Here is a 226738-nt window from a genome sequence, read left to right as displayed (position 1 = left end):
CCCTGCGTGAAGACGGCGGCGACTTTGCGGATACGCTGTATCCGATGCTGAGCTACCTGACTTTCTGGATGTCGGCGGGCAAATGGGTGGTCGAGGGTATCGAAACCCGCGCTCAACTGCTGGATTCCGACGGCCTGCTGCGCAACTCCTCCGATCCTTATGTCATGGTGCGCGAAGCTTACTTCCAGCGCCACGACTTCATCGCCAACGGCGGTTCGCTCAAGCCGGAAGAGAACCCGAACGCCAAGGCGATTCAGGGCGATCTGGACGAGATCGACTCGCAGTAACCGCCGGCCTTATGCCCATGAAAACCCGCCGTCTGGCGGGTTTTTTTACGCCCGCGGCGAGCGACAGGCAAAGAAAAAGCGCCCCGCGGGGCGCTTTGGCATCCATCTCAAGCGAGATTAGAAGCGGTAGTTGAAGTTGGCGCCGTACAGCCAGGCCTTGCCTTCGGAGGTGAAGGTGTAAGGACCTTCATTGATGGTGACTTTCTGGCCGTGCATGTAGGACACGCCGACGTCAACCGAGGCGTCTTTGTTGAACGCATAGGTAGTACCGGCACTCAGCCAGAAACGGTCCTGATCGGGAATGGAGATCGAACGGTTTTGGGCAGGCACCGGGCTGTCATCGAAGGCGATACCGGTACGGAAGGTCCAGTTATCGTCGTAGAAGTAGGTGGTGCCGAGCGCGATGCGGTAAGCGTCTTTGAAGCCTTCATGCTTCTGGAACAGCGTCTGGCCGTTGTTGCCGGTGGCTTTCAGCTCCTGGAACTGGCTCCAGCTGGTGTAGGCCAGGCTGTAGTGAACGGCCCACTGCGGCGCCACTTTGTTGTAACCGGACAGCTCCCACATTTCAGGCAGGTGCAGGCTCAGAGAACCCGGGATGGTGGTGCCGTTGGTGCCCCATGGCAGGCCTTGAGAGGCCAGCAGCGGGTTGAAGGCTGAAGGCAGGCTGCTCTTGTAATCGCCGTCGAAGTCGATTTTGACTTCAGAGCGATAGGTGAAGCCGTAACGGTTGTTTTCATCCACTTCGTAGAGAATACCGGCGTTCCAGCCGAAGCCCCATTCGTCGCCTTTCAGGTGAGAAATTTGGGTATCTGCCGGGATCTGCGAAACCGGGCCGGCCAACTGTGGCGGCAATTTGCCTGAACCGGCGATCAATTTTGGCAGATCGCCGGCGTAACGCTCGAGTTTAGCCTTGGCGTAGACGGCGTCAAAACCCAGACCGAAGCTGAAGTTTTTGTTCAGGCGATAAGCGCCGCTCAGGTTCAGGTTCAGGGTTTCCAGATCGGTTTTGCCGCCCATGGAGCCCGCCGCATAACCGTTGTTGTATTCGGTCGCCAAACCGAAGTTGCTGGTGACCGAGCCGCCTACGGCGAATTGATCGTTAATCGGGTGAACATAATGCAGGTTCGGCACCCAGGCGGTCGGCGCGATGTTTTTCGCATCCAGACTGGCGCCGGAAGGGGATTGGCCACTGATATCGACGTCCGGATCGATGAAGACTGCGCCGAAAGAGAGTTCCGGGCGGGTATACATCATCAGCAACGCCGGGTTGCGGCTTGCGGAGGCCGCCGTATCCGCCATGGCGCCTTCGCCAGAATACGAACGTCCTAAACCAGCTGATGAGAACTCATTCAGCTGGAATCCTGCGGCAGACACGTTTGAAGAAATAATTGCCACTGCAGCTGCGAGAGCTGATTTAGTCAATAGGTTTTTCTGGCTCATGACCAAAACCTCATTATGTGTTTATTATTTAAACTATTGTTACACGAAGTAACAAGGAGCGCGGGATTGTAGGGTCCGTTATCGTTCAGACAAATCAGACCAGTGGCTGAAGTATAGGTCTGACCTGTGAAAATGTTGCAAGTTTGTTTTTGAAATATTTCCACTCTGATATCAAAAAAGAGATCTGCTTAACAAAAAGACAGTGGTAAATAACAAAATTCTTACCATTTCTTAGCAGGCGCTCATTTTTATTTGTGATTTCCATCACTTAAAACACCCAGTAAAAGTAAGTGCTAGTGATTGCCGGCTTGGGAGCGTAAAATACCCACAGAATTTTGTGGCTTTGCGCCGGTGAATAAAACGGCAATTTGGGCTGATAACAGAGGCCCTTGAGGAGAACCAACCATGTCAGATGCAATTAATAAATGCAGCGCCCAGGAAACCGCCGCGTGTTGCTGCGTGGATGTCGGCACCGTGATGGATAACACCGATTGCACCGCATCCTACAGCCAGGTGTTCAGCAATCAACAAGATGCGGAGGCGATGCTGGCGGCCCTGAGCGAAAAGGCGCGCGCGGTCGAATCCGATCCCTGTGACATCAGCAGTAGCATTAAACCGGTTGACGGCGGCGTACAATTGGAAGCCGATTTTACCTTCGCCTGCCAGGCGGAAACCCTGATCTTCCAGCTCGGCCTGCGTTAATCCCCGCTTTACCCCCGGCGCCGCCTGCTGCGCGCCGGGGATTTCCTTCCCCGTGCCGCCCCGATAGAAAGTGCGCCTGCTCGCAGTTTTGCTCTCTGCCGGTTTGCCAAATGTAACCGTTTGGTTAACAATGACCTCATCAGGTCAGACCTCTTTCTGCCCATTGCGCTGACGTTATTTTCTTCAGGAGCATTTATGAGTAAGGCACTGCCGTTGGTGACCCGTCATGGTGACCGCATTGCGATTGTGAATGGACTGCGTACCCCCTTTGCCAAACAGGCGACTGCCTATCACGGCATTCCGGCGGTGGATTTAGGGAAAACGGCGGTGAGCGAGCTGTTGGCGCGCAGCGGTATCGAGCCGCAGCTTATCGAACAGCTGGTGTTCGGCCAGGTGGTGCAAATGCCCGAGGCGCCGAACATCGCGCGTGAAATCGTGCTCGGCACCGGCATGAGCGTCCATACCGACGCCTACAGCGTGTCGCGCGCCTGCGCCACCAGCTTCCAGGCGATCGCTAACGTGGCGGAGAGCATCATGGCCGGCAGCATCAGCGTCGGCATCGCCGGCGGGGCGGATTCGTCTTCCGTCTTGCCGATCGGCGTCAGCAAGGCGCTGGCACGCACGCTGGTGGACGTCAACAAGGCGCGCACGCTGTCGCAGCGTCTCAAACTGTTCAGCCGGCTGAAATTCCGCGATCTGATGCCGGTGCCGCCGGCGGTGGCGGAGTATTCCACCGGCTTGCGCATGGGCGATACCGCCGAACAGATGGCGAAAAGCCACGGCATCACCCGTGAAGCGCAGGATGCGCTGGCGCACCGTTCGCATGAGCTGGCGGCCAGGGCCTGGCAGGAGGGGTGGCTGCGCGATGAGGTGATGACCGCCTACGTGCCGCCGTACCGCGCACAGCTTTCTGAAGACAACAACATCCGCAAAGACTCCAGCCTGGCTTCCTACGCCAAGCTGAAACCGGCGTTCGATCGCAAGCACGGCAGCGTCACTGCGGCCAACAGCACGCCGTTGACCGACGGTGCGGCGGCGGTACTGATGATGAGCGAATCGCGCGCCAAAGCGCTGGGGCTGCAGCCGCTCGGCTATCTGCGCAGTTTCGCCTTTGCCGCCATCGACGTGTGGGAAGACATGCTGCTGGGGCCCTCCTACGCCACGCCGCTGGCGCTGGATCGCGCCGGCATCGGCCTGGCCGATCTGACGCTCATCGACATGCATGAAGCCTTCGCCGCGCAAACGCTGGCCAACCTGAAGATGTTCGCCAGCGAAGCGTTCGCCCGCGAGAAGCTTGGCCGCAGCCAGGCAATCGGCGAAGTGGACATGGACAAATTCAACGTATTGGGCGGTTCTATCGCCTATGGTCACCCGTTCGCCGCCACCGGCGCGCGCATGATTACCCAGACGCTGCGTGAGCTGAAACGCCGCGGCGGCGGGCTGGGCCTGACCACCGCCTGCGCCGCCGGCGGGTTAGGGGCCGCGATGATCGTGGAGGTGGAATGATGAGCGTCGAAAACGCATTGCACGAGCAGCGCGCCAAACCGTCGGCCTTTCAACTGACGATCCGCCCCGACAACATCGGCGTGATCACCATCGACGTGCCGGGCGACAAGGTCAATACGCTCAAGGCCGAGTTCGTCGAACAGGTTAACGACGTGCTGATCCGCGCGCAGCAGCATACTGCGCTGGAAGGGCTGGTGATCGTTTCCGGCAAGCCGGACTCGTTTATCGCCGGCGCTGATATCACCATGATCGCCGCCTGCACCAGCGCCAAAGAGGCGGAAACGCTGGCCAAGAAAGGGCAGAGCACGCTGGCGCAGATCGCCGCCTTCCCGGTACCGGTGGTGGCGGCCATCCACGGCGCCTGCCTGGGCGGCGGGCTGGAATTAGCGCTGGCCTGCCACGGCCGCGTCTGTTCGCTGGATGACAAAACCGCGCTCGGTCTGCCGGAAGTGCAGCTGGGCCTGCTGCCGGGCTCCGGTGGCACTCAGCGCCTGCCGCGCCTGATAGGCGCCGCCAAGGCGCTGGACATGATCCTGACCGGCAAGCACATTCGCGCCCGCCAGGCGTTGCGCATGGGGCTGGTGGACGACGCCGTGCCGCAATCGATTTTGCTGCAGACCGCCATCGAGCGGGTGAAACAGGGCTGGAAGCATCAGCGCGAGCTGCCGTGGCAGGATCGTCTGCTCAACGGCCCGCTGGGCAGAAATCTGCTGTTCAGCATCGTGCGCAAGAAAACGTTGGCGAAAACGCACGGCAACTACCCGGCGGCGGAGCGCATCATTCAGGTGGTGCGCACCGGGCTGGATCACGGCAGCGCCAGCGGCTATGAAGCCGAAGCGCGCGCCTTTGGCGAACTGGCGATGACGCCGCAATCGGCGGCGTTGCGCAGCCTGTTCTTCGCTTCCACCGCGCTGAAAAAAGAGCGGGGCGGCGATGCTCAGCCGCGCGCCTTGCATCGCGTAGGCATTCTCGGCGGCGGCCTGATGGGTGGCGGCATCGCCTGCGTCACCGCCACGCGCGGCGGTTTGCCGGTTCGCATCAAAGACATCAATGAAACTGGCATCAATCATGCGCTGAAATACAGTTGGGACGTGCTCGGCAAGCGGGTGCGCAGCAAGCGCATGCGCCCGGCGGAACGGCAAAAACAGATGATGCTGATCTCCGGCTCTACCGATTACACCGGCTTCGAGCAGGTGGATATCGTGGTCGAGGCGGTGTTTGAGGATCTGGCGCTGAAGCAGAAGATGGTGGCCGAGGTCGAAGCGAACTGCGCGCCGCATACCGTGTTCGCCTCCAATACTTCCTCGCTGCCTATCGGTCAAATCGCCGAACAGGCCCAGCGGCCGCAGCAGGTGATCGGTCTGCACTACTTCAGCCCGGTGGACAAAATGCCGCTGGTGGAAGTGATCCCGCACGCCGGCACCAGCGAACAAACCATCGCCACCACCGTGGCGCTGGCGCACAAGCAGGGCAAGACCGCCATCGTGGTGGGCGACAGCGCCGGTTTTTATGTCAACCGCATCCTGGCACCGTACATCAACGAAGCGGCGCGCTGCCTGCTGGAAGGCGAGCCCATTGAATCGCTGGACAAAGCGCTGGTGGACTTCGGCTTCCCGGTCGGCCCCATCACCCTGTTGGACGAAGTGGGCATCGACGTCGGCACCAAGATCATTCCGGTGCTGGTCGAGGCGCTGGGGCCGCGCTTCGCCGCGCCTGCCGCGTTCGATGCGGTGCTGAAGGACGGGCGCAAAGGGCGCAAGAACGGCCGCGGCTTCTATCTTTACCCGAGCGAGGGGCAGCAGCGTCAGCGGCGTAAGCGCGCGGACACCTCATTGTATACGTTGCTCGGCGTCACGCCGAAGGCGCACATGCTGCCGGCGACCATTGCCCAGCGCTGCGTGATGATGATGCTGAACGAAGCGGCGCGCTGTCTGGATGAAGGCGTGATCCGCAGCGCGCGCGACGGCGACATCGGTGCGGTATTCGGCATCGGTTTCCCGCCGTTCCTTGGCGGCCCGTTCCGCTATATGGATGAACTCGGCGCCGAGAAAGTGGTGAAGACGCTGGACTACCTGCGTCAGCAGCACGGCGAGCACTTCGCGCCGTGCGAGCGCCTGCAGCGCATGGCGCAGCAGGGCGAGCGTTTCTACCCGCTGGGGAGTTGAACGCAGGGCGGCCCGATTTGCACTATAGTTGCAACAGGGCCGCGTTGTGATCGCCATCACTCCTTGCGACAGCGTCAGCCCGTGAGGCTGTACAGCAAGGCTGCGGCAGCGTTAAGTTAGCTTGAGCGCCATCAATAATTTTCATGGCGAAAAGGTTAAAATTTAACCCGTTGAATTGATTGTTCTATGAGCAATCGAGGTTTGCCCGGGGAGGATTGCTGTAAAAAACAGCATTTTCTTTACGCAAACTTTCAGGCAAAATGCCCGGCCGCCATAAAGAGACGGCGCGTTATCGTTTTAAAGCTTTGGCTTTGGGGTTGTAAAACTCGGCGGTACAGCACGCACGGCGTTTCTGTATAGCGTTACTTTGTCAACAACAGCGGTGCAATATGCAAGTTTTGATTATGCGTCACGGAGAGGCGGCGCTCGAGGCAGCCAGCGATGCGGTAAGGCCCCTTACCCTGTGCGGCCGCGACGAGTCCCGTCAGATGGCGGCCTGGTTGAACACCAAGTCTGTAGATATTGAACGCGTGCTGGTCAGCCCCTATCTGCGGGCCGAACAGACGCTGGCGACGGTGCGTGAAGCCTTGACGCTGCCGGAGGGCGAAGAAGTGCTGCCCGAACTGACGCCGGGCGGGAACGCCGAACAAGTCGGCAGCTATCTTCAGGCGCTGGCGATGCAAGGGGTGAGCTCGGTGCTGATCGTGTCGCACCTGCCGCTGGTGGGGTATCTGGTGGCGGAACTGTGTCCGGGCGAGTGCCCGCCGATGTTCGCGACCTCGGCGATCGCCAACGTCGATCTGCCGGCGGACGGCAGCTACGGCAAATTTGAATGGCAGGTCAGCCCGTCGCAGGTGATGGCCAAAGTGTGAGCCGCAGATGCGGTGCGGAATAAACTCAGGGCGATGTCTGACATCGCCCTGAGTCGTTTCTGCGAGAGGCTATTCTGCCAGCTCCACCAACAGCAGGACGGCGGCGTTGCCGCCCCATTCCTTCGGCGCCTGATGGAACGCCAGCACGTCGGGATGCTGCGCCAGCCACAGCGGCGTTTGCTGTTTGAGAATGTGTTTGCCGTGCCCGTGCATCACGCAGGCGCAGTGCACATGCTCGCGTTTGCAGGCGGCGATCAGCGCCCCCAATTCCTGCTTGGCCTGCAGCTGAGTCAGGCCGTGCAAATCAAGAAACAGCTCCGGCGAATAATCGCCGCGTCGCAGCTTCTTCAGCTCATACGGGCTGCTGCCGGGGCGCACGTAGCGAGTCGGGCCTTCCTCTTCCAGCTGCGGCTGATATTCATCTGAAAAATAATAGCTGGCATCGACCTGCTCCTGCAGCAGCCGCTGCGGCGCGACCTGTTTGACCTTGAGCTTCGGCGGGCGGTGGACGATGGTGTCCTGGCGCAGCTTTTTTGCGCCCGCCACCGACTCTCTGAAGAGCTGTTGTTCGTCTTTGCTCAGAGGGGGCTTGTTCTTCATGCTTCATTCACCGGAAATCGTTTATTTCGCTAGTTTACCTTGTGAATGAGCGCTGTCGACGCAAAACTCGGGCCAGAGTGAAAAGCGCGAGGGGCGCGCGTGATTTGTCGCGGGCTTCATGGCAAACTATGCGGCTAAATCATGAAACACAGCGCCTGCCGGAGGGCAAATTGGACAAAATTTTCGTCGACGAAGCAGTGAACGAACTGCACACCATTCAAGATATGCTGCGCTGGACGGTAAGCCGTTTCAACGCCGCCAATATCTATTATGGTCACGGAACCGACAATCCGTGGGACGAAGCGGTGCAATTGGTGCTGCCAAGCCTGTTTCTGCCGTTGGACATTCCGGAGGACATGCATACCGCTCGTCTGACTTCCAGCGAGCGCCATCGCATCGTTGAGCGCGTGATCCGCCGCGTCAACGAGCGTATCCCGGTCGCCTACCTGACCAACAAGGCCTGGTTCTGCGGCATGGAATTCTACGTCGACGAACGCGTGCTGGTGCCGCGCTCGCCGATCGGCGAGTTGATCAACGATCGTTTCAGCGCGCTGATCCCGCACCCGCCGCGCCATATTCTCGACATGTGCACCGGCAGCGGCTGCATCGCCATCGCCTGTGGCTACGCTTTCCCGGAAGCGGAAGTGGACGCGGTGGACATCTCCAGCGAAGTGCTGGCGGTGACCGAGCGCAATATTCAGGCGCACGGCGTCGAGCACCAGGTGATCCCGATCCGTTCCGATCTGTTCCGCGACGTTCCCGCGATCCAGTACGATCTGATCGTCACCAACCCGCCGTACGTCGATGCGGAAGACATGTCGGATCTGCCGCAGGAGTTCCGCTTTGAGCCGGAACTGGGGCTGGCGGCGGGCAGCGACGGCCTGAAGCTGGTGCGCCGCATCCTGGCCTGCGCGCCGGACTACCTGACCGACGACGGCGTGCTGATTTGTGAAGTGGGCAACAGCATGGTACATCTGATGGAACAATATCCGGACATCCCGTTCACCTGGCTGGAATTCGAAAACGGCGGCGACGGCGTGTTCATGCTGACCAAACAGCAGCTGGTGGATTGCAAGGATCACTTCAGCCTCTATCGCAGCTAAGCCGCATTTCCAAGGCCCGCATGGCGGGCCTCATAACGATAAAAGACTAACGGTAAGGAGCCGTGATGGCAGGAAACAGTATTGGGCAGATTTTCCGCGTCACCACCTTCGGTGAATCTCACGGGGTGGCGCTGGGTTGTATCGTCGACGGCGTGCCGCCCGGCATCCCGCTCACCGAAGCCGATTTGCAACACGATCTGGACCGCCGTCGTCCGGGCACCTCGCGTTACACCACCCAGCGTCGCGAACCGGATCAGGTGCGCATTCTCTCCGGCGTATTCGAAGGCGTGACCACCGGCACCAGCATCGGTCTGATCATTGAAAACACCGATCAGCGCTCGCAAGACTACAGCGCCATCAAAGACGTGTTCCGTCCCGGGCATGCCGACTACACCTACGAACAGAAATACGGTCTGCGCGACTATCGCGGCGGCGGCCGCTCTTCGGCGCGTGAAACCGCCATGCGCGTCGCGGCGGGCGCTATCGCCAAGAAATACCTGCAGCAGAAGTTCGGCGTGCAGGTGCGCGGCTATCTGGCGCAGATCGGCGACGTGACCTGCGAGCTGAAAGACTGGGATCAGGTCGAACAGAACCCGTTCTTCTGCCCGGATCCGGACAAGCTGGAAGCGCTGGACGAACTGATGCGCGCGCTGAAAAAAGAGGGTGACTCCATCGGCGCCAAGGTCAGCGTGATTGCGGAAAACGTGCCGGTTGGCCTGGGCGAGCCGGTGTTTGACCGCCTCGATGCCGATCTGGCGCACGCGCTGATGAGCATCAACGCGGTGAAAGGCGTGGAGATCGGCGACGGATTCGCCGTGGTGACCAAACGCGGCAGCGAAAACCGCGATGAAATCACCCCGGAAGGCTTCCAAAGCAACCATGCCGGCGGCATTCTCGGCGGCATCAGCAGCGGCCAACCGGTGATCGCGCATCTGGCGCTGAAGCCAACCTCCAGCATCATGGTGCCGGGCCGCACCATCAATCGCCACGGGGAAGCGGTGGAAATGGTGACCCGCGGTCGCCACGATCCGTGCGTGGGCATCCGCGCCGTACCGATCGCCGAAGCGATGATGGCGATCGTGTTGATGGATCACCTGCTGCGCCAGCGTGCGCAAAACGGTGATGTGGTTTCCGACGTGCCTCGCTGGTAATCGCCATGAAAAACTGGATGTTGGGCCTGGTGGCCCTGACGGCCTCCGCTTCCGCCATGGCGCTGACGCCGTGGCAGAAAATCGACCATCCGGTGGCCGGCGCGCCGCAGGCGGTGGGCGGTTTCGCCAACGGCTGCATCATCGGCGCGCAGCCGTTGCCGCTGAATTCACCGGACTATCAGGTGATGCGTACCGACCAGCGCCGCTATTTCGGCCATCCGGATCTGCTGGCGTTCATACAGCGTCTCAGCAGCAAAGCGAACCAGAAAGCGCTGGGCACGGTGCTGATCGGCGACATGGCGATGCCGGCCGGCGGGCGCTTCAGCAGCGGCCACGCCAGCCACCAGTCTGGGCTCGACGTCGACATCTGGCTGCAGCTGCCGCGCCAACGCTGGAGCGCGCAGCAATTGCTCAAGCCGCAGCCGATCGACCTGGTGTCGGGCGACGGCAAACAGGTGGTGGCGAGCCAATGGCAACCGCAGATTGAGTCGCTGATCAAACTGGCGGCGCAGGATGCGGACGTGACGCGCATCTTCGTCAACCCGGCGATCAAGCAGCGTCTGTGCCTGGACGCCGGCGCCGATCGCGCCTGGCTGCACAAGGTGCGGCCGTGGTTCGGCCACCGTGCGCACATGCACGTGCGTCTGCGTTGTCCGGCCGGCAGCCTGGAGTGCCAGGAGCAGGATACGCCGCCGCCGGGCGATGGCTGCGGCGCCGAACTGGCGAGCTGGTTCGTACCGCATCAGCCGAACGCGAAGCCGGGCAAACCCGTGCCGCCGCCGTTACCGCCTACCTGTCAGGCATTGCTGGATCACCATTTCTCAGCGGAATAACACATGGACTGGTTCGTCATTGGCCCCGAGATGCTCGGGGTGTTGTTTGCGGTAGCGCTGCTGGCGGGGTTTATCGACTCCATCGCCGGCGGCGGCGGATTACTGACGGTGCCGGCCTTGCTGGCAGTGGGGGTTCCTCCGGCGCAGGCGCTGGCGACCAATAAGCTGCAGTCGGTCGGCGGCTCTTTCTCCGCCAGTCTGTACTTCATTCGTCGGCGAGCGGTGAACCTCAACGACCAGAAGCTGACGATTTTTCTGACGCTGATCGGCTCGATCGCCGGTGCGATTCTGGTGCAGCACATGCGCGCCGATTTGCTGCGTCAGATGTTGCCGCTGCTGGTGATCGGCATTGGTCTCTATTTCTTGTTGATGCCGCGACTGGGTGAGGAAGATCGTCAACGCCGCCTCGGCGCCTTGCCGTTCGGGCTGGTAGCCGGCGGTTGCGTCGGGTTTTACGACGGTTTCTTCGGCCCCGGCGCCGGCTCATTCTACGCGTTGGCCTATGTGACGCTGTGCGGTTTTAACCTCGCCAAGTCCACGGCGCATGCCAAGGTGCTGAACTTCACCTCCAACGTCGGCGGGTTGGCGCTGTTCATCATCGGCGGCAAGGTGGTGTGGAGCATCGGTCTGGTGATGCTGGTGGGGCAGGTGCTGGGGGCGCGTCTGGGGGCGCACATGGTGCTGACCCGCGGGCAGAAGCTGATTCGGCCGATGATCGTGATCGTCTCGCTGGTGATGAGCCTCAAGCTGCTGTACGACAATCACGGCGCGGAAATTCAGCAGTGGTTGACCGCCTTGGTGCACGGTTAAAGATGAAGAGGGGGCGTTGCTTACGCGCCCTGTCTTATCGGGTATAATGGCCTCTTTATTTTTGTGGTTATAGAGTTTTTTATGTCAGACACGCAGACCCGCCATCATTATGAGCAGTTGATCGAGATCTTCAATCGCTGCTTCAGCGATGACTACAACACCCGCCTGGTGAAGGGAGACGACGAACCGATCTACCTGCCGGCCGACGACGAATTGCCGTATCACCGCATCGTGTTCGCCCACGGTTTCTACGCCAGCGGCCTGCACGAAATTTCGCACTGGTGCATCGCCGGTGAAGCGCGCCGTCAACTGGTGGACTTCGGCTATTGGTATTGCCCGGACGGGCGCGACGCGCAAACCCAGAGTGAATTCGAAGCGGTGGAGATCAAACCGCAGGCGCTGGAATGGATGTTCTGCGTGGCGGCCGGTTTCCCGTTCAACGTCAGCTGCGACAACCTGAACGGCGACTGCGAGCCGGATCGCATCGCCTTCCAACGCAAGGTGCGCGCCCGGGTATTGGCGCTGCTGGAGCAGGGAATACCCACAAGGCCTGCGCGCTTTATTCAGGCGTTGCAATCGTTCTACAATACGCCACCGTTGGCGGCCGAGCACTTTCCGTATCCGGAAGATCTCAACTGACGCCACAGCCCGTTATTTAATGAGGAAATTTGATGATCGCAGAATTTGAAGCGCGCATTTTGGCGCTGATTGATGACATGGTAGAGCACGCCAGCGATGATGAACTGTTTGCCGGTGGCTACCTGCGCGGTCATCTGACGCTGGCGGTGGCCGAGGCGGAAGAGCAGGGCGAACACACCGCCGAAGCGCTGAAAGCGCGGGTGGAGGAGAGCCTGCACAAAGCGATCGCCGCCGGGGAACTCTCGCCGCCGGATCAGATCCTGGTGCGCGGCATGTGGGAAAACCTCTATCAGGCTGCAACCCCTGCCGCCTGATCGTCATGCCGGGGCGCGTCGCCGCGCCCCTCAAGGTTGATTAAACCGCACGCCCTTTCAGCAATTTCCGCACCCACATCCGATTCGGATTCAACGCCGCCAGCAGGCGCGCATCGCCCGGCAACGGCTCGCCGAACAGCTGCGCCGCCAAAATTTCCGCCGCCAACGGCGCCGAACACAAGCCGCGCGAGCCTAACCCGCCGATAGCGAACAGACCGGGATAGAGCGGCGCATCGGCGACGGTTTCGCCGCGCTGGTTCTGCCGCTGCAAATCCTGATACTGCGCCAGCGTGGCCTGATAGTCCGGCAGCGCGCCGACCATCGGCAGATGATCGCGGGTGGCGCTGCGCACGCCGCAGCGCGCCTGATGAGCGCTGACGTCCACCTGCTGCGGCCAGGCCTGCTCCGGCAGACAGCGCAGCAGGCGCTCGCGGTTCTCCTGTTGCTCCTGCTCGCGGTAGTCGGTGGCGATGTCGCCGCGCTGGTAGCTGGCGCCAATGCAGTGGTGGCCGTTGTTGGCATTAACCGGCGTCAGGTAACCGTCGTAACACAATACCTGTTTCAATTGACCGAGGGCCGGCGAGCTTGGGATATGCGACACCTGCCCGCGTACCGAATACAGCGGCAGGGCTTCCGTCGGCGCCAGTTCGGCCAACCGATGGCCGTTGGCCAGGATCACCGTCGCATGGCATCGGCTGTCGCCGTTGGCGAAATCGATGCGCCAGCCGTTTTCTTCCTGCGTCAGCCTCTGTGCATCGTGCCGGTAGTGGCAGACCAAGCCCTGACGCTGCGCCAGCGCGATAGCGCCGCGCGTCAGCTCGGCCGGGCAGAGCCAGCCGCCTAGCGGGTAGGTGATGCCGCCAAAGCCGGTATCAACACCGCACCGTTCGCTGAGCGTCTCGCGGTCGGCCGCCATCGCCAAGGCCTGCGGCCAGTCGGCTTTCAGCATATTGGCGATCTTGGCGCCGCTCTTTTCGTCATAGGCCAACTGGCTGACGCCGCACCACTGGTGATCAAAGGCGACGCCTTGTTGCAACAGGGCATCGTACTGGCGGCGGGCGAAGGGAAACGCGGCGCTGAAAAAGCTCTCCAGCGCGTCGCCGCTGCCGTTCAGCAAAGGATAAATCGCGCCCTGGCGGTTGCCGGATGCGCCCTCGGCCGCCTGCTCATCGGCGCAGTACAGCGTGACGGTGGCGCCGCGGCGCAGCAAGGCCAGCGCGGTGAGCGCGCTGGCGACGCCGCCGCCGATCAGGGCGATGTCGGCGGTGTTGTCCGCCGCCGGGCGTCGATACCAGGGCGCCGGATGTGCGGCGGGCTGCGCATCGGCCGGGAGCTCGCCGGCGAGCATCTCACGCTTTTGGCCGAAGCCTTTGCAGCGGTTGACCTGAAAACCGGCCTGTTGCAAGCCGCGGCGCACGAAGCCGGCGGCGGTAAAGGTGGCGAAGCTGCCTCCCGGCCGGGCGAAGCGCGCCATGGCGACGAACAGTTGATCGGTCCACATGTCGGGGTTTTTTGCCGGCGCGAAACCGTCGAGGAACCAGGCATCCACCTGGTTATTCATGCTGGCGTCAAACTGCGGCAGCAGATCGTTGACGTCGCCGAACCACAGATCGAGCGTAATGCGGCCTTCGGCTAACAGCAGGCGATGGCAACCCGGCAACGGCAGCGGCCACTGGGCGCGCAGCTCGTCGGCATAAGGCGCCAACTCCGGCCAGCGTGCATGCGCCGCCGCCAGGTCAGCCTGCTGCAGGGGGAATTTTTCGAAGCTGATAAAGTGCAGGCGCTGCAGCGTCGCGTCCGGCTCGGCTTGACGGAAGCCGGCGAAGGCCTGCCACAGCGTGAGGAAATTGAGCCCGGTGCCGAACCCGGTTTCCGCCACGACAAACAGCGAACGCGGATGGGCGGCGAAACGTTGCGGCAGCCGATTGCCGTGCAGGAAGACGTAGCGGGTTTCTTCCAGCCCATCCTGATTGGAAAAATAGACGTCATCAAACTGTTTCGAAACAGGTGTACCCTGTTCGTTCCAGGTTAGCGTTGCGGTTTGGATGGGGGCGTGGTTCACGGTCAATGGCTCGAAATTCAAGGGATGCCGCGAATTCTAACGGCGCTGGCGCCCCGGCGCAAACTGGACAACAATAAAGCTGAAAAACGCTGATCGGACTTGTTCGGCTTACATCTGTACGCTAAAGTGCGATGCAAAATCCCGTAGGTAAATAGTGGAAGAGGTATTGAATGAAACGTGCAGTGATTACTGGCCTGGGAGTTGTCTCCAGCATTGGTAATAACCAGCAGGAGGTCCTGGCAAGCCTGCAGGAAGGACGTTCTGGGATCACTTTCTCCCAGGAGCTGAAAGATTCCGGCATGCGTAGTCACGTATGGGGGCAAGTTAAGCTCGACACTACCGGCCTGATCGACCGCAAGGCGGTGCGTTTCATGAGCGACGCTTCCATTTATGCCTTCCTGGCGATGCAAGAAGCGATCGCGTCTTCCGGCCTGAAGGAAGAAGAGTATCAAAACAACCCGCGCGTGGGCCTGATCGCCGGTTCCGGCGGCGGTTCTCCGCGCTTCCAGGTGTTCGGCGCCGATGCGATGCGCAGCCCGCGCGGCCTGAAAGCGGTTGGCCCGTACGTGGTGACCAAGGCCATGGCTTCCGGCGTTTCCGCCTGCCTGGCAACGCCGTTCAAAATCCACGGCGTGAACTACTCCATCAGCTCCGCTTGCGCCACCTCCGCGCACTGCATCGGCAACGCGGTTGAGCAAATCCAGCTGGGCAAACAGGACATCGTATTCGCCGGCGGCGGCGAAGAGCTGTGCTGGGAAATGGCCTGCGAGTTCGATGCGATGGGCGCGTTGTCCACCAAATACAACGACACGCCGGAAAAAGCGTCCCGCACCTATGACGCCGATCGTGACGGTTTCGTCATCGCCGGCGGCGGCGGCATGGTGGTGGTTGAAGAGCTGGAGCACGCGCTGGCGCGCGGCGCGCACATCTATGCGGAAATCGTCGGCTACGGCGCGACTTCCGACGGCGCCGACATGGTTGCCCCTTCGGGCGAAGGCGCAGTGCGCTGCATGAAGATGGCGATGCAGGATCTGGATGCGCCGATCGATTACATCAACGTGCACGGCACCTCTACGCCGGTAGGCGACGTGAAAGAGCTGGGCGCCATTCGTGAAGTGTTCGGCGACAATACCCCGGCTATCTCCTCCACCAAGGCAATGACCGGCCACTCACTGGGCGCCGCGGGCGTGCAGGAAGCGATCTACAGCCTGCTGATGCTGGAGCACGGCTTTATCGCACCGAGCATCAACATCGAAACCCTGGATGAACAGGCGGCCGGCATGAACATCGTGACTCAGCCGACCCAGCGCGAGCTGACCACCGTGATGTCCAACAGCTTCGGCTTCGGCGGTACCAACGCCACGCTGGTGATGCGCAAACTGGCGAAATAATCCCGCCGGCGCGTCATTCCGCCAAAAAGCCCGCGTTTTCGCGGGCTTTTTACTGCCCGAAGCCCACCGGCCGGGCGCTCGGAGTTTTCCCAAATCACATCCCCTGACACATCATTACCTCGCCATTACACGCGTTGGGCATACAATAGCCAGGTAGCGTGATTATCGCTCGGCGTAGCTTTCTAAAGTGATCGAACATTGAGGCAAGAAGTATGAAAAAGTTAATTGCGGTTGGGTTACTGTCGGCCGTGTTGGCCGGATGCGCCACCGATTCTCCCTGCGTGCCGGTCTACGATGACCAGGGGCGTCTGGTGCACACCAACACCTGTATGAAGGGCACCACTCAGGATAACTGGGAAACCGCGGGCGCGATCGCCGGCGGTGCGGCGGCGGTTGCCGGTCTGACCCTCGGTATCATCGCGCTGACCAAGTGATCGGCGCGGAACAGGAATAAGCCCGGCCATTGCGCGCCGGGCTTTTTTATCTCACTGCACTAAAAATGCTTTGAACTGCGGCGTCATCACGGCGCTGAAACCGTCGTCGGTTTTGCTGATCAGGTAGACCGCCAGCCCTTTCTCTTCTGCGAGCTGCAACGCTTTCTCCGGGCCCAGCACCATCAAGCCGGTATCCCAGCCGTCGGCCTCGAGTGCGGTCGGGGCGATCACCGTGGCGGAAACCAGTCGGTGGTTTATCGGCCTGCCGGTGGTCGGATCGATGACATGGGAGTAACGCTGGCCGTTTTGTTCGAAGTAGTTGCGGTAGCTGCCGGCGGTGCTGATGCCGTAACCGTGCAGATCCACCAGCGCCTGCACCGCATTTTCACGGTCGGTCGGCTTTTGGATCGCCACCCGCCAGGGTTTGCCCTGGCCGTTGACGCCGCGTGAAGAGACCGCGCCGCCTACCGACACCAGGTAGTTGGTAATGCCGTGACGGTTCATCAGGCGCACCAGCTCATCGGCACCATAGCCTTCGCCCAGCGTCGAGAGATCGACATACATGCCCGGCAGATCTTTTTGCAGCCACTCCCCGCGATTGTCGCTGATCAGCTTCAGGTGCTGCAGGCCGATGTTCTGCTTCGCCGCGTCGATCTGCGCCTGTTCCGGCACCTTGACCGGATGCTTGTCTGGGCCGAACCCCCACAGGTTCACCAGTGGGCCGACGGTGATGTCCATGGCGCCGCCGGTATCGCGGCCGATGCGTTGGGCCATCAATACGATGTCCGCCATGCCGCGCGGGATAGGCTGCGGCTCGAGGCTGGCGCTGCGGTTAAACCGCGACAGCACCGAATCGGCGCGGTAGGTAGAGATATCCTCGTTGGCCCGTTCGAGCACCGTGTCGATCTGCCGCTGCAGCTCTTGTTTGCCGATCGCGACGTCACCGCTGACCTTAACGCTGTAGAAGGTGCCCATGGTCTTGCCGTCGATATCGATTTGCGGGCGGGAGGAGGCATCGTCACAGGCGGCGAGCAGGGCGCATAAGGCGCTGAGCAACGCCCCTTTAGCGAGCAGGGAAGCCATAACATGTCCTTTGAAAACCGCTACAAATAAAGTAAAGCGCGGCAAATGAAAAGCGGATAAAGGTAAAATAGCATTTTGCTGGCGCTGAAGTCGCGTCTGAGCTAACGTCTGCCCATTCTTTTCGGTGAGGTTCACACTGCCGCTATGAGTTCAACCGCCATTTCTCGGCTTATCCACCCCTTTGTCAAAGATCGCTTCTTGCATACATTGCTGCTGGCCGGCGTGGTGATGTTCGCTTTTCATCCGCAACCGCTGTCGGCGCTGGGTGGTTTCATCGACGGCCGTACCCTCATCACCCTGTTGGGGCTGATGCTGCTGACCAAAGGGGTGGAGGTCAGCGGCTACTTCGATTTTGTCGGCCGCAAGATTATCAACCGCTTGCACAGCGAACGGCGGCTGGCGCTGTTCCTGGTGTTTTCCGCCGCGCTGCTGTCGTCGTTTCTGACCAACGATGTGGCGCTGTTTATCGTCATTCCGCTCACCATCACGCTAAAAAAGCTGTCGGCGCTGCCGGTTGGCCGCTTGATCATCTTCCAGGCGCTGGCGGTGAACGCCGGTTCGTTGCTGACGCCGATCGGCAACCCGCAAAATATCCTGCTGTGGAGCCGCTCCGGCCTCTCTTTCCTCGGTTTCATCGGCCAGATGGCGCCGTTTGGCGTCGCAATGATGTTGAGCCTGCTGGCGCTGACCTGGTTCAGCTTCCCGGCGCGCGACATCGTGAAAACGCCGAATACCGAGGGCTACCCCTATCAACGGCCGCTGTTGCTGAGCTGCGTGGGGCTGTATGCGATCTTCCTGCTGTGCCTGGATATCGGTCTGCCGCTGTATGGGCTGCTGGCGGTGTTCGCCGGCTTTTTGTTGCTGGCGCGCCGGGTGCTGTTGCAGATCGACTGGAGCCTGATTTTCGTGTTCGCCGCCATGTTTATCGATGTTGGCCTGTTTACCCGCCTGCCGCCGCTTCAGCCGGCGTTTGCTGCTATCGCCGGGCTGAGCGACGGCGGGGTGTATGCGCTGGGCGTCGGGCTGTCGCAGATCGTCAGCAACGTGCCGGCCACCATTTTGCTGCTCAACTATGTGCCCTCGAGCGCTCAGTTGGCCTATGCGGTCAACGCCGGCGGCTTCGGGTTGGCGATCGGATCGCTCGCCAACCTGATTGCGCTGCGCATGGCGGGGGAGCGCAAGATCTGGTTGCGCTTCCACTATTATTCGCTGCCGCTGTTGGTATGGGCCGCGTTGCTCGGCTGGGTGATGAGCTAAGCCGGTTGGCCGCTTTGTCGCGCGGCCAGCAGGCAAATGCTGCGGGTCACCTGATAGGATTTCACGAAGGCGCTGACGGGTAAAAATTCGAAGCGCGAGTGGAAGTTATGTGCGCCGGTGAAGTAATTGGGCGTCAGGATGCCGCGGCTCGAGAGCGCCGCGCCGTCGGTGCCGCCGCGCATCGGGATCACCTTCGGCGGGATGCCGTGGGCGGCGAGGGCGCCGAAGATCAGATCGATGGCGCGCCGGTCCTCGCCGATGGCGTTGCTGATGTTGCTGTAGATGTCGCTGACGCTGCAGCTGACGTTGGCCCGCGGATAGTTGGCCGCCACCTGGCGCACGGTCTCCTCAAGGCGGGCTTTGCGTGCCTCGAACGCCGCGCGATCGAAGTCGCGAATCGACACCTTCAGCGTCGCCTGATTGGCGTTGGCGGCCAGATCGGTGAACCAGAAATAGCCCTCGCGCCCTTCGGTGTGCTCCGGAGTATCCTGCACATCGAATCGGTTAATGATGTCGTTGGCGATGCGTATCGGGTTGATTAATACGTTTTTCGCCGACATCGGGTGGGCGGTCACCCCCTCGATGCGGATCTCCGCCGCCGCCGCGTTGAAATTCTCGTACACCACTTCACCCAGTTCGCAGCAGTCGATGGTGTAGGCGAAATCGACGGGGAAACGCTGCAGATCCAGCGCCTTGGCGCCGCGCAGGCCGATTTCTTCGTCCGGCACGAACGCCACCACGATATCGCCGTGGCGATCGGCCGCGGTCAGGTTGGCCAGCAGCGTCATCACCACGGTGACTGCCGCCTTATTGTCGGCGCCCAGCACGCTGGTGCCGTCGCTGAACAGGATCTCTTCGTTCCGGTAGGGCAGGATCTCCGGATGCTCGGCGGTACGCAGCCAGATGTCCTGCTCGGTGTTCAGGCATAAATCCTCGCCGGTGAAGCGCAGGCGCTGCGGGCGAATCTCGGGCGACAGGCCGACGTCCACGGTGTCGATATGCGTGATGAAGCCGATGCGCGGTGCGCCGGGTTGGGTGCCGGGCTTGCGGGCGGTCACGGTGGCGTGCTCGTCGATTTGAACGTCGGCCAGGCCGAGCCGGCGCAGCTCGTCCGCCAACAGTTGCGCCATCTCATGCTGTCCCGGCGTGCTGGGCAGGGCGGTTGCGGCGGCGTTGCTCTGGCTGGTGACGGCCAGGTAGCGGAAGAAACGTTCGGTAAGCTGTTCGGCAATCGGGCTGGTCATCGGAACTCCTCGCGGTTGGCAATCTACCGGTTTTAAAACGAAATCAGCCGATTGTCCAACGGCGCAATGCGTAAACCGCCAGAATGCGAAGCATCGCGCAGAAACGAAAAATAGCGGTGCAACTAGGAAATAGTCGCAGGTTTCTGCGGCAAAATCGGTGTTAGCTGTGGGCCGGGAAGCGCCCGCATAACACTTATCTGTCCCTCAAGGAGAATTCATGCACACCGGTCACGCTTTGCTCATCACCTTACTGTCCCTGGGCATCTCTCACAGCGCCTGGTCGTCCGCCGATACCGGGCACGCCAACAGCAACGCCAACAGCCGCGAGGTGGCCAGCGCGTTGGGCGGCCTGAAGAACAAAACCTACGAACTGGAACAGGCGCCGAAGATCCGCGTCGCCAGCTTCAATATCGCCGCCGGCAAGGTCAGCGACATGACCGCTATCGCCAAGGCGATTCGCGCGATGAACGTCGACGTGGTGGCGCTGCAGGAGGTGGATAAACTCACCGCCCGCAGCGGGCGGGTCGATCAGGCGGCGGAACTGGCGAAGCTGACCGGCATGCAGGCGGTGTTCGGCCGGGCGATCGATTTCGACGGCGGTGAATACGGACTGGCGTTTCTCTCGAAGTATCCGCTGCACGACGCCGTGATCTATCCGTTGCCGTCCGGCCAGCGCGAGCAGCGCATCGCCTTCAGCGCCAAGGTTGATGTGCCGGAGTTCCCGACGCCGATCACCCTGTTCAACACCCACCTCGATACCAAGGAAGATCCGACGATGCGTCTGGATCAGGTGCGGGAGCTGAACGATCGCACCATCGAAGTGCGCGGCATCAAACTGCTGTTCGGCGACATGAACGACGTGCCGGGCAGCGTCACCTGGCTGGAGCTGAGCCGCTATTGGAACGATATCATGCCCAATGGGCAAGATGGCCGCAGCTGGCCGGCGGAAAACGCCGAAATCAAGGTGGATTACATCTTTAGCGGCAATGCGCAGCGTTGGCATCTGGACAGCCTGACGGTGCCGAACGCCAGCGGCGATTGGAACGGCGTGCACTGGCCAGCGGTGAGCGATCACCTGCCGCTGGTGGCGGAGATGCGCCTGACCGAGCAATAAGCCGGCCGGCGTCTCTCCGGGGCAGGGCTAAGCCGCGGCGATCCGAGCCAGCCGCTCGACGGCGCTGCGGATCTCGCCCGGCGTCAGGGCCGAAAAACCCAGCAGCCAGCCGTCGCGCTGGGCCTGAACCGTTTGGTATTGCGCCGTTAACCCGGGCGTAAGGACGCCGAGCCGCCGCGCCTGTTGGCTGAGCGCCGCCTCCCGGCCGGGCGGCAGCCAAACGCTGAGCTGCAGGCCGCCGGCGGCGGGAGCGGCCGTGGCGAAGTGGCTCAGCTTTTCGCTCACTTCCGTCAGCAGCACATCGCGCCGGCTGTGGTAGAGCTGGCGCATGTAACGAATATGCGCGGCGAAGTGCCCCTGGCGAATGAACTCGGCGGTCACCGCCTGCATCAATTGCGCGCTGTGGCCGTCATAGACCGTGCGTGCGGTGACGAAGGGGGCGACCAGCGCGGGCGGCACGATCAGGTACGCCAGCCGCAGCGAAGGGAACAACGATTTGGAGAAGGTGCCGAGATAGAGCACCCGGCCATGGCGATCCAGGCCTTGCATCGCCGGAATCGGCAGCCCGTCGTAGTGAAACTCGCTGTCGTAATCGTCTTCAATGATCCAGGCCTGTTGCCGCTCCGCCTGCGCCAGCAACGCTAAGCGGCGTGCCAGGCTGAGCGCCGCGCCGGTCGGGTATTGGTGCGAGGGCGTCAGATAAATCAAACGCGGATCGGGCAAGGAAGGTTCTGCTCGCAGGCCATCGCCGTCTACCGCCACCGGCGTCAGCGCGGCGCCGGCGCTGATAAAGGCGTTTCTCGCCCCGGTGTAACCCGGCTCTTCCATCCAGACGCTGTCGCCGCTGTCCAACAGTAAGGTGGCGATCATTTGCAGCGCCTGCTGCGAACTGGTCAGCACGATAACCTGGCTCGCATCGCAGACTACGCCACGCGTTTGGTTGACGTGGGCGGCAATGGCTTCGCGCAGCGGCAGATAGCCTTGCGGATCGCCGTAGCGCAGCAGGCTTTCCCCCTGCAGGCGCAGGCGTTGAGCGGTCAACTGCTTCCACAGGGCCAGCGGAAACGCGCGCAGGTCCGGCGAGCCGGCTGCGAAGGCCTGAGGATGCTGCGGATCGCGGCAGCCGCCGGTGTGCACGATCTGTTGGCCGCGCAGCGAAAGGCGCGGCATGGCGGTGCGGGTCGCCGGCGGCGGCGATTTGGCGATGCGGATAGCCACAAATGTGCCCTGGCCGACGCGGCGCTGCAAATACCCCTCCGCCTCCAACTGGCCGTAGGCTGCTTCGACGGTCACCCTTGAGAGGTTCAGATCCCCAGCCAGCACTCGGCTGGAGGGCAGCCGTTGCCCAACGCTCAATGCGCCGTGGTGGATGGCCTGCCGCAATGCCGCACACAGACGATCGCGCAGCGTGCCGATGGCCTGGGGCGATTGCTGAAACAGCGTGATCAGCGTGTGCCGCATAATGGGTCTTATCATGAGTAAAAAATGGGTATCAATCATAAGACCAAAATCGGGCACTATTGTCATCTGTCTTGATCAACGGGAGTGAGTGATATGTCGAAAGAATCCTTGGTGCTGGCCTTTCCGCCGGCAGCGCCGGAAGAGAGCCTGGCCTATCTGGCGGCCAAGCTGAGCCGCTATGCGGATGCCTGGGACGTGGCGGAAGATTTGCGCAATGGCGTGGACGGGATGGTGGTGATCGACACCCGTGCGGAGGCGCTGTACGCCGCCGGGCATATCCCCGGCGCGCTCAGCTTGCCGCATCGCCTGATGGATGAAGCCGGCACGGCGCACCTGGATCGCCAAAAGGTGTATGTGACCTACTGCGACGGCATCGGCTGCAACGGCTCCACCAAAGGCGCCTACAAGCTGGCGAAGTTGGGGTTTAGGGTGAAGGAGTTGATTGGCGGGCTGGATTTCTGGCTGCGCGACGGCCATCCGTTGGCCATCGGCGAACTGCCGGGGTCACTGCGCTCCCGGGCGGCCGCAGCGGACTGCGGCTGCGCCTGAGGCGTTAAAACACCAGCGCCAGCACGACGGCCAACGCCAACAGCAGCAGGATCAGCGCCACGGCGGGCTTGCTCAGCGCTTTTTGCAGCGGCAGAGGCAGGGTGGCGATCAGCGGGTTGAGCAGCGGCTGCGGTTCGATAGAGGGGCTTGCGATCGGCTGCGCCTGGCCGGCTTTCTCCAGACGGCGGGCAAACAGCTGATGAATGGCGTCGCTCATTTGCGGATGCGTCAGCGGCGCGTTGGCGCCGCAGTTGAAGCGCGTCTGGCAATAGTCGTTCATCTGCTGCAGTTCTTGCTCATCCGCCGGCTGTTTGAGCGCCGCCAGCAGGTTGTTCAGCGTTGGCGCGTTCTGCGGGCTGAGCGCCACCTTCACCTGTAAAAACTGGTTCAGCAGCTGGAAGTGGCGCGCCGGCAGCGGATCGTTGGTTTTCACGCCCGCCAGATCGAACAGCGTTTGCCAAATTTTAGCCGGCGCTTCGCCGGTCGCGGCGCTGAGTTTGGTGACCTGCTGCTGCAGGCTTTGATGCTCTGCGGGCAGCAGCGGGCGATCGCTGGTGGCGGTTTGCTGCGGTTGGGGAATGGTCAGGCCGCCGGTCTGCAACAGATTCAGCACCTGCTGCAGCTGCGGCGGGCTTAGCTGGCTCAACACCGTATGGCCGAACCGTTGACGAATAAAGTCACTGACCGCCTGGCGATTATTGCCCTGCGGCAGCAACTCGGCCAGCTGTTGCAGCAGTTGGCGCCCGGCATGGTTTTGCTGCGCCTGCGTCAGGCGCGTTTGCAGCAGCTGTTCCGCCGGTTGAAAATGGCGCGCCAGCAGTTCGCCGCCTTTGTCGGCGCCGAGATCGTGACGCAGAGACGCCCAGATCTCCGCCGATTTTACTGAGCTGAGCGTCATGATTTTCACGATCAGTTTTTCCAGCGTTGTGCGCTGCGCCGGAGAGAGGGGTTGATCGTCAGTGGCCGCCGTTTTGCCCGGGGAAGGGGGGCGCTCGCCGGCGATTGGGGTGCCCGGCCCACTCAAAGGTTGCATATCACCAGTCCTTCGCTGTGTATCCCCGCAGTGTGCCTGGAGGAGAGAATCGTCATTGTACCCGGCGAAAAGCGCAGGCTTACCCTCTATGATACCTGTAATTCGCCGCCATCAATACCGCCGCTCAGACATTTCTTTACCGACAAAACGTTGCTAATCGCGTCTGCGCCGCTAAGATAACCCCAGATCTGAACATGAGGATGGCATGGTTAAACGGCAGCGGATTGCAAAATGGTTTTTATGCCTGGCTTGCCTGGTGGTGCTGACGTGCATGACCCAGCGCATGGCGGGCCTGCATGCGCTGCAGCAAACGCTGGGGATCCCGGCCGCTACCGCCGTTCAGTCCAGTGATGCCGCCGCCGAAGCGCAGCCGACGCCCTGTGAACTGAGCGCCAAATCATTGCTGGCCGCGCCGCCGGTAATGTTCGAAACCGTGCTGTTCGGGCTGGGTCTGCTGCTGGCGCTGTTGGCGCCGACCATTGCCGCGCGTCTGCGCATTCCTCCTCCTCGCGCCATTTCTCCGCCCACCCTCAGGGTGCACCTTCGATTATGCGTCTTCCGTGAATGAGTTAATCGCCCGTTTTTCGCGGTGAATTAATCATTTATGGAGAATTAACATGTTGAAAATTATCAGGCTGGCCTGCGCTTGCCTGTTTATGCTGTGGCTGCCCGCCTTGCAGGCGGCGGACAGCGGCTGGCTGCAAAATCCGGCCAACGATCATGCCAAGGTGCGGCTGCGCGCCGACACGTCACAGCCGGGAGAGACCCGTCTGCTGCTGTCGGTCGAGCTGCAAAAAGGCTGGAAAACCTACTGGCGTTCCCCGGGTGAAGGCGGCATCGCGCCGGCTATCGTCTGGCAAGGCCACCCACCGCCGGCGACCTGGCACTGGCCGACGCCGCAGCGTTTCGAGGTGGCCGGCATTTCCACCCAAGGCTATCACGATCGGGTCACGCTGCCGATCGTGATGCCAGGCCCGGTATCCGGCCCGCTGGCGGGCACCCTGACGTTGTCCACCTGCAGCAATGTCTGCATTCTGACCGACTACCCGTTCAGTCTGGATCTGACGACGCCGAACGATCCGCAGTTTAATCACGACTTCGCGCAGGCGATGGGGCAAGTGCCGATCGCCGCCGGGTTGACGGATAACGTCAAGGCCGGGTATCGCAGCGGCGAGCTGCAGATTGCCGCCGAACGCGCCGGCGGTTGGCAGCGGCCCGCGCTGTTCTTCGATACACTGGCGGATGCCGATCTCGGCAAGCCGCAGGTTGAAACCGACGGCGATCAGCTGCTGGCGCGAGTGCCGGTCAGTGATGGCTGGGGAGAGGCGGCGCCGGATCTGCGCGGCAAAACGCTGACGCTGGTGATCGACGACGGCGGCATGGCGCAGCAGATTACGCTGCCGATTGGCGATCCGCTGGCCGCGCCGGCCGGTGCGGCGTTCCCGTTATGGCAGGCGGTATTGATGGCGCTGGCGGGCGGGTTGATCCTCAATCTGATGCCGTGCGTCCTGCCGGTGTTGGGCATCAAGCTCGGTTCCATCCTGCAGGTGGAGCGGCGCGATCGGCGCAGCGTACGGCTGCAGTTCCTGGCGTCGTCGCTGGGTATTGTCGCCTCGTTTATGGCGTTGGCCCTGCTGATGACGCTGCTGCGGCTCGGCAACCACGCGCTCGGTTGGGGCATTCAGTTCCAGAATCCGTGGTTTATCGGCTTTATGGTGCTGGTGACGCTGCTGTTCAGCGCCAACCTGTTCGGCCTGTTCCATCTGCGCCTCTCATCCGATCTGAATACCTCGCTGGCCACCCATAACGGGCACGGTCTGAGCGGCCATTTCTGGCAGGGCGCGTTCGCCACGCTGCTGGCGACGCCGTGCTCGGCGCCGTTTCTCGGCACGGCGGTGGCCTTCGCGCTGGCGGCGTCGCTGCCGGTGCTGTGGGGCATGTTCATCGCGCTCGGCATCGGCATGAGTCTGCCGTGGTTGCTGATCGCCGCCTGGCCGTCGCTGGCGCTGCGGTTGCCGCGTCCCGGCCGCTGGATGAATACCGTCAAGCTGGCGATGGGGTTGTTGATGCTGGCGTCGTCGCTGTGGTTGCTGAGTCTGCTGAGCAATCATATCGGCGTGCAGGCTACGCTGTGGCTGGGGGGGTTGGCGCTGCTGGCACTGCTGCTGGCGGTGTGGCGCCGGCAGGGGGCACGGTTGGCGGCCAAGCTGGCGGCGGGCACGTTGGTGCTGGCGGGCGCCGTCTTGCTGGCCGGCTCGCTGACCGCCGGTCTGTGGCACCAGCCGTTGCAGGATCGGGTGCAGTGGCAACCGCTGAGCGAACAGGCGATCGCCGAGGCGCTGGCGCAACATAAACGGGTGTTCGTCGACGTCACCGCCGACTGGTGCGTGACCTGTAAAGCCAACAAATTCAATGTGCTGCTACGCGATGACGTACAGCGGGCGTTGAGCGCCGATGACGTGGTCGCGCTGCGCGGCGACTGGAGCCGCCCGTCGGCCGACATCAGCGCCTTCCTGCAAAAGCGCGGCAGCGTCGCCGTGCCTTTCAACCAAATCTATGGCCCCGGCAGCCCGGACGGCGAGGTGTTATCCCCGCTGTTGACCCGTGACGCCGTGCTGCAAACGCTTTCCCATGCCAAAGGAACCGAACAATGAAAAAGCTACTGATTTTACTGATGATCATCGCCGCCCCGGTGTGGGCCGCCGAGCCTTTCACCCCGGCGCAAGAGGCGCGTATCAAAGAGATGATCCGCGAAACGCTGGTGTCCAACCCGGACATTCTGGCGCAGGCGGTGGACGCCTGGCAGCAGCAAACCGCAGGCCAGCAAATCAGCCAGGCTATCAAGCAGAATGCTAAAACGCTGTATCAGGATCCGGCCAGCCCGCGCCTCGGCGCCGCCAACGCCAAGCTGACGCTGGTGACCTTTACCGACTATAACTGCCCGTACTGCAAGCGGTTTGATCCGATGCTGGAGAAAATCGTCAAGCAATACCCGGATGTGGCGCTGGTGGTGAAGCTGTTGCCGTTCAAGGGCGAAAGTTCGGTCAGTTCGGCGCGCGTGGCGCTCACCACCTGGCAGCAGCACCCGGAGCAATTCTGGGCCTTGCATCAGCGGCTGATGGCGAAAAAGGGCTTCCACGACAAGGCCAGCATCGCCGCCGCGCAGGAGAAAACCGGCGTCAAGACGGTGGCGCCGAGCGAACAGAGCATGACCACGCTGCGCACCAATATGGCGTTGGCGGAACAACTGGGCGTACAAGGGACGCCGGCGACGCTGATCGGCGATCGGATGCTGCCGGGGGCGGTGTCCTATGAAGAGCTGGAAACGATAGTGAAGCAGCAGCTGGCGAAGGCCAACCATGGTTAAGCTCAAGCGCTGGGGGCGCGAGTTGCTGCTGCTGGCGCTGATCGCACTGGCGGTGATCACGGTGATGGATTGGCTGAACGCGCCGCAGGCGCCGCCGGCCTTCGATGCCCAGACGCTGACCACGTTGGACGACGAGCGCGTGTCGTTGGCGCAGCTCAGTCATGAGCGGCCGCTGCTGGTTTACTTCTGGGCCAGCTGGTGCGGCGTTTGTCGTTTCACCACGCCGGACGTCGCCCGTTTGCAGGCGGCGGGCGGCAACGTGCTGACCGTCGCGCTGCGATCGGGCGACGATACCCAGGTGAAACAGTGGCTGGCGCGCAAACGGCTGGCGCTGCCGGTGGTCAACGATCCGGCCGGTACGCTGTCGGCGCAGTGGCAGATTGGCGTGACGCCGACCTTCGTGGTGGTCTCGCAGGGCAAGGTGGTGCAGAGCACCACCGGCTGGACCAGCTACTGGGGGATGAAGCTGCGGCTGTGGTGGGCCGCCGTCTAACCGGCGTTTTTCTCTGCTATCACTTCCTCAATCGCCCGGCTAAGCCGGGCGATACCTTCTTCAATCTGCGGCGGCGAGTTGGCGGCGAAGTTTAGCCGCAGACTGTGCGCGCCCAGCTGTTCCTGGGCATAAAAGCATTCGCCGCGCGCGAAAGTGACGCCGTGCCGCCAGGCCACCGGCATCAGCTCGGTGGTGGTCACCGTCGCGGGCAGCGTCAGCCAGATAAACAAGCCGCCTTGCGGCGTTTCGAAACGGCACCCCGGCGGCAACCGCCGTTGCAACGCGTCGATCATCACTTCGAGATGCAGGCGATAGACGCGCCCGGCGCGGCGCAGCTGCTTGTCGTAACGGCCGACGGTGACAAACGCGTCCAGCGCCCGCTGGATCAGGCTGGAACTGGTGAAGCTGTCAACGTGCTTGCGCCGCGCGAAGCGCTGATAGTGCTCGCTGTCCGCCACCAGATAGCCGATGCGCATGCTGGGCAGCAGCATCTTGGAGAAGGTGCTGACGTAGATCACCGCGCCCGGCTGCGCCAGCGCACGCAGCGACGGCAGCTGTTTGCCCTGGTAACGCAGATCGCCGACGAAATCGTCCTCCAGGATCACCACGCCGGCCCGTTGGGCGATCGCCAGCAGGCGCCGCCGGCGAGCTTCGCTCAGGCAACGGCCGGTCGGGTTGTGAAAGTTGGGGATGGTGTAGATCAATTTGGGGCGGTGGCGTTCCAGCAACTCGGGCAATCGTTCGACCAGCATGCCGTGGCGATCGCCCGGCACGGTGACGATATTGATGCGGTGCTGGCGCAGCAGGCCCAGCGCTTCGGCGTAGGTCGGTTCTTCGACGATCACCGTATCGCCCGGCGCCAGCAGGCTTTGCACCACCAGGCTGATGGCATGCTGCGAGCCGTTGGTGATCAGCACCTGTTCCGCCTGCGTGGGGATGCCCTGTGAGCTGAGGATGCGGCTCAGCGTATCGCGCAGCGGGTAGTAGCCGCAGTATTCGCCGTAGCTGAAGGCCTCTTCCGCGTGGCGGCTGAGCACCGACAGCAGCACTTTGCGAAATGCCTCCAGCGGAAACACCTTAGGGCTGCCGACGCCGGCGGCGAAGTTGATCAGCCCCTCCGGCAGCGGGGCGTCGGCGTAGCCGTCCAGCCGCGAGGTGAGGGTGGTGAAGCTCTCCAGCGGGAAGGGGGCATCGCTGGTCGGCCGGGCCGGGCGCGTTTGCGCCTGCGGGTGCGCAACATAGGCGCCGCTGCCGCGTCGCTGATGCAAAAAGCCCTTGGCCGCCAGTTCGGCATAGGCGTTATCCACCGTCAAACGGCTGACCGCCAATTCGGCCGCCAGCGTGCGCGTTGAGGGCAGCTTGTCGCCATCCACGAACACGCCGGTAAGGATGGCGCGCCGCAGCGCTTCTTCGATCTGTAAATAGAGCGGAACGTCCTGCTCGCGATCTAACGGAATGTGCATGCGAAATTGGCCCGGTTAGGGAGAGAGCTTTTTACTATACCCCATGTCAACAGGGCTTCAAGCGCAGAAAAGTGGCCTGCATGACAAGGCCGAAAAGTGGCTATAGTGGGAAAATATGGCCGCGTTACACTGTGCGCCTGAGCATTTATGTCGCCATTTTCCCGAGGATCTCATGTCATTACCGTCAGGCGTTTCCGCCCGGCCTTTGCTGCCCGGCGCGCGTCTCTTTCAGGGCAGCCGCCAGGGTTACGTCATCGCCATTATCAGCGCCATGCTGCTGGCCTTTACCGCCATCATCATCCGCGCGCTGACCGAATACTATCACCTGCCGACCTTCGTGCTGGCGTTCTGGCGCGCGGCGCTGGTGGCGCTGGTGCTGTTGCCGCTGCTGTTGGTGGTGAAACCGCAGTGGGCACGCCTGCGCCGTGAACAGGTCTTGTTCTACGCGCTTTACGGGCTGCTGCTGGCGTTGTTCAACAGCCTGTGGACGCTGTCGGTGGCGCTGAACGGCGCATCGGTGGCGACCATTCTGACCTACTGTTCGGTGGGCTTTACCGTGTTCCTCGGCTGGGTGATGTACAGCGAACGCCTGACGCTGCGCCAACTGCTGGTGATCGCCATCAGCCTGGGCGGTTGTTTCCTGGTCAGCAACGGCGACAGCATGGGCAACCAGCACTTCGACTTGTTGGGGCTGCTGGTGGGGATGCTGTCGGGCATCGGCTATACCCTGTATACCCTCGGCGGGCGGGTGGCCAGCGAACGGGGCTATCCGGTGTGGAACACCATTTTGTACGTGTTCGGTTTTTCGGCGCTCTATCAGCTGGTGTTCAACGCGGCGCTGACGGCGTTCCCGCTGACGGCGTTCCACGGCATGGCCGGCTCTCTGTGGTTCCTGTCGCATGGCGCGCAGGGCATTCAGTGGAGCGGCTGGCTGTTGCTGCTGGCGCTGGCCGCCGGGCCGACGCTGTTGGGCTTCGGGTTGTATAACATCAGCCTGAAAACGCTGCCGCTGGCCGTAGCCAACCTGATCCTGTCGTTGGAGCTGGTTTTCACCGCGGTGATCGCCTATTTCCTGCTGGGGGAAAACATGAATCAGCTGCAGCTGCTGGGCAGCGCGTTGGTCATGGGCGGGGTGCTGCTGTTGAAAAGCAAGACCGCCGAGGCGTGATCGGTTACCATTTCGCCTCGCAAGAGAGGCGGTAATCATGAATAACCCGAGATTGAAACGAGCGCTTATCGCTTGAATGGCCGTGTTGAGTGAACGACAACACGGCCACAGACATTCCGTTCCGTGGCTTTTATTCCCGTAACAAGAGAATACGCCATGTCCGAAAAACACTGGTCCAACACCGAACTGCTGCATCAGACGGTGACTAACCCGAATATTATCGTCAAAGGCACCCACAGCTACTACAGCGACTGCTGGGATAACGGTTTCGAACGCTCGGTGGTGCGCTATCTGCACGGCGACGCGGTCAGCCGGCAATGGCAGCCGCTGGGCGAAATAGATCGCCTGCTGATCGGCGATTACGTGTGCATCGCGGCCGAAGCGGTGATCCTGATGGGGGGCAATCACACCCATCGCATCGACTGGTTGAGCCTGTACCCGTTTATGGCAACCATCAAACAGGCGTACCGCCCCAAAGGCGATACCCGGCTGGGTGACGGTTGCTGGATTGGCATGCGGGCGATGTTGATGCCAGGGGTATCGATAGGCGAAGGGGCGATCGTCGCCGCCGGCAGCGTGGTGGCCGGCGACGTTGAACCTTATGCCATCGTCGGCGGCAATCCCGCGAGGTTTATCCGTTGGCGATTCGCGCCGGAAGTTATCGCGCGCTTGCTTGCGTTGCGCCTCTATGATTTGTCCGAGGCGGACTTTGCGCAGGTGCAGCCTTTGCTGGCCGATAATGATATTGCGGCCTTAGAGCGGGCGGTATGCAACATTGAGCGTTAGCTAATGAAACACGGGATAATAACGCTGCGCAAGCTCGATTAAGGCCCGAGATAATCGGGCCAAGTGTACCAGAAACACTGCGGCTGTTAATCCTCGTTCCACGACAGCCGTAGTGCCGCATTTATAGAAATGCAATGTATACAATAGCATTACCTGAGAAAGGCCCTGGGTCGACGGTATCATGGGCTGTCAGTTTTGCTTTTAGGCTGATATTTCTTTGTTGGCCGCCAACCAGATAATAATCCACGCCTGTCCATGCAGAGTTGCCATCTAAAAAAAGCGTTGAATAAAATTTCTTGTTGCTTCTTAAATAAATATTCCCCTCGCCCAATGTAGATTGAGAGTAAATTTTTATCGTGCCTGATTGAGTGCATCCGATTGTTCCATAAATCGTTCTCTCCATCCCGGAAATCTCGTCTTGTGAAAGCGTATCAAAATCTATCACTGTAGGAAGATTCACATCACAAGATTGGTTTTGTGGTGGTAATATGCCGCAAACAGAATTAGGCCATAAACTCGCACCGCCGGATATTGCCGGCGTTCGTATATAGAACATCCCAACACAGCTGGCATCTCTGCCATTCACGAGGTAAGGCTGCGAGGTCCATGGAATGCCGAAGGTGTTCTTCCAGGCGATCTCCACTTCTTTTGCTGTTCTATAATTTTCAATCCGAAGACAATTTTTGGAGTCTACACATGAGCCGTGTAGTCCAGGATATCGAGTACTGTATTTTACATCAGGGCCAATAAAACAAGACGTCCACCCATAGCAAGGGTTGAGATCAGAAGGGCTCTCATCCCACGCAACCAGCGATTGAACAACCGTCAGGTTAACAAAAGAGACCGGGAGCATATAGGCGCCAGCTAAAGCTTGCTGAGATAATAAAGAGGCGAAACAAAAAATAAATACTCTAAACATTATAATCCCTCATTTTACATTGATCTTCCTTATTGATTGTTCATCTATAATGTTGCCCATATTGTGACAGGTTTACAGAGGATATCGTCATCACATTACCATGTGCCTGATTGAACGGCAATAATATGGTCTCTGGCGTTATTCGATGAGCTTTGGCTAGGTTTATAATATTTTATTTTTTATGATTAAATAAAAAATCATAATTCATATTTATATAATGGCTCAGTGTGCTTGCGTCACGTTCTCCATAAATACCGATATAAAAAGTTCGTGTAGGGGGCAGATTCAGGGGTAAAATTTGATGGCCTTCGCCAGGTTAAAAACGGTGTCGAGGAGGTAACAGACATCTTTAATGGAGCAATCGCGTACAACAAAGGCTATTGCGAGTTTAGACATGAAAAATCCAGAGTCAAAAGTCTGGCTCTGGATTTTTTCTCTGCTCGACTTATGCAAGCATCCTCAAACGATCGGCATTAGGGAACATATCCCCGCCCGTTACGCGTTACTCGGCCTTGGCCTCGGCCGCCGGATGGCGGCGTTTGCGCATCAGGCGCAGCAGCGGCGGCAGCGCCAGCACCGCGACCGCCAGCACCAGCAGCGTTTGCGCGATGCTGCTGCTCCACAGGATGCCGAATTCACCGTTGCTGATCGACAGCGCGCGACGCAGATTCTGCTCCAGCATCTCACCCAGCACGAAGCCCAGAATCAGCGGCGACATCGGAAAGTGCATTTTCCGCAGAATATAGCCGAACACCCCCAACCCGACCATCAACAGCAGGTCGAAGGTGGTGCTGTGCACCGCATAAACCCCCACCGCGGAAACCGCGGCGATCGCCGGCACCAGGAACCACAGCGGGATGGTCAGCATGCGGGTGAACAGGCCAACCAGCGGCAGGTTCATGATCAGCAAGATGACGTTAGCGATCAGCAGCGCGGCGATCAGCCCCCAGACGATATCCGGCTGTTCGGTGAACATCGCCGGGCCGGGGGTGATGTTGTACAGCGTCAGCGCGCCCATCATCACCGCCGTGGTGCCGGAACCCGGCACTCCCAGCGTCAGCATCGGAATGAACGAACCGCAGGCCGAGGCGTTGTTGGCCGCTTCCGGCGCCGCTACGCCGCGGATGTCGCCCTTGCCGAAGGTGTCGCTGTTGCCGCTGATTTTCTTTTCGGTCATGTAGGTCAGCGCGCTGGCGATGGTGGCGCCGGCGCCCGGCAGGATGCCGACGAAGAAGCCGATCACCGATGAACGCAGGGTCGGGCCGGCGCACTGCGCCGCTTCTTTGCGGTTGAACAGCAACCGGCCGGTTTTACGCACCAGCTTTTGCCCGGCGCTGGTGCTTTCCAGCATCAGCAGAATTTCACTGACCGAGAACAGGCCGATCACCACCACGATAAACTGCACGCCGTCGGAGAGGTGCACGCTGTCGAAGGTAAAGCGGTAAACGCCGGTGTTGGCGTCGACGCCCACCGTTGCCAATCCCAGGCCGATCAGCGCCGCCAGCAGGGATTTCAGCGGGTTTTGGCTCATCATGCTGCCGAGGCAGGCGATGGCGAACACCATCAGGGCAAAATACTCCGCCGGGCCGAAGGCCAGCGACCAGCGGGCCAGCAGCGGCGCGAACAGAATAATGCCGCCGATGGCGATCATCGAGCCGACGAACGAGCTGACCGCCGAGATGGACAGCGCCACGCCGGCGCGCCCCTGCTGCGCCATCGGGTAGCCGTCCAGCGCGGTCATGATCGCCGCCGCATCGCCCGGCACGTTGAGCAGAATTGACGAGATGCGCCCGCCGTATTCGCAGCCGATATACACCGTCGCCAGCAGGATCAGCGCCGATTCGGCCGGCAGCTTGAGGGCAAATGCCAGCGGCAGCAGGATCGCCACGCCGTTGATCGGCCCGAGGCCCGGCAGCAGGCCGACGATGGTGCCGACGAAGCAGCCGATCAGGGCGATAATCAGGTTTTGCGGCACCAGCGCCACTTCAAACCCTTGGGTCAAATACATCCAGGTATCCATCATCGCTCCCGTTAGCTCAGCCAGGCGCCGAGCGGCAGTGTGACATCGAGAAGTTGGTCAAAGGCGTAGTACAACGCTGCGCCCATGATGACGCCGGAGATGGCCGCTGCCGGCAGGCTGGCCTGAAACAGCAAGCCGATGCTGAACGTCAGCAGCGCGGTCGCCAGCGGAAAGCCAAGCCATTCAAACCCCCAGGCATACAGCACCAGGGTGATCACCAGCACCAGCAGCCGCTGCATCACCTTGTGGTGCGGCCATTCCACCGCCTGCGGGCGGCGCAGCAACAGCAGCGCCGCGCACAGCGCCATCAGGCTGAGGATCGCCAGCGGGAACGGGCGCGGCCCCAGCGGTTCATAGCTGTATTCGCTCTGGATGCCCCAGCCGATGAACAGCCCGCCGATACACAGCAGCAGCCAAAAGCCGGCAAAAATACGATCGCTCATGGTTTTCCCCTGCGGTTATTTGGCCAGGCCGAACACTTTCGCCTGCTCACGGTATTGGGCAACCTGATTCTTCACGTAGGCGTCCAGCTCTTTGCCGGTCAGGTTGAATTCGAACAGGCCGCGCAGATCGCGCTGCTGCTTGAATTCGTCGGTCGCCATCATTTTCTGGAAGGTGTCGATCCACCACTGATACTCTTCATCGCTGACTTTCGGCCCGACGTAGAAGCCGCGAATGATCGGCCACACCAGGCTGTATCCTTGCTCTTTGGCGGTGGGAATATCGGCCAACTGGCCCGGCAGACGTTGCTCGGCATACACCGCCAGCACGCGGATCTTGTCGCCCTGCAGGTAAGGCACCATTTCGCTCAGATCGCCGGATACCGCCTGGATGTGGCTGCCCAGCAGCGCGGTGACCGGTTCCCCGCCGCCCTCGAACGCCACGTAGCGCATCTTGCGCGGATCCACGCCGACTTCGCGCGCCAGCAGCGCGGTTTTCATCCAGTCCTGGCTGCCGATCGAGGCGCCGGCGCCGAACACCACGCTGTTGGGATCTTTTTGGAAAGCGTCCATCAAGTCTTTCAAGGTTTTGTAAGGCGAGTCGGCGCGCACCGCGATCATGCCGTAGTCGGTACCGACCGCCGCCAGCCATTTCACGTCGTCCACGTTGTAGCGGCCGAACTTGCCCTGAGCCAGGTTGAGCAGCGAACCGCCGGAGAAGGCCACCACGGTGCCGAACTCCGCCGGGCGTTGCGCGACGATGGCGTTGTAGGCCACCGCGCCGACGCCGCCGGGCATATAGGTGACGCGCATCGGTTTATCAATGGCCTTGGTGTCCTGCAGCGATACCTGAATCAGTTTGCAGGTCAGATCGAAGCCGCCGCCGGGTTTGGCCGGCGCAATGCATTCGGTGCGTTTGGGCGCTTCCACGGCAAAGGCCTGAGAGACCGCCAGCAACAGGGCGGCGGCGGTAAAGGTGCGGGTCATTATTTTTTTCATTGTGACTTACCCTCGGTATTGTCTGATGGTGAATCCCGCCGAATGCGGTTGCGGAATTGTTAAAACAACAACCTTTCATTTACCTTTCAGTGGCCGGAAAAGTTTCCAGTCTGTGATTAGGGTCTCTTGTCGCGAGCGAACGGCGGGTGCGCTAACATAGAATGGGCGCAGAGAACAGCGCGCAAAACCGGCCAAAACCCTGCGTAATGTCAGGATTGCCGATAGTCGTTCGCGTTAAAATCATCTGTAATAAAATGAATAGAGATGCAGTGATATGTTTTCGTTAGGGAAATTGTTTGGCGGCAGGGACAGCGCCAAGGTATGTGCGATTAAACGGTTGCCAGAGGTCTACGCCGAGATGGCGGGAGAAGCCGGGCAGTGTCGTTTGAAGCGCTTGCGCCCTGAGATTGGCGTATTTGAGTTGCATTTCGTCAACGCCGACGGTGAAAAGTATGCTTGCCAGATGACCGCCTGCGTGACCGGCATCGATCTGGTGTTTGCCGCCAACAACCGCTCCGTGCTGGTTTCTTCGCCGTTTACCGCCGACAAGCTGCGTCCGGTGTTGGATCTTGCTCTCGCCGATAGCCCCATCACGCTGATCTGAGGCGTCACACGAGCGCGCCCCAGTACGCATAATTGTGTGCCAGCTCCCAAAACTGGCGGCGCGGCGCTCTTTTATCCCCTTATTTTCCATGCCATTCTCTGTTATCGACCTGTTAACAGACGCCGCATCGATGTCTGGTTGTTCAGGTAAATCAATGGAATGGGAACATGCGACTGTTATTGGTTGAAGATCACCCCGAGCTGTCTCACTGGTTGCAAAAGGCGCTGACCGGCGCCGGATTTGCCGTCGACGTCGCGCCGGACGGCGTGGCCGCCGACCACCTGTTGCTTAATGAACGCTATGCGCTGGCGGTGCTGGATGTGGCGTTGCCGCGTCTGAACGGTCTCGATTTGCTGGCGCGCTTGCGCAAGCGCGGGCAGGATCTGCCGGTGCTGTTGCTGACGGCGCGCACCGACGTGACCGACCGGGTGAAAGGCCTGAATCTGGGGGCGGACGACTACCTGACCAAACCGTTCGAACTGGACGAGCTGGAGGCGCGCATTCGGGCGTTGCTGCGCCGCAGTGTCGGCGCCGCGCAGCCGGCGTTGCAATACGGCGCGTTGACCTATCATGACGAAGGTTATTTCCTGCTGGAGAGCAAACCGCTGGCGCTGACGCCGCGCGAGCTGGCGGTGCTGACCGCGCTGATGCACCGGCGCGGCCGCCCGGTGGCCAAGCAGCAGCTGTTTGAGCAGGTGTTTACGCTGTCTGACGAGGCCAATCCAGAGAGCATCGAGCTTTACGTACACCGTTTGCGGAAAAAGCTGCAGGGCAGCGACGTGGCGATCGTCACGCTGCGCGGTCTGGGCTACAGCCTGGAACTGTGCAATGCGGTGGTTTAACGCGCCGCGTTCGCTGTTTTATCAACTGCTGCTGTTTTTTGGCCTGCCGCTGCTGGCGCTGGGCGGCATCTCTATCTACACCCACTACTTCAGCGCCATGAGCGCCGCCACCCTGGCCTACGACCGCACGCTGCTGGCGTCGGCGCGCACCGTGGCGGAGCGGCTGGTGGTGCGCGAAGGCAAGCTGGCGGTCGATGTGCCTTATGTGGTGCTCGACAGCTTCGAGCGCAACATGAACGATCAGCTCTATTACGAGGTGATCTCGCCGCAGGGGAAAAGCATCTCGGGCTATGACGACTTGCCGTCGTTGCCGCCCCACATTCCACGCTCCACCCTCTATCCGGCATTGGTGCATTTCTACGATGCGGAATACCTCGGCCGGCCGATCCGTGTGGCGGCGCTGTTTCAACCGGTCAACGAGTCGGGCGTGAGCGGCATGGCGACCATTCTGGTGGCGGAAACCCTGGAATCGCGTCGTTACCTGGCGCGGCAGATGATGATCGCGGCGCTGTTGAGCCAGGGCACGGTGGTGGTGTTGACCCTGATCCTGGCGTTCGCGCTGCTCAAGCGGGTGTTGAAGCCGATGCGTAAACTCTCCGGCATCATGCTGCGGCGCGATCCGGGCGAACTGACGCCTTTGCCGCGGGTTCTTCCCTGGTCGGAGATGCAGCCGCTGCTGGTGGCCTTTAATCGTTACATCGAACGGCTGCGGCTGATGGTGGCGCGTCAGGAACGCTTCAGCGCCGACGCCTCTCACCAGCTGCGCACCCCGCTGGCGGTGCTGAAGACCCAGGTCGGGGTGGCGCTGGCCAGCGATCGGCCGCAGCAGTGGCGCGAAAGTCTGCAGGCGATGAGCGCGACGCTGGATAACACCGTGGCGCTCACCGACCGTCTGCTGCACCTCTCGCGCCTGAAAGCCAGCGAGCACAGCGCCGATCGGAAGCTGCAGCCGGTCAATTTGGCGCAGGTGCTGCGCGACGCCTGTTTCTCTCGCTTGCCGCAGGCGCGCAGCAAACAGATCGATCTCGGTTTCGAGGGTGAAGCGGCATGTCAGGTCGCGGGGGAGCCGCTGCTGTTGGCCGAGCTGTGTGCCAATCTGCTGGACAACGCGCTGAAATACACGCCGCGTCAGGGCGTGGTGACCGCCCGCCTTACGCGGGACAAGGCTACGGGGGAAGGGGTGCTGGAGATAGAAGACAGCGGCCCGGGCATCGCCTTGCAGGACAAGGCGTTGGCGCTGCAGCCGTTTCATCGTTTGGACAACGTGGGCGATCAGCCGGGCGCCGGTTTGGGATTGGCGTTGGTGAAGGACATCACCGCGTATCACGGCACCCGCCCGGAGCTGTTGAGCTCCGCCGCGCTGGGCGGCCTGTTGGTGCGGGTGCGTTTCAGGTTGCTGGCTTAGGCCTGTTCTTTGCAGGAATCTGCGCCTGCCGCCGGGGCTTTGGCTTTACGCGTCAGCGGCGTGCGCAGCCGCTGCGACAGGATCACGCCCAGCAGGGTGATGCCGCCGCCGATCAGGTGGTAACCGTGCAATTGTTCATGCAGGAACAGTACCGCGATAGCGGCGGTAAACACCGGCGCCAGGTTCATGAAGATCGAGGTGGTGTTGGCGCCCAGGCGCAGGACGCCCTGGATCCACAGGTACGGCGCGATGATCGAGGCCGGAATGCCGGCGAACAGCACCAGCGGCAGGTTATGGCCGTTCAAGCCGACATCCTTCGCCATCAGGAAATTCGGCAGCAGCAACAGCACGCCGAACAGGATCTGCACGTAGAGCGATTGCCAGTTCGGCAGCGCGATGGCCCAGCGTTTGGTCAACACGCCATACAGCGCGTAAGAGGCGGTGGCGAGCAGCATCATCAATTCCCCTTTGCCGATACCGTGCTGCAACAGCGCGCCGGGCTGACCGCCGCTGACCAGCCAGATCAAACCGCAGAAGGAGAGAATGCTGCCGAGCAGCACGCCGACGGTCGGCGCAATGCGCAGCAGTACGATGCTGATCAGGATGGTCAGCAGTGGGATCAGCGACACGATGATGCCCATAAACAGCGCGCTGACGCTGTGCGCCGCGTAATAGGCCAGGCTTTGATACAGCACCATGCCGAGCAAGCCGAGGATCATCAGCTTCCACCAGTTGGCGCGCACCTGCGCCCAGTTGCGAAGCACGCCCGGCAGCACAAACGGCGTCAGGGCGATCAGCGCCAGCAGCCAGCGGTAGAGCGAGATGGCTGCCGGATCGATGGCGGTGGCGGAGAGTTTGCTGACGACGGCGTTAATCGACCAAATCAGCACGGCCAGCAGGGGGAAAAGCATATTCATGACAATTATTCTCAATAGCGTCCAACATGCTGGCTAGTCTACGCGTGTCCGGTTTATCATATATAACGATATTCAGACAAAAATCGGCGTAAATAAGACAAATCACGAGACGAAACCATGCCAGAAATCCGCCATTTCCCCGAGTCGCTGATCCCGGCGCCAAACCCGGTGCAGTTTCGTTGCGAGGAGTTCAACGTCCGCACCGAATTCCAGCCGCACAGCCATACCTGGGGCCAATTGATGTGGGTCAAAGCCGGGGTGATGGTGCTGCGCATCGGCGGGCAGCGCTTTCTGGCGCCGCCGGAGTACGTGCTGTGGACGCCGGCGGGCATCGAACACTCCTGTTACAACCAGCGGCTGGCGCAGTGCCGCATGGTGGACATCGCGCCGGCGCTGTGCGCCGGCATGCCGGCCGATCCTTGCCTGGTCAATGTGACGCCGATCTTTCGCGCCATCGCCGAGGATTTCTATGCGCGTAAACAGTACATTCCGCAGGCGGAGGCGGATTTGCGCCTCTGCCAGGTGCTGATCGACCAACTGCATCTGTCGCCGCGCCAGCAAACCTATCTGCCGTCGTCGGACGACAAGTTTTTGGCGCCGGTGCTGGAAGCGCTGGAACATTGCCCGGCGGACAACACTTCGCTGGCGACGTGGGCGAAGCGGGTATACACCACCGAGCGCACGCTGTCTCGCCGCTGCCAGCAGGATTTGGGCATGCCGTTCAGCGAATGGCGCCAGCGCCTGCGGTTCCTGCACGCCGTGTCGCTGCTCGAACAGGGCAAAACCGTGCAGGACGTGGCGCTGGAGGTCGGTTACAGCTCCGCGTCGGCCTTTATCGTCATGTTCCAGCAGATCGCCGGCACCACCCCTGAGCGCTTTCGCCGTGCCTGATTCAGTGGCACACTATTTCGCAGACAAATAGCCGTAAACCGTCGGAGAACGCAGTGAAAATTCTGGTTGATGAAAATATGCCGTATGCGGCCGAGCTGTTCAGCCGCCTGGGCGACGTGCGGGCGGTGCCGGGGCGTCCGATCCCGCTTGAGGCGCTGGCGGATGCCGACGCGCTGATGGTGCGTTCGGTCACCAAGGTCAATGAAGCCTTGTTGGCCGGCAGCCGCATCGGCTTTGTCGGCACCGCTACCGCCGGCACCGATCACGTCGATGACGCCTGGCTGCAACGGCAGGGCATCGGGTTTTCCGCCGCGCCGGGCTGCAACGCCATCGCGGTGGTCGAGTATGTGTTCTCCGCATTGATGCTGCTGGCCGAGCGCGATGGCTTCCAATTGCGGGATAAAACCGTCGGCATCGTCGGCGTGGGCAACGTCGGTTCGCGTCTGGACGCGCGCCTCAAAGCGCTGGGCGTGCGCACGCTACTGTGCGATCCACCGCGCGCCGATCGCGGCGACGCCGGGGAATTCTGGCCACTGGAGAAATTGGTGGCCGAGGCCGACGTGCTGACCTTCCATACGCCGCTGAATAAATCCGGCCCGTATCATTCATTGCACCTGGCGGACGCCGAGCTGCTGGCGGCGTTGCCGGACAATCGCATTCTGATCAACGCCTGTCGTGGGCCGGTGGTGGATAACGCCGCGTTGCTGCAGGCGCTGGAAAAAGGCAAAAAGCTGAGCACGGTGCTGGACGTGTGGGAACCGGAGCCGGATCTCGCCTTGCCGCTGTTGGCGCGGGTGGATATCGGCACCGCGCACATCGCCGGGTATACGCTGGAAGGCAAGGCGCGCGGCACCACCCAGGTGTTCGAAGCGTTCAGCCGCCATCTGGGGCAGCCGCAACAGGTGGCGCTGGCCTCGCTGCTGCCGGTGCCGGAGTTCAGCCAGATCCGTCTCAACGGCCCGCTGGATGAAGCGCGGTTAAAACGATTGATGCACTTGGTGTATGATGTGCGCCGCGATGATGCGCCGCTGCGCAAAGTCGCCGGGCAACCGGGCGAGTTCGATCGCCTGCGCAAGCACTACCAGGAACGCCGCGAGTGGTCTTCGCTGGCCGTGCAATGCGATGACAGCGCCAGCGCCGAGCTGCTCGGCAAGTTGGGCTTCAGCATCGCGTAGCGCGTAAGGTTGTCTTAAGCCAACGCCGCTACAGTGAGCGGCAAAGATTATCGGGCGGTGACTGCACTGCCCGTCTGCTTTTATGAATGAAATACTCTGGAGAAAACCCAATGTCTGACGGCTGGAATATCGCGCTGCTCGGCGCCACTGGCGCGGTAGGTGAAGCGTTGCTGGAATTGTTGCAGGAACGCCAGTTCCCGGTGGGTGAGCTCTATCCTCTGGCAAGCGAACGCAGTGCGGGCGCCAATGTGCGCTTCAACGGCAAGTCTCTTCTGGTGCAAAACGCCGAAGAGTTCGATTGGTCGCAGGCGCAGCTGGCCTTCTTCGTCGCCGGCAGCGACGCTTCAGCGCGCTATGCCGAAGAGGCCGGCAACATGGGCTGTCTGGTGATCGACACTAGCGGCCTGTTCGCCATGGAACCGGATGTGCCGCTGGTGGTGCCTGGCGTTAACCCGCAGGTGCTGGCGGATTACCGCAACCGCAACATCGTCGCGGTGGCCGACAGCATGGTCAGCCAACTGCTGACGGCGATCAAACCGCTGACCGAACAGGCGGGGCTGTCGCGCCTGCACGTCACGACGCTGATGTCGGTATCCTCGCGCGGCAAGGCGGCGGTGGACGATCTGGCCGGCCAGAGCGCGCGGCTGTTGAACGGCATCCCGGCCGAAGAAGGCGTTTTCACTAAACAGCTGGCGTTTAATATGCTGCCGCTTGTCGCCGACGAGCAGGGCAGCGTGCGCGAAGAACGCCTGATCGTCGATCAGGTGCGCAAGGTGCTGCAGGACGAAGGGTTGCCGATTTCGGTGAGCTGCATCCAGTCGCCGGTGTTTTATGGCCACGCCCAGGTCGTGCATCTGGAAGCGCTGCGTCCGCTGTCCGCCGAAGAGGCGCGCAGCGAGCTTGAAGAGGTCGAAGACGTTCAACTGAGTGAAGAGGATGATTACCCGACTCAGGTCACCGAAGCTTCCGGCAGCGATGCGCTCAGTATCGGGTGTCTGCGCAACGATTACGGCATCCCCGAGCTGTTGCAGTTCTGGACGGTGGCGGACAACGTCCGCTTCGGCGGCGCGTTGATGGCGATCGAAACCGCCGAGCGTCTGGTGCAGGAGCAGATGTACTGATGTCTGAGGTGGTCTCGCCCGCTCAGCCGACGCTGAAGGTAGCGCTGGGCATCGAATATGACGGCAGCCATTACTACGGCTGGCAGCGGCAGCAAGAAGTGGCCAGCGTGCAGGAACGGCTGGAGCAGGCGTTGAGCAAGGTGGCGGATGCGCCGATCAACGTGCTGTGCGCCGGGCGCACCGACGCCGGGGTGCACGCCACCGGGCAGGTGGTGCACTTTGAAACCACCGCGCGCCGCAAGGACGCCGCCTGGACGATGGGCGTCAACACCCATTTGCCGCCGGACATCGCGGTGCGCTGGGTGAGCCCCGTCGCCGATGATTTTCACGCGCGTTTCAGCGCCACCGCGCGCCGTTACCGCTATATTATTTTCAACCATCGCTACCGGCCGGCGGTGTTGCAACAGGGGGTGACGCATTTTTATCACCCGCTGGACGCGGACCGCATGCATCGGGCGGCGCAGGCATTGCTGGGCGAGAACGACTTTACCTCGTTTCGCGCGGTGCAATGCCAGTCGCGCACCCCGTGGCGCTGCGTAAAACACGTTAAGGTTACGCGCTACGGCGAATATATTGTGGTAGATATCAAGGCGAATGCCTTCGTGCATCACATGGTTCGCAACATCGTCGGCAGCCTGATGGAGATCGGCTGCGGCAATCAGGATGAGAACTGGATGGCCGAGCTGCTGGCGCTGAAGGATCGCAATCTGGCGGCGGCGACGGCGCGAGCCGAGGGGCTGTATCTGGTTTCCGTGGACTATCCCGACCACTTTGGCATCCCGCGGCCGCCGATGGGGCCGCTGTTTTTACCCGACGATTAAACGCCGGCACGCCTGAAAGCGTCGCTCCCTTGTGCTTCTGCCGGGTGATTGAAACGCCCGGTATCAATGAGAGAATTTATGGACATCATCAAGTTTATTATTGATTTCATTCTGCATATTGATGTGCACCTGGCCGAACTGGTCGCACAATACGGCATGTGGGTCTACGCTATTCTGTTCCTGATCCTGTTTTGCGAGACCGGTTTGGTGGTGACGCCGTTCCTGCCGGGGGATTCTTTGCTGTTCGTCGCCGGCGCGCTGGCGGCTTTGCCGACCAACGATCTGAACGTGCACACCATGGTGGCGTTGATGGCCGTGGCGGCGATCATCGGCGATGCGGTGAACTACACTATCGGGCGGTTGTTCGGCGAGAAGCTGTTCAGCAACCCGAATTCGAAAATCTTCCGCCGCAGCTACCTGGATAAAACGCATCAGTTTTATGAGAAGCACGGCGGGAAAACGATTATTCTGGCGCGATTCGTGCCGATCGTGCGTACTTTTGCGCCGTTCGTCGCCGGCATGGGGCATATGTCCTATCGCCACTTCGCCGCCTACAACGTGATTGGCGCACTGGTTTGGGTGCTGCTCTTCACTTATGCTGGCTACCTGTTCGGCGATCTGCCGGTGGTGCAGGAGAACCTGAAACTGCTGATCGTCGGGATCATCATCGTTTCGATTCTGCCGGGCGTGATTGAAATTTGGCGCCACAAGCGCGCCGCCGCCCGCCAGCAAAAACAATAAAAACATCGCTCAACCTGTCGGTTCGACCAGTTTTTTGTCCACAGCGTCGGGCCGATATGGTTTAATGAGCGACATTATGGTCTGTTCCTGCGAACAACCCTGAAGCCGATGCCTCGGTCGCGCGCTTGCCGCGCGGCGAACGGGCATTTTTTCATTGGGGGTGTTTTCAGGGGGATTGTTAAAGCATGAACAGCGGACTGGCGTGTGCCAGGTTCAAACAGAAAGGTCATCGATGAGCTGGATTGAACGAATTCTTAACAAGAGCAATATCACACAAACCCGTAAGGCGAGCATTCCTGAAGGGGTCTGGACCAAATGCGACAGCTGCGGCCAGGTTCTCTACCGCGCCGAGCTGGAGCGTAATCTGGAAGTGTGTCCGAAGTGCGACCACCATATGCGTATGAGCGCGCGCGCGCGTCTGCATACCCTGCTGGATGAAGGCAGCGAAGTGGAGCTGGGCAGCGATCTGGAGCCGAAAGACGTTCTGAAATTCAAGGATTCCAAGCGCTATAAAGATCGTCTGGTCGCCGCACAGAAAGCGACCGGCGAGAAAGATGCGCTGGTGGTGATGAAGGGCACGCTGTACGGCATGCCGATCGTCGCGGCGTCCTTTGAATTCGCCTTCATCGGCGGTTCGATGTCTTCCGTGGTTGGCGCGCGTTTCGTGCGTGCGGTTGAGCAGGCGCTGGAGGACAACTGTCCGCTGGTGTGCTTCTCCGCCAGCGGCGGCGCGCGCATGCAGGAGGCGCTGATGTCGCTGATGCAGATGGCGAAAACCAGCGCGGCGTTGGCCAAAATGCAGGAGCGCGGCTTGCCGTACATCTCCGTGCTGACCGACCCGACCATGGGCGGCGTCTCCGCCAGCCTGGCGATGCTGGGCGACATCAACATCGCCGAGCCGAAAGCGCTGATCGGCTTTGCCGGCCCGCGCGTGATCGAGCAGACCGTGCGCGAGAAACTGCCGCCGGGCTTCCAGCGCAGCGAGTTCCTGATCGAAAAAGGCGCGATCGATATGATCGTTCGCCGCCCGGAAATGCGCCAAACGCTGGCGAGCATTCTGTCCAAGCTGACCAACCAGCCGCAGCCGCATTTCGATGAGGCCGCGCCGGTCATTGAGCCGGAGCAGCAGGCCGACGCCTGAGGCAAAGACGGATCCCGCCCGGGTTCAGCCGCCACTTTGTGGCTAAGTGACGGCTGATGCCCGTTCCCTGCCGGCCGCGGCCTATGACGTTGCGGTTTGCAGGTGGGCGGCAGTGACGAAGCGCATCGCCTTTACCGCGGTGAGGGTGGTGCCCTGATGGATTAATGAACCCAAGTTCAGTGATGGGACTCATGCAAAACCACCAAATTCCCCAAGCCACGTCGCCATTGAGCTCGTGGCTTTACTATCTGGAACGTCTGCACAGCCAGGCGATCGAACTCGGCCTCGAGCGCGTACAGCGCGTCGCGGCGCATCTGGACTTACTGACCCCCGCTCCCACGGTGTTCACCGTTGCCGGCACTAACGGCAAAGGCACGACCTGTCGCACCCTTGAAGCTATTCTGCTGGCCGCCGGCCTGCGCGTCGGCGTTTACAGCTCACCGCATCTGGTGCGCTACACCGAACGTGTGCGCATTCAGGGGGAAGAGCTGAGCGAAGCGGAGCACAGCCGCTCGTTTGCCGCCATTGAAGCCGGCCGCGGCGAAACGTCGCTGACCTATTTCGAATTCGGCACCCTGTCGGCGCTGCAGCTGTTCAAACAGGCGCGGCTGGACGTGGTGATCCTGGAAGTCGGCCTGGGCGGACGTCTCGACGCCACCAACATCGTCGATCCGAGCGTGGCGGTGATCACCAGCATCGCGCTCGATCACACCGACTGGCTGGGCAACGATCGCGAAAGCATCGGCCGTGAAAAGGCCGGCATTTTCCGCAGCGGCAAGCCGGCGGTAGTGGGCGAACCCGACATGCCGGACAGCATTCGCCAGGTCGCCGAAACGCTGGGCGCGCCGCTGTATCGCCGCGGTGAAGCCTGGAGTTTCAGCGAGCAGGGCGATCGCTGGCAGTGGCAGGGCGGCGACACGCTGCTGACCGATCTGCCGACGCCGAACGTGCCGCTGGCCAACGCCGCTACCGCGCTGGCGGCGCTGAACTGTTCCCCGCTGGAAATCGACGAGCGCGCGATCTTCACCGGGCTGCAGCAGGCGACGCTGCCGGGGCGTTTCCAGATCGTGCGGCGGGAGCCGATGCTGATCCTCGATGTGGCGCACAACCCGCACGCCGCCGGCTATCTCGCCGGGCGTCTGGCCAAGCTGCCGCGCGACGGCGGCAAGGTGCGCGCGGTAGTGGGCATGCTGTCGGACAAGGACATCGCCGGTACGCTGGCCTGCCTGAGCGAGCAGGTGGATGAATGGTACTGCGCACCGCTCGACGGCCCGCGCGGCGCCAGCGTCGAACTGCTGGCGCAACATCTGGCGGAACCGCGACGCTTTAATGATGTCGAAACTGCCTGGCGGCAGGCTATGCAGGATGCTGATAAACAGGATATTGTGATCGTCTGTGGATCGTTCCACACCGTTGCGCAGGTGATGGCGGCGTCAGACGAGATGCGGGGAGTGTGAGTGGCGAGTAAATTTCAGAACCGACTGGTCGGAACCGTGATTCTGGTGGCGCTGGGGGTGATCATCCTGCCAGGGTTGCTGGACGGCAAAAAGAAGCATTACGAGGATGAATTCGCGGCCATTCCTTTGGTGCCGAAGGCGGGCGACGTCGAAGAGAACGACGTGTTGCCGCCGGTGACGCAGCCGTTGCCGGCGCAGCCGCCGGAAGGGGCGGGGGCGCTGGTCGAGCAGCAGGCGGCCAACGAAGCGGCGGCGCAACAGGCGGTGCGACAGAATGCTCAGCAACCGACGCAGGTGGCGCCGCCGCCGGTCGAGACGCGTCCTCAGCCGGTGCAGCAGCAGCCTAAGCCGAAACCGGTGGAAACCAAACCGGTAGAGGTGAAACCGAAACCGGCGCCGCAGCCGAAGCCGGTGGAAGTGAAACCGACGCCAAAGCCGGAGCCGAAACCTGAACCGACGCCGAAGCCTGAGCCGGCACCGCAGCCGAAACCGGCGGAAGAAAAAGCGCCGGCCGGGCAAGCCTATGTCGTGCAGCTCGGGGCGTTGAAGAATGCCGCCAAGGCGAACGAGATTGTCGCTTCGCTGCGTCTTTCGGGCTATCGCGCCTTCACCGTGCCGTCAACGCCGGTGCAAGGGCAGATCACCCGCATTTACGTCGGCCCGGATGCTTCCAAGCAGAAGCTGCAGGCGGCATTGCCGTCGCTGAACTCGATCAGCGGGCTGAGCGGGCAGGTGAAGCCGTACGGTCGTTAAACCCCGCAGGGGCGCAGCAGGATGCGCCCCTGAATTAAGGAGTGGTGGAGAGATCGCTAGAGAAACCGCGCCTTTTACAGGCGAAATCACCTATGTAGGCGCGGCGATTGGGAATTTTTTAATCGCCGCTTTTTATTTGTAACGTGGTAGGAAATCCCCTACGCAAACGTTTTCTTTTTCTGTTAGAATTCGCCGCGAATTGGATGCAGGGGCGATTCATCATTGGAATAGTTCATGGTCTGGATTGATTACGTCATTATAGCGGTGATTGGATTTTCGGCTCTGGTGAGCCTGATCCGAGGGTTTGTTCGCGAAGCATTGTCACTTGTGACATGGGGATGTGCGTTTTTTGTTGCCAGCCATTTCTACTCTTACCTTGCGGTCTATTTCACTCGTTTTGAAGATGAACTGGTGCGAAACGGCATCGCGATCGCGATTTTGTTCATCGCGACCCTGATCGTAGGGGCTATTGTTAACTATGTGATTAGCTCACTGGTAGAGAAAACCGGGCTGTCGGGCACCGACAGGGTGCTGGGCATCTGCTTCGGCGCATTGCGCGGCGTGTTGATCGTTGCGGCGATCCTGTTCTTCCTGGATACCTTTACCGGCTTTTCACAAAGTGCCGACTGGAAACAGTCGCAGCTGATTCCCCAGTTCAGTTACGTCATCAGGTGGTTCTTTGACTACCTGCAGAGCACGTCGAGTTTCTTGCCGACCCAATTGCCGGGGCGGTAGCGCTGATGAGGAAAAGACAACATGTGCGGTATTGTCGGTATCGCCGGTTTTATGCCGGTAAACCAGTCGATTTATGATGCGCTGACGGTGCTTCAGCACCGTGGCCAGGATGCCGCAGGCATCGTCACCATTGACGCCCACAACGGGTTCCGTTTGCGTAAAGCCAACGGCCTGGTGAAGGATGTATTTGAGGCGCGCCATATGCAACGCTTGCAGGGCAACATGGGCATTGGCCATGTGCGTTACCCGACGGCCGGCAGCTCGAGCGCCTCTGAGGCCCAGCCTTTCTACGTCAACTCGCCGTTCGGCATTACGCTGGCCCACAACGGCAACCTGACCAATGCCCATGAGCTGCGCCAAAAGCTGTTCGAAAGCGGCCGCCGCCATGTCAACACCACCTCCGACTCGGAAATCCTGCTGAACGTGCTGGCCAGCGAGCTGGATCGCTTCCCGCATTATCCGCTGGAGGCCGACAACATCTTTACCGCGGTTGCCGCCATGCATCAGCAACTGCGTGGCGCTTACGCCTGCGTGGCGATGATTATCGGCCACGGCCTGCTGGCGTTCCGCGACCCGTACGGCATTCGTCCGCTGGTGATCGGCAAACGCACGCTGGAAGATGGCCGCAGCGAGTATATGGTGGCTTCCGAGAGCGTGGCGCTGGATACCCTGGGCTTTGAATTCCTGCGCGACGTGGCGCCGGGCGAAGCGGTGTACATCACCACCAAAGGCCAGCTGTTCACCCGCCAGTGCGCAGAGAATCCGAAAACCAATCCGTGCCTGTTCGAATACGTCTATTTCGCGCGCCCGGACTCCTTTATGGACAAGATCTCGGTCTACAGCGCCCGCGTACGCATGGGCCAGAAGCTGGGCGAGAAGATTGCCCGCGAATGGGAAGATCTGGACATCGACGTGGTGATCCCGATTCCGGAAACCTCCTGCGACATCGCGTTGGAGATCGCGCGCATTCTCGACAAACCCTACCGCCAGGGCTTTGTGAAGAACCGCTACGTCGGCCGCACCTTCATCATGCCGGGCCAGCAGGCGCGTCGTCAGTCGGTGCGCCGCAAGCTGAACGCCAACCGCGCCGAGTTCCGCGACAAGAACGTGCTGCTGGTGGATGATTCCATCGTGCGCGGCACGACCTCAGAGCAGATCGTCGAGATGGCGCGCGAAGCGGGCGCCAAGCGCGTGTACCTGGCTTCCGCCGCGCCGGAAGTGCGTTTCCCTAACGTCTACGGCATCGACATGCCGAGCGCCAACGAACTGATCGCCCACGGGCGCGAAGTGGATGAAATCCGCCAAATCATCGGCGCCGATGGGCTGATCTTCCAGGACCTCGACGATCTGATCGAAGCGGTGCGTGAAGAAAACCCGGACATCACCCAGTTCGAATGCTCGGTATTCAACGGCATCTACGTGACCAAAGACGTCGATCAAAGCTATCTGGAATACCTGGAGTCGCTGCGCAACGACGACGCCAAGGCGCTGCGGGGACAAACCGAAGCGGAAAATCTGGAACTGCATAACGAAGGCTAACCGCCTGCGTTGATCCATCAGGGGGCATCGCCGCGTCTGCGGCGGTGCGCCTTGCTCCTGTGAACTTGCTTATCCCTCGCCATTGCGGCAAAGTCTGCCTGATCTTATTTTTTACTTTTTACGGCAGAGGCCATTCTTCATGAAACGACTCATCATCGGCATTTCCGGCGCCAGCGGCGCGATCTACGGCGTGCGCCTGTTGCAGGTCTTGCGCGACGTCGCAGAGGTGGAAACCCATCTGGTGATGAGCAACGCTGCAAGGCAGACGCTGGCGCTGGAAACGCCGTACAGTCTGCGTGAAGTGCAGGCGCTGGCCGATGTGGTTCACGATGCGCGCGATATCGCCGCCGCCATCTCTTCCGGTTCCTTCAAAACCCTGGGCATGGCGATTTTGCCTTGTTCAGTCAAAACGCTGTCCGCCATCGTCAACAGCTACAGCGACGGGCTGCTGACCCGCGCCGCCGACGTGGTGCTGAAAGAACGCCGCCGCCTGGTATTGTGCGTGCGTGAAACGCCGTTGCACCTTGGGCACCTGCGGCTGATGACGCAGGCGGTGGAAATGGGCGCGGTGATCATGCCCCCGGTGCCGGCGTTTTATCACCAGCCGAAAAGCGTGGAAGACATCATCGATCAGACCGTCAATCGGGTGATCGATCAGTTTGATATCGAATTGCCGGCCGATCTGTTCACCCGTTGGCAGGGTGCTGATTAACATTTTCATCCCCAAATTGGTACATTTGTGCAACACCGCACTGAATTAGGGCTGCGCATGCACCATAATGATCCCACTTCATCACGTTCACTGTTTCATGGCGCCGTCCTGTCGCGGCTGCCAGTGGCGCGGCCCCGAGCGGCCGATTTAATTTTGCGGTTATCGTCCCAGGAAACAGTATTGTGAAGGCCGGAGCCGTTCCCTCCGCCCGTAGCACCTAATGTGGCACGATTACTGCAAATTGATTTGGTGGGGAAAAGTAATGCCCGTAGTGGCATCAAAAAAATCAATTTGAGGGTAATTTATGAAAAAGCTGGTTAAGGTTCTTCCTTTAGTCTTGGCTTTGGCGGCCGCAAACAGCGCATTCGCCGCTATCCCATCGACATTGAAGATTGGCACCGATCCGACTTATGCGCCGTTTGAATCCAAAAACGCCAAAGGCGAGCTGGTCGGCTTCGATATCGATTTGGCCAAAGAGCTGTGCAAACGCATAAATACCCAATGCACCTTCGTGGAGAGCGACTTTGACGCGCTGATCCCATCCCTCAAGGCGAAAAAGATCGACGCTATCATCTCTTCGCTGTCCATCACCGAAAAACGCCAGCAGGAAATCGCCTTTACCGACAAGCTGTATGCCGCCAACGCCCGCCTGATCGCGCCGAAGGGGTCTAAGCTGTTGCCTACCGTGGATGCGTTGAAAGGCAAGAGCGTGGGCGTGCTGCAGGGCACGACCCAGGAAGCCTACGCCAACGCCATGTGGCAGCCGAAGGGCGTCACCGTGGTGCCTTATCAGAACCAGGATCTGGTCTACGCCGATCTGGCCTCCGGGCGTATCGACGCCGCCTTCCAGGATGAAGTGGCGGGCAGCGATGGCTTCCTGAAACAGCCGCCGGGCAAAGACTATGCGTTCGCCGGCGAATCGGTGAAGGATGACAAATTCTTTGGCGTCGGCACCGGCATGGGGCTGCGCAAAACCGATACCGAGCTGAAAGCGGCGCTGGACAAAGCCTTCGCCGAGATGCGCAAAGACGGCACCTACGATAAATACGCGAAAAAGTACTTCGACTTCGACGTCTACGGCGGCTAATCCGCTAACCGTTCCATGCTGTGACTGCGGGGCCGGTGCGCCGGCTCCGATGGTTCGGATCCTAGACGACAGGGTGAAGTAGATGCTGCAAGGCTATTCCCAACTGATTTTCGAGGGGGCTCTGGTGACGCTGGAGTTGGCCCTCAGTTCCGTATTGTTGGCGGTGGTGATCGGGTTGATCGGCGCCGGCGGCAAACTCTCCCACAACCCCCTTATTTCCGGCCTGTTCGGCGCTTACACCACGCTGATCCGCGGCGTGCCCGATCTGGTGCTGATGCTGCTGATTTTTTATGGCCTGCAAATCGCCTTGAACAACATCACCACGCTGCTCGGTTTCTCGCAGATCGATATTGACCCGCTCGGCGCCGGCATCATTACCCTCGGCTTTATTTACGGCGCGTACTTTACCGAAACCTTCCGCGGCGCCTACTTGGCGGTGCCGAAAGGGCAGATTGAGGCGGCGACGGCCTACGGCTTCAGCGGCGCGCAGATCTTTCGGCGCATTTTGTTCCCGGCGATGATGCGCTTCGCCTTGCCGGGCATCGGCAACAACTGGCAGGTGATCCTGAAGGCAACGGCGCTGGTGTCTATCCTTGGCCTGAACGACGTGGTGAAAGCCACGCAGTTGGCGGGGAAAGGCACCTATCAGCCGTTCTTCTTCGCCATCGTAGCCGGCGTGGTTTACCTGATTTTCACTACCGTTTCCAACGGCGTGCTGTTGTGGCTTGAACGGCGTTACTCACTGGGCGTCAAGAGGGCCGAGCTATGATCGAGATTTTGCAACAGTATTGGCAGTCGCTGCTGTGGAGCGATGGCTACCGTTTCACCGGCGTGGCGGTCACGCTGTGGCTGCTGATCGCCTCCGTGGTGATGGGCGGGTTGCTGGCGATCCCGATGGCGGTGGCGCGCGTCTCTTCCCTGCGCTGGGTGCGTTTCCCGGTGTGGCTCTACACCTACGTGTTTCGCGGCACGCCGCTGTACGTGCAGTTGCTGGTGTTCTACTCCGGCATGTACAGCCTGGAAATCGTGCGCGGCAGCGAGTTTCTCAACGCGTTTTTCCGCAGCGGGCTCAACTGCACCATCCTGGCGCTGACGCTCAACACCTGCGCGTATACCACCGAGATCTTCGCCGGGGCGATCCGCTCGGTGCCGCACGGTGAAATCGAGGCCGCCAACGCCTACGGTTTCTCGCGCTTCAAGATGTATCGCTGCATCATTTTGCCTTCGGCGCTGCGCACCGCGCTGCCGGCCTACAGCAACGAAGTGATCCTGATGCTGCACTCCACCGCGCTGGCGTTTACCGCCACCGTGCCGGATCTGCTGAAGATTGCGCGCGACATCAATGCCGCGACCTATCAGCCGTTTTACGCTTTCGGCATTGCGGCGGTGTTGTACCTGATCATCTCCTACGTGTTAATCAGCCTGTTCCGCAAAGCTGAAAAACGCTGGATGGCACACGTTAGTCACTGATAAATGACGGGAAGAAAAACCATGTCTGAGAATAAATTAGCCGTCACGGAACTGCACAAACGCTATGGCGATCACGAGGTGCTGAAGGGCGTCTCGCTGGCGGCCAACGCCGGGGATGTGATCAGCATCATCGGCTCCTCCGGCTCCGGCAAAAGTACCTTTCTGCGCTGCATCAACTTCCTCGAGAAGCCGAGCGAAGGCTCGATCAGCCTGAACAACGAAGATATTCGCATGGTGCGCGACAAGGACGGCCAGCTGAAGGTATTCGACAAGAAGCAGCTGCAGCTGCTGCGTACCCGCCTGACCATGGTGTTCCAGCATTTTAACCTGTGGAGCCATATGACGGTGCTGGAGAACGTGATGGAGGCGCCGGTGCAGGTGCTGGGGCTGAGCAAGGCCGACGCGCACGAGCGCGCGGTGCGCTACCTGGATAAAGTGGGCATCGACGAGCGGGCGCGCGGCAAGTACCCGGTGCACCTGTCGGGCGGCCAGCAGCAGCGCGTCTCCATTGCCCGCGCATTGGCGATGGAGCCGGAAGTGCTACTGTTTGACGAACCGACGTCGGCGCTGGATCCCGAGTTGGTGGGCGAGGTGCTGCGCATCATGCAGAAGCTGGCGGAGGAGGGAAAAACCATGGTGGTGGTGACGCACGAAATGGAATTTGCGCGCCACGTTTCGAACCACGTGATCTTCCTGCACAAAGGGTTGATCGAAGAGCAGGGCCCGCCGGCCGAGCTGTTCGGCAATCCCAAAAGCCCGCGCCTGCAGCAGTTCCTGTCCGGCGCGTTGAAGTAACCTCAGATCAGCGGGCTTCGGCCCGCTGATTGACAACGTCATCCAATGCCTGTTCCAGCTCCAGATAACGGAAGTGGAAACCGGCCTCTTCCAGGCGCTTCGGCACCGCCCGCTGGCCGCCGAGCACCAGCACCGCCGCTTCCCCCATCAACAGCCGCATGACGAACGCCGGCACCCGCAGAAACGCCGGGCGATCGAGCACGTTGGCCAATTGGGCGGCGAATTGCTCGTTGTGCACCGGGTAGGGAGCGACCATGTTGAACGGGCCGCTCAGGGTGGCGTGATCCAGCAGATAAATAATGCCGTTGACCATGTCTTCGAGGTGGATCCACGGCAGGTATTGGCGACCGTCGCCGATCGGGCCGCCGAGCCCGAAGCGGAACGGCGGCAGCATTTTGGCCAGCGCGCCGCCCTGTGGCGCCAGCACCACGCCGGTGCGCAGCAGGCAGACGCGGGTGGCGTCGCTTTGCGCCTGCAGCGCCAGCGCTTCCCAGCGTTGACACAGCTGGTGGGTGAATTCGTCGTGCGGCGGCTCCTCTTCGGTCACCACCGCCTGCCCCTGATCGCCGTAGTAGCCGACGGCGGAACCGGAAATCAGCACGCCGGGGGGCGTGCTGCCGGCCTTGATCAGCTTCGCCAAGCGTTCGGTCAGATCCCAGCGGCTGCGGCACAGCCGCTCTTTCTGCTGCACGCTCCAGCGCTTGTCGGCGATAGGTTCGCCGGCCAGGTTGATCACCGCGTCAAATTCATCCAGCGATTGCCGGTCGTCCAGCGTTCGCCAATAGCTCGGCCGGTCGCCCAGCCGGGCTCGGGCTCGCCGTTCGTCTCGGGTCAGCACCGTAATGTGGTGAGAAAGCGCCAGCAGTCTTGCCGTCAGGCTGCTGCCTATCAATCCCGTTGCGCCGGTGATCAGGATCCGCATGGTCGACCTCCCTGAATTAGTCCCGGCGGTAGCTCATGGTCATGGAAACCGAGTCGGCGTAGCGCAGGGCCAGAAGTTTATCTATCTCCACTTCAGCATAGGTCACCCAGGCGTGTTCTTTTACGATATCGAGCACATCCTGCGTTAATTTTTCCAGCAACGCGAAACGGTTATCTTCCACATGGCGGATGATCGCTTTGGTGATGGTGCGGTAGTTGAGCGCATCGGCGATATCTTCGCTGTTGCGCGCCTTGTCCGCCGGGTAGTGGATCACCACGTTGATCAGGACGTCCTGTCGGTTGTTGATTTCCTCTTCCTTGATACCGATGAACGTGCGCAGCCGCAGATTTTTAATGCGAATAACGGCGTCGGGTTGACTGAAAGACATCAGAGATTCTCCATAGGTCTGATTATTAGCGTTCAGAATACACGGAAAGTAGGGAAATGATAACGCAGGGACAATGTGACTCCCCGGCCGACGGGGAGTCGGGGGGAACTTAGGCTTGTTCGGCCAGTTTGTAGGCGCGCTCGGTCGCCGGGCGATTGCTGATGCGCTCGAACCAGTTGCGCACCGCCGGGTAATCCGCCAGATCGATGCGCTGGCGCGGATGCGACACGACCCACGGGTAGGTGGCGATATCGGCGATGCTGTAGTTATCGCCGCCCAGGTACGGGTGTTTTTGCAGTTCAGCTTCCAGCACGCCGTACAGCCGCTTGGTCTCCAGATGGTAACGCTCGATGGCGTAAGGCACCGGCTGCGGCGCGTAGTGGTTAAAGTGGTGATTCTGCCCGAGCATCGGCCCGAATCCGGCCACTTGCCAGAACAGCCACTGCAGGGTAGCGGCGCGTTCGCGCAGGCCCTTGCTCAGCAGCTTGCCGGTCTTCTCCGCCAGATACAGCAGGATTTCCCCGGATTCGAACAGGCTGATCGGCGCGCCGCCGTCCACCGGTTGCTGATCGACGATCGCCGGGATTTTGTTGTTGGGAGAAATGCTCAGAAAGTCCGGCTTGAACTGCTCGCCGGCGCTGATGTTTACGCGATGGATACGGTAGGGTAAGCCGACCTCTTCCAAAAACAAGGTGATCTTGTGACCATTGGGAGTAGGCGCGTAATACAGGTCAATCATGTTGCCTCCTGCGGTAAGGTGATCTGTAATTCATTACACGTTGCTGCGGTCTTCGCCGCGCACAAAGGTATATCAGAGATCCAACAATAGCAGCTAAGGATAGCAGGCTATGTGGGATTCGTCCGATGCTATCTGCGCAGTTGGATCACAATTCTCCACCGGGGCGGGCGGCGGTTTGCCGCACGGCGCCGGCGCGGTAAAATGGCGCTTATTTCCCTCTATAGGACAAGGTTATGAAGCTGATGTTCGCCTCGGATATCCACGGTTCGCTGCCGGCTACCGAACGCGTGCTGGAATTGTTCGCACAACACGGCGCCGACTGGTTGATTCTTCTGGGTGATTTGCTGAATCACGGCCCGCGCAACGCGCTGCCCGCCGGGTATCAGCCCGCTCAGGTTGCCGAACGATTGAATCGCTATAGCGACAAGATCATCGCCGTTCGCGGCAATTGCGACAGCGAGGTCGATCAGATGCTGCTGACGTTTCCCATCGAGGCGCCCTGGCAACAGGTTTTACTGCAAAAAAGACGATTGTTTTTGACCCACGGTCACCTTTATCATCCCTCGGCACTGCCGCCGTTATCCTGCGGTGACGTCTTGGCCTATGGCCATACGCATCTGCCGCAGGCGGAGCGGCAGGGTGAGATCTATTGCTTCAATCCGGGCTCGGTCAGCATCCCGAAAGGGGGCTTTCCCGCCAGCTACGGCATGTTGGAAAGCGGCACTTTGCGCGTGCTGACGCTCGACGACGGCAAGGTCGTCGCGGAGGTGGCGTTAACACGCTAAACGCACTAATTTATACACACACAATAAAAATCTTTGAAAAACACTCATTGATTAACCAGCGCGCGGGATTGCATCGCGCCAAAATAGAAGGTTTTAGAGGATGGCGGAACAGGGTCAGGCTGCAGATACCGAGTGGGTTGATATCGTCGACGAGCAAAACGAGGTGATTGCTCAATCCAGTCGTCAACAGATGCGGGCGGAGCGGCTGCGTCATCGTGCTACCTATATTGTGGTGCATGATGGGATGGGAAAAATTCTGGTGCAGCGTCGCACCGAGATCAAGGACTTCTACCCGGGCTGGCTGGACGCGACGGCGGGCGGCGTAGTGCAAAGCGGTGAAAACGTGCTGGATTCGGCGCGCCGCGAGGCGGAAGAGGAGCTGGGCATCGCCGGCGTGCCTTTCGCCGAGCACGGTCTGTTCTACTTCGAGGAAGAGCAGTGCCGGGTGTGGGGGGCGCTGTTCAGCTGCGTATCGCACGGGCCGTTCGCGCTGCAGGAAGAAGAAGTGGCCGAGGTGTGCTGGCTGACGCCGGAAGAGATCACCGCCCGCTGCGACGAGTTTACCCCGGATTCGCTGAAGGCGCTGTCGCTGTGGCTGACGCGCAACAATGAACAGGATTACGGCAAGCCGCTCGACAATCACTGAGCCGCCTGCGCATGGAAAAGCCGGTCATCGACCGGCTTTTTTTACGGGCGGATTCAGCAGCTGTCGCGGCGGCACAGCGTGGCGGGCAGGGAGCCTGGCGGCTGCCAGGGATGCTCGTTCAGCCGCGCCAGCAGCGCCTGGCCGGCCTGAATGCCGATATCGCGATGCGGAATGGTCATGGTGGTCAGCGGCGGCTGGCACACCCGGCTGAACTCGCTATTGCCGAAGCCCACCACCGCCAGATTATCCGGCACCTTGATGCGCCGCCGCTGGCATTCATACAGTACGCCGCCCGCCAGTTCGTCCGACGCGCACACCAGCGCGTCCAGCTCCGGCCAGGCCAGCAAGAATTCCGGCAGCTGCTGCGCGCCGGTGCTAAAGCTGGCGGGCTGCGCGGCGTTGATGACCCGATGCGGCGACATATGGTTGCGCAGCAGCGCCTTGTGCCAGCCCTGCAGGTGCTGCTGGAAAATCCACTGCTCCTGATTGGCGCACAGCAGCCCGATATTCTGGTAACCGCTGGCGATCACCGTTTGCGTCAGCTGATACATGGCCGCCACGTAATCGATGCCGATGCTCATGTCGATCGGATCGGCGCGTACGGCGCCGATCTCCACCACCGGAATGTTGGCGGCGATCAACGCGTTGCGGGCATTTTGCGAATGCTCGACGCTGAGCAGCACCGCCGCCGCCAGGTTGTAAGAGAGCAGCGTCTCCAGCAGTTTCTCCTCGCGTTCCAGGTGGTGCTGCGACTCCGCCAGCATGATGTGATAGCCGGCGGGCTGCAGCACTTTCTGCAGGCCGGCGAACATCTCGGCGCAGCCGGATTCGGACAGGCTGGGCACCACCATGGCGATGGTGTAGGACGAGGCCGAGGCCAGCGAGCTGGCGGCCAGGTTGGGCAGATAGCCCAGCTCGTTTACCGCCGCGTCTATCTTCTCGCGCAGTTTGTCCGAAACCTGTTCCGGCGTGCGCAGCGCGCGCGACACCGTCATGGTGCCGACGCCCGCCAGTTGCGCTACGTCAGCCAACGTCACCCTGCCTGTGCTGCGGCGTTTTTTACCGATCGACATGCCTAATCCCGACTGAAATGCGCGCGCGGCGCATAAAGATTGTGATGGTGGGAAGCCGACGGCGCGGCTTCGACGATCCCAGTATGCGGCACATTCTACCCCGTAACCCGGAAGAGCGAGAAAAAATTGTGGTTAACGCCGCGCCGCGGCATGGTGTTTTGATAGCGCTATCACAGTTCTGCATGATAGCGCTTTGGTAGCGCTATCTTTGTGATGCCAATCACTGTGCAGCCGAGAGGGGTTGATTAAAGTTTTACCGTCGTCGGTGAATTAATCACCGGCCGAAACCATCAACGCTTGGGAGGGTAACGTGCTGAAAGAATGGCTGACCGCCGATCATATACAGCTGTGCGAACGGGTGGAGGACTGGCGCCAGGCGGTAACGCTGAGCGCGCAACCGCTGCTGCAACGCGGCGTGATTACGCCGAATTACCTGACGGCCATCTTTCATCAGCAGGAGCAGCTTGGCCCCTACTTCGTCCTGGCGCCGGGCATCGCCATGCCGCACGCGCGGCCGGAGCAGGGCGCCAACGCGCTGGGGCTGTCGCTGTTGAAGATCCACCAGGGCGTGAATTTTCATTCTGCGGATAACGATCCGGTTCAGGTGGTGGTGATGCTTTCCGCACCCGACGGCAACAGTCATATTGAAATGATTTCGCAGTTGGCGGAATTATTTTCCGATAACACGGCGATGGAGGCGTTATTTCACGCCACAGATAAACGGCAAATTGAGGATATTATCGCCCGCTATTAACGTTTAATCACCAGGAACATTATTAATGCCCATAACGCCGGGAATATTCCCGGCGGCGCTACCCTACACGCTAAATTCAACAGGTGGATATCATGAAAATCATGGCGATTTGCGGTTCAGGCCTCGGCAGTAGCTTTATGGTGGAAATGAACATTAAAAAGGTGCTGAAAAAGATGGGGGTGGAGGCCGAGGTCGAACACTCCGATCTGTCGTCCGCCACTCCCGGCGCCGCCGACGTGTTCGTGATGGCGAAAGACATCGCCGACAGCGCCAGCGTACCGGCCGAGCAGCTGGTGGTGATCAGCAACATCATCGACATTAATGAGCTGGAAGCCAAGCTGCGCGCTTACTTCGAAGCTCACTCAATCATCTGAATAAAACGATTGGCGAGGTGGATATGTTTATCCAGGAAACGCTTAAGTTTGTGGTGGATATATTAAAGGTGCCTTCGGTACTGGTCGGGCTTATTGCGCTGATCGGTTTGCTGGCGCAAAAGAAATCATTTTCCGACGTGGTGAAAGGCACGGTAAAAACCATTCTCGGCTTTATCGTTTTGGGCGGCGGCGCCACGGTATTGGTCGGGTCGCTCAATCCGCTGGGCGGCATGTTCGAACACGCGTTTAATATTCAGGGCATCATTCCGAATAACGAAGCCATCGTCTCCATCGCGTTGGAGAAATACGGTGCTTCCACCGCGCTGATCATGGCGTTCGGCATGGTGGCGAATATCGTGGTGGCGCGCTTTACCCGATTGAAATACATCTTCCTCACCGGCCACCACACCTTCTACATGGCCTGCATGATCGGCATCATCCTGACGGTGGCGGGCTTCGAGGGCGTACAGCTGGTGTTCACCGGCGCGCTGACCCTGGGGCTGGTGATGGCGTTCTTCCCGGCGATCGCCCAACGCTATATGCGCCGCATCACCGGCAACGACGATATCGCCTTCGGCCACTTCGGCACCCTGGGCTATGTGCTGTCCGGTTGGATCGGCTCGAGAGTGGGGAAAAACTCGCGCTCGACCGAAGAGATGAACCTGCCGAAAAACCTCAGTTTCCTGCGCGACAGCTCCATTTCGATCTCGATGACCATGATTGTCATCTACCTGATCCTGGCGATCTGCGCCGGGCGGGCCTATGTGGAAAGCGAGCTCAGCGGCGGCCAGAACTACCTGGTGTATTCGATTATCCAGGCTATCACCTTCGCCGCCGGGGTATTCATTATCCTGCAGGGCGTGCGCTTGATTCTGGCAGAGATCGTGCCGGCGTTCACCGGCTTCTCGGAAAAACTGGTGCCTAACGCGCGGCCGGCGCTGGATTGCCCGGTGGTTTACCCCTATGCCCCCAACGCGGTGCTGATCGGCTTCCTGTTCAGCTTCCTCGGCGGGTTGGCCGGGCTGTTCCTGCTGGGGCAACTGAAGATGGTGTTGATCCTGCCCGGCGTAGTGCCGCATTTCTTCACCGGCGCTACCGCCGGGGTGTTCGGCAACGCCACCGGCGGGCGGCGCGGTGCGATGCTGGGCGCTTTCGCCAATGGTCTGCTGATCACCTTCCTGCCGGTGCTGCTGTTGCCGGTACTGGGGGCGCTGGGCTTTGCCAACACCACCTTCTCCGACGCCGACTTCGGCGCGATCGGCATCCTGCTGGGCAACATGGCGCGCTTTATGTCGAAGGAGATGATCATGCTGGCGATTGTCGCCGTGTTTGCGCTGCTGGTGGCGCATAACTTCCTGGGAAAACGCAAAGGCGCGCCGGCCGCTGACCGCGTCGAGAAATAACGAGGGCAGAGTGATGAACGACACAACGAGCGAAATGGAAATTGAAGAGCTGCGCGCCCTGGCGCGCGCCATCCGCCTGGAAACATTGAAGGCGTTGACCGGGCTGGGGTTTGGCCACTACGGCGGCTGTATGTCGGTGGTCGAGACGCTGGCGGTATTGTACGGCGGCGTGATGCGCATCGATCCGGCGGATCCGGACTGGCCGGAGCGCGATGACTTCGTGCTGTCGAAGGGGCACGCCGGCCCGGCGCTGTACAGCACGCTGGCGATCAAGGGCTACTTCCCGCTGGCGGAGTTGCAAACTCTCAATCAGAACGGCACGCGCCTGCCGAGCCATCCGGACCGGCTGCGCACGCGCGGCGTGGACGCCACTACCGGCTCGCTGGGGCAGGGTGTGTCGATCGCCGCCGGCATGGCGCTGTCCCATCGGCTGGCGGGGCGCCGCAATCGGGTGTTCAGCATCCTCGGCGACGGTGAACTGAACGAAGGGCAGTGCTGGGAGGCGTTCCAGTTTATCGCCCACCACAATCTGAACAACCTGACGCTGTTTATCGATTACAACAAACAGCAGCTGGACGGCGCGCTGGACGAGGTGATCCAACCGTTCGATCTGGCCGCCAAGTTCCGCGCTTTCGGCTTTGAGGTGCAGACCATCAAGGGCGACGACATTGCGGCGCTGCTGGCGGCGGTGAGGCCGGCGCGCGGCGGAGAACAGCGGCCGCTGGCGATCGTGCTCGACAGCATCAAGGGACAGGGGGTGACCTATTTGGAAAACCTGTCGAACTCACACCACCTGCGCCTGACGCCGGACGTGCAGCAGGAGATTGAAAAAGCCATCGCCGAACTGGAGGCCGCCCATGTTTAACGTAGTGACGCAGTTGGAAAACGACGCCGTCGAAATGCGCAAAGTCTATGCCGGCGCGGTGCGGCGGCAGATTGAAGCGGGCGCGCCGATCATCGCGCTGGAGGCGGATCTGATGAGCTCCATGGCGATGGACGGCGTGCATAAGGATCACCCGCAGCACGTGATTAACTGCGGCATCATGGAGGCTAACGTGATCGGCGTCGCCGCCGGGCTGTCGCTGACCGGCCGGGTGCCGTTCGTGCACACCTTTACCGCCTTCGCCAGCCGCCGCTGTTTCGATCAGCTGTTCATGTCGCTGGATTATCAGCGCAACAACGTCAAGGTGATCGCTTCCGACGCCGGGGTGAGCGCCTGCCACAACGGCGGCACCCACATGTCGTTCGAGGATATGGGCATCGTGCGCGGGCTGGCGCACTCGGTGGTGCTGGAAGTGACCGACGCCACCATGTTCGCCGACATTCTGCGCCAGCTGATGGATCTGCGCGGCTTCTACTGGGTGCGCACCATCCGCAAGCAGGCGACGCGCATCTACCAGGACGGCTCGCGCTTTACCATCGGCAAGGGCAACCTGCTGCGCGACGGCGACGATATCACGTTGATCGCCAACGGCATCATGGTGGCGGAGGCGCTGAAGGCGGCGGAGATGCTGGCGCGGCAGGGCGTCAGCGCGGCGGTGATCGATATGTTCACCCTCAAGCCTATTGACCGTGAACTGATCAAAACCTACGCGGCCAAGACCGGACGCATCGTCACCTGTGAAAACCACAGCATTCATAACGGGCTGGGGTCGGCGGTGGCGGAGGTATTGGCGGAGGAATGTCCGACGCCGATGCGGCGCGTGGGGGTGAAGGAGCGTTACGGCCAGGTGGGCACCCAGGCGTTTTTACAGCAGGAGTACGGCCTGACCGCCGAGCACATTCTGGAGGCTGCCGGGCAGCTGCTGCAAAAATAGTTCTCGAGTCAATAACAACTGCTGTAACGAATGAGGTCTGGTGCTCTGGACAAAGCACATAGCTTCCTGCCCAGTATCTGAGTCATGACTCACGCGTTATCAACTGAGAAGCCCCTTAGGGGGCTTTTTGTTTTTAATGGATAATAGATGGCCAATGCTTAGGTAAAAAGAGATAATAAAAATAGTATAATAAATACAATTAGTTATATTCATGGAGTGAATAATGATAACAGCAAGAGGCTCGTTCAGAAGGCTGACGCTAGGCGAGATCACGCTATCCCGTTCTACGCTCATCATGATGATGTTGCTCAGTGGCTGTATGCTTGAAAAGCAACGTTTTTACACTGCGGATATTACGCTGAGGGGAAATGATCTCTGTTTCTCTTTACCGCAAACCGACCCAACACAGAGTGGCAGGGTCAGTCTGGTCAGTATCGCTATTGAACACCGGTTGGGTAGCCAAACGCATGAACTCTGGCGTAGGACCATTCTACCGCCGAAGCCCGTTGAGACGATTACGCCCGGCCAATGTATCCCATACTCGTTCAAGGCATTTGAGAGCAATGTGCCATATACCGTGGCAATCAGTACCGTAGATCCTCAGGATGCAGATTCCAAACGTTTCTGGCAGCGCAGTTTCTCGCTGAAAATCAGTGACGGCCAGATTTCGCAGGTTATTGCCAGCGCGAAGTAATAAAGCCAGAGAAGGGATGAATGAGATGACTGGGGCAGCAATGTGTGTGAAGCGGGGTGATTGGTATAACGCTTGAGAAGGAATTGATTATGCAACTCGGCATGGTTACTAAATGGGCTCATCGGCTATTGACGACGGTTTTGTTGGTTATTGTCGTTGGCTTTGCGGGGTATTGGTATGCCACCCGCGATACTTATGACGATAAGCTCTACAGCAAAAAGCAGTTGACCGACGAGATTTGGCTCTATGTCACCGAGTACCAGAATGCGGGGGCCACCGACACGGATGTGTATCGTTACTATTTGAACGGAAGCCTGGATGGCGACCCTATCAACGTGCTGAGTCAAAGCGCGCCAATTTTGACGGCGGATCGGGCTGATGCAACTATCCGCGGCGAGGGCAACCGCGTCACCATCAATTTTTCCGGGAAGGTGTATTCCTTTACGAATTCGGCATTTTTCTATGCCACGAACAGCCAAATCCCCATCATGCCTACCATTGATTTTTCTGCACGGGGCGTCAGCGCCTGGCGATGATGGTGGGTGCTGCGGATTTGGCGGGTATTGTCTAAAACAGCATCATCACCAAGAATATCAGGCATAAAAAAGCCAGTCAGGATTACCTGACTGGCTTTTTTTAACGGTTTATTACGCCTTGGCGGCGGCAGCGTCAGCCTGGGAAGACTGGATCGCCGTCAGCGCGACGGTGTAGACGATATCGTCAACCAGTGCGCCGCGCGACAGGTCGTTCACCGGCTTGCGCATGCCTTGCAGCATCGGGCCGATGGAAACCAGGTCAGCGGAGCGCTGTACCGCTTTGTAGGTGGTGTTGCCGGTGTTCAAATCCGGGAAGATGAACACGGTCGCCTGGCCGGCCACCGGTGAGTTCGGCGCCTTGGACTTGGCAACGTCGGCCATGATGGCGGCGTCGTACTGCAGCGGGCCGTCGATGATCAAATCCGGGCGTTTTTCCTGCGCCAGACGGGTCGCTTCGCGCACTTTCTCTACGTCGCTGCCCGCACCGGAGTTGCCGGTGGAGTAGGAGATCATCGCAACGCGCGGCTCGATGCCGAAGGCCGCGGCGGAATCCGCAGACTGGATGGCGATTTCAGACAGCTGCTCGGCGGTCGGATCCGGGTTGATCGCGCAGTCGCCGTAGACCAGTACCTGGTCAGGCAGCAGCATGAAGAACACGGAGGAGACCAGCGAGCTGCCCGGTGCGGTTTTGATCAGCTGCAACGGCGGACGGATGGTGTTGGCGGTGGTGTGAACCGCACCGGAGACCAGGCCGTCGACTTCGCCTTGTTCCAGCATCAGGGTGCCGAGCACCACGTTGTCTTCCAGCTGCTCGCGCGCGACCACTTCGGTCATGCCCTTGCTCTTACGCAGCTCAACCAGACGCGGCACGTAGTTTTCACGCACGGCGACCGGATCGACGATTTCGATGCCTTTGCCCAGCTCAACGCCTTGCGCCGCCGCGACGCGCTGGATCTCGTCCGGGTTGCCGAGCAGCACGCATTCCGCGATGCCGCGTTCGGCGCAGATGGCCGCCGCTTTCACGGTGCGCGGCTCATCGCCTTCCGGCAGCACGATGCGCTTGCCGGCTTTACGCGCCAGCTCGGTCAGCTCGTAACGGAACGCCGGTGGAGACAGGCGGCGTGAACGCTCGGAGGTGGCGGTCAGCGAATCGATCCACTCGGTGCTGATGTGGCTGGCCACGTAGTTCTGCACTTTCTCGATGCGCTGGTGGTCGTCCGCCGGCACTTCGAGGTTGAAGCTCTGCAGGCTCAGCGAGGTCTGCCAGGTGTTGGTGTCGACCATGAACACCGGCAGGCCGGTCTGGAAGGCGCGTTCGCACAGCTTCTTGATCGGCTCGTCGATGGCGTAGCCGCCGGTCAGCAGGATGGCGCCGATTTCCACGCCGTTCATCGCCGCCAGGCAGGCGGAGACCAGTACGTCAGGACGGTCTGCGGAGGTCACCAGCAGGGAGCCAGGGCGGAAGTGTTCCAGCATGTGCGGGATGCTGCGCGCACAGAAGGTCACGGACTTCACGCGGCGGGTCATGATGTCGCCTTCGTTGACCACGCGGGCCTTCAGGTGGCGAGCCATGTCGATGGCGCGGGTGGCGATCAGATCGAAGCTCCACGGCACGCAGCCCAGAACCGGCAGCGGGCTGTTGGCGAACAGCTGCGCAGGATCGACGTGGGCGATGCTGGCCTTGGTGGAGTCGTCGAAGATTTCGGACAGGTCAGGACGGGTGCGGCCCTGATCGTCGACCGGCGCGTTCAGCTTGTTGATGATAACGCCGGTGATGTTTTTGTTCTTGCTGCCGCCGAAGCTGGTGCGCGCCAGTTCGATGCGCTCTTTCAGCTGCGCCGGGGAGTCGTTGCCCAGCGCCAGCACGAAGACGATCTCGGCGTTCAGGGTTTTGGCGATCTCGTAGTTCAGCGCGTTGGCGAACTGATGCTTGCGGGTCGGCACCAGGCCTTCGATCAGCACCACTTCCGCGTCTTTGGTGTTCTCGTGGTAGCGCGCCACGATCTCTTCCATCAGCACGTCTTGCTGGTTGGAGCTCAGCAGGCCCTCAACGTAGTCCATGCGCAGCGGTTCGGCCGCCGGAATGGTGGAGTTGCTGCGGATGATGGTGGTGGTCTGGTCGAGTGCGTTGTCGCCGGTGCGCGGTTGAGCGATAGGTTTGAACACGCTCAGACGAACGCCTTTTTGCTCCATGGAGCGGATGACACCCAGGCTGACGCTGGTCAGGCCGACGCTGGTGCCGGTGGGGATCAACATAATAGTACGTGACACAGAATAGTCCTCTTCACGATTAACATGAGGCTAAAACAACACCGTCAGCCTGGGCTGACGGTGTTTTGAGAGCATTACGCGGTCAGGCGGGATGCGTCCTGCGCGATGACCAACTCTTCGTTGGTCGGGATCACCAGCGCCAGGCGGCTGCCGTCTTTGGTGATGGCGCCGGATTTGCCGAAGCGAGCGGCCATGTTGCGGTCGTGGTCGATTTCGAAGCCCAGCAGGCCCAGTTTGTTCAGGGTCAGCTCACGCACCATGCCGGCGTTCTCGCCGATGCCGCCGGTGAAGATCACCGCGTCCAGACGGCCTTCCATCAGCGCGCTGTAGGCGCCGACGTATTTGGCCAGACGGTGGCAGAACACGTCCATGGCGCGTTTGGCGTCGGCTTTGCTGTCGTAGTTGTCTTCAACGTAACGGCAGTCGCTGGTGACTTCGGTCAGGCCCAGCAGGCCGGATTCTTTGGTCAGCATCTTGTTGATCTGATCAACGCTCATGCCCAGAGAATCGTGCAGGTGGAAGATGATAGCCGGATCGATGTCACCGCTGCGGGTGCCCATTACCAGGCCTTCCAGCGGGGTCAGACCCATGGAGGTGTCAACGCACTGGCCGTTGCGCACTGCGGTGACGGAGCCGCCGTTGCCCAGGTGGCAAGTGATCACGTTCACTTCTTCTACCGGCTTGTTCAGCATCTTCGCGGCTTCTTGAGTCACGTAGAAGTGGCTGGTGCCGTGTGCGCCGTAGCGGCGAACGCCGTGGTCGCGGTACAGGCTGTACGGCAGGGCGTACAGGTAAGATTCTTCCGGCATGGTCTGGTGGAACGCGGTGTCGAACACGGCAACGTTCTTGTCAGCCAAGTGAGGGAAGGATTTCAGCGCTTCCGCGATGCCGATCAGGTGAGCCGGGTTGTGCAGTGGTGCAAACGGCACGGAATCTTTGATACCCTGCAGAACTTCGTCGTTGATCACGGCGGAAGCGGTGAACTTCTCGCCGCCGTGCACGATGCGGTGGCCGATAGCGGTCAGCTGCGCAGAAAGCTCTGGTTTTTGTGCCAGAATAGTATTAACAATGAAGTTCAGCGCTTCGCTGTGTGCAGCGCCGGCCCCCAGGGCAGCTTCGTGTTTGGCGCCGTCCATTTTCCACTTGATGCGAGCTTCAGGCAGGTGGAAACACTCGGCCAAACCGGAGAGGAATTCGTCGCCGTTAACGGCATCGATGATGGCGAATTTCAGAGAAGAACTGCCGCAGTTAAGAACCAGTACTAGCTTACTCGACATGGAAGTACCTACTTAAATAGTCGTGTTGTTAAAAGAAAATCGAACACACGTGGTGAATTAATCGTCAATCAGACAACAAGCGTAGCGCATAGTGCCGATGACATTTATGATTAACATCATGTGAAGTGCACAAATCACAGGATGATGGAAAAACCGATGATTTCTCTGCGGTTTAAATAATCTTGATTTTTATAGGGCTAAAAGTTGACAAAATTTACGTCATCTTCTACCGGCCACAAGGCCGGCTTAGGATACCGATAGCCCGGTGCAAACACAAAATAAATTTAAAGCTTCAAATTTTTTAGTATGGGCTCTGGCAGCACGCTTTTAGTTTCTTTACGTGACGTTGAGGTACGCAATGACGAGCAAACCGTCCGGTTCCGTAAGCTGGTTTCAGGTCTTCCAGCGCGGGCAGCATTATATGAAAACCTGGCCGTCAGACAAACGTCTGGCACCGGTCTTTCCGGAGAACCGCGTTGCGCGTGCCACCCGTTTCGCTATCCGTTTCATGCCGCCGTTGGCGATTTTCACGCTGACCTGGCAGATCGCGCTGGGCGGCCAGCTCGGCCCGGCGATCGCCACCGCGCTGTTCGCCTGCAGCCTGCCGATGCAGGGCTTGTGGTGGCTGGGGCGTCGCTCTGTTACGCCGCTGCCGCCGACGCTGCTGCAATGGTTCCATGAGGTGCGCAACAAGCTGACGGAAGCCGGGCAGGCGGTGGCGCCGCTCGAGGGCACGCCCACCTATCAGACGTTGGCCGATCTGCTTAAGCGCGCCTTCAAGCAGTTGGATAAAACCTTCCTCGACGATCTGTAAATGAAAAAGGCCGCGCTGATGCGGCCTTTCTCGTCAAAGCGCCAATAACCCCGGTTTAAATCAAAGAACGGTCGAGTTGTGATTTCCTGCGTTCTTGCGCTGTGCGATGCTCCCGCCATCATACAGAAATGAGGAAATCCTGATGGAAATGACCCATGCCCAGCGCCTGATCCTGTCGAATCAGTACAAGATGATGACGCTACTCGATCCGGACAACAGCGATCGTTATCGCCGGTTGCAAACCATCGTCGAACGCGGCTTCGGCTTGCAAATGCGCGAGCTGGATCGTGACTTTGGTGAACTGAGCGAAGAGGTATGCCGCACCATCATCAACGTGATGGAGATGCACCATGCGCTGCAGGTTTCCTGGGGCAATCTGAAAGAGAAACAGGGGCTGGACGAGCGCCGCCTGGCGTTTCTCGGCTTCGACGCCGCCACCGAGGCGCGCTACCTGAGCTATGTGCGTTTCCTGGTCAACACCGAGGGGCGCTATACTCACTTCGATTCCGGCAGCCACGGTTTCAACGCCCAGACCAAAATGTGGGAAAAATACCAGCGTATGCTGGCGATCTGGCTGGCCTGCCCGCGCCAGTATCACTTGAGCGCCGTTGAGATAGCGCAAATCATCAATGCTTGATTAAAAAGAGGTTTTCTGTGGAGTGTAAGGGTTTTCTGTTCGATCTTGATGGCACCCTGGTGGATTCGCTGCCGGCGGTAGAGCGCGCCTGGACGCACTGGGCCGAGCGTCGCGGCGTCGATCCGCAAGCGGTGCTGGACTTCATTCACGGTAAACAGGCCATTACTTCTCTGCGCCACTTTATGCCGGGTGAAAGCGAAGCGGAAATTCAGCGCGAGTTCCAACTGCTGGAGCAGGTGGAAGCGCAGGATACCGAAGGCGTTCGCGCGCTGCCGGGCGCCATCGCGTTGTTGGAGCGCCTGAACGCGCTCGGCATCCCTTGGGCGATCGTCACCTCCGGTTCGGTGCCGGTGGCCGGCGCTCGCCGCCAGGCCGGCGGTTTGCCGCAGCCGGCGGTGTTCATCACCGCCGAGCAGGTTAAACACGGCAAGCCTCAGCCCGATGCCTACCTGCTGGGTGCCGAACGTCTGGGGCTGGCGCCGCACGAGTGCGTGGTGGTTGAAGACGCGCCGGCCGGCATTCTTTCGGGGCTGGCGGCGGGCTGCCAGGTGATTGCGGTCAACGCCCCGGCCGACGCGCCGAAGCTGGAGCAGGTTGACCTGCGGCTGGATTCGCTGGCGCAGATCGCCGTTGATAAAACGGCGCAGGGCGCGATCGTTCGCCTACTGGCCTGAGTGGCATTATCTTCACCCTAATTGATTAGACCCCGCCTTTGCGGGGTTTTTTTATGCTATTTTTTAAGCCCTTGGACATTTGCCGGATGAGGCCGTTTTGAACAGCGAATTACTGTGGGTGCTGAGTTTACTGCTGATTGCCATCGTGCTGTTTACCACCAACAAGCTGCGCATGGACGTGGTGGCGCTGTTGGTGATCATCGCCTTCGTGCTGAGCGGCACGCTCAGCCTGCAGGAGGCGACGGTCGGGTTCAGCGATCCCAACGTGATTCTGATCGCCGCGCTGTTCGTGATCGGCGAAGGGTTGGTACGCACCGGGGTGGCCTATCAGGTGGGCGACTGGTTGGTGAAAGTGGCCGGCAGCAGCGAAACCAAAATGTTGATGCTGCTGATGGTGACGGTCGCCGGGCTGGGGGCATTTATGAGCTCGACCGGCGTGGTGGCGATCTTTATCCCGGTGGTGCTCAGCGTGACGGCCAGAATGAAGATCGCGCCGGGGCGGCTGATGATGCCGCTCAGCTTTGCCGGGCTTATCAGCGGCATGATGACGTTGGTGGCCACGCCACCCAATATGGTGGTCAACAGCGAGCTGGTGCGCGAAGGCATCCATGGTTTCGGTTTCTTCAGCGTGACGCCGATCGGCCTGGTGGTGCTGGCGCTGGGGGTCGGCTACATGCTGATCGCCCGGCGTTGGCTGGGCAGCGGTGACACGGGCAAAGCCGGCGACGGCTGGCAGCGCCGCACCTTCCGCGATCTGATCCGCGATTACAGACTGACCGGCCGCGCGCGGCGGCTGGCTGTCCGCAGCGCTTCGCCGCTGATTGGGCGTTCGCTGGATGAACTGCACCTGCGTGCGCGCTACGGCGCCAACGTGGTGGGCATCGAACGCTGGAAACGCTTTCGGCGGGTGATGGTCAGCGCCTCCGGCAGCACCGAGCTGCGCGAGGGCGACGTCCTCTTGATCGACATGTCGGACAGCCAGATCGATCTGCGCGAATTCTGCGGCGAACAGCGGCTGGAGCCGATGGTGCTGCGCGGCGATTACTTCTCGGAACAGTCGCGCAACGTCGGCATGGCGGAGGTCTCGCTGATCCCTGACTCGGCGCTGCTGGGCAAAAGCCTGCGCGAAGCGGCGTTCCGCAGCCGCTACGATCTGAACGTGGTGGGCATCCGCCGCCACGGCGAGACGCTCGGCGGCAAACTGGTGGACGAGCCGCTGGAGCTGGGCGACATTTTGCTGGTGATCGGCGACTGGAAGGCGATCCGTCAACTGCAGGCCAAAACCCATGACTTTATCGTGCTCAACTTGCCGGCCGAAGTGGACGAAGTGGCGCCGGCCATCACACAGGCGCCGCACGCGCTGTTTTGCCTGGCGTTGATGGTGGCGATGATGCTGACCGACGAAATCCCCAACCCGATCGCGGCGCTGATCGCCTGTTTGCTGATGGGCAAATTCCGCTGTATCGACATGGAGAGCGCTTATAAATCGATCCATTGGCCGAGCATCATTTTGATCGTCGGCATGATGCCGTTCGCGCAGGCGCTGCAAAAGACCGGCGGGGTCAGTCTGATCGTCAGCGGGCTGATGGATGTCGCCGGCGGGGCGGGGCCGCGCGTGATGCTGCTGTGCCTGTTCGTCTTGTGCGCGACTATCGGGCTGTTTATTTCCAACACCGCGACGGCGGTGCTGATGGCGCCGATCGCCATCGCCGCCGCGCGCGAAATGGGCGTCTCGCCATACCCGTTCGCGATGATTATCGCCATCGCCGCGTCCGCCGCCTTTATGACGCCGGTCTCTTCACCGGTCAACACGCTGGTGCTGGGGCCGGGCAATTACAAGTTCGGCGATTTCGTGCGTCTCGGCGTGCCGTTCACCCTGCTGGTGATGGCGGTCAGCGTGATTGTGGTGCCGTGGCTCTACGGTTTTTAACGGCGCAGCGAGGCTGCGCCGGCGGGGTTACAGCGAACTGTCGAGGCTGATTTCGTCCAGCGACAGGCTGAAGCTGGGAATGAACACTTCCATGAAGTAGTCCATCTCCGGGCTGCGGCGCTGTTCCAGGGTTTTATCCAGCCTCGCCTTGGCCAGGGTGAATTCGTTGTTGCCGGCAGACAGCTCTTCCAGGCATTTCAGGTAGGCGCACAGCGCGTCAGCCTGCTTCACCACCTGCTTTTCATCTTCGCTGTAATAATGCTCATCGAGAATGGTGCGAAAATCGTTGCGCAGCTCCGCCGGGATCATGTCCAGCAGCTTTTGCTGGGCGATCTTTTCGATCTTCTTGTACTCATGGGCGATCTGCGGATTGTAGTATTTGATCGGCGTCGGCATGTCGCCGGTGATCACTTCGCTGGCGTCATGGTACATCGCCAACAGCGCAACGCGGTCGGCGTTGAGGTTGCCGTTGAATTTGCGGTTCTTGATCACCGCCAACGCGTGGGCGACAAAGGCCACCTGCAGACTGTGTTCGGAGACGTTCTCGGTGCGCACGTTGCGCATCAGCGGCCAGCGGTTGATCAGTTTCAGGCGGGACAGATGGGCGAAGAAATGGCTCTGACTCATGGTGCTCTCTTTAACGGCAAGTGAGGGCCCCATTGTGAAGCAGTGTCGGCGAATTTTGCAACCGGGCTGTGAGGGAAGGGCGCAGCGAGGCGCTGCGCCCCTGATGATTATTGGTGATAGCCTTCCAGGAAGCGGCCCAGCTTGCCGACCGCCATTTCCAGTTCGTCTACGCGCGGCAGGGTGACGATGCGCACGTGATCGGGGTAAGGCCAGTTGAACGCGGAGCCCTGCACCAGCAGCACTTTTTCCTGCAGCAACAGATCCAGCACCAGCTTCTGGTCGTCATGGATGTTGAAGCGTTTGGCATCGATGAGCGGGAACATGTACAACGCGCCCTGCGGCTTCACGCAAGAGACGCCCGGGATGTCGTTGAGTAATTCCCAGGTGCGGTTGCGCTGTTCGTACAGGCGGCCGCCGGGCTGAATGAATTCGCTGATGCTCTGATAACCGCCCAGCGCGGTCTGAATCGCGTGCTGCATCGGCACGTTGGCGCACAGGCGCATCGAAGCCAGCATCTCCAGCCCTTCGATATAACCTTTGGCGTGCTTTTTCGGCCCGTTCAGTACCATCCAGCCCTGGCGGAAGCCCGCCACGCGGTAGGTCTTCGACAGGCCGTTGAAGGTCACGGTCAGCAGATCCGGCGCCAGCGCGGCGATCGAGTGGTGCTCTGCTTCGTCGTACAGGATCTTGTCGTAGATCTCGTCGGCGAAGATGATCAGGTTGTGTTGACGGGCGATCTCGACGATCTGCTCAAGCAGCGCTTTGCTGTAGACCGCACCGGTCGGGTTGTTCGGGTTGATGATCACGATGCCGCGGGTGCGCGGGGTGATCTTGCTGATGATGTCGTCCAGATCCGGGAACCAGCCGGCCTGCTCATCGCACAGGTAATGTACGGCCTTGCCGCCGGACAGCGACACTGCGGCGGTCCACAGCGGATAGTCCGGCGCCGGCACCAGCATTTCGTCGCCGCTGTTGAGCAGCGCCTGCATGGACTGAACGATCAGCTCGGAGACGCCGTTGCCAATGTAGATATCCTCAACGGTCACGTCACGCATGTTGCGCGCCTGATAGTGCTGCATGATCGCTTTACGCGCCGAGAAGAGGCCTTTGGAATCGGAGTAGCCTTGCGCCGTGGGCAGATTGCGGATCACGTCGACCAGGATTTCGTCCGGGGCGTCGAAGCCGAACGGGGCAGGGTTGCCGATGTTCAGTTTCAGGACTTTATTGCCTTCTTCTTCAAGACGTTTAGCTTCTTTAAGCACCGGGCCGCGAATGTCATAGCAGACGTTGTCCAGTTTGCTGGATTTCTCAATGGGGGACATAAAAAGTTGAGCCTTTTGCTGGGATAGGGGCGCTCCTACCGTGGGACGCCGCAACCCGCCCAATGTACTCCTGGCGTAGTTGCTTTTGAAGGGTTTTGCACGCCTTTGGTGCAAATGCATGTCGTAACGGGGGATTTTAGTTATGATAAGCAAAGGTAAAGTTATTTTGTGGTTCATAATTTCATGAACTATAATTTTACTAGGGTTTTGTTCTGTGAAATCGAGCGTCGTTCAACGCGACGCGCTGGCGTCAGCGCTTGGGTGTGGAGAACTGATAAGCCATAAGGGAGAATGGTTTTCAGTAACTGTAAAGGAACGATAATACCGGAGTTGTCTGATAGCGGGTTGTCAGATGACACACCACACTAAGAAAAATGGCATATTTACATAAGCTTTACTTTATATTTTATCTTAAGCATTGTTTATGTGGTTATGAGAATATTATTTAAAGTAAAAATCTTACTGATTGAATTTATTAAATTCATTGCGTGGTGACACGAAGTCGGTGCCGTTAATTATTTATATTTCTTGCTCGTAAATGCAGTCTGAACGCCAGTTGATAAGGGTTATCAGTAGCACGAATGGAGTGGAAATTAGGCAGTATGAATGAGTAAAATCTCAGGCCCGGTGGGGGTTTTCCCCGTATGCCGGCATTTAGTCCCCCGCGTTCTATAAGCAGCATCGATAGATCGCATTTCAAAAAGCGATAGAGGTAACGAATCATAAGTAATTTTTTTGCCCTCCACTTATGAGTGGGGTACTGTCATAACAGGCTCCGTCCTTTTTCAACGGCGTCTGAGAAACACACCAGGGTAGTAGTTCGTAAATTAGAATTTAAAAAAGTGAAGAATACACTATGACAACTGCAAATCGTCCGATACTTAATCTCGACCTCGATCTGCTAAGAACCTTTGTTGCGGTTGCTGATTTGAATACTTTCGCAGCGGCGGCTGTCGCCGTTTGCCGTACTCAATCAGCCGTCAGCCAACAAATGCAGCGATTAGAGCAACTGGTCGGCAAAGAACTGTTTGCCCGCCATGGGCGCAACAAACTTCTGACTGAGCATGGTATTCAGCTTCTCGGTTATGCCAGAAAAATCCTGCGCTTTAACGATGAAGCCTGTACCTCTCTGATGTACAACAATATTAAAGGTGTTCTGACCATCGGCGCTTCCGACGACACCGCCGATACCATTCTGCCTTTCCTGCTGAACCGCGTAACCGCCATCTATCCGAAGCTGGCTATTGACGTGCGCGTGAAGCGCAGCACGACGATGGTCGATCTGCTGGAAGAGGGCGAGATCGATCTGGCGGTGACCACGGCCGATCCCGAAGGGCATCCGCACATCGTGCTGCGCACGTCGCCGACGTTGTGGTACTGCGCCGCCGATTACCATTACCAGGCCGGCGAGCCGATCCCGCTGGTGGTGATGGACGAGCCAAGCCCGTTCCGTTCGCTGGCGATCAAGCAGTTGGACGAAGCCGGCATCCCGTGGCGCATCGCCTACGTCGCTTCCACGCTGTCCGCGGTGCGGGCGGCTTGCAAGGCCGGCCTGGGCGTGACCGCGCGGCCGATCGAGATGATGAGCCCTGACCTGCGGGTGCTGGGCGCGGCGGAAGGTTTGCCGCCGTTGCCGGATACCCAGTATGCGCTGTGCAAAAACGCGCAGTGCAGCAACGAGCTGGCGATGGCCATCTTTAGCGCGATGCAGGGCGGCAATGACGGCTATGGCTTCAACGGCGCGGAAGGCGGTCTCCAGAGCGATCAGGATGACGCCAGCCTGGTGGACGAAGAAGAATAACGCTGCGGCGCGATATCTGATGAAAACCTCTGCTTCGGCGGAGGTTTTTTTTGTCCTTTTTTTACCTAAAATTGTATTTATATGTGTTTGGTTTGTTTTTTTAATTGAGTTGGATGTTTTGTTAACTTTTAAGCGTTACTGAAAAGAGAGTTTGGCCGGGTTTAATACGCTAAGTTCGTTTTTTGAGCAATAAGATTGAATGGGTTAAAGGCATGGTAATAGCAGGGTTATTTTGTTAGCTTATAGCGGCCGTTTTTGCGGCTCAATTTGAGGAAAATTGTTAAAGGGCCACACTTTTTTTGAGGATTTATGCTGAAAACGTGTCCTGGATCAAAAAAATACCCCTAGGTAGTGAGTGGAAGAACAGGGAATTCCTGAGACAATGGTATAGTAAAACTGAAATGTGCATGTTGGTTTATATCTATCTGTTTCTACACAAAAATTAACTGACACGATTTAGCCTGTCCCTGGCGCATCAAATGTTAATCAAATGATACGTATGTAAACTAGTGTGTAGATACTTTTGTCAAAGTTGACAAAAGGTTATAGAAAGGAGTAAAAAGCCCACAGAAAAACGCTGCCTAACTCGCTGTAAAAGCAGTTTGTTTGTGTGGTTATTTATCCTTCCCTTAAATCGATGTGGCGCACTAACTGCCGGTGACAAGAGCAGTGCGATCGACGCCACTTTTGATGAGTAAGCATAGAGTATGTCAACAACCACTGAAGTTATCGCTCATCACTGGGCGCTCGCCGTATTTCTCGTTGTGGCTATCGGGCTCTGCGGCTTAATGCTGCTGGGCGCGTTCTTCTTGGGCGGGAGAGCCCGGGCGCGCGCCAAACACACCCCGTTTGAATCAGGCATCGACTCGGTCGGCACGGCGCGCATGCGTTTGTCCGCCAAGTTCTACCTGGTGGCCATGTTCTTCGTTATTTTCGACGTTGAAGCCTTATACCTGTATGCCTGGTCGGTCTCGATTCGCGAGAGCGGCTGGGTAGGCTTTATCGAAGCCGCCATTTTCATTTTGGTGCTATTGGCCGGTCTGGTTTATCTGGTGCGCATCGGCGCGTTGGATTGGACTCCGGCGCGTTCCCAACGCCGCAGCAAACCGAGCACGATCACTAACACCAACAGTCATCCGCAGTAACAGCGAGGCATTAAGATGGACTATACGCTCACCCGCATAGACCCGAACGGTGAGAACGACCGTTATCCCCTGCAAAAACAGGAGATCGTCGCCGATCCCCTGGAACAACAGGTCCACCGCACGGTTTACATGGGTAAACTCGAGCATGCGCTGCATGACATGGTGAACTGGGGGCGTAAAAACTCTATTTGGCCGTATAACTTCGGCCTTTCGTGCTGTTACGTGGAGATGGTGACGTCGTTTACCGCCGTTCACGACGTGGCGCGTTTCGGTGCGGAAGTGTTGCGCGCCTCCCCGCGTCAGGCTGACCTGATGGTGGTGGCCGGCACCTGCTTCACCAAGATGGCCCCGGTCATCCAACGTCTGTACGAGCAGATGCTGGAACCCAAGTGGGTGATCTCGATGGGCGCTTGCGCCAACTCCGGCGGCATGTACGACATCTATTCCGTGGTGCAGGGCGTGGACAAGTTCCTGCCGGTCGACGTGTACATTCCCGGCTGCCCACCGCGTCCGGAAGCCTACATGCAAGCGCTGATGCTGCTGCAGGAATCCATCGGCAAAGAACGTCGCCCACTGTCGTGGGTTGTCGGCGATCAGGGCGTTTACCGCGCCAATATGCAGTCTGAAAGAGAGCGTAAACACGGCGAGCGCATCGCGGTGACCAACCTCCGGACGCCTGACGAGATTTAAGACGTTCATTTAACGTCCATCTTAGTGCGCTATTGGTTAACACAGCGAAAAGTGAAACTTGCGGCGAATAACCCTTTAGTGTGGTGAAAAAAAATTATGACAGATTTGACGACGCACGACGCCTTGCCTGCCTGGCAGACCCGAGATCACCTTGACGACCCGGTGATCGGCGAACTGCGCAACCGTTTTGGGCCGGAAGCCTTTACTGTTCAGGCCACCCGCACCGGCATGCCCGTGGTATGGGTTAAACCTGACCAGTTACTGGAAGTAATGACGTTCCTGAGAAAACAGCCGAAGCCGTATGTCATGCTGTTCGATCTGCATGGCGTGGACGAACGTCTTCGCACCCACCGCGACGGCCTGCCCGCTGCGGATTTCTCCGTTTTCTACCATCTGATTTCCATCGAGCGCAACCGCGACATCATGCTGAAGGTGGCGCTGTCTGAAAAAGACCTGCACGTGCCGACGGCCACCAAGGTGTTCCCAAACGCCAACTGGTATGAGCGCGAGACCTGGGAAATGTTCGGCATCACCTTCGACGGCCACCCGCACCTGTCGCGCATCATGATGCCGCAGACCTGGGAAGGGCACCCGCTGCGCAAGGACTACCCGGCGCGCGCCACCGAATTCGATCCTTTCGTGTTGACCAAGCAGAAAGAAGATCTGGAGATGGAAGCGCTGACCTTCAAACCGGAAGACTGGGGCATGAAGCGCGGCACCGAGAACGAAGACTTCATGTTCCTCAACCTCGGCCCGAACCACCCGTCTGCGCACGGTGCGTTCCGCATCATTCTGCAGCTGGACGGCGAAGAGATCGTCGACTGCGTGCCGGATATCGGCTATCACCACCGCGGCGCTGAGAAGATGGGCGAGCGTCAATCCTGGCACAGCTACATTCCGTACACCGACCGCATCGAATACCTCGGCGGCTGCGTGAACGAAATGCCTTACGTGCTGGCGGTTGAAAAGCTGGCCGGCATCAAGGTGCCGGAGCGCGTTGACACCATTCGCGTGATGCTGTCCGAACTGTTCCGCATCAACAGCCACCTGCTGTACATCTCCACCTTCATTCAGGACGTCGGCGCGATGACCCCGGTGTTCTTCGCCTTTACCGACCGCCAGAAGATCTACGATCTGGTGGAAGCGATCACCGGCTTCCGTATGCACCCGGCCTGGTTCCGTATCGGCGGCGTCGCGCACGATCTGCCGCGCGGCTGGGATCGCCTGCTGCGTGAATTCCTCGAATGGATGCCGAAGCGTCTGGATTCCTACGTGAAAGCGGCGCTGAAGAACAGCATTCTGAAAGGCCGTTCCATCGGCGTCGCGTCTTACAACGCCAAAGAAGCGCTGGAATGGGGCGTGACCGGTGCCGGTCTGCGCGCCACCGGCGTCGAGTTCGACGTGCGTAAATGGCGCCCGTACTCCGGCTACGAGAACTTCGACTTCGAAGTGCCGGTCGGCGACGGCAACAGCGACTGCTACACCCGCGTGATGCTGAAGGTGGAAGAGCTGCGCCAGAGCCTGCGCATCCTCGAACAGTGCCTGAACAATATGCCGGAAGGCCCGTTCAAGGCCGATCACCCGCTGACCACGCCGCCGCCGAAAGAGCGCACGCTGCAGCACATTGAAACGCTGATCACCCACTTCCTGCAGGTTTCCTGGGGCCCGGTGATGCCAGCCAACGAATCATTCCAGATGATTGAAGCCACCAAAGGGATCAACAGCTACTACCTGACCAGCGACGGCAGCACCATGAGCTACCGCACCCGGGTACGTACGCCGAGCTTTGCGCACCTGCAGCAGATCCCATCGGTCATCCGAGGCAGCCTGGTTTCCGACCTGATCGTCTATCTGGGTAGTATCGATTTTGTAATGTCAGATGTGGACCGCTAACTATGGACTCTCAAAAAGACAATCACGCAGTCAACGATGCGCTCGAGCCCATCAATGCAGCCGCTCCTCAGAGCGGCGTTGATGCATTTGTACTGAGCGCGCAAGAACGTGATGCGATCGAGCACGAAAAGCACCATTACGAGGATCCGCGCGCCGCTTCCATCGAAGCACTGAAAATTGTGCAGAAGCAGCGCGGCTGGGTTCCGGACGGTGCGATTTACGCCATCGCGGAAGTGCTGGGCATCCCCGCCAGCGACGTAGAAGGCGTGGCCACGTTCTACAGCCAGATTTTCCGTCAGCCAGTAGGACGTCACGTGATCCGTTATTGTGACAGCGTTGTTTGTCACATCACCGGTTACCAGGGCATTCAGGCCGCTATCGAGAAGAAGCTGAACATCAAACCGGGTCAAACCACCTTTGATGGCCGCTTCACGCTGCTGCCGACCTGCTGTCTGGGCAACTGCGATAAAGGGCCGACCATGATGATTGATGACGACACGCACAGTCAGCTGAAGCCTGAAGATATCGAGACGCTACTGGAGCAGTATCAATGACCAAGCACATTGTACGCACTCCCGAAACGCATCCGCTGACCTGGCGTCTGCGTGATGACAAGCAGCCGCTGTGGCTGGACGAATACCGCAGCAAAAACGGCTATGCCGGCGCAGAGAAGGCCCTCAAAGGCCTGGCCCCGGACGAGATCGTCGGCCTGGTGAAAGATTCCGGGCTGAAGGGCCGCGGCGGCGCGGGCTTCTCCACCGGTTTGAAGTGGAGCCTGATGCCGAAGGATGAATCCATGAACATCCGTTACCTGCTGTGTAACGCCGATGAGATGGAGCCGGGCACCTATAAAGACCGCCTGCTGATGGAGCAGCTGCCGCACCTGCTGGTGGAAGGCATGCTGATCTCCGCGTTCGCGCTGAAAGCCTACCGCGGGTACATCTTCCTGCGCGGCGAGTACATCGAAGCGGCGGCGCACCTGCGTCGCGCCATCGCGGAAGCCACCGAAGCCGGCTATCTGGGCAAGAACATTCTCGGCACCGGGTTTGATTTCGAGCTGATCGTCCACACCGGCGCCGGCCGTTACATCTGCGGTGAAGAAACCGCGCTGATCAACTCGCTGGAAGGCCGCCGCGCCAACCCGCGTTCCAAGCCGCCATTCCCGGCCAGCGCCGGCGTCTGGGGCAAGCCGACCTGCGTCAACAACGTCGAAACGTTGTGCAACGTGCCGGCCATTTTGGCGAACGGCGTGGAGTGGTACACCGGCATCTCCGGCAGTGAAGACAAAGGCACCAAGCTGATGGGCTTCTCCGGCCGGGTGAAAAATCCGGGCGTCTGGGAGCTGCCGTTCGGCACCACCGCGCGCGAAATCCTGGAAGATTACGCCGGCGGCATGCGCGACGGTCTGCGTTTCAAAGCCTGGCAGCCGGGCGGCGCGGGCACCGACTTCCTGACCGCCGATCACCTCGATCTGCCGATGGAATACGGCGCGATCGGCAAAGCCGGCAGCCGTCTCGGCACCGCGTTGGCGATGGCGGTAGACCACGAGATCGGCATGGTGCCGCTGGTGCGTAACCTGGAAGAGTTCTTCGCCCGCGAGTCCTGCGGCTGGTGTACGCCTTGCCGAGATGGCCTGCCGTGGAGCGTGAAGATCCTGCGTGCGTTGGAAAACGGCGAAGGGCAGCCGGGGGATATCGAAACCCTCGAACAGCTGTGCCGTTCCCTCGGCCCGGGCAAAACCTTCTGCGCCCACGCGCCAGGTGCCGTAGAGCCACTGCAAAGCGCGATTAAATATTTCCGTGAAGAGTTCGAGGCGGGTATCGCCGTGCAGCACTTCGGCAACGCGCATGCGATTGGCGGCATTCAGCCGAACAATCTGCTGAAGCAACGCTGGTAAGCCGACTCGCCCGAACACGGCCAGAATTTTTGATTAACGCCTGCCGCAAGGCAGGCCACTTGGAAGCATGCTGACTATGGCTACGATTCATGTAGACGGCAAAGAGTATGAGGTAGACGGAGCGGACAACCTGCTGCAGGCTTGTCTCTCCCTCGGCCTTGATATTCCTTACTTTTGCTGGCATCCGGCGCTGGGAAGCGTCGGCGCTTGCCGCCAATGTGCGGTAAAGCAATACCAAAACGCGGAAGATACGCGCGGCCGTTTGGTGATGTCCTGTATGACCCCGGCATCCGATGGCACCTTCATCTCCATCGATGACGGCGAAGCGAAGCAGTTCCGTGAAAGCGTGGTCGAGTGGTTGATGACCAACCACCCGCACGATTGCCCGGTCTGTGAGGAAGGCGGTAACTGTCACCTGCAGGATATGACGGTAATGACCGGCCACAGCTTCCGTCGCTACCGCTTCACCAAGCGCACCCACAACAACCAGGAGCTGGGGCCGTTTATCTCACACGAGATGAACCGCTGCATCGCCTGCTATCGCTGCGTGCGTTACTACAAAGACTATGCGGACGGCACCGACTTCGGCGTGTACGGCGCGCACGACAACGTCTACTTCGGTCGCCCGGAAAGCGGCACGCTGGAAAGCGAGTTCTCCGGCAACCTGGTGGAAGTGTGCCCGACCGGCGTCTTCACCGACAAAACGCACTCCGAACGCTACAACCGTAAATGGGACATGCAGTTCGCGCCGAGCATTTGCCAGCAGTGCAGCATCGGCTGTAACACCAGCCCGGGCGAGCGCTATGGCGAGCTGCGCCGTATCGAAAACCGTTACAACGGCAGCGTGAACCACTACTTCCTGTGCGACCGCGGCCGTTTCGGTTACGGCTACGTCAACCAGAAAGATCGTCCGCGTCAACCGCAGCAGCTGCGCGGCGACGACTGGATAACCCTGAACGCCGAGCAGGCGATGCAGGGCGCGGCGGACATCCTGCGTCAGGCGCAGAAAACCATCGGCATCGGCTCCCCGCGCGCCAGCCTGGAAAGCAACTTCGCGTTGCGCGAGCTGGTCGGCGCCGAGAACTACTACACCGGTATCGCTCAGGCGGAGCAATCACGCCTGGCGCTGATGCTGAACGTGCTGAAGAACGGCGGCGTTCATACGCCGGCGCTGCGTGAGATCGAAGATTACGACGCGGTGCTGGTGCTGGGCGAAGACCTGACGCAAACCGGCGCGCGCATCGCGCTGTCCGTGCGTCAGGCCGTCAAGGGTAAAGCCCGCGCGATGGCGGCGGCGCAGCGCGTTGCCGACTGGCAGATCGCGGCGGTGCAGAACATCGGCCAGCACGCCAAGTACCCGCTGTTCACCACCAACGTCGACAACACCCGCCTGGACGACATCGCCGCCTGGAACTACCGCGCGCCGGTAGACGAGCAGGCGCGCTTTGGCTTCGCCATCGCGCACGCGCTGGATAGCGCAGCGCCGGCGGTGAACGATCTGGCCGATGGCCTGAACAAGAAAGTCGACATCATCGTGCAGGCGCTGACCGGCGCACGCAAACCGCTGATCATTACCGGCAGCAACGCCGGCAGCGAAGCCATCATCGAAGCGGCGGCCAACATCGCCAAAGCGTTGAAGGGCCGCGGTTCCGACGTCGGCATCACCTTCGTGGCGGGCGCCGCCAACAGCATGGGCCTGGCGATGATCGGCGGCGGTTCGCTCGATCAGGCGCTGGAACAGCTGGCGAGCGGCGCAGCCGATACCGCCATCGTGATGGAAAACGATCTCTATCGCCATGCGCCGGCGGCGCAGGTGGACGCAGCGTTGGCCAAGGTCAATAACCTGATCGTCGCCGATCACCAGCGCACCGCGATCATGGACAAAGCCAACCTGATCCTCTCCTCGGCCAGCTTTGCCGAGAGCGACGGTACGCTGATCAACCAGGAAGGCCGCGCGCAGCGCTTCTTCCAGGTATACGATCCGGCTTACTACGACGACGCCAAGAAGAATCAGTTCACTGTGATGCTGGAAAGCTGGCGCTGGATGCACTCGCTGCACTCCACCTACACCAGCCGCCATGTGGACTGGACTCAGCTCGATGACGTGATCGCCGCTTGCGTCGCCGCGTTGCCGCAGCTGCAGGGCATCGTCGATGCCGCGCCGGACGCGACTTTCCGCATTCGCGGTCAGAAGCTGGCGCGTTCGCCGCACCGTTCCAGCGGCCGTACCGCCATGCGCGCCAACATCAGCGTGCACGAGCCGCGTCAGCCGCAGGATAAAGACACCATGTTCGCCTTCTCGATGGAAGGGAACAACAGCCCGCTGGCCGATCGTCAGCAGATCCCGTTCGCCTGGGCGCCAGGCTGGAACTCACCGCAAGCATGGAACAAGTTCCAGGCTGAAGTGGGCGGCAAATTGCGCCACGGCGATCCGGGCGTGCGCCTGATCGAAGCGGGGGAGGGCAGCCTCGGTTACTTCGACCGCGTGCCAGCCGCCTTCAATCCGAACGACGGCTGGCGTGTCGCGCCTTACTACCACCTGTTCGGCAGCGATGAAATGTCGCAGCGCTCTCACGTGATCCAGCAGCGCATGCCGGAAGCCTACGTTATGGTCAACCCGGCCGACGCGGCGACGCTTGGCGTCAACGCGGGCAGCCTGGTGGAGTTCAGCTGTGCGGGCCAGACCTTGCGTCTGCCGGTGCGTCTGAGTGAAACCCTGACCCAGGGCCAGGTTGGTTTGCCGCTCGGCTTGCCAGGGATCCCGCCGATCTTGGTGGGTGCTAAGGTAGACAATCTGCGGGAGGCGGCACGATGAGCTGGTTTACCCCTGAGGTGATCGACATTCTGATCGCCGTTCTTAAAGCGGTCGTGATCCTGTTGGTGGTCGTGGCGTGCGGGGCGTTCATGAGCTTCGGCGAACGCCGCCTGCTCGGCCTGTTCCAGAACCGTTACGGACCGAACCGCGTAGGCTGGGGCGGCTCGCTGCAGCTGGTCGCCGACATGATCAAAATGTTCTTCAAGGAAGACTGGGTGCCGAGATTCTCCGACCGGGTGATCTTCACCCTGGCGCCGATGATCGCCTTTACTTCCCTGTTGCTGGCATTTGCCATCGTACCGGTCAGCCCGACCTGGGCGGTGTCCGATCTCAACATCGGTATTCTGTTCTTCCTGATGATGGCCGGCCTGGCGGTGTACGCCGTGCTGTTCGCCGGCTGGTCGAGCAACAACAAATACTCGCTGTTGGGCGCGATGCGCGCTTCTGCGCAAACCCTGAGCTACGAAGTGTTCATCGGCCTGTCGCTGATGGGCGTGGTGATGCAGGCGGGTTCGTTCAACATGCAGGCTATCGTTGAATCGCAGGCGCACGTCTGGAACGTCATTCCGCAGTTCTTCGGCTTCGTGACCTTCGCGATCGCCGGCGTGGCGGTGTGTCACCGTCACCCGTTTGACCAGCCGGAAGCCGAGCAGGAACTGGCTGACGGTTACCACATCGAATATTCCGGCATGAAGTTCGGTCTGTTCTTCGTGGGGGAATACATCGGTATCGTCACCGTGTCCGCCCTGATTGTGACGTTGTTCTTCGGCGGCTGGCAGGGTCCGTTCCTGCCGCCATTCATCTGGTTCGCGTTGAAAACGGCCTTCTTCATGATGATGTTCATCCTGATCCGCGCCGCGCTGCCGCGTCCGCGTTATGACCAGGTGATGTCTTTCGGCTGGAAAGTGTGCCTGCCGCTGACGCTGCTGAACCTGCTGGCAACCGCCGCGGTCATTTTGTACAACGCTCAATAAGGGGTGAATAAACCATGACATTGAAAGAGTTAGTGGTTGGTTTCGGCACCCAGGTGCGCAGCATTTGGATGATTGGCATGCATGCCTTCGCCAAGCGTGAAACCCAGATGTACCCGGAAGAACCGGTTTACCTGCCGCCGCGCTACCGCGGCCGCATCGTGCTGACGCGCGATCCGGACGGCGAAGAGCGCTGCGTCGCCTGTAACCTGTGTGCGGTTGCCTGCCCGGTCGGCTGTATCTCGCTGCAAAAAGCGGAACAGAAAGACGGCCGTTGGTATCCGGAGTTCTTCCGCATCAACTTCTCGCGCTGCATCTTCTGTGGCCTGTGCGAAGAGGCTTGCCCGACTACCGCTATCCAGCTGACGCCGGATTTCGAACTGGGTGAGTACAAGCGTCAGGATCTGGTGTACGAAAAAGAAGATCTGTTGATCTCGGGGCCGGGTAAATATCCGGAATATAACTTCTACCGGATGGCCGGTATGGCGATTGACGGCAAAGCCAAAGGCGAAGCCGAAAACGAAGCCAAACCGATCGACGTCAAAGGTCTGTTGCCCTAAGGAGCCAGCAAGCATGGAAATTGCATTTTATCTGGCAGGTTTGATTGCGGTGGCCGCGACGATTCGCGTGATCACCCATACCAACCCTGTGCATGCGCTGCTGTATCTGATCGTCTCGTTATTGGCGATCTCGGCAGTCTTCTTCTCTCTCGGCGCCTACTTTGCCGCCGCGTTGGAAATCATCGTTTATGCGGGCGCCATCATGGTGCTGTTCGTGTTCGTGGTGATGATGCTGAACCTCGGCAACGTGCAGCAGCAAGAGCGCGACTGGATGAAGCCGACGGTGTGGATCGGGCCTGGCCTGCTGTCGCTGGCGCTGCTGGTGGTATTGATCGTCGCGATCCGCAGCGTATCCGATCAGGGTATCAGCGGTGAGATGGTCGACGCGAAGGCGGTGGGCATCAGCCTGTTCGGGCCTTACGTACTGGCGGTTGAGCTGGCTTCAATGCTGCTGTTGGCGGGTCTGGTTGTCGCCTTCCATATCGGCCGCGAGCACAAGCCTGGCGAGGTGCTGAGCAACGCGCCGGCGAGTGGCGAAATGGCGAGAAGAAAATCGGAGGAGCAAGCATGATCCCTCTTCAACATGGCCTGATCCTGGCGGCTATCCTGTTTGTGCTCGGGCTGACCGGGCTGCTGGTGCGCCGCAACCTGCTGTTTATGCTGATCAGCCTGGAAGTGATGATCAACGCTGCGGCGTTGGCGTTTATCGTGGCGGGAAGCTACTGGGGCCAGGCGGACGGACAGGTGATGTACATCCTGGCGATCAGCCTGGCGGCAGCCGAGGCCAGTATCGGCCTGGCGCTGCTGCTGCAGCTCTACCGTCGTCGTCATACCCTGAATATTGATACTGTCAGTGAGATGCGCGGATGAACCTATTATATTTAACAATTCTGCTACCGCTGATCGGGTTCCTGCTGTTGGCATTTTCCCGCGGTCGTTGGTCTGAAAACACGGCGGCCACCGTCGGCGTGGGTTCTATCGGCCTGGCTGCGCTGGTCACGGTCTATGTGGCGATGGATTTCTTCGCCCAGAAAGCCGCCGGCGTGCAGCTGTTCGAGCAAAGCCTGTGGACCTGGATGGCCGTCGGCAACTTCAATATCGGCGTGACCCTGGTGCTGGACGGCCTGTCGCTGACCATGCTGTCGGTGGTCACCGGCGTCGGCTTCTTCATCCACATGTTCGCTTCCTGGTACATGCGCGGTGAAGAGGGCTATTCGCGCTTCTTCGCTTACACCAACCTGTTTATCGCCAGCATGGTGGTATTGGTGCTGGCGGACAACCTGCTGTTGATGTACCTGGGTTGGGAAGGCGTGGGCCTGTGCAGCTACCTGTTGATCGGTTTCTACTACAAAGATCCGGCCAACGGCGCGGCGGCGATGAAAGCCTTTATCGTGACCCGCGTGGGCGACGTGTTCCTGGCGTTCGCGCTGTTCACCCTCTACAACGAGCTGGGCACGCTGAACATCCGCGAGCTGATGATCCTGGCGCCGCAAAAACTGGCGGTGGGCGACACAGCCATCACCTGGGCGACCCTGATGCTGCTGGGCGGCGCGGTCGGCAAATCGGCGCAGCTGCCGTTGCAAACCTGGTTGGCGGACGCGATGGCGGGCCCAACCCCGGTTTCCGCACTGATCCACGCGGCGACCATGGTGACCGCGGGCGTCTATCTGATCGCCCGCACGCACGGCCTGTTCCTGATGGCGCCGGAAGTGCTGCACCTGGTGGGCATCGTCGGTGCGGTCACTCTGCTGCTGGCCGGCTTCGCCGCGCTGGTGCAGACCGACATCAAGCGCGTGCTCGCTTACTCCACCATGAGCCAGATCGGTTACATGTTCCTGGCGCTGGGCGTGCAGGCATGGGACGCGGCGATCTTCCACCTGATGACCCACGCGTTCTTCAAGGCGCTGCTGTTCCTGTCGTCCGGTTCGGTGATCCTGGCTTGCCACCACGAGCAAAACATCTTCAAGATGGGCGGTCTGCGCAAGAGCATCCCGCTGGTGTACGTCTGCTTCCTGGTGGGCGGCGCGGCGCTGTCTGCGTTGCCGCTGGTCACGGCCGGCTTCTTCAGTAAGGACGAGATCCTGGCGGGCGCGATGGCCAACGGCCACATCAACCTGATGGTTGCCGGCCTGGTCGGTGCGTTCATGACCTCGCTGTACACCTTCCGTATGATTTTCATCGTGTTCCATGGCGAAGAGAAAATCAAAGCGCATGCCGGTAAAGGCATCACTCACCACTTGCCACTGCTGGTTCTGCTGGTGCTGTCCACCTTCGTCGGCGCGATGATCGTGCCGCCATTGCAGGGCGTGCTGCCGGAGACCACCGAGCTGGCGCACGGCAGCGTGCTGCGGCTTGAAATCACCTCCGGCGTGGTGGCTATCGTCGGCATTCTGCTGGCGGCCGCGCTGTGGCTGGGCAAACGCAGCCTGGTCAACAGCATCGCCAACAGCGCGCCGGGTCGTTTCTTCTCGACCTGGTGGTTCCATGCCTGGGGCTTCGACTGGCTGTATGACAAAGTGTTCGTCAAGCCGTACCTGGGCATTGCGAAGCTGCTGCAACGCGATCCGCTGAACTCGCTGATGAATCTGCCGGCCGTCTTCTCCCGCTGGGGGAACCGCGGTCTGACGGTGAGCGAGAACGGTCAGGTGCGTTGGTATATAGCGTCTATGGGTGTGGGTGCAGTGGTCGTATTGGCTCTGTTGATTTTGGTTTAATTGAATAATTTAAACAGACGCATTTTTCGGGCGTAGCGCCGGGCAGGCGCTACGTACAAAGTTTGAAATTATTCGTATAAGGGACACAAAACGCCATGCTATTACCTTGGCTAATTCTTATCCCCTTTATCGGCGGTCTGCTGTGCTGGCAGCTTGAGCGCTTCGGTACTAAGGTGCCGCGCTGGATAGCGCTGATCGCAATGGGGCTGACGTTGGCGCTCTCTCTGCAGCTGTGGATGCAGGGCGGCTATACATTGACCACGCCGAAAGGCATTCCGCAGTGGCAGAGCGAATTCCTGCTGCCGTGGATCCCGCGCTTCGGCATCTCCATCCACCTGGCGCTGGACGGTCTGTCGCTGCTGATGGTGGTGTTGACCGGTCTGCTGGGCGTGCTGGCGATCCTCTGTTCCTGGCGTGAAATCCAGAAGTATCAGGGCTTCTTCCACCTCAACCTGCTGTGGATCCTGGGCGGCGTTATCGGCGTGTTCCTCGCCATCGACATGTTCCTGTTCTTCTTCTTCTGGGAAATGATGTTGGTGCCGATGTACTTCCTGATCGCGCTGTGGGGTCACAAGGCATCGGACGGTAAAACCCGCATCACCGCGGCGACCAAGTTCTTCATCTACACCCAGGCCAGCGGTCTGGTGATGCTGATTGCGATCCTGGGCCTGGTGTTCGTGCACTACAACGCCACCGGCGTGTGGACCTTCGATTACGAAGACCTGCTGCAAACGCCGATGTCCCACAACGTGCAATATCTGCTGATGCTGGGCTTCTTCATCGCCTTCGCGGTGAAAATGCCGGTGGTGCCGCTGCACGGCTGGTTGCCGGACGCGCACAGCCAGGCGCCGACCGCAGGTTCCGTCGACCTGGCGGGCATCTTGCTGAAAACCGCGGCCTATGGCCTGTTGCGTTTCAGCCTGCCGCTGTTCCCTGAGGCTTCGCACGAGTTTGCGCCAATCGCCATGTGGCTGGGCGTGGTCGGCATCTTCTACGGCGCCTGGATGGCGTTCGCGCAGACCGACATCAAGCGTCTTATCGCCTACACCTCGGTATCGCACATGGGCTTCGTGCTGATCGCCATCTACACCGGCAGCCAGCTGGCTTACCAGGGCGCCGTGATCCAGATGATCGCGCACGGTCTGTCCGCCGCCGGTATGTTTATCATCTGCGGCCAGCTGTATGAACGTCTGCATACGCGCGACATGCGCCAGATGGGCGGCCTGTGGGGGCGTATCAAGTTCATCCCTGCACTGTCGCTGTTCTTCGCCGTGGCTACGCTGGGGATGCCGGGTACCGGTAACTTCGTCGGCGAATTCATGATTCTGTTCGGCAGCTACCAGGTGGTGCCGGTGATCACCGTGATCTCCACCTTCGGTCTGGTGTTCGCTTCGGTTTACTCGCTGATCATGATGCAGCGCGCTTACTACGGTGCGCCTAAATCCGACCAGCCGCTGCAGGGCATGACCGCGCGCGAACTGTTCATCATTCTGCTGCTGGTGGTGTTGCTGGTTCTGCTGGGGGTTTACCCGCAGCCGATTCTGGATACTTCCAACGCGGCGATGAGCAACGTGCAACACTGGTTTGGTTCGTCAGTTTCAGCAATTTCAACAACAAGGCCGTAATTCGCCATGACAATAACTCCTCAACAACTGATCGCACTGCTGCCGCTGTTGATCGTCGGATTGACGGTGGTGGTTGTGATGCTAGGCATTGCGTGGCGACGCGACCACTTTATCAACGCCACCCTGACCGTGATCGGTCTCAACCTGGCGCTGCTTTCGCTGTACTTTGTCGGCCAGGCAGGCCCAATGGACGTCACCCCGCTGCTGCGGGTTGACGGCTACTCGATGTTCTACACCGGGCTGGTGCTGCTGGCGAGTCTGGCGACCTGCACCTTCGCGTATCCGTGGCTGGTCGGCTATCCGGATAACCGCGAAGAGTTCTACCTGCTGGTGCTGATCGCCGCCATGGGCGGCATCCTGCTGGCGAGCGCCAACCATCTGGCTTCGCTGTTCATCGGTATCGAGCTGATCTCGCTGCCGCTGTTCGGCCTGGTGGGCTACGCCTACCGCCAGAAGCGCCCGCTGGAAGCCGCCATCAAGTACATGCTGCTGTCCGCCGCCGCGTCGTCGTTCCTGCTGTTCGGCATGGCGCTGCTGTACGCCGAATCCGGCGATCTGTCGCTGGCCGGCCTCGGCAAGAGCCTGCAGGAAAACATGATGCACCAGCCGCTGATCCTGGCCGGCATGGGCATGATGATCGTCGGTCTGGGCTTCAAGCTGTCGCTGGTGCCGTTCCAACTGTGGACGCCGGACGTTTATCAGGGCGCGCCTGCGCCGGTCTCGACCTTCCTGGCGACCGCCAGCAAGATCGCGATCTTTGCGGTCGTGATGCGTCTGTTCCTGTATGCCCCGGCCGCCGACAACGAAGCGCTGCGCATGGTGTTGTCGATCATCGCGTTCTGCTCCATCTTGTTCGGTAACCTGATGGCCATCAGCCAGACCAACATCAAGCGTCTGCTGGGCTACTCGTCGATCGCTCATCTGGGCTACCTGCTGGTGGCGCTGATTGCGGTGCAAACCCATCAACTGTCGCTGGAAACCGCCGGCGTTTATCTGGCCGGTTACCTGTTCAGCAGCCTGGGCGCCTTCGGCGTGGTCAGCCTGATGTCCAGCCCATACCGCGGCCCGGATGCGGATTCGCTGTTCTCTTACCGTGGTCTGTTCTGGCACAAGCCAATCTTGTCCGCGGTAATGACGGTGATGATGCTGTCGCTGGCCGGTATCCCGATGACGCTGGGCTTTATCGGTAAGTTCTTCGTGATCGCGATGGGCGTCAGCGCGCACCTGTGGTGGCTGACCGGCGCAGTCGTGGTAGGCAGCGCCATCGGCCTGTATTACTACCTGCGCGTGACCGTCAGTCTGTTCCTCAGCGCGCCGGAATCGCTGCAGCGCGACACCCCGAACAACTGGGCGTTGACTGCCGGTGGCGTCGTGGTGCTGATCTCAGCCGCGCTGGTGCTGCTGTTGGGGGTTTATCCTCAGCCGCTGATTTCGCTGGTGCAGATGGCTCAGCCGACGTTCTGATAACGCTTCAGACGGTAAAAAGGTCGCTTCGGCGGCCTTTTTTTATGGAGAAACGGCACTCAGCCGTAATGGGCGCTAAACGACGTTTCCAGCGCCTGCACCACCGCGCGCACGCGAGCGGCGCGTTGCAAATCGGGGTGCAGCACCAGCCAGATATCCACCCAGTCTTTGCTCTCGGGAAAGAGGCGCACCAGTTCCGGGTCGTGGTCGGCCAGGCACGACAAGAGCAGCCCGATGCCCAGCCCGCTGCGGGTGGCCGAACGTAACAACAGCTGCGAATTGCATTGCAGCACGGCGTTGGGCTCGAACAGGGTCTCGCCGCCGAAATTGCTCCAGTGGCGCGGCACCAGTTCGCGCGGGAACATCAGCAGATCGTGGCCGCGCAGCTGCTCGCCTTTGACCGGCATGCCGCGTTGCGCCAGATAGTGCGGGCTGGCGTACAGGCCCATTTCGATAGTGGCTAAGCGTTTGATGATCAGCTCATCGTCATCGGGGCGCGCGCCGCGGATCGCCAGATCCGCGCTGTGGTAAGCGATATCGGTGATGTTCAGCGCCGTCAACAGCGTGACGGTGATGGCCGGATAGCGTTGCCGCAGATCTTGCAGCGCCGGTATCACGAAGGCTTCGGCCAGGGTATCGGTGGTGGCGATGCGCACGTTGCCGCACAGACTTTCGTCGCCGCCGGCGGCTTTGCGAGCGATCGCCTGCACGGCATTTTCCATCTTCATCATGTCCGCCAGCATGGATTCGCCCAGCGGGCTGAGGGAGAAGGATTTTGGCGTGCGGATAAATAATTTCGAACCCAGCGAGTTTTCCAGGGCGGTGAGACGTCGGCCGACGGTCGCTTGATCAACCTGCAGCTGGTTGGCGGCTTTACGTAACGTGCCGCAGCGTGCGACGGCCAGAAAGAAGCGCGCGTCATCCCAATTCATCATGCCATTTCCTCTCTGCAGATTTGTCGGCGCCAGGGGAGCAGTGCGGGCCGGGCGAACGATACCGGTATCTATCATAAAGCGTTGTTCCGCCTGGAGGGAGAGAAAGACGGTCAACGGCACGCACATCGGCGGTTATTTCTCCGGTGATGCAAGAATGCATCAGGGTGATTCATTCTTGACGATACTTCGCCCGTCGTCGTAACGCTATGATAAGCGCCGTTCCCGGCAGACCGGGTGAGGAAAGACGACGATGGCAGGCCGCCGCCTGCCGACTTTGGGAGTGGAAGCATGTCAGAAAATACCGCCATCCAGGACGCGGCGCCAGCAAACGCACAGGCGTCGCGCACGGCCATTTTACTGTTCCTGGCGCTGGCTTTGATGTCGGCATTGCTGAACAGCAGCGCGCCGACGCCGCTTTATCCGCTGTATCAGCAGCAGCTTGCGCTAAGCTCGGTCAGTCTGACCGTCATCTACGGCGCCTATGCCGCCGGCGTGCTGATCTCTTTGTTCGGCGTCGGCAATCTGGCCGGCAAAGTAAAGGATTTACGCAGCATGATCGTGCCGGCGTTGCTGGTGGTGTTGAGCGGCGCGCTGCTGTTCGCGCTGGCTGATACCTTTGCCATGATGCTGATGGCGCGGCTGCTGGCCGGGGTAGGCACCGGGGCGCTGACCGGCGCGGCGAACATCGCGTTGGTGCGGTTTGGGCCGCGCGACGGCGGTAAAAGCGCGGCGTTAATCGCAACGCTGTCATTCACCACCGGATTAGCGCTGGGGCCGATCTTCAGCGGCATCGCTTTGCAGACCGGTTTTCATCCTACGACGCTGCCGTTCGTTTTCATCATGGCCATTGCCGCCATGGCGGCGTTGGGCGTCATGCTGCTGTGGCCGCGTGGCCAGGTTGCGTCGCCGGCCCGCGCTGTGCCGGCCGAACAGGAAAAAAGCACGCTGCTCGATGGCCTGCGCGCTACCGGCGGTAAATTCTTTGTGTGCGCCGGCGCGCTGTTTGTCTGTTGGGCGCTGGCCGCCAGTATTTTGGCAATCGGCCCCGGCGTGGCGGAAACGCTGTTAGGCATGCACCAGCGTGGCGTCTTTGGCTATGCGATTGCGGTGTATCTGCTGATCGCCGGCATCAGCCAGATCCTGAGCCGCCGCGTTAACGCCCGTCATTCGCTGTTGTTCGGTTGCCTGGCGCAGGTGCTGGCGGCAGTGGTGTTCGCCATGGCGATCCAGTGGCATTCTCTGGGGCTGGCGGCGGTGGGGCTGGTGGTGGCCGGCTATGCTTACGGCGCCATTTTCGTCGGCAGCGCGACCCTGGTGAACTTGATTTCGCCGCCGACCAGCCATGCGCGTTTGCTTTCTCTGTTTTACGTTATCGCTTATATCGCCAACTGGGTGCCGATCTTGCTGGGCGTGGTGGTCGATCGCGTCGATCTGCAGCAGGCGACCCATTTGCTGTTCTTGAGCAGCAGCGCAGTGTGCCTGTTGCTGGCATGGAAAACGTCCCGGGTGGGGTTCCCTTGCTAATTATTTTGTGATTAATATCTATTTTTTATAATTAATGATTCTTTAATTACATTTATGATGTGATTTGTATCGCATAAATTGGCCTGTTTTCGGGTAAACTGCGCGCTTTCTTTTTGCTGCAGGTCACTTTATGAACGTTCTTTTCGCCATTGCCGTCACCACCGGGATCCTGTCCGGCGTTTGGGGATGGGTTGCCGTCAGTCTGGGCCTGATCGGTTGGGCCGGTTTTCTCGGCTGCACGGCCTATTTCGCCTGCCCGCAGGGCGGCCTGAAAGGGCTGTTGATCGGCGCGTTGACCTGCTGCAGCGGCGTTTTCTGGGCAATGGTCATCATCCACGGCAGCGAACTGGCGCCGCAATGGAATTTGCTGGGGTATCTGCTGACCGGCGCCGTGGCGTTCTTGATGTGCATACAGGCCAAACAGCAATGGCTGGGGTTCGTGCCCGGCACCTTTATCGGCGCCTGTGCGACCTTCGCCGGCGGCGGCGACTGGCCGCTGGTGACGCTCTCTTTGCTGGTGGGCCTGCTATTCGGCTATGCGATGAAAAACAGCGGGCTGTGGTGGGCGGCGCGCAGCGAAAAAGCCCGCGCCGCACAGCCGGTCAGCCGGCATGCCGGCTCAAACGGTGCCGCCGAGTGAGAGGCGGTAGTGCAGATCGAGACGCTCGGCGCAGGGCTCGCCCGCGATCCGCTGCAGCAACAGTTCACTGGCGGCCTTACCCATCTCAAAGCGCGGCGTGATCACGCTGGCGATGCCCGGCGTGGTCGCCTGGCCGATATCCAGACCGTGAAAACCCGATAGCGCAACCTCCTGCGGCACGCGCACGCCGAGACGCAGGCAGGCCTGCAACACGCCTACCGCCAAATCGTCGTTGGTGCACAGGATACCGTCCAACTGCGGGTAGCGTTCGCGCGCCATTGCCAGCATGTCGGCGCCGATCGAAACCGATGAGACCCGATGCGGCGTGATCTGGCGCGGCGTTTGCCCCTGAGCCGCCATGGCGCGGCAGTAACCCTGGTAACGTTTAATGTCGCGGGCGTCGGACATGGCGCCAAAGTAAACGATATGGCGTTTGCCGCTGGCCAGCAGCGCGGCGGTCATGTCATACCCCGCCTGTTCATTGTCAAATCCCACCGCGATCCGCCCCGGCGGCGCGTCGAGATCCATCACCTGCGCGATGGGAATTTTCGCGGCGGCGAGATAGGTCTCAGCGCGCAAGGTGTGCGCCGAATCGGTGAGGATTAGCCCGGCGATTGGATAAGCCAGCAGCTGTGCAATCTGCTCTTCTTCCCGCTGCGGGCTGTAATCGTAGTTCACCACCAGCGTTTGATAACCCCGCGCCTGGGTGACGGATTCGATGCCGGCCAGCAGATCGGCGAAAATCTGGTTATTGAAAGAGGGGATCAACACGCCGATGCGCGGTTTTCTGCCGGCCTGTGCGGTATCGGCGTCAGTGATGTTCAGCTCCCGCATGACCTGCGCAATGCGTTCAGCGGTGTCGGCCGCCACTTTGTCCGGCGTGCGCAGAAAACGGCTGACGGTCATTTTGGTCACGCCGGCCAATTGCGCGATGTCCTGTAGCGTTACGCGGGGGGGTTTCATTCGGTAGCCTTAACGGGCGGCGCGGCAAGGGTGGATAGCGGTATGTTAACAAATCGATTTGGTGATAACAACGCATGCGATTTTATTGAAAGTGGCTATTTTTCAATTGGATAGATTGGCTTTGTTCTCTTGCTGTCTGCGTGAGTTCACGTTAAGGGTAACAGGGTTTCGTAACATTATTTTCAGTGATTTCCATCACGTTTTTACCGGTAACAATCGGCTGAGATAGAGGCCTGCCCGATTGGAGGCCTGAAGGCCGGGAATTACCATGAACAACCTGTTTTCTCTGGATAACAAAACCGTCTTGATCACCGGCGCCTCGCGCGGCATCGGTTTTCTGCTGGCGCGTGGCCTGGCGCAGCAAGGCGCGCATATTCTGGTCAATGCCACCACCGAAGAACATGCCCGGCACGCTGCCGATCGCCTGCGCGAAGAGGGGCTGCGCGCCGACGCGGCGGCGTTCGACGTCACCGACTCTCAGGCGGTGCATGCCGCCATCGGCCGTATCGAAACGGACATCGGCGCGATAGACGTGTTGATCAACAACGCCGGCATCCAGCGCCGTCATCCCTTCACCGAGTTCCCGGAGCAAGACTGGGACGACATCATCGCCGTCAACCAGAAGGCGGTCTTCATCGTGTCGCAGACCGTGGCCCGTTACATGGTGCCGCGCCGGCGCGGCAAGATAGTCAATATCGGCTCGATGCAAAGCGAGCTGGGGCGGGACACCATCACCCCTTACGCGGCGTCCAAAGGGGCGGTGAAAATGCTGACGCGCGGCATGTGCGTGGAGTTGGCGCGTTACAACATTCAGGTCAACGGCATTGCCCCCGGCTATTTCAAAACCGAGATGACGCAGGCGTTGGCCGACGACCCGGCCTTTACCGCCTGGCTGACCCAGCGCACGCCCGCCGCGCGTTGGGGGGATCCGCAGGAGCTGATCGGCGCGGCGGTGTTCCTGGCCGCCGACGCTTCCAGCTTCGTCAACGGGCAGCTGCTGTTTGTCGATGGCGGCATGTCCGCCGCGGTGTAATCCCTCTTTCGTGGAGTGTTGAGATGAAAATTCAAACCCAGTCCTGCATGGTCAACGGCAAACGAGACGTGGCGGTGATCGCGCAAGAAGTGAATTATCAGGGACAGGGCACGCTGGTGAAAATCCGCCGCGGCGGCATCTGCGGCTCGGATCTGCATTACTTTCAGGAAGGGAAGGTCGGCAATTTTCAGGTACGCCAGCCGATGGTGCTGGGCCACGAGGCGATCGGCGAGGTGGTCGCCAGCGATTCACCGCAGCTGGCGATCGGGCAGAAGGTGGCGCTCAATCCCAGCAAACCCTGCGGGCAGTGCAAATATTGTCTGGCGCAGCAAAGCAATCAGTGCGTCGAGATGCGCTTTTTCGGCAGCGCGATGTATTTCCCGCACGTCGACGGCGCTTTCACCCAATACAAGGTGGTGGATAGCGCGCAGTGCATTCCTTACGCCGCCGATCGCGACGACAGGGTGATGGTATTCGCCGAACCGCTGGCGGTGGCGATCCACGCGGCAAAACAGCCCGGCGCGGTGAAGGGTAAAACGGTTTTCGTGTCCGGCGTCGGCCCGATCGGTTGTTTGCTGGTGGCGGCGCTGAAAGCGCTGGGCGCCGCCGAGATCGTCTGCGCCGATCTCAGCCCGCGCTGTCTGGCGCTCGCCGGCCAGATGGGGGCGGACCGCTGTCTGCATGCCGCAGACGACGATTTCAGCGTATATCAGCAACACAAAGGCTATTTCGACATTGCTTTCGAGGCAGCAGGGCATCCGACGTCGCTGCAGCGCTGCCTGGAAGTCACGCGCGCCAAGGGCACCGTCGTGCAGGTCGGGATGGGCGGCAGCTTCCCTGATTTCCCGCTGATGCTGTTGATCGCCAAGGAGTTGAATCTGCTCGGCTCCTTCCGCTTCGTGGAGGAATTCGCGCTGGCGGTGGCCTGGCTGGCCGGCGATGTGGTCGATCCGCTGCCGCTGCTGTCGGCGGAGTTCGCCGGGGACCAACTGGCGCAGGCGCTGGAGTTTGCCGGTGACAAGCGCCAGGCCGCCAAGGTGCAATTAGTGTTTTAGGGTAAAAGTCCGATGGCCGCAGGTGACGATCGTTGTCTATAGTGTAGGAACGCTTAATTTTTCAACCACGGAGATCTCACGATGGCAAGACATACGGATGCTGAGCAAACTACGCTGGATGACGATCTGAGAATGCTGACCGAAACGCTGGAAGAAGTGTTGCAATACAGCGGCGATCGCGCGGATCAGGCCTACATCGACATCAAGTCGCACGCCGAGCAGGCGCTGAGTGAGGTCAAGGCGCGCTGGGTGAACACCGGCGAATCCTACTATGCCCGCGCCAAAGAAGCGGTGCACCGCACCGACGACTATGTGCGGGATAAACCCTGGCACAGCGTGGGCATCGGCGCCACCGTCGGGCTGGTGCTGGGGCTGCTGCTGGCCCGCAAATAAATCACGCCCCAGGGGCGGCGCAAGCCGCCTCGTTCTTTTCTGCAGACTGTGTGCTTCATCCCGCTGTTTCTCCGATAGTTCTTCCATATCCCGCCTATACTTTCCGCTAGCCGCCGCAGGCGGGGCGCTATTCCCCTGTTTTTTGTGCGGACGAATTGAGGCCATGTCGCCGCAGGTGTAAAGTGTTTGTGTATTTATTGTTTGTTTTTTGTTCTAAATCAAATAATTATCTGGTGTAAACACCCAGGGATATACGGCGTTTTTGCGCTGGCGCAAAAGCCGTGAAAATAACACCTCATATAATACAGAGCGTAACTACAGGCGCGGCGTCCGTCGGCTGCGCCGGGGACGATCTCTGCTAACTGACTTGTGAGCGAACTATGTCGACAAGTGTTTTTAATCGCCGGTGGGCGGCTGTGCTGCTCGAGGCGCTGGCCCGCCATGGGGTGCGGCATGTTTGTATCGCTCCGGGATCGCGCTCCACGCCGTTGACGCTGGCCGCTGCGGCCAACCGATCTTTTATCTGTCATACCCACTTTGATGAACGCGGGCTTGGCCATTTGGCGCTTGGGCTGGCGAAGGCGGCGCGTGAGCCGGTAGCGGTGATTGTCACGTCCGGTACCGCGGCGGCGAACCTTTACCCGGCTTTAATCGAGGCCGGCCTGACCGGTGAGCGGCTGGTGTTTCTCACCGCCGATCGGCCGCCGGAACTGATCGACTGCGGCGCCAATCAGGCGATCCGTCAAAACGGCCTCTACAGCAGCCACCCGACGTTGGCGATCGATCTGCCGCGTCCTACGCCGGATATTCCGGCCGCGTGGCTGGCCTCCAGCGTCGACAGCGCGATGGCGCGCCTGCAGCACGGCGCGTTGCATATTAACTGCCCGTTCGCCGAACCGCTGTACGGCGGCGATGAACGTCAGTATGCCGATTGGTCCGCCGCGCTGGGCGACTGGTGGCAGAGCGATCGGCCTTGGCTGCAGGAAAGCGAGACGCGTGCGGCGCCAGTGCCGCAGCCGGACTGGTTCTTCTGGCGGCAAAAACGCGGCGTGGTGCTGGCTGGCCGCATGAGCGCGGAAGAGGGCGCACAGGTGGCCGACTGGGCCGAGACGCTGGGCTGGCCGCTGATCGGCGATGTGCTGTCGCAGACCGGGCAACCGCTGCCCTGCGCCGATTTATGGCTCGCTCATCCGCAGGCGCAGCGCGTGTTGCAAGACGCGCAGCTGGTGGTGCAGTTCGGCGGCAGTCTGACCGGTAAACGCTTGCTGCAGTGGCAGGCGCAGTGTCGGCCGGAAGAGTATTGGGTCATCGACGAGCTGCCGGGGCGGCTCGATCCGGCCCAGCACCGGGGGCGGCGTCTGCGTGCCGGGGTGGCGCAGTGGTTGGCGCAGCATCCGGCGCAACCGCGCGCGCCGTGGGCCGCCGGGCTGGCGGTCTTGGCGGATAAGGCGCTGACGGCGGCGTCCACGCATCTGCACGATAACTTTGGCGAAGCGCAGCTGGCGCACCGCCTGCCGGAACTGCTGCCGGAGAACGGCCAGCTGTTTCTCGGCAACAGCCTGGTGGTGCGACTGATCGACGCGTTAACCACGCTGCCTGTCGCTTACCCGGTATTCAGCAACCGCGGCGCCAGCGGCATCGACGGTCTGATTTCCACCGCCGCCGGCGTACAGCGCGCCACCGCCAGGCCGACGTTGGCGATGGTGGGCGACCTTTCCGCGTTGTATGACCTCAATGCGCTGGCGTTGTTGCGCCACTGTTCGGCGCCGACGGTGCTGATCGTCGTCAATAACAACGGCGGCCAAATTTTCTCGCTGTTGCCGACGCCGGACGAGGAGCGCCAACGCTTTTACTGCATGCCGCAGAACGTCGAGTTCAGCCACGCGGCGGCGATGTTCCAGCTTGACTACGCGCGGCCGGAAAACTGGCGCCAACTGCAACAGGCGGTTGAGCAAGGCTGGCGGCGCGGCGGCGCCACGCTGATAGAACTGCAGGTGTCGCCGAGCGCAGGGGCCGAGAGTCTGCAATTCCTGGTACAACAGATGGCGGTGCAATGATGCTGGCGACGCGAATTTTGCAACAGGGCGAAGCGGGGCGTCCGTGGCTGGTATGGCTGCACGGCCTGCTGGGCAACAACAATGAATGGCGGGTGATCGCCGCGCGTTGCCCGGAATGGCCGTCGCTGGCCATCGATCTGCCCGGCCACGGCGATTCCGTGGCGGTGAGCTGCCGCGGCTTCGACGACATCAGCGCGCAAATCGCCGCGACCCTGCAACTGCGCAATATTGAACGTTATTGGTTGGTGGGCTACTCGCTCGGCGGGCGCATCGCCATGTATCACGCTTGCCACGGCCGCCATGACGGCCTGCAAGGCGTGATCGTCGAGGGCGGCAACCCGGGGCTTGAGGACGAACAACAGCGCCGCGATCGTTGCGAGCAGGATGCGCGATGGGCGGCGCGTTTTCGCAGTGAGCCGATTGCCGAAGTCCTGGCGGACTGGTATCAGCAACCGGTGTTCAAAGAGCTTAGCCATGTGCACCGCCAGGCGCTGATCGCCGCGCGTTCGGTCAACAGCGGCCCGGCGATTGCCGACATGCTCGAAGCCACCTCGCTCGGCAGACAGCCTTATCTGGCGCCGCAGCTGCGCCAACTGACCGTGCCGCTGCGGGTGCTGTGCGGTGAGAACGACCCCAAATTTCAACGGCTGGCGCGCGACGCCGGGTTGCCGTTGTGCATCGTGCCGCAGGCCGGCCACAACGCGCATCTGGCCAATCCGCAGGATTTCGTCGCCGAGCTGCAGACCTTTCTCGTTAACCCTGGTTAAAGGAACCGAACATGCTTTATCCGAATGAAGAACACCTGTATGCCGCCATCGCCTGGCAGGATTGCACCGGCGATTTCGAAGACATTCTGTATCACAAGTCCGCCGACGGCATCGCCAAAATCACCATCAACCGGCCGCAGGTGCGCAACGCGTTTCGTCCGCAAACGGTCAAAGAGATGATCGACGCGCTGGCCAACGCCCGTTACGACGACGGCATCGGCGTCATTATTCTGACCGGCGCCGGCGATAAGGCCTTCTGCTCCGGCGGCGATCAGAAAGTGCGCGGCGACTACGGCGGCTATCGCGACGACAGCGGCGTACATCACCTCAACGTGCTGGACTTCCAGCGCCAGATCCGCACCTGCCCGAAGCCGGTGGTGGCGATGGTGGCCGGCTATTCGATCGGCGGCGGCCACGTGCTGCACATGATGTGCGATCTGACCATCGCGGCGGATAACGCCATCTTCGGTCAGACCGGCCCGAAAGTGGGCTCGTTCGACGGCGGCTGGGGCGCGTCTTACATGGCGCGCATCGTCGGCCAGAAGAAGGCGCGCGAAATCTGGTTCCTGTGCCGCCAGTACGACGCCGCCGCCGCGCTGGACATGGGCCTGGTCAATACCGTCGTGCCGCTGGCCGATCTGGAAAAAGAGACGGTGCGCTGGTGCCGCGAAATGCTGCAGAACAGCCCGATGGCGCTGCGCTGCCTGAAGGCGGCGCTGAATGCCGACTGCGACGGCCAGGCCGGTTTGCAGGAGCTGGCGGGCAACGCCACCATGCTGTTCTACATGACCGACGAAGGGCAGGAAGGGCGCAACGCGTTCAACGAGAAGCGCCAACCGGACTTCAGCAAATTCAAGCGTAACCCGTAATGAGCGGGGCAAACCGCAGCGCGGCGCTATACCGTTACAGCCTGCCGATGGAGGCGGGCGTGGTGCTGCGCAATCAACGGTTGAAAACGCGTGACGGATGGGTGGTGCAGCTGTGTCAGGGCGAGCGTGAAGGTTGGGGCGAGATCGCGCCGCTGCCGGAATTCAGCCGGGAAACGCCGGCGCAGGCCGAACAGGCCGCGTTGGGCTGGCTGCAGGCGTGGTTGGCGGGCAACGAACCGGAGCACAGCGCGCTGCCCTCGGTGGCCTTTGGGCTCAGCTGTGCGCAGGCCGAGCTGGAGCAGCGTTTGCCGATGCAGGCGGATTTTCGCAAGGCGCCGCTGTGCACCGGCGATCCGGATGAGCTGTTCGAGACATTGAGCGCTTTGCCGGGCGAGAAAGTCGCCAAGGTGAAGGTGGGGCTGTATGAGGCGGTGCGGGACGGCATGATCGTCAACGTGTTGCTGGAGGCACTGCCGGATCTGCGGCTGCGGCTGGACGCCAACCGCAGCTGGACCCGCGCCAAGGCCGACGGCTTCGCCAGGTACGTTAACCCGGCGTGGCGCGATCGCATCGCCTTCCTGGAAGAGCCCTGCAAGACCCGTGATGAATCGCGCGACTTCGCCCGGGCGACCGGTATCGCCATCGCCTGGGATGAGAGCGTGCGGGAGGCGGACTTTGTGGTGCAGGCCGAGCCGGGCGTGGCGGCCATCGTGATCAAGCCGACGCTGGTCGGCAGCCTGGCGCGTTGCCAGACGCTGGTGGCGCAGGCGCACGCGGCGGGCCTGACGGCGGTGATCAGCTCCAGCCTCGAATCCAGCCTGGGGTTGACCCAGCTGGCGCGCATCGCCCATTGGCTGACGCCGGATACCGTGCCGGGCCTGGACACGCTGGGGTTGATGCAGGCGCAGGTGCTGCGCCCGTGGCCGGGCAGCGCGTTGCCGCTGCTGGATGTCTCGGCGCTGGAGTGCCTATGGCGCCGTTGAACGATTGGCCGTGGCGACACTGGGCGCGCACTCAGCCGCAGGCGACGGCGCTGATGCTCGGTGAACAACCGCTGAGCTGGCTGGCGTTGCAGAGCCAGGTGGATGAGCTGGCGGCGGATTTCCAGCATCAGGGCGTTGAACCGGGCTGCGGTGTGGCGCTGTGTGGTAAAAACAGCTATCCACTGCTGCTGGCCTATCTGGCGCTGTTGCAGTGCGGCGCACGCCTGTTGCCGCTCAATCCCGCCTTGCCGACGCCGCTGCTGGCGCAGCTGTTGCCGGAATTGGATATGACCTTTGTCTTCGGCCCGGACTCGTTGCCGGCGCTGCCGGAAGACGTGATTCGATTGACCCCGCCGTCGACCGAGCCGCGTTGGCCAGACCTGCCGACGTGGGATGCGCAGCGTCTGGCGACGCTGACGTTGACCTCCGGTTCCAGCGGCATGCCGAAAGCGGCCGCGCACAGCTATGCCAACCATCTGGCCAGCGCCGCCGGGGTGTTGGAGCTGATGGCGTTTCAGCGCGAGGATTGCTGGCTGCTGTCATTGCCGCTGTTTCACGTCTCCGGACAGGGCATTGTCTGGCGCTGGCTGGCGGCGGGCGCCCGGTTGGCGGTGCGCGAGATGCACCCGCTGAACGAGGCGTTGGCGGGATGCACGCATGCCTCGTTGGTGCCGACCCAGCTGTGGCGGCTGCTGGCGCAACCGCTGGCGGACATGACGCTGAAGGCGGTGCTGCTCGGCGGCGCGATGATCCCGGTGGAGCTGACCGAGCGGGCGGAGGCGGCGGGGATCCGTTGTTGGTGCGGCTACGGGCTGACCGAACTGGCCTCCACGGTGTGCGCCAAGCGCGCCGATGCGCGGGCGGGCGTCGGCCTGCCGCTCGGCGGCCGCGAGGTAAAACTGGTGGATGAAGAGGTCTGGATCCGCGCCGACAGCCTGGCGCTTGGCTACTGGCGTCATGGCCATCTGCAACCATTGGCCGATGAGCAGGGCTGGTTCCCGACCCGCGATCGCGGCGCGATGATCGAGGGGGAACTGCGAATTCTCGGCCGGCTGGACAACCTGTTTTTCAGCGGCGGCGAAGGGGTGCAGCCGGAAGATATCGAACGCGTGCTGGCGGCGCATCCGCAGATCACGCAGGCGTTTGTGGTGCCGGTGGCGGACGCCGAATTCGGTCAGCGGCCGGTGGCGGTGATCGACGGCGATCCGTCGCTGTCGCTGGCGACGCTGCTCGCCTGGTCGCAGGATAAGCTCGCCAATTTCCAACGCCCGACGGCATTGCTTCCGCTGCCTGACGAGCTGAAAAACGGCGGCATCAAGATTTCGCGCCGCCGGTTGCAGGCGTGGGTGGCGGAGCGCCTGCGTCAGGCATAAAAAAAGCCGCCCGAAAGGGCGGCTGAGCGAATGATGACGGCGGGTTATTTCAGTCCCAACGCCTTGGCGACGCCGGCGCCGTAGTCCGGGTGCACCTTGGTGAACAGCTCGACCTGACGGCGCTGGATGTGTTCCGGTACCTGCGACAGTTCGCCGGCGATGCGGGTGAACATGCGCTGGTGCTCTTCGGCGCTCAGCAGGTTGAACAGCGCGCGCGGCTGGCTGTAGTAATCGTCGTCTTCACGATGATTCCAGTGGTCGGCCGCGCCCTCAATGCTCAGCGGCGGCTCGCTGAAGTCCGGCTGCTCCTGGAACAGGCCGAAGCTGTTCGGTTCGTAGGTGGCGCCGTTGCCGCTGTTGCCGTCCACGCGCATCGCGCCGTCGCGATGGTAGTTGTGGAACGGGCATTTGGCGCCGTTCACCGGGATCTGGTGGTGGTTGACGCCCAGGCGGTAACGGTGCGCATCGCCATAGGAGAACAGGCGGCCCTGCAGCATTTTATCCGGCGAGAAACTGATGCCCGGCACCACGTTGGCGGGGTTCATCGCCACCTGCTCAACCTCTGAGAAGTAGTTGTCGGGGTTGCGGTTCAGCTCGAAATAGCCGACGTCGATCAGCGGGTAGTCGCCGTGCGGCCACACCTTGGTCAGATCGAACGGGTTGTATGGCGTCTGCGAGGCTTCGTGTTCCGGCATGATCTGAATTTGCAGCTTCCAGCGCGGGAAGTCGCCGCGTTTGATCGCGTCGAACAGATCGCGCTGTGAGCTTTCGCGATCCTTGGCGATGATCGCTTCCGCCTCTTCATCCATCAGGTTTTCAATGCCTTGCTCGCAGCGGAAGTGGAATTTCACCCAGAAACGTTCGTTGGCGGCATTGATAAAGCTGAAGGTGTGGCTGCCGAAACCGTGCATGTGACGGTAGGATTTCGGAATGCCGCGATCGCTGAAGTCGATGGTCAGCTGGTGCAGCGACTCCGGCAGGTGGGAGAAGAAATCCCACTTGTACACCGGATTACGCAGGTTGGTATGCGGATCGCGTTTCACCACGTGATTGAGATCGGGGAATTTCAGCGGATCGCGCAGATAGAACACCGGCGTATCGTTGCCCACCAAATCCCAGTTGCCTTCTTCGGTATAGAACTTCATGGCAAAACCGCGAATGTCGCGTTCGGCGTCGGCCGCGCCGCGCTCACCGGCGACGGTGGAGAAGCGGATAAACATGTCGGTCTGCTTACCGATTTCGGAGAAGATCTTGGCGCGCGTGTAGCGGGTGATGTCATGGGTGACGGTAAAGGTGCCGTAGGCGCCGGATCCTTTGGCGTGCATGCGGCGCTCGGGGATGACCTCGCGGTCGAAGTGGGCCAGTTTTTCCAGGAACCACACGTCCTGCAACAGCATCGGGCCGCGTTTGCCCGCGGTGATCACGTTATTGTTATCGACAACCGGGGCGCCGGCTGCGGTGGTCAGTCCTTTCTTGCTCATCACTTGCTCCTTATCGTAGTGCAGTTAAGTAAAGACTCGGGCGGTTTAAGCGTTCATCAGCATAGTCCTTTGGCGGGGCTTCTTCCCCTGACCTTGGTCAAAGCCACTACTAGTTGTAGCCCTATTGGCGAGCGACGGCAAATAGGTCTCGGTTATCGTTGGCATCGCCTTGACGAATATGGATTTTTGTTTGCAAATTTTTACATTTATTTGATTATTGAAGAATTTTTTCGCTTTTATCCCTTAAATACTCATTGCGCTTTGGTATAGACTCATGACGTTATTATTTTGCGTTGATTCGATCATTCGGTACGGATGACAAACCAGAGGGAAAGATGATGAAAAAGACTTGGGTCGCGTGCGCGGCAGGATTGCTGTTTGTGACCGGCGCGGCGAACGCCATCAGCGTGTCGGGCGAAGCCGGGCAACACTACACCAACCTGGGCGTTGGCATGAGTACCGGCTCTTCAGGTCTGGGCCTGACCGGCAACTGGGCGCGCAGCGACCACGACGGCAACGTCGGCAGCGTGGGGTTGAACTTCGGCGTGCCGCTGGGGCCGTTGACGGCGACCGTGGGCGCCAAAGCGCTGTACCTCAGCCCGAAAGACGGGAAGAGCGGCGGGGCGGTGGCGCTGGGCGGCGGCCTGGAGTGGGAAATTAACCGTTACTTCAGCCTGCACGGCGAAGGTTACTTTGCCCCTGAGTCTTTCACCAGCGGCGTGAAGGCCTATAACGAAGCCAGCGGCGGCCTGCGCTGGAAGTTCCGTCCGCTGAGCGTGGACGTGGGCTACCGTTACATGCAGATGGAAGGCAAAGACGGGCGTCGCGACAACACCCTGGCCGATGGCCCTTATGTCGGTGTCGGTCTGAGCTTCTGACGCTCAGCAAAAAGGGGCCATTGCGGCCCCTTTCTCTTTATCATTCTTTGTCTTTCGTCGCTTACCCGACCGCCGGCAGCATGCCGCTGGCGATGCCCAGTTGGATGGCGATCACCGTTACCCCACAGACAAACACCAGCGCCAGCGCAGGGGTGCCGCCCCAGACGCGATATTGTGCCTGATGCTTTTGGCGAGTTTTCCACACCAGCAGCGAAGGCAGCAGCAGCGCCAGCACCGACAGGGCGATGGCGGCGAAACCCAACGCCAGCACGAAACCGCGCGGATAGAACAGCGCGAAGGCCAGCGGCGGCAGGAAGGTGATGGCGCCGGTTTGCAGGCGGCCACGCACGTTATCTTGCCGCTTGAACAGGTCAGCCAGGAAATCGAACAGCCCAAGCGCAACGCCGAGGAACGAGGTCGCCAGCGCCAGATCGGCGAACAGGTGCACCGCCAGTTCAACGTGCGGCGAAGCTACTGCATCACGCACCGCCTGCAACAGGCCATTCAGCCCGGCCTGCTGCGCCAGAATGCCGACGAAGGTGTCGGAGCTGATACTGCCCAGCGTTGCCAGCTGCCAGAAGATATAGGCGATCAGCGGGATGGCGCTGCCGATGATGAACACCCAACGCAGTTTGCGAATGTTGCCGCCCATGTAGTTGACGATGCTCGGCACGCTGCCGTGGAAGCCGAATGAGGTGAAGATCACCGGAATGGCCGATAACGCCAGGCCTTGCTCCAGCGGCAACGTCATCAGATTGGTCTGGTGGATATTCGGCAACATCAGGCCGAGCATCACCACCAGAAACACCACTTTCGCGCTGAACAGGATGCGGTTGAACAAGTCGACCGAGTGGGTGCCGATGCACACCACGCCGCCGGCCACCAGGGTGAACAGCAGGACGCCGAGCGACACCGGGAAGTCCTGCGATGTCCATTGGCTGATGCTGGTGGCGAGCAGTTCGCCGGCGCCGCTAATGTAGGCGGCGGTGAGGGCATACATCAGGAACATCATGCTAAAGCTGGTCAGCCACTGGCCGCCGCCGCCGAGATAACGTTTGGCAAGCGTGCCCAGACCGGTATCCGCCTGCTCATGCTGGTAAACCTCCACCAGTAACAGCGCGGTGTAACACATCAACAGCCACAGCCCGACCAGTAAGGCCAGCGTGACGCCGAAACCGACGCCGGCCGCCGCCAGCGGCATCGCCAGCATCCCGGCGCCAATGGTGGTGCCCGCCACGATAAAAACACTGCCAAGAGTGCGATTCTTCACGTTTTTTCTCTACCAGCCGAAAGATTTTGAAAATTATAGGTAACGATTTATGAGGATGGCAGGATAGTGGAAGCCCTAATTTGTGTCAAACCGGCGTTACGCGCATTGTAAATTAAAGTTTACAACCTTGCGAGCGGCATGGCGCATGATGAACGACGCGATGGCGGAAATAATCCGACGGCGGCTAGTGAAAAGTTATTTACGGGCTTCTATAGTGGAATGACCAAAAAATGTGGGAGAGATCAATGTTAAGGGTGGAGATGCTCAGCACCGGCGATGAGGTGCTGCACGGGCAAATTATTGATACCAACGCCGCCTGGCTGGCGGACTACCTGTTCCAGCAGGGCGTGCCGATGAGCGGGCGGGAAACGGTAGGGGACAGCCTCTCTGCTTTGATCGAGATCCTGCAGGAACGCAGCCATATCGCCGATGTGCTGATTGTCAACGGCGGCCTGGGGCCGACCAGCGACGATTTGAGCGCGCTGGCCGCCGCGAAAGCCTGCGGCGTAGAGCTGATTGAACGGGCTGACTGGCTGGCGCGTATGGAAGCCTATTTCGCCGAGCGCGGGCGGCCGATGGCCCCTTCCAACCGCAAGCAGGCGCAGATCCCGGCCAATGCGGAAATGCTGGATAACCCGGTGGGCACCGCCTGCGGTTTCGCGTTGCAGCTGAACCAATGCCTGATGTTCTTCACCCCCGGCGTGCCTTCGGAATTCAAAGTGATGGTCGAACAGCAGATCGTGCCGCGTCTGCGCCAGCGCTTCACTTTGCCGGCGCCGCCGCTGTGCCTGCGTCTGACGACGTTCGGTACCTCCGAGAGCGATCTGGCCGCCGAACTGGACAGCCTGCCGCTGCCGCCGGACGTGGTGCTGGGTTACCGCTCGTCCAGCCCGATCATTGAGCTGAAGCTGACCGGGCCGGAAAGCCGGCGCGCGGAGATGGAGCTGGCCTGGCGACGCGTGCGCGAGGTAGCGGGGGACAACTGCATCTTCGAAGGCACCGTCGGGTTGCCGGCGACGCTGACGCAGCGCCTGAATCAGCAAGGGCTGAAGCTGGCGTTGAGCGAGCAATTCAGCGGCGGCTTGATCAACCTGCAGCTGCAGAGCGAAGGCGCGCCGCTGGCGGGGGGAGAGCTGCTGCCGGCCCACTGCATCGAAACGCTGGAAACGACGCTGGCGCGCGCCCGCTCGCTGGCGGAATTGACCGGCGCGCCGTTGGCGTTGGCGGTCAGCGCCATGCGCGATGAGCAGGTGAGCATTGCGCTGCACACGCCGCGCGGCGGGATTGGCCAGACCGTGCGTTATCGCGCGTCGCGCCACGGGCTGCGGCTGCGGCAGGAGTCGGTGGCGATGCTGGCGCTGGATATGCTGCGCCGTTGGCTGAATGGGGGCCAGGCGTGCGGTAAAAACGCCTGGCTGGAGGTGGTGGAAATTATCGAGTGACGCTCATGGCGCTGAGTTGTCTGCCTCACTGTTTTGTTGTAGCCGTTCGGACGCCAGGCGTGAAAGACGTATTGCCGCCGCGCCTCGCGTTTGCAGCTCTGTACCGTAGTTCCTGAGCGCCTGCGCGGCGCTGTCTGAGTGCGCCAGATGCGCCGCCAGGCTGGCGGCGTCTACCAGCGCGGTGTTGGCGCCGAGCCCACCTGCCGGGCTCATGGCGTGCACGGCGTCGCCGAGAAAGGCGATGCGTTCGCTGTGCCATTCCGGCATCGTCGCCGTAACCTGCACCGTCCGCACGCTGAGCGACAGGGGATCCGCCAGCGCTAACGCCGTTTGCAAGGCGGGCGCCCATCCTTGCGAGATATGCCGTACGCGCGCCTGCAACGCGGTGTTCTCCTCCAGTCCCGGGGCTCCGCCGAGACGTTCAGCCGAACCGATACAGGCCCAATAGAGATAGTCGTCGACCGGCGAGAGGCGGCAATCGGGCGCGTAGTCGGCCGCCAGTTGCGCCATGGGGGCCTGAAAGCGCATCGGCTCAACCACCAGCGACACGCCGTCGGCGAAGATCACCGATACGCCGTTCAGCAGCTCAGGGGCCAATTGGGCCCGGGTCGCCGCATCGAGCGGCGTTTTGCCGTAGAGGGTGACCGCACCGCTGTCTTCTGGCCCCGCCTCGGGCAGGCAGCGCCGCCGCACCAGCGAGTTGACGCCGTCGGCGGCGATCAGCACATCGACCCGCACGTGTTCGCCGTTGGCGAACTGAAGTTCCACACCCTGCGGCGTTTGTGCAAATTCACGCAAGGTATGGCCGAAACGCACCCGGTCTTGCAGGCCGGCAAGCAGGATCTCGCGCAGCGTTTGGCGATGAATGCCGAGATCGCCGCCCGGTTCTTGCGTTTGGCGCTGGCTGGAGGGCAACCAGTGCTCGGGGCGCCGGCCGGTGAGCGGGGCAAGCTGCGGATCCCATAGATTGCTCTCGCCGCTGTTTTGCGCGCTGCCGGCGCAGAGCAAGCGGTAGTGCGCCGGCGGCAGGCAGGCGGCCAGCGCCTGCTGCCCCGACGGATCGATGCGCAGCCGGTAGCCCTGATCGCGTGCTTGCGGTGTGGTGTCGCGTTCAAACACCGTGGCGTGGATGCCAAAGCGGCGCAGTCCCTGAGCCAGACACAGGCCGCCGGGCCCGGCGCCGATAATGCCAATGCTGAGTGTTGTCATCATGTTCCCTCGTGAGTCAGTGGCCGCAGACGGTCGCGGCCGGAAGCATTTCATTATGTCGGTGCAGGAAAAGGTTGGTATAACGGTATCTGGACTAAAAATAGTGATTAGTGGCCAATATGAACGATAACCCTCACTTCGCCGACGCTGACTGCAGCGAATGGCGGGCGGGCCCCTAGCTGATCGCCCTTGGCGGCCGCGATGCGGCAGGCCGGGAGTATCGGTTGGGCACGCGCGAATACGACTGGCATCAGCATGTGCGCGGGCAGCTGCTGTGCGTCGAAAGCGGTTTGCTGCATATACGCACGGCGCACGGCGATTGGGTGCTGCCGCCGCAGCGGGCGGGGTGGATCCCGCCGGCGACGCAGCACCGGGTGCAGGTCTGCGGCGCGCTGAGCGGCTGGAGTTTGCTGCTGGCGCCGGAAGCCTGCAACGATCTGTCGAATGCACCCTGCGTCATCGGTATTAGCCCCGTGCTGCAGGCGCTGGCTCTGCGAGCAGAAGGCTGGGATAAACGCAGCGCGCTCACCCTGGAGCAGGATCGCATGGCGCAGGTGATGCGGGACGAGATACGGCTGGCGCCGACGGAGCCGCTGTATTTACCGATGTCGTCCCATCCGCGCCTGGCCGGCGTTCTGCAGGCCTTGCTGGCGCAACCGGGGAGCGAACGTTCACTGGAGGCGTGGGCTGAATGGGGGGCGATGTCGCCGCGTACCCTGCGGCGGCTGATGATTGGCGAGACGGGGTTGAGTTTTGCCCAGTGGCGTCAGCAGGCTCGGTTGTCATATGCGTTGGCGAAGCTGGCCGAAGGCGAAACGGTGCTGCAGATTGCGGAGGCGCTGGGGTATGCCTCGCCGAGCAATTTTATCGCCATGTTTCGTAAAGCCTTCGGCGATTCCCCGGCGCGTTATTTTTCCACATCGGCGGGAAAGGGGCGCTAAACGAAATACTTTGAGGATAGTTATATATCCCTGATTAATCATAATCTTATAGGGGATATTCGCGGTGAGGGAATGCTGTTACTCTCTTGACGGGTGCTTGAGACTGTTCGTCTTGGGCATTGTGTGACAAGGCGGATAGATGAAAGCCCCAGACTGACTCTCAATCAGAATGGGGCTGCACATACCGCCTAGACACCGGTATGGTAGCCCCTTCACAGCAAGGAGGCAAGCATGCGCTTAAGGCATGTGTTTCATTCGCTAACCGTTGTATGTATTACGGTTTTGTTATTTATCTGGATGATAAGAGACTCGCTGTGCGAGCTGAAAATCTACCAGGAAAATATCACTATCCTGATCAGGTTGGCGTGTGAGGTGAAGCGGTAATCCTAGGGCGGGGGCAACCCCGCCTTCTGGTCTCCTGGCGCGGTTTCCGGCACCCGACTTTACATTTCCAGCTCGATATCCGTCAGCGGCATGCAGCAGCAGGGCAGGATTTCACCGGCGTTGATAAACGCCAGCGGCTGTTGGCGGTAGGCCACTTCGCCTTTCACCAGCTTCAGGCGGCAGGCGCCGCAATAGCCGGAGCGGCATTGGTACTCCACCTGCACGTCGTGCAGTTCCAGCACGTCGAGCAGGCAGTTTTCACTGTTAGGGCAAGAGAGCTGCGTGCCGGCGGCGCGCAGCGTTACGGTTGGCGTCGCCATCGCTTACAGTTCGAAGTCGCTCAGGTCGTCGGCGTTGATCTCCGAGTCGATCTGGCCAACCAGGTAAGAGCTCACTTCCACTTCCTGCGGCGCTACCTGCACGTTGTCGGACACCAACCAGGCATTGATCCACGGGATCGGGTTGGAGCGGGTTTCGAACGGCAGACCGAGGCCGACCGCCTGCATGCGGATATTGGTGATGTACTCCACATACTGGCACAGGATGTCTTTGTTCAGGCCAATCATCGAGCCGTCGCGGAACAGGTATTCCGCCCACTCTTTCTCCTGCTGGGCGGCCAACACGAACAGATCGTAGCACTGCTGCTGACATTCCTCGGCGATCTCCGCCATTTCAGGATCGTCGGCGCCGGAACGCATCAGGTTCAGCATGTGCTGGGTGCCGGTCAGGTGCAGCGCTTCGTCGCGGGCGATCAGTTTGATGATTTTGGCGTTGCCTTCCATCAATTCGCGCTCGGCGAAAGCGAAGGAGCAGGCAAAGCTGACGTAGAAGCGGATCGCTTCCAGCGCGTTCACGCTCATCAGGCACAGGTACAGCTGCTTCTTCAGCGCACGCAGATTGACGGTGACGGTTTTTCCGTTCACCTGGTGGGTGCCTTCACCCAGCAGGTGATAGTAGCTGGTCATCTCGATCAGATCGTCGTAGTAGCCGGAAATGTCTTTCGCGCGCTTCTTGATCTCTTCGTTGGTGACGATGTCGTCGAACACCAGCGCCGGATCGTTGACGATGTTGCGGATGATGTGGGTGTAGGAACGGGAGTGGATAGTCTCGGAGAACGACCAGGTTTCCACCCAGGTTTCCAGCTCAGGGATCGAGATCAGCGGCAGCAGGGCGACGTTCGGGCTGCGGCCCTGGATGGAGTCCAGCAGGGTCTGATACTTCAGGTTGCTGATGAAGATGTGCTTCTCGTGCTCCGGCAGCGCCTGGTAATCGATGCGATCGCGGGAAACGTCAACCTCTTCCGGGCGCCAGAAGAAGGAGAGCTGTTTTTCGATCAGTTTTTCGAAGATTTCATGCTTTTGCTGGTCGAAACGCGCAACGTTTACCGACTGGCCGAAGAACATCGGCTCTTGCAGCTGGTCGTTTTTGGTCTGAGAAAAAGTGGTGTAAGCCATAAGCCTGAATCCATCGTAACGTGGCTAAATGAAGGGGCCGGAAAATTCCGGCCCGCTAGGTCAAACTTTAGATCTTGCAGGCGCCGCTTTCGCAGTCGTCATCGCCGGCCTTGGCAGGCTGCAAATCTTCCTGGGCGTCTTCCGCACCGTCGCGGGTGTTTTGGTAGTACAGCGTTTTCACGCCGAACTTGTAGGTGGTGAGCAGGTCTTTCAACAGCTGCTTCATCGGCACCTTGCCGCCCGGGAAGCGGGTCGGATCGTAGTTGGTGTTGGCCGAAATCGACTGGTCGATGAATTTCTGCATCAGCCCCACCAGCTGCAGATAGCCGTCGTTGCTCGGCATTTCCCACAGCAGCTCGTAGTTGTCTTTCAGACGCTCATACTCCGGCACCACCTGGCGCAGGATGCCGTCTTTCGACGCCTTGATGCTGATGTGGCCGCGCGGCGGCTCGATGCCGTTGGTGGCGTTGGAAATCTGCGAAGAGGTTTCCGACGGCATCAGGGCGGACAGCGTCGAGTTGCGCAGACCGGTTTCCTGGATCTCTTTACGCAGGGTTTCCCAGTCGTAGTGCAGCGGCTCGCTGCAGATCGCATCCAGGTCTTTCTTGTAGGTGTCGATCGGCAGGATGCCCTGCGAATAGGTGGTTTCGTTGAACCACGGGCAAGCGCCTTGTTCCTGCGCCAGACGGTTGGAGGCTTTCAGCAGGTAGTACTGAATGGCTTCGAACGTCTTGTGGGTCAGGTTGTTGGCGCTGCCGTCGGAGTAGCGCACGCCGTTCTTCGCCAGATAATAGGCGAAGTTGATGACGCCGATGCCCAGGGTGCGGCGACCCATTGCGCCACGGTGCGCGGCCTTGATCGGATAATCCTGATAATCCAGCAGGGCGTCCAGCGAACGTACCGCCAGGGTCGCCAGCTCTTCCAGATCGTCCAGGCTGTCGATCGCGCCCAGGTTGAAGGCGGACAGGGTGCACAGCGCGATCTCGCCGTTTTCGTCGTTGACGTCTTCCAGCGGCTTGGTCGGCAGTGCGATTTCCAGACACAGGTTGGACTGGCGCACCGGCGCGATCTGCGGATCGAACGGGCTGTGGGTGTTGCAGTGGTCGACGTTCTGGATATAGATACGGCCGGTAGAGGCGCGTTCTTGCATCATCAGCGAGAACAGCTCAACCGCTTTCACGCGCTTCTGGCGAATGCTGTCGTCTTTCTCGTACTGGGTGTACAGGCGCTCGAATTCGTCCTGATCGGCGAAGAACGCGTCATACAGCCCCGGCACGTCGGACGGGCTGAACAGAGTGATGTCTTCGCCCTTGATCAGGCGCTGGTACATCAGACGGTTCAACTGCACGCCGTAGTCCATGTGGCGCACGCGGTTGCCTTCAACGCCGCGGTTGTTTTTCAGCACCAGCAGGCTTTCCACTTCCAGGTGCCACATCGGGTAGAACAGCGTTGCCGCGCCACCGCGCACGCCGCCCTGCGAGCAGGATTTGACGGCGGTCTGGAAGTGTTTGTAGAACGGGATGCAGCCGGTATGGAAGGCTTCACCGCCACGGATCGGGCTGCCCAGCGCGCGGATGCGGCCGGCGTTGATGCCGATGCCGGCGCGTTGCGAAACGTATTTCACAATGGCGCTGGAGGTGGCGTTGATGGAGTCCAGGCTGTCGCCGCACTCGATCAGCACGCAGGAGCTGAACTGGCGGGTTGGGGTGCGCACGCCGGACATGATCGGTGTAGGCAGCGAAATCTTGAAGGTGGAAATCGCGTCGTAGAAACGTTTGACGTAATCCAGACGAGTTTCACGCGGGTAGTTGGAGAACAGGCAAGCGGACACCAGCATGTACAGGAACTGGGCGCTTTCGTAGATCTCGCCGCTGACGCGGTTCTGCACCAGATACTTGCCTTCCAGCTGCTTGACGGCGGCATAAGAGAAGTTCATGTCGCGCCAGTGATCGATAAAGGAGTCCATCTGCTCGAACTCTTCAGCGCTGTAGTCTTCCAGCAGATGTTTATCGTATTTGCCCATCTCGACCATGCGGGTCACGTGAGCGTGCAGCTTCGGCGGTTCGAACTGACCGTAAGCCTTTTTACGCAGGTGGAAGATCGCCAGGCGAGCGGCCAGGTACTGATAGTCCGGCGCATCGCGGGAGATCAGATCGGCAGCGGCTTTGATGATGGTTTCGTGAATGTCGGCGGTTTTGATGCCGTCATAAAACTGAATGTGGGAACGCAACTCTACTTGAGAAACCGAGACGTTGTGCAATCCTTCTGCGGCCCAATCGATGACCCGGTGGATTTTGTCGAGGTTGATGCGCTCTTTACGGCCATCGCGTTTAGTTACAAGCAGACTTTGGTTCATGTGGTGTTTTACCTGTCCGTATGGTGCCCCTAAGCAGAAGTGTAGTCGCTCTGCTCAGTATGTAAACACTATATATAGGGGTTGTATGTCGGTGAGGTAACAAGATAGTGAGAAAAAACGGCGTTTGCAAGTGAACAAAACCGGCCTAATTTGTGGATAACTTGGGGGTGAAATGTAACTTGCCGTTCGCAGTGCGCGCCGTGACTGGCGCGACAAGCTTGTCAATAAGCGAGATCAGATTTTACTGAAAAACTGAAAAAACCGATCGTTTGGCGTTTTATTAAACGTTAGAAAAAAACGGCATATTGATCTGATTTAATATTCTAAAAAACTGTCTACAACCACGATTTTGATCGAAGTCGCGGAAATTAGGTATTTTTCCTAACAGCGCGTTGGCGCCGAACCCCGATAACGCAGGGCCGGCGCGGTTTACAGCGCTCAGCCTTCGTGCTGGGTGTGCACCATGTAGTTCACGTCAACGTTGCGCCCAAGCTTGAAATGATCGGTGATCGGGTTGTAATGCAGGCCGATCATGTGCTTTTCGCGCAGCGGCGTGCCGTCGACCCAGCCGATCAGTTCGGAAGGGCGAATAAACTTCTTATGATCGTGGGTGCCCTGCGGCACCATCTTCAGCACGTACTCCGCGCCGATCACCGCCATCAGCCAGGCTTTGGTGTTGCGGTTGATGGTGGAAAAGAACACGTGGCCGCCCGGTTTCACCAGTTGGGCGCAGGCGCGCACCACCGAGGCCGGATCGGGCACGTGCTCCAGCATTTCCATGCAGGTGACCACGTCGTAGCGCTGCGGGTTGGCCTGAGCGTGGCTTTCCACCGTCTCCTGCACGTAAGTCACGTTCACGCCGCTTTCCAGCGCGTGCAGCCGGGCGACCTGCAGCGGCTCCCCGCCCATGTCCAGACCGGTCACTTCGGCGCCTTCGCGCGCCATGCTTTCCGCCAGAATGCCGCCGCCGCAGCCCACGTCGAGCACCTGCTTGTCAAAAATGCCGCCGGCGCGCTGCATGATGTAGTTCAGGCGCAGCGGGTTGATGCGGTGCAGCGGTTTGAACTCGCCTTCCAGATCCCACCAGCGGGAGGCGACGGCCTCGAACTTGGCGATTTCCTGGTGGTCAACGTTTTGCACTCGGCTGGATGATTCTGCGTTCATGGGCTTGTCTGGCTCCTTGTTCTCGTTGCGCGGATTATACATGTTCCGGCGCGGCATCGTCTGCGTCGATGCGTTTTTAGCGCACTAATCTGTACAATTTCCGTGAAACAGCGGCGGTTATTTTCCCGTAAAGCGTGCTTTGTGATATAGTTTTACACCTTTGCCACTATGGCAGCGGGCAGATGAATCATTAGTAGAGGGATAGCAGCTCCATGAGCGACCTTGCCAGAGAAATCACACCGGTAAACATCGAAGACGAGTTGAAAAACTCGTATCTGGACTACGCGATGTCCGTTATTGTCGGACGTGCGCTGCCAGATGTTCGTGATGGACTGAAGCCGGTTCACCGCCGCGTTCTTTACGCGATGAGTGTATTGGGTAACGACTGGAATAAACCATACAAGAAATCGGCCCGTGTCGTCGGGGACGTGATCGGTAAATATCACCCGCACGGTGACAGCGCGGTTTACGACACTATCGTGCGTATGGCTCAGCCGTTTTCACTGCGCTACATGCTGGTGGACGGTCAGGGTAACTTCGGTTCCGTCGACGGCGACTCCGCCGCGGCGATGCGTTATACCGAAGTGCGCATGTCCAAGATTGCTCACGAACTGTTGGCGGATCTGGAAAAAGAAACCGTCGACTTCGTGCCTAACTATGATGGCACCGAGCAGATCCCGGCCGTTATGCCGACCAAGATCCCGAACCTGCTGGTCAACGGCTCGTCGGGCATCGCCGTGGGCATGGCCACCAATATTCCGCCGCACAACCTGGCTGAAGTCGTCAACGGCTGCCTGGCCTATATCGATGATGAAAACATCAGCATCGAAGGGCTGATGGAACACATCCCGGGGCCGGACTTCCCGACGGCGGCGATCATCAACGGCCGTCGCGGCATTGAAGAGGCCTACCGCACCGGGCGCGGCAAAGTCTACCTGCGCGCGCGCGCGGAAGTGGAAGCCGACGCCAAAACCGGCCGCGAAACCATCATCGTTCACGAGATCCCGTATCAGGTGAACAAGGCGCGTCTGATCGAAAAGATCGCCGAGCTGGTGAAAGAAAAACGCGTAGAAGGCATCAGCGCGCTGCGTGACGAGTCCGATAAAGACGGCATGCGCATCGTGATCGAAGTCAAACGCGACGCGGTCGGCGAAGTGGTGCTGAACAACCTGTATGCGCTGACGCAGCTGCAGGTTACCTTCGGCATCAACATGGTCGCGCTGCATCAGGGGCAGCCTAAGCTGCTGAACCTGAAAGATATCCTCGAAGCCTTCGTGCGCCACCGCCGCGAAGTGGTCACCCGCCGCACCATCTTCGAACTGCGCAAGGCCCGTGACCGCGCCCATATCCTGGAAGCGCTGGCTATCGCGTTGGCTAACATCGATCCGATCATCGAGCTGATTCGCCGTGCGCCGACGCCGGCGGAAGCGAAAGTCGCGCTGGTGGCTCAGCCGTGGGATCTGGGCAACGTCAGCGCCATGCTGGAACGCGCCGGTGACGACGCCGCTCGCCCTGAGTGGCTGGAGCCGGAGTTCGGCATCCGCGACGGCAAGTACTACCTGACCGAGCAGCAGGCTCAGGCGATTCTGGATCTGCGTCTGCAGAAACTGACCGGCCTGGAGCACGAAAAGCTGCTGGACGAATATAAAGAGCTGCTCAACTTCATCGCCGAACTGATCTTTATTCTGGAAAGCCCAGAGCGCCTGATGGAAGTGATCCGCGAAGAGCTGGTGGCGGTCAAAGAGCTGTACAACGACGGCCGCCGCACCGAGATCACCGCCAATACTTCCGACATCAACATCGAAGACCTGATCAACCAGGAAGACGTGGTGGTGACCCTGTCTCACCAGGGCTATGTGAAGTATCAGCCGCTGTCCGACTATGAAGCGCAGCGCCGCGGCGGCAAAGGCAAGTCCGCCGCGCGTATTAAAGAAGAAGACTTTATCGATCGCCTGCTGGTGGCCAACACCCACGATACGATCCTGTGCTTCTCCAGCCGTGGCCGCCTGTACTGGATGAAGGTGTATCAACTGCCTGAAGCCAGCCGTGGCGCGCGCGGCCGCCCAATCGTCAACCTGTTGCCGCTGGAAGCCGATGAGCGTATCACCGCCATTCTGCCGGTGCGCGAGTATGAAGAAGGGCGTCACGTGTTCATGGCCACCGCCAGCGGTACCGTGAAGAAAACCGCGCTGACCGAGTTCAGCCGTCCGCGCAGCGCCGGCATTATCGCCGTCAACCTCAACGAGGGCGACGAGCTGATCGGCGTCGATCTGACCGATGGCACCAACGAAGTGATGCTGTTCTCCGCCAACGGTAAAGTGGTGCGCTTCCCGGAAACGCAGGTGCGTTCGATGGGCCGTACCGCGACCGGCGTGCGCGGCATCAACCTCGGCGAAGGCGACAGCGTGATTTCGCTGATCGTGCCGCGCGGCGAGGGCGACATTCTGACCGTCACGCAAAACGGCTTCGGTAAACGTACTGCAGTCACCGAGTACCCGACCAAGTCACGCGCCACCCAGGGGGTTATCTCCATCAAGGTGAGCGAGCGTAATGGCCAGGTGGTCGGCGCCGTGCAGGTGGAAACCAGCGACCAGATCATGATGATCACCGATGCCGGCACGCTGGTGCGTACCCGCGTTTCGGAAGTCAGCGTGGTCGGTCGTAACACCCAGGGCGTGACGCTGATCCGTACGGCGGAAGACGAAAACGTCGTCGGTCTGCAGCGCGTGGCCGAGCCGGTGGAAGACGAAGAGCTGGACAGCCTGGAACCGGGCGCGGAAGCGGTGGAAGAAGACACTACGCCGCTGGACGATGGCGACGACGCGGCTGAGCCGATGGACGACGACAACGTTTAAGCAAGGTGAGGGCGTCGGCATGCCGACACCGTAATGCACTGAGACAAAAGGGCCTGGCAGCGATGCTAGGCCCTTTTTCAGTTATATGGTTTAATTGGCGCACCGAGCCGCCGGCCGCTGCGCCGGCGACAACGCGCGCCGCCACTGACTTTCGTATGGTATCCGATTGAAATATTTAGCCTCTTTTCGAACTACGCTGAAGATATCCCGCTATCTGTTCCGGGTGCTGGCGATTTTGCTGTGGTCGTTGGGAGCGCTGCTCACCACCTTTTATATTCTGAATATCCTGCATCAGAAAGAATCGGACATCCGCCAGGAGTACAACCTCAATTTCGATCAGGCGCAGGGCTATATTCGCCATTCCGCCGACATCATACGCGACATCAAGTACATGGCGGAAAACCGCCTCAACGGTTCGGTCAGCGGCCTGGACATGTTCAGCGGCGTGATCCCCGGCAAGGGCAGCCCACCGCAATTCTATCCGCTGTATCCAGAGTCTAATTGCGCCCTGAGCGCCACTTACCGCAGTTCACTCGATTCGCTGAGCGGCCTGATCCAGTATTGGAAAGAGAACTTCGTGGCGGCCTACGATCTCAACCGGGTGTTCTTTATCGGCGGCGACAGCCTGTGTCTGGCGGAATTCGGCGGCGGCAACGCGGTCGCCAACCGGGAAAACATGCTGAAGCTGCTGCACGAGCGCATTCTGAAATACCGCAACGCCAAGAATCTGGACAAAGACAACAACCTGTATTGGATTAGCCCCAGCGCGCAGCGGCCTGACATCGGTTATCTGTATGTGCTGACGCCTCTCTATATCGGCAACAAGCTGGAGGCGCTGCTGGGCATCGAGCAAACCGTCCGGCTGGAAGATTTCGTCACCGCCGGCAACCTGCCGATCGGTGTCACGCTGCTGGATGAAAACAACGATCCGATACTGCGCCTGGCGGATGGCGATCGCTATGCCGCTGCGCTCAACAGCTACCCCGAAGAGCATGCTTACTTCGGTTATGTCGACAACTACCGCGATCTGATCCTGAAAAAAGCGCTGCCGCCTTCATCGCTGAGCATCGTTTATGCGCTGCCGGTGAAAAGCGTGGTGGAACGCTTCAAAATGCTGATCCTCAATGCGCTGTTGCTGAACCTGTTGTCGGCTATCGTGCTGTTCACGCTGGCGTGGCTGTTTGAGCGCAAAATGTTCCTGCCGGCGGAGGACAATGCCTTCCGGCTGGAAGAACACGAACAGTTCAACCGCAAGATCGTCGCCTCGGCGCCGGTGGGCATCTGTATCCTGCGCATCAGCGATGGCACCAATATTCTGAGTAACGAACTGGCGCACAACTACATCAACCTGTTGACCCACGAAGATCGCGATCGCATTACGCGCATCATCTGCGAACAGCAGGCGAACTTCGTCGATGTGATGACCAGCAACAACAATAACCTGCAGATCAGCTTTGTCCATTCGCGTTACCGCAACGAAGAGGTGGCGATCTGCGTGCTGGTGGACGTCAGCGCGCGCGTGAAAATGGAAGAGTCGCTGCAGGAGATGGCGGCGGCGGCGGAGCAGGCCAGCCAGTCTAAATCGATGTTCCTGGCCACCGTCAGCCATGAGCTGCGCACGCCGCTGTACGGCATTATCGGCAACCTCGATCTGCTGCAGACCAAGGCGTTACCGCCAGGGGTCGATCGGCTGGTGAATGCGATGAACAACTCTTCCGGGCTGCTGCTTAAAATCATCAGCGATATTCTCGACTTCTCCAAAATCGAGTCCGAGCAGCTGAAGATTGAACCGCGTGAGTTCTCCTGCCTGGAGGTGATCACCCATATCGCCGGCAACTATTTGCCGTTGGTGGTGAAGAAACGTTTGGGGCTGTACTGCTTTATCGAGCAAAACGTGCCGGAGCGTATCTTCGGCGATCCGGTGCGGCTGCAGCAGGTGCTGTCCAACCTGGTGAACAACGCCATCAAGTTCACCGATACCGGCTGCATCGTGCTGCAGGTCTGCACCCGCGGCAGCTACCTGGAATTCAGCGTGCGCGATACCGGCGTCGGTATTCCGGAGAAGGAGATCTCACGCCTGTTCGATCCGTTCTTCCAGGTGGGCACCGGCGTGCAGCGCCACTTCCAGGGCACCGGTTTGGGGCTGGCGATCTGCGAGAAATTGGTCAACCTGATGGACGGCGACGTCTCCGTCGAGTCCGAACCGGGGCTGGGCAGCTTGTTCAGCATTCGCATTCCATTGTTTAACGCCCAGTTCCCGATCCCGCAGGCCAGCGATACCTGGCAGGGCCGGCGGCTGTGGCTGGATATCCGCAATCAGCGGCTGGAAAGCTACCTGATGGCGATTCTGGGCGGCTACGGCGCCGATATCCAGCGCTATGACGGGCAGGAGACCGCCGCCGACGAAGTGATGCTCAGCGACTATCCGCTGATGCTGAACACGCCGCTGTTGGCTCAGATCCAGTTCTCGACCGAACATATCGGCCCGTCGCTGGAAACCCGGCCAGGCTATTGGATGCACAGCACCTCTACGCCGCGTGAAACGCTGACCTTGATCAACCGATTGTTCGGCGTCGGCAACGGCGCGGCAGAGGCGCTGGTGCAGCTGCCGGTGCCCGCCAAGGCCAGCGCGGCGGACAACGGCGATATTCATCTGCTGGTGGTCGACGATCATCCGATCAACCGTCGTCTGCTTTCCGATCAGCTGGGGTCGCTGGGGTATCAGGTGGTGACCGCCAACGACGGCGTAGACGCGCTCGCCGTACTGAAACAGCACCACGTCGATATTGTGTTGACCGACGTCAATATGCCGAACATGGACGGCTATCGCCTGACGCAGGCGCTGCGGGAGATGCAGTTCAGCGCGCCGGTGATCGGCGTGACGGCGAACGCGTTGGCGGAGGAGAAGCAGCGCTGTCTCGAGGCGGGCATGGATAATTGCTTGTCGAAACCGGTTACGCTGGAGACGCTGGAGCAGACATTGGCTTATTACAGCCAGCAGGTACGCTACAACCGCAGCGAGGCCTGAAAAGCAAACAGGCACGGCGGATGCCGTGCCTGTTTGGCGTTAACCTGCCGTGAGGCGGGCTTTAGTCTTTGTCCAACGGCGTCATGCTGACGGACGAGAGGTAGTTGAGCAGGGCGATATCGTTTTCTACGCCCAGCTTCATCATCGCCGATTTCTTCTGGCTGCTGATGGTTTTGATGCTGCGGTTGAGTTTCTTGGCGATTTCGGTCACCAGGAAACCTTCGGCGAACAGACGCAGCACTTCGCTCTCTTTCGGCGACAGGCGTTTGTCGCCATAGCCGCTGGCGCTGATTTTCTCCAGCAGTTTGGAGACGCTTTCCGGCGTGAACTTCTTGCCTTTCTGCAGGGCGGCCAGCGCCTTCGGCAGATCGGTCGGCGCGCCTTGTTTCAGCACTATGCCTTCGATATCCAGATCCAATACCGCGCTCAGGATCGCCGGGTTGTTGTTCATGGTCAGCACGATGATCGACAACTGCGGATAATGACGCTTGATGTACTTAATCAGCGTGATGCCGTCGCCATACTTGTCACCCGGCATCGACAGATCGGTGATCAGCACGTTGGCATCCAGCTTGGACAGATTGTTGATCAGTGCGGTTGAGTCTTCGAACTCCCCAACGACATTCACCCATTCAATTTGCTCAAGTGACTTCCGGATGCCAAACAGTACGATAGGATGGTCATCAGCAATAATTACGTTCAGGTTATTCATGTTGTTGGCTACCTTGCTTCAGCAGTCTGCTGACGAAAAAATCAATCTGACTGATGTTATTCTCGATCTCGGGCGCATCACCTTCTGCGATGCGCTGTTCTAACGATTCGCACAGCTGCTTGCCGGGAAGCAGATTTAACATGGCAAACACGCCTTTCAGGCGGTGTGCGGTTTGTGACAGCGCATTGAAATCACTGCTGCCCGCCTCAGTATACAGTTTTTTGACATCATCGGGTACTGTATCGACAAACAGCCCATAGTAATCACTTGATTTCAATTGTTTTTCATAGAGTTGGATATCTTCTGAGCTCAATGAAAGCGGACTTTCTTCCTGCTCCAGCGCGGCCATTTGCTGTTCGATCAGCATCAGCACGGCGTCGATTAATGCGCCGTTCAGGTTATAGTTCACCCGAATGTAGCGTTTATCCAGCGCTTGCCAACCCGGTTCATCGGTCGCCAGCAACAGCGTGTAATCATCGGCTCGCTGCGGGTTATCGGTCAGCAGCACGTCATAATCGCGGTTGACCGCGCGATCTTCGGCGACGAGGCAGTCGGCGCCGTAAGCCTGCAACAGGCGGGTCACGATGCCGCGCACTTCATCTGACGTGATGTCCAGCAGGGCGGTGACGCCGTCGAGCAGCTTTTCCTGTTCCTGCGGCTCTTTTCTCTCCATCTCCATGGCGACGCGAATGGTATAGCGAGTGCCGATATCCACTTTGCTGCGAATGTCCAACTGGCCGTTAAGCTTTTTGCACAGCTGATTGCACAGGAAGAAAGTGAGGCCGGAACCGTGGTTGAAGCGGTCCACCAGCGTCTGGCTGAGGAACGGGTAATTGAGATTGCTGATCTCTTCGTTGGAGATGCCGGAGCCGGTGTCGTTGATTTGGAAAATCAGGCGATCCGGGTGTTCGGGCTCATGGTCGATGACCAGAGAAATCTTACCGCAGGCGGTGGTGATAATGGCGTAATGCACCAGCAGTGAGATCACTTTGCGCAGCGCGTTGGCGTCGCCGATGTAGTTCTGTTCGACGTCCAACTGGAAATGCTTGAACAGCGCCAGCCCCTTTTGATTGAGAGCGGGCAGGGCTTCCAGCAGCAACTCGTCGATCATCGCCGCCGGGTTGAACGGCTCGCGCGTCGGTTGCCAGTCCTGGGTTTCCAGCCGCGTCAGCAGAGTGATGTTATCGATCAATCCCAGCACCGATGACGACGCCGCCGTCAGTTGGCCCAGCAGCGCCTGCTGTTGTTCCTCATCCGGCTGGTTGCGCAGGCTGTCGACCAGATCGTGCATCTGGCGCACCGGCTGATTCAGTTCGATGCCCAGGTTGTGCAACATCAGTTTGCGCGCCTGCACGTTCTTGTCGTATTCACGCCGTGCCTGCTGCAGCCGCTTGTTCACCATGACCTCTTTATCTTGATCGTGCATCAGGAACAGGTAGGTATCCGGCGATAGCTGGCTGCGGAAAATGCGGATTTCATACACCTCGTTGTTGACCGTTGCCTGAATGACGCCGTGATGCTGTTCGGCCATATGGGCGATTTTTTGCAGGCTGAGGTGCGGCAGCAGGTGCTCGGCGATTTTGTTGCTGGCGATCACCGCATTGTTGGCGAAGCTGTAAACCAGCAGGCCGGAGGGCAGGCTGGAGACGATTTCCTGATTCAGCGCGCGCTCGGCCTCCAGCTCAACCGCCATGTTTTCGCTCGGGCGGATGTACTGGCGGCGGATAAAGTAGATGCTCAGCATCGAGAGCGCCAACAGCAGCAGATTGACCGCGATCAGCCAGATGTTGTTGCGCAGCAGATCGATGGCCAGATTAATGGCCGAAACGCGATACACCACCTTCAACGGCGCATTGGGCAGGGCGGCGCTGAACTCCACCCAGCCGCCGCTCATCGCCGCCTGGGCGCCGAGGGCGGTTTCCGCCGGGATGGCGCTGTCGTCGAGCTCGACATCGTCCGGCTGCAGCAGGAAATTGGCGCGGGCCAGGTTGGCCGGAATGATGTCGTTGATCGGCAAGTCGAAGGCGATCACCGTCGCCAGATGTCCCGGCTGATTAAAGGTGGTGCGAATCGAGAATGAATAGGCGTTCTGGAAGCGTTGTTTGCGCAGATCGGAAAAGCTCTCGCGTTCGTCGAGCATATTGGCCTGTTGCAGCATCTCGGCGCGGCGTTCGTCCGCCGAAGTGGTCAGGTAGCTTTCCCTAAAGCGCGAAGCCAGCTCTTTGAGCGGCTGAGTGGTGATCAGACTGAGGCTGTTGTCCTGACCATTGAGGTAATACATGGCGTAGCTCTCGGTCTTGGCGCCCCAACGGTTGTCCAGGTAGTCCGAGATGTTGGCGATCATCGCCAGCGTGTTCTCGTCATGGCTGCCGAAGATCACCGCGTCGGTTTTCTTGTGCGGCTTCTCGACATAGTAGACGTCGGGGCGCAGGCGGGTTTCCTGCAAACCGGGATCGACATTCTGCGCCGGCGCGTTGCCGAATTTGTCATAGACCTGATAGGTCATGTAGCGATAGGTATCGATGCGCTTTTGCAGCGAACCGGCGATGCTGTTCAGCGTGTACTTCTTTTCCGCCAGCCAGGCGTTGGTGTAGTTGTAGCCATACAGGCCGATGCCGATCGTCAGCAGCACGATAAACAGCAGGAAGCAGCGAGTGATATTGCTGGAGCTAATGGTCAGTTGTTTATTTTGCATAGTGGCTGCGCATTCCTGAATCAGCGAGTGACGGCCCTGGCGCTGGCGGTCACCGCCAACAGCAGAGCGGCTACGCAGGCGAAGGCCACCGTCAGGCTGGAAAACTGAGCGATAAAGCCGATCAGCGCCGGGCCGGCCAGAATACCGGCATAGCCGACGGTGGTAACGGACGCGATCGCCAAATTGGCCGGCATATCGCGTTGGTTGCCCGCGGCGCTGAACAGAATCGGCACGACGTTGGAAGCGCCCAGGCCAACCAGCATAAAGCCGACCAGCGAAACGGTGGCGTGATTGAAGGCGATAGCCAGGCTGAGACCGACAGCGGCGCACAGGCTGCCCAGCAGCAGCACCCGGTAGCGGCCCAGCGAGTTCACCACCCGATCGCCATTGAGGCGGCCGAGCGTCATGGTGATGGAAAACAGCGCATAGCCCAGCCCGGCCTGGCTGTGTTCGACGCCGCGCAGCGTGGTGAGGAACAGCGCGCTCCAGTCGAGCATCGAGCCTTCCGCCAGGAACATGATAAAGCACAGAATGCCGATAAACATCACCCAACCGCGCGGCAAGACGAACATCGGTCCGTCGTCGTCGGCGCCGCTGTCACGCAGCAGATGGCGGCTGGCGAACGCCAGCAGCACGATCACCGCCAGCACGGTGATCAGGGTGGATTGCAGCGGCGTCAGCCCCAGCCACAGCAGCGCGCTGACGCCGCCTGCGCCGGCGATGCCGCCGATGCTGAAGAAGCCGTGAAAGCCGGACATCATCGCCTTGCCGCTGTTGCGCTCGACGATCACTGCCTGCACGTTCATCGCCACGTCTATCATGCCGATCGCCGCGCCGAACAACAGCAGCGCCACGGCCATGCCGCCGAGGGAGTCCATCAGCGCCAGCAACGGCAAATCGATGCACAGTCCCAGCCCGGCCATCAGGATCACCGCGCGGCAGCCCAGTTTGCCGGTCAGGAAGCCGGTCAGCGGCATTGCCAACATGGAGCCGGCGCCGATACATAACAACAGCAGGCCGAGCGAGCCGTCATCGAGGCCGATGCGCGTTTTGGCGAAGGGCACCAGCGGCGCCCAGGCGGCCATGCCGAGGCCGGCGACGAAAAAGGCCAGGCGGGTGGCGATCTGTTGAGGAACGCCGGGCGTTTGCTGTTCATTGCACAAGGTGGCTGTCATGTAAGCGTCAGGATCTTGGGTCAAAAGAGTGGCGAAAGTTACTGACAGTTTTTATCACAATCCGCGATCCGGGTCGAAAAGATTCGCGCCTGATTCCTCTCTGGCGCCGCCTCGGCGCACCAGCCACAGGGCGATCGCCTGGACAATATAGTCTTTTTGCTGCTCGTCCAGCGCGATGCCCTGCGGTATGCCGTGCCATTTTTCCAGGCAGCTTCGGCAGCAGGTGGCGGTGGCGTGTTGGGCGACGAACGCCGGGTGGCCGCGCATCGGCGTCTGCTTGCCATCGTTTTTGGGGTGGGCGGCGGCCAGACGACGATCGATAAAGTCGCGGGCATGGCTGAGGATCAGCGGCAAGCCTTTGTCGTCAAGATAGCTCTGGTCTTTGGGATTCAAACGGAAACGGGCGCGGAAGGGGGAGCCTTGCAGCCGCCGCCATAGCGCCTCTGGGTGAAATGGCATCATGACTTTACTCGCTGAGGGTGAGCTTTTTTTCAGGCTACCAGAAGTGAAACTCTGCGGCCAATTTTGCCTGTGACGCACAATATTCGGCGAGATAAAGCACGAAATGAAAAACAAATTCAATTTGTAGACCAAAATAAGAGAAAAGATTAGCAATTAGTGCGGATGTAAATTGGCGAAACTATATCGCGAGGTTATTTATTTGCGTGCTATTTGTGCGGATTGAAATTGTGAGGACAGTGTGGAGGGAAATAAAAAACCGGCCAGAAGCCGGTTAAAGGTATGCAGAAATTATCTTCGGATAATGAAGGTAATAATGAAAATAATGATGATAGCGAGGTGATTATAGCGGCTGCGTGCAGGCGGCGTTTTGGCACAATGTGCTTATTGTCCAGCACAATTGTATGGTTGGCTTTTTTTTCTTAAAGATTTGTATAACTACATGATTTTTTATCAATTAATCTATTCTTTGTCTTTAAGTGCTTTATTTTTTTGTCGGTAATGTTTTGTGAAAGTTCGCGCGCATTTACATTTTGAAACCTTTATTAATCACGCTGAAACACTATCGGATACTTGGTATCATTTTCTTTCTGGATTAATATAACCCTTGTTACCAGAATGGTAATGCACAGTCGTGCTAATAATGCTCGAAAAGGGCAGTGGCCGTAGCTCGACATAATTAACGAGGATAATAACGATGAAACTTCGAGTACTCTCTCTGATGGTACCCGCACTGCTGGTTGCAGGCACAGCAGGCGCGGCGGAAATCTACAACAAAGACGGTAATAAACTGGATTTGTACGGTAAAGTCGACGGTCTTCACTATTTCTCCAGCAACAACGGCGTGGACGGTGACCAGTCTTATATGCGTTTTGGCCTGCGCGGCGAAACGCAAATCAGCGATCAGCTGACCGGCTACGGCCAGTGGGAATATCAGGCTAACCTGAACCACGCTGAAAACCAGGACAACAAGAACTTCACCCGTTACGGCTTTGCCGGTCTGAAATTCGGCGACTACGGTTCCTTCGACTACGGCCGTAATACCGGCGTGCTGTACGACGTCGCGGCGTATACCGACTTGCAGCCTGAGTTCGACGGTATGACCTACGGCGCCGACCAGTTCATGTTCCAGCGTTCCAGCGGCCTGGCGACCTACCGTAACAACGACTTCTTCGGTCTGGTTGACGGCCTGAACTTCGCCCTGCAGTACCAGGGTAAAAACGGCAATGGCGAAGAGACCAACAACGGTCGCGACGTCCTTGGCCAGAACGGCGAAGGCTACGGTATGTCCATGAGCTATGACATGGGCTACGGCATCAGCGCGGCGGGCGCCTTCTTTAACTCTCGCCGCACCAGCGAGCAGAACGGCGCTAACGGTCACCAGAACATCATGGGCCGCGGCGACAAGGCCGAAGGTTACTCCGGCGGTCTGAAATATGACGCCAACGACGTCTACCTGGCGGTGATGTTCACCCAGTCCTACAACGCGGCGCGTTTCGGCAGCTCCGACAGCAGCGTTTACGGCTACGCCAACAAGGCGCAGAGCTTCGAAGCCTACGCGCACTACCAGTTCGATTTCGGTCTGCGTCCGTTCGTCGGCTATAACCAGACCAAAGGTAAAGACCTGGGCCGCGCCGGTAACGGCAAGGACTACGGCGATCAAGACCTGGTCAAATTCGTCGATCTGGGTGCGACCTACTTCTTCAACAAAAACATGTCTACCTATGTTGATTACAAAATCAACCTGGTGGACAACAACGACTTCACCGACGCTGCCGGGATCAACACCGACAACGTGGTTGCCGTGGGCCTGGTTTACCAGTTCTAAGCACCTCAGTGTGAACGTCATCGCGCGGCCTTCGGGCCGCGTTTTTTTTGCCTGTAAACCGGTAAAAAGCACGGATTGATCCGCTATCGGCACGGGAAGCACCGTGGTTTTCCTCCTCTAAGCCTACGCTGTCAGTACAAAAAAGAGGGGGATGATATGGAACTCAAGATCGATAAGGTGATCGAAACGGTGCTGTACGTCAGCGATATTGAGCGAGCGGCCGCCTTCTACCGAGAAGTGCTGAAGCTGCCGGCGATGGTCGCCAACGAGCGGTTCCGCGCCTATAACGTTGGCGATCGGAGCGTATTGTTGCTGTTTGTCGAGGGCGATTCGCTGCGTGGGGCGCATTATCCGACCGGCTTTATTCCCGCGCACGATGGTGTGGGGCCGGCGCATATCGGGCTGGCGGTGGCGAAAGACCAATTGCCGCACTGGGAACGGCATCTGACGGCCAACGGCGTGGAGATTGAGGGGCGCATGCGTTGGGATCACGGTGGCGAGAGCATCTACTTTCGCGATCCCGACGCCCACCTGTTGGAACTGGTGACGCCGGGCATCTGGGCCAATTACTGATCGAACCCGCCTTGCGCCAACAGCGCCAGTGCGGCATTCAGCACCTGCAACGCCGGCTGCGGCTGGCGCTCAATCTGCACCCTGACGATGGCGCCGTCGATCAGCATCGCCAATATCGCGGCGTGCTGTTCCCGCTGCGGGCCTGCGGGCAGGTGGCGCGCCAGTTCATCCGTCATCTGTTGCTTATGCCGGCCGGCGAGGTGCAGGCTTTCCGGCAGCAGATCGGCGATCTCCACGGCCGTATTGATAAACGCGCAGCCGCGAAAACGCGGATCGTCGAACCATTCCGCCAGGCAGGGCGCCAGCGCCGGCAGTAACCCGCTGTTCTGCGCCACATGTCGATCCAACGCTGTACTGAACCAGGTTAGCCACTGCTGGTGGCGATAGGCCAAAAACGCCGTAATCAAATCGTTCTTGCTGGGAAAGTGGCGATAAAACGTCACCTTAGTGACGCCTGATTCCTTGATGATGCGATCGATGCCGGTGGCGCGGATCCCTTCCTGATAGAACAGATCGTGGGCCGTCAGCAGGATGCGCTGACGGGCGGGTAAGGTGTTGCGATCGGTGGTCATCATTTTTCTCCCAGGCGATTTTCGAGTGATTGTAGACAACTCTGTCTACATGCGCTGGCGTAATGATGTAGACAGAGTTGTCTACTTACCTATACGCAGGAGATGATCATGAGCATTAAACCCCCATTGCCGCCTTTTACCCGTGAATCCGCCATCGAAAAAGTACGGTTGGCGGAAGATGCCTGGAACAGCCGCGATCCTGAGCGGGTGTCGCAGGTCTATTCCCTCGATACCCATTGGCGTAATCGCGCGGAGTTTGTCGACGGCCGCGCGGCGGTGGTCGCATTTTTGCAACGCAAGTGGGCGAAAGAGCTGGAGTATCGGCTGATTAAGGAATTGTGGGCGTTTGACGGCGCGCGCATTGCGGTGCGTTTCGCCTATGAGTGGCGCGACGATTCCGGCAACTGGTATCGCAGCTTCGGCAACGAAAACTGGGAGTTCAATCAGGAAGGGTTGATGATCAACCGCCATGCCTGCATCAACGACATGCCGATTCGCGAACAGGATCGGCGTTTTCATTGGCCGCTCGGTCGGCGCCCGGACGATGTCCCGGCGCTGAGCGATTTCGGCTTTTGAATCCGATGTCGCGCCCGCGCCGGCCGATCGCGAGAAAAAGCGCACCGATCGACAAAGGGGAGTTTGTAGAAAAGCCTTTCCACTTCTAGACTTAGGGGACAACAAACGTACTCCAAGAGGACAAGCTATGACGAAGAAGTTGGTTTTGGCCGTCGGCACTGCGGCGGTATTTTCCATTCTTGCCGGCTGCACCGCCTATGACCGTGCAACCAGTTATGTCAATGAGCCGGTGGTCAGCGATGTCAAAGTAGGGATGACCAAGCAGCAGGTGCGGGCGATTGCCGGTCCGCCGTCGACGTCCGCCACGCTGATCCATGCGCAGGGCACTTGCGACACCTATGCGGTCGCGCCGCGTGATGGCAAAGTGCAAACGTATTTTGTCAGCTACAACGACACGGGCCATGTCATGAACAAGGGCTATCAAACCTGTTCAGACTACGATTCGCAGCCGAAGTAATCGCGTTTCAGCCGAACATAAAAGCCTCGCTTTTGCGGGGCTTTTCATTTTTTAAGCGTTTAAGGCCTGAAGTTTAGGCAACTGCGCCGCCGATGCGATTTTTTTGCATCAAAACGATAGACATTTCATAACGGTATCGCTAATATCAGCGCCCATTGGAAGGATGGCCGAGTGGTTTAAGGCAACGGTCTTGAAAACCGTCGAGTGTAACAGCTCCCAGAGTTCGAATCTCTGTCCTTCCGCCAAATTCAGCCGGCTTAGCTCAGTAGGTAGAGCAACTGACTTGTAATCAGTAGGTCACCAGTTCGATTCCGGTAGCCGGCACCATGACAGAGGCCCCAGCAGCGATGCTGGGGCTTTTTGTTATCAATGCTACATCACCTCCTGTGGCGGTGATGATCGTTCCTGTGGAATACCCATGCTGATTACTGCCTCGGTTTGTTACCAGCAAATCAAGGATTGAGCAGCATCGGCAGATATGAACCTACTCCTCGGGTGTTTTATCGCTGTCAGTATCGTTTCGTATGGACACCGAAGTACAGATGCAGCCATCAGGCCGTTCGCTAAGTTTCCTTATCTCAGAAAGCACACTTGTTGAGGTTATCACTGTTGTCAAAGGGAGGCTTTCTGGACATAGCTGGAGCAAACGAAGAGATAACTCGATGGTATGGTCGGTACCAGGTCAAGGAAGAGTAAAGCGAATGCATCTAGGACTAGAAAGGTAGTGTTTAAGCCACCTGCTTAGCAGATGGCTTTTTTACTATGACTGTTGTTGAAAAGGCGCCACGGGAATGAATTCTCCTGGTGGCGCTGGGTCAACAGCTAAGGATGCCTATAGAGTATCGATAGCAATTACGGTAGCACGGCGGCTTTTGCTCTGTTGCGACTGATAAGCATTTTACCGTACTTGATACCCGGTTTCTCAATAAAGCGATACAGCAATGTTGCGATACCATAAGTGAGCGGGATAATGATCCCTGATGCAACAATGAACCGCATTACTGAAGAAAGCTCGGCAAACGATGTGTTTGAGAGCAAATAAGCGACGACTGGTAGAACTATCAATAGGTGGAGTAGATAGACTGAGTATGAGACATCGCCCATAAATACGCTGAGGCGGTTTGTCAGGAACCAACGTGGCAAGCGCAACGCGCGTGCCCATTTGCTATCTTCACTCCGAGTCCAAAGTATCGTGACCAGCATTAAGATCAGACCTACCTGAGCAAGCAGATGGTATTTATTAAATTCATTTGGTAAATACACGCTGCCCAATACAGTCAGCAGAGCAAAACCTGCATATTGAATGCTCTTTCTACGGATTGACTCAGCTATCAGCATACCTGCGATAAATAAGTTTAGCTTTATGAGGATCATGGAAGGCATTGGGAACGCCGCAAAGTAGTCCGGTACCAGAAACTTGGCGAGTCCACATAACAAAACAGCGGTGAGACATGTTCGCGCAAAACCCAGCCTCAAGACGGTTAACATGATGAATGGGAAAAGAAAATAGAACTGCATTTCTAACCCAATACTCCAGTCGGGTAGAACTGTATTGAATGAAAAATCAGGTAGGAAGCCAAACATAAAGCTGACATGTGTGAACACGTTTAAAAATGAATGGTCGCTATAACGTGAGCTGTTGGTTTGCGTTTCGCTGTAGAAGTGGCCGATGATGTCCCTGGCCTCACCAAAGTAGTTACCGAATACGATAGCTAAAACCAATAAGACATAGTAGAGCGGCGCGATGCGAAAGAATCGCCGAGTCCAAAATTTTTTAAAAGTCGACGAATCGGTCCAAGGTTCTTGTTCCTTGCGTTCAACATAATTTTTGGCCATCAGGTAGCCAGAAAGCAGGATGAAAAGATCTACACCCACTGCGGGATCAGAAAGAATGGGGGGACGGAAGCGAGTTAAAATGCAGATATGGCCTAAAACAACCCAAAGCGATGCCAGGCCGCGTAACCCTTCGAGTTCCTGTGACCACTTTTTAGTAGGTTGCATAAAGAGAAGCCCCTAAATAAATTTTCATTAACAATTCCAATGGGTTGATTAGATTATTGATATTATAGCATGAGATATGTTGGGAGGTTAGCTGACAAATTCCGAATGTAACCCATTTAGAATTTGTGGTTTTACTTGGCTTTATCGTGGGCCTTGAAATTATCAAACTATGTGAGTGAAAGTCGGTGGGCGGCATTATGAGAATTGCATCGTAGTGCAAGCCGTGACTTTTGAGAGCCACTATTTTCTCAGATGTAGGCTTGGGTAGTATAGTAGATGGCAGACACGATGTTGCCACGCTGCCTTGCTCCTATAAAAAAGCGTGATAGTACTAGATTCAGGTTTGGCTACCAGTAGGGTGTTCTACGCAGGCTACTATTCATCAACTATCAAGAACCAGCCACTGATCCGCTTCTTCGAACATCTCTTCCAACATCCGGTTCAGCTTTTCGCGATCGCTTTTGCTGGCGTCGGAGTTCAGGCCGTTGGCCTGCATCGGTTTCACGCGCACTTCCGCCTCCGGGAACAACACGTGCACGCGTTTTTCCAGCTCGCTGCGAATAATCTCGGCGGCGTTGGGCAGCCCAGCGACGTTGCGTTTGTCGTACACCAATTCTACAAACATGACTCACCTGTAAACACTGATTTAATGTACAGTATTCTGGCCTGAGGCGCTCGGGTTGGCAAGAGGCGGCGCAGAATTTTACAAGGGGCGTTTATTCTTGCGCGGCGTGCGGTAAAGCCCGCTGCTGAATCCCCGTTCTGCCAGAAAAGGGAGCCGTCGCGTTAAGGCGATTTTTATCTGGCCTGCGTCAGCAGCTGCAAAAAGCGGCTCAGTGCGGCAAAAGGCGGCTCGCTGTTGCGCCAGAAGACGCCCACGCTGCCTTTCTGCTCAATCTTCGGCAGGTTCAGGATCGCCAGTTGCCCCTGGCTGGCATAACGCTGCGCCAGCCGTAGTGAAAGAATGGAGATCATGTCGCTGCTTTGCAGCAGGTTGGTGCTGACGTTCATCGATGCCGATTCAACCGTGTTTTCAGGCAGCATCACGCCGTTATCTGCCAACGCATTATCGATGCTGAGGCGGATTGGCGTGCCGGTCGGCCAGACTATCCAGCGCCAGTGGGTGAGATCGTGCCAGGTGAGGGAGGCGGATTTTGCCAGCGGATGGTGAGGGCGGGCAACGAAGCATACCGGTTCGGTGTAGAGCACTTGATAGTTGAGCGGCAGTTGCAGCGCCCGCCCCCCGACGCGGCCCACGACGACATCCACCGCGCCCGCGAGCAGATCGTGCAGCAGGGGGGTCATCACCTTTTCCTCAATATTGAGATGCAGCGTCGGCATTTCCTGCAGCAGGCTCAATATGGCCTGCGAAACGCAGTCGGTCGCCACCGGCGAGCAGCCGATTTTCAGGCTTCCCACCAGCCCGCCTTGCTTAAAGCGGGCGATTTCAGACTGCGAACGCTCCAGATCATTGATCAAACGCTGCGCATGCTGAAGCAGCAATTTCCCCCCCTCGGAGGGGCGCAGCCCTTTGCTATGCCGCTCAAAGAGCGTGATCCCCATCTCATCTTCGAGCTGCGACAGCCATTTTGACAGAGCGGGTTGGGAGATGTTCATCATCCGTGCAACGTGGGTCAGATTTCCCTGTTCACCCAATGCCACCAACATTTGCAGATGGTGCAGCTTCAATTTCTGCGCCCAGTTCGCCATTTGCTATAACCCTCCGGTTATGTCTCCGCCCGAAAAGCCATTGTACATTTTATCGCTAAAGATACAAATTCGTAACATACCTAAAACAACACAGACATCTCCCTACCTGCTCCGAGGCGCTCACTATGACTCAACGGCGTGATTTACAAGCACTGATCGACGCAGCCCCTATCGGCAAGACGCAGTGGCGCGTCATTCTCTGCTGCTTTTTGGTGGTGATGCTCGATGGTTTTGACACCGCCGCCATTGGTTTCATCGCGCCCGACATCCGCGCCCAATGGCAACTGTCCGCCGGTGAGCTGGCGCCGCTGTTTGGCGCGGGGTTGCTGGGATTGACGGCGGGCGCGCTGCTTTGCGGCCCGCTTTCTGACCGCTTTGGCCGCAAGCGCGTTATCGAACTTTGCGTGGCGCTGTTTGGCGCGCTGAGCCTGATTTCGGCCTTCTCCCCCGATCTGCAAACGCTGGTCGTTTTGCGTTTTCTCACCGGCCTGGGCCTGGGGGGCGCGATGCCGAACACCATCACGATGACCTCTGAATATCTGCCCGCTCGCCGCCGTGGCGCGCTGGTCACGCTGATGTTCTGCGGTTTCACGCTCGGTTCGGCCCTGGGCGGGATCGTCAGCGCCCAACTGGTGCCGAGGGTGGGGTGGTCCGGCATTTTGGTGCTCGGCGGCGTCTTGCCGTTGATGCTCTTTGCGGCGCTGCTGTTTGCCCTGCCGGAATCCCCGCGCTGGCAGGTTCGCCGCCAACTGCCGCAAAAGGTGATTGCCAAAACGGTCAGCGCCATGACTGGCGAGTGGGATGAAGAGACCCATTTTTATCTGAACGAAGCCGCCACGGCGGCCAAAGGCAGCATCAGCCCGCTGTTCGCCGGCCGCCAGTTGCGCATCACCCTCATGCTTTGGGCGGTTTTTTTCATGAGCATGCTGATCATCTACCTGCTCTCCAGCTGGATGCCGACGCTGCTTAATCACCGCGGTATTGATCTGCGGCATGCCTCCTGGGTGACCGCTGCTTTCCAGATAGGCGGCACGGTGGGCGCGCTGGGGCTGGGCGTGTTGATGGACAAATGCAATCCCTTCCGGGTGTTGGCGGTGAGCTACGCCTTGGGCGCCGTGTGTATCGTCATGATTGGCCTGAGCGAGAACGGCCTGTGGCAAATGGCGCTGGCCATCTTCGGCACTGGCATCGGCATCAGCGGGTCGCAGGTCGGGCTGAATGCTTTGACCGCCACGCTCTATCCGACGCAAAGCCGGGCGACGGGCGTCAGCTGGTCCAATGCCATTGGCCGCTGCGGCGCGATTGTCGGCTCGCTTTCCGGCGGCGTGATGATGGCGATGAATTTCTCATTCGATACGCTATTTTTCATTATTGCCCTTCCGGCGGCGCTCAGTACGGTGATGTTAATGCTGCTGACGGCTGTCGTTCGTCTGTCTGCCCCAGCCCCTGACACGTTGCCTCGCGCAGCGTCGTGAATGAAAAAGGAGAATCCCTATGCCTGAACGCCATCAGGATGTTAACCCCAGCCGCCAGCAGTTTTACCGGCAGATTTCCGGGCAGAACCTGACCCCGTTGTGGGAGTCGCTGCACCATCTGGTACCGTCAACGCCGAATGCAAACTGCGCCCCGGCTTACTGGAACTATCAGGAGATTCGCCCGCACCTGCTGGCCAGCGGCGAGTTGATTGGCGCCAAAGAAGCAGTGCGCCGCGTGCTGGTGCTGGAAAACCCGATGTTGCGCGGACAAGCCGCCATCACCCCGACGCTGTACGCCGGATTGCAGTTGATCATGCCGGGTGAAATCGCGCCGAGCCATCGCCATAATCAGTCCGCGTTGCGTTTTATCGTCGAAGGGAAAGGGGCGTTTACCGCCGTTGACGGCGAACGAACGCAAATGCATGAAGGCGACTTCATTTTGACGCCGCAGTGGCGCTGGCACGATCACGGCAATCCCGGCGCTGAGCCGGTGGTATGGCTGGACGGGCTGGATTTGCCGCTGGTGAATCTGCTGGGCTGCGGTTTCGCGGAAGACTATCCGCAAGAACAGCAGCCCGTGACGCGCCGGGAGGGGGACTATTTACCGCGTTATGCGGCCAATATGCTGCCGCTGCGCCATCAGAAAGGCAACTCATCGCCCATTTTCAACTACCGCTACGATCGCAGCCGCGAAACGCTGTACGACCTCACCCGCATGGGGGACGCCGACGAGTGGGACGGCTACAAGATGCGCTACGTCAATCCGGTGACCGGCGGCTATCCCATGCCCTCGATGGGCGCCTTTCTGCAACTGTTGCCGAAAGGCTTTTCCTCACGAAATGCGCGCACCACGGACAGCACCCTCTACCACGTGGTGGAAGGGCGCGGCCAGGTCAGCATCGGCAACGAAACCCTTCACTTTTCGGCAAAAGATATCTTTGTGGCGCCGACCTGGTTCGACGTGTCGTTTCAGGTGGATGAAGACACCGTGTTATTCAGTTTTTCGGACCGGCCGGTTCAGGAAGCCCTGGGGCTGTTCCGTGAAGCACGTTATTAATTTGGGAGAGACAAAATGACGCAATACGTATTTGCACCGCCAGCCCCCGTGACTGTTCCTGTCGTGGGGAGTGATAAACAGTTCCCCGTGCACCGTGTCTACTGCGTCGGGCGCAACTATGCCGCCCATGCTCGCGAAATGGGCTTTGATCCGGATCGTGAGCCGCCGTTCTTCTTCTGCAAGCCTGCCGATGCGGTGGTGCCGGTGGCGGCCGGCGAAACGCTGGCGCTGCCGTATCCGGCGCAAACGGATAACTATCACTACGAAATCGAACTGGTGGTGGCGATTGGCAAACGGGGGAGCGATATTCCGTTGGAAAAGGCGCATGAATATATCTGGGGATATGCCACGGGCCTGGACATGACCCGCCGCGATCGGCAGATGGACATGCGTCAAATGGGGCGCCCATGGGAAATCGGCAAGTCGTTCGATCTCTCTGCACCCATCGCGCCACTGCATAAAGCCGGCGACAGCGCAGACGTCAACACTGCGCCTATTTGGCTGCAGGTCAATGGCAGCGATCGTCAGCGCAGCGACATCCGTCATCTGATCTGGTCGGTGAATGAAACCATCAGCTATCTGTCCGGCTTTTTTGAGCTGCAGCCCGGCGATCTGATTTTTACCGGCACGCCGGAAGGGGTGGGGGCGGTGGTGAAAGGCGATGTGATTACCGGGAATGTAGAGGGGCTTACCCCTATCGCCGTGAAGATTGTCTGAGGCTGATTCTGAGGTGAATGATGAAGCTGTACAGTTTTTTTAATAGCTCTGCGTCCTACCGCGTGCGCATTGCGCTGGCGCTGAAAGGTATCCATTACCAGACGGTGGGCGTCAATATTCGCATCGGGCAGCAGAATGAGCTGGCTTATCGGCGCATGAACCCGGTCGGGCTGGTGCCGACGCTGCTCACGGACGACGGCGAGTCTCTCAGCCAGTCGCTGGCGATTACCGACTGGCTGGATCGCCATTTCCCCCAGTCGCCGCTGTTGCCGACGGCCGATTCGGCGCGCAGCCGGGTACTGGAAATCGTTTATGTCATCGCTTGCGATACTCACCCGGTCAATAACCTACGGGTGTTACGCTACCTGAGTGAAGAGCTGAAGGTGAGTGAGGAAGAGAAAAAACGCTGGTATGCATATTGGATCCGGCAAGGGCTGAGCGCCGTGGAACAGCTGTTGCTCCAGAGGCCGCCAGGGCCCTTCTGTGTTGGCGACAGCCCGACGTTGGCGGATTGCTGCCTGATCCCTCAGTGGGCGAATGCCCTGCGGATGGGGTGCGATCTGAGCGGGTACCCGCGCTGTAAAGCGATTTACGACGCCTGCACTCGGCTCCCGGCGTTCATCGCCGCAGCGCCCGAAAACCAACAAGACAAAATCTCAGCCTGAGCTTGATAAGGAGAAAGGCCGTCGCGAAAGCGAGGCGCGCAATGATCGTTGGGGGAGGCAGTGGCGCAGCGGCTGCGTTCTCATCCTCTCGACGTACAGACGAAAAAAAACCTGCTGTTACAGCAGGTTTTCTTGAATTTGGTCGGCATGAGAGGATTATGCGCATCTTCGATGCTTGCCCTGCGGGCCGTTGCTAAAAGCAACGTGGTCTCACTACGTTCGGCTCAAACCTCCTTCGGAGATTCTCATCCTCTCACGTACAGACGAAAAAAAACCTGCTGTTACAGCAGGTTTTCTTGAATTTGGTCGGCATGAGAGGATTCGAACCTCCGACCCCCGACACCCCATGACGGTGCGCTACCAGGCTGCGCTACATGCCGACGCTATGAAAAATCATACTACCGATTCTCGATGTTTATGCAAGCGCCTTACCACTTGATTGCTTTAGTTTTAAGCAGTTAGTTGGCGATAAAGCGTTTTACATCGGTCAGCACCTGCAACAACAGAGCAAGCTGCGGTTTCTCGTCTTTTATTTCATCGCCGTTCTGATCGTAGACGCGATAGTTGCCGCTGTTGTCCAGCATCAGCGTCTGCGTCGGCGTGGTGATCACCAGCTGGTTGCCATCGCCGGTGGCGATCCAGTTGTTGCGGCGCTGGGCGGTAAACAGATCTTCGCCCTGCGAATAGTCTTTCGGCGCGGTTTTCACGTGCAGCAGCCGTTGCATCAAGGTACGCATCACGTCGTTATGGCCGGTCAGCTTGTTGATGGTCTGCGCCGGCGTGCCCGGCCAGTGGATCACCAGCGGCACCTGCAGCTGCGCCTGGTTGAAGGCGGTGCCGGCGCCCCATTGGCCTTTGCCGCTGTCGTTGAACTCGACGCCGTGCTCGGCGGTGATCACCACCACGGTTTTATCCAGCAGGCCGCGCTGTTTCAGGGTGTCCAGCACCTGGGCTATCTGGCTGTCCACGTCCTGAGCGCCGGTGCGATAGCGTTGGATAAAATCGGCCGGCGCCGGAGTTTTAGCGCCTTCGGCCGGCTCGGCGCCGCTGAAGTTGATATAGGAGAACCACGGCTCTTTGTCGCCCTGATCCGTCAGCCAGCGTTGCCATTGCTGCGTGGTTTGCGCGTCGCTTTGCGGCGCCGGCGTCGGCAGCGAGAAGTCGGTCAACAGGGCCTGACGGTACAGGCTGGCGTTGAAGCCGTCGGACGAGAACAGCCCCAGTTGGTAACCCTGCTCGCCGAGCGCGTTGATCAGCGCCGACGGCTTGCGGCCGGCGAGCACGCTGTCCAGATAGGTCGGGGAAATGCCGTAGAACAGGCCGAACAGCCCGGTGTCGGCGTGGTTGCCCGAGCTGTAGTGATCGCTGAAGCGCACGTTTTCCTGGGCGAAACGCGTCAGCGTCGGCATGTCCTGCGCCACGTCTTTGGCGCGAATGCCGTCCACCACGATCATCAGCAGGTTATAGCCGCTGCCTTTATCGCCGTAGCTGAGATCGCTGAGCGGGTACTCCACCGCCACCGCTTCCGGATTGCCCTGTTGCACCAGGCGGCGTTCATATTCTTGCTGATCGAGCAGGCCGTGTTTTTCGAGGAACTTGCGCGCGGTCATCGGGTACGAGAGCGGCAGGTTGGCCCGCTGCATGGTGATCGGGCGATAGAAGTTGGCGTCGGCCCAGATGTAAATCAGGTGCGAGGCGAAAAAGGCGCTGATGAACAGCGCCGCCAGCGGCTTGCCGAAACGGCGGCGGTTCAGGCTGCGCAGCTTCTGCCAGCTCCAGGTGCCGAACAGCATCTCCACCAGGAAGATCACCGGCACGCAGATAAACATCAGCTGCCAGTCGCGCGACAGCTCGCTTTGATCCGGGTTGACCACCAGATCCCACACCACCGGATTGAGGTGCAGGTGGAAATGGGAGAACACCTCGCTGTCGACCAGCAACAGCGTGAGCCCGGCGGTGGCCAGCGCGGCGGAAATAAATCGCAGCAGCCGCTGCGACATCACCACGAAGGTGAGCGGGAAGATCACCAGCAAATAGCCGGCGAACACGATAAAGCTGAAATGCCCCAGCAGGCTGACCAGGGCATAGACCCGGCCCAGCAGGGAAGCGGGCCAGTCGGTGACAAACAGGTAGCGGCTGCCCAGCCCAAGGGCGAGCAGGATGTTGAATAAGGCGAACCAGTGCCCCCAGCTGATCATCTGGGAGACTTTTTCACGATAACGCTGACGGTTTGTCACCATAAATAAATATTAATGCGCTTTATCTTCACGGACAGAAGCCTGCAGGGCTTCCGCGAACGATCTCGCCAGGGTTTTCCGCTGCGCGGGGGCAACGCTGGTGTTGATCAAATTAGTGACCATATTGCCCAGCACCATCAGGGAAAGATCGGTGGGGGTATGGTGTTTTTCCAGAACATTGACCAGCTCTGAGAGCAGTTGTTCAACGTGTTCGTCACTGTAACGGGATGATTGTGGCATAAAATTGCGCTTAGTAATCTGCAAAGTGCCCTATCTTACCGTATAGGACAGTGATTTTCCGCTCTTTTATCACTTCCTGTCATTCGGGAAAGGGTTCGCCCACGACGGGGCCGCTCACCGCTGCGCCTTTCCGGTTTGCCGCGGTTTTTTAGTATTGCAGGGCGGGGCCTTCAGTGTTTGAATACGCGCCTAAAGAACAGGAGGATTTACCATGAGTCTGGATATCGACCAGATCGCTCTGCACCAGTTGGTGAAACGCGACGAGCAAACGCTGGACGTGGTGCTGCGCGATTCCTTGCTTCCCACCAACGCGGCGGTGGAAGAAATGATGGCGGAACTGCATCGCGTCTACAGCGCCAAGAGCAAGGCCCTGGGCTTGTTCAACGAGGGCAGCGAGCTGGCGGAAGCGCTGCGCACCTGCCGCAAGGACGATAAGGACTTTCTGGCCTTCAGCCGCGCGGCGACCGGCCGTCTGCGCGACGAACTGGCGAAGTATCCCTTCGCCGAAGGCGGCGTGGTGCTGTTCGGCCAATACCGTTATCTGGCGGTCGAGTACCTGCTGATCGCGGTGCTGAACAGCCGTAACAGCATGCGCGTCAACGAAGAGCTGGATATCAACACTACGCACTATCTGGACATCAACAACGCCGATATCGTTGCGCGCATCGATCTGACCGAGTGGGAAACCAACCCGGAATCGACCCGCTATCTGACCTTCCTGCGCGGGCGCGTGGGCCGTAAGGTCGCCGACTTCTTCATGGATTTCCTGGCGGCGTCCGAAGGGTTGGACACCAAGGCGCAAAACCGCGGGCTGCTGCAGGCGGTGGACGACTACTGCGCCGACGCGCAGCTGGACAAGAATGAGCGCCAGTCGGTGCGCCAGCAGGTGTACAGCTACTGCAACGAACAGCTGCAGGCGGGCGAAGAGATCGAACTGCAGGCGCTGTCGCAGGAGTTGTCGCCGGTCGGCGAGAAAGACTTCATGCAGTTCTCCAGCGAGCAAGGGTATGAGCTGGAAGAGAGCTTCCCGGCGGATCGCGGCACGCTGCGTCAGCTGACCAAATTCGCCGGCAGCGGCGGCGGTATCAGTCTGAACTTCGACGCCATGCTGCTCGGCGAGCGCATTTTCTGGGATGCGGCCACCGACACGCTGACCATCAGAGGCACGCCGCCGAACCTGCGCGATCAGCTGCAACGCCGGACCGGCAGCGGCAAGTAAGCTTGCCGAATCGCAGACAATAAAAAACGCCGCAATTGCGGCGTTCTTTATTTCGGCGTCCCGAAAGGTTCGAAAACGTAGCGATTAAACGCGAACGAAGTCGATGTGAGCCAGTTTTGGCTTGAACGGGTGACGCTGTACAGCCTGAACCTTAACTTTGGTTTCTTTACCGTCGATAACCAGAGTTACTGCTTCGCTGTAGAATTCTGGTTTAGCTTCCATGTTCTTGACAGAATCATGATCCAATTCGATGGAAACTGCAGCTTCTTTGCCACCGTAAACGATAGCTGGGAATTTGTTTGCTGCACGCAGGCGGCGGCTCGCACCTTTACCCTGGTCTTTACGTACTTCTGCATTGATAGTGAACATTGTTTTTTCTCTTAAAAGAAAATTTACCCTGCTACAGGCGACCCAAGTAGCAAGTTCGGAATTCCGCTTTAACGCTGGGCAGGCCCAGGTAAAGCGCGCGGCATTTTAACGGAAAGCCGCACGCAGGGCAACGAAAACCTGCCCAGATTGAGGGCCGTTCGCTCAGGCCAACTGATTGGCACGGCGGAAACGGCCTTGATAATCGAACACTTTCTCACGCACCTGCCAAAACTGCCCGCGCTTGCGTGCCACCACGAAATCCGGATGGCGCAGCGATTGCTGTTGCGCCAGCACGTCGGCGGCGGTGTGCCAGGCGAACGGCACGCCCGGCGCGCGCTGGTGCGGGCGCAGGAACAGCATCTCGAACGCTTTGCGCTGCGCCGGCGTCTGCAGGCGGAAGCGCTCGCTGGTGCTGGTGCCGTCCTCGTCGTAATAGATGGCCTTCAGCCATTCGCCCTTATCGTCGCGGCCGCTTTGCAACTCCATGCCGCCGCAGCGCAGCACCAGCGCGTCTTTCAGCTTCAGCGCCGCCTTCAGCATGTCGTCGGGATCGACCAACACCTCCTGACACTGATGGCAGCGGCGTGCGGCGATGTCGTTCTCCGCGCCGCAGTGCGGGCAGCTCTTGAACCGGAAGCGGTAATCGCACTGTTCGCGGTGGCCGTCGTCGTCCTCCAGCCAGCCCTGGCAGCGGCGGCCGTAGTGTTCGATGATGTCGCCGTTTTCGGTGCACTTGCCCCAGAACAGGTTGGCGAAACCGCAGGCCGGGCAGAACACCTGCACCGGCTGGCTGTCGCCGTGCGGCTTGCTGACGCCGACCTCCGGCGTAAACAGATCGTGCGGGTTGCCGGCGTAGTCGAGGATCAGGCAATCCTTTTTGTCGGGCGCCAAACGCAGCCCGCGCCCGACGATCTGCTGATACAGGCTGACGGACTCGGTGGGGCGCAGGATAGCGATCAGATCGACGTGCGGCGCGTCGAAACCGGTGGTCAATACCGCTACGTTGACCAGATAGCGCAGCCGCTGCTGTTTGAACGCCTCGATGAGCGCATCGCGCTCGGCGGGCGGCGTTTCGGCGCTGACCAGCGCGGCTTCGCCGTTCGGCAGCAGGCCGTGGATCTCGCGGGCGTGCTCGACGGTAGCGGCGAAGATCATCACCCCTTTGCGATCGTCGGCATACTCCACAATCTGGCTGATGATGTGCGGCGTGACGCGGTTTTGCCGTTTCAGCTCACGGTTCAGGTCCGCTTCGCTGAACAGGCCGTTGCTCCTGGCCTCCAGCCTGCTGAAGTCGTATTGCACGATCGGCATATCCAGCCGCTCCGGCGGCACCAGAAAACCGTGTTTAATCATGTAGCGCAGCGGCAGCTCATAGATGCAGTCGCGAAACAGACTGGCGCCGTCGCCGCGGGTGAAACCGTGGTAGTGGTACTGATAAATCCAGCCTTTGCCCAGCCTGTACGGCGTGGCGGTCAGCCCCAGCAGCCGCAATTGCGGGTTGGTTTTCTGCAGGTGCTGGATGATTTGCTGGTACTGGCTGTCGTCGTCGTCGCTGATGCGATGGCATTCATCGACGATCAGCAGCGAAAAGGCGCCGTCGAACAGCGGCAGGTTGCGCGCCACCGACTGCACGCTGCCGAACACCACCTTGCCGGCGCTCTCTTTTTGTTGCAGCCCGGCGGCGAAGATGTCCGCCTCCAGGCCGTAGGCGCAGTATTTGGCGTGGTTTTGCGCCACCAGTTCCTTGACGTGCGCCAACACCAGCACTCGCCCACGGGCGCGTTTCGCCAGCTCGGCGATCACCAGGCTTTTGCCGGCGCCGGTCGGCAGCACGATCAGCGCCGGCTCGGGATGCCGCCGGAAATGGTTGATGGTGGCTTCGACCGCTTCCAGTTGGTAGGGGCGTAGGGTAAAGGCCATAAATGAACGCCGTAGGTTGGAATGGGCCGCGGGGGTTAGGTTTGTCAGCGCTGTTGCCACAGAAACGCTGACATTTTACGCCCCGGGCGACCGAGAAATGTCTATATTATGCCTTCTGAGCGCGCGCGGTGCGAGAAGCGTGAAAATTACCCCTGTCGGGCAGCGCGTTGTGCCGCTATACTCGTGTGACAGCAATCGCTGTGCCCCCACGCGATTTCCCCCCTGAGCCTGCCATTTGCACCCGGTGCAACGGCGGGCGTCATATTTTGGCAATACGATCAATGCGATCATAACAACGACAGGCAAAGCAGATCCCATGCGATTGGACAAGTTTTTATCTCAGCAGTTAGGCATCAGCCGTGCGCTGGTCGCGCGCGAACTTCGGGCTAAACGCGTCACCGTAGACGGTGAGGTGGTGAAGAGCGGGGCTGTCAAACTGACCCCGGAACAAGAGGTGGCGTTCGACGGCAATCCGCTGCAGCAGCAGAACGGCCCGCGCTATTTCATGCTTAACAAACCGCAGGGTTACGTCTGCTCCACCGACGATCCCGATCATCCGACGGTGCTGTACTTCCTCGATGAGCCGGTCGCGTACAAACTGCACGCCGCCGGGCGGCTGGATATCGACACCACCGGGCTGGTGCTGATGACTGACGACGGCCAGTGGTCGCACCGCGTTACCTCGCCGCGCCACCACTGCGAGAAAACCTATCTGGTGACGCTGGAGCACCCGCTGGCGGAAGACACCGCGCAGCGTTTCGCCGCAGGGGTGCAACTGCACAACGAGAAAGATCTGACGCGGCCGGCGACGCTGGAGCAGGTTGACGAGCATGTGGTGCGCCTGACCATCAGCGAAGGGCGCTACCACCAGGTGAAGCGGATGTTCGCTGCGGTCGGCAATCGGGTGATCGAATTGCACCGTGAGCGCATCGGCGCCATCGTGCTGGATGACGATCTTGCGCCGGGCGAATATCGCCCACTGACCGAAGAAGAGATCGCCAGCGTGGGCGCGCCGCACCTGCAGGACTGATAACCGATCATTGATTGCGGCCGATTAAGGAGTCGTGGAACGTGCAACAGAACCGAACCTCTCATCTCGGTTTGATTTTCATTCTGGGCCTGCTGTCCATGCTGATGCCGCTGGCCATCGACATGTACCTGCCCAGCATGCCGGTGATCGCCGCCCAGTTTGGCGTCGAGTCCGGCAGCGTGCAGATGACGCTCAGCGCCTATATGCTCGGCTTCGCCTTCGGGCAGCTGTTCTATGGGCCGATGTCGGACAGCATCGGCCGCAAACCGGTGATCCTGTGGGGAACGCTGATCTTCGCCATCGCCGGTTGCGCCTGCGCCATGGCGCAGTCGATCGATCAGCTGATCGGACTGCGTTTCTTGCACGGACTGGCCGCCGCCGCCGCCAGCGTGGTGATCAACGCCTTGATGCGCGACATGTTCACCAAGGACGAGTTCTCGCGCATGATGTCGTTCGTCATTCTGGTGATGACCATCGCGCCGCTGCTGGCGCCGATGATCGGCGGGGCGCTGCTGCTGTGGTTCAACTGGCATGCCATCTTCTGGACCATGGGCGCCGCGGCGCTGATCGGTTCACTGCTGGTGGCCTTGTTCATCAAGGAGACGTTGCCGAAAGAGCGTCGACAGCGGTTCCACCTGCGCACTACGCTGGGCAACTTCGGTTCGTTGTTCCGCCACAAGCGGGTGCTGAGCTACATGCTGGCCAGCGCCTTCTCGTTCGCCGGCATGTTCTCGTTCCTCAGCGCCGGGCCGTTCGTCTACATCGAACTGAACCAGGTTTCGCCGCAGCACTTCGGTTACTACTTTGCGCTGAATATCGTCTTCCTGTTCCTGACGACGCTGATCAACAGCCGCAACGTGCGGCGGTTCGGCGCGGTCAAGATGTTCAAACTGGGGCTGCTGGTGCAGCTGGCGATGGGGCTGTGGCTGCTGGCGGTGAGCGCCGTCGGGCTGGGCTTCTGGGCGCTGGTGATCGGCGTAGCGGTCTATCTGGGGTGCATCGCGATGATCTCCTCCAACGCCATGGCGGTGATCCTGGATGATTTTCCGCATATGGCGGGCACCGCGTCTTCCCTGGCCGGCACGTTGCGGTTCAGCATCGGCGCGCTGGTGGGCGCGGTTCTGTCGATGGCGCCGGGCAAGAGCGCCTGGCCGATGGTCACTTCGATGGCGCTGTGCAGCATTGTGGCGGTGTTGTTCTATCTGTACGCCAGCCGGCCGCGCGATCGCGCAGCCTGACGTTCTCCTGGTTCGGGGCGAAGTTGCCCCGAGCCGTCACAGGGTTGCGCCTTGCCAGTTTGCGGTGCAACCGGCAATGAAAATTTTGTTGCCAAACATATGCCTGCTAATTAATGGGGCATTTACCCTTCTGTGTGCTTTTTGTTAAAAAATACCGTCGCTGAGCTGCCCGATATCCTCCGGTATGCGCGGCGTTTTGCCGGCGGGTCGGTGCGGGCGGTTTGCATTAGGGTGATGTAAATCAAGGTATTAACGGAGGACGGTGCGCTAACGCGACGGGTGGAATGTTTCTTCAATGTAAAAATATGGCGACGAAAAAGTAGTCGCATTGCAAGAAAAAAGAGTTGAGATCGCTGCGGGAAAGGGTTACATATAACGCAAAAATGCGAGCTGAGTCGCAAAATGCCGTGAAATAACACCGCACGGCGCGCCAAAAAATGGCACGGCATCGGCAAGCACGGGGTCAGGTTAATGGCTTGCGGCAAAATTTACATTTAAATAACATTTGTGCGCGGCAGAGTCGGGAGTCAACGGCTATAACTTAGTAACCCTGTCAGGTAAAAGTGTTTCACCTTTTCAAACTAGGGATTTCATGTGGAGAGTATCCAACTTTCGGTAGTGCATCGCTTGCCGCAAAGTTATCGTTGGCTATCCGGTTTCACCGGCGTAAAGGTCGAACCGATTCCGTTTAACGGAATAGACGAGGATAACAACCTGATTGGGCTGAAGCTGCTCAGCCATGAAGGGGCCGAGGCCTGGCAGGTGATGCAACAGCTTAATCTGTCGTTGCAGGAGATTCAGGTCGACTGCGCGATCGTCGAATGGGAAGGGGAACCTTGCCTGTTCGTGCAGCGCAGCGATGAGAGCGCGACGATGTGCCGCCTGAAAAACGTCGGCGCCGCGATCGCCGAACCGCTCAGCGCGCAATACCCCTTCTGAATTCGCCGCTAATCCGCCAACTGCAACAGTTGTCGGGTATAGTCGGCTGCGGGCGCCGCGAAAATCGCCCGACAGTCTCCCTGCTCAACCACTTCTCCTTGTCGCAGCACAATCACCTGGTGGCACAGCGAACGCACCACCTGCAGGTCATGGCTGATGAACAGATAAGCCAGCCGGTGGCGTTGCTGCAGCGATTTCAGCAGCGTCAGGATCTGCGCCTGCACCGATTTATCCAGCGAAGAGGTCGGCTCGTCGAGGATCAGCAACTGCGGCTGCAGGATCAGCGCACGCGCGATGGCGATGCGCTGGCGCTGGCCGCCGGAAAACTCGGTGGGGTAGCGGTGGCGCAGCTGCGGATCCAGGCCGACCTCCTGCAACACCTCGATCACGCGCTGTTCGCGCTGCTCGGCGTTCAGCCGCTGGTGCACTTCCAGCCCTTCGGCGATGATCTGCTGTACGTTCAGGCGCGGGTTGAGGGCGGAATACGGATCCTGAAAGACGATTTGCATCCGGCTGCGGTAGGGCAGCATTTGTTTCATCGTCAGCGGGTGGAGCGGTTCGCCGTCGAACCAGATGGCCCCCTGCGAGGCCAGCAGACGCAATAGCGCCAGCCCGGTGGTGCTTTTACCCGATCCGGATTCCCCCACCAGCCCCACGCTTTCTCCGGCGCGCAGTTCGAAACTCAATGACTTCAACGCATAGTGATAGTCCACCGTGCGGCGAAGCAGGCCGCGCCGAATGGGGAATCGCACCTGCAGATCTTCCACCTTGAGCAGCGGCCGCTCATCGCCGGGGCGCGCGCTGGCTGCGGCCGGCAGCGGCAGCGGTTCGCCGACGTCCTCGGCGGCCAGCAGTTGCCGTGTGTAGGGATGCTGCGGCCGGCTGAACAGCTGTGCGCGGCCGTTTTGCTCCACGCAACGGCCCTGACGCATCACCGCCACGTTGTCCGCCAGACGGCGCACAATATTCAGGTTATGGGTGATGAACAGCAACCCCATGCCCATTTCTTGTTTCAATTCTTGCAACAGCGTCAGGATCTGCGCCTGGATAGTTACGTCGAGCGCGGTGGTGGGTTCGTCGGCAATCAACAATTTCGGGCGGGTTAACACCGCCATGGCGATCATCACGCGTTGGCGTTCACCGCCGGAGAGCTGATGCGGATAGTCCTGCAACCGGGTTTTGGCCTGGCGGATGCCGACGCGCTCCAGACAGTCGACGATCTCTGCGCGTGCGGCTTCGCGCCGCAGGCCGCGGTGCAGCATCAGCACTTCCGCCAGTTGCTTCTCAATGGTGTGCAGCGGATTGAGCGACACCATCGGTTCCTGAAAGATCATCGCGATCTGATTGCCGCGCACCTTGCGCAGTTCAGCCTCCGGCGCATGCAGCAACGAGTTGCCGTTGAACAGAATATCGCCGCCAGGGTAAACCACCGGCGGCGCGGGCAGCAGTCGCAGTATCGACAGGGCGGTGACGCTTTTGCCGGAGCCGGATTCTCCCACCAGCGCCAGCGTTTCCGCCGGGGCTATCTGCAAAGAGAGTTCGTTGACCACCGGCGTGACGGCGTCGCCCTGGCGGAAGGCGATGCTGAGATCCTGGATGGCGAGCAGAGGTGTAGCCATATCAATGCGCCTTGCTGGGGTCAAAGGCGTCGCGTACCGCTTCGCCGATAAAGATTAATAACGACAGCAGCACTGCCAGCACCAGGAAGGCGGTGATGCCGAGCCACGGCGCCTGCAGATTGTTTTTGCCTTGCAGCAGCAGTTCGCCGAGCGACGGCGAACCGATCGGCAGACCGAAGCCGAGAAAATCGAGCGACGTCAGGGTGGTGATCGAGCCGCAGAGGATAAACGGCAGGAAGGTCAGCGTCGCCACCATGGCGTTGGGCAGCATGTGGCGGGACATGATCACGCGATCCGGCACGCCCATGGCGCGCGCGGCGCGGATATAGTCATAGTTGCGGGTGCGCAGGAACTCGGCGCGCACTACGCCCACCAGGCTCATCCAGCCGAAAAGAATAGTGATGCCGAGCAGCCACCAGAAATTGGGCTGGACGATGCTCGACAGCAGAATGATCAGAAACAGCGTCGGCATGCCCGACCACACTTCGATAAAGCGTTGCCCCCACAGATCGAAACGCCCGCCGTAATACCCCTGTGTCGCGCCGACGCACACGCCGATCAGGCTGGAAAACAGCGTCAGCGCCAGGCCGAACAGCATCGAAATGCGAAAACCATACAGCACGCGGGCCAGCACGTCGCCGCCGTTGCTGTCGGTGCCCAGCAGGTTATGGCGCGAAGGCGGGGAGGGGAAGGGCACCTCGGTGGCGAAGTTGATCGTGTCGTAGCTGAAACGGATCGGCGCCCAGATCGCCCAGCCATGCCGGTCGATTTGGCGCTGGACGAACGGATCCTGATAGTCGGCTTCGGTGTTCAGTTCGCCGCCGAACGCGGTTTCGCTGTAGTTGATCATAAACGGCAGGTATAGCCGGCCTTCATAACGCACCAACAGCGGTTTGTCGTTGGCGATAAGATCGGCGGCCAGGCTGAGCGTGAACAGCGCCAGAAAGATCCACAGTGACCAGTAACCGCGGCGGTTGCGGCGAAAACGCGCCCAGCGCGCCTGATTGATTGGGCTAAGGCGGCTCATTGGCGGGCCTCGAAGTCAATGCGCGGATCGACCAGGGTATAGGTGATATCGCTGAGGATGTTCAACAGCAGGCCGATCAGGGTGAAGATATACAGCGTGCCGAACATCACCGGGTAGTCGCGCTGCAGCGTGGCGTCGTAACCCAGCAGCCCCAGTCCGTTGAGCGAGAACATCACCTCAATCAGCAGCGAACCGGTGAAAAACATGCTGATAAAGGTGGCCGGAAAACCGGCGATCACCAGCAGCATGGCGTTGCGGAACACGTGGCGGTACAGGATCTTTTTCTCGTCCAGGCCCTTGGCGCGGGCGGTGGTGACGTACTGTTTGCGGATCTCGTCGAGGAACGAGTTTTTGGTCAGCATGGTCAGGGTGGCGAAACCGCCGATCACCGTCGCCAGCACCGGCAGCGTGATGTGCCACAGATAGTCGGCGATCTTCGCCGGCCACGAGAGGGTATCGAAGTTGCTGGAGACCAGGCCGCGCAGCGGGAACCAGTCGAGATAGCTGCCGCCGGCGAACAGCACGATCAGCAGGATGGCGAACAGGAACGCCGGAATGGCGTAGCCGATAATGATCAGCGTGCTGCTCCAGGTATCGAACGCGCTGCCGTTGTGGACGGCCTTGCGGATGCCGAGCGGGATCGACACCAGATAGATGATCAGCGTGCTCCAAAGGCCCAGCGTGATGGAGACCGGCAGGCTTTGGCCGATCAGTTGCATCACCGAAGCGCCGCGAAACAGGCTGTCGCCGAAGTCAAAACGCATGTAGTTCCACAGCATGGTGAAGTAGCGTTCGTGCAGCGGTTTATCGAAGCCATAACGCTGGGTGATCTCGGCGATCACCTCCGGATCCAGGCCGCGCGAGCCGCGGTATTGCCCTTCGGTCGCGGCCGGGACGCCGGCTCTGGCGTGCCCCAGGCCTTCATTGACCCCGCCGCTGCCGAAACCGCTGCCCTGACCCAGTTCGATGGCGGCGATGGCCTGATCGACCGGGCCGCCGGGGGCGATTTGCACGATAAAAAAGTTGATGGTGATGATCGCCCACAGCGTGGGGATCACCAGCAACAGTCTGCGTATCAGATAGGCTGCCATGCCGACTCCTTATTGCCGTTGAGCCGGCAAGCGCGCCGCCTTGTTGACGTCGTACCACCAGTTGTCGAAGCCGATGGCGTAGGCCGGGCGGATCGGCGGCGTGGAGAACTTGTCCCAATAGGCGTAGCGGTCGTGGTTGGAGTACCACATCGGCAGCATGTAGCGGTTCCAGGTCAACACCCGATCCAACGCGCGGCCGAGCGGCAGCAGCGCTTTTTCGTCGCCCTGATGCTCAGCGATTTGCCTGACCAGGCTGTCGACCGCCGGGTCTTTGACGCCGGGGGTGTTATAGCTGGAGTTGATGTACTCCGAATCCCAAATGATGCGTAAATTGGCGGTGGGGAACGGCATCGCCATGTACACCGTCGGCATCATATCGAAGTCGCGTTCGCGCATGCGGCGCGTATATTGCGAGGCGTCGATCTCGCGGATTGCCATATCGATGCCCAACCGCTGCAGGTTGTGGCGGAACGGCAACACGTACTGGAAGTTGCTGCCGCTCAGCAGCATCAGCTCAAAGGCGAACGGCTGGCCGGTTTTGGCGTTGACCAACTTTTGATTTTTGACCACCCAACCGGCCTCTTTCAACAGTTGGGTCGCCTTCAGCAGATTTTGCCGATCGTTGCCGCTGCCGTCGGAGGCGGGCGGTTGATAGATGCTGGTGAACACCTCAGGCGGCACCTGGCCTTTGAGCGGCGCCAGCAGCGCCAGTTCGGCGGCGTCCGGATAGCCGCGGGCGGCGTAGGCGGTGTTTTGGAAATAGCTGTCGGCGCGTTGATAGGCGTTGTAATACAGCGCCTTGTTCATCCAGTTAAAGTCGAAAGCCAGGGTGATCGCCTCGCGCACGCGCGGGTCGGCAAACAGCGGTTTTTGGATGTTGAACGCCAGCCAGCGGGTGTTTTGCGCCGCCTGGTTGGTCTCGTCCTGTTTGATGATGTAGTTGCGCGCGAAGTTGCCGCCCTGATACTGGGTGGCCCAGCTCTTGGGCGACGGCTCGATGCGGAAATCGTAAGCGCCGGCCTTGAACGCTTCCAGCGCCACTTTATCGTCCAGATAATAATCGTAGCGAATGCTGTCGAAGTTATAGCGGCCGCGGTTCACCGGCAGGTTGGCGGCCCAGTAGTCACGCACCCGTTGATAGGTGATGTACTGGCCGAGGCGATAATCGCCGATTTTATACGGGCCGCTGGCCAGCGGCGGCGTGTTGAGCGGCTCGTTGAGCTTATGGTTTTGCCAAAAGGCGGCCGGGAGAATAGGCAGGCTGCCGAATAACGACAGCATCGCTTCTTTGTTCGGCTGCGGGAATTCAATGCGCACCGTCAACCGAGAGATGGCTTTGACCGTGACGCCTTTGTAGTAGGAGCGAAACTGCGGAACGCCCTCGGCCATGAATTTGCTGAAGGTGAAGGCCACGTCGGCGGCGGTGATCGGGCTGCCGTCGTGGAAACGCGCGCGGGCGTTGATATCCACTTCCACCCAACGCATGTCGGCCGGGAAGCGCGCCGATTCGGCAATCAACGGATAAAAGCTGCCGGGTTCGTCGTCGGACGTTGCGAACAGAGTATCGTAGAGTTCGTCGGTACGCGCGCCGGGCACGCCCCGGGTAGCGAAGCGGTTGAAGTTATCGTAGGTGCCGATGGCCGCCAGGCGCACGTCGCCGCCCTTGGGGGCCGCCGGATTGACGTAGTCGAAATGGCTGAAGTCGGCGGCGTATTTCGGTTCACCGAGAAGGGCGAAAGCGTAGCTTTCGTTGAGGGCTTCGGCCTGCGAGGCGAAGCTCAGTGCCGAAAGCACCAGAGCAGCGAAAATGCGCACGGACATCAGACGGTAAGCTCCTGCTGTGGAATAAAGTACAACCGGCGCCCAGCATAGCATTCTTCGGGCGGGCGCAGGGTAAAGATGCTTAAAGATTAACTATTTTTTCCTGATAATCAAAGACCTGATGAGCGTTGCAGTAAGCGACGAAATTAGCGATGCTAAGCGGCTTGCTGAAGTAATAGCCCTGCATGAAGTTAACGCCGCGTTCTTGCAGGAACTGCATCTGCTCGGCGGTTTCCACGCCTTCGGCCACCGTCAGCATTTTCAGCTTTTTCGCCAGCGAAATCACCGCATCCAGCACCGGCGCGGTGACGGTGTCCTGGCCGATGGTGTTGACGAAGCCGCGATCAATCTTCAGGTAATCCATGGTGAAACGCTCAAGATAGATCAACGCGCTGTGGCCGGTGCCAAAATCGTCCACCGCGATCTCGATGCCCTGTTTATGCAGCCAGTCGAACTCCGCCAGCGCGCTCTCTTCTTCCACCATGCCGCGTTCGGTGATTTCAAACACCAGCGTAAAGTAATCGCCCGGCAGCTGCGCCAACAGTTCATACACGTCCTGATGGAATGACGGCGCGCTAAGGTGGGCGGGGGAAATATTGAGGCCGACCTTGCCTCCCCGCGGCAGCGCCTTGGCGAGCTGCGGCGCATCTTCGGCAATCAGCCTGAACAGATGGCGGGTGAGCGGCACGATCAGCCCGTTGCTTTCGGCGTACGGGATAAAGACATCCGGGGGAATGCGGCCCTCGATAGGATGCTGCCAGCGGATCAACGCTTCCAGCCCGCCGATGCTGTTGCTGCCGGTATGGAACACCGGCTGATATTCGATGAAGAACTCGTTGCGCTTGATGCCGCGCAGCAGCGCGCGCTCCGGGCTTTGCCGCAACAGCAGCATGTAGTAGCAGAGCACGCCGATCATCAGCGACAGCACCAGGCTGCCCAGCAGCGTCAGGCGAATATCGTTGGGCGTCAGTTTCTCGTTGTAGAACAGGATGCTCAGCGGCAGATTGGGCAGCGTCAGGGTGTCCGCCTTGTCTTGCGGCAACTGCGCGATCGGCATCAGGTTCGGGCTGAAGGTGGTCAGCGCGCGGTTGCCCATCACGATGGCGATGCCCGGCGCCTGCTCGTCATGCGAAGTGAACAGCAGGTAGGGCATCAAATTGATGTCCAGCGTGGCGAGGATGCCGGTCGCCGATGCGCCAGGATGCCGCAGCCAAACCGCGACCGCCGGCTTGTCCGGCACGATCGGCGTGCCCTGCTGCAGCTTCAGATCCAAAGGCAGGTGGATATCGATGTCCTGATACAGGTTTTTCATCGGCAGCATCATGTCGCCGGTGGCGGAGGAGCAGTAGGCGTAACCGTCTTTCACCAGCAGGAAGGTGCGTACGCCGCTGGTAAAGGCCGCCTGATAGGTGATGTCTGACTGGCTTGAGAGGCAGGGTTTGTCCAGCAGCGGCATCATTTTTTGCATGACATCCGTCAGGTGCGAGATATAACCCAGCGCGAATTTTTGCGTACGCGCTTCAACCTTGTGTTGATATTGCGTGCGCTGGTGGTTGATCAAAGAAAGTGTGACCGCGGTGAATAGCGTAAAAAATAGCAGGGCGGCGACAACGCTTTTGGCCAGACTGCGCTGTCGGTGCGACACGCTGCGAGAGAACGCCCTTTTCAAGCCCATAACCGAGACCTCTGCAACGGGGCGTCAGGCGTGTCGCGCAGCCATTTAATGGATTGTGCCAACGGCTTTTTATTCATTTTTTGCCTTTTATCCCGTACCCAACCGGCGACGCCGTTTAAATACAAGGCGTCGCCGACAGAAATATAATGCACCTATTAAGCGGAAACGTTTTAAATAACGCCGGGCGCGCCGTTGCCGTCATCTGACGATAATAGGCGAGTTTTTCCTCGTCGGCGCGATTTCCGGCCGGCAGTTTATCAAAATAATGGTGTGAGGTGACGATAAGGCCTGGCTCAGCCCCGGGGGCTCTCATTCGACAGCCAAAAAAAACGCCGCCCGTAGGCGGCGTTTATCGCTCGTTTGGTATTCAGGATCTTCAGGGCGTTGCGCCGTCAGCCGTTGGTCAACACTCGGCGCGCTTCTCGATAACGTTTATTCCAATAGTTATCGGTCAGCTTGGAAATCATGACGCCACTGCTGGTAGAAGCGTGAACGAACTGATCGTTGCCTAAATAGATGCCGACATGGCGCCCGGTAGAACCGGCGCGGAACAGCACCAAATCGCCGGCGCGCAGTTTGGTGCGCTGGATTTTCTTACCGAGATCTTCCTGTTCGTAGGTAGAACGCGGTAAATCCATGCCGAACTGTTCGCGGAAGGTGCGCTGTACAAACGCCGAGCAATCGATGCCGCGCTTGGTGTCACCGCCTAAACGGTAGCGAACGCCTTTCCAGTCCGCGTACTGATCCATAATCTTTGACTTGACGTCAACGTTGCGGACCATCGCTTCGAATTCATCCTGAGAGGCTTGCAGTAAAAGACCGTCTTTGTCATTAACTGCACGCATCTCAGTTTGTGCGTTACTCAAGTTCGAAGTGTGAGTCGAGCTGCACGCTGACAGCATAACCGCAGCGGCAATTGCAGGGACTACCCGCAAAAAATATCTCAGAAACGGTTGAGATTTGACCATTGTTGTTGTTTTCCCTTGAAGTCCTTAACGACGAAAGTCGCTACCTGAAAAATGCCAAACGAAACGAGCCTAGTCCGCACCTGTTGCATCGACAATCAGTTACCGTTGAAAACGTGCGGGAACGCACATTTTTATCGGATTCCGTACTGATTCGACTTAAACCAGGCACAAACGCATCTGAGATTACCGGAACAAATAGGGGATTGCGAGTCTTTTTCCGGTCTTTTTTATATGAATTTGTGATGTAACATAATGTAAATCTTCATATAAAAAACGCCAATTGTCCGATGTATGAATCTGGCGTGAAATCAGGTTGCAAAAGCGTTAACGGGGGGCGGAGAAATTTTGCGCATCGCGAGGGGATAAAACGCGGGAGGCGGGCGCCTCCCGGAATGACTCATAGACGTAAGTTATGGTTGGCCGGGGCGGTGCTTGCCGGGCAACAGGCGATTCAACCGTTCGATAATCCAGTCGCTGCAAGGCGTCATCAGCACCCAACTGGTGCCAACCAAGACCACGGACAGCGAGCCTACGGCGATATCGGTAAACCAGTGGGCGCCAATCATCACGCGTGGCAATGAAAAGATCAGCGTAATCAGCAGGGCGACGGCGAAGGCGCCGCGGCCGAAATAGCGCAGCATAAAGCAGGAAAAAATAATCAGCATCATGCCGTGGTCGCCGGGGAAGCTGTCGCCGGAGGCGTCCTTGGTGGGGATGCCGGTCAATGCGCTGACGCGATTGATATTGTCGAAGGTCAGGGTGGGGCTCGGATGCTTCACCGGCAGCAGGTGGCCAAGCTGATTCAGCACCACGGCGGTCAGCAGCATTACCACGCCGGTGATCACCAGACGGCGGCGGCCGGCGGCGTCCTGCTTCAGGTAGAAGTACAAATACAGCAGGCCCATGGCGAGCAGTGAAATCACATCGAACGCGCGGTTGTTGGTGATGGCGACCAGGTGCAAAAATGCCGGGTCGGTGGCCAGATGGCGGTTAAAGAAGAAGAAGATCGCCGAATCCAGGGTAAACCAGCCGCCGTGATTGGCCGGCAGGAACCAGGACAGAAACAGCGCAACGCCCAGTAAGTTGAAAAAGAGAATGAAGGGTAAATTGCGGCGTGTCATGACATAAACCTGTTGGAAAAATGAAAACGAAACAAAACCGGCCGCCCTGCGGCAACCGGGGGGCAACGGTACGGGGTTTAACTTAAACGAATCTTAAACAAGGCGGATTGCAGGGCGTTCCAGTCGGCATTTTCGCTGTGGATCAGTTCAACCCGGCTGTCGAGCGGCGCGTTCGGGCGGGTTTCGATGTTGAGATCCTGGCCCTGGCGATTGATCAGCAACGTGCCTTCGGGGATGCGCACCACGCCTTTGGCACGTTCGACCGGCGCCAGCCGCACCCATTCCATAAAGCCGACGGTGTCGAACCGGGTGTCGCCGTCAAAAATCCAGCCGCAGCTGGTGAAGCCTTGCCCTTCGTTCAGCGCTCGCCGCCAACGCGCGTTCTCCGGCAGCCGCAACGCCGCCAGTCCCTGCGTTTTCGCCTGACCATGATGATGTCGTGCGTCCGGTAATTCTGTACGATTTGTGCGAGGAAGCGACAACAACGCGACATCCGCCTCACCTTGCGCGATGGCGTAGCAGGGCCGCTGCAGCGGATCTTGCGCCGTCCAGGCTTCCAGCGCCCGTCTGTCTTCCGGCCGATAGGTATCGCTTTTGCTGGCCAGGATAACGTCGGCCGCGGCCAGCTGATCGCGGAAGTTTTCGTTGTCGCGGTAGCGGGGCTGACTGAGTTGACGGGCATCCAGCAGGCACAGCGTGGCCTGCAGATCGATCCAGCCGGCATAGCTCTCCTGGGTCAGCAGCGACAGGATTTGCTTCGGATGCCCGAGCCCGGTCGGCTCGATCAGCAGCCGGTCCGGTTTGGTCTGCTGCAACAGCATATTCAGACCCACCTGCATCGGCAGGCCGTTGACGCAGCACATGCAGCCGCCGGGGATCTCTTTGAGCACCGCGCCGCTGTCCGCCAGCAGCGCGCCGTCGATACCGATCTCGCCGAATTCGTTGACCAGTACCGCCCAGCGCTCATGCTCGGGCTTATGGGCCAGCAAATGGCGGATGGCGGTGGTTTTACCGCTGCCGAGGAAGCCGGTAATCAGATTGGTTTTAGTCATTAATCATTCCTGGGTGCAAAAATCAACCTGCCTAATAAATGAGCGATTCTGCGCGGTCGCGGCGGCGAGCGCGATTTAATTTGTGCTCTACCTCGCAAATTTTGCACGCCACCCTGCGCTTTTCAACCGGCAAAATCCACTTTTTTTGGCAAGAAAATTCTTAGATAAAACCCTGTATTAGATACGGTTAACTTTTGTTAGTAGCTTGTTTTTACATTGTTAATGACGCGATTAACGATCAAATCTCGTCCCTTTCCTTGCGATTATTCCGAACAAGATCCTCTATGGTTAAATTGGCTTAACTAAAAATGAGGTTGCCATGAATACCTTTCGGTTATTTTTGATCGTAGGAATGTTGTTTTCATGGACGGCAGTGAGTCAGGCAGGAGTGGCCGGCGGGGTAATTCGCTTCGTCGGCTCTATCGTTGAAAGTCCTTGCACGGTCAAGATTGCAGATTCTAAGGCGAATACGCAATGTTACCGCAACGGCCAGCATTATCAGGCCCAGCAAGCGTTGTCAGGTTTTGATACTACACGCAAAGAACTTCCGCTGAATCTTGGCACAACCGAAATGAAGTGGGTAGACCAACAGAAGAAACTTGCTGTTATGACGGTCGTTTATCGTTAAGTCGTTCCGCCATGCCGGCGTAACGTTACGCCGGCATGGTTATTCTCAGCCTGCAGGCACTTCACCGCTTCACCCACTCCTTCACCGTTTCACGCGCACCGCGATCGCGCAGTGACAAATAGGCTTGCGTCACCGCCTCGGTAAACGCGGCATGCGTCGCCAACTGTTCGCCAAACACCGATTTCAGCGCCAAGAGCGCCGTTACGCGCCGCCGATCGTCCGGAGTGGCGGCGATCGTCTGTTGCAGGACATCTGCCAGCGGATCGCGAATGTCGATGGGCTGGCCGGCGTCATCGACACCGCCGACGTACCGCATCCAGCCCGCCACGCCCAGCGCCAGCCCGCTATAGTCGCCGCCGTGCCGCAGATGCCAGCGCACGGCGTCCAGCAGGCGCTGCGGCAGCTTTTGCGTGCCGTCCATGGCGATCTGCCAGGTGAGGTGTTGCAGCGCCGGATTGCTGAAGCGCGCGATAAGCTGCGCGGCGTAGTCGGGCAGACTGATGCCGGTGACGCTCAGGGTTGGGGCCTGCTCGCACAGCATCAGCCGCTGTGCGGCGCGGCGGTAGTGCTCGTCCGCCATGCACTCGTTGATATAGCGGTAGCCGCCCAGGTAACCGAGATATGCCAGGAACGAGTGGCTGCCGTTCAGCATGCGCAGCTTCATATGCTCAAACGGCAGCACATCGCGGACCAACTGGGCGCCGACCAGCTCCCATGCCGGGCGTCCGGCGGCGAAATTGTCTTCCACGACCCATTGAATGAAGGGCTCGCAGGCGATGGCGCATTCGTCACGCACGCCGCCCAGCGCGGCGGCGATCTCATCCAGCGTGGCCGGCGTGGCGGCCGGAACGATGCGATCGACCATGGTGCAGGGGAAGGTGGCGGCGGAGGCTATCCAGTCGGCGAGCGACGGATCCCGCGCCTGCGCCAAATCGAGCACCGCCCGGCGCAGGACGTGGCCGTTCTCCGGAATATTGTCGCAGGAGAGCAGGGTGAAGGCGGGCAGCTCGCGTTCACGCCGCAGCCGCAGCGCCTCCACCAAAATGCCGGGCGCGGTCTGCGGCTGATGCGGCGCCGCCAGATCGGCGACGATCCCCGGATGCCGCCGATCCAGCCGCCCGCTGCCGGGTTCGATGCAGTAGCCCTTTTCGGTAATGGTCATCGAGACGATCGCCACCTGCGGCTCGGCCAGCTTCTCCAACACCGCGGCGATGCCCTCCAGCTTGCGGTGCACGCTCTCATGCACTGCGCCGATCACCAGGGCCTGATGGCCGTCCGCGCCTTTCTCCAGCACGCTGTATAAATGATCCTGTTGCCGCAGCGCCTGAAACAGCGGCACGCCGCCGGACAGGCTGATCTCGCAAATGCCCCAGTCGCCGCCCTGGGCGTTCAACACCCGATCGGTCAGCAGCGCCTGATGCGCACGGTGGAACGCGCCGAAACCCAGGTGCACGATGCGGCTGCGCAGGGCCCGGCGATCATAATTCGGTTGCCGGACGGCGCCCGGCAGCGGGGTGTTGGCGATCGTATTCATCTCATCTCCAAAGCGAGTAGACAGCTGGCGGGCCACTTGCGTCAAGTTAGCGGACCAGTTTGCCGACGCAAGGGCAGCGGGGGCCGGCGATAAAAAACTGCCACCAGTCTAAAGTTATCGGCAGGTTAAGGGAATTGGTCAGGCCAAAATAAGCCAGAATCGTGAAGCGGATCAACCAATGAACGGTTCAATTTTGACAGCGCACGGCGAAAGAGTAAGTTAAAGCTAGCTGACATCTAAATTAAACTGGTATAACAACATCGCGATGCGAGACAGGCATAAGGACACAACATGGAACAAACATGGCGTTGGTATGGCCCGAACGATCCGGTCTCTTTGGATGACGTGCGTCAGGCTGGGGCGACCGGGGTGGTCACGGCGCTGCACCATATTGCGAACGGCGAAGTCTGGCCGATCGACGAGATCCGCGCGCGGCAGGCGCTGCTGGCGGAAAAGGGGCTGGTGTGGTCGGTGGTGGAGAGCGTGCCGGTACATGAGGAGATCAAAACCCACAGCGGTGACTGGCGGCGGTACATCGCCAATTACCAGCAGTCACTGCGCAACCTCGCGGCCTGCGGCATCGACACCGTCTGCTACAACTTCATGCCGATCCTCGACTGGACGCGCACCGATCTGGCCTATTCGCTGCCGGACGGTGCCAAAGCGCTGCGTTTCGATCAAATCGCCTTCGCTGCGTTCGAGCTGCATATCCTGCAACGCGCCGGCGCCGAGGCGGACTATACGGCGCAAGAGCGTAGTCAGGCGGCGGCCTATTTCGCCGCCATGAGCGAGGAGGAGAAAGCCACGCTGACGGGCAATATCATCGCCGGGCTGCCGGGGGCGGAAGAAGGCTATACGTTGGAGCAGTTCCGCCGCCGCCTGGCGGAATACGACGGCATCGACAAGGCGCAGCTGCGCGAAAACATGGCGGTCTTTCTGCGCGCCATCGTGCCGGTGGCGGAAGAGGCCGGCATCCGGCTGGCGGTGCATCCCGACGATCCGCCGCGGCCGATCCTCGGCCTGCCGCGCATCGTCTCCACGATCGAAGACATGCAGTGGCTGAAGCAGACCGTCGACAGTATTCATAACGGCTTCACCCTATGCACCGGTTCCTACGGCGTGCGCGCCGACAACGATCTGGTGCGGATGATTGAAACCTTCGGCGATCGCATTCACTTTACCCACTTACGCGCCACCTGCCGCGAGGAAAACCCGAAAAGCTTCCACGAGGGGGCGCATCTGCAGGGCGATGTGGACATGGTGGCGGTGATCGAAGCGATCCTGACCGAAGAACTGCGTCGGCAGCGGGCGGGCGATCGGCGGCCGATCCCGATGCGCCCCGATCATGGGCATCAGATGCTGGACGATTTGAAAAAGAAAACCAATCCGGGCTATTCGGCCATCGGGCGGTTGAAAGGGCTGGCGGAGCTGCGCGGCGTCGAGCTGGCGCTCAAGCGGCGATTTTTCCCGGAATTGCCGTAGCGGAAAATGAAACGGGGCCGAGTATCGGCCCCGCTGGCGCGACTAGTCGGCGCGGCTCATGTAGCGGCGTTCGGCGATATGAATGCGGATCTTGTCGCCGGCGCTGAGGTATTCCGGCACATGGATCACCAGACCGGTGGCCATGGTGGCCGGCTTGTTGCGGGCGCTGGCGGAAGCGCCTTTGATGCCCGGCGCGGTCTCGACGATTTCCATATCCACGGTCTGCGGCAGCTCCAGCGCCAGCACCTGGCCGTCCAACGTCAGCACCTGCATGCCCGGCAGGCCGCCTTCCGGAATGAACAGCAGTTCGTCTTCGATCTGGTCTTTCTTGAAGATGTACGGCGTGTAATCTTCGTCATCCATAAACACGTATTCTTCGCCGTCGATATAGGAGAAGTTCACCTTGCGGCGCGACAGGGAAATGGTGTCCAGGATATCGTCGCCCTTGAAGCGTTCTTCTACTTTCAGGCCGGTGCGCACGTCGGAGAAGCGCATTTTGTACAGGGTGCTGGCGCCGCGGGCGCTCGGGCTCTGCACGTCGATATCTTTTACCAGCAGCAGCTTGCCGTTGTAGCTGATCGCCATGCCGCGTTTAATTTCGTTAGCTCTTGCCATTTCAATTCATCCGCAATGAAGAGTATTAGAGAAGTTGCGACAAGGTACTCGCGCCGCCGATTTCAGGCAATAGCCCGGCGCAAAAACAGTGCGGGAAAGGGAGGGCGGCAGCCCTCCCGTCGGGGATTACCGGAAGACCGGCAGCAGGCCGAACAGCGACAGAATATGCGCGGCGGCGTTGATCAGTCCAAACAGGATGACGAACAGGATCACGCCGTTGCCGCCCGGTGCGCGATAACCGGCCTGCGGATAACGGCGGCGGCTGGCGCGCGCCATCAGCGCCGGCACGATCACCGCCCAGATGGTGGCCGCCAGCCCGGCGAAGCCGATGGCGTACAGGAAACCGTTCGGGAACAGCAGCGCGGCCAGGGTCGGCGGCACAAAGGTCACCAGCGCGGTCTTGCTGCGCCCGACGGCGTCGTCCTTGAATTTGCAGAAGTCCGCCAGGTAGTCGAACAGGCCCAGCGACACGCCGAGGAACGAGCTGGCCAGCGCCATATAGGAGAAGGCGTTCAGCAGTTGGCTGACGGTCTGGCTGCTGGAGACGTTGCCCATTTGCTTGAGCAGGCTGCCTATATTGCCGCCCTCGGCGATCACCTGCTTAAAGGCGTCGCGCGCGATATTGCCCTGAATCACATACTGCCACAGGATGTAGATAGCCAATGCCAACAGGGTGCCGTACACCAGGCTGCGCACCACGGAGCCGCTGTCCTTGTGGTAGTACTTCACCAGCCCGGGAATGTTGCCGTGGTAGCCGAACGAGGTCAGCAGGTAAGGCAACGCCGCCAGGGCGTAAGGCAGATAGCTGGCCTGGTCATCACCGGTATTGAACAGTACCGCAGGCTGCACGTGGGTGAACATGTCGCCCACCGACATCACGAAGGTGATCACCATGCCGCCGATCAGAATGGTGCTCAGGCGGTCGACCGCGCGGGTGGAGAGCCAGACGATAAACGCCACGACCAGCGCGAACACCAGGCCGGCGGTGGTCTGGCCGACGCCGACGATGCCCTCCAGCGTGTGCGCGATGATCGAACCGCCCGCGGAGATATAGGCGTAGGTCAGGATGTACAGCACGAACGCCACCGACAGGCCGTTCACGGCGTTCCAGCCTTTGCCCAGCAGATCCTTGACCATGGTGTTGAAGCTGGCGCCGCTCGGGTAGTGCAGCGTGGCTTCAAGGATCATCAGGCCGGAAAGCAACATGCAGGCCCAGGTATACACCAGCAGCACGACGGAGCCGCTGAACCAGACACCGGAAGTGACGATCGGAATGGAAAACATGCCGGCGCCAACGGCGGTTCCGGCAATGATCATCGCGCCGCCGAGGACGGAAGGGCGGGCCAGCTTCTGGATGGTGTCCGTAGACATGTGTGCTCCTGAGGGAAGAAGTTCTTTTGTACTAGCTCAATGGTACATGGGTGCATGGCGCATGTAAAGCGTGGGAATTGCACGCTTCACGCGTTTTTGTCTTTAAATTGCGGCTTTTTGGGCATTTATTCGTCAGGTGGCGAATCCGGCGGGGCAAGACGGTTGCGGGACGAGTGTAAAGATCGCCAAGGCGCAGGGATTCTGCTGGCGGCCGCCGCACGCGGCTGCTATTGTCGCGCTTCTTTTCCCCAGCCCACCAGGAGTAGCGCTGATGGACTGTCGCAGCGACTGCGGCGCTTGCTGTATCGCGCCGTCAATATCCAGCCCGATCCCCGGCATGCCGAACGGCAAGCCCGCCAATACCCGCTGCATTCATTTGGATGAACAGCTACGCTGCGGCCTGTTTCATTCGCCGCTGCGGCCGAAGGTGTGCGGCAGCCTGCAGCCGAGCCGCGACATGTGCCACGATCACCGCGATCAGGCGCTGATCTACCTCGCCAGACTGGAAGCGGACACCGCGCCTTAAGCGTCTTTCAACCGCCACAGACACAGCGTCGCGCCTGCGGCCATCGCCAGCGCGGCGTAAAACACCGCATGGTAGTTCCAGATTTCCGCCACCGCGCCGGCGATGGCGCCGGCGATAACCCAGCCGACTCGAATGGTGTTGGTGAACAGCGTGGTGGCCGTGCCGGGCTGACCGGGCATCAAATCCTGGAAGTAGAGCATGCCGATCCCCGCCAGCACGCCGATAAACGCCGCATTCAACAGCTGCAGAGCGATGAGTTGCCCATTGCCGGTGATAAACAGCAGGCCGCAGTAGAACAGTACGCCGGCGACGGCGGCGCCGAGCATCAAACACCGTTTGCCGCAGCGTTTCGCCACCATGCCGGCGATCAGCATGATCGGGATTTCCAGCCCGGCGGCGGTGCCCATCAGCACGCCGACCAGCCGCTCCGGCAGCCGCAGTTCGTGCACCATATACAGCGGCATGTTGATCAGGTACATGCTGTTGGCGGTCCACATCAGGGTGCTGGCGCCAAACAGCAGCAGCGCGTCGCGGCGATGCTGGCGCGGTGCGGCCAGAGGCGCGCTCGCCACGGCGCTTTTCGGCATGGAGGGCAGCCGTTTCCACACCAGCAGGCCGCACAGGACAAAGGCCGCCGCGCCCGCCAGATACAGGGTTTTGAAGCCGAAACTCAGCGCCAGCGCGAAGGCGATCGGCGGGCCAATGACCCAGGCCAGGGAGACCTGGGCGCGCATGATGGAGGTGAACATCACCGCCTCGCGGCCGGTACGGTCGGCATGCTCACGCGCCAGCGCAAACATCTGCGGGTTGGCGGTGGAGCCGAAGCTGGTAAGCACCACGCCGACGATCAGCAGCAGATAGTAGTTGCGGCTCCAGGCGAACAGCGTGAACCCCAGCGCACCCAGCATGCAGCAGAGGAAGATCAGCGATTTGCGGTCGCCTTGTTTATCCGAGCGGCCGGCGAGAAACTGGCTGACCAGAATGCCGATCACCGCGCTGCCGGTAAAGAACAGCCCGACCAGCGCCGGCCGCACCTTGACCTCGGTTTCCAGAAACAGGCTCAGCGTCGGGGTTTGCAACGCACCGGCGATGCCGGTAAGAAACGCCACCGCCAAAAAGGCCAGCGAAGTGAGATCGGGCGTGCGTCGCGTTACTGCGGATGAAGTCGGCATGGCGATGGAGAATTCGTCGAAAAAGTGAGGTCGCGCGCATCATACGCCCGTTGAAAAGAAACGCAAACCGCTATCCCTCGGCGCAGGGTAAGCGGCTATGTCGCGCGGCGACGAGGAAAACAGAGGGCGCGTTGCGCCCTCTGTTTATCGCGGGATCAGGCGCCTTGCGGCACGGCGTGCGCGGTATTTTTCAGCGCCGGCCCCTGATACTTCTCGATCTGCAGCTGCGCCATCTGCCCGCAGTTGCCCTGCGCCAGGCTGGAGGAGCCGATGTCGAAGGTCAGGCAGTTGACGTTGCCGTTCTTGCACAGCGAGCCGGGCTGCGCCGGATCGGCCGGATCGAACCAGGCGCCTTCGCTGATGCGCACCACGCCAGGCCGCACGTCTTCGCTGACCACCGCCCCCACCAGGATCTGGCCGCGATCGTTAAACGCCCGCACCAGATCGCCGCCGGTAATGCCGCGCGGCTGCGCGTCCTGCGGGTGGATCAGGATCGCTTCACGATCCGCCACCGCGTATTTCTTGCGCAGCGGCGTATTGTCGAGCTGGGAGTGCAGCCGGTTGGTCGGGTGCGCGGTATTGAGCGACAGCGGATACTTGGCCGCTTCCGGCCCGCGATACCACTCGTGCGGCGGCATCCAGGTCGGGATGCCGGGGCAATCCTCATAATGCATTTTGGCGATGGCGTCGGAGTAGATTTCGATCTTGCCCGACGGCGTGCCCAGCGGGTTCAGCAGCGGGTTGTCGCGGTAATCGGCGAAGCGCACCCACTGCTTATTGGCCTCCGGCACCGGGAAACGCACGTAGTTATTGGATTGCCAGAACATGTCGAACGGCGGCAGCGCCACCCGCGCGGCGCGCGCCTGGTTTTTCATGTCGTCGTACATGCCTTTCAGCCACTGGGTTTCATCCTTGCCCTCGGTAAAGGCCTCCTGCACGCCCAGCTTGGCCGCCATCGCCGAGAAGATGTCGAAGTCGCTGCGCGACTCGTGCTGTGGCGGCACGCATTGATGCATCGGGAACACGTAGAGCTGCGAATAGTCGCCGCCCATTTCCAGATCGTTGCGCTCGTAGCTGGTGGTGGCCGGCAGGACGATATCGGCATGCTTGGCGGTGGCGGTCCAGTAAGGCTCGTTGACCACGATGGTGTCCGGCCGCTGCCAGGCTTTGACCAGGTTATTGGTGTCCTGATGCTGGTGGAAGGTGTTGCCGCCCGCCACATACACCATTTTCACCTCGGGGTAGGTGACCTTGGCGCCGTTGAAGTCGATGGTTTTGCCCGGATTGCTCAGGCATTCGGCGATGCGCGCTACCGGGATCGGCGCCGGCGAGTTCTTCGGCGCGTTGCCGGCGGAGATGCCGGCGATGATGCCGCCCTTGGCGGTCGGGCTGCCGCCGGACGAATAGTGGTAGCTGAAGCCGAAGCCGCCGCCCGGCAGGCCGATCTGGCCGAGCATCGCCGCCACCGTCACCAGCAGCCAGTGCTGTTGTTCGCCGTGATGCTGGCGCTGAATGCCCCAGCCGCCCATGATCATGGTGCGGTGCTTCGCCATCTCGCGCGCCAGACCGCGCAGCGTGTCGGCATCGACGCCGCTGATGTCGGCCGCCCATTCGGCGGTTTTCGCCACGCCGTCGCTCTCGCCCAGCAGGTAGGCCTGGAACTTGTCGAAGCCGACGGTATAGGTTTTCAGGAAGTCCGGGTTATGCAGCTTCTCGGTCAGCAGCGTATGGGCGATGCCGATCAGCATGGCGCCGTCGGTGTATGGGCGCGGGGCGATCCACTGCGCATTGACGAACTTGGCGCTGTCGTTGTGTACCGGATCGATGCTGATCACCCGGGTGCCTTTTTTCTTCAGCGCCTCGAAGCCGGTCTGGCCGACGTGATCCGGCACGTTCCAGCTGTTTTTCAGCGTGACCATCGGGTTGCAGCCCCACAGGATCACCAGCTCGCTGTTCTCGATCACGTTCGGCCAGGCGGTCTGCTGTTCGTAGACCTCCATCGAGCCGACCACGTGCGACATGATCACCTGCGCCGCGCCGGTGGAGTAGTCGCCGGCGTAGCCGAGGAAGCCGCCGGTCAGGTTCATCAGGCGCTGCAGCAGCGTGCGGCTGTTGTGCAGCATGCCGACGCTTTTCCAGCCGTAGGAACCGGCGTAGATCGACTGCGGGCCGTGATCTTTTTGCAGGCGGGTGATCTCATTGCACACCAGCTCGGTCGCTTTGTCCCAGCTGACGCGCACCCACTCGTCGCGGCCGCGCAGCTCGGTGCGGCTGCCGGGGCCGCCTTCCAGCCAGCTTTTGCGCACCATCGGGTATTTGATGCGGTTCTCGGCGTGCACCTGATAAGGCGCCATGGTGATCAGCTCATTGGGATACGGATCGTCCTGCACCGGCTGCACGCCGACCATCTTGCCGTCCTGCACGATGGCTTCAAACGCGCCCCAGTGGGCACCGGTCAGAATGCCTTTCTGCGCCTGACGCAAGACGATGAACTGCGGCAGCGCTTCGCTGATGGCCTGCGCCAGCGCCGCTTTGGGCCATAATCCCGCCAGCAGCGGGGCGGCGGTGAGCGCGGCGGCGCCGGTCAGGAAGCGGCGGCGGCTCATGGTTAACGGTTTTTGGTTGCTCATTGCGCTTCTCCCTTAAAGCTTGGCCGGTGCGGCAGGTGGCATGTCGCTGGCGTGTTTTTGTACGTATTGTGTCAGCACGCGCAGCTGTTCCTGCGTCAGCGAGGTACGCGGCGCCATGCCTTTGATGACGCCGATCCATTGGTTGGCGTTGAAGCGATCGAGCGCGGTCAGCCCGTGGCAGCCGGTGCAGTTGGCCGACATCATGTCCGCGGCGTAGCGCCAGATTTTTTGCTGATCGTCGATCAGCTGCTTGCGCGGCAGCCACACTTGCAAAGAGACCTGATGCCAGACCAGACCGGTTTCCGCATCGGTCTGGGTGGACGCGGTCTTCAGCTGTTTGCGCGCGTCTTCACCCAGCAGCACGCTGAGGATGCGTTTGCCCTGCGCGGCGTAGAACACTTCGCTGACCCCGTCCTGCTGCCAGCCGCTGACGGTGGCCAGCACCTTGTCGCCCTCTTGCTTCACCACCTGCACTTCGGTGGACGGCATCAGGTTGCCGGCGTTATGGCTGTCGTTGGCGCCGAGGAAGAACGGCTCGGTGGCGATGGTGTAAAGGGTGGTGGCGTCCGGTGCGGTCAGCGCCGCGGCCTTCGCCAGCTCGGCGGCGCCGGCCTGGGTTTCGCCGCTCATGTCCGGCAGGATGTGGGCCACGCCCTTATGGCAGTCGATGCAGGTCTCGCCCTGTTTGATCGCCACCGGGTGCTGCAGGCGCGCCTCAGGGCGCTGAGCGGTGATGTCCATGGCGCCGTAGCTGTGGCAGGAGCGGCAGGTGGCCGAGTCGTTCTCTTTCAGCGTTTTCCAGACCGACTGCGCCATCGCCAGCTTGTGCGCTTCGTATTTTTCCGGCGTATCGATGGTGCCGACCATCTCGCCGTAAATGTCTTTCACCGCGCGGATTTTGGTCCACAGGTAATCGATCGGCTGGTTCGGCACGTGGCAGTCGGCGCACTCGGCGCGGATGCCCTTGGTGTTTTGGAAGTGGACGCTGCCCTGATATTCGGCCAGCGGTTGTTGCATGGTGTGGCAGGAAACGCAGAAGGCGGTATCGCTGGTTTTATGGAAGACGGTGGCGGTCCCGGCCAACAGCGCCGCGCCGAGGATAATCCCCAGCAGCAAAAGCCATAGCCATCCCCACCGGCGCTTTTTTTCAAAGCCAGTCAGTTTTTTGCTCATGGTAAACCCGCTTATAATTATGAATTTAAAATAAAATCTTGCCAAAAGGCCGCCGACCGGAGGTCAGAATGCCACGTCGATTGCAGGGGTAATAATAGAAGAGGGTTAACCCCATAGGGTTATCCGTAGTCAAAAAAAGGGCATATATCGCAAAAAATAGCGTTATATTCTAATTTATATAGCGGTGAGGCAGTGCGGCAGGGGAAGCGAGCGCAACATGCGCTCGCGATGGGTCAGGCCGTGGGCACATAGGCCTGGCCGCTCAGCCACAGGCGGATGGCGGTGCGGCTGGCTTCGAAATGCGGCTCCGGCAGGGCGTCTGGTGCGCACCAGCGCCACTCGGCGCACTTTTCAGGTTCTTTCAACTCGGCGCTGCCGCCGGGATGATCCACCTGCAGGCAAACAGACACCGTGTGTTTGCCTTCGGCGCGCCAGGTTTGCAGATTGTTGCTGACGCCCACGAAGCGCGGCGGGTCGATAAGCAACCCGGTCTCTTCGGCGATTTCGCGCTGGGCACACTGCTCGAAGGTTTCACCGGCCTCCAGATGCCCGCCGGGGATCGACCAAAAGGGCGCGTGCGGGCCGCAGCGTTTGCCCAACAAAATCTCGCCCTGCGGGTTGACGATGATCACCCCGACGCCCGTCACTACGTTCATGCTTTTCTCCGTCAGCAAAGTTTCAGCACAGTATGTCATTTTGCCCCGGCGCTGACCAATGCGCCGGCGAAAGTGTGCGTAAGCTCAAAAATCTGCAATGGCGAAAAGGAGAAAGCTTGCTTTCACCTTGCGCTGCTTACACACTCCTTGAAACGTTTCAGCGTTATCCGGCCGCTTGTGGCGAGCGGGTAACGCTCCTTTTTCTCAATGAAGCTGAAACGATTCAATTCAGCAGGAGAGGAGAATCATGTTCCAGTTGTCACCGCAAGACATTCATCTGGGCGCCGCTGCCGCCGATAAGCAGGAGGCCATCCGTCAGGTGGCCGCCGCGCTGACCGACGCCGGCTGCGTCAGCGCCGGTTATGTGGACGGCATGCTGCAGCGCGAACTGCAGACGTCCACCTACCTGGGCAACGGCATCGCCATTCCGCACGGCACCACCGATACCCGCGATCTGGTGTTGAAAACCGGCGTGCAGGTGTTCCAGTTCCCGCAGGGCATCGCGTGGGGGGAGGGCCAGACCGCCTATGTGGCGATCGGCATCGCCGCCCGTTCCGACGAGCATTTGGCGCTGCTGCGTCAGCTCACCCACGTGCTGAGCGATGACAGCGTGGCGGAGCGGCTGGCGAAAACCACCTCCGCGGAAGAGCTGCGCAGCCTGTTGATGGGCGAACGGCAGAGCGCCGAATTCCAGTTCGACGTTTCGCTGATTGCGCTCGACGTCGCCGCCGACAGCCTGATGACGCTGCAGGCGCTGAACGCCGGCCGTCTGCAAAAAATCGGGGCGGTCAACGCGCAGTTCGTCAGCGATGCCATCACCCGCAAGCCGCTGAATCTGGGGCAGGGCATTTGGCTGAGCGACAGCGTTGAAGGCAACCTGGCCAGCGCGGCCACCGTCAGCCGCCCGGCGCAGGCTTTCGTGGAAGACGGCGAGCCGGTGGCGCTGCTGCTGACGGTGTCGGTCGCCGACGCGCAGCCGCTGGCGGTGCTCAACTACCTCAGCGATCTGCTGCTGGCCAACAAAGCTGAACGCTTGCTGAAGGCGGATGCCGCCGGCGTGCTGGCGCTGCTGACCAGCGACGTGGCGGAAGAGAGCAGCGTGCTGAGCGCCGAGTTCGTGATCCGCAACGAGCACGGTCTGCACGCGCGGCCGGGCACGGCGCTGGTCAACGTGATCAAAAGTTTCAACAGTGACATCACCGTCACCAACCTGGACGGCAGCGGCAAGCCGGCCAACGGGCGCAGCCTGATGAAGGTGGTGGCGTTGGGCGTGAAGAAAGGGCATCACCTGCGCTTTACCGCCAATGGAGAAGATGCTGAAGCCGCGCTGAAGGCGATTGGCGAAGCGATTAATGAAGGACTGGGTGAGGGCGCAGCATGAGCAGAAGAGTAGCAACAATCACCCTGAACCCGGCGTACGATCTGGTGGGTTTCTGCCCGCAGATTGAACGCGGGGAAGTCAACCGGGTAAAAACCGCCGGCCTGCACGCCGCCGGTAAGGGCATCAACGTCGCCAAGGTGTTGAAAGATTTAGGCATCGACGTCACCGTCGGCGGCTTCCTGGGCAAAGATAATCAGGACGGTTTCCAGCTGCTGTTCAGCGATCTGGGGATCGCCAACCGCTTTCAGGTGGTGCCGGGGCGCACCCGCATCAATGTCAAGCTGACGGAAAAAGACGGCGAAGTGACCGATTTCAACTTCTCCGGCTTCGAAGTGACGCCGCAGGACTGGGATCGCTTCGTCAGCGACTCGCTGAGCTGGCTGGGCCAGTTTGACATGGTGGCGGTGAGCGGCAGCCTGCCGGCCGGCGTCGATCCCGACGCGTTTACCGACTGGATGACCCAACTGCGCGCCAAGTGCCCGTGCATCATTTTCGACAGCAGCCGCGAAGCGCTGGTCGCCGGGCTGAAGGCCTCGCCGTGGCTGGTCAAACCGAACCGCCGCGAGCTGGAAATCTGGGCCGGCCGCCCGCTGCCGACGCTGGCGGACGTGGTCGAGGCCGCGCATGCGCTGCGCGAACAGGGCATCGCCCACGTGGTCATCTCCCTCGGCGCGGAAGGCGCGCTGTGGGTTAACGCATCCGGCGCCTGGATCGCCAAACCGCCGTCCTGTGAGGTGGTCAGCACCGTGGGCGCCGGCGATTCGATGGTCGGCGGCCTGATTTATGGCCTGCTGATGCGCGAATCCAGCGAACACACCCTGCGTCTGGCCACGGCGGTAGCGGCGCTGGCGGTCAGCCAGAGCAACGTCGGCGTGACCGATCGTCCCCAGTTGGCCGCGATGATGGCGCGCGTCGATCTGAAACCTTTCAATCAATAGCAGGAGGCAGAATGAAAACGCTGCTGATGGTAGACAGTTCGCAGGGACAGGCCCGTGGCCACCTGGCGAAACGCATGCTGGAGGCCGCCGCGGCCAAAGCCGGCCTGACGCTGGTCGAGTCGCTGCAGGACGCCGAACTGGTGGCGGTGGCGGGGCAGGCTGCTCCTGCTGACGCCGCGCTGAACGGCAAATTGATCTATGTGGGCGAGGTAGAACAGGCGGTGCGTGAACCGGACGCGTTTCTGGCGCGCGCCCAGGCCGAAGCTGAAACCTATCAGGCGCCGCAGGCAGCGGCGGCGGTGAAAGCCGATGGACAAAAACGCATCGTGGCGATCACCGCTTGCCCAACCGGCGTGGCGCACACCTTTATGGCGGCCGAAGCCATTGAAAGTGAAGCCAAGAAACGCGGCTGGTGGGTGAAGGTGGAAACGCGCGGCTCCGTCGGCGCCGGCAACGCCATCACCCCGGAAGAAGTAGCGGCGGCGGATCTGGTGATCGTCGCGGCGGACATCGAAGTGGATCTGGACAAGTTTGCCGGTAAGCCGATGTATCGAACTTCCACCGGTCTGGCGCTGAAGAAAACCGCGCAGGAACTGGACAAGGCGCTGGCCGAAGCCGAAGTGTTCCAGCCGCAGCAGCGCAGCGGCGCGGCGCCGACGGCGAAGAAGAAAGAGGGCAACGGCCCGTATCGTCACCTGCTGACCGGCGTGTCCTACATGCTGCCGATGGTGGTGGCGGGCGGTTTGTGCATCGCGCTGTCGTTCGTGTTCGGCATCAAGGCGTTTGAGGTCAAGGGCACCCTGGCGGCGGCGCTGATGCAGATCGGCGGCGGCTCCGCCTTCGCGCTGATGGTGCCGGTGTTGGCCGGTTTCATCGCTTTCTCCATCGCGGATCGTCCGGGCCTGACGCCGGGCCTGATCGGCGGCATGCTGGCGGTGAGCACCGGCGCCGGGTTCCTTGGCGGCATCATCGCCGGTTTCCTGGCGGGTTATGTCGCCAGGGCGATCAGCAGCAAGCTGCGCCTGCCGCAAAGTATGGAAGCGCTGAAGCCCATCTTGATCATTCCGCTGGTGGCCAGCCTGATCACCGGCCTCATCATGATTTACGTGGTCGGCACGCCGGTGGCGAAAATCATGGAAGGCCTGACCCATTGGCTGCAGTCTCTGGGCACCGCCAACGCCGTGCTGCTGGGGGCGATCCTGGGCGGCATGATGTGCACCGACATGGGGGGCCCGGTGAACAAAGCGGCCTACGCGTTCGGTGTGGCGCTGCTCAGCTCCTCGGTGTATGCGCCGATGGCGGCCATCATGGCGGCGGGCATGGTGCCACCGCTGGCGATGGGCCTGGCGACGCTGCTGGCGCGCCGCAAGTTCCCGAAATCCGAACAGGAAGGCGGCAAGGCGGCGTTGGTGCTGGGGCTGTGCTTCATCACCGAAGGGGCGATTCCGTTCGCCGCCCGCGATCCGATGCGCGTGTTGCCGTGCTGCATCGCCGGCGGGGCGCTGACCGGCGCGCTGTCGATGGCCTTCGGCGCCAAGCTGATGGCGCCGCACGGCGGCTTGTTCGTGCTGCTGATCCCGGGCGCGATTTCGCCGGTGTTGCTGTACCTGGTGGCGATCGCCGCCGGCACGCTGTTGGCCGGGGTGGCTTATGCCCTGCTGAAACGTGCTGAAGTACCGGCGGCCAGCGTGGCGTAACGGCGATCCAGCCATAAAAAAACCGGAGCCCAGGCTCCGGTTTTGTCGTTTGGGCGCCGCGTTACTGCTGCGCCTTCAGCCAGGCGATCTCTTCGGCCCAGATATCCGGGTTTACCGTTTCCAGAATCAGCGGGATGTTGTCGAAACGCGGATCGCGCATGATGTAGCTGAACACCGTTTTGCCGATGTTGCCTTCCCCCAGGCTGTGATGGCGGTCGACGCGGCTGTTGAACTCGCTCTTGGCGTCGTTCAGGTGCATGCCGCGCAGGTAGTTGAAACCGACGATGTCGCCCAACTGCTTGAAGGTGCGCTCGCACTCTTCTTCGGTGCGCAGATCGTACCCGGCGGCGAAGGCGTGGCAGGTGTCGATGCAAACGCCGACGCGGCTTTTGTCTTCGACGCCGTCGATGATCGCCGCCAGGTGCTCGAATTTGAAGCCCAGGTTGCTGCCCTGGCCGGCGGTGTTCTCGATCACGGCCGTCACGCCGGCGGTTTTATCCAGCGCGATGTTGATCGATTCGGCGATGCGCGCCAGGCACTTATCTTCGTCGATTTGCAGCAGGTGGCTGCCGGGGTGGAAGTTCAGCAGCGTCAGCCCCAGCTGTTCGCAGCGCTGCAGCTCGTCGATAAACGCCTCGCGCGATTTTTCCAACGCGTCGGCTACCGGGTGCCCCAGATTGATCAGGTAGCTGTCGTGCGGCAGGATTTGCCCCGGCCCGTAACCGTACTGGGCGCAGGCGCTCTTGAACTTATCGATCACGTCGGCGGCCAGTGGGGCGGCCTTCCATTGACGCTGATTTTTGGTGAACAGGGCGAACGCGGTCGCCTCCAATTCGTGCGCGCGGATAACCGCCTGATCCACGCCGCCTGACGCGCTGACATGTGCACCGACAAACTTCATCTTCATTCTCCTGTGTTATCGGTGACATTATGGCATTGATGGCGGGCGGATTGAATGGCGAAAAGCGGCGGCCCGCCGAAGCGGGCCGCCGAGGGAGATTACAGCAGGTGTTGCACCAGTTGGTTTATCGCGCCGCCGCCGACCAGCAGCCAGACGAACAGCAGCGTCGCCAGCAGAATCGGTTTCATCCCGGCCTGGCGCACGGCGCTGATGTGGGTGGTCAGCCCGAGCGCCGCCATCGCCATCGCCAGCATCCAGGTGTCGGCGGTGATCAGGTGCCGCACCAGCGTGGCCGGCAGCAGGTTGAAGGAGTTCAGCCCGGCGACGGCGATAAACAGCACGGCGAACCACGGAATGGTGATGGCGGATTTTTCCGCCTTGCCTGCGCTGCCTCGGCTGATGTAGCCCGACAGCAGCAGCAGGAACGGCGCCAGCATCATCACGCGGATCATCTTGGCGATCACCGCCGCATTTTCGGCGTCCGGCCCGATGGCGTGCCCGGCGGCGACCACCTGAGCCACTTCGTGGATGGTGGAGCCGGCGTAGATGCCGAAGGTTTCCTGGCTGAACGGCAGCCACTGGAAGTGTTCATTCAACTGATACAGCCACGGATAGGCGAAGATCGCCAGGGTGCCGAACACCACCACGGTCGAAACCGCCACCGCCACTTTGCTGGAGTCGGCCTTCAGCACCGGCTCGGTGGCCATCACCGCCGCCGCGCCGCAAATGCTGCTGCCGGCGCCGATCAGTATCGCGGTTTGGCTGTCGATGCCGAACACTTTCTTGCCGAGCCAGCAGGCCAGCAGGAAAGTGGTGATCAGGGTCAGCGCATCGATGATGATGCCGCTGGCGCCCACGTCGGCGATCTGCTGAAAGGTCAGCCGGAAGCCGTAAAGGATAATGCCCAGACGCAGCAGGCGCTGTTTGGCCAGCTGTACGCCGCTGTGACAAACGGTTTGCCAGCGGGGGTACAGCGTGTTGCCCACCAGAATGCCGAGCAGGATCGCCAGCGTCAGCGCCCCCAGCCCCAGCTCCGCCACCCTGGGAATGTCGCCGGCCCAGACGGCCAGCGCGGTGAGCGCGCCGGTCAGCGCCAGCCCCGGCACCAGCCGCGGCAGGCCGAACAGCGGGAAGCGTCGCTCGGGGTAAGTGTGAGTGGTATCAGTCGCCATATAAAGTCAGTCCTTCAGTCTGTTTCTTGCGGTCAAGAGTACGTTTGGGCTGAATAAAAGAGAAATTGATTATATATTTATAACCTATCTGAATAAGTGGTATGGGGTCAGCCATTGGCATAACGCCGCATTGCGGCTAGGGTGTGGAGGAGCGGCGAGCCGCCGTCAATTTTCCAACTAACAGGAGCAGGCGATGGATACCGACGATCAACGCAGAGAGCAGGTAGATCAGGAAGTGGGCCGCGCGGTGCGGCGGTTGATTGAAGAAAACAAGGCGATCGACCGCGACCATCTCGCGGCGATGCTGCAATTGATACTGCGGGACGAAACCGGCACGCCGCGAGAGCCGGTGCTGGCCGCGGCGGCGCAGCTGGTCGCGTTGGGCAAATAGCGCGCCGATCTGGCCGCAAACAGGGTAGCCTGGCCGGGCTGCCCACCACACCATATTGGGGTTCTCTGGCAGAACCTTCTTTCAATACCGGGACAGCTATGCATATCACGTTGCGTCAACTGGAAGTCTTTACCGAAGTGCTGAAAAGCGGTTCGACCACGCAGGCCTCGGTGGTGCTGGCGCTGTCGCAGTCGGCGGTCAGCGCGGCGCTGGCGGATCTGGAGGGGCAGCTGGGCGTGCAGCTGTTCGATCGCGTCGGCAAACGGCTGGTGATCAACGAGCACGGCCGGTTGCTGTATCCCAAGGCGCTGGCGCTGTTGGAACAGGCGGGGGAGATAGAGCAGCTGTTTCGCCATGACGGCGGGGCGTTGCGCATCGCCGCCAGCAGCACCATCGGCAACTACATGCTGCCGGAGATGATCGCCCGCTACCGCCGGGATTTTCCCGCCACGCCGCTGGAGCTGAACGTCGGCAATAGCCAGGACGTAATCGTGGCGGTGGCGGATTTTCGCGTCGATCTGGGGCTGATCGAAGGGCCTTGCCATATGCCGGAGCTGGTGACGCAGCCGTGGCTGGAGGACGAGCTGGTGGTGTTCGCCGCGCCGGATAACCCGCTGACCCGTCAACCGCCGACGCTGGAGGCGCTGGCCAATGCGCCGTGGATCCTGCGCGAGCGCGGTTCCGGCACCCGTGAAGTGTTGGACCATCTGCTGTTGGCGCATCTGCCGCACTTCCAATTGGTGATGGAGCTGGGCAACTCGGAGGCGATCAAGCATGCGGTGCGGCACGGCATCGGCATCAGCTGCCTGTCGCGGCGGGTGGTGGCGGAACAGCTGGCCAGCGGCGCGCTGGTGGAACTGCCGGTGCCGTTGCCGCCGCTGCGCCGCACCCTGTACCTGATCCGCCATCGGCAAAAGCACGTCTCCAACGCGTTGCAACGTTTTCTCAGCTATTGCGTGCTGTAACCGGCGGCACGTCAAGCCCTCTGCTGCCGCGCAGGCCGGAAAAAGCATAAAAACCTGCGCGCGCTCACATTAATGAGAGTAAGTAAGGCTATAAGGGCCGCAGCTAATAATTGCCTCTGAATTATGAAGCTATCTTATATCGGTGCAATGTTGCTAGTTCACCGGCGGGTATTTGTTACAATCCGCCCTCATTTTTCGAAGAGCAGATAGATAGGGAACGAATGGCTCAGCAGGATATAAAAACATCGGGGCAGCAAGCACCCGGATTGCGCCGTGAATTGAAAGCCCGGCATTTGACCATGATCGCCATCGGCGGCTCCATCGGCACCGGCCTCTTCGTCGCCTCGGGCGCCACGGTTTCTCAGGCAGGCCCCGGCGGGGCGCTGCTGTCTTACGCTCTGATCGGTTTGATGGTGTACTTCCTGATGACCAGCCTGGGCGAACTGGCGGCCTTTATGCCGGTCTCCGGTTCATTCTCCACCTACGGCGCCAAATACGTAGAAGAAGGCTTCGGCTTCGCGCTGGGCTGGAACTACTGGTACAACTGGGCGGTGACCATCGCCGTTGACCTGGTGGCCTCGCAGTTGGTGATGAGCTACTGGTTCCCGGACACCCCGGGTTGGATCTGGAGCGCGCTGTTCCTCGGCCTGATGTTCCTGCTGAACTACATTTCGGTGAAAGGGTTCGGCGAGGCGGAATACTGGTTCGCGCTGATCAAGGTCAGCACCGTGATTATCTTCATCGCCGTCGGCGTGATGATGATCGTCGGCATTCTGAAGGGCGGCGAGCATGCCGGCTGGCAGAACTGGACAATAGGAGACGCGCCGTTTGCCGGTGGCTTCTCGGCGATGATCGGCGTGGCCATGATCGTCGGCTTCTCGTTCCAGGGCACCGAACTTATCGGCATCGCAGCCGGCGAATCGGAAAACCCGGGTAAAAACATCCCGCGCGCGGTGCGTCAGGTGTTTTGGCGTATCCTGTTGTTCTATATCTTCGCCATTTTGATCATCAGCCTGATCATTCCGTACACCGATCCGAGCCTGCTGCGCAACGACGTGAAAGACATCAGCGTCAGCCCGTTCACGCTGGTGTTCCAACATGCCGGCCTGCTGTCGGCGGCGGCGGTGATGAACGCGGTGATCCTGACGGCGGTGCTGTCGGCCGGTAACTCGGGCATGTATGCGTCGACCCGCATGCTGTACACCCTGGCTTCGGAAGGCAAGGCGCCGCGCATCTTCGCCAAGCTGTCGAAAGGCGGCGTGCCGCGCAACGCGCTGTACGCGACCTGCGTGGTAGCCGGCCTGTGCTTCCTGACGTCCATGTTCGGTAACCAGTCGGTTTACCTGTGGCTGCTGAACACTTCGGGCATGACCGGTTTCATCGCCTGGTTGGGCATCGCCATCAGCCACTACCGTTTCCGTCGCGGCTACATGCTGCAGGGGCGCGATCTGAACGATTTGCCGTACCGTTCCGGTTTCTTCCCGCTGGGGCCGATCTTCGCCTTCGTGCTGTGTCTGATCATCACCCTGGGGCAGAACTACCAGGCCTTCTTGCAAGACAAGATCGACTGGTACGGCGTGACCGCGACCTACATCGGTATTCCGCTGTTCCTGCTGATTTGGTTTGGTTACAAGCTGTCGCAAGGCACCCGTGTCGTGAAGTACAGCGAGATGGAATTCCCGAAGATGGACGTGAAGTAATTTTCGGTGAGTGACACGCGGCGGGGGCTCCCGCCGCGTTTTGTTTTACTTTTTCCCGCCTTTGGCTTCCGCCAGCGCCTGCTGCGCCGAGCTCATCAAACTCTCTACCGTCGCGTAATCCTGCGTCAGCGCCACAATGCCGGCGTTAAGCTGCATGTTCACCTCGCCGAACGCGCCAAAATCGTAGGGCGCCTCCAGCGGCGGCACAATGCGCGCCAGAAACTCGCTTTCCGCGCCGTAGGGCAGATCGTGCACCAGAATCAGAAACTGGCCGCCGGTATAGCGGCAGATATAGTCGCTGGGGCGGATCAGCGTCTTGAGGCGCTCGCCGACGGTGCGCAGCACGTCGTCGCCGATCTGGACGCCGTGGCTTTGGTAGAGCGCCGCCAGCGGGCCGAATTCAAGAATGAACAGGTGGGAGATCGGCTGCGCCGTTCCGGGACGGCAGATGCTGCGCATCACCGTCTCGCCGCCTGCGCGGTTGAGAAAGCCGGTCAGGCGATCGCGGTGCGACGCCTGCTGCTTCTCCCACGCCAGCGTGACGTGCTGCACCAGCTGGCGGTGGTAGCGCGCGATCATGCCGTGGGCCAGCACCAGCCACAGCGGCGCGAGGTCCGCCAGGACAAACAGGTTTTGCACGCGCGACAGCGGCGCCGCCAGCAGGTAAGGCAGCGTCAGCGCGATCACCTCAAGCAGCGCGAAGCGCGGGACGGCGGCGTGGCGTTGCATCAGCCAGCAGGCCAGGGCGGTGATCGTCAGGCCGGCGAACAGCATTAAGACGAAGCGGCCCGAGAGCATCGCCAGAGCGGCGCTGGCGCCGACCAGCAGCGCCCACAGCAGCACCGTCACCAGCATGGCGTTCGGCCAGGCCGGTTGACGCCGGCGCGCCAGCCAGGCTCGCCCGGCGGTCAACAACAGCAGCAGCAGCAACAAACCGATGCCGAGCGGCCGCTGGACCAGCCAGGCGTACCCCGCCAGCAGCGCGGCCGGCCCCGCGGCATTCAGCCAGGGCGTGAGAGGAGAGGGCGTCAGCGTGAGACGCAGCTGGCGTTGAAACGGCTCGTCATCGGCGTGCAGCGGGCTGTATAACAGCCAGTTCAGCAGCGCCGGGCGTTTGGGCGTTACCGCCGGAGATGGACTTCTCATTACAGCCTCGTCAATCAATAAGGCCGCTCTTGCGGCGGCCTGAAGTTTTTTTGCACGCGCGGTGCTGTGATTTTGGATTCTATGTGGTTTTGCCGTTATTTGTCAGAGTCTGGTCGGATCAGGAAGAATTTTCAGAATAATTAACCTACTGGCCGTTGGCGGGGGAAAGCGTGGCGGTTTGAAAAATGGCGATAAAAAACAAATTATTACATTTCGACAACGCCGTTTTCACCTATTGATATGATTGATAAGTATTATCGTTTGTTTTATTGTTAACGGCTGTGCAGCAGGCTGCTGCCGCACACTTTTCGGTTCACGGCGGCCGCTTTCGCGCCGCTGTCATGATGGTTGCAACAGGTATCTTAACTAATGAGCGTATCCACCGATCCCATGACTGAAGCCAAGGGGCAACCCGACGCCGGCGTGATGGGGCGTTATCAGCATATTCTTCGCCATCGCCTGTTGATGATGGGCGTATTGGCACTGGCGATCCTGGGCTCGCTGCTGCTGGATTTCACCATGGGGCCGTCCGGCCTGTCGTTGTCGTCTTTATGGCAAACGCTGCTTGATCCCGCCGCGGCCGATGCCGGCACGCGGGTGATCGTCTGGGACATCCGCTTGCCCTATGCGTTGATGGCGGTGGTGGTGGGCTTTGCGCTCGGCCTGGCCGGGGCGGAAATGCAGACCATCCTGAATAACCCGCTGGCCAGCCCCTTCACCCTCGGGGTGTCTTCCGCCGCGGCCTTTGGCGCCGCGCTGGCGATCGTGCTCGGCATCGGCATTCCGGGGATCCCCGATCAGTGGTTCATCTCCGCCAACGCTTTTATCTTCGCGCTGTTCGCCGCGCTGATGCTTGACGGCATCACGCGCTGGACGCGGGTCGCCACCTCCGGCGTAGTGCTGTTCGGTATCGCGCTGGTGTTTACCTTCAACGCGCTGGTCTCGATGATGCAGTTCATCGCCAGCGAGGATACGCTGCAGGGGCTGGTGTTCTGGACCATGGGCAGCCTGGCGCGCGCCTCGTGGGACAAACTGGGCATTCTGTTCGGGGTGTTCGCCGTGCTGCTGCCGCTGTCGATGATGAGCTCGTGGAAACTGACCGCGCTGCGTCTGGGTGAAGACCGGGCGGTGAGCTTCGGCATCGACGTGCGTCGGCTGCGTTTGACCACGCTGCTGCGCATCAGCATGCTCTCGGCGCTGGCGGTGGCTTTCGTCGGGCCGATCGGCTTTATCGGTCTGGTGGCGCCGCACATCGCCCGCATGATCTTCGGCGAAGATCACCGTTTCTACCTGCCGGCCAGTGCGCTGATTGGCGCGCTGGTGCTGTCGATGGCCTCGGTGGCGTCGAAAAACCTGGTGCCTGGGGTAATCATCCCGGTGGGGATCGTGACGTCGTTGGTCGGGGTGCCGTTCTTCCTGAGCATTATTCTGCGCCACCGGGGGAACGTATGAGCCAGGGTTTACGGATAGAAAACTTCTCGGCGGGTTACCCGAAACGCCAGGTGATCGACAATCTCTCGGTGCCGATGCTGCCGCGCGGGCAAATCACCGTGTTGCTGGGGCCGAACGGCAGCGGCAAATCGACATTGCTGCGCTCGCTGGCCGGGCTGAACCCGGCGCAGGGCAAGCTGTGGCTGGACGACGGCGATTTGATGCAGATGCCGTTCGCCCGTCGGGCGGAGAAAGTGGTGTACCTGCCGCAGTCGCTGCCCGCCGGGGTGCATCTGCACGTGCTGGAGTCGATCATCGTGGCGCAGCGCGCCTCGGGCGGCCGCAGCAACGCCGGCAGCGAAGCGGAAGTGATGGCTTTGCTGGAACAGCTGGGCATCGCCCACCTGGCGCTGAGTTATCTCGATCAGCTGTCCGGCGGCCAGAAACAGTTGGTGGGGTTGGCGCAGTCGCTGATCCGTCAGCCGTCGCTGCTGCTGCTGGATGAGCCGCTGAGCGCGCTCGATCTCAACTACCAGTTCCACGTGATGGATTTGGTGCGCCGCGAAACCCGCAAGCGCGATATCGTGACGGTGGTGGTAGTGCATGACATCAACATTGCGCTGCGTCACGGCGACCACGTGCTGATGCTGCAGGATGGCGATCTGATCGCCGACGGCGCGCCGGATCAGGTGATTACGCCGCAGAGCCTGGCGCGGGTCTATGGCGTGCGCGGGCGCATCGAGCGTTGCTCGCAGGGCACGCCGCAGGTGCTGATAGACGGTCTGGTGAACCAGCCGACGATATAATCCAGGAAAAAGCCCGGCATCGCCGGGCTTTTTTTATCGCGCAGCGCGGTTCAGTGCTTCGCTCACGCGTTCGACGACGTGCTGGGCGGTGACGATGCCGCCGGACAGATAGACCTCGGCCGCCGGCAGGTAAACCACCTGGCCTTTTTTCACCGCCGTGGTTTTCTTCAGCGCGGTGCCGGTGAGGATTTTCTGCGGCGCCACCGCGTTCGGCCGACCGGTCGCGGCGTCTCTGTCGATGACGAACAGCCAGTCCGGGTTCAGTTTGGCGACCTGCTCAGGCGTCAGCTTATTGCCGCGCACGTCTTTTTCATCGGACTGCAGCGCGGACGAGAAGCCGAGAGCGTCATAGACGAAGCTGAAACGGCTCTTGGGGGCGTAAGCGCTGATCTTGCCGCCGGAGAACAGCACCACCAGCCCGCGTCCGGCCTGGGCGGCCTGCGGTTTGACCGCCGCGATCTGCGCATCCAGCTTATCGATCGCCGCCTGCGCCTGTTGCGGTTTATCGAACAGCTCGCCCAACTGGCGGGTGCGCTGTTTCAGGCTGCCCAGCTGATCCTGCTGATCGACGGACATGTTCAACGTCGGTGCCAGCGTGTTCAGCTCGTCATAGGCTTTGGACGCCCGGCCGGCGATCAGGATCAGATCCGGTTTGGCGGCGCGCAGCACGGTCATATCCGGTTCGAACAGGGTGCCGGCATTGAGGTATTTGTCATCCTGATAGCGCTTCAGGTTATCCGGCAAGTTCTTGCGGTTGCCGGGCAGCGCCAGCGGCTCGACGCCCAGCAGCTGCAGCGTTTCCAGCGAGGCGTAATCCAGCACCACGATGCGCTGCGGGTGCTTCTTCACCTCGGTGCTGCCGTTCAGGTGCTGGACGTTGACGGTGGCCGAGGCCGCCGGCGCGTCGGTTTTGCTGTGGCAACCCGCCAGCGCCATCGCGGCCAGCAGGGCGATCATCAGGGGGGAGCGGCGTAATCTCATGGAGCTTCCTCTCGGTGATGGAATGAAAAGGGCGCGCAGCGCGCGCCCGGGGGCATCAGAAGTTGTAGGTCATGCCGACGGTGTAACGGCGGCCGTCCAGCGTGGTGCGGTAGTGATCGTAATCCACGGTCTTGTCGAGAATGTTGTAGACCCCGCCGGTCAGCTGCAGGTTTTTCGCCGCCTGGTAGCTCAGGCCCGCATCGACGAAGGTATAGGACGGGGTGCTGGTCTCCATCGACGTGCGGCTCAGGTAGTCTGAGGTGCGGCTGCGGAAGTTAACGCGCGACCACAGGCTGAGGTCTTGCGTAGCCTGCCAATCCAGCACGGTGTTGATCATGTGCTTAGGCATCTGGTTCAGCGCCTTGCCCTGGAACTCGCCGCTTTTCTGCTCGGAAGCGGTGTAGGTGTAGTTGGCGTTCCACTTCCAGTCTTTATTGATCTGCCAGCCGAAGGTGGCCTCTACACCGCGCATATTGGCTTTGTCGACGTTGACGCGATCGCTGATAAAGTCGTAGACGTCATTGCCGATCTTACAGTCCGGCGTGTCTTCGCAGCGGCGCACTTCGGTGATCTTGTTCTTGAAGTCGGTGTTGAAGACGGTCACCCCGGCATTGACGCCTTCCAGGCTGTCCCACATCAGGCCGATCTCTTCGCTCAGGCTCTTCTCCGGCTGCAGATCCGGGTTGCCGACGATGATGCCGTTACGCACGCCGCCGCCGGTGACCTGGCCCCAGCTGGCGGAGGATTGGCGCAGATCCGGCGAACGGTAGCCGGCGGAGACGCCGCCTTTCATCGTCCACTGTTCGGTCAGGTGCCAGACGCCGTACATGCGCGGCGACCAGTGGCTGCCGAAGTTCTGATCGCGATCCATACGGATGCCGCTGGTCAGGCTGAAGTCGTTGGTCAGCGCCCATTCGTCCTCGGCGAACAATGCCCAGCTCCAGCGCGTCAGCTGGTTGACGTCTTGCGCCGAGCTCAGCTGGTTGCCGCTGTCGCCCAGTTTCTCATAGCGGTATTGGCCGCCGAGGTTCAGCATGTGGGCACCCAGCTCGAACTGGTTCTGGGTGTTGAAGATGGTGTTGTACATCTTCATCTTGCGGCCCGGGTTATTGGTCTCTTCCCGCTGAACGTAGCTGGTGGAGTTACCGAAGTCGTAATAACCGTTGTGGGTCAGCGCGTAGTTGGTGCGGGTGTAGAGATTTTCGCTGCGAGAGGTAGGTTTGCACTTGCCTTTGCTGCAGCGCTCCGCCACCACCGATTTGCCCGGCGTGCTGTTGCGATCCTGCAGCGAGCGGCCGATTTCGAAGTCGAATTCGTTTTTCTCGTCCGGGGTCAAGGTGAACACCGCGGTGCCGCTGCGCATGCGCTGTTCGTTGTAACCGTTGGCGATTTTATCTTCCGCGCGGCGCGACAGCAGGCCGTTGACCCGCACGCCGAGCAGGCCTTCAATCAGTGGGCCGGAGGCGTAGGCGTTGGTCTGGAACAGATCGCCGGAATCGCGGTTTTCCTGAAGGGTGGCGTCGCCGTGCAGCGAGCCTTTCCACTCGGTGCGGGAAGTCTTGCGGGTGATGACGTTGATCACGCCGCCCATGGCGTCGGAACCGTACAGCGAAGACATCGGCCCGCGCACCACTTCGATGCGCTCGATGGCTTCCATCGGCGGCAGCCAGCCCTGTTCGATGCCGGCGTTATCGCTGTTCGGCCGGGTGCCGCGGGTGTCAACGCGCTTGCCGTCCACCAGGATCAGCGTGTACTTGGAGGACATGCCGCGGATGCTGATGTCGCTGCTGCTGGCGCCGCCGGTGACGACCACGCCCGGCACGTCTTTCAGCGCGTCGGTCACGTCGCGATAGGCCTTATCTTCGATCTGCTGGCGCGGGATCACCGAGATGGAGGCGGCGGAGTCCTGAATTTTTTGCTGGAAGCCGGAGGCGGTGACGACCATGGTGTCTTGGGTGTCGTCCTGCGGCGCGGCCAGTGCGGCGGTGGCGCTGAGTGAGGCGATCACCAGAGCGGCGAGCTTGCTGTAACGTGGCGTTTCCATGAGGTAAACCTTTCCTGGATTGAAGTGAAAGTAATTAACCAATTGAATTTCTAATGAAATAATTCATCGTTCGCTGAGAAATCCGTCGCTTCGTCAGCGTTGCGTGAGGCCATTGTAAGGATTTTTTACTGAATGTAAACGCTAATGATAATTCATATCATTTGTATGCTTGTTATTCTGGCGGGAAAGAGTAACCGGATGAATTAAAGGGAAAAGCGGCGCAGCAGACGTGCGCCGGAGAGGATCAGCGTTTCTGGATATAGGTGATGGCCAGCGCCAGCGCCAACACCAGGCCTTTGATAATGTCCATGGCGTAGTAGGGCACCGACAGCATCACCAGGCCGTTTTGCAGCACGCCGAGGATCACCGCGCCGATCAGGGTGCCGAGCGCATTGGGTTTGCCGGCGCCAGCCAGCGAGAAGCCGATGTAGGCCGCCGCCACCGCATCCATCAGATAGCCACCGCCGGCATTGACCTGCGAAGAGCCGATACGTGACGCCAGCAGGATGCCGCCAAGCGCCGCCAGCCAAGAAGAAATGACGTAAGCGGCAACCCTGTAACGTACGGTGCGAATGCCCGACAGGCGTGCAGCCTCGGGGTTGCCGCCGATGGCGTACATGCGGCGGCCGTGCTTGGTCAACGACAGGAACAGCTGTACCGCCACGGTGACCGCCAGCATGATCAGCACGATCACCGGCACCTGGCCGAGGGCGGAAAACACTTCCGGGATCAGGCCTTCCGCCATGTCGCCATTCGGCAGCACCATGTTTTGGGTGATGGAGCCGCCGTAGCTGTAGGTCATCGCCACGCCCTGGATCACGAACAGGCTGGCCAGCGTCGCCAGCATATCGGGGATTTTGAGCACCACGATTAGCAGGGCGTTGAACAGGCCGACCAGCGTGCACAGCAACAGCGTCACCACGATGGCGCCGGCGGTGCCGAACCCGTGCCAGACGAACAGGGAAATCACCAGCGCGTTGGCCAGCGAGGCGGTCGAGCCGACCGACAGATCGAAACCGCCGACCGACAGCGAGATAGAGACGCCGATGGCGATCACCGTCACGATGGCGATCGAACGCAGGATATTGATGATGTTGTTGGCATCGAGAAAGTTGTCCGACGCCAGGCCAAACAGGGCGACCAGCGCCGCGACGGTCAGCAGCATGCCCCACTTGTAGAGGAAATCAAACAGCTGTTGGCGCCAGGGCAGCGCAGGCCGCAAGGCAAATTCTTTACTCACGCAGGGGTTCCTCCGGTGGAATAGAGCAATAAGATTTCTTCGTCGGTATCGGCGGCGTTCAGCTCCGCCACGATGCGGCCATCCCACAGTACGCAGATGCGATCGCACAGGCCAACCAGCTCGGCGAACTCGCCGGAGGCGTAAATCACGCCTTTGCCGGCGCGGGCCAGGCCGTCGATTAGGCTGAACAGTTCCTGTTTGGCCTTGATGTCCACGCCCTTGGTCGGCTCATCGAAGATCAGCACGTCGGCGTCGCCGCGCAGCCACTTGCCGATCGCCACTTTTTGCTGATTGCCGCCGGACAGGCGCGCCAGCCGCTGTTGCGGACCGGAGGCGCGAATGTTCAGACGCTGCATGATCTCGCGCGCCCAGCGCAGCTCTTGCCGCCGGCTGAACAGGCTCCAGCGCGAGAAGCTGTCATCGGCGCTGACGCTCAGGTTCATCGGGATCGCCTCATCGATAAAAATGCCTTCTTTGCGGCGTTCTTCCGGCACCAGCGCCAGCCCCTGTTCGACCGACAGATGCGGCGCACGCGGCGCCCAGGGCTGCCCGCGCAGTTCGCCGCGTTCCAGCAGCGCGGCGCCGGCGCCGAACAATGCCTTGCACAGCTCGCTTTTCCCGGCCCCGGCCAGCCCGGCGATGCCGAGGATCTCGCCTTCATGCAGCCGCAGCGAAACGTCGCGCAGCTTATGGCGATCGCGCAAGCCCTCCACCTGCAGCAGCGTACGCTCCGCGTGCGGCGGGCGCGGCGGCGGGAAAATGTCGTCCAGCCGGTGGCCGAGCATTTTCTCGACGATCTGTTCGCCGCCGAGGCCGCGCATGGCGTCTTCGCTGACGCGGCGGCCGTCGCGCAGCACCGTCAGCCGATCGCAAATGTCGCTCAGTTCGTGGATGCGGTGAGAAATGAACACGATGCCGATGCCTTCAGATTGCAGGCGGCGCACCACGTTGAACAGGCGCTCGCTCTCGGCGCGATCGAGCGGCGCGGTCGGTTCATCGAGCACCAGAAAACGGCAGCGGTGCGACAGCGCGCGCGCCAGCAGCACCTGCTGTTTTTCCGCCAGCGTGCAGTCCGCCAGGCGTCTGCGCGGGTTGAGTGGCAGCGCCCATTGCTGCAGCAGCTGTGCGGCGCGGCGGTGCAGCTCCGCCCAGTTCAGCCAGTGGCCCGGTTCGTTCAGCCAGTCCAGCATGATGTTTTCCGCCACCGACAGCGTGGGGATCAGCGCGACATCGACTTCTTGCTGCACCACGTGGATGCCGTGGCGGCGCGCCTGCAGCGGGGAATGAATTTCCACTGCCCGGCCGTCGATCAGGATCTCGCCGCGGTAGTGATCGTGGGCGCCGGAGAGGATCGCCATTAGCGTCGATTTGCCCGCGCCGTTGGCGCCGACCAGCGCGTGGATTGAGCCGCCGTGCAGCGTGAAGTCCACGTCCTGCAGCGCGTTGAAGCCGGCGAAGGCGATCGAGATATTGCGCATCTCGAGGCGCGAAGGCGTTGCGGTTGACATTGCGTAGTGAGGCCGTTTAGATGTTTAGATGGCTGTTTTGCTCTGTTGTAACACAGATTGCGCCGTTGGCAACCAACAAAATGGCATAACGGCGATGAAAAGCGTGGGCGGACAGGGGCGCAACCCGCGTCAGGCTGCGCCGGAGCGATAAACGGTCAGAAGGTGGTGGGGGTGTGTGCGCTGACGATGCGGCAGATGCGCGCCGAGGTATTGCTGAAGCTGTGCGGAATGCCGGTGTTGATGGCGTAGCTCTGACCGGCGGTCAGGCAGTAACTCTGGCCGTTGATGGTCAGCACGATCTCGCCCTCCAGCAGGGTGCCTATCTCTTCGCCCTGATGCTTGATCTTTTCGCCGGTGGTGGTGCCGGGCTGGTAGGTTTCCAGCATCATCGCCAGGTTGCGCGTCGGGCTGCCGTTGTGCACCAGCTTCATCGACACCCCCTGGCTGCCGATCTCAATCAGATCCTCGGCGTCGATCACCACGCGCGGCTCGTCGACGGCCTCCGGTTCGGCAAAGAATTCCGACAGCGACAGGCCATACACCTTAAGCAACTTTTGCAGCGTGCTGATGGCCGGGCTGACTTTGTCCTGTTCGATGGTGCTGATCGCACTGTGGGTTAACCCGGACAGTTCGGCGACCCGGCGCTGCGACAAACCCAATTGCTGGCGGATCTGCGACAGGCGTTTGCCCGGTGCCAAGCTGGCTTCGCTCATAGCGGTACTTCCTTCTGGTAAGGGCGACAGGCTGAAATGACGATCGGTATCGGGCGCCTGCCTGGTCGATAACGATGCTGCATGATATCGGTAGTTAGGGTAGGTTTGGAAAATATATTGCCCATGCTCACCGTCGGCGCGGCGGACAAAATAGTTGACGTGAAAATGGCGGCAAGGCCTTTTCGGTCAATATTTTATCAATTTAGCAGCCGGTGGCGAATAATCAAACAGGATTGTAACATTTGCAAACCCATTCTGTTAAGACTATGTTTCATGTTGTGGATGTTATTTTGAGCGCCCGCAGCGGCGCGACCTGGCGAGAAATCCAATCATGTGTTGAATCGAACGGCGGACGGGCGCCAACGCGCCTTAAGAGCATAATGGCGGGTGACGTATGCAAACCAATAGCGCAGCAGTTGAACATTTTGCACAGCATCATGAAGAGAGGCGAAGTAGCGCGTTCCAAAATGAGGTCGCTCATTATTTGGAACGCCATCCCGCCACGCAGTATATCGATATCCTTCTCACCGATCTCAATGGTTCCTTCCGCGGCAAACGCATACCCGTCTCAGGGTTGAAAAAACTGGAAAAAGGCAGCTACTTCCCCGCGTCGGTGTTCGCTATGGACATCCTCGGCAACGTGGTGGAGGAGGCCGGCCTTGGGCAGGAACTCGGCGAACCGGATCGCGTATGCCTGCCGGTGCCCGGTTCGCTGACGCCGTCGGCGGCCGATCCGCAGCACATCGGCCAGGTGCTGCTCACCATGCTGGATGAAGATGGCACTCCCTTTGACGTTGAACCCCGCAATGTGCTGAACCGCGTGTGGCAGGCGCTGCGACAGCGCGGCTTGTTCCCGGTGGCAGCGGTAGAGCTGGAGTTTTATCTCATCGATCGGCAGCGCGACGCGGAAGGCGATTTGCAACCGCCGTGTGCGCCCGGCACGCAGGAGCGCAACACCCAAAGCCAGGTGTACTCCGTCGATAACCTGAACCATTTCGCCGAGGTGCTGAACGATATCGACGCGCTGGCGAAGCTGCAGGGGCTGCCGGCGGACGGCGCGGTGGCGGAGGCCTCGCCGGGGCAGTTCGAGGTCAACCTGCGCCATACCGACGATATCTTGCAGGCCTGCGACCACGCGCTGGCGCTGAAGCGGCTGGTGCGGCTGGTGGCCGAGAACCACGGCATGCACGCCACCTTTATGGCCAAGCCCTATGAGGATTACGCCGGCAGCGGCATGCACGTGCACGTCAGCATGCAGGATGGCGCGGGCAACAACCTGTTCGCCGACGGCGAAGGCGAGGATTCGCCGCTCTTGAAACAGGCGCTGGCCGGGATGATCACCCTGATGCCGGCGTCGATGGCGCTGTTGGCGCCGAACGTCAATGCCTATCGGCGTTTCCAGCCGGGGATGTATGTGCCGATCCAGGCCGCCTGGGGCCACAATAACCGCACCGTGGCGCTGCGCATTCCCTGCGGCGAACCGGAGAACCATCGGGTGGAGTATCGCGTGGCCGGCGCCGACGCCAATCCGTATCTGGTGATGGCGGCGATCCTGGCCGGCATGCTGTACGGGCTGGACAACCTACTGCCGCTGCCTGAGCCGGTGACCGGCAACGGGCTGGAGCAAGAGGGGCTGCCGCTGCCGATCCGCCAGAGCGACGCGCTGTACGAGTTTGAACATCAGCACGCGCTGACGCACTATCTCGGCGAGCGTTTCACCCGCGTTTATCACGCCTGCAAGACCGACGAACTGCTGCAGTTTGAACGGCGAGTGACGGAAACCGAGATCGACTGGATGTTGAAAAATGCCTGAATAGGCGTATAAAGTAAGAGGTATGTGCGGGCGACTGGCCTGCCGGCAGCGGATTAATTCGCCTGCCGGGCTGGTTTTCCGTGCGATCGACAAAAAGAATTTGTATTTGAGGGTTTCCGGATCTTGTCATTCGGAGGCATTCTGGTGCAAAATATCTCAAATGCAGATAGCCGACGTTTTGAAAGCGTCGGTTATTTTTTTTGCATTATGTTTTACCAACGTAGCGTTTCATACACCAAGCGAGGCCGGACACCGATCCGGATAGATAAATAGTTTCGTGCACGATCAAACAAAACTTTATGGTCGTGACTCATGAGGATTAGAAAGATGGGGCAATTTTTCACTTTAGCGCCGGTGCCCGCCGGTTTCCGCTGTGGCCGCAGCGACTATGGAGCAGCCGAGGTTACCTCGACCCGTTATCCAGCTTACAACCCCCTTCTTTTAGAATTAAGTCGCTCGTTGCGAAGTTTCCCCGCAACCTTAAGTCTTGGCGTGTCCGCCATCCGCAAGGCTCAAGGTAAGGGGGGGCTGAACAATGTCCGATAACACTATCAACGCCGCTCCGGCTCAGCGCACTCAGCTGCGTAAAACCCTGACTTTAGTTCCGGTAGTGATGATGGGCTTGGCTTACCTGCAGCCAATGACCATTTTCGATACCTTCGGCATCGTATCCGGCCTGACCGATGGTCACGTCGCGACCGCGTACGCCTTCGCTCTGCTGGCGATCCTGTTTACCGCCCTGAGCTACGGCAAGCTGGTGAAGAAGTTCCCTTCCGCCGGTTCCGCCTACACCTACGCCCAGAAAGCCATCAGCCCGCACGTCGGCTTTATGGTGGGCTGGTCATCGCTGCTGGACTACCTGTTCATGCCGATGATCAACATTTTGCTGGCCAAGATTTACCTGGAAGCGATCTTCCCGGGCGTACCGTCCTGGATCTTCGTGGCGGTGCTGGTCGGCTTGATGACGATTTTCAACCTGCGCGGCATCAAGCTGGTGGCTAACCTGAACTCCATCATCGTGGTGGTGCAGGTGGCGATCATGATCGTGTTCCTCGGCCTGGTGATCAACGGCATTTACCACGGCGAAGGCGCCGGTACGCTGGTCAGCAGCCGCCCGTTCTGGTCCGATAACGCTCACGTGGTGCCGATGATTACCGGCGCGACCATCCTGTGCTTCTCGTTCTTGGGCTTCGACGGCATCAGCTCGCTGTCCGAAGAGACCAAAGACGCGGAAAAAGTGATCCCGAAAGCCATCTTCCTGACGGCGCTGATCGGCGGCATCATCTTTATCGTGGTGTCTTACTTCGTGCAGCTGTACTTCCCGGACATTTCGCGCTTCAAGGATCCGGACGCGTCGCAGCCTGAAATCATGCTGTACGTGGCGGGCAAGTTCTTCCAGTCGGTGATCCTGGTGTTCTCCTGCGTGACGGTATTGGCGTCGGGCATGGCGGCGCACGCGGGCGTTTCGCGTCTGATGTACGTGATGGGCCGCGACGGCGTGTTCCCGACTCGCTTCTTCGGCTATGTGCATCCGAAGTGGCGTACCCCGGCGCTGAATGTGCTGCTGGTAGGCGCCATCGCGTTGTCCGCGGTGTCGTTTGACCTGGTGACCGCGACCGCGCTGATCAACTTCGGTGCGCTGGTGGCCTTCACCTTCGTTAACCTGTCGGTGATCTCGCAGTTCTATATTCGCGACAAGATGAACCGCACCGTGAAGGACACGTTCAACTACCTGATCCTGCCGGTGATGGGCGCACTGACCGTCGGCGCGCTGTGGATCAACCTGGAAGCCAGCTCGATGACGCTGGGCCTGGTTTGGGCGGCCATCGGCCTGATCTACCTGGCCTTCGTCACCCGCAGCTTCCGTCTGCCGGTGCCGCAAGCGAGCGAAGACGCCGCCTAAGCGCGAGCCGTCTCCTCAGCCACAAAAAAGGCCGCTTTCGCGGCCTTTTCCTTTTCTGCTGCGGCAGATTTTATCCCACCAACTCTTTGCCGTAATCGAACAGCGCTTTCAGCAGGGCGGTTTTCTCTTTGTCGCCTTCGTGCAGGTTATACAGCGATTCGAGCTGCAGCAGATAGCTCTGCACGCGCTCCGCGCTCAAGGCTTCCTGACGATGTTGCAGCCAGCGGCGCTGCTCGGCGTCGTCCAGCGTATTCGGGTAGTTGCGCGCGCGGAAGCGGAACAGCAGCTCTTTCATGCGGCCGTCGCTGAAGGCCAGATCCAGCGCCGGCAGGTTCTGCGGCTTGGTCTGCTGGATAATCCTCATCGCCGCCTTGTCGGCGTCGCTGAAGAAACCGTCGTACAAGCGGGCGTCGACGTCCTCGGAACCTTTGAACGGTTCGGCTTCGGCGAACAGCGCAACCACTTTCTCGCGCACTTCCGGATGTTGTTTCAGCAGCTGCAGATTTTGCAGGCACGCCTGACGATCGATGCCCAGCCGCTCGGCGTTCTCCGGCAGCAGGGTTTTGGCCGGCGCCAGCACCGGGCATTTGTTGATGTGCACCAGCTTGATCGGCACCGGCGCCTGATCCGGCGCCAGATCGTCGCGGCGGGTGTACAGCCGCTCACGCAGCTGCTCGGCGCTCAACGTCAACAGCGGCGTCATGTCGCCGGCCAGATCGCACATGATCACCGCATTCTTGTTGTCCGGGTGCCAGGCCAGCGGCGACACCCAGCTGGTATTGCCGCGCGCCGCGCCGAACATGCCGGAGACGTGCACCAGCGGCGTCATGTCGGCGACGTCGATCAGGGCGTTCAGCTTGTGTTTATTGCGGTGCTGCAACAGGAAATCGAACAGCCGCGGCTGCGCCTGCTTGACCAGCTTGGCCATGGCGATGGTGGCGTAAACGTCCGACATCGCATCGTGAGCCTGCGTGTGCTCGACGCCGTTGGCGCGCGTCAGGTGTTCCAGGCGGAAGCTGGGGAAACCGTCTTCGTTTTCCGGCCAAACGATGCCGTCCGGGCGCAGAGCGTAGCAGGCGCGCATCACATCCAGCAGATCCCAGCGCGAGTTGCCGTTTTGCCAGCTGTAGGCGTAGGGATCGTAAAAGTTGCGATAGAAGATATTGCGGCTCACTTCGTCATCGAAGCGGATGTTGTTGTAACCGAGAATGCAGGTGCCGGCCACGCTGAAGGCCTGATGGATTTGGCGGGTGAATTCGGCTTCGTTAACGCCTTTGGCGCGCGCCACCTGCGGCGTGATGCCGGTGATCATCACCGCCTCCGGTTCCGGCAGGTAATCGTCGGCCGGGGCGCAGTAGATGACCAGCGGCTCTTCGATAATGTTGAAATCCATATCGGTGCGCACGCCGGCGAACTGCGCCGGGCGGTCCAGCGACGGGCTCTTGCCGAAGGTCTCGTAATCGTGAATGTAAAATGTGGCCGTTGCCTTGCTGCTCAAAATCGCGTCTCTTCAGTGGCGGATACAATATGCCTCTATTGTAACGGCGTGGGGAGCGATGCCAAGCGGCGGTTAGCGAAATGCGCGCAATTACGCACGGCGATAATAATTCAGCCGTTGATGAAAGTAGGGGAGCAGGTGGTCGGGGACCTGTTGTTCTGTTTCCGCCTGAGTGGAGGCGATGCCGTAGCGTTCGTTGTAGATCACGCTGATGGCCAGCAAATCGGTTTCTATTTTCTCGCGTTGCGCCTGCGGTAAGCTATCCAGCTTTCGAGCCATCGTTATCTCCCTGTTAACCTTAGGGCATAATAGGATCGTTAGCGGATATTGTCCCTACCCATTCCGGGGGGCAGTCGACGCCTGAGCGCCGGGTTGCGCGCAAGGCGCCTGGCCGTGACGGGCGGCGAACTCGCTCTCTGCGTGATGTGCCTGAAAGCGATCCACGCGTTGATACAGCGAACAGGCGCCGCCGATCACCGCCACCCAAAACAGGGTGCATAGCAGCAAAACCCCCAACCAGATTTTTTGGTTATAGGTCATAAGTCCTCCACGGACGAAAAGAGAAATAACATTGACCGTTAAATTAAATCAGGGGTTACATCAATGGTATTTAAACAGCAGGGATTAATCGTAATCTTGTCCCGACTCTTTTGTTACTAAACCCATGATGGATGTTTCAAAAGATTCCTTAAGATAATATTAAGAAAAGTGTTTAAGGGCGCCGTAATTCTATTTAATAATTGTTTAATTATCCGCAGATACAATCTTCCACATTCAATGCCAATGTGGGTGACAATTATGAAAACGCTGCTGTTGACCGGCGCTACCGGCTTTCTCGGTGGTGCGGTTCTTGAAAAATTATTGATTGAAAATCAGTCTATTAATTATCTTTTACTGGTGCGCGCCGACGATGCGCAGCAAGGGCTGGCCCGTATTCGCGCGAATATGGAAAAATTTAATATCGACGCGAATCTGCTGTCTAAAATTACGATAGAAAATATATTGTTGGGCGACCTTTCCGAGCCAGCCGACTTTTTAACTGACGCACGCATTAACAAAGTCACGCACGTTATTAACTGCGCGGCCGTTGCTTCTTTCGGTAATAACCCGCTCATTTGGAAGGTAAACGTAGAAGGCACACTGGCCTTTGCCGAAAGAATGGCGCAGGTGCCGGGATTAAAACGCTTCCTGCACGTCGGTACCGCCATGTCCTGTTCGCCGGAGCCGGGTTCGCTGGTGTCGGAGAGCGGCGAGTTTGAGGAAGACGCCGAGCACCTGGTGGAATATACGCGTTCCAAATCCACCATCGAACAGCTGATGCGCCAGCGCTGCCCGCACATGCCGCTGACCATCGCCCGTCCGTCGATCGTCGTTGGCCACACTCGCTTGGGCTGCCAGCCTTCCAGCAGCATTTTCTGGGTGTTCGGCATGGCGCTGATGCTGCGCAAGTTCATGTGTTCGCTGCAGGACAATATCGATGTGATCCCGGCGGACTACTGTGCGGATGCGTTGGTGATGTTGATGAACAGCGAAACGCTCGAGAACGACGTTTATCATATCTCCGCCGGTGAGGAGAGCAGCGTCAGCTTTGCCGAAATCGACCGCGCCATGGCGGCGGCGCTGGAAAAGGCGCCGGTGGGCGATGAGTATGCGCAGGTGACGTATGACGCGCTGGTGAAAATGCGCCGTCAGCTGAAAGACATTTTCGGCCCGTGCAACGAGCGGCTGATGCTCAAAGCGATGCGCCTGTACGGATCGTTCGCCATGCTCAACGTGCGTTTCAGCAACGAGAAAATCCTCAAGCTGGGCATGCCGAAACCGCCGCGCTTCACCGACTACATCGCCGGCTGCGTGCAGTCGACCCGCGGGTTGTCCATTCAGCAACAGATGGTGGTGGACTTCAAATAACCGCCGGGCGCCCTGGGCGCCCGACGCTGTGGTCCGTTACCAGGACGAAGATGACCAGAAGACGCGGCCGAGCACCACCAGTTGCTCTTTGCGCTGCTGATAGCTGAGATGCTCGTCCTGGTACTCTTCCCGGTTGAGGGAGCGGATGATGACGCCGCCGTCCGGCTGCTCGATAAGCACCTTCACCCGCAGCAAATTGCCGTGGCGGATGGCGTAGGTCTTGCCCTCGCGGATGCGCGTGTCGTCGGTGTTGATGCCGACCACGTCGCCGTCCTGCAGGCGCGGCTCCATGCTGGAGCCGGAGATGCGGATAATGCGCGCGGCGTTGACCGCCACCCCCATCTTGTGCAGATAGTAACGGCGAAAGATCAGCGAAAACTCCTCGCGATCGACGATTTCGTAGCAGCCGTCGCCGGCGGAAAAATCGATATCCAGCAGCGGGATCTCCACAAACTCTTCCTTGTCTTGTTCGGTATCTTCCCATACCACCGGTTTCAAGCGGGCGGGTTGGAAGTCCGACTCCGCCGCCACGTTGTCAAACGGGCGCACCAGCTGCTTTTCATGAAACACGTCGAACCAGCCCTTGGGCAAATTCAGCTTGGCCTCGATCCGCCTGGCCAGATTGTCGCCAAGATTGCGGGAGGATTTCTCCCCGATGATTTGGCTCAGCGTCGGCGCGGAAGACTCAACCAGCGTGGCGAATTCATTCTGGTTGACGCCTTGCCGGGCGTAGCGGGCCATCAATTCGCGCAGATTGTTGCGCCTGATTTCTTTAGTTTCCATCGTGCAATGATCGCACTCTTTAGCAAAAAGGTAAATAACGATTTTGCTAAAAAAGACTTGCGCATGATTTAGCAATTAGCTAAAACAAAAAGGGTGAGCCAAGGGTTCACCCGTGCGGGGCGGTCTGTCATGATGAGGGGCCGCTCAGTGAAATCAAACGAGAGAGGGACTTTACGATGTACAAGATTGATTACAATAGCTACCGATCGGTCGCCAGCTTCGGCCACCGTGTGCGCTTTCTGGTGCTGCACTACACGGCGCAAAACTTCGCCGACTCGGTGAAGTCGTTGACCGGAAAATCGGTCAGCGCGCACTATCTGGTGCCGGATCCGACCGAGGCGACCTATCAGGCGGCCGGCTTCAGCGGCGTGCGCATCTTCAACCTGGTGGACGAGAATGAGCGCGCCTGGCATGCCGGCAGCAGCCAATGGGGCACCCGCAGCAATATCAACGACACCTCGATCGGCATCGAGATCGTCAACCTGGCGAGCGGCGACGGTGGAAACATCACCTTCCCGCCGTTCAATCCGCAGCAGATCGAGGCCGTCACCCAGCTGGCGCAGAATATCCTGCAGCGTTATCCGGACATCTCGCCGGTGAACGTGGTGGCGCACTCCGACATCGCACCGGGCCGCAAGAGCGATCCGGGCCCGCAGTTCCCGTGGCAGCAGCTGTATCAGGCCGGCGTCGGCGCCTGGTATGACGAAGCGACCAAGCAGCAGCGCCAGCAGGAATACTGCAGCCAGGGCCTGCCGGCGCAGGCCGATCTGCTGAAACTGTTCGCCCAATACGGCTACGACACCTCGGCGGCGAACACCGCAGAAGGCTATCGCCAGCTGGTGCGCGCGTTCCAGCTGCACTTCCGTCAGCAGAAGTATGACGGCGTGATGGATGTTGAAACCGCCGCCGTTCTGCGCGCGCTGGTCGACAAGTACGTCGCCTGAGCCTGAAGGTGAATGGGGGACGCCTCATTCGCCTTTTCCTCGCCGGGCTTCCTCCGCTAAAATAGCGGCCTGGCTGGTCTTTATCGGAGGCACTGTGCGCCTCGATCGAAAAATCTCTTCCCTCGAACTGCTGACCTATCGCCACTACCGCATCGTACACGGCGTGCGCATCGGGCTGGCGTTTATCCTGACCTTTCTGCTGATCCGCCTGCTGGCGGTGCCCGAAGGCACCTGGCCGCTGATCACCCTGGTGGTGGTGATGGGGCCGATCTCGTTTTGGGGCAACGTGCTGCAGCGGGCGCTGCAACGCATTGCCGGCACGGTGTTCGGCGCCGCCTCCGGCCTGATCGCCCTGTATCTGGAGCTCTATTCGCTGCCGCTGATGCTGGTTTGGTGCGGCGTGGTGATGTTCGTCTGCGGTTACCTGACGCTCGGCAAACGGCCGTATATGGCGCTACTGGTGGGGATCACGCTGGCGGTAGTGTGCGGCGCGGGCGCCGGCGACATGCACACCGCGCTGTGGCGCAGCGGCGACGTGATCTTCGGCTCGCTGTTGGCGCTGCTGTTCACCAGCATCTACCCGCAGCGCGCCTACATTCTGTGGCGCATGCAAATGGCGGACTGCCTGCAAACCGCCGCCCGCCTCTACGGCGCGTATTTTTCGCCGAACGTTATCGAGCGGCCGCGGCTGGAGCCGCAGCTCAAGGATCTGTTGAATCAGGTGGTGAAGCTGCGCAGCCTGATCGTGCCCGCCAGCAAGGAAACCCGCATCCCCAAAGCGGTGTTCGAAGCGGTGCAAACCCTCAGCCGCAATCTGGTGTGCACGCTGGAGCTGATGGCCGATGCTTACTGGGCCTCGCGCGAAACGCACTTCATCATGCTGAACGCCCGCACGCTGCGCAGCACCCAGCTGCTGACGCTGAGCTCGCTGGAGTCGCTGGCGGTGCTGATGCGCGAAGGGCCGCAGGCGCAGCGCCAGGCGGCGGCGGGGCAGCTGGCGGAAATCGCCGGCGAGCTGAAAACGCTGATGCAGGAAGTCAGCGTCGGCCAACACGGCGAAGCGCCGATTTACGGCTACGTTTGGCTCAGCATGGAGCTGGCGCAGCAGTTGGAAGAGTTGGGGGATTTGCTCCAGGTTTGCACCGCCGCCGGGCGCGAATAAGGGGTCAGATCATGAAGGCGGCGCTTTGGGTTTTGGCCGCCGGGGCAAAGTGGGTAAGATAAGCCAATCACTGTTGTGCCGGACCGCCACAAACCTGTATCTTGGTGCCATGTGGCCGTAAGCAAATGAATCTGTGTATTACTAAAGCAAGGGTATAAAGATGGATAATGCAAATAAGCCGAGTTTCCAGGACGTGCTGGAGTTTGTGCGTATGTTCCGCCGCAAAAACAAACTGCAACGCGAGATCGTCGACAACGAAAAGAAAATTCGTGATAACCAGAAGCGCGTGCTGCTGCTCGACAACCTGAGTGAGTACATCAAGCCCGGCATGAGCATTGAAGACATTCAGGGCATCATCGCCAACATGCGCAGCGACTACGAAGATCGCGTTGATGACTACATCATCAAAAATGCCGATCTGTCCAAAGAGCGCCGCGAGCTGTCCAAAAAGCTGAAAGCGATGGGCGAAGTGAAGTAACCCGCTTTATCGGGCCGGGCGCGATGCCTGGCCCGCATTCCTGCCAATCATCTTCTTCCCGCCGTTTCGATCATCTCCCGATCCTCACCGATCCTGTAAATGGGATCGCGATCCGCATTTGTAGCATTTTTAGCCGCAATGTTAACGAACTGTGATTTTGCTCAAACAATTCTTTTTGCAGCTTTGGTTATATGTCGATCAATGTTCACGTTGTCATTTTGAGTTTTCGGGATGTGTGATGATTAATTCATTGAAATTTAACATGTTGTGTCGTTACTCATTTTTTGTTGAATAAAAATGACAACGTCAACATTAATAGAATTCAAGCGTTTAACGAATGTATTGGAGGAAGAGATGAGCCAGTTGCCGGAAAAAATGCGCGCGGTCGTTTGCCATGGCCCGCAAGATTATCGTTTCGAACAGGTGCCTACGCCGCTGCCGAAGGCGCGCGAGCTGGTGATCAAGGTGGAAGGCTGCGGCATCTGCGCCGGCGACTGCAAATGCAAGAACGGCGCGCAGATGTTTTGGGGGGAGAACCCGTGGGTTAAACCGCCGGTGGTGCCGGGCCACGAGTTCTACGGCCGCATCGCCGCGCTGGGCGAGGGCGCGGAAGGCAAATACCGGCTCGGCGAGCGGGTGATCGCCGAGCAGATCGTGCCGTGCTGGGAGTGCCGCTACTGCAAATCCGGCAGCTACTGGATGTGTGAGACGCATAACATTTACGGCTTCCAGAAAGACGTGGCGGAGGGCGGCATGGCGGAGTACATGCGCTTTTCCGAAAACGCCATCGTCCACAAGATCCCGGAAAGCCTGAGTCATGAAGACGCGGTACTGATCGAGCCGATGGCCTGCGCCATCCACACCGTGGCGCGCGGCGACATCCAGCTGGACGACGTAGTGGTGTTGGCCGGCGCCGGGCCGCTCGGGTTGTGCATGGTGCAGGTGGCGCGCCTGAAGACGCCAAAGAAACTGATCGTGATCGACGCCATCGACGAGCGGCTGGCGCTGGCGAAGGAATTCGGCGCCGACGTGGTGATCAACCCGCTGAAGGAAGACGCCGACCAGATCGTCAAATCGCTGACCGGCGGCTATGGCTGCGACGTCTACATTGAGGCCACCGGCGCGCCGATCGGTGTCACCCAGGGGCTGCAGATGATCCGCAAGCTGGGCCGCTTCGTGGAGTTCAGCGTGTTCGGCAAGGAAACCACCGTCGACTGGTCCATCATCGGCGATCGCAAAGAGCTGGACATTCGCGGCGCGCACCTGGCGCCCTACAGCTACGAAATCGCCATCGATCTGTTCGAGCGCGGGCTGGTGACTTCCAACGGCGTGGTCACCCACAGCTATTCATTGAACGACTGGGACGAAGCCTTCGCCCTGGCGGACTCGACCGACTCTATCAAGGTGATCCTGGTTCCCTGACCCTCCCGCCGTACCGCTGTTGCAGTCACGACCGTCGGCCCGTTCGCAACGGAGGGGCCGGCCGGTCGGCCAAACGTAAAGACATGCTGTTGCTCTGATAACCACAACAAGAAGCTTCCCTACAGGAGAATTGGCTATGTTTTCATTATTCAAAAAGACCCTGCCTTTTATCGTCGCCGGTGGAATGTTGGCGGCCAGCCAGGTGGCGCTGGCCAAGCAAATCACGATCGGTATGTCGTTCCAGGAAATGAACAACGACTACTTCGTCACCATGAAGCAGGCGCTGGATCAGGCGGCGGCGGATATCGGCGCCAAGGTGTACGTGGCCGATGCGCGCCATGACGTCGCCAAACAGATCGGCGACGTGGAAGACATGCTGCAGAAGAAGGTGGATATCCTGCTGATCAACCCTACCGATTCGGTGGGGGTGCAGTCGGCGGTGATCTCCGCCCATAAGGCCGGCGCGGTGGTGGTGGCGATCGACGCGCAGGCGGAAGGGCCGCTGGACTCGTTCGTCGGCTCGGAAAACTACGACGCCGGCTTCCAGGCGGGTGAATACCTGGCGAAAGCGCTGGGCGGCAAAGGCAAGGTGGCGATCCTCGACGGCATCCCGGTGGTGCCGATCCTGGAACGCGTGCGCGGCTTTGAAGCGGCGATGAAAAAATACCCCGACATCAAGATCGTCACCAAGCAAAACGGCAAGCAGGAGCGCGACACCGCGCTGACCGTGACCGAAAACATGCTGCAGTCGGCGCCGGATCTGGCGGGCATCTTCAGCGTCAACGACGTCGGCGCGCTCGGCGCCCTGGCGGCGATCGAAAGCAACGGCGCCAAGGTCAAGCTGGTGAGCGTCGACGGCCAGCCGGAAGCCATCAAAGAGATCCTCAAGCCGAACTCGCCGTTTATTGCCACTTCGGCGCAGTTCCCGCGCGACCAGCTGCGCATTGCGCTCGGCATTGCGCTGGCCCGCTACTGGGGCGCCACGGTGCCGAAAACCGTGCCGGTCAAAGTGAAGCTGATCGACCGCAGCAATGCGGCCGGCTTTAGCTGGTAACAGCGGCCGGGTTCGCCCCGCTGCGGCGGGGCGTTCGGCGCGGAGGGCAATGCGGTGACACCTTTACTGGAACTGAAACGAATAAAAAAGAGCTTTCCCGGCGTGAAGGCGCTGGACGGCATCGATCTGGCCATTCAACGCGGCGAAGTGCACGCCCTGCTGGGCGAAAACGGCGCCGGCAAATCGACGCTGGTGAAAATCATGTGCGGCATCTATCAGCCGGACGAGGGCGATATTTTTATCGACGGCGAGCAGCGCCGCTTTAACAACTATCGCCAGGCGATCGAGGCCGGGGTCGGCATTATTTTTCAGGAATTCTCGTTGATTCCCTACATGAGCGCCATCGACAACATCTTCCTCAACCGGGAGATCAGGAACCGCTGGGGCCTGCTGGATCGGCGGGCGATGCGGCGCAAGGCCGAGGCCATTTTCAAGCGGCTGACGGTGGCTATCGATCTCGATTGCCCGGTGAAGCAGCTGAGCGTGGCGCAACAGCAGTTCGTTGAGATCGCCAAGGCGCTGTCGCTGGAGGCGCGGGTGCTGGTGCTGGATGAACCGACCGCCACGCTGACGCCGGGCGAGGCCGAGCACCTGTTCAGCGTGATGAGCGATCTGCGGCTGCTGGGCGTGGGCATGGTGTTTATCTCGCACCACCTGGACGAGATCTTCACCATCTGCGATCGCATCACCGTGCTGCGCGACGGCGCCTACATCGAAACGCTGGCCACCGGCGACACCAACGTGGAAGAGCTGGTGCGGCTGATGGTCGGGCGCAAAATCGAAAACGCCTTCCCGGTGAAACAGCACCCGGTCGATACCGCGACGGTGCTGCTGGAGGCGGAGATCCAGCGCGAGAAGCACGGCGCGACCGACCGTTTCCGGCTGCACAAGGGCGAGATCCTCGGCTTCGCCGGGCTGGTGGGCTCCGGGCGCACCGAGACCGTCTCGGCGCTGATCGGCGCCAGCCGCTGCCACCGTAAACACGTCCGCCTCGGCGGCCAACCGGCGGCGCTGCGCTCCCCGGCGCAGGCGCTGGCGCAGGGCATCGGCCTGCTGCCGGAGAGCCGCAAAACCGAGGGCCTGGTGCTGCCGTTTTCGGTGGCGCAGAACATCACCCTCAACCGGCACCACCGGCGCGGCAAGATCTTCGTCAGCGCCCGCAAGGATCGCGACGTGGTGCAGCGGCTGATCCGCGCCGTGGGCGTGAAAACCCCGGACGCCGAGACCGCCGTCAGCACCCTGAGCGGCGGCAACCAGCAGAAGGTGGTGATCGCCCGCTGGCTCAACAACGACTGCAACATCCTGATCTTCGACGAGCCGACGCGCGGCATCGACGTGGGCGCCAAGGCCGAGATCTACCAGCTGATGCAGCAACTGACCCAGCAGGGCATCTCCATCATCATGATTTCCTCCGAACTGCCGGAGATCATCGGCGTGTGCGACCGCGTGCTGGTGTTTCGCGGCGGCCACATCGTCGCCGAGCTGATCGGCGACGACATCGAATCCAACCACATCATGCTTCACGCGACCGGGAGTGCCTTATGATCGGAATTGAACAACCCGCCGTGGCGCGCTGCGCCGCCGGCCCCAGCCTCGGCAAGCGCTGGGAAAAACTGCTGCATCACCCGGCGGTCTTGCCGTTTATCGGCTTCGTTGTCCTGTTCGTGCTGATGAGCCTGCTGAACGACAGCTTCCTCAGCGTCAACAACCTGACCAACGTGGCGCGCCAGGTGTCTATCAATGCCATCATCGCGGTGGGCATGACCTGCGCCATCCTGACCGGCGGCATCGATCTCTCGGTGGGGCCGGTAATGGCGCTGGCCGGCTCGGTCGCCGCCGGGCTGATGCTGGCGGCGGTGCCCATCCCGCTGGCGATGGTGGCGGCGCTGGCGCTCGGCGCGCTGTTCGGCCTGGCCAACGGCGCCTGCATCGCCTACCTGCGCATGCCGCCGATCATTGTCACCCTGGCGTCGATGGGCATTGCCCGCGGCCTGGCGCTGCTCTATACCGGCGGCTACCCGATCTCCGGCCTGCCCGACGTCTTCTCCTTCTTTGGCCGCGGCACGGTGCTGGGCATCCAGGTGCCGATCCTGATCATGATCGGCGTGTACCTGCTGGCCTGGCTGATGCTCAACCAGCTGCCGTTCGGCCGCTACGTCTACGCGATGGGCGGTAACGAAGAGGCGGCGCGCCTGAGCGGCATCCGCGTGCCGCGCTACAAGATGCTGGTGTACGTGATCAGCGGCCTGACCGCCGCGCTGGCCGGACTGGTGCTGACCTCTCGCCTGATGAGCGGGCAGCCCAACGCCGGCGAAGGCTTCGAGCTGGACGCTATCGCTGCCGTAGTGCTGGGCGGGGCGGCGATCTCCGGCGGGCGCGGCGCCATCGTCGGCACGCTGGTGGGGGCGATGATGCTCGGGGTGCTCAACAACGGCCTCAATCTGATGAACGTATCGCCGTATATCCAGAACGTGGTGAAGGGCGGCATCATCCTGGCCGCCATCTACCTCAGCTCCGTGCGGCGCAAATAGGAGGCGCGATGTCAGTCTTTCTTGGCATAGACGTCGGCGGCACGGTGATCAAGGCCGGGCTGTACCGGGCAAGCGGTGAAGAGCTGGCGATCGCCGAGCGCGATGGCGCGGCGATTGCTGCCCAGCCGGGCTTCAGCGAGCGCAATATGGACGCGCTGTGGGATGACGTTTGCACGGCGATCCGCCAAACGCTGCACGCGGCGGGGCTGGCGGCCGGCCAGGTGCGCGGCGTCAGCTTTTCGGCGCACGGCAAAGGGCTGTACGCCATCGACCGCCACGGCAAACCGGTCGGCAACGGCATCCTCTCTTCGGACAACCGCGCGGCGGCCACGGCGGCTGAGCTGCGCCGCGCCGGGGTGGACGCGCAGACTTACCCACGCAGCCTGCAGCCGCTGTGGCCCAGCCACCCGGCGCTGCTGCTGCGCTGGCTGAAGCAGCGGCAACCGGCGCAGTACGCCGCCGTCGATCGCATCCTGATGGCGCACGACTACTTGCGCTTTCGCCTCACCGGCGAGGCGGCGGCCGAAGTGACCAACATCTCCGGCAGCAACCTGTTTAACCAGCGCAGCGGCGCTTACGATCCGGCGCTGATGGCGGCTTTCGGCATCGAAGAGGCGCAGGAGAAGACCGCGCCAACGATCGGCTCAGCGCAGCTGGCCGGGCGGGTGACGGCCGCGGCGGCGGCGCAGTGCGGCCTGCGAACGGGTACCGCGGTGTACGGCGGCCTGTTCGACGTGGTGGGCGCGGCGCTCAGCTCCGGCGTGGCCGACGATCGCACGCTCAGCGCGGTGGCGGGCACCTGGTCGATTGCCACCTGCGTGACCGAGCGCATCATTCCTGCCGATTACCCCTACGCCTGGGGGCGCTACTGCATCGACGGCCGCTATTTCGTGCACGAAGGCAGCCCGACCTCGGCCGGCAACCTGGCCTGGTTCCTGCGCCAGTTCTGCGCCGACGACCGGCAGCGCTACGCCCAGTTCAACGCCTGGGTGGCCGAGCGCCGCGAGCAGCCGAGCGGGCTGCTGTTCCTGCCGTATCTGTACGGCTCCAACCTCGGCGGCAACACGCCGGGCGGGCTGATCGGCCTGAGCGCCCACCACGAGATGGCGGACGTGGTGCAGGCGATCTACCAGGGCATCGTGTTCTCGCACCTGATCCATCAGGAGCGCATGGTGCAGCTGAACCCGCGCATCGAGCGGGTACGCATGACCGGCGGGCCGACGCAGTCCGAGGTCTGGATGCAGATGTACGCCGACGCCGGCAACCTGCCGCTTGAGGTGGTGGAAACGCGCCAAGGCGGCTGCCGCGCCGCCGCCCTGTGCGCCGCCGTCGGCGCCGGGGAGTACGCCGGGTTCGCCGAGGCGATCGCCGCCGCGCCGCCCAAACTGCGCTGTTATTATCCCGCGACCGCCGCCCACCGGCGCCTGCGTGCCCAGCAGGCACGCTATCTGGCGGTCGCCCAGGCTTTGAGTGAGGTGACTGATGCAAACGACTAACGCCGCCTGTCTGGGGCTGTATGAAAAGGCGCTGCCCGCCGATCTGAGCTGGCCGCAGCGGCTGGCCACCGCCGCCGAGCTGGGCTTTGAATTTGTGGAGATGTCGATCGACGAGCAGCCGGCGCGCCAGCAGCGGCTGGACTGGGATCGCCGCCAGCGGCTGGCGTTTATCCAGGCGCGGCTCGACAGCGGGGTGACGGTGCCGAGCCTGTGCCTGTCGGCGCACCGGCGCGATCCGTTCGGCAGCGCCGACGCCGCCACCCGCGAACGGGCGCGGGTGCTGATGAGCAAGGCGCTGGAACTGGCGACGGATCTCGGCATCCGCAACATCCAGCTGGCGGGCTACGACGTCTATTACGAACCCGCCGATCGCCACAGCCGCGAGCGCTTTATCGAAGGCATGCAGTGGGCGGCGGCGCAGGCCGCCAGGGCGCAGGTGATGCTGTCGGTGGAGGTGATGGACACGCCGTTCATCAACAGCATCAGCAAATGGCGCGACATCGCCCGCCACGTTAACAGCCCGTGGTTCACGGTGTATCCCGATCTCGGCAACCTCAGCGCCTGGGGCAACGACGTCGCCGCCGAGCTGGCGCTGGGCATCGGCAGCATCACCGCCGTGCACCTCAAAGACACCGTCGCGGTGGGGCCGGGCAGCGCCGGGCAGTTCCGCGACGTGCCGTTCGGCGAGGGCTGCGTGGATTTCGCCCACGCCTTTTCCGTGCTCAACGCGCTCGGCTATCGCGGCCCCTATCTGCTGGAGATGTGGGCGCGCGAAGACGGGCAGGATAAGCAACGTATCGCCCAGGCCAAGGCCTGGATCGAACAACAGATGATCGAGGGAGGCATCGCATGCTGAACGAACTCAAGCGGCAGGTGCTGGCCGCCAACCTCAGCCTGCCGGCATACGGGCTGGTGACCTTTACCTGGGGCAACGTCTCGGCGATCGACCGCCAGAGCGGGCTGGTGGTGATCAAGCCTTCGGGCATCGCCTACGAGGCGATGACGCTGGAGGATTTGGTGGTGGTGGATCTGGAGGGCAAGGTGCGCGAAGGGCACCGTAAGCCCTCATCCGACACCGCCACCCATCTGGCGCTGTACCGCGCCTACGCCGATATCGGCGGCGTGGTGCACACCCACAGCCGCAACGCCACCATCTGGGCGCAGGCCGGGCAGCCGATCCCGGCGCTGGGCACCACCCACGCCGACTACTTTTACGGCGACATTCCCTGCACCCGGCCGATGAGCGAGGCGGAGATCGCCGGGGATTACGAGGGGGAAACCGGTAAGGTGATCATCGAGACCTTCAATCAGGCGGGGCGCGATCCGCAGCAGGTGCCGGGGGTGCTGGTCTATTCCCACGGCCCGTTCGCCTGGGGCAAGGACGCGGCGGATGCGGTGCACAACGCGGTGGTGCTGGAAGAGGTGGCGATCATGGCGATGGCGACGCGCCAGCTGGCGCCGGCCATCGCCCCGATGCAGCCGGAGCTATTGGATAAACATTTCCTGCGCAAGCACGGCAAACACGCCTACTACGGGCAATAGTGCCCGTCAGCGATTCAACAGCGAGCCGGTGAAGAACTCTCTGCGCACCGGCAGCTCGCCGCGCGGGCTGTGAATGGCGCTGAACAGCAGCTCCGCGGCGATCTCCCCCAGTTTCTGCGTATCGTGATACACCCCCGGAATGTGCAGGCCGTAAGCGCCGGCGCGCGGCGGCTCGTCTATCGAAAAGAACTTCACCTGCTCATAAAGCCCCATCTCGTGGCAGATGGCGATGGCGCCCAGCGTGATGATGCCGTTCAGGCCGATGATGTAATCCGGGCGGTTCTCCGGCTGCGCCAGATAGGCGCGCACCTCGCTCTCTTGCGAGGTGAAATCGTAGTCGCCATTGATGATATGAATCTCACGGCCGCTGCCCTGCAGCGCCGCGACAATGCCTGCGGTGCGCGTTAGCGTAATTTCCGAATCCGCCGGGCCGCCGATAATCAGCAGCTTCTGCTCCGGCTGTTCCGCCAGATAGCGCCCGGCCAGCACGCCGATCTCGCGGTTATCGAGGAACACGCCGCTCAGCTGCTGATCGTAAAGATCGCGGTCGATCAGGATCAGCGGCACGCCGTACACCTCGGCCAGCTCGAGATAGGCGGGGCGGTAGCGCTTGTCGTCGCGCACCGCCGACAGCAGGATGCCGCGCGCCTTATAGCCGAACAGCGCCTGAATGGCGCGCATTTCCGCCTCTTCGCTGCCGTCGGTGTCGAACAGCATGATCTGGTAACCCTGCTGACGCGCAATGCGCGACACGGTCTTGATCAGGCCGGAATAAAACGGGTTGTACATGCTGCTGGTGACGATGCCGATAATCTGGCTGCTGCTGCTTTTCAGCCCCTGCGCGAAGGCGTTGGGCACATAGTTCAGCTCTTTGGCGATGGCGTGAATGCGCTCGCGGGTTTCCGGCTTGACCAGCTCGGGCTTATTGAAGGCGCGGGAAACGGTGATATTGGTCACCCTGGCGCGGCGGGCGATATCCACGATAGTGGCATTGGGATTGGCTTTCGACACCGTCTTTCCTTGCGTTATGCCTCAACAGATCCCTTATTGTAGGGAAAGGGCGGGGGCGGTGCTAGGGGGGAGTTGGGGGGGATGTGTGGGGGAGGGAAAATATTGGAATGAAAATGGAGTTAATAATTTCATTTATTTATTAGCTGCGAATTAAATCATTTCATGTGGCTGTATTTTTTTGAGGAAAGGTTGTTAAGGTGTGTTTCATTGTTGAAATTAGGTATCAATGGTTGCTTTGTATCAAGAGCGGACGTTGCTCATATCCATCGATGTAATGAAAATTCGTACTCATGGGGAAGACCAGAATGACCCTACGTTTTTCAAAGAAAGTAGCTAAGAGCGCGTATCACCCCAAAAATCTCTGCAAGTGTGACTTTATGAACTAAGCATATCTAAACCTTGCTCTCCAGATACTCGTTTCCAACGAACTTAGGCTTTGTTGATGAAATCAGATTTTGAGCGAACATCTCTGTAGCTGCTTGTGTTTCAGGCAATACATACTCTTTCAGGCATACCTGCCTTTTTCATTTTGTTCAGTGCATGCACCATGGGACATTGCTTCCCCAAACTAGTTATCGTAATCACTCAGCGTCAGTAAACCACTGAACAGTTGTTTTATCTTGTATATCAATAATGCCAAATTATACACAAAGAAATTATTAAAATCAGATCGATAGTAAATTGGAAATGAGAATAATCTTAAAATGCTTGACTACCAGTGAGGTTTGGTTTTATAAATGGATTTACGAATTTAAAAGGATAAGTTGAAATGAGCGAAAGGAAAAAAATCGAAGATCAGGCTCTTCTCTATCATTTAACATGTATAGATAATTTGGCTAGTATTTTAGATACAGGATTAAGATCTCGTGCGTCATTAAAAGGCGAGTTTGTTGATGTGGCCGACGGTGAAATAATAACAGGTCGCGAAGCTTTAAATTTGCAAACAATGGTTCCTTTTCATTTTTTTACTAAAAATCCATTTGATGGAAGAGTCCTGAGAGATCATAAAAAAAAATCATTTTGCATTATTTCGGTTAAACGAATATTTGCCAATAAAAATGGTTGGAAAGTTATTCCTAAACATCCATTATCCTCCAGTTCTGCTGTAAGCCTCTTAGATTATGACCAAGGAATGGCCCAAATTAACTGGGAGCTTATGAATACAAGGGATTATAAAAATGCAGAATGCAAATCTGTATGTATGGCTGAGTGTTTATCAAGTATAACGGTCGAGCCGGAAAGTTTTCACTGCATCTATGTCAAAAATGACGACGAAAAAAAATATGTTGAAGGCTTGATAAAAAAACAAGGATTAAGTATATTTGTAACAATCAACTCTTATATGTTCTAATTCTATGATTAAGTATGCAAGCGGAAATCTTCTAACTTCTACATCGCAGGCTCTTGTGAATGCTGTAAACTGCCAAGGAGTCATGGGAAAGGGTATTGCTTTGGCTTTCAAAGAAAGTTTTCCCTATAATTTCGAGGTTTATAAAAGAGCATGTAGCACTGGTACAATGAAGATTGGACAGGTTTTACTTGTAGAGGAAAAGGGAAAGATAATCGTAAACTTTCCCACTAAGGATAGTTGGAGAAAAAAGTCAACATATGATTTTATCTCGCAAGGTCTTGAATCTTTGGCAAAATTCATAGTCGAAAAAAAAATCACATCAATATCAATACCACCTTTAGGATGTGGTAACGGAGGCCTCGATTGGAATAAGGTTGAGGCTCTTATTTTAAAAACTTTTCAAAGTCTAGATGATGTTGAGGTGGTAATTTACCCGCCTGCAACTAATAATCAACTTTCAAAAAATAAAAATATTATTAATGCTAAACATCTTTTGGTTCACTACGCCTATGGAAAATTAAAAGTTAAGCAAAAATTCTCCCTTTATACGGTTTTTTATATTTGCGAGTGTATTGAGAAAGCAAATCTTTTCTTATTCGATTTTAAACATGGCCGGCCATATTCTTCTGATTTAGAAAATGTCATGAAGGATATAGCAAACCTTAAAGTCGAGTTGCAAGGCGATTTTGATTCTTTTATTGAAGATTATATTAATACTCATCAATCCAAAGAGTTACAAATCGAATTTGGTAAATTAATCTCAACTTTAAATCCAAGTATCAGTTTGCTCAATGATCTTAAAAATAAGATTGATTATACAGATAGCGTACATGTGATAACGAGAATTGCCAAAGAAAAAGATCATGGCTTGCATATTGATGATTTCAAAGAACATAAAAATATTGTACAAAATTTAATTAAAAATGGATTGGTAATCGAAGATATTTTTAACGAACTAAAAATAAAGGGAAGTTAGTAGTCTTTTATATTTTTCTTGCTAAAATTGCGCAGCACTCCCTCTCACGCATTATCGATGCGGCGTAAATCCGTCAGGATTTTCGTCTAATTAATCGAAATTTTTCTGCATTGAAGGATCAGATCACGCATTCTGTGACAATGCAGGCGATCTCTTAGCTAAGCAGAAATTCAGAGTAACCAACTGGCACTCTTACAACAATTCACTTATCAATTGCGGCTCCATGACTTTCTGGCGGGGCGACGAAGCAATTAAGGCGTGGTATGAGTCGGTGCGGTTTGTATAAGCGGTATCATGCTGAATAACTGGAGTTGACCTGCTCCCCGTTCATTAATACACCGCGATGTTAATAATGTCTTCTTCATAACGTGAGGGCATTCCCATGAAGAAGCATTTTTCCGATGAACAGAACATCAGCATCCTTCGCGAGGCCGAAGCTGGGGGGGCTACCTAGGAACTATGCCTCAAATACATTATTTCGGACGCTACTTCCTACACTTGACGCAAGAAATTTGGCGGCATGGAATTATCCGAAGTGAAGCGGCTCAAGCTATAAGTATCCCAGAAAATCGCGCCAGTAACATTTGAAGTCCCCCTTTTAATCTAATTAAGTCAACTTCCGCTCCTCGCTCAAAGTCGCCCCCCAAATGCCGCCTATCAAAGCAACAAACCAGCGCCAGCAGCGCTGGAGTGATGGTGATGGGGGGCTCTCATTGGATGAAAACAGCGAGCCCCGCTTAAGAACGTTCTGTTAAACAACGCAGATGATGAGTTCTACGACCGTCTTCCGATAACAACACCGCTAATCTAGCAGCGACTTTCACCCCCCAACCCCCCGCCACAACCCCGGCAACAGCGCCAACGTCTCATCAATCAGCGCCCGTCGGTCATTGCCCGGCTTCCAGATGGTCACCATGGTTTGGCTGATCCCCTGGCTGCCTACTTCGGTGCGCAGCGTGTTGACGTTTTTCCACTGTTCGGCATGCATATGCGTCGGCAAGAATCCCCAGCCGCAGCCTTGTTCAAGCAGGGCGCGCAGCATTTCCAGCTCGTTGGTAAATATGGTATGCCCCGAAATTTGCAGGCGCCGCGCCACCGGTTCGTCAGAATCCGGATGCATGATCACCTGCGGCGTGAGTGAGAGCTCCAGCAGCGAAAGCGGCTGTTCCGCGCCGGGGAAAAGCGTTTCGGCGGCGTAAAAATCCATCTCTATCGCCCCTAAGGCGCGCCACTCCATGGTGTCGCCCACGCTGCGGTTGCGCGCCTGGCAGATGCCCAGATCGGCCTGGCCGTTTGCCAGCAGCCTTTCTGCCTCGTCGCGCGAGGCGTTAATCAGGCTCAGGCGCGTGTTTCGCTGGGCCATGGCGGCAATCAGCGCCTGCAGCAACGCGCGGGGGGTAAAGGGATCGTAGACCAGCGAGATTTCCTGCGCCGCGCTCTTCGGCACGTCTTTGGCAAACGCCTCAAACGCTTTTACCTGCCGCATCAGCAGGTGTGCCTGGCGTTGCAGCTGTTCGCCTTCTGGCGTCAGGTGCAGGCTGCGCCCCTCGCGCAGGAACAGCGCATAGCCCAATCCATCCTCGAGAAAATCAATCAAATCGCGCAGCGTCGTGCGGTCTTTGCCCAGCTTGAGCGCGGCTTTCGCCAGGCTGCCGTGCTCGGCCACGGCGGTGAAGGCTTCCAGTTGGGCAAAGGAATAAATCAGGCTCGGCACGCAGTTCTCCCGTCGATTTTGCGGGGGATTTTCCCCCATCAGGCGTTTTTTATTATAGGCCGCGTTTTTTTAAGCTGAACGCCTTCCTGAGCTAAGCGAGAAAAAATATGAAAAGCAAAGTGTTTAACCGCAGCCTGCTGGTGGGCGTTGTCATCAGTCTCTGCAGCGGCCTGTTGGCACCCGCCGCGCTGGCCGCCTGTGCGGGCACCGAACTCAGCGCCTGTCCCGCACCTTTCGATGCCCAATTGCCGGACACGCACAAGATGCTCACCTGGAGCCAGAGCGACCGGGTGATCGGTTTTCGTAACGACTACCGCAACTATGCCGGGGATGTGTTTCATCACGGCAATGCCATACCGCTGCCGGCTGCCGCTAAACCGCTAACGGACGCCAGCTATCGGATGAATGGCAAAACCTACAGCCTGCAGGATTACCTGCAGCGCCAGAACGTCAGCGGCATGCTGGTATTGAAAGACGGCAAAATCGCCTGGAAATATCTGGGGGAGGGTAATACCGACGCCACCCTGTGGACGTCGCGCTCGGTGGGCAAATCCGTGGTTGCCACGCTGGTGGGCGTGGCGATTAAACAGGGCAAGATCCACTCACTCGACGATCTCATCACGCAATACGAACCCGATCTGAAAGGCAGCGCGTGGGACGGCGTGACCCTCAGGCAGCTGATCACCCACACCTCCGGCGTGGCGTGGAATGAGGATTACACCAACCCGAAATCGGACTTCGCGCAGCTGACAGAGTGTGAGGCCAAACCCGGCACCTATGCCTGCGTGCGCAAGCTGGTGGCCGGTTTGCAGCGTGCGCATCCGGCTGGGCAGAACTGGTCTTACTCCTCCGGCGGCGCGTGGCTGCTGGGCGACGTGCTGGAGCGCGCCACCGGCATGCCGCTGGCGGCCTATCTTGAGCAAAGCATCTGGCAGCCGTACGGCATGGCGAGCGACGGCGTGTGGCATGCTTACGCCAAAGGCCAGCACGACGTGGGTGCGCACGGCTTTAACGCCACGCTGGAAGACTGGGGGCGTTTCGGCGAATTCATTCTGCATAACGGGACGTTGCCGAACGGCAAACAGATCCTGCCGGAAGATTGGGTAGCCCAGTCGGCCAACTGGACGCGGGCGGCGGGCTCGGTGTCGGCGGCGCATCCTGACGGTATTTACGGATTCCAATGGTGGAACAACGAAGTGCCGGCGAATGCGACTAACGTAGAACCCGCTCCGCAGGCCTCCCTCAAGCATTCCCTATGGGCGCTGGGGATCTTCGGCCAGATGATCATGGTCAATCAGGCGGAGAATCTGGTGATCGTCCAGTGGTCTACCTGGCCGCAGGCGGAGCCTTCTTTCAGCGCGCAACCGCTGGAGGCATCGCTGATGTTTAGCTCGATAGCGAAGGAACTACGTTAATCCCGCGGAGCGAGCAGGGGCGGTTGTCATTCCGCCCATGCATATAACAGCGCGGAAACGGCGATCTGGGCTATGCTTTTCACCACATCCACTTTGCGCCGCAACGAGCGTGACAAAAGTGCGGCATGTCAGTCTAGGTTGGGGAGTGGCTAAATTGAAAATCGATTGGCATAGCGCATTGTTAACACGCGCCACGATCGTGGATAAAAGCTACAAAAATACGCAAAACGTTCGTCGTTTCATGGTTGAGGCGTGCGGAGAAGATTTTCGCTTCGATCGTGAATTTATGGCATGGATACGCAATGACATGCCAAAGACGTTAGGTGATGTGGTCGATGAGTGGCAGCGTAGGCACTCCCTCAACCCTGGCCGATAGGGTTCAACCTGCGGGCCGGTTGAGGGTATACCTGCCTTCGTAGCCAGGCAGAGAGTCTAAACACTTAAAGCGGAACGTTGCCCCTGTATATGGCATTGTTCCACTTGGTTCTCTCCCATGCTCGCAAACCTTGCCAAGATCGCCTCTACACCAGCGCTATCCCTAACCCCGCCGATCAATCCGATACACCAGCGTCAGGATCAGTAGCGGCGGGGCGAGGAGGGAGATGGAGGTTCTTTGGAGGAGTGCCCCTCACATCAGCATAACAAATATAGCGTTAGACTCTAACTAGCGACTCCGTTTCAGTGAGAGAGAGCTGATAGCGTTTTGCTGCCTCTGCAAAGGCTTGGGCGGCATCGGCATTCGAGACCATATATTCTTCAGTTATACCCGTTTGAGAGTGGAAAGTAATATTCCCATAAATACAAATAGGGATTTGATAGTTGTCTTTGAATCTGCGGTCTGGCGAGCCATTCTTGTTCGTTTTAGCCCATGTATGCCCAGCTATACTGGCATCACTTGGAACGCCATCCTCTTCATGGAATCCACGAGGTTCTGCACTAATTTGTAATTCGCGTAAGTCAATTAGAGCAAATGCCCCATCAGCTCGTGGTATGACTGCAACACCGGGATAAAGCAAAATATCGTCACCATTGGCATTTTCAAACCGCATCGCTCGTCCTGTAAACTGAATGAGATCGGTTGAACTAAAATCGAAGGTAACCGGATGACGATTAACAGACCGTGTGGCTAACGTCCTTTCGGCAAACTGGTCTATAGCCTTATCAGCAGTAATATCCCATTTCTTGACGCTCGATTTTAAAACGTCGAATGCACGAACCATTGCGTCATATGCTCTCTGTGAGGCATCGCTGCTTTCGAAAGTGATAGCAATTTTTGTACTCTCTTCCCAAGACACTAGGCGAGATATTTCTGCTTGGGTTTGCGGAAGTTTGATCTCAAGCTCTGCAATACGACGCTTGTAGAACAAACGGAACAGGCTTGATTTACGCCGAGCCAATTCGTTCTTTTGTTTTGACTCTTCAGCGATTGCCTCTTGTAAATCAGCTTTTACCTCAGCTCTTTGCTCACGTGCTTTGGCGAGCAAGTCTCGTAAAGGTAAAAGAGATGTGCTTGTCAGAACTTCAACAGAAGCGCTGGAAATTTCATTCATGCCAGCTTGAGGCATATAAATTTTGGCGTTTGATGGAACGTTACCTGGCGCTGTCTCCGGTATTTCAAGATGAGTTTCTGTAGCAGACGGATTCAGTGGATGGGGAATTGAATGCTTAGAACCGTAGGAAAAAGTAGGTGTTGTATAGGATAAACCAGAACCAGGTAGTCCTACGGTTGCTCTAACCCCTTTTTGCCCAACATTGACTGTTGCGCCTGGTACACCGATGCTTGCGCTTATTCCACGCTTACCAATATTGAGGCGAACGCCGGGGAAAAGAGTAAAGGTTTGTCTGAAGCGGAGAGACATAAGGTAATCCCTGTGTAGTAATACGTACCAAAGCCTGAAATTTTCTTCGTATGAACATTAAGCTGATACTGAAGCCTAATTCTTAGCCTATTCCAATGCTGACTTATAGAAATTGATTATTGCTTCAAAAAATACAGCAATAAATTGGCTTCTTCATGAGTAATTCTCGCACTCAGCGTGATAAATATCCATATGAATTATGGTGGTGGTGATCAAAATTAACTTGCGAATAGTATTATTATGGATGTTAATTATAATGATTAATCGCCAGAAATGTCTGTGCGTCTACCATGAAAGATATTCTCTACCTACATTTCCCATACGTCTCACAATGTGGCCGATAGGAGACAGTTCACTCTGCTGTTCACTCATATCCGCCAGCACCCACCAAAATCTAGCGTGTGAACTCAGGCGCTGTGTTAACGCCGCTTGCGGACGAGTAAATCACCTGCAACCCTTCCCATTATTCCACTGTTCTCACTCTTAACCCCGCCGATCAAACCGATAAACCAGCGCCAGCGACAATGCCAGGAGTAAAAGCGGCGGGGCAAGGGCGGTGAAGGGCGCGTTGAGGGCGAACAGCAACCCCAGGTTGAGGACGATCTGGTAAGCGATGTAGGTCAGCAACCCGATGATGACGCCGAGCGCTAATCGGCTGCCCATGCCGGGCGCACGTGGGGCGGTGAAGGTAAACGGGATGGCCAGCAAAATCATCGCCAGCACCAGCAGAGGCTGGCCGAGTTTTTTCCACAGCGCCAGGCGGTATTCGGTGCTGGGTTGCCCAGAGCCCTGCAGATAATCGATATAGCGATCCAGCTGTTGGAGCGAGAAACTGCCCGCCGGCAGGGTCAGCTCTTTCAGGCTCGGCACCGCGAACAGCGAGCGCCAGAGCAGGCTGTCTTGCCGCGCAATCGTCTCCTTTCTGCCTTGCCAGCTTTTCTGCATCACGATATGCAGCAGCCAGTTGCCGTCGGCGGCGGTGCTGGCGCTGTCGGCGTAAATGTAAGATTCCAGCGCGCGGTTGGCCTGATAACGGAAGATCTCTATGCCGTGGGGCTGGTCGTTCTCATCGACGGTTTTGACCGTCACAAACTCGTTGCCGCGCCGCGCCCACAGCGGGTTAACGGTGACGTCGTTACTGTTCGACTGCGCCAGCGCGTTGTTCTTCATCTGCAGCGCGCGTTGCTGCAGCGGCGAAGCGGCCCATTCATCGAGGGCGCCGAGCGAGAGGTTCATCAGCAGCCCAGCGGCGAGCATCACCAGCGCAATGCGGAATATCGACATCCCGGTGGAACGGATCGCCGTCAGCTCCAGAGTTTTCGACAGCTGCCCCAGCCCGACGATGCCGCCGAGCAGCGCGATAAACGGCCCCAAGTCGACTAGGCTGCGCGGCAGAGTCATCACGGTCACCAGCAGCGCCTGCTGCCAGCGGTAGCCGCCCGGAGTGACGTCCTCCAGCTCGTTGATCAGCGTGAAGGTGGTGAACAGCGGGATGAGCAGCCCGGCCGCGGCGGCGAAGCCGATGAACACGTTGCGCATTAGGTAGCGGCTAAAAATAGTCATCGGGAGGGTTTCCGCAGCAGGGATAAGTCGCGCGCCAGCAGCAGGGCGATGCCGACAGCCATCGCCAGCGGCACCAGCCAAACGCCGGGGATCGTCGGCAGAGAGCCGTTGGCCACCAGCGTGCGGCAAATGTTGCCGCCATAGAAAATCACGGTAAACAGCACCGTCAGGGGCAGCAGCGCGGCGTAGCGCCCCTGCCGCGGCTTGATGCGGCTAAAGGGGATCGCCAGCAGCACCATCAGCACGGTGGTCAGCCCACGGCTCTCGCGCCATTGCAGTTCGGCGGCGTCGCCCGGATCGGCGGAGCGCGCCAGTTCCGCCGGCGAGGCCGACTTGTGCCGGCTCTCGGCGCTGGGCACGAACGGTTTGAGCGCGATGTCAAAGTTGTCGTAATTCTGGCCGTTGTCGTCGGCACCCTGGCGATCCAGCACATAGGCGGTGCCGGTTTTCAGCCGCACGGCGGGGCTGGCGGGAGAGGCGTCGAGCACTTCCACCGACTGCGCGCGGTACAGGTTGGTGTGATGGCCGCCGCGCACATAAATCAGGGCGTCCGTCAGGTGGTTGGCCGTTTTGTCGACGTGATTGGCGAGGATCATGCGGCCGTTGCCGCTGACGTTGAATTTGTCGGCCTGCAGGTGGCTCACGTCCAGCACCGACTGCGACTGTTGCTGCAGCTGATAAATATTGGCGTACGCCCAGGGCCTGCCATACAGCGACAGCAGCGTGACCGCTATCGCCAGCGGCACCGCGAGCAGCAGCACCGCCTTGTACAGCCGCAGCGGGCTGGCGCCGGCGGCCAGCATGGCGGTGATCTCCGCATCGCTGTACATCTGGCTTAGCGCCACCGCCACCGAGACATACAGCGCGACGGGCAATATCATCTCCAGCGCAATCAGCGACTTATAGAAAACCACGTCGGCCACCACCCGCAGCGCCAGCGTGCCGTTGGCGGCGTCGGTCAGGTAGCGCTGGGCGGAGTAGCTGGCGAACATGAAGATCAGAAACCCGGCGATCATCATCACCAGGCGGCGGATCTCAACCGTGATATAGCGTTCAATCAAAGGCATGCGTTATCGGCTCCCGGCGGCGTGCGCTTCATGGCGCCTCCCGCGCGATCAGCGCGCGCAGCAGGGCGATCACCTGGTCAACTTCCTGCGGGGTGAGTGCGCCGTCCTTCGCCCACTGCACGCGCCCGGCCTTGTCCAGCACCACGATGGTGGAGCTCTCCTCCGGCAGCCGCCAGGCCATGCGCCCCAGCCCGTCGCTGTCGACGATAAATTGCGCCCAGGGATAATGCCGTTTGTTTTTCTCGATCTTGCCGCGCACGAAGAAGCCGGAGCCCGGTATCGCATCGTCGGTGTTGACGATGGTGGTGGGCTGGAAGCGGTCGCCCGGCAGGTTCGCGTCCTTGACGGCGTTGATCAGCAGCGAGTTCTTCTTTTTGGCGGAGGTGCGCCCGGCGATGTACTGGATCACCCGCACCTTGCCCGCCAGTTTTGCGCTGTTCCACGGCCGGTAGCTGAAATCGCCGTTGCGCAGCAGCAGCTCGCCGCGATCGGCGATGGCGATCGGCGCCACCGGCCGGCCCTGCACGAAGTTATGCGCCGGCGCCGCCAGCGGCGACAGCAGCAGCGCAAGGGCCAGCAAGCGAGGTAACGTCATCATGGCTACGGGCAACACGCTTATCTGCCGGCCGCGACGGCCGACGGGGAAAACGACAGCGGAAAACGCGCCAGCAGCAGCTCCAGGCGCTGGCGGATGTCGATGTCCAGCGTCGCCGGCCGGTCATAGATATCGCCGCCGGCCAGCTTGTCCGCCACCATCACGTCGTGCCGGTCGCCCATCAGGCCGTTAATCGCCGCCAGGAAGCGCGAGATCTGCCGGGCCTCGCGGTTGTCCGGATCGATCGATCTCAGCGTGTCGTAAAACGACACCTGGCGACTGACGATTTTGCGCACGTCGTGGAATTGATGCCCGGTCAGCGCCGGGCCGGCGATCAGCGTCTGCAGCTGGCGCATCTGCTCCTGGCGGTAGGCGATAAAGCCCTGTGCGCTTTCCAGGCGGGTGTGGCGCAGCGCATAGCGCACGTAAGACCATACCGGCTTGCTGAGCAGCAGCCGCAGCAGGTTGCCGTACAGCGTCAGGTTCTTCTGGTTGCCGTTGCGAAACGCGTCCTGAAAATGGCCGAGCACCACGGTGGTGGTGTGGAACAGGCGGTTGGCGCGGTGGGGCGCGCCGTACAGCTGCTGGGCGAAGCGCAGGTGCTTATAGCGGGCGCGGATATATTTGTAGCGCATGCGCGTTGCCGCCGCCAACTGCGGGTCTTGCAGGAAACCGTTCACCAGTTGCAGCAGCTCGCGGCGGGAAAAGCCGTCTTCCCAAAACTGCAGGCACAGCGCGTAGTTGTCCCGGATGCTCTCGGGGGAGCATTCCAGATCGATCTGCTGCGGCAGGCTGATATTCGCCTCGACCAGGTCATCCTCTTCCACGGCGACAAACAGCGCCTGGGTGGTTTCGGCGGAGAACTTCTTCCAATTCGTGTTAGCGGTCATTGATTACTCTCTTTGGGCACATTCAGCCCCAACATAAAGCGATTGCGGTAGGCGCCGATCGTCGGTATCAGGGATAACAGCACGTCTAAACATTGCCCCAGTAAATAAGCGAAGGCGGCGCCCTGCACGCCGAAGGCATACGCCATCGACACCAGCAGCGCAATGTAGGCCGCCGAGGCCGTCGCCTGCGCGATCAGGAAGGCACGCTGCTTGCCCGCCATAAACAGCAAGGATTCCTGCGGGAAGCCCATCATCGAGACGATGATCGCGCCCAGCATGATTTGAATCAGGTCATAGGCTTCCAGGTATTGCTGCCCGAAGACCGCGGAAATAAGCGGCTTGCCCACCAGCAACATCAACACCGCGACGGCCAGACCGATGCCGCCGGCCAGCAACGAAGAGCGCAGGCCCAGCAGCCACGGGGTCTTGGTGCGCGGATCCAGGCGCATGATCTCGGGATAGAAGCTTTTCTCCAGCAGCTTGGCCGGGGTGCCCGTCGCATCGAAGAAGGTCATGGCGATCTTGAACAGCCCGGCGGCGGCCGGCCCGAGCACCACGCCCACCAGCACGGTGGTGCAGGAGTTGCGCGCGGCCCAGATGGTGTGGGCGATGTTGGTGGTCCAGACGAAGTTCCAGGCGCCCTCGATGCGGCGCGCGACGTTGAACAGGCGCGGCCTCAGCGCGCCGTGGATATCGCGACGGCGCAGCTCGCGCGCGGTGAACCACCAAAACAGCGTGCCGCCGATCAGGTTAGAGGCGTACCAGGTGACGATAAAGCCGGGGAACCCCAGATCGAAATAATAGGAGATGACGCTGCCCACCGCCTGCAGGAACGGCTTGATCGCCTGCTGGATGGCGATGAGATCGAAGCGGTTGAAGGCGCGCAGCACGCCGGTCGGCGTGGACGAGGTCATCGACGGGATCAGGGTGCAGTACAGCATGGCGAGCCAGAAGCTTTCGCTGTCCAACCCCAGGGCGTGTGACAAGAACGGCAGCATGATCATGCCGCCCAGCACGGCGATGACGCCGCTGGCGATATCCAGGCCGAAGGAGAACGCGACGACGTCGCGGAAGCGCCCGGTATTTTGATGCTCCAGCGCCGGGGTGCCGAATTGCACCACAAACTGCCAGGTCTGGAATTTGATGAAATCGCTGACCGCTTTGGTATAGGCCTGGATCACCACCAGCACGCCGAACATTTCAGGCGACATGCCCTTACCGGCGCAGGAGAGCGCCAGCAGGCCAAGCAGTGCGCTGGCGACGCTGCCGGAGCCTAAATAGGCGGCATTACGTAAAATGGAACGAAACGCGCCATCGGAAAACCATCGTTTCATAACTTAAACCAGCCATCATCATTATTTTTGTGCATCTTGTGTTCCGCACTCATGCGCTTGCCCTGCATCTTTTTAATAAACCTGAGTTTCTTTACCGGCGTTTTCGCCGGGTTGCCCGATGTCGCTCTGTGGGCGTTTCGCGGGATTCACCACGGCGGAAATGGCGTTGAGCGCGTTGCTCAGCACCTCGTCGTAAGGGGCTCTGGCGTCCAGCTCGATGATGCGCGCGCCGTTGTACTGCAGGCGCACCATGGCGGAAATCTTGTCTTTCAGCTCTTCATAGCTGTGATCGGGCTTGCGGGAAAACGCCGTATCGACGTCGATATCCAGGCGAATGATCAGCTCCGGCCGATAGACGGCCATGCGTTGATATAAACGGCGTTCGCGCGCCGCCAGGCGGCGCAATAGTCGGCCTTTTGCGCGTTCCACGCCGATGCCGGGCCCATCGTAGTAAAAACCGGAAATTTCCGCCTGCGGGTAGCGATCGCTGATCACCAGCACGCCGCTCTGCGCCAGCCGCCGCACCTTGCGCAGGTTGGCGGCGCGCCACAGCGAAAAGCCGTACATGATCAGCGCCGCCCACAGCGCCGGCGGCCTGTTGCTCATGCGCTGGGTTTTATCGGATTTGGCCGCCAGACGCCGCTCCAGCCACACGCCGATGAACGGCAATTTCTTGATTTTGTCGCCGTCTTCGCCGGAGATCAGCCCTAAATAGCGGCGCTGCGTGGGGCGATGCTGCTGCAGGTTTTTCACCAGATCGGCGGTCAGCGTGGACTTGCCCGTGCCGTCGCTGCCCACCACGGCAATCAGCCCGGTGATGCAGCCGTGAGAGATATCCTGCTCGGCAGTGAGTTTATTTTTTTTCATCTGTTTCAGTACGAAAAGGTTATTTGGCGGCTAGGCATTGGCGGCCCTCAGCGATATTTTAACGGCGCGCAGCGAAGCATCGAAAATATGCTTGGCCGGCTCGCGGCCGTCCAAATCCAATATGTTAGCGCCGTTAAACGTCAGGTGCGGGATGACGGCGATCTTTTCACGCAACGCCGCCAACGAGTGATCGGGTTTGCGTGAATAGGCCGTTTGCTCGTCAATATCCAACCGAATTAATAATAAGGGCTGATAAGACGCCATCCAGTGGTACAGGCGTTGTTCGCGTTTTCTCAGCCAGCGTATCCAGCGATTGCCGCCGGCGGTTTTTGCCAGCTGCGGGCCATCGAAACGAAATCCCGCCACTTCGGCCTGCGGATAACGATCGGTAATCAGCAATGCGCCGCGGCGACTTTTCTTCAGCATGCGGCGGAATTTAAAAACGCGCCAATAGGAAAGTAAAAAGATCACCAGCGCCGTGGCATTATCCGGCGGCGTAGCAGGGCGATCGTGCACGCGCTGCGATTTCTTCAGCAAATAACGCCCGAAGGGCGCGCCAATAATCGGCAGCGAACTGATCCATTCGCCGATACGCCCGGAAGACTGGCCGAGATAAAGCAGTTCGGCAGGTTCTTGCGCCGATAAGGCCTCGACCAGACTGGCGGCCAGGGTGGATTTTCCCGAGCCGTCACAGCCGGTTATCGCTATTACGCGCACGGGCGAGCGATCAGATGAAGGTCTTATCTGCTGACTCACAATAATTAATCCAATGCGAAAAAAACTATTGTATTCCAATACGCCTTGGGTTCAAGATATTTATTGTGCTTTGCCGCGATAAAATAATGGGTTCAGTATTCCTGTTGGTTATTTGAATTGATATTTATGGCGTTCGTTCTTGTTATTTTGTGCTAATTGGCCGGGCGTGAGCCGGTTTCGCTTTTTATGTTAACTTTCGGCCTGGCTGACGGCGAAAAAAGAGCAGAGGTTTTCCATTTTCGCTTAATCTTTTGTGCGGTTTGGCGCGGCGTCATGGCAATTATCTTCGCGCTGCCGTCGCGGCCGTGAGCGATATTTCGTTTCAAATAGGGCATGCCGTTTCTGGTGTATTGAAAGAGAGTCTGATTATGAATGCAAAATTTCCGCCGCTGATTGCGGTTATCGGCAGCGACGGATCGGGTAAGTCCACCGTTTGTGAACATCTGATCGAATATGTGAAACATTATGGCCCGGCGGTGCAGGTGCATCTGGGCAAACAGGCGGGCAACGTCGGGCGCGCGGCGGCGAAACTGCCGCTGCTCGGGCGCTCGGTGGGCAAGGCTATCGAAAGCAATACCAAAAAAGTCAAAACGAAGAAATCCCGCATCGGCCTGTTGCCGTCGGCGGTGATCATCGCCTTCGTGGGGCGGCGGCTGCTGCGGTTTCGCCGCATGCTGGCGTTTCGGCGGCAGGGGTTCATCGTGCTGACCGACCGTTTTCCGCAGGCGCAAATCCCCGGCGCTTACGATGGCACGGTATTTCCCGTCGATGTCGAAGGCAGCCGTTTCGTCCGTTGGCTGGCGGCGCGGGAGCGGGCGGCGTTTCAGTGGATGGCGAAGCAAAAACCGGATCTGGTGCTCAAGCTGAATGTCAGTCTGGACGTGGCCTGCGCCCGTAAACCCGATCACCGCAAAGCGGCGCTGGAGAAGAAGATCGCCGTCACGCCGTTATTGACCTTCGAAGGCGCCGACATCGTGGATCTCGATGCCGATCGGCCGATCGAGGAGGTGCTTTCGGCGGCGGAAAAAGCCATCGAGGAATTTATGGCGGTGCAGGGGTATCGCTATTCGGCTGATGGGGCATCACCGGCTGCGCGCTGAGGCGCAGCGATTCGGCAGGGCGGCGATGGCGTTTTCGCCGCCGCCGCGGCCGAGAGGGAAGGCTTTATTTTTTCAGCGCCGCAAAGGCGCGCACGATGGTGTCTATTTCTTCATCGCTGTGCGCGGCATTGACGCTGCAGCGCAGCAGGGTGACGCCCGCCGGCGCGGCCGGCGGCAGCACCAGGTTCACATACACGCCGTGGGCGATCAGCTCGCGCCAGAAACGCAACCCTTCTTCCTTTGAACCGATCATGACCGGCACCACCGGGCTGATGCGCGGCCCCAGGGTATAGCCCAGTTCGGCGAGGCCGTGGTACAGGCGGTGCGCATTGCTCCACAGTTTTTCCCGCAGCTCGGGATGGCGGGCGATTTTTTGCAGCGCCGTGCGCACCGAAGCGATGCTGGACGGCGACGGCGAAGCGGTAAAGATATACGGCCGGCTGCTGTAGCGCAGCACGTCCATCCCCTTGCCGCCGACGGCGAAGCCGCCGATCGAAGCCAGGCTTTTGCTGAAGGTGCCCAGGATGATATCCACGTCTTGCTCGACGCCCAGCGCTTCGGCCAGGCCGCGGCCGTGCTCGCCCATCACGCCGAAGGAGTGCGCTTCGTCGACCAGCAGATACCCGCCCAATCGCCGCTTGATGTCGACGATTTCCACCAGCGGGGCGACGTCGCCCAGCATGCTGTAGATGCCTTCCACGATAATGATCGCTTCGCGCGCGCGTTCGCCCAGGCGCACCATGCGGCGCTCCAGATCGGCGGCGTCATTGTGGCGGAAGCGAATAATCTCCGCGCCGCCGAGGGCGCAGGCGTCGTAAATGCTCGCGTGGCTGTCCGCGTCGATCAGCACCACGGCACCCGGTCCCGCCAGCGTGCTGATGACGCCCAGGTTGGCGGTATAGCCGGTGGAGAACACGATGGCGCTCGGGCGATCGAAGAATTCCGCCAGCTCCCGTTCGAGCGCCAGGTGCGATCCGTAGCTGCCGTTCGCCATGCGCGAGCCGGTGGTGCCGGTGCCGAGCGCGGCCAGAGCCGCCTGGCCGGCGGCGATCGCCTGCGCATCGAACGTCAGGCCAAGGTAATTATTGGTGCCGGCGAGGACAATCTTTTGATCGCCGATGCGCCCCTGGGTGGCGGAATACACTTCGTCGATACAGGTGCCGAACGGATTCAGACCGGACGTTTGAAATTGTTCACGGTCATTGGCGAGCCGCGCAAACTTATCATACAGTCCCATGGTTTTTCTCCAGATAAGGGCGCAGCGCGTCAAGCAGTTGCTCAGGCGTTCTGACATCAAGCAATATATTGATAGGAATGGAGATATCTAATTCATCTTCCAGCATCATCAGCAGATCCAAGACTCTGATGGATTCCAGGCCAAGATCATTGACGAGATCGCTATCAGGTTTTATTTCCACTCCGCCTTCGACGATACCTTGCAAACACGTCAGGATATAATCCATTACAGCATCGCGATTTAGCATAAGAACGTTGACACACCTCTACTTGGAATAATTAAAACAGCCCTTCACGCAGCGCGCGTTCCAAACTCACCTGTGGAAACCAATTAATCTGTTGCGACAGCGCCTGATTGTTGGCGGACCAGTCTTGATGGGTTAATTCGCGTATTTTGCTGCGCGTCAGCATCGGCTCCTGTTTTATCAGGCGGTTCCACAGCACGCTGATATCCGCCAGGGCTTTCAGCAGCGGCAGCGGAATGCCCACCAGCCGCACCGGCCCGTGACGCACGGCGGCGCCGATGTCCCGCAGGCGCAGCCAGTCATAGCCTTCGGCCACGCCGTCGCACAGTTCGTAAATATTCGACTGCGCGGGCTGCGCCAATAACCATTGGCCGACCGCCTTCGCCAAATCGCTCACGTGCAGAAAAGAGAGTCTGGCGTCAGGCGCGCCCAGCCGGGGCAGCACGCCGCGCAGCAGGCCGTTGAACAGCGGTTTCAGTTCTTTATCGCCCGGCCCGTAAACCGCCGTCGGGCGGAAAATCCCCAGCGCGATCTCGCCCGAAGCGGCGATCAATTGCTGCTCGGCGGCCTGTTTTGAATGGGCGTACCAGGACAGCGCCGGATGGCGCGCCGCCAGCGACGACATGAACAAGAAACGATTGCAGCGGCCGTTTTGCCTGGCCGCCTGCATCAGGTTCAGGCTGCCGGTCACGTTGCAGCGGGTGAACACCGCTTCCGCATGCCCGCGCACCTGGCCCGCACAGTGCACGACGCACTCGGCGCCGCGCACCAGTTCGGTGAGCGAAGGCCGGTCTTCCAGCGCGCCGGGGATCCACTGCAGGTTGTCCGCGGCGGCTTTGTCGGCTTGCCGCGTCAGGGCGCGCACGCTAAACCCCTGCGCCAGCAGTTCCCGGACGATATGCCGGCCGATAAAGCCGGTCGCGCCCGTCACCGCCACGGTGCCGCTCATTGCGCGAAACCGGC

Annotated in this window: 207 protein-coding genes, 3 tRNA genes, 1 other RNA gene and 3 pseudogenes (2 of these 214 running past the window's edge); 129 read left to right on the top strand and 85 right to left on the bottom strand. The window is 59.8% G+C overall.

From position 1 onward, the window contains the following. Positions 1-287 carry the final stretch of a phospholipid-binding lipoprotein MlaA gene (gene mlaA, locus ACUTQY_RS04965; protein WP_033643913.1) on the top strand. It extends 472 nt beyond the left edge of the window, so only the last 287 of its 759 coding nucleotides appear in the window; its start codon lies beyond the left edge, outside the window; its stop codon occupies positions 285-287. Between the two features lie 117 nt (positions 288-404). Here mlaA and fadL read toward each other — a convergent pair whose 3' ends face one another. Beyond that, complete coding sequence (fadL, locus tag ACUTQY_RS04960; RefSeq protein ID WP_033651974.1) at positions 405-1727, bottom strand: long-chain fatty acid transporter FadL; 1323 nt, start codon at positions 1725-1727, stop codon at positions 405-407. Positions 1728-2132: 405 nt separating this feature from the next. Between fadL and ACUTQY_RS04955 the strand changes: the two genes are divergently transcribed. The 4 genes from ACUTQY_RS04955 to sixA all read left to right on the top strand — a co-directional run bounded on the left by ACUTQY_RS04955 (position 2133) and on the right by sixA (position 6972). Next, positions 2133-2429 carry a YfcZ/YiiS family protein gene (locus tag ACUTQY_RS04955; RefSeq protein ID WP_072145088.1) on the top strand — a complete coding sequence of 99 codons (297 nt, stop codon included), beginning with the start codon at positions 2133-2135 and terminating at the stop codon, positions 2427-2429. 195 nt (positions 2430-2624) lie between these two features. After that, positions 2625-3935 carry an acetyl-CoA C-acyltransferase FadI gene (gene fadI / locus ACUTQY_RS04950; protein WP_046687567.1) on the top strand — a complete coding sequence of 437 codons (1311 nt, stop codon included), beginning with the start codon at positions 2625-2627 and terminating at the stop codon, positions 3933-3935. Next, positions 3935-6100: a fatty acid oxidation complex subunit alpha FadJ gene (gene fadJ / locus ACUTQY_RS04945; protein WP_047025283.1), complete on the top strand. Its 2166-nt coding sequence runs from the start codon at positions 3935-3937 to the stop codon at positions 6098-6100. Before fadI ends, fadJ begins: the two co-directional genes overlap by 1 nt. Positions 6101-6489: 389 nt before the next feature. Then, positions 6490-6972, top strand: coding sequence for a phosphohistidine phosphatase SixA (sixA, locus tag ACUTQY_RS04940; protein ID WP_004936230.1), 483 nt, complete (start codon positions 6490-6492; stop codon positions 6970-6972). A gap of 69 nt (positions 6973-7041) precedes the next feature. Here sixA and smrB read toward each other — a convergent pair whose 3' ends face one another. Then, on the bottom strand, positions 7042-7572 hold the full coding sequence (gene smrB, locus ACUTQY_RS04935) for an endonuclease SmrB (protein WP_025303720.1): 531 nt from the start codon (positions 7570-7572) through the stop codon (positions 7042-7044). A 170-nt stretch (positions 7573-7742) separates the two neighbouring features. Between smrB and prmB the strand changes: the two genes are divergently transcribed. The 6 genes from prmB (at position 7743) to ACUTQY_RS04905 (ending at position 12422) form a co-directional block, all read left to right on the top strand. Continuing rightward, positions 7743-8675 carry a 50S ribosomal protein L3 N(5)-glutamine methyltransferase gene (gene prmB, locus ACUTQY_RS04930; protein ID WP_025160157.1) on the top strand — a complete coding sequence of 311 codons (933 nt, stop codon included), beginning with the start codon at positions 7743-7745 and terminating at the stop codon, positions 8673-8675. Positions 8676-8740: 65 nt separating this feature from the next. After that, positions 8741-9826, top strand: coding sequence for a chorismate synthase (gene aroC / locus ACUTQY_RS04925; RefSeq protein ID WP_033643909.1), 1086 nt, complete (start codon positions 8741-8743; stop codon positions 9824-9826). A gap of 5 nt (positions 9827-9831) precedes the next feature. Further along, entirely contained in the window at positions 9832-10659 is an 828-nt protein-coding gene (mepA, locus tag ACUTQY_RS04920) for a penicillin-insensitive murein endopeptidase (RefSeq protein WP_025303719.1), read from the top strand. A 3-nt stretch (positions 10660-10662) separates the two neighbouring features. Continuing rightward, entirely contained in the window at positions 10663-11469 is an 807-nt protein-coding gene (locus tag ACUTQY_RS04915) for a sulfite exporter TauE/SafE family protein (protein WP_025303718.1), read from the top strand. Between the two features lie 81 nt (positions 11470-11550). Next, on the top strand, positions 11551-12108 hold the full coding sequence (locus ACUTQY_RS04910; RefSeq protein ID WP_033651970.1) for an elongation factor P hydroxylase: 558 nt from the start codon (positions 11551-11553) through the stop codon (positions 12106-12108). A 32-nt stretch (positions 12109-12140) separates the two neighbouring features. Beyond that, on the top strand, positions 12141-12422 hold the full coding sequence (locus ACUTQY_RS04905) for a YfcL family protein (protein ID WP_016926855.1): 282 nt from the start codon (positions 12141-12143) through the stop codon (positions 12420-12422). A gap of 40 nt (positions 12423-12462) precedes the next feature. On the opposite strand, the gene mnmC is transcribed toward ACUTQY_RS04905, so the two are convergent. Then, on the bottom strand, positions 12463-14484 hold the full coding sequence (mnmC, locus tag ACUTQY_RS04900; protein ID WP_046688524.1) for a bifunctional tRNA (5-methylaminomethyl-2-thiouridine)(34)-methyltransferase MnmD/FAD-dependent 5-carboxymethylaminomethyl-2-thiouridine(34) oxidoreductase MnmC: 2022 nt from the start codon (positions 14482-14484) through the stop codon (positions 12463-12465). A 170-nt stretch (positions 14485-14654) separates the two neighbouring features. Here mnmC and fabB point away from each other — a divergent pair, with 170 nt between their 5' ends. Then, positions 14655-15875 (top strand): beta-ketoacyl-ACP synthase I, encoded by a 1221-nt coding sequence (fabB, locus tag ACUTQY_RS04895; RefSeq protein WP_016926857.1) that lies wholly within the window; start codon positions 14655-14657, stop codon positions 15873-15875. Positions 15876-16087: 212 nt separating this feature from the next. Beyond that, entirely contained in the window at positions 16088-16309 is a 222-nt protein-coding gene (locus tag ACUTQY_RS04890; protein ID WP_004936201.1) for a hypothetical protein, read from the top strand. A gap of 51 nt (positions 16310-16360) precedes the next feature. Here ACUTQY_RS04890 and apbE read toward each other — a convergent pair whose 3' ends face one another. Further along, a complete protein-coding gene (gene apbE, locus ACUTQY_RS04885) occupies positions 16361-17392 on the bottom strand; it encodes an FAD:protein FMN transferase ApbE (RefSeq protein WP_342188149.1) in 1032 nt (343 codons plus the stop codon). A 144-nt stretch (positions 17393-17536) separates the two neighbouring features. Here apbE and ACUTQY_RS04880 point away from each other — a divergent pair, with 144 nt between their 5' ends. After that, complete coding sequence (locus ACUTQY_RS04880; RefSeq protein WP_046687564.1) at positions 17537-18649, top strand: SLC13 family permease; 1113 nt, start codon at positions 17537-17539, stop codon at positions 18647-18649. Here the strand turns inward: ACUTQY_RS04880 and pepT are convergent. Beyond that, on the bottom strand, positions 18646-19893 hold the full coding sequence (gene pepT, locus ACUTQY_RS04875; protein ID WP_046687563.1) for a peptidase T: 1248 nt from the start codon (positions 19891-19893) through the stop codon (positions 18646-18648). The genes ACUTQY_RS04880 and pepT overlap by 4 nt on opposite strands. A 217-nt stretch (positions 19894-20110) precedes the next feature. Here pepT and ACUTQY_RS04870 point away from each other — a divergent pair, with 217 nt between their 5' ends. Beyond that, positions 20111-21007 (top strand): endonuclease/exonuclease/phosphatase family protein, encoded by an 897-nt coding sequence (locus tag ACUTQY_RS04870; protein ID WP_016926861.1) that lies wholly within the window; start codon positions 20111-20113, stop codon positions 21005-21007. Positions 21008-21034: 27 nt separating this feature from the next. On the opposite strand, the gene pdxR (ACUTQY_RS04865) is transcribed toward ACUTQY_RS04870, so the two are convergent. Further along, a complete protein-coding gene (pdxR, locus tag ACUTQY_RS04865) occupies positions 21035-22468 on the bottom strand; it encodes a MocR-like pyridoxine biosynthesis transcription factor PdxR (RefSeq protein WP_187307471.1) in 1434 nt (477 codons plus the stop codon). A gap of 93 nt (positions 22469-22561) precedes the next feature. Between pdxR (ACUTQY_RS04865) and ACUTQY_RS04860 the strand changes: the two genes are divergently transcribed. Next, a complete protein-coding gene (locus ACUTQY_RS04860; RefSeq protein WP_033643902.1) occupies positions 22562-23017 on the top strand; it encodes a rhodanese-like domain-containing protein in 456 nt (151 codons plus the stop codon). 4 nt (positions 23018-23021) lie between these two features. On the opposite strand, the gene flk is transcribed toward ACUTQY_RS04860, so the two are convergent. After that, positions 23022-24050 (bottom strand): flagella biosynthesis regulator Flk, encoded by a 1029-nt coding sequence (flk, locus tag ACUTQY_RS04855; RefSeq protein ID WP_046687561.1) that lies wholly within the window; start codon positions 24048-24050, stop codon positions 23022-23024. Between the two features lie 205 nt (positions 24051-24255). Here flk and ACUTQY_RS04850 point away from each other — a divergent pair, with 205 nt between their 5' ends. Genes ACUTQY_RS04850 through ACUTQY_RS04835 form a run of 4 tightly spaced genes read left to right on the top strand, consistent with a single transcriptional unit; the run spans position 24256 to position 27910 of the window. Beyond that, the gene (locus ACUTQY_RS04850) at positions 24256-24618 is read left to right on the top strand and encodes a hypothetical protein (protein ID WP_033639760.1); all 363 of its coding nucleotides are present in this window, start codon (positions 24256-24258) and stop codon (positions 24616-24618) included. Positions 24619-24667: 49 nt separating this feature from the next. After that, positions 24668-26704, top strand: coding sequence for a protein-disulfide reductase DsbD family protein (locus ACUTQY_RS04845; RefSeq protein ID WP_033643900.1), 2037 nt, complete (start codon positions 24668-24670; stop codon positions 26702-26704). Continuing rightward, on the top strand, positions 26701-27417 hold the full coding sequence (locus ACUTQY_RS04840; protein ID WP_033643899.1) for a DsbA family protein: 717 nt from the start codon (positions 26701-26703) through the stop codon (positions 27415-27417). The genes ACUTQY_RS04845 and ACUTQY_RS04840 overlap by 4 nt, the downstream gene beginning before the upstream one ends. Further along, a complete protein-coding gene (locus ACUTQY_RS04835; RefSeq protein ID WP_033643898.1) occupies positions 27410-27910 on the top strand; it encodes a protein disulfide oxidoreductase in 501 nt (166 codons plus the stop codon). The genes ACUTQY_RS04840 and ACUTQY_RS04835 overlap by 8 nt, the downstream gene beginning before the upstream one ends. Here the strand turns inward: ACUTQY_RS04835 and pdxR (ACUTQY_RS04830) are convergent. Continuing rightward, positions 27907-29373 carry a MocR-like pyridoxine biosynthesis transcription factor PdxR gene (pdxR, locus tag ACUTQY_RS04830; protein WP_046687559.1) on the bottom strand — a complete coding sequence of 489 codons (1467 nt, stop codon included), beginning with the start codon at positions 29371-29373 and terminating at the stop codon, positions 27907-27909. The genes ACUTQY_RS04835 and pdxR (ACUTQY_RS04830) overlap by 4 nt on opposite strands. 172 nt (positions 29374-29545) lie before the next feature. Here pdxR (ACUTQY_RS04830) and ACUTQY_RS04825 point away from each other — a divergent pair, with 172 nt between their 5' ends. Together ACUTQY_RS04825 and ACUTQY_RS04820 are read left to right on the top strand one after the other, a co-directional pair. Continuing rightward, positions 29546-30541, top strand: coding sequence for a DMT family transporter (locus ACUTQY_RS04825; protein WP_033643896.1), 996 nt, complete (start codon positions 29546-29548; stop codon positions 30539-30541). A gap of 156 nt (positions 30542-30697) precedes the next feature. Further along, a complete protein-coding gene (locus tag ACUTQY_RS04820; RefSeq protein ID WP_046687558.1) occupies positions 30698-31327 on the top strand; it encodes a CatB-related O-acetyltransferase in 630 nt (209 codons plus the stop codon). Between the two features lie 121 nt (positions 31328-31448). On the opposite strand, the gene ACUTQY_RS04815 is transcribed toward ACUTQY_RS04820, so the two are convergent. The 4 genes from ACUTQY_RS04815 to ACUTQY_RS04800 form a co-directional block, all read right to left on the bottom strand. Beyond that, on the bottom strand, positions 31449-32246 hold the full coding sequence (locus tag ACUTQY_RS04815) for an MrpH family fimbial adhesin (RefSeq protein ID WP_142075822.1): 798 nt from the start codon (positions 32244-32246) through the stop codon (positions 31449-31451). A gap of 502 nt (positions 32247-32748) precedes the next feature. Then, a complete protein-coding gene (locus tag ACUTQY_RS04810; RefSeq protein WP_033643892.1) occupies positions 32749-34266 on the bottom strand; it encodes a tripartite tricarboxylate transporter permease in 1518 nt (505 codons plus the stop codon). An 11-nt stretch (positions 34267-34277) separates the two neighbouring features. Continuing rightward, positions 34278-34709, bottom strand: a complete 432-nt coding sequence (locus ACUTQY_RS04805) for a tripartite tricarboxylate transporter TctB family protein (protein ID WP_033643891.1) — start codon at positions 34707-34709, stop codon at positions 34278-34280. A 15-nt stretch (positions 34710-34724) separates the two neighbouring features. Beyond that, complete coding sequence (locus ACUTQY_RS04800) at positions 34725-35705, bottom strand: Bug family tripartite tricarboxylate transporter substrate binding protein (RefSeq protein ID WP_101453200.1); 981 nt, start codon at positions 35703-35705, stop codon at positions 34725-34727. Between the two features lie 274 nt (positions 35706-35979). Between ACUTQY_RS04800 and ACUTQY_RS04795 the strand changes: the two genes are divergently transcribed. From ACUTQY_RS04795 to ACUTQY_RS04785, 3 genes are all read left to right on the top strand, one after another. Beyond that, the gene (locus ACUTQY_RS04795) at positions 35980-36309 is read left to right on the top strand and encodes a hypothetical protein (protein ID WP_046687556.1); all 330 of its coding nucleotides are present in this window, start codon (positions 35980-35982) and stop codon (positions 36307-36309) included. A 167-nt stretch (positions 36310-36476) separates the two neighbouring features. Continuing rightward, entirely contained in the window at positions 36477-37151 is a 675-nt protein-coding gene (tctD, locus tag ACUTQY_RS04790) for a transcriptional regulator TctD (RefSeq protein ID WP_033643888.1), read from the top strand. After that, positions 37138-38556, top strand: a complete 1419-nt coding sequence (locus ACUTQY_RS04785) for a sensor histidine kinase (protein WP_033651954.1) — start codon at positions 37138-37140, stop codon at positions 38554-38556. Before tctD ends, ACUTQY_RS04785 begins: the two co-directional genes overlap by 14 nt. Here the strand turns inward: ACUTQY_RS04785 and ACUTQY_RS04780 are convergent. Continuing rightward, positions 38553-39473 carry a DMT family transporter gene (locus ACUTQY_RS04780; protein WP_046687555.1) on the bottom strand — a complete coding sequence of 307 codons (921 nt, stop codon included), beginning with the start codon at positions 39471-39473 and terminating at the stop codon, positions 38553-38555. The genes ACUTQY_RS04785 and ACUTQY_RS04780 overlap by 4 nt on opposite strands. Before the next feature lie 117 nt (positions 39474-39590). Here ACUTQY_RS04780 and ACUTQY_RS04775 point away from each other — a divergent pair, with 117 nt between their 5' ends. The 15 genes from ACUTQY_RS04775 (at position 39591) to hisP (ending at position 53911) form a co-directional block, all read left to right on the top strand. Then, on the top strand, positions 39591-40364 hold the full coding sequence (locus ACUTQY_RS04775; protein ID WP_033643885.1) for an AraC family transcriptional regulator: 774 nt from the start codon (positions 39591-39593) through the stop codon (positions 40362-40364). 53 nt (positions 40365-40417) lie between these two features. Continuing rightward, positions 40418-41539: a 4-phosphoerythronate dehydrogenase PdxB gene (gene pdxB, locus ACUTQY_RS04770; protein WP_033651952.1), complete on the top strand. Its 1122-nt coding sequence runs from the start codon at positions 40418-40420 to the stop codon at positions 41537-41539. Between the two features lie 110 nt (positions 41540-41649). Further along, on the top strand, positions 41650-42660 hold the full coding sequence (locus ACUTQY_RS04765) for an aspartate-semialdehyde dehydrogenase (RefSeq protein ID WP_033643883.1): 1011 nt from the start codon (positions 41650-41652) through the stop codon (positions 42658-42660). Next, the gene (gene truA, locus ACUTQY_RS04760; RefSeq protein ID WP_046687554.1) at positions 42660-43481 is read left to right on the top strand and encodes a tRNA pseudouridine(38-40) synthase TruA; all 822 of its coding nucleotides are present in this window, start codon (positions 42660-42662) and stop codon (positions 43479-43481) included. The genes ACUTQY_RS04765 and truA overlap by 1 nt, the downstream gene beginning before the upstream one ends. A 78-nt stretch (positions 43482-43559) precedes the next feature. Beyond that, on the top strand, positions 43560-44222 hold the full coding sequence (locus tag ACUTQY_RS04755; protein WP_004936130.1) for a DedA family protein: 663 nt from the start codon (positions 43560-43562) through the stop codon (positions 44220-44222). 232 nt (positions 44223-44454) lie between these two features. Next, the gene (gene accD, locus ACUTQY_RS04750; RefSeq protein WP_033643880.1) at positions 44455-45363 is read left to right on the top strand and encodes an acetyl-CoA carboxylase, carboxyltransferase subunit beta; all 909 of its coding nucleotides are present in this window, start codon (positions 44455-44457) and stop codon (positions 45361-45363) included. A gap of 191 nt (positions 45364-45554) precedes the next feature. Further along, entirely contained in the window at positions 45555-46820 is a 1266-nt protein-coding gene (gene folC / locus ACUTQY_RS04745) for a bifunctional tetrahydrofolate synthase/dihydrofolate synthase (RefSeq protein ID WP_033643879.1), read from the top strand. Further along, on the top strand, positions 46821-47573 hold the full coding sequence (gene dedD / locus ACUTQY_RS04740) for a cell division protein DedD (protein WP_033643878.1): 753 nt from the start codon (positions 46821-46823) through the stop codon (positions 47571-47573). Between the two features lie 234 nt (positions 47574-47807). Further along, the gene (cvpA, locus tag ACUTQY_RS04735) at positions 47808-48308 is read left to right on the top strand and encodes a colicin V production protein (protein ID WP_004936119.1); all 501 of its coding nucleotides are present in this window, start codon (positions 47808-47810) and stop codon (positions 48306-48308) included. A gap of 21 nt (positions 48309-48329) precedes the next feature. Continuing rightward, positions 48330-49847, top strand: a complete 1518-nt coding sequence (gene purF / locus ACUTQY_RS04730) for an amidophosphoribosyltransferase (RefSeq protein WP_033632500.1) — start codon at positions 48330-48332, stop codon at positions 49845-49847. Between the two features lie 139 nt (positions 49848-49986). Next, the gene (locus ACUTQY_RS04725; RefSeq protein WP_046687553.1) at positions 49987-50559 is read left to right on the top strand and encodes a UbiX family flavin prenyltransferase; all 573 of its coding nucleotides are present in this window, start codon (positions 49987-49989) and stop codon (positions 50557-50559) included. Positions 50560-50863: 304 nt separating this feature from the next. Beyond that, positions 50864-51646, top strand: coding sequence for a histidine ABC transporter substrate-binding protein HisJ (gene hisJ / locus ACUTQY_RS04720; protein ID WP_033643876.1), 783 nt, complete (start codon positions 50864-50866; stop codon positions 51644-51646). 82 nt (positions 51647-51728) lie between these two features. Further along, a complete protein-coding gene (locus ACUTQY_RS04715) occupies positions 51729-52415 on the top strand; it encodes a histidine ABC transporter permease HisQ (protein ID WP_033635345.1) in 687 nt (228 codons plus the stop codon). Then, on the top strand, positions 52412-53116 hold the full coding sequence (locus ACUTQY_RS04710; RefSeq protein ID WP_033643875.1) for an ABC transporter permease: 705 nt from the start codon (positions 52412-52414) through the stop codon (positions 53114-53116). The genes ACUTQY_RS04715 and ACUTQY_RS04710 overlap by 4 nt, the downstream gene beginning before the upstream one ends. A 21-nt stretch (positions 53117-53137) precedes the next feature. After that, positions 53138-53911, top strand: a complete 774-nt coding sequence (hisP, locus tag ACUTQY_RS04705) for a histidine ABC transporter ATP-binding protein HisP (RefSeq protein ID WP_004936098.1) — start codon at positions 53138-53140, stop codon at positions 53909-53911. Between the two features lie 7 nt (positions 53912-53918). Here hisP and ACUTQY_RS04700 read toward each other — a convergent pair whose 3' ends face one another. The 3 genes from ACUTQY_RS04700 to yfcG form a co-directional block, all read right to left on the bottom strand. Continuing rightward, positions 53919-54833 carry a TIGR01777 family oxidoreductase gene (locus ACUTQY_RS04700; protein WP_046687552.1) on the bottom strand — a complete coding sequence of 305 codons (915 nt, stop codon included), beginning with the start codon at positions 54831-54833 and terminating at the stop codon, positions 53919-53921. A gap of 16 nt (positions 54834-54849) precedes the next feature. Beyond that, a complete protein-coding gene (gene folX / locus ACUTQY_RS04695) occupies positions 54850-55221 on the bottom strand; it encodes a dihydroneopterin triphosphate 2'-epimerase (protein WP_025303682.1) in 372 nt (123 codons plus the stop codon). Between the two features lie 109 nt (positions 55222-55330). Then, positions 55331-55960 carry a GSH-dependent disulfide bond oxidoreductase gene (gene yfcG / locus ACUTQY_RS04690; RefSeq protein ID WP_016926886.1) on the bottom strand — a complete coding sequence of 210 codons (630 nt, stop codon included), beginning with the start codon at positions 55958-55960 and terminating at the stop codon, positions 55331-55333. A 233-nt stretch (positions 55961-56193) separates the two neighbouring features. Here yfcG and yfcE point away from each other — a divergent pair, with 233 nt between their 5' ends. Continuing rightward, on the top strand, positions 56194-56745 hold the full coding sequence (gene yfcE / locus ACUTQY_RS04685; protein ID WP_033643871.1) for a phosphodiesterase: 552 nt from the start codon (positions 56194-56196) through the stop codon (positions 56743-56745). Positions 56746-56845: 100 nt separating this feature from the next. Continuing rightward, on the top strand, positions 56846-57391 hold the full coding sequence (gene yfcD, locus ACUTQY_RS04680) for an NUDIX hydrolase YfcD (RefSeq protein WP_004936086.1): 546 nt from the start codon (positions 56846-56848) through the stop codon (positions 57389-57391). 53 nt (positions 57392-57444) lie between these two features. On the opposite strand, the gene ACUTQY_RS04675 is transcribed toward yfcD, so the two are convergent. After that, complete coding sequence (locus ACUTQY_RS04675; protein WP_033651947.1) at positions 57445-58464, bottom strand: LacI family DNA-binding transcriptional regulator; 1020 nt, start codon at positions 58462-58464, stop codon at positions 57445-57447. 310 nt (positions 58465-58774) lie between these two features. Between ACUTQY_RS04675 and ACUTQY_RS04670 the strand changes: the two genes are divergently transcribed. The 7 genes from ACUTQY_RS04670 to ACUTQY_RS04640 all read left to right on the top strand — a co-directional run bounded on the left by ACUTQY_RS04670 (position 58775) and on the right by ACUTQY_RS04640 (position 64042). Next, positions 58775-59218: a PTS sugar transporter subunit IIA gene (locus ACUTQY_RS04670; RefSeq protein WP_033643869.1), complete on the top strand. Its 444-nt coding sequence runs from the start codon at positions 58775-58777 to the stop codon at positions 59216-59218. Positions 59219-59310: 92 nt separating this feature from the next. Further along, positions 59311-59592: a PTS sugar transporter subunit IIB gene (locus ACUTQY_RS04665; RefSeq protein ID WP_025303676.1), complete on the top strand. Its 282-nt coding sequence runs from the start codon at positions 59311-59313 to the stop codon at positions 59590-59592. Between the two features lie 23 nt (positions 59593-59615). Then, entirely contained in the window at positions 59616-60995 is a 1380-nt protein-coding gene (locus tag ACUTQY_RS04660) for a PTS ascorbate transporter subunit IIC (protein ID WP_046687550.1), read from the top strand. Between the two features lie 13 nt (positions 60996-61008). Then, positions 61009-61860 carry a transketolase gene (locus ACUTQY_RS04655; protein ID WP_180336639.1) on the top strand — a complete coding sequence of 284 codons (852 nt, stop codon included), beginning with the start codon at positions 61009-61011 and terminating at the stop codon, positions 61858-61860. Continuing rightward, the gene (locus ACUTQY_RS04650) at positions 61853-62812 is read left to right on the top strand and encodes a transketolase family protein (protein ID WP_042785104.1); all 960 of its coding nucleotides are present in this window, start codon (positions 61853-61855) and stop codon (positions 62810-62812) included. Before ACUTQY_RS04655 ends, ACUTQY_RS04650 begins: the two co-directional genes overlap by 8 nt. Positions 62813-63035: 223 nt before the next feature. Continuing rightward, the gene (locus ACUTQY_RS04645; protein ID WP_229597901.1) at positions 63036-63506 is read left to right on the top strand and encodes a putative T6SS immunity periplasmic lipoprotein; all 471 of its coding nucleotides are present in this window, start codon (positions 63036-63038) and stop codon (positions 63504-63506) included. 89 nt (positions 63507-63595) lie between these two features. Continuing rightward, positions 63596-64042: a hypothetical protein gene (locus ACUTQY_RS04640; RefSeq protein WP_046687549.1), complete on the top strand. Its 447-nt coding sequence runs from the start codon at positions 63596-63598 to the stop codon at positions 64040-64042. A 111-nt stretch (positions 64043-64153) separates the two neighbouring features. Here the strand turns inward: ACUTQY_RS04640 and pta are convergent, their stop codons facing one another. Both pta and ackA read right to left on the bottom strand, forming a co-directional pair. Then, positions 64154-66313 (bottom strand): phosphate acetyltransferase, encoded by a 2160-nt coding sequence (gene pta, locus ACUTQY_RS04635; RefSeq protein WP_004936066.1) that lies wholly within the window; start codon positions 66311-66313, stop codon positions 64154-64156. 74 nt (positions 66314-66387) lie between these two features. Further along, positions 66388-67590 (bottom strand): acetate kinase, encoded by a 1203-nt coding sequence (ackA, locus tag ACUTQY_RS04630; RefSeq protein WP_004936063.1) that lies wholly within the window; start codon positions 67588-67590, stop codon positions 66388-66390. A gap of 358 nt (positions 67591-67948) precedes the next feature. Here ackA and yfbV point away from each other — a divergent pair, with 358 nt between their 5' ends. The 4 genes from yfbV (at position 67949) to ACUTQY_RS04610 (ending at position 71645) form a co-directional block, all read left to right on the top strand. Further along, the gene (yfbV, locus tag ACUTQY_RS04625) at positions 67949-68404 is read left to right on the top strand and encodes a terminus macrodomain insulation protein YfbV (protein ID WP_004936061.1); all 456 of its coding nucleotides are present in this window, start codon (positions 67949-67951) and stop codon (positions 68402-68404) included. 142 nt (positions 68405-68546) lie between these two features. Continuing rightward, on the top strand, positions 68547-69041 hold the full coding sequence (locus ACUTQY_RS04620; RefSeq protein WP_033643864.1) for a YfbU family protein: 495 nt from the start codon (positions 68547-68549) through the stop codon (positions 69039-69041). A gap of 17 nt (positions 69042-69058) precedes the next feature. Beyond that, on the top strand, positions 69059-69715 hold the full coding sequence (locus ACUTQY_RS04615) for a sugar phosphatase (RefSeq protein WP_033643863.1): 657 nt from the start codon (positions 69059-69061) through the stop codon (positions 69713-69715). 97 nt (positions 69716-69812) lie between these two features. After that, a complete protein-coding gene (locus ACUTQY_RS04610; RefSeq protein ID WP_033643862.1) occupies positions 69813-71645 on the top strand; it encodes an SLC13 family permease in 1833 nt (610 codons plus the stop codon). A 27-nt stretch (positions 71646-71672) separates the two neighbouring features. Here the strand turns inward: ACUTQY_RS04610 and yfbR are convergent, their stop codons facing one another. After that, the gene (gene yfbR, locus ACUTQY_RS04605) at positions 71673-72272 is read right to left on the bottom strand and encodes a 5'-deoxynucleotidase (RefSeq protein WP_015378582.1); all 600 of its coding nucleotides are present in this window, start codon (positions 72270-72272) and stop codon (positions 71673-71675) included. Positions 72273-72379: 107 nt separating this feature from the next. Next, positions 72380-73594, bottom strand: a complete 1215-nt coding sequence (locus tag ACUTQY_RS04600; RefSeq protein WP_342188151.1) for a pyridoxal phosphate-dependent aminotransferase — start codon at positions 73592-73594, stop codon at positions 72380-72382. 856 nt (positions 73595-74450) lie between these two features. Between ACUTQY_RS04600 and lrhA the strand changes: the two genes are divergently transcribed. From lrhA to nuoN, 14 genes are all read left to right on the top strand, one after another. Next, positions 74451-75395: a transcriptional regulator LrhA gene (gene lrhA / locus ACUTQY_RS04595; protein ID WP_033643860.1), complete on the top strand. Its 945-nt coding sequence runs from the start codon at positions 74451-74453 to the stop codon at positions 75393-75395. Between the two features lie 707 nt (positions 75396-76102). Beyond that, positions 76103-76540 carry an NADH-quinone oxidoreductase subunit NuoA gene (gene nuoA, locus ACUTQY_RS04590; protein WP_004936040.1) on the top strand — a complete coding sequence of 146 codons (438 nt, stop codon included), beginning with the start codon at positions 76103-76105 and terminating at the stop codon, positions 76538-76540. 15 nt (positions 76541-76555) lie between these two features. After that, a complete protein-coding gene (locus tag ACUTQY_RS04585; protein WP_004936039.1) occupies positions 76556-77230 on the top strand; it encodes a NuoB/complex I 20 kDa subunit family protein in 675 nt (224 codons plus the stop codon). 96 nt (positions 77231-77326) lie between these two features. Then, positions 77327-79123 carry an NADH-quinone oxidoreductase subunit C/D gene (gene nuoC / locus ACUTQY_RS04580; RefSeq protein WP_033651942.1) on the top strand — a complete coding sequence of 599 codons (1797 nt, stop codon included), beginning with the start codon at positions 77327-77329 and terminating at the stop codon, positions 79121-79123. 2 nt (positions 79124-79125) lie between these two features. Next, a complete protein-coding gene (nuoE, locus tag ACUTQY_RS04575) occupies positions 79126-79677 on the top strand; it encodes an NADH-quinone oxidoreductase subunit NuoE (RefSeq protein ID WP_046687546.1) in 552 nt (183 codons plus the stop codon). Continuing rightward, a complete protein-coding gene (gene nuoF / locus ACUTQY_RS04570) occupies positions 79674-81020 on the top strand; it encodes an NADH-quinone oxidoreductase subunit NuoF (RefSeq protein ID WP_015378579.1) in 1347 nt (448 codons plus the stop codon). The genes nuoE and nuoF overlap by 4 nt, the downstream gene beginning before the upstream one ends. A 76-nt stretch (positions 81021-81096) precedes the next feature. Beyond that, positions 81097-83835 carry an NADH-quinone oxidoreductase subunit NuoG gene (gene nuoG / locus ACUTQY_RS04565; protein ID WP_046688522.1) on the top strand — a complete coding sequence of 913 codons (2739 nt, stop codon included), beginning with the start codon at positions 81097-81099 and terminating at the stop codon, positions 83833-83835. Then, complete coding sequence (gene nuoH / locus ACUTQY_RS04560; RefSeq protein WP_033643858.1) at positions 83832-84809, top strand: NADH-quinone oxidoreductase subunit NuoH; 978 nt, start codon at positions 83832-83834, stop codon at positions 84807-84809. Before nuoG ends, nuoH begins: the two co-directional genes overlap by 4 nt. A 14-nt stretch (positions 84810-84823) precedes the next feature. Beyond that, positions 84824-85366, top strand: a complete 543-nt coding sequence (gene nuoI, locus ACUTQY_RS04555) for an NADH-quinone oxidoreductase subunit NuoI (protein WP_025160170.1) — start codon at positions 84824-84826, stop codon at positions 85364-85366. Between the two features lie 13 nt (positions 85367-85379). Next, complete coding sequence (gene nuoJ / locus ACUTQY_RS04550; RefSeq protein ID WP_019453717.1) at positions 85380-85937, top strand: NADH-quinone oxidoreductase subunit J; 558 nt, start codon at positions 85380-85382, stop codon at positions 85935-85937. After that, a complete protein-coding gene (nuoK, locus tag ACUTQY_RS04545) occupies positions 85934-86236 on the top strand; it encodes an NADH-quinone oxidoreductase subunit NuoK (RefSeq protein WP_004936014.1) in 303 nt (100 codons plus the stop codon). The genes nuoJ and nuoK overlap by 4 nt, the downstream gene beginning before the upstream one ends. Continuing rightward, the gene (gene nuoL / locus ACUTQY_RS04540) at positions 86233-88080 is read left to right on the top strand and encodes an NADH-quinone oxidoreductase subunit L (RefSeq protein ID WP_046687545.1); all 1848 of its coding nucleotides are present in this window, start codon (positions 86233-86235) and stop codon (positions 88078-88080) included. Before nuoK ends, nuoL begins: the two co-directional genes overlap by 4 nt. Positions 88081-88175: 95 nt before the next feature. Next, the gene (gene nuoM / locus ACUTQY_RS04535; protein WP_004936002.1) at positions 88176-89705 is read left to right on the top strand and encodes an NADH-quinone oxidoreductase subunit M; all 1530 of its coding nucleotides are present in this window, start codon (positions 88176-88178) and stop codon (positions 89703-89705) included. A 6-nt stretch (positions 89706-89711) separates the two neighbouring features. Further along, on the top strand, positions 89712-91169 hold the full coding sequence (gene nuoN / locus ACUTQY_RS04530; protein WP_033635324.1) for an NADH-quinone oxidoreductase subunit NuoN: 1458 nt from the start codon (positions 89712-89714) through the stop codon (positions 91167-91169). A gap of 59 nt (positions 91170-91228) precedes the next feature. Here nuoN and ACUTQY_RS04525 read toward each other — a convergent pair whose 3' ends face one another. After that, positions 91229-92104: a LysR family transcriptional regulator gene (locus tag ACUTQY_RS04525; RefSeq protein ID WP_046687544.1), complete on the bottom strand. Its 876-nt coding sequence runs from the start codon at positions 92102-92104 to the stop codon at positions 91229-91231. Positions 92105-92392: 288 nt separating this feature from the next. Between ACUTQY_RS04525 and ACUTQY_RS04520 the strand changes: the two genes are divergently transcribed. Both ACUTQY_RS04520 and ACUTQY_RS04515 read left to right on the top strand, forming a co-directional pair. Then, complete coding sequence (locus ACUTQY_RS04520) at positions 92393-93628, top strand: MFS transporter (RefSeq protein WP_042785096.1); 1236 nt, start codon at positions 92393-92395, stop codon at positions 93626-93628. Positions 93629-93758: 130 nt separating this feature from the next. After that, complete coding sequence (locus ACUTQY_RS04515; RefSeq protein WP_033643854.1) at positions 93759-94268, top strand: DUF1097 domain-containing protein; 510 nt, start codon at positions 93759-93761, stop codon at positions 94266-94268. Here ACUTQY_RS04515 and ACUTQY_RS04510 read toward each other — a convergent pair. After that, positions 94248-95231 (bottom strand): LacI family DNA-binding transcriptional regulator, encoded by a 984-nt coding sequence (locus ACUTQY_RS04510; RefSeq protein WP_046687543.1) that lies wholly within the window; start codon positions 95229-95231, stop codon positions 94248-94250. The two genes, ACUTQY_RS04515 and ACUTQY_RS04510, sit on opposite strands and share 21 nt — an antisense overlap. A gap of 268 nt (positions 95232-95499) precedes the next feature. Between ACUTQY_RS04510 and idnO the strand changes: the two genes are divergently transcribed. The 8 genes from idnO to menE all read left to right on the top strand — a co-directional run bounded on the left by idnO (position 95500) and on the right by menE (position 103761). Then, positions 95500-96264, top strand: a complete 765-nt coding sequence (idnO, locus tag ACUTQY_RS04505) for a gluconate 5-dehydrogenase (protein WP_033643852.1) — start codon at positions 95500-95502, stop codon at positions 96262-96264. A gap of 23 nt (positions 96265-96287) precedes the next feature. Next, a complete protein-coding gene (gene idnD, locus ACUTQY_RS04500) occupies positions 96288-97319 on the top strand; it encodes an L-idonate 5-dehydrogenase (protein ID WP_033643851.1) in 1032 nt (343 codons plus the stop codon). A gap of 81 nt (positions 97320-97400) precedes the next feature. After that, on the top strand, positions 97401-97712 hold the full coding sequence (elaB, locus tag ACUTQY_RS04495; protein ID WP_033643850.1) for a stress response protein ElaB: 312 nt from the start codon (positions 97401-97403) through the stop codon (positions 97710-97712). A gap of 380 nt (positions 97713-98092) precedes the next feature. Then, positions 98093-99769, top strand: a complete 1677-nt coding sequence (menD, locus tag ACUTQY_RS04490; RefSeq protein WP_046687542.1) for a 2-succinyl-5-enolpyruvyl-6-hydroxy-3-cyclohexene-1-carboxylic-acid synthase — start codon at positions 98093-98095, stop codon at positions 99767-99769. Beyond that, complete coding sequence (menH, locus tag ACUTQY_RS04485; RefSeq protein WP_046687541.1) at positions 99766-100536, top strand: 2-succinyl-6-hydroxy-2,4-cyclohexadiene-1-carboxylate synthase; 771 nt, start codon at positions 99766-99768, stop codon at positions 100534-100536. Before menD ends, menH begins: the two co-directional genes overlap by 4 nt. A gap of 11 nt (positions 100537-100547) precedes the next feature. Beyond that, entirely contained in the window at positions 100548-101405 is an 858-nt protein-coding gene (gene menB, locus ACUTQY_RS04480) for a 1,4-dihydroxy-2-naphthoyl-CoA synthase (RefSeq protein ID WP_033639797.1), read from the top strand. Further along, positions 101405-102388 carry an o-succinylbenzoate synthase gene (gene menC, locus ACUTQY_RS04475; protein ID WP_033643847.1) on the top strand — a complete coding sequence of 328 codons (984 nt, stop codon included), beginning with the start codon at positions 101405-101407 and terminating at the stop codon, positions 102386-102388. Before menB ends, menC begins: the two co-directional genes overlap by 1 nt. Further along, positions 102376-103761, top strand: coding sequence for an o-succinylbenzoate--CoA ligase (gene menE / locus ACUTQY_RS04470; RefSeq protein WP_046687540.1), 1386 nt, complete (start codon positions 102376-102378; stop codon positions 103759-103761). Before menC ends, menE begins: the two co-directional genes overlap by 13 nt. A 44-nt stretch (positions 103762-103805) precedes the next feature. Here menE and katA read toward each other — a convergent pair whose 3' ends face one another. After that, positions 103806-105242 (bottom strand): catalase KatA, encoded by a 1437-nt coding sequence (gene katA, locus ACUTQY_RS04465; protein WP_025303647.1) that lies wholly within the window; start codon positions 105240-105242, stop codon positions 103806-103808. A gap of 338 nt (positions 105243-105580) precedes the next feature. On the opposite strand from katA, the gene ACUTQY_RS04460 reads away from it, so the two are divergent. Further along, positions 105581-106120 (top strand): YfaZ family outer membrane protein, encoded by a 540-nt coding sequence (locus ACUTQY_RS04460; protein WP_033643844.1) that lies wholly within the window; start codon positions 105581-105583, stop codon positions 106118-106120. 61 nt (positions 106121-106181) lie between these two features. On the opposite strand, the gene tyrP is transcribed toward ACUTQY_RS04460, so the two are convergent. Then, entirely contained in the window at positions 106182-107390 is a 1209-nt protein-coding gene (gene tyrP / locus ACUTQY_RS04455) for a tyrosine transporter TyrP (RefSeq protein ID WP_004935940.1), read from the bottom strand. 245 nt (positions 107391-107635) lie between these two features. Between tyrP and ACUTQY_RS04450 the strand changes: the two genes are divergently transcribed. After that, complete coding sequence (locus ACUTQY_RS04450) at positions 107636-108832, top strand: nicotinamide mononucleotide deamidase-related protein YfaY (RefSeq protein ID WP_033651929.1); 1197 nt, start codon at positions 107636-107638, stop codon at positions 108830-108832. Positions 108833-108835: 3 nt separating this feature from the next. Here the strand turns inward: ACUTQY_RS04450 and ACUTQY_RS04445 are convergent, their stop codons facing one another. Next, a complete protein-coding gene (locus tag ACUTQY_RS04445) occupies positions 108836-110044 on the bottom strand; it encodes an FAD-dependent oxidoreductase (protein ID WP_240480468.1) in 1209 nt (402 codons plus the stop codon). 221 nt (positions 110045-110265) lie between these two features. Here ACUTQY_RS04445 and ACUTQY_RS04440 point away from each other — a divergent pair, with 221 nt between their 5' ends. After that, positions 110266-110982, top strand: coding sequence for an AraC family transcriptional regulator (locus tag ACUTQY_RS04440; RefSeq protein WP_342188153.1), 717 nt, complete (start codon positions 110266-110268; stop codon positions 110980-110982). Positions 110983-111213: 231 nt separating this feature from the next. After that, on the top strand, positions 111214-111366 hold the full coding sequence (locus ACUTQY_RS04435; protein ID WP_004935921.1) for a Hok/Gef family protein: 153 nt from the start codon (positions 111214-111216) through the stop codon (positions 111364-111366). A gap of 59 nt (positions 111367-111425) precedes the next feature. Here ACUTQY_RS04435 and yfaE read toward each other — a convergent pair whose 3' ends face one another. The 4 genes from yfaE to ubiG form a co-directional block, all read right to left on the bottom strand. After that, positions 111426-111686, bottom strand: a complete 261-nt coding sequence (gene yfaE, locus ACUTQY_RS04430) for a class I ribonucleotide reductase maintenance protein YfaE (protein ID WP_015378558.1) — start codon at positions 111684-111686, stop codon at positions 111426-111428. A gap of 3 nt (positions 111687-111689) precedes the next feature. Next, positions 111690-112820, bottom strand: coding sequence for a class Ia ribonucleoside-diphosphate reductase subunit beta (gene nrdB, locus ACUTQY_RS04425; protein WP_019453694.1), 1131 nt, complete (start codon positions 112818-112820; stop codon positions 111690-111692). A 67-nt stretch (positions 112821-112887) separates the two neighbouring features. Continuing rightward, positions 112888-115176 carry a class 1a ribonucleoside-diphosphate reductase subunit alpha gene (nrdA, locus tag ACUTQY_RS04420; protein ID WP_033632525.1) on the bottom strand — a complete coding sequence of 763 codons (2289 nt, stop codon included), beginning with the start codon at positions 115174-115176 and terminating at the stop codon, positions 112888-112890. Positions 115177-115614: 438 nt separating this feature from the next. Continuing rightward, on the bottom strand, positions 115615-116340 hold the full coding sequence (ubiG, locus tag ACUTQY_RS04415; protein ID WP_033644327.1) for a bifunctional 2-polyprenyl-6-hydroxyphenol methylase/3-demethylubiquinol 3-O-methyltransferase UbiG: 726 nt from the start codon (positions 116338-116340) through the stop codon (positions 115615-115617). 212 nt (positions 116341-116552) lie between these two features. On the opposite strand from ubiG, the gene gyrA reads away from it, so the two are divergent. After that, the gene (gene gyrA / locus ACUTQY_RS04410) at positions 116553-119195 is read left to right on the top strand and encodes a DNA topoisomerase (ATP-hydrolyzing) subunit A (RefSeq protein ID WP_033643840.1); all 2643 of its coding nucleotides are present in this window, start codon (positions 116553-116555) and stop codon (positions 119193-119195) included. A 166-nt stretch (positions 119196-119361) separates the two neighbouring features. After that, positions 119362-122223, top strand: a complete 2862-nt coding sequence (gene rcsC, locus ACUTQY_RS04405) for a two-component system sensor histidine kinase RcsC (RefSeq protein WP_033643839.1) — start codon at positions 119362-119364, stop codon at positions 122221-122223. Positions 122224-122284: 61 nt separating this feature from the next. Here rcsC and rcsB read toward each other — a convergent pair whose 3' ends face one another. From rcsB to ACUTQY_RS04385, 4 genes are read right to left on the bottom strand one after another with little or no spacing between them, the layout of a single operon-like run. After that, positions 122285-122935: a response regulator transcription factor RcsB gene (gene rcsB / locus ACUTQY_RS04400; protein ID WP_004935900.1), complete on the bottom strand. Its 651-nt coding sequence runs from the start codon at positions 122933-122935 to the stop codon at positions 122285-122287. Further along, positions 122928-125630, bottom strand: a complete 2703-nt coding sequence (gene rcsD / locus ACUTQY_RS04395; protein WP_033643838.1) for a phosphotransferase RcsD — start codon at positions 125628-125630, stop codon at positions 122928-122930. Before rcsD ends, rcsB begins: the two co-directional genes overlap by 8 nt. A gap of 20 nt (positions 125631-125650) precedes the next feature. Further along, positions 125651-126805, bottom strand: a complete 1155-nt coding sequence (locus tag ACUTQY_RS04390; RefSeq protein ID WP_033651923.1) for an MFS transporter — start codon at positions 126803-126805, stop codon at positions 125651-125653. Positions 126806-126859: 54 nt separating this feature from the next. Continuing rightward, positions 126860-127267 (bottom strand): DUF4186 domain-containing protein, encoded by a 408-nt coding sequence (locus tag ACUTQY_RS04385; RefSeq protein ID WP_071997810.1) that lies wholly within the window; start codon positions 127265-127267, stop codon positions 126860-126862. A 694-nt stretch (positions 127268-127961) separates the two neighbouring features. On the opposite strand from ACUTQY_RS04385, the gene ompC reads away from it, so the two are divergent. Then, entirely contained in the window at positions 127962-129092 is a 1131-nt protein-coding gene (ompC, locus tag ACUTQY_RS04380) for a porin OmpC (protein ID WP_033643836.1), read from the top strand. 156 nt (positions 129093-129248) lie between these two features. Next, positions 129249-129665, top strand: coding sequence for a VOC family protein (locus ACUTQY_RS04375; protein ID WP_046687537.1), 417 nt, complete (start codon positions 129249-129251; stop codon positions 129663-129665). Here ACUTQY_RS04375 and ACUTQY_RS04370 read toward each other — a convergent pair. Next, positions 129659-130237: a TetR/AcrR family transcriptional regulator gene (locus ACUTQY_RS04370; protein WP_046688521.1), complete on the bottom strand. Its 579-nt coding sequence runs from the start codon at positions 130235-130237 to the stop codon at positions 129659-129661. The genes ACUTQY_RS04375 and ACUTQY_RS04370 overlap by 7 nt on opposite strands. A 108-nt stretch (positions 130238-130345) precedes the next feature. Between ACUTQY_RS04370 and ACUTQY_RS04365 the strand changes: the two genes are divergently transcribed. From ACUTQY_RS04365 to ACUTQY_RS04345, 5 genes and pseudogenes are all read left to right on the top strand, one after another. Further along, positions 130346-130813, top strand: coding sequence for a nuclear transport factor 2 family protein (locus ACUTQY_RS04365; RefSeq protein WP_033643833.1), 468 nt, complete (start codon positions 130346-130348; stop codon positions 130811-130813). Positions 130814-130940: 127 nt separating this feature from the next. Then, the gene (gene osmE / locus ACUTQY_RS04360) at positions 130941-131270 is read left to right on the top strand and encodes an osmotically-inducible lipoprotein OsmE (protein ID WP_004935874.1); all 330 of its coding nucleotides are present in this window, start codon (positions 130941-130943) and stop codon (positions 131268-131270) included. A 157-nt stretch (positions 131271-131427) separates the two neighbouring features. Further along, positions 131428-131515, top strand: a tRNA-Ser gene (locus ACUTQY_RS04355). Between the two features lie 6 nt (positions 131516-131521). Continuing rightward, positions 131522-131597 (top strand) — tRNA-Thr (locus ACUTQY_RS04350). A gap of 141 nt (positions 131598-131738) precedes the next feature. After that, positions 131739-131966: pseudogene (locus ACUTQY_RS04345) on the top strand (hypothetical protein). A gap of 156 nt (positions 131967-132122) precedes the next feature. Here ACUTQY_RS04345 and ACUTQY_RS04340 read toward each other — a convergent pair. The 3 genes from ACUTQY_RS04340 to ACUTQY_RS04330 all read right to left on the bottom strand — a co-directional run bounded on the left by ACUTQY_RS04340 (position 132123) and on the right by ACUTQY_RS04330 (position 134981). Continuing rightward, positions 132123-133271, bottom strand: a complete 1149-nt coding sequence (locus ACUTQY_RS04340; protein WP_046687535.1) for an acyltransferase family protein — start codon at positions 133269-133271, stop codon at positions 132123-132125. Between the two features lie 382 nt (positions 133272-133653). Beyond that, on the bottom strand, positions 133654-133896 hold the full coding sequence (locus ACUTQY_RS04335) for a DinI family protein (protein WP_046687534.1): 243 nt from the start codon (positions 133894-133896) through the stop codon (positions 133654-133656). A gap of 173 nt (positions 133897-134069) precedes the next feature. Next, positions 134070-134981, bottom strand: coding sequence for a LysR family transcriptional regulator (locus ACUTQY_RS04330; RefSeq protein ID WP_046687533.1), 912 nt, complete (start codon positions 134979-134981; stop codon positions 134070-134072). Between the two features lie 125 nt (positions 134982-135106). Between ACUTQY_RS04330 and mhbT the strand changes: the two genes are divergently transcribed. Genes mhbT through maiA form a run of 4 tightly spaced genes read left to right on the top strand, consistent with a single transcriptional unit; the run spans position 135107 to position 138895 of the window. Further along, a complete protein-coding gene (mhbT, locus tag ACUTQY_RS04325; RefSeq protein WP_046687532.1) occupies positions 135107-136456 on the top strand; it encodes a 3-hydroxybenzoate transporter MhbT in 1350 nt (449 codons plus the stop codon). Positions 136457-136475: 19 nt separating this feature from the next. Continuing rightward, positions 136476-137513: a gentisate 1,2-dioxygenase gene (gene gtdA / locus ACUTQY_RS04320; RefSeq protein ID WP_046687531.1), complete on the top strand. Its 1038-nt coding sequence runs from the start codon at positions 136476-136478 to the stop codon at positions 137511-137513. 15 nt (positions 137514-137528) lie between these two features. After that, a complete protein-coding gene (locus ACUTQY_RS04315) occupies positions 137529-138230 on the top strand; it encodes a fumarylacetoacetate hydrolase family protein (protein ID WP_046687530.1) in 702 nt (233 codons plus the stop codon). 20 nt (positions 138231-138250) lie between these two features. Next, on the top strand, positions 138251-138895 hold the full coding sequence (maiA, locus tag ACUTQY_RS04310) for a maleylacetoacetate isomerase (RefSeq protein WP_046687529.1): 645 nt from the start codon (positions 138251-138253) through the stop codon (positions 138893-138895). A 139-nt stretch (positions 138896-139034) separates the two neighbouring features. Here the strand turns inward: maiA and ACUTQY_RS04305 are convergent. The 4 genes from ACUTQY_RS04305 to ACUTQY_RS04290 form a co-directional block, all read right to left on the bottom strand. Further along, positions 139035-139165, bottom strand: a non-coding RNA gene (locus ACUTQY_RS04305) — RtT sRNA. A gap of 33 nt (positions 139166-139198) precedes the next feature. Beyond that, positions 139199-139275: transfer RNA gene (locus tag ACUTQY_RS04300), tRNA-Pro, on the bottom strand. Between the two features lie 78 nt (positions 139276-139353). Further along, positions 139354-141135, bottom strand: coding sequence for an LPS biosynthesis-modulating metalloenzyme YejM (yejM, locus tag ACUTQY_RS04295; protein WP_033643825.1), 1782 nt, complete (start codon positions 141133-141135; stop codon positions 139354-139356). 9 nt (positions 141136-141144) lie between these two features. Further along, positions 141145-141372: a YejL family protein gene (locus tag ACUTQY_RS04290; protein WP_004935782.1), complete on the bottom strand. Its 228-nt coding sequence runs from the start codon at positions 141370-141372 to the stop codon at positions 141145-141147. 211 nt (positions 141373-141583) lie between these two features. Between ACUTQY_RS04290 and yejK the strand changes: the two genes are divergently transcribed. Beyond that, positions 141584-142591 (top strand): nucleoid-associated protein YejK, encoded by a 1008-nt coding sequence (gene yejK, locus ACUTQY_RS04285; RefSeq protein WP_033652525.1) that lies wholly within the window; start codon positions 141584-141586, stop codon positions 142589-142591. 84 nt (positions 142592-142675) lie between these two features. On the opposite strand, the gene rplY is transcribed toward yejK, so the two are convergent. Together rplY and ACUTQY_RS04275 are read right to left on the bottom strand one after the other, a co-directional pair. Continuing rightward, positions 142676-142960 (bottom strand): 50S ribosomal protein L25, encoded by a 285-nt coding sequence (rplY, locus tag ACUTQY_RS04280; RefSeq protein WP_004935776.1) that lies wholly within the window; start codon positions 142958-142960, stop codon positions 142676-142678. Positions 142961-143122: 162 nt separating this feature from the next. After that, entirely contained in the window at positions 143123-144880 is a 1758-nt protein-coding gene (locus ACUTQY_RS04275; protein WP_046687528.1) for a DEAD/DEAH box helicase, read from the bottom strand. Between the two features lie 316 nt (positions 144881-145196). On the opposite strand from ACUTQY_RS04275, the gene rsuA reads away from it, so the two are divergent. From rsuA to ACUTQY_RS04260, 3 genes are all read left to right on the top strand, one after another. Beyond that, complete coding sequence (gene rsuA / locus ACUTQY_RS04270; protein ID WP_033652527.1) at positions 145197-145910, top strand: 16S rRNA pseudouridine(516) synthase RsuA; 714 nt, start codon at positions 145197-145199, stop codon at positions 145908-145910. A gap of 41 nt (positions 145911-145951) precedes the next feature. Beyond that, complete coding sequence (locus ACUTQY_RS04265) at positions 145952-147148, top strand: Bcr/CflA family multidrug efflux MFS transporter (protein ID WP_033652528.1); 1197 nt, start codon at positions 145952-145954, stop codon at positions 147146-147148. 594 nt (positions 147149-147742) lie between these two features. Next, entirely contained in the window at positions 147743-148087 is a 345-nt protein-coding gene (locus ACUTQY_RS04260; RefSeq protein WP_004935763.1) for a YejG family protein, read from the top strand. 8 nt (positions 148088-148095) lie between these two features. Here the strand turns inward: ACUTQY_RS04260 and yejF are convergent, their stop codons facing one another. From yejF to ACUTQY_RS04220, 8 genes are all read right to left on the bottom strand, one after another. Further along, a complete protein-coding gene (gene yejF, locus ACUTQY_RS04255; RefSeq protein WP_033643820.1) occupies positions 148096-149706 on the bottom strand; it encodes a microcin C ABC transporter ATP-binding protein YejF in 1611 nt (536 codons plus the stop codon). A gap of 1 nt (position 149707) precedes the next feature. Further along, positions 149708-150733 (bottom strand): ABC transporter permease, encoded by a 1026-nt coding sequence (locus tag ACUTQY_RS04250; protein ID WP_042785062.1) that lies wholly within the window; start codon positions 150731-150733, stop codon positions 149708-149710. Then, positions 150730-151824, bottom strand: a complete 1095-nt coding sequence (locus ACUTQY_RS04245; protein ID WP_033643818.1) for a microcin C ABC transporter permease YejB — start codon at positions 151822-151824, stop codon at positions 150730-150732. Before ACUTQY_RS04245 ends, ACUTQY_RS04250 begins: the two co-directional genes overlap by 4 nt. Before the next feature lie 9 nt (positions 151825-151833). After that, entirely contained in the window at positions 151834-153645 is a 1812-nt protein-coding gene (locus tag ACUTQY_RS04240) for an extracellular solute-binding protein (protein WP_046687527.1), read from the bottom strand. Between the two features lie 82 nt (positions 153646-153727). Further along, positions 153728-155320, bottom strand: coding sequence for a cyclic di-GMP phosphodiesterase (locus ACUTQY_RS04235; protein ID WP_046687526.1), 1593 nt, complete (start codon positions 155318-155320; stop codon positions 153728-153730). Positions 155321-155712: 392 nt separating this feature from the next. After that, positions 155713-156288, bottom strand: a complete 576-nt coding sequence (mepS, locus tag ACUTQY_RS04230; RefSeq protein WP_033643815.1) for a bifunctional murein DD-endopeptidase/murein LD-carboxypeptidase — start codon at positions 156286-156288, stop codon at positions 155713-155715. Positions 156289-156698: 410 nt separating this feature from the next. Next, positions 156699-157409, bottom strand: a complete 711-nt coding sequence (locus ACUTQY_RS04225; protein ID WP_046687525.1) for a phosphatase PAP2 family protein — start codon at positions 157407-157409, stop codon at positions 156699-156701. Positions 157410-157486: 77 nt separating this feature from the next. Further along, the gene (locus tag ACUTQY_RS04220) at positions 157487-158461 is read right to left on the bottom strand and encodes a CobW family GTP-binding protein (RefSeq protein WP_033652532.1); all 975 of its coding nucleotides are present in this window, start codon (positions 158459-158461) and stop codon (positions 157487-157489) included. 319 nt (positions 158462-158780) lie between these two features. On the opposite strand from ACUTQY_RS04220, the gene ACUTQY_RS04215 reads away from it, so the two are divergent. Then, on the top strand, positions 158781-159089 hold the full coding sequence (locus ACUTQY_RS04215) for a type 1 fimbrial protein (RefSeq protein WP_004935734.1): 309 nt from the start codon (positions 158781-158783) through the stop codon (positions 159087-159089). A 61-nt stretch (positions 159090-159150) separates the two neighbouring features. Here the strand turns inward: ACUTQY_RS04215 and ACUTQY_RS04210 are convergent, their stop codons facing one another. Next, positions 159151-160623 (bottom strand): mannitol dehydrogenase family protein, encoded by a 1473-nt coding sequence (locus tag ACUTQY_RS04210; protein ID WP_046687524.1) that lies wholly within the window; start codon positions 160621-160623, stop codon positions 159151-159153. A 291-nt stretch (positions 160624-160914) separates the two neighbouring features. Between ACUTQY_RS04210 and uxuA the strand changes: the two genes are divergently transcribed. Continuing rightward, positions 160915-162105: a mannonate dehydratase gene (uxuA, locus tag ACUTQY_RS04205; RefSeq protein WP_046687523.1), complete on the top strand. Its 1191-nt coding sequence runs from the start codon at positions 160915-160917 to the stop codon at positions 162103-162105. A 42-nt stretch (positions 162106-162147) separates the two neighbouring features. On the opposite strand, the gene yeiP is transcribed toward uxuA, so the two are convergent. Together yeiP and mtr are read right to left on the bottom strand one after the other, a co-directional pair. After that, positions 162148-162720: an elongation factor P-like protein YeiP gene (gene yeiP, locus ACUTQY_RS04200; protein WP_004935725.1), complete on the bottom strand. Its 573-nt coding sequence runs from the start codon at positions 162718-162720 to the stop codon at positions 162148-162150. A gap of 126 nt (positions 162721-162846) precedes the next feature. Continuing rightward, positions 162847-164091, bottom strand: a complete 1245-nt coding sequence (mtr, locus tag ACUTQY_RS04195; RefSeq protein ID WP_046687522.1) for a tryptophan permease — start codon at positions 164089-164091, stop codon at positions 162847-162849. 271 nt (positions 164092-164362) lie between these two features. Here mtr and ACUTQY_RS04190 point away from each other — a divergent pair, with 271 nt between their 5' ends. Further along, positions 164363-164617, top strand: a complete 255-nt coding sequence (locus ACUTQY_RS04190; RefSeq protein WP_019453627.1) for a YkgJ family cysteine cluster protein — start codon at positions 164363-164365, stop codon at positions 164615-164617. On the opposite strand, the gene ACUTQY_RS04185 is transcribed toward ACUTQY_RS04190, so the two are convergent. The 4 genes from ACUTQY_RS04185 to ACUTQY_RS04170 all read right to left on the bottom strand — a co-directional run bounded on the left by ACUTQY_RS04185 (position 164614) and on the right by ACUTQY_RS04170 (position 170248). Next, positions 164614-165789, bottom strand: a complete 1176-nt coding sequence (locus ACUTQY_RS04185) for a sugar efflux transporter (RefSeq protein ID WP_046687521.1) — start codon at positions 165787-165789, stop codon at positions 164614-164616. The genes ACUTQY_RS04190 and ACUTQY_RS04185 overlap by 4 nt on opposite strands. A 155-nt stretch (positions 165790-165944) precedes the next feature. Continuing rightward, on the bottom strand, positions 165945-168419 hold the full coding sequence (gene torA, locus ACUTQY_RS04180; protein WP_128868545.1) for a trimethylamine-N-oxide reductase TorA: 2475 nt from the start codon (positions 168417-168419) through the stop codon (positions 165945-165947). A 12-nt stretch (positions 168420-168431) separates the two neighbouring features. Then, positions 168432-169592, bottom strand: coding sequence for a NapC/NirT family cytochrome c (locus tag ACUTQY_RS04175; protein ID WP_046687519.1), 1161 nt, complete (start codon positions 169590-169592; stop codon positions 168432-168434). Between the two features lie 233 nt (positions 169593-169825). Continuing rightward, a complete protein-coding gene (locus tag ACUTQY_RS04170) occupies positions 169826-170248 on the bottom strand; it encodes a nucleotide triphosphate diphosphatase NUDT15 (RefSeq protein WP_046687518.1) in 423 nt (140 codons plus the stop codon). Positions 170249-170495: 247 nt separating this feature from the next. Between ACUTQY_RS04170 and fruB the strand changes: the two genes are divergently transcribed. From fruB to fruA, 3 genes are read left to right on the top strand one after another with little or no spacing between them, the layout of a single operon-like run. Next, positions 170496-171629, top strand: a complete 1134-nt coding sequence (fruB, locus tag ACUTQY_RS04165; RefSeq protein ID WP_033643805.1) for a fused PTS fructose transporter subunit IIA/HPr protein — start codon at positions 170496-170498, stop codon at positions 171627-171629. Continuing rightward, positions 171626-172567, top strand: a complete 942-nt coding sequence (gene fruK / locus ACUTQY_RS04160) for a 1-phosphofructokinase (protein WP_015378523.1) — start codon at positions 171626-171628, stop codon at positions 172565-172567. Before fruB ends, fruK begins: the two co-directional genes overlap by 4 nt. 11 nt (positions 172568-172578) lie before the next feature. Then, on the top strand, positions 172579-174264 hold the full coding sequence (gene fruA / locus ACUTQY_RS04155) for a PTS fructose transporter subunit IIBC (protein ID WP_046687517.1): 1686 nt from the start codon (positions 172579-172581) through the stop codon (positions 174262-174264). 61 nt (positions 174265-174325) lie between these two features. Here fruA and nfo read toward each other — a convergent pair whose 3' ends face one another. Both nfo and ACUTQY_RS04145 read right to left on the bottom strand, forming a co-directional pair. After that, a complete protein-coding gene (nfo, locus tag ACUTQY_RS04150; RefSeq protein WP_033643802.1) occupies positions 174326-175165 on the bottom strand; it encodes a deoxyribonuclease IV in 840 nt (279 codons plus the stop codon). Between the two features lie 98 nt (positions 175166-175263). Then, the gene (locus ACUTQY_RS04145) at positions 175264-176337 is read right to left on the bottom strand and encodes a YeiH family putative sulfate export transporter (RefSeq protein ID WP_033643801.1); all 1074 of its coding nucleotides are present in this window, start codon (positions 176335-176337) and stop codon (positions 175264-175266) included. Positions 176338-176530: 193 nt separating this feature from the next. On the opposite strand from ACUTQY_RS04145, the gene ACUTQY_RS04140 reads away from it, so the two are divergent. From ACUTQY_RS04140 to ACUTQY_RS04130, 3 genes are all read left to right on the top strand, one after another. Then, the gene (locus ACUTQY_RS04140; protein WP_033643799.1) at positions 176531-176728 is read left to right on the top strand and encodes a hypothetical protein; all 198 of its coding nucleotides are present in this window, start codon (positions 176531-176533) and stop codon (positions 176726-176728) included. Between the two features lie 98 nt (positions 176729-176826). After that, positions 176827-177693 (top strand): DNA-binding transcriptional regulator YeiE, encoded by an 867-nt coding sequence (gene yieE / locus ACUTQY_RS04135; protein WP_021505917.1) that lies wholly within the window; start codon positions 176827-176829, stop codon positions 177691-177693. 221 nt (positions 177694-177914) lie between these two features. Then, entirely contained in the window at positions 177915-179393 is a 1479-nt protein-coding gene (locus tag ACUTQY_RS04130; RefSeq protein WP_033643798.1) for an amino acid permease, read from the top strand. A 45-nt stretch (positions 179394-179438) separates the two neighbouring features. On the opposite strand, the gene ACUTQY_RS04125 is transcribed toward ACUTQY_RS04130, so the two are convergent. After that, positions 179439-180539 carry a GGDEF domain-containing protein gene (locus ACUTQY_RS04125; RefSeq protein WP_060660453.1) on the bottom strand — a complete coding sequence of 367 codons (1101 nt, stop codon included), beginning with the start codon at positions 180537-180539 and terminating at the stop codon, positions 179439-179441. Positions 180540-180908: 369 nt separating this feature from the next. Between ACUTQY_RS04125 and ACUTQY_RS04120 the strand changes: the two genes are divergently transcribed. Beyond that, the gene (locus ACUTQY_RS04120) at positions 180909-181991 is read left to right on the top strand and encodes a FecCD family ABC transporter permease (protein WP_033643796.1); all 1083 of its coding nucleotides are present in this window, start codon (positions 180909-180911) and stop codon (positions 181989-181991) included. Continuing rightward, positions 181988-182776 carry an ABC transporter ATP-binding protein gene (locus ACUTQY_RS04115; protein WP_033643795.1) on the top strand — a complete coding sequence of 263 codons (789 nt, stop codon included), beginning with the start codon at positions 181988-181990 and terminating at the stop codon, positions 182774-182776. Before ACUTQY_RS04120 ends, ACUTQY_RS04115 begins: the two co-directional genes overlap by 4 nt. Before the next feature lie 33 nt (positions 182777-182809). Here the strand turns inward: ACUTQY_RS04115 and ACUTQY_RS04110 are convergent, their stop codons facing one another. The 5 genes from ACUTQY_RS04110 to puuR all read right to left on the bottom strand — a co-directional run bounded on the left by ACUTQY_RS04110 (position 182810) and on the right by puuR (position 189262). Beyond that, positions 182810-183757, bottom strand: coding sequence for a siderophore ABC transporter substrate-binding protein (locus tag ACUTQY_RS04110; protein WP_046687514.1), 948 nt, complete (start codon positions 183755-183757; stop codon positions 182810-182812). A 55-nt stretch (positions 183758-183812) separates the two neighbouring features. Then, entirely contained in the window at positions 183813-185801 is a 1989-nt protein-coding gene (locus ACUTQY_RS04105; RefSeq protein ID WP_046687513.1) for a ligand-gated channel protein, read from the bottom strand. Between the two features lie 244 nt (positions 185802-186045). Continuing rightward, entirely contained in the window at positions 186046-187041 is a 996-nt protein-coding gene (locus ACUTQY_RS04100) for an ABC transporter permease (RefSeq protein WP_046687512.1), read from the bottom strand. Further along, a complete protein-coding gene (locus ACUTQY_RS04095) occupies positions 187038-188549 on the bottom strand; it encodes a sugar ABC transporter ATP-binding protein (protein WP_046687511.1) in 1512 nt (503 codons plus the stop codon). The genes ACUTQY_RS04100 and ACUTQY_RS04095 overlap by 4 nt, the downstream gene beginning before the upstream one ends. Positions 188550-188704: 155 nt before the next feature. Further along, positions 188705-189262 carry an HTH-type transcriptional regulator PuuR gene (gene puuR, locus ACUTQY_RS04090; protein WP_016927000.1) on the bottom strand — a complete coding sequence of 186 codons (558 nt, stop codon included), beginning with the start codon at positions 189260-189262 and terminating at the stop codon, positions 188705-188707. A gap of 394 nt (positions 189263-189656) precedes the next feature. On the opposite strand from puuR, the gene ACUTQY_RS04085 reads away from it, so the two are divergent. After that, complete coding sequence (locus ACUTQY_RS04085) at positions 189657-191075, top strand: glutamine synthetase family protein (protein ID WP_033643789.1); 1419 nt, start codon at positions 189657-189659, stop codon at positions 191073-191075. A 535-nt stretch (positions 191076-191610) separates the two neighbouring features. Next, a complete protein-coding gene (locus tag ACUTQY_RS04080) occupies positions 191611-192978 on the top strand; it encodes an APC family permease (protein ID WP_025303526.1) in 1368 nt (455 codons plus the stop codon). 70 nt (positions 192979-193048) lie between these two features. Here ACUTQY_RS04080 and sbcB read toward each other — a convergent pair whose 3' ends face one another. The 3 genes from sbcB to ACUTQY_RS04065 form a co-directional block, all read right to left on the bottom strand. Further along, positions 193049-194476: an exodeoxyribonuclease I gene (gene sbcB, locus ACUTQY_RS04075; protein ID WP_033643788.1), complete on the bottom strand. Its 1428-nt coding sequence runs from the start codon at positions 194474-194476 to the stop codon at positions 193049-193051. Positions 194477-194566: 90 nt separating this feature from the next. Beyond that, the gene (locus tag ACUTQY_RS04070) at positions 194567-194755 is read right to left on the bottom strand and encodes a DNA polymerase III subunit theta (protein WP_033643787.1); all 189 of its coding nucleotides are present in this window, start codon (positions 194753-194755) and stop codon (positions 194567-194569) included. 54 nt (positions 194756-194809) lie between these two features. Beyond that, positions 194810-195016, bottom strand: a complete 207-nt coding sequence (locus tag ACUTQY_RS04065) for a hypothetical protein (RefSeq protein ID WP_033643786.1) — start codon at positions 195014-195016, stop codon at positions 194810-194812. A gap of 258 nt (positions 195017-195274) precedes the next feature. Between ACUTQY_RS04065 and ACUTQY_RS04060 the strand changes: the two genes are divergently transcribed. Continuing rightward, entirely contained in the window at positions 195275-196384 is a 1110-nt protein-coding gene (locus ACUTQY_RS04060) for an SDR family oxidoreductase (protein ID WP_033644325.1), read from the top strand. 36 nt (positions 196385-196420) lie between these two features. Here the strand turns inward: ACUTQY_RS04060 and ACUTQY_RS04055 are convergent, their stop codons facing one another. After that, positions 196421-197167, bottom strand: a complete 747-nt coding sequence (locus tag ACUTQY_RS04055) for a S24 family peptidase (protein WP_033643785.1) — start codon at positions 197165-197167, stop codon at positions 196421-196423. A gap of 176 nt (positions 197168-197343) precedes the next feature. On the opposite strand from ACUTQY_RS04055, the gene ACUTQY_RS04050 reads away from it, so the two are divergent. The 10 genes from ACUTQY_RS04050 to araD all read left to right on the top strand — a co-directional run bounded on the left by ACUTQY_RS04050 (position 197344) and on the right by araD (position 207796). Continuing rightward, positions 197344-198111 (top strand): N-acetylmuramoyl-L-alanine amidase, encoded by a 768-nt coding sequence (locus tag ACUTQY_RS04050; protein WP_033651900.1) that lies wholly within the window; start codon positions 197344-197346, stop codon positions 198109-198111. A 94-nt stretch (positions 198112-198205) separates the two neighbouring features. Further along, positions 198206-199273 carry an FUSC family protein gene (locus ACUTQY_RS04045; RefSeq protein WP_033643781.1) on the top strand — a complete coding sequence of 356 codons (1068 nt, stop codon included), beginning with the start codon at positions 198206-198208 and terminating at the stop codon, positions 199271-199273. Positions 199274-199433: 160 nt separating this feature from the next. After that, a complete protein-coding gene (tmaR, locus tag ACUTQY_RS04040) occupies positions 199434-199751 on the top strand; it encodes a PTS system regulator TmaR (RefSeq protein ID WP_004935612.1) in 318 nt (105 codons plus the stop codon). A gap of 354 nt (positions 199752-200105) precedes the next feature. Further along, positions 200106-201173 carry a zinc-binding dehydrogenase gene (locus ACUTQY_RS04035; protein ID WP_033643780.1) on the top strand — a complete coding sequence of 356 codons (1068 nt, stop codon included), beginning with the start codon at positions 200106-200108 and terminating at the stop codon, positions 201171-201173. Between the two features lie 136 nt (positions 201174-201309). Beyond that, complete coding sequence (locus tag ACUTQY_RS04030; protein ID WP_016927010.1) at positions 201310-202227, top strand: ABC transporter substrate-binding protein; 918 nt, start codon at positions 201310-201312, stop codon at positions 202225-202227. A gap of 54 nt (positions 202228-202281) precedes the next feature. Further along, a complete protein-coding gene (locus tag ACUTQY_RS04025) occupies positions 202282-203772 on the top strand; it encodes a sugar ABC transporter ATP-binding protein (RefSeq protein WP_046687464.1) in 1491 nt (496 codons plus the stop codon). Beyond that, a complete protein-coding gene (locus tag ACUTQY_RS04020; protein ID WP_046687463.1) occupies positions 203769-204758 on the top strand; it encodes an ABC transporter permease in 990 nt (329 codons plus the stop codon). Before ACUTQY_RS04025 ends, ACUTQY_RS04020 begins: the two co-directional genes overlap by 4 nt. An 8-nt stretch (positions 204759-204766) precedes the next feature. Next, positions 204767-206254 (top strand): FGGY-family carbohydrate kinase, encoded by a 1488-nt coding sequence (locus ACUTQY_RS04015; RefSeq protein WP_128868540.1) that lies wholly within the window; start codon positions 204767-204769, stop codon positions 206252-206254. Next, positions 206241-207110, top strand: a complete 870-nt coding sequence (locus ACUTQY_RS04010; RefSeq protein WP_046687461.1) for an L-ribulose-5-phosphate 3-epimerase — start codon at positions 206241-206243, stop codon at positions 207108-207110. Before ACUTQY_RS04015 ends, ACUTQY_RS04010 begins: the two co-directional genes overlap by 14 nt. Continuing rightward, positions 207104-207796 (top strand): L-ribulose-5-phosphate 4-epimerase, encoded by a 693-nt coding sequence (gene araD / locus ACUTQY_RS04005; protein WP_046687460.1) that lies wholly within the window; start codon positions 207104-207106, stop codon positions 207794-207796. The genes ACUTQY_RS04010 and araD overlap by 7 nt, the downstream gene beginning before the upstream one ends. A 6-nt stretch (positions 207797-207802) precedes the next feature. Here the strand turns inward: araD and ACUTQY_RS04000 are convergent, their stop codons facing one another. Then, positions 207803-208807: a LacI family DNA-binding transcriptional regulator gene (locus ACUTQY_RS04000; RefSeq protein WP_043136352.1), complete on the bottom strand. Its 1005-nt coding sequence runs from the start codon at positions 208805-208807 to the stop codon at positions 207803-207805. A gap of 769 nt (positions 208808-209576) precedes the next feature. Here ACUTQY_RS04000 and ACUTQY_RS03995 point away from each other — a divergent pair. The 4 genes and pseudogenes from ACUTQY_RS03995 to ACUTQY_RS03980 all read left to right on the top strand — a co-directional run. Beyond that, positions 209577-210158, top strand: a complete 582-nt coding sequence (locus ACUTQY_RS03995; protein WP_072055833.1) for a DarT ssDNA thymidine ADP-ribosyltransferase family protein — start codon at positions 209577-209579, stop codon at positions 210156-210158. A 4-nt stretch (positions 210159-210162) separates the two neighbouring features. Continuing rightward, complete coding sequence (locus tag ACUTQY_RS03990; RefSeq protein WP_084710301.1) at positions 210163-211134, top strand: macro domain-containing protein; 972 nt, start codon at positions 210163-210165, stop codon at positions 211132-211134. Between the two features lie 110 nt (positions 211135-211244). Beyond that, a pseudogene (locus ACUTQY_RS03985) lies at positions 211245-211405 on the top strand (IS5/IS1182 family transposase); the annotation flags it as partial. A gap of 111 nt (positions 211406-211516) precedes the next feature. Then, positions 211517-211633 (top strand): annotated as a pseudogene (locus tag ACUTQY_RS03980) (IS3 family transposase); the annotation flags it as partial. Between the two features lie 321 nt (positions 211634-211954). Here ACUTQY_RS03980 and ACUTQY_RS03975 read toward each other — a convergent pair. Then, positions 211955-212848: a LysR family transcriptional regulator gene (locus ACUTQY_RS03975; RefSeq protein WP_046687459.1), complete on the bottom strand. Its 894-nt coding sequence runs from the start codon at positions 212846-212848 to the stop codon at positions 211955-211957. A gap of 107 nt (positions 212849-212955) precedes the next feature. On the opposite strand from ACUTQY_RS03975, the gene ACUTQY_RS03970 reads away from it, so the two are divergent. Further along, positions 212956-214263, top strand: coding sequence for a serine hydrolase domain-containing protein (locus tag ACUTQY_RS03970; protein WP_046687458.1), 1308 nt, complete (start codon positions 212956-212958; stop codon positions 214261-214263). A gap of 154 nt (positions 214264-214417) precedes the next feature. Then, complete coding sequence (locus tag ACUTQY_RS03965; RefSeq protein ID WP_033651913.1) at positions 214418-214639, top strand: DUF6434 domain-containing protein; 222 nt, start codon at positions 214418-214420, stop codon at positions 214637-214639. Between the two features lie 277 nt (positions 214640-214916). Here ACUTQY_RS03965 and ACUTQY_RS03960 read toward each other — a convergent pair whose 3' ends face one another. The 8 genes from ACUTQY_RS03960 to ACUTQY_RS03925 all read right to left on the bottom strand — a co-directional run bounded on the left by ACUTQY_RS03960 (position 214917) and on the right by ACUTQY_RS03925 (position 223194). Beyond that, positions 214917-216122 (bottom strand): DUF4236 domain-containing protein, encoded by a 1206-nt coding sequence (locus ACUTQY_RS03960; protein WP_046687457.1) that lies wholly within the window; start codon positions 216120-216122, stop codon positions 214917-214919. A gap of 483 nt (positions 216123-216605) precedes the next feature. Continuing rightward, positions 216606-217685, bottom strand: coding sequence for an LPS export ABC transporter permease LptG (gene lptG, locus ACUTQY_RS03955; protein ID WP_046687456.1), 1080 nt, complete (start codon positions 217683-217685; stop codon positions 216606-216608). Then, positions 217682-218752 (bottom strand): LPS export ABC transporter permease LptF, encoded by a 1071-nt coding sequence (lptF, locus tag ACUTQY_RS03950; protein WP_046687455.1) that lies wholly within the window; start codon positions 218750-218752, stop codon positions 217682-217684. The genes lptG and lptF overlap by 4 nt, the downstream gene beginning before the upstream one ends. A 28-nt stretch (positions 218753-218780) precedes the next feature. Then, positions 218781-219347, bottom strand: a complete 567-nt coding sequence (locus ACUTQY_RS03945; RefSeq protein WP_046688517.1) for a YtfJ family protein — start codon at positions 219345-219347, stop codon at positions 218781-218783. 20 nt (positions 219348-219367) lie between these two features. Further along, the gene (locus ACUTQY_RS03940; protein WP_033643767.1) at positions 219368-220237 is read right to left on the bottom strand and encodes a hypothetical protein; all 870 of its coding nucleotides are present in this window, start codon (positions 220235-220237) and stop codon (positions 219368-219370) included. Beyond that, positions 220234-221571 carry a lipopolysaccharide biosynthesis protein gene (locus ACUTQY_RS03935; protein WP_004935553.1) on the bottom strand — a complete coding sequence of 446 codons (1338 nt, stop codon included), beginning with the start codon at positions 221569-221571 and terminating at the stop codon, positions 220234-220236. Before ACUTQY_RS03935 ends, ACUTQY_RS03940 begins: the two co-directional genes overlap by 4 nt. A 72-nt stretch (positions 221572-221643) precedes the next feature. After that, positions 221644-222438, bottom strand: a complete 795-nt coding sequence (locus tag ACUTQY_RS03930) for a hypothetical protein (protein WP_046687454.1) — start codon at positions 222436-222438, stop codon at positions 221644-221646. A 30-nt stretch (positions 222439-222468) separates the two neighbouring features. After that, positions 222469-223194, bottom strand: a complete 726-nt coding sequence (locus ACUTQY_RS03925) for a lipoprotein (RefSeq protein WP_033643765.1) — start codon at positions 223192-223194, stop codon at positions 222469-222471. A gap of 368 nt (positions 223195-223562) precedes the next feature. Between ACUTQY_RS03925 and ACUTQY_RS03920 the strand changes: the two genes are divergently transcribed. Beyond that, on the top strand, positions 223563-224294 hold the full coding sequence (locus ACUTQY_RS03920) for an ATP-binding protein (RefSeq protein ID WP_046687453.1): 732 nt from the start codon (positions 223563-223565) through the stop codon (positions 224292-224294). Positions 224295-224358: 64 nt separating this feature from the next. Here ACUTQY_RS03920 and spt read toward each other — a convergent pair whose 3' ends face one another. The 4 genes in view from spt to ACUTQY_RS03900 are tightly spaced (at most 31 nt apart) and all read right to left on the bottom strand, a layout consistent with a single transcriptional unit that may run on beyond the window. Next, entirely contained in the window at positions 224359-225531 is a 1173-nt protein-coding gene (gene spt / locus ACUTQY_RS03915) for a serine palmitoyltransferase (protein WP_046687452.1), read from the bottom strand. Then, a complete protein-coding gene (locus tag ACUTQY_RS03910; protein WP_015378483.1) occupies positions 225518-225778 on the bottom strand; it encodes an acyl carrier protein in 261 nt (86 codons plus the stop codon). Before ACUTQY_RS03910 ends, spt begins: the two co-directional genes overlap by 14 nt. A 31-nt stretch (positions 225779-225809) precedes the next feature. Then, complete coding sequence (locus tag ACUTQY_RS03905) at positions 225810-226724, bottom strand: NAD-dependent epimerase/dehydratase family protein (RefSeq protein WP_046687451.1); 915 nt, start codon at positions 226722-226724, stop codon at positions 225810-225812. Beyond that, positions 226721-226738 carry the 3' portion of a fatty acyl-AMP ligase gene (locus ACUTQY_RS03900; protein WP_046687450.1) on the bottom strand. The gene runs 1689 nt beyond the window's last position, so 18 of the gene's 1707 nt are visible here — the last part of the coding sequence; its start codon lies off the right edge, out of view; its stop codon occupies positions 226721-226723. The genes ACUTQY_RS03905 and ACUTQY_RS03900 overlap by 4 nt, the downstream gene beginning before the upstream one ends.

The organism is Serratia sp. TSA_130.1 (assembly GCF_052691795.1).
This window is presented reverse-complemented; position numbering and strand designations above follow the sequence as displayed.

What these genes read in the sequence shown, in the direction of transcription:
- fadL (WP_033651974.1), bottom strand. Translation starts at nt 1,727, where the DNA reads ATGAGCCAGAAAAACCTATTGACTAAATCAGCTCTCGCAGCTGCAGTG.
- ACUTQY_RS04955 (WP_072145088.1), top strand. Translation starts at nt 2,133, where the DNA reads ATGTCAGATGCAATTAATAAATGCAGCGCCCAGGAAACCGCCGCGTGT.
- fadI (WP_046687567.1), top strand. Translation starts at nt 2,625, where the DNA reads ATGAGTAAGGCACTGCCGTTGGTGACCCGTCATGGTGACCGCATTGCG.
- fadJ (WP_047025283.1), top strand. Translation starts at nt 3,935, where the DNA reads ATGAGCGTCGAAAACGCATTGCACGAGCAGCGCGCCAAACCGTCGGCC.
- sixA (WP_004936230.1), top strand. Translation starts at nt 6,490, where the DNA reads ATGCAAGTTTTGATTATGCGTCACGGAGAGGCGGCGCTCGAGGCAGCC.
- smrB (WP_025303720.1), bottom strand. Translation starts at nt 7,572, where the DNA reads ATGAAGAACAAGCCCCCTCTGAGCAAAGACGAACAACAGCTCTTCAGA.
- aroC (WP_033643909.1), top strand. Translation starts at nt 8,741, where the DNA reads ATGGCAGGAAACAGTATTGGGCAGATTTTCCGCGTCACCACCTTCGGT.
- mepA (WP_025303719.1), top strand. Translation starts at nt 9,832, where the DNA reads ATGAAAAACTGGATGTTGGGCCTGGTGGCCCTGACGGCCTCCGCTTCC.
- ACUTQY_RS04915 (WP_025303718.1), top strand. Translation starts at nt 10,663, where the DNA reads ATGGACTGGTTCGTCATTGGCCCCGAGATGCTCGGGGTGTTGTTTGCG.
- ACUTQY_RS04910 (WP_033651970.1), top strand. Translation starts at nt 11,551, where the DNA reads ATGTCAGACACGCAGACCCGCCATCATTATGAGCAGTTGATCGAGATC.
- ACUTQY_RS04905 (WP_016926855.1), top strand. Translation starts at nt 12,141, where the DNA reads ATGATCGCAGAATTTGAAGCGCGCATTTTGGCGCTGATTGATGACATG.
- fabB (WP_016926857.1), top strand. Translation starts at nt 14,655, where the DNA reads ATGAAACGTGCAGTGATTACTGGCCTGGGAGTTGTCTCCAGCATTGGT.
- ACUTQY_RS04890 (WP_004936201.1), top strand. Translation starts at nt 16,088, where the DNA reads ATGAAAAAGTTAATTGCGGTTGGGTTACTGTCGGCCGTGTTGGCCGGA.
- apbE (WP_342188149.1), bottom strand. Translation starts at nt 17,392, where the DNA reads ATGGCTTCCCTGCTCGCTAAAGGGGCGTTGCTCAGCGCCTTATGCGCC.
- ACUTQY_RS04880 (WP_046687564.1), top strand. Translation starts at nt 17,537, where the DNA reads ATGAGTTCAACCGCCATTTCTCGGCTTATCCACCCCTTTGTCAAAGAT.
- pepT (WP_046687563.1), bottom strand. Translation starts at nt 19,893, where the DNA reads ATGACCAGCCCGATTGCCGAACAGCTTACCGAACGTTTCTTCCGCTAC.
- ACUTQY_RS04870 (WP_016926861.1), top strand. Translation starts at nt 20,111, where the DNA reads ATGCACACCGGTCACGCTTTGCTCATCACCTTACTGTCCCTGGGCATC.
- pdxR (WP_187307471.1), bottom strand. Translation starts at nt 22,468, where the DNA reads ATGCGGCACACGCTGATCACGCTGTTTCAGCAATCGCCCCAGGCCATC.
- ACUTQY_RS04860 (WP_033643902.1), top strand. Translation starts at nt 22,562, where the DNA reads ATGTCGAAAGAATCCTTGGTGCTGGCCTTTCCGCCGGCAGCGCCGGAA.
- flk (WP_046687561.1), bottom strand. Translation starts at nt 24,050, where the DNA reads ATGCAACCTTTGAGTGGGCCGGGCACCCCAATCGCCGGCGAGCGCCCC.
- ACUTQY_RS04850 (WP_033639760.1), top strand. Translation starts at nt 24,256, where the DNA reads ATGGTTAAACGGCAGCGGATTGCAAAATGGTTTTTATGCCTGGCTTGC.
- ACUTQY_RS04845 (WP_033643900.1), top strand. Translation starts at nt 24,668, where the DNA reads ATGTTGAAAATTATCAGGCTGGCCTGCGCTTGCCTGTTTATGCTGTGG.
- ACUTQY_RS04840 (WP_033643899.1), top strand. Translation starts at nt 26,701, where the DNA reads ATGAAAAAGCTACTGATTTTACTGATGATCATCGCCGCCCCGGTGTGG.
- ACUTQY_RS04835 (WP_033643898.1), top strand. Translation starts at nt 27,410, where the DNA reads ATGGTTAAGCTCAAGCGCTGGGGGCGCGAGTTGCTGCTGCTGGCGCTG.
- pdxR (WP_046687559.1), bottom strand. Translation starts at nt 29,373, where the DNA reads ATGCACATTCCGTTAGATCGCGAGCAGGACGTTCCGCTCTATTTACAG.
- ACUTQY_RS04825 (WP_033643896.1), top strand. Translation starts at nt 29,546, where the DNA reads ATGTCATTACCGTCAGGCGTTTCCGCCCGGCCTTTGCTGCCCGGCGCG.
- ACUTQY_RS04820 (WP_046687558.1), top strand. Translation starts at nt 30,698, where the DNA reads ATGTCCGAAAAACACTGGTCCAACACCGAACTGCTGCATCAGACGGTG.
- ACUTQY_RS04815 (WP_142075822.1), bottom strand. Translation starts at nt 32,246, where the DNA reads ATGTTTAGAGTATTTATTTTTTGTTTCGCCTCTTTATTATCTCAGCAA.
- ACUTQY_RS04810 (WP_033643892.1), bottom strand. Translation starts at nt 34,266, where the DNA reads ATGGATACCTGGATGTATTTGACCCAAGGGTTTGAAGTGGCGCTGGTG.
- ACUTQY_RS04805 (WP_033643891.1), bottom strand. Translation starts at nt 34,709, where the DNA reads ATGAGCGATCGTATTTTTGCCGGCTTTTGGCTGCTGCTGTGTATCGGC.
- ACUTQY_RS04800 (WP_101453200.1), bottom strand. Translation starts at nt 35,705, where the DNA reads ATGAAAAAAATAATGACCCGCACCTTTACCGCCGCCGCCCTGTTGCTG.
- ACUTQY_RS04795 (WP_046687556.1), top strand. Translation starts at nt 35,980, where the DNA reads ATGTTTTCGTTAGGGAAATTGTTTGGCGGCAGGGACAGCGCCAAGGTA.
- tctD (WP_033643888.1), top strand. Translation starts at nt 36,477, where the DNA reads ATGCGACTGTTATTGGTTGAAGATCACCCCGAGCTGTCTCACTGGTTG.
- ACUTQY_RS04785 (WP_033651954.1), top strand. Translation starts at nt 37,138, where the DNA reads ATGCGGTGGTTTAACGCGCCGCGTTCGCTGTTTTATCAACTGCTGCTG.
- ACUTQY_RS04780 (WP_046687555.1), bottom strand. Translation starts at nt 39,473, where the DNA reads ATGAATATGCTTTTCCCCCTGCTGGCCGTGCTGATTTGGTCGATTAAC.
- ACUTQY_RS04775 (WP_033643885.1), top strand. Translation starts at nt 39,591, where the DNA reads ATGCCAGAAATCCGCCATTTCCCCGAGTCGCTGATCCCGGCGCCAAAC.
- ACUTQY_RS04765 (WP_033643883.1), top strand. Translation starts at nt 41,650, where the DNA reads ATGTCTGACGGCTGGAATATCGCGCTGCTCGGCGCCACTGGCGCGGTA.
- truA (WP_046687554.1), top strand. Translation starts at nt 42,660, where the DNA reads ATGTCTGAGGTGGTCTCGCCCGCTCAGCCGACGCTGAAGGTAGCGCTG.
- ACUTQY_RS04755 (WP_004936130.1), top strand. Translation starts at nt 43,560, where the DNA reads ATGGACATCATCAAGTTTATTATTGATTTCATTCTGCATATTGATGTG.
- accD (WP_033643880.1), top strand. Translation starts at nt 44,455, where the DNA reads ATGAGCTGGATTGAACGAATTCTTAACAAGAGCAATATCACACAAACC.
- folC (WP_033643879.1), top strand. Translation starts at nt 45,555, where the DNA reads ATGCAAAACCACCAAATTCCCCAAGCCACGTCGCCATTGAGCTCGTGG.
- cvpA (WP_004936119.1), top strand. Translation starts at nt 47,808, where the DNA reads ATGGTCTGGATTGATTACGTCATTATAGCGGTGATTGGATTTTCGGCT.
- purF (WP_033632500.1), top strand. Translation starts at nt 48,330, where the DNA reads ATGTGCGGTATTGTCGGTATCGCCGGTTTTATGCCGGTAAACCAGTCG.
- ACUTQY_RS04725 (WP_046687553.1), top strand. Translation starts at nt 49,987, where the DNA reads ATGAAACGACTCATCATCGGCATTTCCGGCGCCAGCGGCGCGATCTAC.
- hisJ (WP_033643876.1), top strand. Translation starts at nt 50,864, where the DNA reads ATGAAAAAGCTGGTTAAGGTTCTTCCTTTAGTCTTGGCTTTGGCGGCC.
- ACUTQY_RS04715 (WP_033635345.1), top strand. Translation starts at nt 51,729, where the DNA reads ATGCTGCAAGGCTATTCCCAACTGATTTTCGAGGGGGCTCTGGTGACG.
- ACUTQY_RS04710 (WP_033643875.1), top strand. Translation starts at nt 52,412, where the DNA reads ATGATCGAGATTTTGCAACAGTATTGGCAGTCGCTGCTGTGGAGCGAT.
- hisP (WP_004936098.1), top strand. Translation starts at nt 53,138, where the DNA reads ATGTCTGAGAATAAATTAGCCGTCACGGAACTGCACAAACGCTATGGC.
- ACUTQY_RS04700 (WP_046687552.1), bottom strand. Translation starts at nt 54,833, where the DNA reads ATGCGGATCCTGATCACCGGCGCAACGGGATTGATAGGCAGCAGCCTG.
- folX (WP_025303682.1), bottom strand. Translation starts at nt 55,221, where the DNA reads ATGTCTTTCAGTCAACCCGACGCCGTTATTCGCATTAAAAATCTGCGG.
- yfcG (WP_016926886.1), bottom strand. Translation starts at nt 55,960, where the DNA reads ATGATTGACCTGTATTACGCGCCTACTCCCAATGGTCACAAGATCACC.
- yfcE (WP_033643871.1), top strand. Translation starts at nt 56,194, where the DNA reads ATGAAGCTGATGTTCGCCTCGGATATCCACGGTTCGCTGCCGGCTACC.
- yfcD (WP_004936086.1), top strand. Translation starts at nt 56,846, where the DNA reads ATGGCGGAACAGGGTCAGGCTGCAGATACCGAGTGGGTTGATATCGTC.
- ACUTQY_RS04675 (WP_033651947.1), bottom strand. Translation starts at nt 58,464, where the DNA reads ATGTCGATCGGTAAAAAACGCCGCAGCACAGGCAGGGTGACGTTGGCT.
- ACUTQY_RS04665 (WP_025303676.1), top strand. Translation starts at nt 59,311, where the DNA reads ATGAAAATCATGGCGATTTGCGGTTCAGGCCTCGGCAGTAGCTTTATG.
- ACUTQY_RS04660 (WP_046687550.1), top strand. Translation starts at nt 59,616, where the DNA reads ATGTTTATCCAGGAAACGCTTAAGTTTGTGGTGGATATATTAAAGGTG.
- ACUTQY_RS04655 (WP_180336639.1), top strand. Translation starts at nt 61,009, where the DNA reads ATGAACGACACAACGAGCGAAATGGAAATTGAAGAGCTGCGCGCCCTG.
- ACUTQY_RS04650 (WP_042785104.1), top strand. Translation starts at nt 61,853, where the DNA reads ATGTTTAACGTAGTGACGCAGTTGGAAAACGACGCCGTCGAAATGCGC.
- ACUTQY_RS04645 (WP_229597901.1), top strand. Translation starts at nt 63,036, where the DNA reads ATGATAACAGCAAGAGGCTCGTTCAGAAGGCTGACGCTAGGCGAGATC.
- ACUTQY_RS04640 (WP_046687549.1), top strand. Translation starts at nt 63,596, where the DNA reads ATGCAACTCGGCATGGTTACTAAATGGGCTCATCGGCTATTGACGACG.
- ackA (WP_004936063.1), bottom strand. Translation starts at nt 67,590, where the DNA reads ATGTCGAGTAAGCTAGTACTGGTTCTTAACTGCGGCAGTTCTTCTCTG.
- yfbV (WP_004936061.1), top strand. Translation starts at nt 67,949, where the DNA reads ATGACGAGCAAACCGTCCGGTTCCGTAAGCTGGTTTCAGGTCTTCCAG.
- ACUTQY_RS04620 (WP_033643864.1), top strand. Translation starts at nt 68,547, where the DNA reads ATGGAAATGACCCATGCCCAGCGCCTGATCCTGTCGAATCAGTACAAG.
- yfbR (WP_015378582.1), bottom strand. Translation starts at nt 72,272, where the DNA reads ATGAGTCAGAGCCATTTCTTCGCCCATCTGTCCCGCCTGAAACTGATC.
- ACUTQY_RS04600 (WP_342188151.1), bottom strand. Translation starts at nt 73,594, where the DNA reads ATGTCCCCCATTGAGAAATCCAGCAAACTGGACAACGTCTGCTATGAC.
- lrhA (WP_033643860.1), top strand. Translation starts at nt 74,451, where the DNA reads ATGACAACTGCAAATCGTCCGATACTTAATCTCGACCTCGATCTGCTA.
- nuoA (WP_004936040.1), top strand. Translation starts at nt 76,103, where the DNA reads ATGTCAACAACCACTGAAGTTATCGCTCATCACTGGGCGCTCGCCGTA.
- ACUTQY_RS04585 (WP_004936039.1), top strand. Translation starts at nt 76,556, where the DNA reads ATGGACTATACGCTCACCCGCATAGACCCGAACGGTGAGAACGACCGT.
- nuoC (WP_033651942.1), top strand. Translation starts at nt 77,327, where the DNA reads ATGACAGATTTGACGACGCACGACGCCTTGCCTGCCTGGCAGACCCGA.
- nuoE (WP_046687546.1), top strand. Translation starts at nt 79,126, where the DNA reads ATGGACTCTCAAAAAGACAATCACGCAGTCAACGATGCGCTCGAGCCC.
- nuoF (WP_015378579.1), top strand. Translation starts at nt 79,674, where the DNA reads ATGACCAAGCACATTGTACGCACTCCCGAAACGCATCCGCTGACCTGG.
- nuoG (WP_046688522.1), top strand. Translation starts at nt 81,097, where the DNA reads ATGGCTACGATTCATGTAGACGGCAAAGAGTATGAGGTAGACGGAGCG.
- nuoH (WP_033643858.1), top strand. Translation starts at nt 83,832, where the DNA reads ATGAGCTGGTTTACCCCTGAGGTGATCGACATTCTGATCGCCGTTCTT.
- nuoI (WP_025160170.1), top strand. Translation starts at nt 84,824, where the DNA reads ATGACATTGAAAGAGTTAGTGGTTGGTTTCGGCACCCAGGTGCGCAGC.
- nuoJ (WP_019453717.1), top strand. Translation starts at nt 85,380, where the DNA reads ATGGAAATTGCATTTTATCTGGCAGGTTTGATTGCGGTGGCCGCGACG.
- nuoK (WP_004936014.1), top strand. Translation starts at nt 85,934, where the DNA reads ATGATCCCTCTTCAACATGGCCTGATCCTGGCGGCTATCCTGTTTGTG.
- nuoL (WP_046687545.1), top strand. Translation starts at nt 86,233, where the DNA reads ATGAACCTATTATATTTAACAATTCTGCTACCGCTGATCGGGTTCCTG.
- nuoM (WP_004936002.1), top strand. Translation starts at nt 88,176, where the DNA reads ATGCTATTACCTTGGCTAATTCTTATCCCCTTTATCGGCGGTCTGCTG.
- nuoN (WP_033635324.1), top strand. Translation starts at nt 89,712, where the DNA reads ATGACAATAACTCCTCAACAACTGATCGCACTGCTGCCGCTGTTGATC.
- ACUTQY_RS04525 (WP_046687544.1), bottom strand. Translation starts at nt 92,104, where the DNA reads ATGATGAATTGGGATGACGCGCGCTTCTTTCTGGCCGTCGCACGCTGC.
- ACUTQY_RS04520 (WP_042785096.1), top strand. Translation starts at nt 92,393, where the DNA reads ATGTCAGAAAATACCGCCATCCAGGACGCGGCGCCAGCAAACGCACAG.
- ACUTQY_RS04515 (WP_033643854.1), top strand. Translation starts at nt 93,759, where the DNA reads ATGAACGTTCTTTTCGCCATTGCCGTCACCACCGGGATCCTGTCCGGC.
- ACUTQY_RS04510 (WP_046687543.1), bottom strand. Translation starts at nt 95,231, where the DNA reads ATGAAACCCCCCCGCGTAACGCTACAGGACATCGCGCAATTGGCCGGC.
- idnO (WP_033643852.1), top strand. Translation starts at nt 95,500, where the DNA reads ATGAACAACCTGTTTTCTCTGGATAACAAAACCGTCTTGATCACCGGC.
- idnD (WP_033643851.1), top strand. Translation starts at nt 96,288, where the DNA reads ATGAAAATTCAAACCCAGTCCTGCATGGTCAACGGCAAACGAGACGTG.
- elaB (WP_033643850.1), top strand. Translation starts at nt 97,401, where the DNA reads ATGGCAAGACATACGGATGCTGAGCAAACTACGCTGGATGACGATCTG.
- menD (WP_046687542.1), top strand. Translation starts at nt 98,093, where the DNA reads ATGTCGACAAGTGTTTTTAATCGCCGGTGGGCGGCTGTGCTGCTCGAG.
- menH (WP_046687541.1), top strand. Translation starts at nt 99,766, where the DNA reads ATGATGCTGGCGACGCGAATTTTGCAACAGGGCGAAGCGGGGCGTCCG.
- menB (WP_033639797.1), top strand. Translation starts at nt 100,548, where the DNA reads ATGCTTTATCCGAATGAAGAACACCTGTATGCCGCCATCGCCTGGCAG.
- menC (WP_033643847.1), top strand. Translation starts at nt 101,405, where the DNA reads ATGAGCGGGGCAAACCGCAGCGCGGCGCTATACCGTTACAGCCTGCCG.
- menE (WP_046687540.1), top strand. Translation starts at nt 102,376, where the DNA reads ATGGCGCCGTTGAACGATTGGCCGTGGCGACACTGGGCGCGCACTCAG.
- katA (WP_025303647.1), bottom strand. Translation starts at nt 105,242, where the DNA reads ATGAGCAAGAAAGGACTGACCACCGCAGCCGGCGCCCCGGTTGTCGAT.
- ACUTQY_RS04460 (WP_033643844.1), top strand. Translation starts at nt 105,581, where the DNA reads ATGAAAAAGACTTGGGTCGCGTGCGCGGCAGGATTGCTGTTTGTGACC.
- ACUTQY_RS04450 (WP_033651929.1), top strand. Translation starts at nt 107,636, where the DNA reads ATGTTAAGGGTGGAGATGCTCAGCACCGGCGATGAGGTGCTGCACGGG.
- ACUTQY_RS04445 (WP_240480468.1), bottom strand. Translation starts at nt 110,044, where the DNA reads ATGATGACAACACTCAGCATTGGCATTATCGGCGCCGGGCCCGGCGGC.
- ACUTQY_RS04435 (WP_004935921.1), top strand. Translation starts at nt 111,214, where the DNA reads ATGCGCTTAAGGCATGTGTTTCATTCGCTAACCGTTGTATGTATTACG.
- yfaE (WP_015378558.1), bottom strand. Translation starts at nt 111,686, where the DNA reads ATGGCGACGCCAACCGTAACGCTGCGCGCCGCCGGCACGCAGCTCTCT.
- nrdB (WP_019453694.1), bottom strand. Translation starts at nt 112,820, where the DNA reads ATGGCTTACACCACTTTTTCTCAGACCAAAAACGACCAGCTGCAAGAG.
- nrdA (WP_033632525.1), bottom strand. Translation starts at nt 115,176, where the DNA reads ATGAACCAAAGTCTGCTTGTAACTAAACGCGATGGCCGTAAAGAGCGC.
- ubiG (WP_033644327.1), bottom strand. Translation starts at nt 116,340, where the DNA reads ATGAACGCAGAATCATCCAGCCGAGTGCAAAACGTTGACCACCAGGAA.
- gyrA (WP_033643840.1), top strand. Translation starts at nt 116,553, where the DNA reads ATGAGCGACCTTGCCAGAGAAATCACACCGGTAAACATCGAAGACGAG.
- rcsB (WP_004935900.1), bottom strand. Translation starts at nt 122,935, where the DNA reads ATGAATAACCTGAACGTAATTATTGCTGATGACCATCCTATCGTACTG.
- rcsD (WP_033643838.1), bottom strand. Translation starts at nt 125,630, where the DNA reads ATGCAAAATAAACAACTGACCATTAGCTCCAGCAATATCACTCGCTGC.
- ACUTQY_RS04390 (WP_033651923.1), bottom strand. Translation starts at nt 126,805, where the DNA reads ATGACAGCCACCTTGTGCAATGAACAGCAAACGCCCGGCGTTCCTCAA.
- ACUTQY_RS04385 (WP_071997810.1), bottom strand. Translation starts at nt 127,267, where the DNA reads ATGATGCCATTTCACCCAGAGGCGCTATGGCGGCGGCTGCAAGGCTCC.
- ompC (WP_033643836.1), top strand. Translation starts at nt 127,962, where the DNA reads ATGAAACTTCGAGTACTCTCTCTGATGGTACCCGCACTGCTGGTTGCA.
- ACUTQY_RS04375 (WP_046687537.1), top strand. Translation starts at nt 129,249, where the DNA reads ATGGAACTCAAGATCGATAAGGTGATCGAAACGGTGCTGTACGTCAGC.
- ACUTQY_RS04370 (WP_046688521.1), bottom strand. Translation starts at nt 130,237, where the DNA reads ATGACCACCGATCGCAACACCTTACCCGCCCGTCAGCGCATCCTGCTG.
- ACUTQY_RS04365 (WP_033643833.1), top strand. Translation starts at nt 130,346, where the DNA reads ATGAGCATTAAACCCCCATTGCCGCCTTTTACCCGTGAATCCGCCATC.
- osmE (WP_004935874.1), top strand. Translation starts at nt 130,941, where the DNA reads ATGACGAAGAAGTTGGTTTTGGCCGTCGGCACTGCGGCGGTATTTTCC.
- ACUTQY_RS04340 (WP_046687535.1), bottom strand. Translation starts at nt 133,271, where the DNA reads ATGCAACCTACTAAAAAGTGGTCACAGGAACTCGAAGGGTTACGCGGC.
- ACUTQY_RS04335 (WP_046687534.1), bottom strand. Translation starts at nt 133,896, where the DNA reads ATGTTTGTAGAATTGGTGTACGACAAACGCAACGTCGCTGGGCTGCCC.
- ACUTQY_RS04330 (WP_046687533.1), bottom strand. Translation starts at nt 134,981, where the DNA reads ATGGCGAACTGGGCGCAGAAATTGAAGCTGCACCATCTGCAAATGTTG.
- mhbT (WP_046687532.1), top strand. Translation starts at nt 135,107, where the DNA reads ATGACTCAACGGCGTGATTTACAAGCACTGATCGACGCAGCCCCTATC.
- gtdA (WP_046687531.1), top strand. Translation starts at nt 136,476, where the DNA reads ATGCCTGAACGCCATCAGGATGTTAACCCCAGCCGCCAGCAGTTTTAC.
- ACUTQY_RS04315 (WP_046687530.1), top strand. Translation starts at nt 137,529, where the DNA reads ATGACGCAATACGTATTTGCACCGCCAGCCCCCGTGACTGTTCCTGTC.
- maiA (WP_046687529.1), top strand. Translation starts at nt 138,251, where the DNA reads ATGAAGCTGTACAGTTTTTTTAATAGCTCTGCGTCCTACCGCGTGCGC.
- yejM (WP_033643825.1), bottom strand. Translation starts at nt 141,135, where the DNA reads ATGGTGACAAACCGTCAGCGTTATCGTGAAAAAGTCTCCCAGATGATC.
- ACUTQY_RS04290 (WP_004935782.1), bottom strand. Translation starts at nt 141,372, where the DNA reads ATGCCACAATCATCCCGTTACAGTGACGAACACGTTGAACAACTGCTC.
- yejK (WP_033652525.1), top strand. Translation starts at nt 141,584, where the DNA reads ATGAGTCTGGATATCGACCAGATCGCTCTGCACCAGTTGGTGAAACGC.
- rplY (WP_004935776.1), bottom strand. Translation starts at nt 142,960, where the DNA reads ATGTTCACTATCAATGCAGAAGTACGTAAAGACCAGGGTAAAGGTGCG.
- ACUTQY_RS04275 (WP_046687528.1), bottom strand. Translation starts at nt 144,880, where the DNA reads ATGGCCTTTACCCTACGCCCCTACCAACTGGAAGCGGTCGAAGCCACC.
- rsuA (WP_033652527.1), top strand. Translation starts at nt 145,197, where the DNA reads ATGCGATTGGACAAGTTTTTATCTCAGCAGTTAGGCATCAGCCGTGCG.
- yejF (WP_033643820.1), bottom strand. Translation starts at nt 149,706, where the DNA reads ATGGCTACACCTCTGCTCGCCATCCAGGATCTCAGCATCGCCTTCCGC.
- ACUTQY_RS04250 (WP_042785062.1), bottom strand. Translation starts at nt 150,733, where the DNA reads ATGAGCCGCCTTAGCCCAATCAATCAGGCGCGCTGGGCGCGTTTTCGC.
- ACUTQY_RS04245 (WP_033643818.1), bottom strand. Translation starts at nt 151,824, where the DNA reads ATGGCAGCCTATCTGATACGCAGACTGTTGCTGGTGATCCCCACGCTG.
- ACUTQY_RS04240 (WP_046687527.1), bottom strand. Translation starts at nt 153,645, where the DNA reads ATGTCCGTGCGCATTTTCGCTGCTCTGGTGCTTTCGGCACTGAGCTTC.
- ACUTQY_RS04235 (WP_046687526.1), bottom strand. Translation starts at nt 155,320, where the DNA reads ATGGGCTTGAAAAGGGCGTTCTCTCGCAGCGTGTCGCACCGACAGCGC.
- mepS (WP_033643815.1), bottom strand. Translation starts at nt 156,288, where the DNA reads ATGGTCAAATCTCAACCGTTTCTGAGATATTTTTTGCGGGTAGTCCCT.
- ACUTQY_RS04225 (WP_046687525.1), bottom strand. Translation starts at nt 157,409, where the DNA reads ATGACACGCCGCAATTTACCCTTCATTCTCTTTTTCAACTTACTGGGC.
- ACUTQY_RS04220 (WP_033652532.1), bottom strand. Translation starts at nt 158,461, where the DNA reads ATGACTAAAACCAATCTGATTACCGGCTTCCTCGGCAGCGGTAAAACC.
- ACUTQY_RS04215 (WP_004935734.1), top strand. Translation starts at nt 158,781, where the DNA reads ATGAATACCTTTCGGTTATTTTTGATCGTAGGAATGTTGTTTTCATGG.
- ACUTQY_RS04210 (WP_046687524.1), bottom strand. Translation starts at nt 160,623, where the DNA reads ATGAATACGATCGCCAACACCCCGCTGCCGGGCGCCGTCCGGCAACCG.
- uxuA (WP_046687523.1), top strand. Translation starts at nt 160,915, where the DNA reads ATGGAACAAACATGGCGTTGGTATGGCCCGAACGATCCGGTCTCTTTG.
- yeiP (WP_004935725.1), bottom strand. Translation starts at nt 162,720, where the DNA reads ATGGCAAGAGCTAACGAAATTAAACGCGGCATGGCGATCAGCTACAAC.
- mtr (WP_046687522.1), bottom strand. Translation starts at nt 164,091, where the DNA reads ATGTCTACGGACACCATCCAGAAGCTGGCCCGCCCTTCCGTCCTCGGC.
- ACUTQY_RS04190 (WP_019453627.1), top strand. Translation starts at nt 164,363, where the DNA reads ATGGACTGTCGCAGCGACTGCGGCGCTTGCTGTATCGCGCCGTCAATA.
- ACUTQY_RS04185 (WP_046687521.1), bottom strand. Translation starts at nt 165,789, where the DNA reads ATGCCGACTTCATCCGCAGTAACGCGACGCACGCCCGATCTCACTTCG.
- torA (WP_128868545.1), bottom strand. Translation starts at nt 168,419, where the DNA reads ATGAGCAACCAAAAACCGTTAACCATGAGCCGCCGCCGCTTCCTGACC.
- ACUTQY_RS04175 (WP_046687519.1), bottom strand. Translation starts at nt 169,592, where the DNA reads ATGAGCAAAAAACTGACTGGCTTTGAAAAAAAGCGCCGGTGGGGATGG.
- ACUTQY_RS04170 (WP_046687518.1), bottom strand. Translation starts at nt 170,248, where the DNA reads ATGAACGTAGTGACGGGCGTCGGGGTGATCATCGTCAACCCGCAGGGC.
- fruB (WP_033643805.1), top strand. Translation starts at nt 170,496, where the DNA reads ATGTTCCAGTTGTCACCGCAAGACATTCATCTGGGCGCCGCTGCCGCC.
- fruK (WP_015378523.1), top strand. Translation starts at nt 171,626, where the DNA reads ATGAGCAGAAGAGTAGCAACAATCACCCTGAACCCGGCGTACGATCTG.
- fruA (WP_046687517.1), top strand. Translation starts at nt 172,579, where the DNA reads ATGAAAACGCTGCTGATGGTAGACAGTTCGCAGGGACAGGCCCGTGGC.
- nfo (WP_033643802.1), bottom strand. Translation starts at nt 175,165, where the DNA reads ATGAAGTTTGTCGGTGCACATGTCAGCGCGTCAGGCGGCGTGGATCAG.
- ACUTQY_RS04145 (WP_033643801.1), bottom strand. Translation starts at nt 176,337, where the DNA reads ATGGCGACTGATACCACTCACACTTACCCCGAGCGACGCTTCCCGCTG.
- ACUTQY_RS04140 (WP_033643799.1), top strand. Translation starts at nt 176,531, where the DNA reads ATGGATACCGACGATCAACGCAGAGAGCAGGTAGATCAGGAAGTGGGC.
- yieE (WP_021505917.1), top strand. Translation starts at nt 176,827, where the DNA reads ATGCATATCACGTTGCGTCAACTGGAAGTCTTTACCGAAGTGCTGAAA.
- ACUTQY_RS04130 (WP_033643798.1), top strand. Translation starts at nt 177,915, where the DNA reads ATGGCTCAGCAGGATATAAAAACATCGGGGCAGCAAGCACCCGGATTG.
- ACUTQY_RS04125 (WP_060660453.1), bottom strand. Translation starts at nt 180,539, where the DNA reads ATGAGAAGTCCATCTCCGGCGGTAACGCCCAAACGCCCGGCGCTGCTG.
- ACUTQY_RS04120 (WP_033643796.1), top strand. Translation starts at nt 180,909, where the DNA reads ATGAGCGTATCCACCGATCCCATGACTGAAGCCAAGGGGCAACCCGAC.
- ACUTQY_RS04115 (WP_033643795.1), top strand. Translation starts at nt 181,988, where the DNA reads ATGAGCCAGGGTTTACGGATAGAAAACTTCTCGGCGGGTTACCCGAAA.
- ACUTQY_RS04110 (WP_046687514.1), bottom strand. Translation starts at nt 183,757, where the DNA reads ATGAGATTACGCCGCTCCCCCCTGATGATCGCCCTGCTGGCCGCGATG.
- ACUTQY_RS04105 (WP_046687513.1), bottom strand. Translation starts at nt 185,801, where the DNA reads ATGGAAACGCCACGTTACAGCAAGCTCGCCGCTCTGGTGATCGCCTCA.
- ACUTQY_RS04095 (WP_046687511.1), bottom strand. Translation starts at nt 188,549, where the DNA reads ATGTCAACCGCAACGCCTTCGCGCCTCGAGATGCGCAATATCTCGATC.
- puuR (WP_016927000.1), bottom strand. Translation starts at nt 189,262, where the DNA reads ATGAGCGAAGCCAGCTTGGCACCGGGCAAACGCCTGTCGCAGATCCGC.
- ACUTQY_RS04085 (WP_033643789.1), top strand. Translation starts at nt 189,657, where the DNA reads ATGCAAACCAATAGCGCAGCAGTTGAACATTTTGCACAGCATCATGAA.
- ACUTQY_RS04080 (WP_025303526.1), top strand. Translation starts at nt 191,611, where the DNA reads ATGTCCGATAACACTATCAACGCCGCTCCGGCTCAGCGCACTCAGCTG.
- ACUTQY_RS04070 (WP_033643787.1), bottom strand. Translation starts at nt 194,755, where the DNA reads ATGGCTCGAAAGCTGGATAGCTTACCGCAGGCGCAACGCGAGAAAATA.
- ACUTQY_RS04065 (WP_033643786.1), bottom strand. Translation starts at nt 195,016, where the DNA reads ATGACCTATAACCAAAAAATCTGGTTGGGGGTTTTGCTGCTATGCACC.
- ACUTQY_RS04060 (WP_033644325.1), top strand. Translation starts at nt 195,275, where the DNA reads ATGAAAACGCTGCTGTTGACCGGCGCTACCGGCTTTCTCGGTGGTGCG.
- ACUTQY_RS04055 (WP_033643785.1), bottom strand. Translation starts at nt 197,167, where the DNA reads ATGGAAACTAAAGAAATCAGGCGCAACAATCTGCGCGAATTGATGGCC.
- ACUTQY_RS04050 (WP_033651900.1), top strand. Translation starts at nt 197,344, where the DNA reads ATGTACAAGATTGATTACAATAGCTACCGATCGGTCGCCAGCTTCGGC.
- tmaR (WP_004935612.1), top strand. Translation starts at nt 199,434, where the DNA reads ATGGATAATGCAAATAAGCCGAGTTTCCAGGACGTGCTGGAGTTTGTG.
- ACUTQY_RS04035 (WP_033643780.1), top strand. Translation starts at nt 200,106, where the DNA reads ATGAGCCAGTTGCCGGAAAAAATGCGCGCGGTCGTTTGCCATGGCCCG.
- ACUTQY_RS04030 (WP_016927010.1), top strand. Translation starts at nt 201,310, where the DNA reads ATGTTTTCATTATTCAAAAAGACCCTGCCTTTTATCGTCGCCGGTGGA.
- ACUTQY_RS04020 (WP_046687463.1), top strand. Translation starts at nt 203,769, where the DNA reads ATGATCGGAATTGAACAACCCGCCGTGGCGCGCTGCGCCGCCGGCCCC.
- ACUTQY_RS04015 (WP_128868540.1), top strand. Translation starts at nt 204,767, where the DNA reads ATGTCAGTCTTTCTTGGCATAGACGTCGGCGGCACGGTGATCAAGGCC.
- ACUTQY_RS04010 (WP_046687461.1), top strand. Translation starts at nt 206,241, where the DNA reads ATGCAAACGACTAACGCCGCCTGTCTGGGGCTGTATGAAAAGGCGCTG.
- araD (WP_046687460.1), top strand. Translation starts at nt 207,104, where the DNA reads ATGCTGAACGAACTCAAGCGGCAGGTGCTGGCCGCCAACCTCAGCCTG.
- ACUTQY_RS03995 (WP_072055833.1), top strand. Translation starts at nt 209,577, where the DNA reads ATGAGCGAAAGGAAAAAAATCGAAGATCAGGCTCTTCTCTATCATTTA.
- ACUTQY_RS03990 (WP_084710301.1), top strand. Translation starts at nt 210,163, where the DNA reads ATGATTAAGTATGCAAGCGGAAATCTTCTAACTTCTACATCGCAGGCT.
- ACUTQY_RS03970 (WP_046687458.1), top strand. Translation starts at nt 212,956, where the DNA reads ATGAAAAGCAAAGTGTTTAACCGCAGCCTGCTGGTGGGCGTTGTCATC.
- ACUTQY_RS03960 (WP_046687457.1), bottom strand. Translation starts at nt 216,122, where the DNA reads ATGTCTCTCCGCTTCAGACAAACCTTTACTCTTTTCCCCGGCGTTCGC.
- lptG (WP_046687456.1), bottom strand. Translation starts at nt 217,685, where the DNA reads ATGACTATTTTTAGCCGCTACCTAATGCGCAACGTGTTCATCGGCTTC.
- lptF (WP_046687455.1), bottom strand. Translation starts at nt 218,752, where the DNA reads ATGCCTTTGATTGAACGCTATATCACGGTTGAGATCCGCCGCCTGGTG.
- ACUTQY_RS03945 (WP_046688517.1), bottom strand. Translation starts at nt 219,347, where the DNA reads ATGACGTTACCTCGCTTGCTGGCCCTTGCGCTGCTGCTGTCGCCGCTG.
- ACUTQY_RS03940 (WP_033643767.1), bottom strand. Translation starts at nt 220,237, where the DNA reads ATGACCGCTAACACGAATTGGAAGAAGTTCTCCGCCGAAACCACCCAG.
- ACUTQY_RS03935 (WP_004935553.1), bottom strand. Translation starts at nt 221,571, where the DNA reads ATGAAACGATGGTTTTCCGATGGCGCGTTTCGTTCCATTTTACGTAAT.
- ACUTQY_RS03930 (WP_046687454.1), bottom strand. Translation starts at nt 222,438, where the DNA reads ATGAAAAAAAATAAACTCACTGCCGAGCAGGATATCTCTCACGGCTGC.
- ACUTQY_RS03920 (WP_046687453.1), top strand. Translation starts at nt 223,563, where the DNA reads ATGAATGCAAAATTTCCGCCGCTGATTGCGGTTATCGGCAGCGACGGA.
- spt (WP_046687452.1), bottom strand. Translation starts at nt 225,531, where the DNA reads ATGGGACTGTATGATAAGTTTGCGCGGCTCGCCAATGACCGTGAACAA.
- ACUTQY_RS03910 (WP_015378483.1), bottom strand. Translation starts at nt 225,778, where the DNA reads ATGCTAAATCGCGATGCTGTAATGGATTATATCCTGACGTGTTTGCAA.
- ACUTQY_RS03905 (WP_046687451.1), bottom strand. Translation starts at nt 226,724, where the DNA reads ATGAGCGGCACCGTGGCGGTGACGGGCGCGACCGGCTTTATCGGCCGG.